The sequence below is a fragment of the Bordetella genomosp. 2 genome (genome assembly GCF_002261345.1).
Classification (GTDB): Bacteria; Pseudomonadota; Gammaproteobacteria; order Burkholderiales; family Burkholderiaceae_B; genus Bordetella_A.
Genome location: NZ_NEVT01000002.1, coordinates 110626 through 324531 on the forward strand (window position 1 = coordinate 110626; position 213906 = coordinate 324531).

The window sequence follows — 213906 nt, forward strand, 5'->3', positions numbered from 1 at the left end:
GCCAGATGATGTCGGTGTCCTTGTTGGCCTGCTTCACCGGCTCGACGCCGTGCATGAAATAGGCGTACAGGGCCTTGATGTCATCCGGCGTGACCTTGGCGTAGGCGGTATAGGGCATGGCGGGGTACAGCGAGTGGCCGTCCTTGGCCACGCCATGGCGCACCGCGCGGTCGAAGTCCTCGAGCGTGTATTCGCCGATGCCGGTTTCCTTGTCCGGCGTGATGTTGGTGGAATAGATCATGCCCAGCGGCGAGTCCAGCCCCAGGCCGCCGGCGAACGGCTTGCCGTCCGGGGCGGTGTGGCAGGCGATGCAGTCGCCGGCGCGCGACAGGTATTCCCCCTGCTTGATGAGCTGGGCGTCCGGCTGGCCCGCGCCGCCTTCGGCGGCCGAGGCGGGGCCGGCCAGCAGGGCCAGGGCGGCGGCAACGATGGTGTACTTGGTCATGTCGCGCGCCTCCTCAAGCCTGGACCAGCGGGCCGGGGTTCTTCAGGTACTGCTCGCGGATCGCCTGCGCGGACCAATAGGCCAGCGCGCCCACCAGGCCGGTGGGGTTGTAGCCCATGTTCTGCGGGAAGGCGCAGGCGCCCATGACGAACACGTTGGGGACGTCCCAGCTTTGCAGGTACTTGTTCACCACGCTTTCTCGCGGGTTCGAGCCCATGATGGCGCCGCCCGTGTTGTGGGTGCTCTGGTAGATGCGGGTGTCGTAGTGCGCGCCCTTCTTGCGCACGCCCACGAAATACTTTTCCGGGTTCATCGCCTTGGCGACTTCTTCCATGCGCTTGCCCATGTAGCCCAGCATGTCGAACTCGTTGTCGTGCCAGTCGAACGTCATGCGCAGCAGCGGCTGGCCGTAGGTGTCCTTGTAGGTCGGGTCCAACGATAAGTACGCGTCGCGGTACGACATCACCGACCCGGAGATGCCGATGGTCATGTAGCGCTGGTAGGCGTCCTGCACCGCGGCCTTCCAGGCGGTGCCCCAGGTGGGCGTGCCGGGGGGCGTGGCGGCCTGCTTGATCGGGCGGCCGCCGGTGCGCACGTGGCGGATGCTGGCCCCGCCGATGAAGCCGAGCGGGCCGTGGTCGAACTGGTCGCCGTTGAGGTCGTCCATGCTGACGCCGCCGGCGCCGGTGCCCATGAACGGGTTGAGCTGCGTGCCCTTGGGCAGCAGCACGTTGATGCCGCCGTTCATCTGGTAGGCGTAGTTCTTGCCCACGGTCCCTTCATTGGTGACCGGGTCGTACGGCTTGCCGATGCCCGACAGCAGCAGCAGCCGCACGTTGTGCATCTGGTAGGCCGACAGGATGACCAGGTCGGCGGGCTGTTCGACCTCGCGGCCCTGCGCGTCGATGTAGGTCACGCCCACGGCCCGCGTGCCGGAGGCGTCCAGGTTGACCTTGATGACGTGCGAATGCGTGCGCAGCTCGAAGTTCGGCTTCTTCAGCAGCACCGGCAGGATGGTGGTCTGCGGCGATGCCTTCGAGTACATGTAGCAGCCGTAGTTCTCGCAGAAGCCGCAGAAGTTGCAGGGGCCCAGCCGCACGCCGTAGGGGTTGGTGTAGGGGCCGGACGCGTTGGAGGCGGGCGCCGGGAACGGGTTGAAGCCCACCTCCTTGGCGGCCTTCTCGAACAGCTGCGCGCTGTAGGTGGTGGCCAGCGGCGGCAGCGGGTATTCCTTGCTGCGATGGCCCTCGTGCGGGTTGCCGCCCTCGACGATCTGGCCGTTCAGGTTGCCGGCCTTGCCGGACGTGCCGCATACATATTCGAACTGCGTGAAATGAGGCTCGAGCTCGTCATAGGTGACGCCGAAGTCCTGGATGGTCATGCCTTCCGGGATGAAGTCCTTGCCGTAGCGCGTTTCATAGCGCGTGCGCAGCTCGAGCTCTTCGGGCAGGATGCGGTAGTGCATGCCGTTCCAGTGAAAGCCCGCGCCGCCCACGCCGTTGCCCAGCAGGAACGAACCATTCTGGCGGTAGGGCACGGCCACGTCGTTCAGGCCGTGGCGGATGGTGACGGTTTCCTTGGACAGGTCCTGGAACAGCTTGCCGCGCACCGAATACGCCAGTTCGTCCAGCACTTTGGGGTACTCGGCATCCTTCGGCGTGTCCTGCATGGCGCCGCGCTCCAGCGCCAGCACGTGCAGGCCCGCCTCGGTCAGTTCCTGGCCCATGATGGCCCCGGTCCAGCCGAATCCGACCAGCACGGCATCGACTTTGTCTTTCTTGATGGCCATGGCTTACCCCTTCTCGCCCGAGATCGACACCGGCCCGTAGGGGTACTTGACGTTGGGCTGGTCGGTCCAGTCCATGAAGTCGCCGCGCGCACCCGGAAAGCCCACCATCTTCCAGCCGACCATGTTCTTGTTGCCGCCATACATCGGGTCGGCGAGGAAGCCTTCCTTGGTATTGGCGAGCAGGAAGCTGAAGAACATCGCGGACGGCACTGTGTCGAACTCGAGCTTGCCGGCCTGCATGTCCTTGAGGACTTGTTCCTGCACCGGCTTGTCCAGTTCCGCGTACGTCTTGCCGTGGGCCTGCTTGCACCAGGCGTCGCAGGCGGCGATGCCGTGCCGGTAGGCGTCGCGCGGCGTCTGGTTGAGCTGGTATCCCAGTTCGGGCGCCGCGTCGGGGTGGAACGGGCCCTGCATGTACCAGAGCTTGCCGTGGCCATACGGGGTTTCCATCTGTCGGTCGATGAACTCGGGCACGCCGGCCTCGATGGCGCCGGGGCCGTACTCATCGGCAGGGATCAGGTGGTCGACGGCGGCGTTGATGAACGCCCACTCTTCCTGGGTGAAGTAAGTGGGGGTGTAGCCCTGGGCCGCGCCGGCGGCGCGGCCCGCATCGTTGCTACAGGCCGTCTGCGTCGCCGCCACCCCGCCCGCCAGCGTCGTGGCCGGCACCAGCGCCAATGCCTGCTGCAGGAATCGTCGTCGCGGCCGCGTCTCTTCTGTCATGTGACTCTCCGTGGTTTGCTTCATGCTGTCCCGGCAACTGTGAACATGCATCTGTAAAACACGAACGACTAACGTCGAGACAGCGTCAACTATGAATAGTTGGCCTCTTCCATTAGGGAAGACCCGATGATTATGCGCGTCTCATGAAAATGGGTACGGATGCCTGACCATAACAGTAGGGTTTCAGGTCGTGGTCAATAATCCTGGTTTAGAAACGCGTGCGCGTGCGCGCGAATGGTGAACGGCGTAAGCGCCGGGAACGACGGCGTAATATCCGGGAGGGGCGCACGATCACGCGCGCCGCAACTAGAGGGAAATTCCATGTTTCACGATGCCTTCCTGCGCATCACGCTCGCCTGCGCAGGCCTGGCCTGCGCCGTCGCGACAGTGCCCGCGCACGCGCAATCCCGCGCGCCCTTGCCCGGCGTGCCCACCATCACGGTCGGCTTCGCGCCGGGCGGCGCCGCCGACACGACGGCGCGCATCTATGCCGAAGCACTGCGCAGCCAGGGGTTCGAAAAGGTCTTGGTGGACAACCGGCCCGGCGCGTCGGGCCGCATTGCGTTGAACGCGGTCAAGGCCGCCGCGCCCGATGGGCTGACGATGTACCTGGGCGGCTCGCCGCTGTTCACTATCTTCCCGCTCACGTACAAGAACCTGAACTACGACGCCGACAAGGACCTGCGGCCGGTGGCCTTGCTGGTGGAGATCCCCACGGCGGTAGTGGCGGGCGCTGCGGCGCCGTACGACAGTATGGCCGACTACGTGAAATGGGCCCGGCAGCAGGGCAAGCCGACCACGCTGGGCGTGGCGTCGCTGGGCAGCTCCGGCCATCTGGGGGCATTGGCGCTGAACAAGAGCCAGGGGCTGCAGATTGAACCGGTGGCGTACCGGGGCGCGGCGCCGATGCTGGTGGACGTGGCCAGCGGGCAGGTGTCGGCGGGCTGGGATGCAGTGGCCAGCATGATGCCGCTATACCAGAGCAAGAAAATCAAGTTCCTCGGCATCAGCGGCGCCAAGCGGCTCGAGGCGCTGCCGGAGGTGCCGACCATCGACGAGCAGGGTTTCCCGGAATACCGCGCGGCCACCAGCTGGTACGGCATTTTCGTGCCGGCCCAGACCCCTGCCAATGTCGTGGCGGCGCTGGAGTCGGCTTTCCTGAAGGCATCCGAGAGCCCGGAATTGCGCCGGCGCCTGCTGGATGCCGGGCTGGTGGTGGCGCCCGCGACGGCCGCCGAAACGGCGCGGCGCATCGTCCAGGAGCGCAAGCAATGGGAACCCACTGTCTCGGCTTCGGGCATCGAGATGGAATGACGCAGGAGCACGCATGATGGATGATTCGATCAGCTCATTGACGGCCGCACAGCTGGCCGGCCTGATCCGGCAGAAGCAGTTGTCGCCGGTCGAGGTGGTGCGTACCGCGCTGGAGCGGGCCGAGCGCCTGCAGCCGGAACTCAATTGCTTCATCACGCTGTGCGGCGAGCGGGCCCTCGACGAGGCGCGCCAGGCCGAGCAGGCGGTGGCGGCGGGCGGCCGGCTGGGTCCGCTGCACGGCGTCCCTTTCACGGTGAAAGACCTGGTCAATACGGCCGGGGTGCGCACGACCTTCGGCACGCTGGCCTACCAGGACAACGTGCCGGCGCGCGACGCGGTCTGCGTGGCGCGGCTGCGCGCCGCCGGCGCCATCCTGATCGGCAAGACCACCACGCCCGAGTTCGGCTGCCAGTCGCTGACGCGCAGCCCGCTGTTCGGCCAGACGCGCAACGCCTGGAGCGCCGAGCGCACCAGCGGCGGGTCCAGCGGCGGCGCGGCCGTGGCGACGGCCGCCCTGATCGCGCCGCTGGCGGTCGCCAGCGACGGCGGCGGCTCGACCCGCATTCCGGCGGCATGCAACGACGTGGTCGGCTTCAAGCAAAGCAATGGCGTCATCCCGCATAGCCAGGCCCTGGACGTGTACGGCAACCAGACCTACGTGACGCCGACGACGCGCACCGTGGAAGACACCGGACTGATGCTGCAAGTGATGGCCGGCGAAGACCCGGTCGACCCCTGGTCGATCGGCGTGGTCAAGCCCGACTTCGTCGCCGCGGCGCGCCCGCCCGCCGACCTGAAGGGCAAGCGCGTGCTGTACTGCGCGGCGCCGCCGGGACGGCCGGTCGCGGCCGATGTGCAGCGCGCGTTCGAGGCCGGCCTGCAGCGCCTGCGCGCGCTAGGCGCGGAACTCGAGCCGTTCGATGGCGAAGGCTTCAACGTCGAGCCGATCTGGCGCGCCGTCAACCATACCGTATGGCGCACCCGTTTCGCCGAGATGGTGGCCGAGCGGCCGGAGCTGTTCAGCGACACGTTCCGGCGCCAGGTGGAGTCGGCGGCCGCGTTCAGCAGCGTGGACTACCAGCGCGCCATGTTCGAACGCTCCGCGCTGTTCCACAAGGTGCAGGGCATGTTCGAGCGCGGCGATTTGCTGGCCATGCCGACGCTGACCCGCACGGCGCTGCCGATCGACCAGGACCTGTTCCAGCCCATCGAGATCGACGGCCGCCGCCTGGAAGGCCTGCGCGAGCATTGGTACCCATGGACCATGGTGTTCAACATGACCGGCCACCCGGCGGTCAGCATGCCGTGCGGGCAAGGCAGCGACGGCCTGCCCATCGGCATGCAACTGGTAGGCGGCTTCCGCCGCGATGCGGAGCTGCTGCAGATGGCGGCGGCCTTCGAGGCGGCGGGACAATGAGCGCGGCGGGCGCGGTTGGCATGCGCCGCATGCAAGGCAAGCCGGACCTCATTGCCAGGTCGCCGGAGGCCGCTGCGCCGCGGCGGCGTCAGCCGGGCTACGCCAGCCTGGCGGCAGCCGCCCTGCTGGCGCTGTTGGCCGGCTGCGCCACGCGGGCGCCCGAAGCGCCGCCGCCGCGCAGCGCCAGCGAGATCCGCGCCGACCTGGCGCGCCTGTTGCCGGCGCAGGTCGCGGATCGCGACGGCTGGGCTCGCGATATTGCCGTGGCGTTCACGGCCCAGGGCCTGGACGCCAGCCGCGCCAACCTGTGCGCGGCCGTGGCTGTCACCGAACAGGAATCGTCGTTCCGCGCCGATCCGGTCGTGCCTGGCCTGGCCGACATCGCGCGACGCGAGATCGCCGGCCGTACGCGGGCGCTGCATTTGCCCGACTTCCTGGTCAATGCCGCGTTGAACCTGGAATCTCCCACTGGCAAGACCTACAACCAGCGGCTCGACGCGGCGCGCACCGAGCGGCAGTTGAGCGAGATATTCGAGGATTTCATCGGCATGGTGCCCATGGGTCGCCAGCTGTTCAGCGGCCTGAACCCGGTGCGCACCGGCGGGCCGATGCAGGTCAGCATCGCCTTCGCCGAATCGCACGCCGCCGACTATCCCTATGTGGTCGACGGCTCGATCCGCCGCGAAGTGTTCACCCGCCGCGGCGGCATGTATTTCGGCATCGCCCACCTGCTCGGCTACCCGGCGGACTACGATTCGGTGATCTACCGTTTCGCCGACTTCAACGCCGGCTGGTATGCCAGCCGCAATGCCGCGTTCCAGGCAGCGGTCAGCCGGTTGTCCGGCATTCCGCTGGCGCTGGACGGCGACCTGCTGATCCGCGGCTCGATCGACCCCAGTCGTACCGAGAAGGCCGTGCGCGCCATCCGGCGGCAACTGGATGTGAACGAAGCGCGGATCCGCCCGGCGCTGCAGAAGGGCGACGGCCCGGACTTCACAGACACCGAACTGTACCGGCGTGTGTTCGAGCTGGCCGACCGGGACGCCGGCAAGCCGGTGCCGCGCGCAGTGTTGCCGGGCATCAAGCTGGAAAGCCCCAAGATCACCCGCAACCTGACCACGGCATGGTTCGCCAACCGGGTGCATGACCGATGGAAGCGCTGCATGGCGCGCTGAGCTTGAATCCCGCCGAATGCAGCGTTCGAAACATTCGACTTCTCGCTGCCGAGGGGCGTTGACATAATTCCGGCGATTGCAGAAACGCTGGAAATCCCCATGCTTCACGAGGCGCTGCGCGGTATCAAGGTGCTTGACCTGTCGCGCATTCTTGCCGGCCCATGGTGTACGCAGAACCTCGCGGACCTGGGCGCGCAAGTCATCAAGATCGAACATCCCGAACGCGGCGACGATACGCGCGGCTGGGGGCCGCCCGACCTGCGCGCGGCCGATGGCGCGGCTTCCATGTCGGCCTATTTTATGGCTTGCAACCGGGGCAAGCAGTCGGTGGCGCTGGATTTCTCATCGGCGGCCGGCGCGGAGCGCGTGCGTGAGCTGGCGGCGGACGCCGATATCCTGGTCGAAAACTACAAGGCGGGCGGACTGCGCAAGTACGGGCTGGATTATGCCGCGCTCTCGGAGATCAATCCGCGCCTGATCTACCTGTCCATTACCGGCTATGGGCAGACCGGCCCGATGGCGGCCAAGCCCGGCTATGACTATGTATTCCAGGGCATGGGCGGCCTGATGAGCTATACCGGGCAACCCGACGGCATGCCGGGCGCCGGGCCGCTGCGCACGGGCGTCGCCGTGGTCGACCTGATGACGGGCATGTATGCCACCTCGGCCGTGCTGGCGGCGCTGCACCAGCGCGACCGGACCGGACGCGGCATGCCGCTCGACATCTGCCTGCTTGATGTCGCGGTGGCGCTCAATGCCAACCAGGGCGCGAACTACCTTGTCTCGGGCGTATCGCCGCACCGCACCGGAAACGCGCATCCCAACTGCGCGCCGTACGAGGTGTTCGCTTGCGCAGATGGCCACTTGATCCTGGCGATAGGCAATGACGGCCAGTTTGCCCGCTTCTGCGAGGTCGTGGCCCATCCCGAATGGTCGCTCGACGACCGCTATGCCACCAACAGCGCGCGGCTGGTCAACATGGACAGCCTGCGGCCCCTGATCGCCGACGCGCTGGGCGGCGCGGAGTGGCGCCGCTGGACCGATGCCTTCGACGCGGCCGGCGTCCCGTGGGGGCCGATCCACACGCTGGAAGAGGTTTTCGCCCATCCGCAGGTGCGCCACCGTGGCCTGGTGCAGACGGTGCGGCATCCGGTGCTGGGCGAGCTACGCCTGGTGCGCAATCCGCTGCTGGCCGGGACGCCTCGCGAGGCGCTGGGCGCCGCCCCGCCCCTGTTGGGCGAGCACACGCACGCCGTACTGGCGGGCCGCGATACGAATTGATCGACTCAGGAGGAGACCAATATGAAATTCCCCATTTTCCGACTGGCCGCCGTGCTGTCGTGTCTGGCCTTACCGGTCGCGGCCAGCGCCGATTATCCCGACCGGCCGATCCGCCTGGTGGTCCCGTACGCCGTGGGCGGCACCACGGACATCATCGCGCGGGTGATGGGCAATCAACTCGGGAGGGTGCTGGGCCAGTCCGTCATCATCGAGAACCGGCCGGGCGCCGGCGGCAACATCGGCTCGGCCTATGCCGCCAAGCAACCCGCCGATGGCTATACCCTGGTCATGGCCGTCGAAAGTTCCCATGCGGTGAATCCCAATGTGTATGCCAAGCCGCCGTACGACCCGGTCAAGGACTTCGCGCCCATCAGCAACCTGGCCGATGTGCCCAATGTGCTGGTGGTCAATCCCGCCTTGCCGGCGCGTGACATTGCGACGTTTCTGAAGCTGCTGAAAGCCGAGCCTGGCAAGTATGCGTTCGGCTCGTCCGGCAACGGCGGTCTTAGTCACATGAATGGCGAGCTGTTCATGCAGACTGCCGGTGCGAGCATGCTGCACGTCCCGTACCGCGGCCTCGGCCCCGCGTTGAACGACCTGGTGGCCGGACAGGTACAGGTGGTGTTTGACAACATCCCATCCTCGTATCCTCTTATCCAGGGCCAGCGCATCCGTCCGCTGGCGGTGGCGGCGAAGCAGCGGTTGAAGGTGCTGCCCGATGTGCCTACCTATGCCGAAGCAGGGCTGCCAGCCATGAACAACCCGTCCTGGTTCGGCCTAGCCGCCCCGGCCGGCACGCCCGCGCCGGTGCTGGACAAGCTGAACGAGGCGGTGCGGCAGGCGTTGGCCGACCCGGCTACTATCGAGGCGATCGAACGGCAGGGCGCCACGCCCAGCCCCATGTCGAGGCAAGCGTTCGGCGCCTTGATCGAGCAGTCCTATGCGCACTGGAAAACCGTGGTGGACGCCATCCAGTTCAAGAAAATGTAATGACAGGAGCTCTCATGCAAGCGCAGACCTTTACCGTCGACCATGCCAGCGTATGCGTCGAGTCGTCGGGCATCGCCACGCTGACCATCGAGGACGCCGGCGTGCTCAATATCCTGAGCACGCCTGTGATCGATGGTTTGCGGGTGGCCCTGGCACGCTTGGCCAAGGATGCGTCGGTGCGCGTGTTGGTGCTGCGCGGCGCCAGCGACCGCGCGTTCGTGGCGGGGGCGGACATTGCCGAGATGGCCGGCCTGGACGAACAGAAGGCGCGGCGCTTTATTGCCAATTTGCGCGATCTCTGCGATGCCGTGCGCCATTTCCCGGCGCCGGTCATCGCGCGCATTCCGGGCTGGTGCCTGGGAGGCGGGCTGGAGTTCGCGCTGGCGTGCGACCTGCGGATCTGTGCCGATTCGGCGCAGTTCGGCATGCCGGAGGTCAAGGTCGGCATTCCGTCGGTGATACACGCGGCGTTGATGCCGCGTCTGATCGGCGCCGCCAACAGCGCCTGGCTGCTGCTGACCGGCGAGCTTATCGATGCCGCGCGGGCACGCGAATGGGGCCTGGTGAACCAGGCCGTGCCCATGGACCGCCTGGACGAGACGGTGCGCGGCCTGGCCGAGTCGTTCGCCGCGCTGGGGCCGGCCGTGGTGCGGCAACAGAAGGCTTTGCTGCGGCGCTGGGAGACCGTGCCCGTCGACGAGGCGATCGAGGATAGCGTCAGTGAGTTCGGCGCCGCCTTCAATACGGGCGAGCCCCAGAAGTTCATGAACGAGTTCCTGGAACGCAAGCGCCAGCAGAAAAGCTGAATGCCGCCCGGTGGGCCCGCGGCCCTATGGCGCGCCGCGGGTGGCCGCGACTGCGGGATCGTCGAGCAAGTATCCGGCCACCTGTTCGACGAAGGGCGGCGGCGTGCCGGCCTGCGTGGCCAGCGTCAACTCGCGCCGGGCCCAGGGTTCGCGCAGCGCCACCGCCGCGATGCGCTGCTCTTGCAGCGCCTGCGCTGCGACGCTGCGCGGCACCAGTGCCACGCCGACGCCGGCCTGCACCATGGACAGCACCGCGTCGAATGTGTGCACGTGGATGCGGATCGTCGGCGTCTTGCCAGCCAGCTTCGCCATGTCGCGCAAGAAGATGTAGTTGCTGCTGGCGCGGCTCATGCAGACGAAGTCGAGATCCAGCGCCGCGGGAAAGCGCACCGGCGAACTTTCCACGATGGGGTGGCCCGGCGGGACGGCGATGATCAACTCGTCGACCGCGAAGCGCGTCGCATTGACACCCTCGGATTCGGCATGCCCGGCGAAGATGCCGATGTCGGCTTCATGCCCCGCGATCGCGGCTTCGATGGTATTGCTGGGGCGCTCTTCGAGCAGGATGTTGACGTTCGGCCTGGCCGACAGGAAGCGGCTGAGGCTGGGCACGATGAAGCCGTTGAGCGAACTGCTGTTGGCGAACAGCTTGACGCTGCCCTTCAGGCCGCTGGCGAAGCCGCTGACCTCGCCGTGCATGCGCTCCACGCTGGCCAGCAGGCCGCGCACGTGCTTGAGGACGAACTCGCCCTCGGCGGTCAATTCCATGCCGCGCGCCTCGCGCTTGAATAGCGGCACGCCCATCGCCAGCTCGAGGTTCTTGAGCCGGTAGCTGGCCGACGAGGCGGTCAGGTGCATGGCTTCGGCGCCGCCCGATAAATTGCGGGCTTCGGCGATAGCAAGGAAGAGGCGTAGGTCGGTCAGTTCATAGCGCATGGCGGCCGCCGCGTCGGCGGCAAGAGCAGGCGCGGCATGTCGCTATGTTAGAGCTTCGGGAGGCGGTGTGTCCGGCCGGTCATGGCTGCGCATCCCCCGTCGTGAACGCCAGCACGGCGTCGACGAATTTCTGCCGGTCCGGCGTAGGCTGCAGATGGACATAATGCGAGGCGCCGGGAATCACCACCAGCTCGGCCGAGGCGGCGTTGGCCAGGTGCGCCAACAGGGTCTGCGCATCGGCGGGGCGGGACCAGAAGTCCTCGCCGGAGCGCAGGATCAGCACACGCGAGCGGATGAACGATGCATCGAAGATCTGCCGGCCGTTGACCATTTTCAGCGTGTCGGCGGTCGGACCGGAGGGGAAGCGGAAACTAGCGGGATTACGGGTTGCCGCGCTTTCGTCGCCTTCCATGGACAGGGCGACGTAGCGCGCGAGGAAACGCGCGTCGATGCCTTCGTCGCGCCAGCGCCCGGCCAGGTGGTGGGCCGTGGCCAGGCGATAGGCGCCGTGGCGCGCATAGTCAAGCTCGGCGGGCTGGAGGGGATCGCCGAACTCCTGCTGCAGCGGCCAGCCGCCGGCCGGGCCGCCGTACGCGCCGTTGTAGTACACCAGATGGCTGATGCGGTCCGGGTACAGCGATGCATAGTGCCCCAGCCATTGTGAGCCGGTGGCCCAGCCCATGGCCGCCAGCCGCATGTCGCCGGGATGGCGCCGGCGTATTTCCTCCACCACCGCGGCGATGTCGCGCACGGCCTCGTTGGAGCGCACAGCGACCGGCGCGTCGTGGCGGCCGCCGGCCATTTCCCGGGGGAAGCTGGAGCGGCCGAAGCCGCGCACGTCCATCAGGTATACCTGGTGACCGGCCCGGGCGAAGGCCTCGGCGGTGGACGTGCCGGGGGCGTCGACGTCCCAGCTCGCCAGGACGCCCGAGCGTCCGCCGTTGACCAGCAGCAGCGGGCCATGGTCGGCGTCGGCCGCGGTGTCGCGCAAGGCGCGCACGAACAGGCGCATGCCATCGTCGCTTTCGACGGTGAAGTCGGCCCGCAGCGGCGCGGCCGCCGCGGGCGGGCAGACCACGCCGGCATAGCCGAGCAGGATGGACAATAGGAAGCGAGCCAGGCGCATGTCTTTCTCCGTAGCAAAGTCGTGACGGCGAGAAGGTAGCAGCGCAGCCGCTGCGGAACGATGCGGAAGCTGTGGTTTGTTGATATCGTCGCGATATGGAACTTCGCCATTTGCGTCATTTCCTCGCGGTTGCCGACGAGCTGCATATGGGCCGCGCCGCCGAACGGCTGGGCATGGCCCAGCCGCCGCTCAGCCAGTCCATCGCGCGGCTGGAGAAGGATCTGGGCGTACGCCTGTTCGAGCGCGGCCACCGGCGCCTGGCGCTGACCCGGGCCGGCGCGGCGTTCCTGGACGAGGCGCGCGCGGCGGTGGCGCACGCCGATTCGGCGCGGCAGCTGGCCAGGGCGGCCGACGCCGGCACGGCCGGCGTGCTCCGCATCGGCTTTGTGTCGGCCGCGCTCTACGAAAGATTGCCGCGCCTGATGGCGCAGCTGCGGCGGTCGTATCCGGAAATCCAGCCGCGGCTGGTCGAGTTGTCCACCAACGAACAACTCGACGCTCTGGCGCGCGGAGCCATCGACATCGGCTTCGCCCATCCGCCCCTTGGGGCCGACGGCGCGTTCGCGGTGGCGGAGTTTCCGGCGGAGCCGCTTTTGGCCGCATTGCCGGATGACGGGGGCCAGGGCGTCGTGACGCTGGCCGACATCGCCGCGTTGGGGCTGGTGCTGTTCCCGGCCACACAGGGGCCGGTGCTGCATGCCCGCATCACGGATGCGTTCGCGCGGGCCGGCGTCGAAGTCCGCGTGGTCCAGGAGGCCGCGCGCGCACTGACCATGCTGGCGTTGGTGTCGGCCGGCCTCGGCGCCACGCTGCTGCCGGCTTCGATCCGGCGCGTCGCGTACCGGGGTGTGCGCTATGCGGAGCTGGCCGGCGCGGAGCTGCCGGCGCTGCCGCTGGCCATGGTGGCGCGCCGCAAGGCGCAGCCGGCGGTCGTGCGGCGCGCATGGGAATTGTTCGCCGCCATCCAGTGAAGATGATTCACCCTGTTTCGGCAGAGACGAACTACCATGCCAGCTATGGGCCATCGTCCGAGATCCGGGAGATCACCAGGTCGAGGCAGGAGCCTGTTCCGCGCAATAGCCGCTGACGGAGGCGCGCATGCCGACTCTTTCCTACGCAATTCTCGAAGCCCCGTCTACGCTGGGCCTGGCGACCGACGGCGTGGAGCGCCTGCCCGACCAGCTCTTGAAGCTCGGCCTGGCGGAGCGCATACACGCGCGCCGCGCCGAGCGGCTGGCGGTGCCTCCCAAGGATCCTGTGCCGGATCCCGCGACCGGCGTCCTGAATGCCGCGGCAATTGCGGCGTGGTCGCCCAGGCTTGCCGACGCAGTCGAGGCGGTGCTTGATGCAGGCGAGTTTCCGGTCGTGCTCGGCGGCGATTGCACGATCGTGCTGGGCTCGATGCTGGCGTTTCGGCGGCGCGGCCGCTACGGCCTGCTCTTCATCGACGGCAATGCCGATTTCTTCCAGCCCGAGGCGGAGCCCAATGGCGAAGGCGCCTCCATGGACCTTGCCCTGGTCACCGGCCACGGCCCGGCGCAGCTGACCGACATGGAAGGGCGCGGCCCGTTGGTCCGTCCCGCAGACGCTGTCGCGTTCGCGTATCGCGATCATAAGGACCAGGAGGAGTACGGCAGCCAGCCGTTGCCCCAGGAGCTCAAGGCAATTGATCTGCCCGCCGTGCGGGCGATGGGCATCGAGGCCGCCGCGCGGGCTGCCGTCGACCACCTGGCCCGGGAGGAACTGGACGGCTTCTTCATCCATCTCGACGCCGATTGTCTCGACGATGCCATCATGCCGGCGGTCGATTTCCGCGTGCCGGGCGGCCTGGCATGGGACGAACTGGAGGCCGTGCTGCGGATCGCCCTGGCGAGCGGCAAGGCGGCCGGGATCGAGGTCACCATCTACAACCCGCGCCTCGATCAGGACGGCAGCGCCGGGCGCGGGCTGGCCGGCGTACTCGCCGCGGCGCTGGGCGCCGCGGCTTCCTGAAGGTGGCGCGGGCGGCGGCCGCAAGGGCTGCCGTGCCGCCTTGTTCGAGCAACAGGCCATAGACCCGCCGCCGGCGGCGCTGGCGAATAGACAGGGCGGGCACGCCGCTTGCGTGCCGGCGCGACTGCCAGCGGCAAGCGTCGCCGAATGGCCCGGTTTGCGGGTCCCGGTTGAGAATGGCGGTGCTGCGGCGGCGCAACCAGTCGAGTAGTCGATATGCCATTGCACGAAGCGGAGAATCTGACGTATTTTGAAATACTGAATACCATGCGCCGGCCGGGCGGCCTGTCGGCGCGCCCACGCGATATGTCCATGCAGAGCGTCACGGACCCTTCCTCCGCATCGGGCGCCATGCCATCCGACGGCGCGCAGGTCCCGCCGGTGCCGCAGCCCGGGCGCGTTGCGCTGTTCCTGGACCTGGACGGCACCCTGGCGGAGATCCGGCCCGACCCGGGCCTGGTGGCGATTCCGCACGCCACCCTGGATATCCTGGCGCGGCTGGACCAGGCCCTGGACGGCGCGCTGGCCATCCTGTCCGGCCGTCCCGGCGTCGACCTGGACCGGCTGCTGCAGCCATTGGCGCTGCCTTACGCCGCCGGCCATGGCGCGGAATGGCGGGGCCGCGATGGCCGCGTCACGCAGGCGCCCCCACCGCCGGGCCTGCCGGCCGTGCAGGCGGCGCTGCAGGCGCAGGTAGAGCATTGGCCCGGTGTCTGGATCGAAGCCAAGGGCCACGGCGTGGCGGTGCATTTTCGCGGCGCGCCCGAGTACGGCGGGCGCGTCGAAGCGGCCGTGCGCGAGGTCGCCGGCCGGCATCCGCTCGATTTCGATGTGCAGCCGGGCAAGATGGTGTTCGAGTTGCGGCCGCGCGGCGTCGACAAAGGCCAGGCGTTGCGCCGGTTCATGCAGCGCGCGCCCTATGCGGGACGCACGCCGGTGGCGGTGGGCGATGACCTGACCGACGAAGCGGCCTTCATCGCGGCCCGCCAGGCCGGCGGCTTCGGCATCAAGATCGGCGCCGGACCCAGCGCGGCCCCCTGGCGCCTGGATGATCCGCGCGCGCTCGCGCGCTGGCTCGAACGCCTGGGGACGCCGGCCCCGGAGAGCGGACCCGCGATTTCCAAGGAGCAACCATGGGCCGATTGATCGTAGTGTCGAATCGTGTGGCCTTGCCCAGCGGGACGAAGTCCCCCGGCGGCCTGGCCGTGGGCGTGTACGATGCGCTGCGCGACTCGGGCGGCATCTGGCTGGGCTGGAACGGCGAGACCGCGGCGGACGCCGACGCGGACCAGGCGCTGTCCACCGTCACGCAGGACAACATCACCTACGCCACTTTTCCGCTGGCGGCGCGCGACTACGATCGCTACTACCGGGGTTTCTCCAACGCGGTGCTGTGGCCGGTTTTTCATTACCGGGCCGACCTGAGCCGCTACCGGCGCGCCGACTACGACGGCTATCTGCAGGTCAACCGCGCCTTCGTGCGCCGCCTGGCGCCGCTGCTGCGCCCGGACGATGTCATCTGGGTGCACGATTACCACCTGCTGGCGCTGGGCGGATTCTGCCGCGAGCAGGGCATACGCAACCGCATCGGCTTCTTCCTGCACATTCCCTTCCCGACCGCCGAGGTGTTCAAGGCCATTCCGCCCCATCATGCTTTGGCCCAGGCCATGTGCGCATACGATGTGGTCGGTTTCCAGACCGCGTCCGACGCGCGCGCGTTCAGCGACTACTGCGTCCAGCACCTGGGCGCGGAGCGCGAGGCATCCGGCGTGCACGTCGCGGACCGCCGGGTGCGCATCGGCACTTACCCGATCGGCATCGACGTGGACGGCGTGGCCGCCATGGCCCGCGCGAAACGCTCGCGCCAGGTCGCCGCGCTGAAGTCCGGGCTGGAGCACCGCAAGCTGGTCATCAGCGTGGACCGGCTGGACTACAGCAAGGGGCTGCTGGAGCGCTTCGCCGCCTTCGAGCAGTTGCTGGAAAGCGCGCCCGCCCATCGCGGCCGGGTGTCGTTCGTGCAGCTCGCGCCGCCGTCGCGTTCCGACGTGCAGGGCTACCGCGAGATCCGCCGCGAGCTGGACCGCGCCGCCGGCCGCATCAACGGCAAATGGGGCGAGCTGGGCTGGGCGCCGCTGCGCTACATCAACCGCGCCTACGAGCGCGCCACCCTGATGCCCTTGCTGCGCGCCGCGCAGGTGGGGCTGGTCACGCCCCTGCGCGACGGCATGAACCTGGTGGCGAAGGAATACATCGCGGCGCAGCCGCCCGATGATCCCGGCGTGCTGGTGCTGTCGCAGTTCGCCGGCGCGGCCTGCGAAATGGAAGAAGGCGCGCTGATCGTCAACCCGTACGATACGGAAGGCATGGCGGATTCCCTCGACCGCGCCCTGCACATGCCGCTGGCCGAGCGCATCGCCCGCTACGAGCGCCTGATGCAAGGGCTGCGCCTGCATGACCTGGCCGCCTGGAAAGACCGTTTCCTGGCCGACCTGCGCAGCAGCGCCAAGCCCGGCGTCACCACCAAGCTGCCAACCTTGCCCGCCTAGCCGTTCAGGCCTGCGCGACTTGCGGCAACACGCGCGCCGCGAACGCTTCCAGCGCTTCGCGCTGGTTGACGCCCACGTTGTGGATGAACACGAAGTCGGCGCCCAGCTCGAAATCTTGCGCCAGCCAGGCCGCATGGCGGTCCAGGTCGGCCGAGATGCGCACCGCCTGGTCCAGGTCCTCCGGCCGGACGGCGGCCGCCCGGGCATCGAAGTCGGCTGGCGTGGGCAGATCGGCGGCGGTGGCGCTGTCGAACAGATTGGTGCGCCATTGCTCGAACGCCATGGCGCGCGCGGCCCCGTCGCCCTGGCGCGGGTCCGCATAGGCGACCTTGGCCTGGACATACACCGGCCTGGCGGCGCCGGCCGTTTCGCGGAACGAGTCGATGATGGCGCGCATCCGATCGGGCGGGCCGGACACCATGATCAGCCCGTCGGCCCAGGCGCCGGCCCAGCGCGCCGTTTCCGGCGTGAGGGCGGCCGCGAACACCGGCGGCGGCTGCGGCGGCAGCGTGTACAGGCGCGCGCGGTCGACACATATCGCGCCATCGTGGCTGACCTCTTCGCCGCGCCACAATGCGCGCATCACGGCCACGGATTCATGCAGCATGCGATGACGCGCCGGCTTGGGCGGCCAGGGCCGGCCGGTGATGTGCTCGTTGAGGGCTTCGCCGCTGCCGGCCGCCAGCCAGAAGCGGCCGGGAAACATGGCGGCCAGCGTGGCGCAGGCCTGGGCGATCACGGCCGGATGGTAGCGCCCGAATGGACAGGTCACCACGCCGGCCGGCAGGGCGGTGGCGGCCAGCGCCGCGCCCAGCCAGCACCATGCATGGCCGGCCTGGCCCTGGCGCGCGCTCCATGGGTGGAAGTGGTCCGAGCAGCTCAGCGCGGCGTAGCCGGCCGCCTCCGCCGCGCGCGCGTACTCCAGCAGCGCGGCGGGGGGGAATTGCTCGTGCGAGGCATGGAAGCCGATGCGTCCCATGGCAGTGCTCCTGCGCGCCGCGCGTCAATCGGCCGCATAGGCGGTGGTGGTCATCAAGGCCAGTTCGGCCTGGCGCGAATCAAGCCGCGTGTGCTGCACGACGATCGGCTGGTCGGACTGGATGACGCTGGCGAAGTCCGTGTCCGCGGGCACGGGCTGCGGCGTGTTCAGGTCGTTGAAGCGCAGGTGCAGCGTGCGGCGCGCCGGCACCGTTACGCGGTATGGCCCCACGGGTTCGCGGTCGGCGAAGTAGAGCGTGATCTCGACCTGCGCGTCGCGGTCGCCGGCATTGAGCATGCAGGCCGTCTCGTGGCTGGACAGTTGCCGCGAGCTGCCCGTGCTGGTGGGCGGGATGTAGCCTTCCGCGATGACCCACAGGCGCTTTCCGATGTCTTTCATGATGGTTCCTCGCTTCGATCAGCCGCCGTCGCGCTGCCGCCGCCGCAGCCAGCGGTAGCCGTGGCCGTGCAGGGACAGGCGATGGGGGCGCGGGTCCTGGCGCTCGTACCGGCCGTCGCACAGGATGTCGACCATGCATTCGATCGGCACGTCCGGCAAGGTAATGTGGACCGCCTCGGGCGCCAGGTTGGCCAGGGTGACGATCGTCTCGTCGCGCGCCGGGCCCAGGTGCTCGATCGCCAGCACCGAAGGGCAACCGGTATCCAGCACGCGGAAGCGCCCGCTGCCCATGGCGCGCAGGCCCAGGCGAGCCCTCGTCATCTTGCCGATGCGCGCCAGCAGCGACGATTCGTCGAGGGACTGCCGGTACACGTTGATCTCCTGGTAGCGGTAGGGGCCGTCGCGTATCAGCGGCACTTGCAGGGCCGCGGGATCGGCGCTGGAGAACCCCGCGTTGGTCTCGTCCGACCACTGCATCACCGTGCGCACCGCGTGCCGTTCCGACAGCGACAGGTCGTCGCCCATGCCGATCTCGTCGCCGTAGCGCACGATCGGCACTCCCGGCAGGGACATGACGAGGGCATGCGTCAATGCGATCCAGCTCGTATCGCCGTCCAGCATGGGCGGCAGGCGGCGCCGGATGCCGCGGTTGTAGATGCGCATGTTTTCGTCGGGCGCGAAGCGCCGCAGCACTTCGGCGCGCTCCTGGTCCGTCAGGCGCTCCAGGTCCAGTTCGTCATGGTTGCGCACCCATACGGCGTACTGCGCGTTGGCCGGCGCGCGCGGCTGCATGCGCAGGGCGCGCTGCAGCGGCTCCGTCGCGCCGCGCGCCAGGGCCAGGTAAAGATAATTGTTGAGCCAGAAGCTGGACACCAGGGTCAGGCGATGGCCCTGGCCGAAGTACGGCGGGTACTGGTCCGGCGGCACGTCCACCTCGCCGAACAGCACGGCATCGGGGCGGCGCGCCTGCACATACGCGCGCATGTCGTTCAACAGCCAGTAGCCGTCGTCGCGCGGGTCGGCCGCTTTGGCGCGCTCGATCATGTGCGCGGCCGCGTCCACCCGGAAGCCGGCCACGCCCAGCCGCAGCCAGAACGACATGATGCGGTAGATTTCCTCGCGCACCTCCGGGTTGGCCAGGTTCAGGTCGGGCTCGTGCCGATAGAACACGTGCCGGTAGTATTGGCCGGCGGTCTCGTCCCAGGTCCAGACGCTATCCTCCACGGCGGGGAAGATCGGCTTGACTTCGGTGGGCTCGGGCTCGTCCGCCCACACATAGTAGTCGCGGTAGCGCGAGTTCCGGTCGCGCCGCGCCGCCTGGAACCAGGGGTGCTGGTCCGAGGTGTGCTGCGCGACCAGGTCCACCATGATGCGGATGCCAAGGTCGTCGGCGGCTTCCAGCAGGGCGACCATGTCGGCCAGCGTCCCCAGGCGCGGATCGACCGTCATGTGGTCGGCGACATCGTAGCCGCCGTCGCGAAACGGCGAGGCATAGAACGGCGTCAGCCACAGGCAGGTGAAACCCATGCCGCGCAGGTACGGCAGGCGCTGGGTGACGCCGGCCAGGTCGCCCATGCCGTCGCCGTCGCTGTCCTGGAAGTGCGTGGCGTCGGCCTGGTAGATGATCGCGTTGCGGAACCAGTCTTGCATGGTCAGCTCCCTGCCGGGGCGAGCAGCAGCCCCTGTTCTTCGTGGATCACGCCGTCGAAATCCTGCCCCAGGCGGCCCGGCTGGGTGGCCAGTTCGATGCGCCAGGCGCCAGGCAGCTCGATCGTCAGCGGCCGGTCGGCGAAGTTGATGCAGACGACCCGTTCGTCCCGGCCTTCGCGCCGCCGGTAGGCCAGCACCTCGGCGGGCGAGGGCAGTTCTTCCCAGCTTCCCAGCCGCAACGCCTCGCTGGCCCGCCGGGCTCGCAGCAACTGGCGGTACCACTGCAGCATCGACTCGGGGTCGGCTTGCTGGGCCTGCACCGACAGCGCCGCCGGATCGGGCGCAAACGGCAGCCACGGCGGCGCGCCGTTCCAGCCGTGCGGCGCGTCGCGCAGCCAGGGCAGCGGCGCGCGGCAGCCGTCCCGTCCGCCCGGATCGACCTGGCGGTCGGGCGCGATGGGCGCGTCTTCCAGGCCCAGTTCCTCGCCCTGGAAAATGAACGGCGTGCCGCGCAGCGTCAGCAGCAGCATGGCGGCGGCGCGCGCGCGCCGCATCGAGCCGCCGTAGCGGGTGCGATGGCGCGCGTTGTCGTGGTTGGACAGCACCCAGGTGGGCCAGGCATTGGCCGGCTGCATCAGGCTGTCGACTTCGCGGATGCAGGTGCGGAACACGACCGGGTCCCAGGGCGCGTCCAGCGGCGGGAAATTGAACGACATGTGCAGTTCGTCGCCGGCGCCGTAGTACTGCACCACGCTGGCGGTCGAACGGATGTTTACCTCCCCGACCAGCACGCGTTCGCCCGGATAGCTGTCCACCACGCGGCGGATGCCGCGCAGCACTTCATGGCTGTAGGGGTCGTCGTTGAAGCTCGCCAGGGGTTCGCCGGCCAGACAGCGCGGGTGGTCGGCGAAGTTGGGATCCTTGCCGGTGCAGTGGGCGACGTCGATGCGGAAACCGTCGACGCCGCGTTCCAGCCAGAAGCGCAGCACGCCGTGCATGGCTTGCACGACCTCGGGGTTGCGCCAGTTCAGGTCGGGCTGCTGGGGCAGGAACAGGTGCAGATAGTATTGGCGGGTGGCCTCGTCCCAGGTCCAGGCGCTGCCCGCGCCCAGCGCCGCGCGCCAGTCGTTCGGTTCATCGCGCCAGATATACCAGTCGCGCCGCGGATTGTCGCGCGAGGCGCGCGACTCGACGAACCATGGATGCTGGTCGGACGTGTGATTCGGCACGAAATCGAACAGAATGCGCAGGTCCCGCTCGTGCGCTTCGCGAATCAGCCGGTCGGCATCGTCCAGCGTGCCGAACAAGGGGGCGATGTCGCAGTAGTCGCTGATGTCGTAACCGGCATCGGCCATGGGCGAGCTGAAAACGGGCGAGACCCAGATGGCGTCGGCGCCGAGGTCGCGGATGTAGTCCAGATGGTTGCAGATGCCGCGCAGGTCGCCCACGCCATCTCCGTTGGTGTCGGCGAACGAGCGAGGGTAGACCTGGTACACCGCGGCGTTCTTCCACCAGGCGGCGGACGGGGACGTGACGGGGGACGCGAGGACGGTCATGTGGCAACAGGCACGGCGGCCGGCAGGGAAATGCCTCGCTACTGCAAGCGGCATGCCCGCGCCGGCCGGCGGCGCCGCGCCGCCCTATGGCGCAAGTTCTACCTGGCGGCGTATTTTTTGCCTCGCGGGGGCCCGGCCGGCATGGCTTGTGTGCCTGGGGTGGGTGCCTTTTCCGGGTACGGCGGTTGCGGGCGCGACCTGTCCCATGGGCACGAACTCGGGAGCACCGCAATGGCTATGCGATACCTGGCACCGCTGGGCTGGAACCGGCCCGGCAATCCGTTGATGGAACTGCACTACGAAATGGACCGCCTGTTCGACAACGTGTTCGGCGCGGGCGAGCTGCCGGCCGGGGCCGGCATGGGCGCCATGCCACGGCTGGAAATGTGCGAAGAAGGCGACGAGCTGTGCGTGTCGGTCGAGCTGCCTGGCGTCCAGGCCGCCGACGTGGAGGTGCGCCTGGCGGGCGACACGCTCACGATCAGCGGCGAGAAGCGCACCGGCGGCGGCCAGCGCAAGGACGGCGACGTGCACGTATCGGAGCGTGCCTACGGCCGATTCCAGCGGCGCATTACCTTGCCTTTTGCGCCCGATCCGCAACAGACGAGGGCGAACCTGCAAGACGGCGTGCTGACGGTGCGGCTGGCCCGCCAGACCGGTGCGCCGGCCAGCAACCGGATACCGGTCAGCGCGGGCGGCGCGCAGGCCGGGGCCTCGATCGGCCAGGGCGTCGCGCCTGCCCCGCTGGAGGAGCCGGCGGCGCAGGGCCGGGTGCCCGGCCCGTAGCGCCGTCCCGCCCGGACCCATTGCGTCGTCCGGCGAATCTGGCTACCGTTGACGGCGCCGGGTAGCGGGGCCCCGCCGTCGCGCCGCGGCGGGGAGACAAATCATGAATAGAAGAACAGCAGGCCGCCGCGCGGCGGCCTGGCTGGCGTGCCTGGCGCTTGCCGCGAGCGCGGCCGGCCATGCCAACGACGCCGAAGGCGTGAAAATCGGCGTGCTCACCGATATGGCCGGCGTCACCTCCGACGCCACCGGCAAAGGCTCGATCGAGGCCGCGCGCATGGCCATCGAAGAAATGGGCGGCCAGGTGCTGGGCAAGCCCGTGACCCTGGTGACCGGCGACCACCAGCACAAGCCCGATATCGGCGCCAGCATGGCGCGCCAGTGGTATGACGCCGACGGCGTCGACGTGATCGTCGACGTGCCCAATTCCTCGGTGGCGTTGGCCGTGCAGGCCATCGCGCGCGAGAAGAAGAAGCTGGTCATATTCTCGAGCCCCGGCACCACGGCGCTGACCCAGGCGCAGTGTTCGCCCTACGGCGTGCAATGGACCTACACCACCTATGCGCTGTCGCGCGGCACGGCCGACGCGGTGGTGCGCGAAGGCAACCGGCGCTGGTTCATCCTGGCGTCCGACTATGCGTTCGGCAAGCAACTGGCCGCCGACACGGCGGCCGTCGTCAAGGCTAACGGCGGCGAGGTCGCGGGCACGGTGTTCCATCCGCTCAATGCCTCGGATTTCGCCTCATTCCTCTTGCAGGCGCAGGCATCGCGGGCGCAGATCGTGGCGGTGGCCAATGCCGGCGGCGACACGATCATGGCGATCAAGCAGGCGGCCGAATTCGGCCTGGGGCAGGGCGGGCAGAAGCTGGCCGCCATGCTGCTGCTCTTGACCGACGTCCACAGCCTGGGCCTGGCCGCCGCGCAATCCACCTACCTGACCGTGCCGTCCTACTGGGACATGAACGACGGCACGCGCGCGTTCAGCAAGACTTTCGCCGAGCGCGTCGGGCATCCGCCCACCTTCCTGCAGGCCGGCGTCTACGGGTCGGTGCGGCATTATCTGAAGGCGGTGCAGGCGGCCGGCACGACCGACAGCAAGGCGGTCATGGACAAGATGAAGGAACTGCCCATCGACGACGCCTTCAGCCTCAATGCCCGCATTCGCGCCGACGGCCTGGTGGTGCGCGATATGCTGCTGGCGCAGGTCAAGGCGCCGGACCAGTCGCGGCAACCTTGGGACTACTACACCGTGGTGCGCACCATACCCGGCCAGGCCCTGGCCTGGCCGCTGTCGGAAAGCCAATGCGCGCAGGCCCGGCCATGACGCCGTCCGTGGAGCTGGCCGACTTCGGCAGTTTCTTCGCCGGCGGCCGGCCGGTGCGCATCGCCGGCGAGCCGACCCGCACGGTGGCGTTCACCCGCACGGCATCGCTGCCTTACGACCCCAACGGCCACTACCATTTCGAGCAGGCGTATGTGCAGTATTTCATCCCGACACGGCGCCGCCAGCCCCTGCCGCTGGTGTTGCTGCATGGCGGCGGCATGAGCGGGGCGATGTGGGAAACCACGCCGGATGGGCGGCCGGGCTGGCTGCAGCATTTCCTGGCGCTCGGCCACGCCGTATACGTGGTGGACAACGTCGAGCGCGGGCGCGCCGGCTGGGCGCCGTTCGACAGCGTCTGGCCCGAACGGCCCATCATCCGCAGCGCCGAAGAAAGCTGGACCCTGTTCCGCTTCGGCGCGGCGGACGGCTTCGCCGAGCGGCGCGGTTTCGATGGCCAGCGCTTCCCGATCCCGGCCTTCGACGCCTTCATCCAGCACGCCGTGCCCCGCTGGCTGGGCAACAACGACGCCGCCCTGCGCGGCTTGTGCGCGGTGCTGGACCGGGTCGGGCCATGCCTGCTGGTGGCGCACAGCCATGGCGGCGAGGTGGCGTTTCGCGCCCTGCAGCAGCGGCCCGCCCTGGTGCGCGGCCTGATCGCCATCGAGCCGTCCGGCTTCACCGAATCGGTCGAGACGCCTGCCGTGGCCGGCAAGCCGTTCCTGTTCGTCTATGGCGATTATCTGGACGCCACGCCGCTGTGGACGCGCCTGGCGGCGGCCGGCCGCGACTACGCCGGCCTCCTGGCGCGCCACGGCGCCGCGGTAGAGTCGTGGCGGCTGGCCGAAATGGGCGTGGCGGGCAATTCCCACATGCTGATGATGGACGACAACAGCGACGCCATCGCCCGCCGGATTTCCGATTGGGTACTGGAACAGAGGGCCGTCGGCTAGCGGCGCGCGCCCTGTTCAGTCGAGCGGCACCAGGAACGAGCCGTCGAGTTCGTCCAGCCGCGTGATTCCCAGCATGCCCATGTTGCGCGCGATCTCGTCGCGCATCAACTGCAGGGCATGGCGCACGCCGGCCTCGCCGGCCACCGAGGCGGCATAGTTGAACGGCCGCCCGACGAAGACGGCGCGCGCGCCCAGCGCCATGGCCTTCATGGCGTCGGTGCCGCGCCGCACGCCGCTGTCCAGCATCACCGTCATGCCGCCGGCCTGCTCCATGATCTCGGGCAGCACGCGCAGCGGAGCGACGGCGCCGTCGAGCTGGCGGCCGCCGTGGTTGGACACGATGATGCCGTCCATGCCCAGCTCGCGCGCGCGCCGCGCGTCGCCCGCGCCGAGGATGCCCTTGACCACCATCGGCCCTTGCCAGCGGCGGCGGATCTGCGCGACGTGGGTCCAGTTCAGGTGCCCGCGGTCGGAGAAGTCGCGCAGCACGCGCTTGGACAGGATGGGCGCCCCGCGCGTGGCGTAATTGTTCTCGAAGTGCGGCATGCCGTGGCGCGCCAGCGTGCGCATGAAAGTGCCGAGCAGCCAGCGCGGATGCGTGATGCCCTGGTAGGCCAGCGCCAGGCTGGGCTTGAGCGGGGTACTGAAGCCGGTGCGCACATTGTTCTCGCGGTTGGCCTGCACCGGGGTGTCCACGGTCAGCACCAGCGTCTCCACGCCGGCCGCCGCGACCCGGTCGATCAGCGCGCCGATCTGCGAGTCGTTGCCCGGCAGGTAGGCCTGGAACCAGGTGCCGGGCGCGGCGTCCATGACTTCTTCGAGCCGGATCAGCGACGAGCCGCTCATGATGCAGGGCACGTTGGCGGCCCGCGCGGCGCGCGCCAGCACGATATCGCCGCGATAGGCGGTCAGCGCGGCGATGCCCATGGGCGCGATGCCCACCGGCGAGGCGTAGCGCCGGCCGAACAATTCGATGTCCTGCCGGCGCGCCGACACGTCCACCAGCACGCGGGTGCGGAACCCATAGCGGCCGAAGGCGTCGCGGTTGTCCTGCTCGGAGTGGCGGTCCTCCACCGAGCCGGCCACATAGCCGTAGATCGGACGCGGCAGGCGGCGGCGCGCCGCGGTCTCGAAATCGTGCAGCGACAGGAAGCGCCGCAGGTGCCGCGGCGGCACATAGGCCGAGGCGGGCGGCGCGTCCAGCGGGTTGAGCGTGGCAGGCGTGGACATGGAGGTTCCCGTATGGCAAGCAGGCCCGGACGACGGGCGGATGGCGGGACTATATCGGCCGGCACGATTAGAATAAAGCGACTTTATTTGGCGAAATTAGTTCGCTTTTTTTCAACTATGACGCTCAAGCAGCTCGAAGCCTTCTATTGGGCGGCCACCTGCAAGAACTTCGCCGTGGCGGCCAGCCGGCTCAATATCTCGGTATCTTCGCTGTCCAAGCGCATCGGCGAACTGGAGGCGGCGATCGGCGCCGCGCTGTTCAACCGCGACAGCCGCAGCGCCGTCCTGACCCCGCTGGGCGATCGCCTGCTGACCCACGCGCGCGACGTCCTGCACAGCGCCGAGCAGTTCATGCGCCGCGCCAACGATGCGCGCGCCCTGTCGGGGCGCTGCCGCTTCGGCGTGGGCGAGCTCACCTCGCTGACCTGGATGCCGCGCTTGATCGCGTTGATCCAGGGCGCGCATCCCAACCTGGTGGTCGAACCCCATGCCAGCATGGGGCAGGTCCTGGAGACCCGGCTGGAAAACGGCGAACTGGATTTCGCCATCATCGCCGGACCCTCGACGCGCACCGCGATCGCCTCGCACGGCCTGGGGCAGGTGCAGTTCGTCTGGGTGGCAGCGCCGACGCTGTACGGTGACACCCCGCCGCGCCACGCCCAGCAAGTGGCGGAACGCACGCTCATTACCTTGCCCAACAGCGCCGGCACGGTGCGCATACTGGACGAATGGCTGACCGAGCACCAGGTGTCGGTGGGGCGGCGCATGACCTGCGAGAACCTGGGCGCGGTGGCCGGCATGCTGAAGGAAGGGCTGGGCGTGGGTTTCCTGCCGCGGGCCTGGGCCGCCGCGCTGATCCAGCGGGGCCACCTGGCGGCGCTGCCGGAGCTGCCGCCGTTGCGGCCGCTCGCATACACCTTTCAATGGCGCCGCGACGATACGCGTCCCATGGTGCGCCAACTGCGCGCGCTGGCCGCGCAGGCGGCCGATTTCGACAGCCCGCCCTGCCTGCTGTAGCGCGGCTCACCACAAGGGGTGGGGGGCGGCGAAGTCCACTTCCGCCATGACGCGCTCGCGCATTGCGGCCACCAGCGGACGGATGTCGTCGCGGCGGCACTGGAACGAGTAATGCAGCCGCCGTAGCGGCGGGTCGCTCTCGATGGCGCGGATTGCATGTTTGTCGTACAGCGTGCGCAGCCACCCTTCGGGAAAGAAGCCCACGCCCACGCCGGCCGCCACCATGCCGGCGATGGCGCCCATGTTGTTGCAGGTCAGCTGGCGCGACACGCTGAGATTGTTTTCCTGCAGCCAGGCTTCGAAGATGCGGGTCGAGCCCGCGCCAGGCGGCATGGTGATGACCGTCATGTCCTGCAGGCTGGCGGGCGTGAGCACCCGCAGCCCGTCGAGTTGCGCCGAGGCGCCGGCCCAGGTGTAGCGGACTTCGGCGATGGTGTGCGAGGCGATGGAGGGGCGCGACGACCATCCCGCCACGACCGCGAAATCGAGCTCGCCGGCCTCGACCCGGCGTTCGAGGTTCTGGCCGACATCGACGTGCGGCTCCAGCCGCAGGTGCGGGTAGTCGCTGCGGCAGCGCGCCACGAATTTGGGCAGCCAGCTCATCGCCGCGAGCTCGCCCATGCCGAAGCGGCACACGCCCTGCAGGCCGTCATCGGTGCCCACCGCGGCGCGCGCCCGGTGGGCGGCGCTGAGGATCTCGCGCGCCAGCGGCAGCAGCGCTTCGCCCTCGCGGGTCAGCACCGACCGGTGGCCGCTGCGGTCGAACAGCGTCTTGCCCAGGTCGGCCTCGAGTTCGGTGATGCGCTTGGACAGCGACGACTGCGACAGGTGGATATGCGCGGCCGCGGCCGCGAAGCTCGACGACAGGGCCGCCGCGTAGAACGCTTCGAGTTGCTTGAAAGTCATGTCCCCCGCCCTACGGGATCTGCCGTCCCGTGTGGATGTTCTATGCAGAAAAGCGATGAAAGTCGAGGGAAATTTATCACTTTCTTCTCATGTTCGTTGTTGCTAGAGTGCCTGGATCGATAACGACAAGAGCGCTTCCCCGGAAGCGGAGGAGACCCCATGAGCACAGCCCGCAAATGGCTGGCCGGCGCCCTGCTGGCCGCCGCGTCGGCCGGCCCCGCGGTCGCGCAGGATTGGACGCCCACCCGGCCCATCGAGATCCTGGTCGGCTTCGCGCCGGGCGGCTCGGCCGACCAGATCGCGCGCCAGCTGTCGGAAGCGGTCAAGGACACCGTGCCGGTGCCGGTGGTGGTGATCAACAAGCCGGGCGCGGCCGGCGCGCTGGCCGCACAGGAGATCGCCGAGGCCGAGCCCGACGGCTACAAGCTGTTCGTGGGCGGCGGCAGCGAAACGACCTCGGTCGGCAATCACCAGAAAATTCCGTACGATCCGCGCCGCGATTTCACGCCGGTGCTGAAGGCCGCCCGCCTGCCGTCCGTGCTGGCCGTGAACGTCAAGTCGCCTTACCCCGACATGAAGGCCTTGATCGCCGCCGCGCAGGGCAAGCCGGAGGCGCTGAGCTATGGCTCGACCGGCAACGGCAGCCTGTTCCATTCGACCATGCTGGCGTTCGAGGCCAATAGCGGCCTGCGCTTCCTGCATGTACCCTACAAGGGGGCCGCCGCGTCGTTGACGGCCCTGGCGGCGGGCGAGGTCGACATGGCGTTCGGGGCGCCGGAAGAAGTGCGGGGGCTGATCGATGCCGGCAAGATCCGGCCGATCGCCGTCTTCTCGCGGTCGCGCGTGGCGTCGCTGCCGGACACGCCCACCATGACCGAGCTGGGCTATCCCATCGCGTTGGACAACATGAAGGGGCTGCTGGCGCCGGCCGGGCTGCCCGAGCCGGTGTACCGCTACCTGAACCGCGTATTCCACGACGCGCTGCAAAGCCCGTCATGGAAGGCGTACACCGCGCGCAGCGGACTCACTACCGATTACGCCGACGGCCCCGCTTTCCAGAAGGAAATCGACGAGAGCTATGCGCTGATCGGCGATTCGCTGGCCGCCACCCGCACCGCGCACAAGTAGGCAGGCCCGCGCGGAGCGGGGCCCGCCCCGCGCGCGGCCGCATTCACGACGTATTCAGAGGAACTCGGCATGACATCGAGCGCGACGCGCGACACCATCGGATTCATCGGACTGGGCGTGATGGGACGGGGCATGGCCGCCTCGCTGCTGCGCGCCGGGCATGACGTGGTCGTGCACAACCGCAGCCGCGCAGCCGAAACGCCGTTGGCGGCGGCGGGCGCGCGCCGGGCGGTCACGCCGGCCGAGCTGGGCGGCATGGCGCGCGTGGTGATGCTGTGCCTGTCGGATACGGCGGCCGTCGAGTCCGTGCTGTTCGGCCCGCAGGGCCTGGCCGCCAGCCTGCCGGCCGGCGCGTTCGTGATCGACACCAGCACCATCTCGGCATCCGCCACACGCGAGCACGCCCGGCGCCTGGCCGAACGCCAGGTGGCGCTGCTGGATGCGCCCGTCAGCGGCGGCCAGCAGGCGGCCGAGCAGGGCACGCTGAGCTGCATGGTGGGCGCTTCGGAAGCCGCGTTCGCGGCGTGCCTGCCCTATCTGCAAGCGATTGCGTCGCGCGTGCTGCGCGTCGGCGACAACGGCGCGGGACAAGTCGCCAAGGCCTGCAACCAGGTCGCCGTCAGCGCCGTCATGCTGGGCGTGGCGGAAGCGTTCGCGCTGGCGCGCAGCAGCGGCGTCGACCCGGCGGTCGTGCGCGAGGCGCTGCTGGGCGGCGCCGCGCGCAGCGCCGTGCTGGAGAAGAACGCCGTGCGCATCCTGCAGCGCGACTTCAAGCCGGGTTTTCGCGCCGGCCTGATGCGCAAAGACCTGCGCCTGGCCCTGGATGCCGCGCGCGACGCCGGCGCCTGCCTGCCGGTCGCATCGACCACGCTGCAGTGGCTGGAAGCCTTGTGCAATACCGGCCACGCCGAAGATGACTGGAGCGCGGTGGGACAGCTGATCGCGGAGATGGCCGCGCCGCCCCGGTAGACGATGAACCCGGCGAGGGGGGGCAGACACACCATGCCGCAAGGTGTCTGACACCCCATGAGATGGCCTTTCCATGCAGCGGGCATTGCGTGGGGTGTCAGACACCTGACGCAGGGAGATACGTGACGCCGATAGGCCGCCAGGGCGGTGGCTCTGTTTCACTGATAGACGCACGGCGCCCGTGCAGGGTGTCTGACACCCCATGAGACGGCCTTCCCATGCAGCGGGCATTGCATGGGGTGTCAGACACCTGACGCAGGGAGATACGTGACGCGGATAGGCCGCCAGGGCGGTGGCTCCGTTTCACCGATAGACGCGCGGCGCCCGTGCAAGGTGTCTGACACCCCATGAGATGGCCTTTCCATGCAGCGGGCATTGCGTGGGGTGTCAGACACCTGACGCAGGGGGATACGTGACGCGGATAGGCCGCCAGGGCGGTGGCTCTGTTTCACCGATAGACGCACGGCGCCCGTGCAAGGTGTCCGACACCCCATGAGATGGCCTTCCCATGCAGCGGGCATTGCGTGGGGTGTCGGACACCTGACGCAGGGAGACAGCTGAGGCGGGAGCCTCTGGGCCGGCACTCGCACGGGATACCGGGCGCCCGCGCGCACTGCGCGGCGTTTCAGATCAGGTCCGCGACCTGGCTGGCGTAGACCGCCAGGGCGGTGACGCCGTTCCACCAATAGACGCGCGCCACCTGGACGCGCCGCGCGATTTCCAGGGCCTGGCCCATGTCGCTTTCGATGAAGTGCGTGTGCCGCCCGGCGACGATGGCCAGCGCCTTGTGCTCGGCCGTCTGCGCCGCGCTGTGGCGACCGGCGTCGCGCATTACCAGCGGGCCGAGGAAGCCGTGGCGATGCAGCCAGTCCTGCGTGCGGGCGCGGTCTTGCTCCGGCCGCCCGGTGATGATGGTCAGCCGGCTCAGGTCGCGGCCCGGCAGGATCGCGCTGGGCGTCAACCGGTCGCGCCGCGCCAGCGTGTCGGCCAGGTCGACCGCATAGGCATCGGCGGGCAGGTCGGGCAGCAGGATGCCGTCCAGGTCGATCGCCCATGAGGCATAGGCGTGCGCCGGCAGGTCGGGCAGATTGCCGGTGGCGTCGTAGGCGGTGGTGATGGACTCGCGCTCCCAGGGAAACCAGGCGCGGAAGCCGGGCGGGATCTCGACCCCGAAATCCGGCCGCACGCGCGACTCGGCATCGTAGGCCAGGGTGAAGACGCTGAAGGCGTGGCCGCGCGCGGCCAGGAACTCGAGGCTGTCCGACAGCGTGGTGCCGCGCCCGGCGATGTCCTCGACCACCAGCACGCGCGCGCCGTGTGGCGGCGTCTGGGCGGTGAACCAGGAGACGCGCCGCGCCCGCCGGTCGTACGAGAGCGCATACAGGGGCAGGTCGAGCGCCGCGCTGGCGATCAGGGCCGGCGCCAGGCCGCCCCGCGCAATGGCGACCACGCCGGCGAAACCCATCGAGCGCCAGGTGGGCACGTGCCCGGCGACGACCTGCTCGACCCGGGCATAGTCATAGGGGAAAGCGCTGGGCGATGTAGCCATGGAGCACCTGGCGGGTGGCGGATAGCGCAGGAATTCTGCCACACAGGCGCACACGGGAAGCCGTATACCCCTGGCGCGCGCGCAGGCATCCGGCCCGCGAGCCGGGATGCCCGCCGGGCGCGCACCCGCTAGGCCCGCACCTCCTGCCGCTGGAACACCACGTACGTCAGCGCGAACAGCAGGATCACGCCGGCAACCAGGCCGACCGCCTGCGCCCAGACGATCTGCAGGCTCTGCGCCAGCGCCAGCGGCATGCCCATGACCGCGCCCTCGAGCTGGTCCAGGAAGACCGGGCCGATGGCCCGGGTCATGGGGCTGAGGACGGCGATGATGGACTCGTTGAACAGCTGCGCGGGCGACAGCCGTTGCAGCGCCTGCTGCCATTCCAGCGTGGCCAGGCTGGGCTGGCCCAGCAGTTGCGACGCCAGGTCCGGCGGCGCGATGGCATTGGCCAGCGCCGAGGCCAGCAACGGCCACAGCAGCGCCAGGAACAGCCACAGGCCCAGCGACACCAGCGCCGAGGTGGCGGCCGAGCGGAACAGCACTGAGAACAGCATCGACAGCGCCAGCCAGACCCCCGCGTATGCCAGGGCCATCGCCAGGAACAGCAGCGAGCGCGCCACTTCCTGGCCGCTGGGAGGCACTCCCAGGGCCAGCAGCCCGACGCTGATGACGATCAGCCACAGGCACAGCAGGCTGATCGCCAGTGTCGCCATGCCGGCCAGGAACTTGCCCAGCAGCAGGGCGTCGCGGTAGATCGGCTGGGACAGCAGCCGGCTCATGGTGCGGCGCGAGTACTCGCCGTTGATGGCATCGAAGCCCAGGCCGATGGCGATCAGCGGGATCAGGAAGCCCAGCAGCGAGGCGAACGACGGCATCGGCGCCTGCGCCGTGGTGAAGACCCGCAAGAACACGAACGGGTCTTCCGCCGTGGTGTCGCGGATCTGCTGCAGGGCGCCGTACAGCGCCGCCGCGGCGGTCAGCACGATCAGCCATTCCAGCACCCGCATGCGTGCGCTGGACAGGTGATCGGCGAACTCCTTGAGCGTGACCGCGCCCAGGCCCTGCCAGGGCGAACCTTCACGTTTGCGCATGATCGGCCTCCTTGGTGTCGGCATCCTGGAAGAAGCGGTTGTAGATGGCGTCCAGGCTGGGCAAGTCCACCGACAGGCGGTGCAGGTCGCCGCCGGCCTGCACCACGGCGCGCGCCGCCTCGGCCCGCACGTCGTCCTCGGCCAGCAGGCGGTAGTGGCCGGGCCCGAGCGTTCGCACCGAGTGCACGCCCCGGACCTGTCCGAGCTGCGCGGACAAGTCGGGGCCCTGCGCCTGCACGTCCACCGCGAAGCCCGTGCCCAGCACCTGGCGGGCCAGTTCCGGCACGCTGCCCATCAGCGCGATGCGGCCGCGCCGGAACAGCGCCACGCGGTCGCAGATCCGCTGCATGTGGTCCAGCAGATGAGAGGAAAGCAGCACCGTGACGCCGTCCTCTTTCAGGCTGCGGATCAGGTCGAGGAATTCCTCGGTGGATTGCGGGTCCAGGCCCGATGTCGGCTCGTCCAGGATGGCCACCCGCGCGTCTTTCATGACGATCTCGGCCAGGCCGAGCCGTTGCCGCATGCCGCGCGAATACGTCGCCACGCGCCGCTCGCTCACCTCCGACAGGCGCATGCGCGCCAGCGCGCGGTCGATCCGGCTGGCCCGCTCGCCGGCGTCCAGCCCCAGCAGGCGCGCCGTGTAGGCCAGGTTGTCGCGCGCCGACAGGTAGTCGTAGAAGCCGACGGCGTCCGGCAGGTAGCCGAGCTGGCGCTTGACGCCGAGGGGATCGCGCTGCGGGTCGCGGCCCATGACGCGCACGGTGCCCGCGCTGGTGTCGGTAAGCCCGAGCAGCATCAGGATGGTGGTCGTCTTGCCTGCGCCGTTCGGGCCCAGCAGCCCGAAGATCTCGCCGCGCCCGACCTGGAACGAGATGTCGTCGACGGCCAGCGTGCCGCCATAGCGCTTGGTCAGGCCTTGCGCTTCTATGAGAGTGTCGTTCATCGGCGTCCGAACCTCGCGACGGCGCCCACCAGGATCAGCACCGCGATCGCCAGGATGATGGCGCCCGCGATACCCCACAGGCTGGACGTGGAAACAGTGATGCGGAAGTCGCCGCTGGCCGACTGGCCGGCGGCCGTGGCGGTGAGGTGCGTCATGTAGTCGCCCGCCAGCGAGCGTTCGGAAGGCGTGATGCGGGCCTGCACTTCGGCCTGCTGGCCCGGCGCCAGGTGCTCGATGCGCTTGGGCTCGAATTCGACTGTCCAGCCCGATGGGCCGCTGCCCGACAGCGCGACGTTGTCGGCGGCGGCGCCGCCGTCGTTGCGCACTACCACCGGGATCGACGACAGCTTGCCGGCCTCGGCCTTGCCACTCATCAGGCCGTCCCGGCCGGCCAGGCGCAGGCGCGGCTGGCCGATGATTTCCAGCTGCAGCTGGCTGGCGGCCTCGATGCCGTCCGCGCTGGCGACGACCTGCACCGGATAGCTGCCGGGCTCGGTGTTGCCGGGCGGGCGGACGGTCAGCTTGATGTCCTTGGATTCGCCGGCCTTGATCGGCAGCGAGCTGATCTGCTGGCTGCCATAGCCTTCGGTGAAGCTGGTGTCGAAGTACTGCGGGGCCTTGGCGGCGAAGCTGACGGTCAGGTCCTTGCCGCTGTCGTTCTTGACCGTCAGCGAGTAGTCGAAGGAAGACTGCGCGCCGCCGCGGATGGCCGGCAGTTTCGTATCCAGGCTGAGCTTGGTGGGCAGTTGCTTGGCCAGCATGATGTGCACCGGCAGGATGATGCGCTGGCCGCCGCCTTCGGCCACCACGTTCAGCGTGCGCGGCTGTGTGCCCGCGTCGGCCGGCACTTTCAGCTGCAGTTGCAGCGAGGTGCTGTCGTCGGTGGCGGGCATGGCCGCCGCCACCGGCTGCCCGCCGCCCAGCAGCGTGGCGCTCCAGCCCTCGGGCACGCCCTCGACTTTCAGGTCCAGCCGTTCGGGCGGCAGGCCGTAGTTGCGCAACTGTAATCGCAAGGTGGAGGTGGTGCCCGGCTGCGCGGTGACTGCCGGATAATCGGTCAGCAGGTACAAGCCCTTGATGTTGCTGCCGTCCTGCGCGAGCAGGGGCGTCGAAAGAAGCATGGCCGCTGCGAAGGCCAGGAAAGAGAGCGCTTTTCGCATGGTGTTGTCGGTCTCCTCGAAATGCCGGGCGCATGCGGCCGCACGCCGTACGGTGCGGCGCATGCGGGCGGCGACAGAACAGGTGGCAAGGCGGCTGCGCTGGCGCAAGGCCACGCGCATGCCAGCGCCCTGCTGCGAGATATGAACAAGGCGCGCCGATTTTGTTCCCGCGAGTGAGGGTTTTCCGGTATTTGCTGAAGCCGGGCTGAACGCCGGCGCTCGCGCAACCTTGCGTGCAGCTGAATGCCGGCGCGTTGCGCCGCAAAAAATAACTGCCGGGAACGCGGCGCGCCGGTCTAGCCGTGCGCCTGGCGGGCCGCCTGCAGGCGGTGCAGGGTGATCTTGCGCACTTCCGCCTTGCTGATCTCGATGTGCGCCTTCAGCATCCGCGCGGCCTCGTCGGCGCGGCGCGCCAGGACGGCGCGCAGGATGGCGCCGTGCTCCACGTAGGTGGCATCCACGCGATAGCCCTTGGTGAAATCGAGCTGGCGGATGATGCGGATCTTCTCGGTCACGTCGCGATGAATCTGCGCCATCTCCGGATTGCCGGCCGCCGCGACCAATGCGCAATGGAAGCCTTCGTCCAGCTCCGCCACTTCCCGGCCGTCGCGCAGCCGCTCGGCAGGCGTCACGAGCCAGGCGCGTTTGAGCGCCGACAGGGCCCCGGCGGCGTCCATGTCGTGCAGGGCGCACAGACGCGCGACCGCGGCCTGTTCCAGCACGATGCGCACATCGTAGAGCGCTTCGAACCGCTCGAAATCGAACGGGCGCACGCGCCAGCCGCTGCGCTGGCGCAGCAGCACGAAGCCCTCGCGCTCCAGCCGGTACAAGGCCTGCCGCACCGGCGTGCGGCTCACGCCCAGCCGCGCCACCAGTTCGCTTTCGGTGAAATCGTCGCCGGGCAGCATGCGGAACTCGAACAGGTCGCGCTTGATCAGCGCGTAGGCCTGCCCGGCCAGCGTGGCGCCCGGGGCGGCGGGCGGCTGGTCGGGCAGGGTGGCCAGGTTCAGGCGCATGTCAGGCGACCGCGCAATCGGTCTCGGCGTCGATGACCAGCAGCATGTCGCCGCTGTTGACGGGCTTGCCCGGGATGCAGCGTATGGCGGTGACCGTGCCGCCAAACGGCGCCTTGATGGACAGCTCCATCTTCATTGCCTCGACGATGACGAGCGTGTCGCCGGCTTCGACGCGCTGTCCGACGCCGACCGGGATCTTCCAGACGTTGCCGCACAGGTCGGCGCATACCGCGCGCTCGGTCGCCGACAGCTCAGGCGCCGCTTCCTGCGGCGCCTGCGGCTCGGCTACGGTCGCCGCTTCGGCCTGCCACAGGGCGACCTCGGCCTCGAAGGCGGCTTGCTGCGTCGCCTTGAACGCGTCGATGTCGGCCGCGTGCTGGGCCAGGAAGCGGCGGTACGCGGCGAAATCGAAATCTTCCTCTTCGATGCGCAGCGTGGCCCGTCCTTCGCGGAAGTCTTCCCGCAGGACCGACAGCTCGGCCTCGGACACCGGATAGAAGCGGACCTGGTCGAAGAAGCGCAGCAGCCATGGCTGGCCGTCCCGGAACACCGGGTTCTTCAGGAACTTGTTCCAGATCGGCAGCGTGCGCCCGACCAGTTGGTAGCCGCCGGGCGAATCCATGCCGTAGATGCACATGTACACGCCGCCGATGCCCACCGTGCCTTCGGCAGTATAGGTGCGCGCCGGGTTGTACTTCGATGTCAGCAGGCGGTGGCGCGGGTCGATGGGTACGGCGCAAGGCGCGCCCAGGTACACGTCGCCCAGGCCCAGCACCAGGTAGCTGGCATCGAAGACGATGCGGCGCACGTCCTCGCGCGATGCCAGCCCGTTGATGCGCTGGATGAAATCCACGTTGTTCGGCAGCCAGGGCGCATCGGCCCGCACGGTTTCCTGGTAGCGCTGCACGGCGCCCAGCGTGGCGCTGTCCTCGAAAGCCATGGGCAGGTACACCACCCGGGTGGGAACTTTCAGGGTGGCCACGTCGGGCAGGGTTTCCTCGATGCCCAGCAGGCGCGAAACCAGTGCATCCTGGCTGATGGCGCGGCTGTCGTACTGGATCTGCAGCGAGCGCACGCCTGGCGAGCACTCCAGCACGCCGGCGATCGGCGCCGCCGCCAGTGCCTGCATCAGCAGATGCACCCGCATGCGCAACGCCAGGTCCAGGACGTTCTCGCCGTACTCCAGCAGCAGGTAGCTGTCGCCCGCCTGCCGGTATGTCACGAGGGGCCGCGCGGCGGTTGCGGGCAGGCGGGCCACGATGGGCGACAGTCCGCCCGGCGCCGGGGGCGGCGCCGTGAGCGCGGGCAAGCCGTCGGCGCGCAGCGTTGCGATGGCGGTTTCCTGCCGCGCCTGCAGGGCCAGCGCCTGGTCCGCGGTCAGCGGTGTGAAGCGGATGCGGTCGCCGGGGCGCACCTGGCCGACCTTCCAGAGTTCCGCCTTGGCGATGGTTACCGGGCAGACGAACCCGCCCAGGCTGGGACCGTCGCGCGTCAGGATGACCGGACTGTCGCCGGTGAAATTGATGCTGCCGATGGCATATTCGCAGTCGTGGATGTTGGACGGATGCAGGCCGGCCTCGCCGCCATCCTGCCGCGTCCACGCAGGCTTGGGGCCCAGCAGGCGCACGCCGAGGCGGTTCGAGTTGTAGTGCACTTCCCAGTCGGCGGCGAAGAACTGTTCAATCGACTCGGCGGTGAAGAAGTCGGGCGCGCCATGCGGGCCGATCAGCACGCCGATCTGCCAGTGGCCGGGATACTCGGGGACCAGGGCCGGATCGGCCGCGGCGGGCGCCGTCGCGGGCGCCGGAGTCAGGCTGGCGGGCAGGCCGGGCTGCGCCACCGGCAGCATGTCGCCGGCCCGCAGGCAGCGTCCCGCATGGCCGCCGAACTGGCCCAGGGCGAAAGTCGAGCGGCTGCCCAGGTAGCAGGGCACGTCCAGGCCGTTGCGCACCGCCAGATAGCTGCGGCAGCCCGTGACCGCGCGCCCCATGGCCAGCACCTGGCCGCGGCGCACCGCGACCGGCTCCCACATGGGCATCGGCTGGCCATCCAGCAGGGCTTCCATGCGCGCACCCGTCAGGGCCACCACCGCGTCGTGATGGAACTTCAGGCTCGGTCCCACCAATGTGCATTCCAGGCCCGCGGCTTCGGGCGCGTTGCCGACAATGCGGTTGGCCAGCCGGAATGCGTAGTCATCCATGGGGCCGGACGGCGGCACGCCGATGCGCCAATAGCCGACGCGTCCGGGGTAGTCCTGGACGCTGGTGTAGGTACCCGCCTCCAGCACTTCGAGCGCCGCGGGGCGGAAATCGAAGCGCTCCAGGAAGCGCGTAGACAGCTCGCCGGCCTGGAAGCGCGGCTCGGCCGCGACCTGACGCAGGAACTCCAGGTTGGTGGCGATGCCATGCAGCTGCGTGCGGGCCAGCGCATCGCGCAGCTTGCGCATGGCGTCGCCGCGGTCGTTCCCATGCACGATCAGTTTGGCCAGCATGGGATCGTAGTAGGGCGGCACGTCGGTGCCGGTCTCGACCCAGCCATCCACGCGCGCGTCGTCGGGGAACTGCACGCCGGTCAGCACGCCGGGCGAGGGCTGGAAGCCGCGCGCCGGGTCTTCCGCGTAGAGGCGCACTTCGATGGCGGCGCCCCGCGGCGGACGTTGCAACGCTGCCCAGTCCAGCGCATCGCCCGCCGCCACGCGCAGCATGCACTCGATCAGGTCGAGGCCGGTGACGGCCTCGGTGACGGGATGCTCGACCTGCAGGCGCGTGTTGACTTCCAGGAAGTAGAAGGCGTCGCGCGTCTGGTCGTAGATGAACTCCACCGTGCCCGCCGAGCGATACTGCACGGATTCGCCCAGCATGACCGCGGCGCGCAGCAAGGCCTCCCGGGTGGCCTCGGGCAGGCCCGGCGCCGGCGTTTCCTCGATGATCTTCTGGTTGCGGCGCTGGATGGAGCAATCGCGTTCTCCCAGCGCGATCACCCGGCCCTGGCCGTCGCCGAAGATCTGCACTTCCACGTGGCGCGCCTGGTCGACATAGCGTTCCAGGAACGCGCCGCTGTCGCGGAAGAAAGTCTGGCCCTGGTGCCGCACGGCCGCGTAGGCGGCGACCAGTTGCGCGGGGTCGTTGCAGCGCGACAGGCCGATGCCGCCGCCGCCCGCGGTGCTCTTGAGCATGACGGGATAGCCAATGCGTTCAGCCTGCGCCAGGGCGTCGTCGGCATCGGCCAGCAGGCCGCTGCCGGGCGCCATGGGCACGCCAGCCGCGGTTGCCAGCTCGCGTGCCCGGTGCTTCAGGCCGAACTCACGCAATTGCCGCGGCGTGGGCCCGACGAACGCGATGCCGGCCGCTTCGCACGCCTCGGCGAACTCGGCGCTTTCGGATAGAAAGCCATAGCCCGGGAAGACGGCCTGCGCGCCGGTGGACCGGGCGGCTTCCAGGATGCGGTCGATGCGCAGGTAGCTGTCCGCGGCTTTGTCGCCGCCCAGCGCGAACGCGGCGTCGGCCTGGCGCACGTGCGCCGCGTTGCGGTCGGCGTCGGAATGCACGGCCACGCTCCTGATGCCCAGGCGCTTGAGCGTGCGAATGGCGCGCACGGCGATTTCGCCGCGGTTGGCGATGAGTACGGTATGGAACATTATGGTTATTCCCCTTGGTGGGCCACGGAATCTTGCTGATGGCGCAGGTAGGCGCGCCAGCCGCCGAACTCGGTGATGTCGCGCGCGCCCGCGATGCCGTACGGCTCGCAAATGAAACCCTTCACCTGGCGCCCGTCGGCGAGTTCGAGCGTGCCGATTCCCAGCGGCGGCGGGATCTCGGCCACGAATTCGCCGAACGCGGCATGCGAGAGCTCCCAGATCTCCACGGCGATGGAAGCGCCCGCGGCGGCCCGCGCCAGGCCGGGCTTGGGCGGCGTGCTGTCGGCCAGCGCATACAAGCGGTACGCCGGGGCGCTGTGAGTGGCTTCGAGGAAGCGCGCCCCGCGCGAGGTCAGTTGATGGTTTAGCGGCATGCCGCGCAGATGCGCTCCCACGACGGCGACCCGCACCCCCTGGGTCGGCGCGGCGGACCGTGGCGCGAGCGTGGTCGGCCGGGCCCGGCCGGTGGCGCCCAGGGTGCCGCCCTGCGCGGCTTCCCAGCGGCGTCCGAACTCGGCCAGCGCGCGATCATGCCAGGCCGGGCCGATCAAGGTGATGCCGCAGGGCAGCCCGTCGGCGCGCATGCCAGCGGGCAACGCCAGCGCGGACAAGTCGGCCAGGTTGGCGAAGTTGGTGTAGACCCCCAGCCGGGTATTCAGCGCGACCGGCTCTTCGCGCAGTTGCGCGATGGTGTAGATGGACGGCGAGGTGGGCACGACCATGGCGTCGTAGCCGGCCAGCGTCTGCTGGATGACGCGCGCCAGCGCGGCGCGGCGGTACTCGGCCTCGAAGGCGTCGACGGCACTGTAGCGGGCCGCCTGCTCGACGATGCCGCGCACGACCGGCTCGATTGCATCGGGCGCCCGCTCGTGCAGGGCGCGTACCGCCGCGTAGCGCTCGGCGACCCATGGCCCCTGGTACAGCAGGTCGGCCAGCTGGCGGAACGGCGCGAAGTCGATGGGGTGCAGCGTTGCCCCCAGCGTGCGCAACGCGTCCAGGGAGCGCTCATAGGCCGCCTGCGCCTGCGCGTCGCCGTGGAACTCGGGCTCGGCGGGAATGGCCAGGCGCGGCTGGCGGGCCAGCTGGGCGGGCATGGCCGGCGCGGGGCGCGAGTATGGGTCGTGTGCGTCATAGCCGCCCGCCAGCATGGCCACGGTGTCGGCATCGCCGACCGTCAGCGCGAAGATCGACACGCAGTCCAGGGTGCGGCAAGCCGGCACGACGCCGCGCGTGCTGAGCCAGCCACGGCTCGGCTTGAGCCCGACGATGTTGTTGAAGCCGGCCGGCACGCGGCCGGATCCGGCGGTATCGGTGCCCAGCGCGAAGGCGGCCAGCCCGCGCGCCACGACGCTGGCCGAGCCCGAGCTGGAGCCGCCGCTGATATACGCGGGATCGAAGGTGTTGGGCACGGCGCCGTGCGGCGAACGCGTGCCCACCAGGCCGGTGGCGAACTGGTCCAGGTTGGTCTTGCCGATCAGGATGGCGCCCGCCGCGCGCAGGCGCCGCACGACGTCGGCGTCTTGCGCCGCCGTGTATGCGAAGGCGGGGCAGGCCGCCGTGGTGGGCCAGCCGGCGGCGTCGATGTTGTCCTTGATGGCGAATGGCACGCCATATAACGGCAGGCGGGCCAGGTCGCCGTCCGCCTGCGCCAGTTGGCGCGCCAGCGTGTCGAGTTGTTCCTGCAGGCATGCTGCGTCGGCGCGGCAGATCCAGGCAGGGTCGTCCGCTTGCAGGCCGGCGACCAGCCGGCCCAGCAATTCGGCCGGCTGCGCGCCATGCTCGCGATAAGCCGCCTGCCAGTCGGCCAGGGTCCATCCGCGCGTTGCTTCGATGACATTGTGGGCATTCATGCCTGGGATCCTCGCTTGTATACAAGTCGTTCCAACCAAAGCAATCGATATGCCAACTTCGGCCCCTTGCCGGCAGAGCCAGTATCCATGCGGGTTTGCGCGCGACGCCCCAGGCCACGCCGGCGGCCCGCCGCATCGCGGGCACGTGCCCGGGCCGCGCGTCCACGCACCGAAGCCGGGCATGCATGCACTGATGCCGTGCCTCTGCACCAACATCGGGGCCGCGCCGGCCCGCTGCATCGAAAGGCTTTGGCCGGACGGCGTGCCCCGCGCATGCCCGCGCCATCGCGGCCGCCCTGTGTCCGGCCAAGCTTCGCAGGCGAGTTGGCATACGAATTGCTTTTGCCCTGATGCACGCGTGGTCGCGGCGTTCGCGATGCGGGCATGGTTTCGATGCACAGGCAGATCACGCCGGCGCTGCCGGCCCATTCAAGAAAAGGATCCAAGCGATGAAGCGCAGACTCGTACTGAAGCAGTTGACCGCCGCCAGCCTGTTGGCGTTGGCGGGCTGGGCGCCGGCAGCGATGGCCGCCGACACCATCAAGGTCGGCATCCTGCATTCGTTGTCGGGCACCATGGCGATTTCCGAGACCTCGCTCAAGGACGTGGCCCTGATGGCGATCGAGGAGATCAACGCGCAGGGCGGCGTCCTGGGCAAGCAGCTCGAGCCCGTAGTGGTGGACCCGGCCTCGAACTGGCCGCTGTTCGCCGAGAAGGCCCGCCAGCTGCTCGCGCAGGACAAAGTGTCGGTGGTGTTCGGCTGCTGGACCTCGGTGTCGCGCAAGTCGGTGCTGCCGGTATTCAAGGAACTCAACGGCCTGCTGTTCTATCCCGTGCAGTACGAAGGCGAGGAGCTGGAGAAGAACGTGTTCTATACCGGCGCGGCTCCCAACCAGCAGGCCATTCCCGCGGTGGAATACCTGATGAGCGAGGACGGCGGCGGCGCCAAGCGCTTCGTGCTGCTGGGCACCGACTATGTCTATCCGCGCACGACCAACAAGATCCTGCGCGCCTTCCTTCACTCGAAGGGCGTGAAGGACGAGGACATCCAGGAGGTCTACACGCCGTTCGGCCATTCGGACTACCAGACCATCGTCGCCGACATCAAGCGGTTCGCCACGGGCGGCCGCACCGCCGTGGTCTCGACCATCAACGGCGACTCCAACGTGCCCTTCTACAAGGAGCTGGGCAATGCCGGCCTGAAAGCCACCGACGTGCCGGTCGTGGCGTTCTCGGTCGGCGAGGAAGAGCTGCGCGGCGTCGATACCAAGCCGCTGGTCGGCCACCTGGCCGCCTGGAACTACTTCCAGTCGATCAAGAATCCCGTCAACGCGGCCTTCATCGACAAGTGGCGCGCCTATGCCAAGGCGCGCAATCTGCCCAATGCCGGCACGGCAGTCACCAATGACCCGATGGAAGCCACCTATATCGGCATCCACATGTGGAAGCAGGCGGTCGAGAAGGCCGGCACAACCGAGGTCGATTCCGTGATCGGCGCCATGGGCGGCCAGACCTTCGAGGCGCCGGACGGCTTCACCGTGCAAATGGACCAGACCAACCACCACTTGCACAAGCCGGTCTACATCGGCGAGATCAAGGCGGACGGCCAGTTCAACGTGGTGTGGAAGAGCAAGGGGCCGATCCGCGCCCAGCCGTGGAGTCCGTACATTCCCGGCAATGAAGGCAAGCAGGGCCTGTAGGCGCGGAGAAGCGATGATGCGCAGCGCGTTTGTGGTGCGGCTCCTGCTACGCCTGGCCATGGCCTGGCTGGCGGGGGCCTGGACGCCGGCCGCCGTGTCGGGCGGCCTGGATCCGGCGCTGCTGGCGCCATTGGCGGGCGATGACACCGACGCCCGGCTGGCCGCCATCGCGCGCCTGGGCGCGCAGCCGGCGCCGCAGGCGGCGGCTGTGCTGGAGGCGCTCGCCAGCGACCGGCTGCATGCCGCGCCGGACGGCAGGCTGGTGATGGATACCGGCGCGGGCGCGGTCGATGCCGCGACGGGCCAGCCTGTCGACATGCCGGCGTCGGCGGACGCGATATCGGTCAACAATCGCCTGCGCCGCGCCATCGCGGCCGCGCTGGCCACCGCGCGCCTGCACGCGCCCGATCCGGCCCAGCGGCTCGCGGCCGCGCAGCGCCTGCAGCGCGGCGCCGACCCGGCCGCGCTGCCCATGCTGGAGAAAGCCCTGGCGTCCGAACCGGATGCCCGGGTCAGGGCGGCGTTGGAGATCGCCGCCGCGACGCTGCAGTTGCAAAGCCCGGCGCCGGCGGTGCGCCGCCATGCCGCCGAGACCCTGGGCGAGAGCGGCAACGCGGCGTTCCGGCCGGTGCTGGCGGCGTTGCTGCAGCAGGATGCCGCGGGGCGCTACGCCGAACCCGATGCCGACGTGCGCGCCGCCGCGGCCGCCGCCTTGCATCGCATCGAGCGGCACCTGTCGCTGGTGGAATGGGCGGGCAACTTGTTCTACGGCATCAGCCTGGGCAGCGTGCTGCTGCTGGCGGCGCTGGGCCTGGCAATCACCTTCGGCCTGATGGGCGTGATCAACATGGCCCACGGCGAACTGTTGATGATCGGCGCCTACGTCGCCTATGCGGTGCAGGCCTTGTTCCGGCTCTGGTTTCCGCAATGGCTGGATGCCTACGTGATCGCCGCCCTGCCGGTGGCTTTCACGGTCACCGGACTGGTGGGCATGGCGCTGGAGCGCACGGTGATCCGCTGGCTGTACGGACGGCCGCTGGAGACGCTGCTGGCCACCTGGGGCATCAGCCTGATGCTCATGCAGGCGGTGCGCACCATGTTCGGCGCGCAGAATGTCGAAGTCGCCAACCCGTCATGGATGAGCGGCGGCATCACGGTGCCGGGCAGCCTGGTGCTTTCCTACAACCGCCTCGCCATCATCGTGTTCGCCGTGCTGGTGGTGGCGTTCGTGTGGCTCTTGCTGAACCATACGCGGCTGGGCCTGTTCGTGCGGGCCATCACGCAGAACCGCCGCATGGCCGATTGCGTGGGCGTGCCCACCGGCCGGGTCGACATGCTGGCCTTCGGGCTGGGCTCGGGCATCGCCGGGCTGGCCGGCGTGGCCTTGTCGCAGCTGGGCAACGTCGGCCCCGACCTGGGGCGCGCGTACATCGTCGATTCGTTCATGGTAGTCGTGCTGGGCGGCGTGGGGCAGTTGGCCGGCACCGTGGTGGCGGCATTGGGGCTGGGCGCCATTACCAAGTTTCTCGAGCCTCATTCCGGAGCCGTCATGGCCAAGATCGCCATCCTGGTGCTGATCGTGTTGTTCGTGCAGAAGCGGCCGCAAGGCCTGTTCGCGCCGCGCGGCAGGAGCGTCGAATGAATGCCGCCACCCTCGACCCGGCGCTGGCGCGCCGTCCGCTGTTCGGCCCGCGCGCCTGGGCCGCGCTGGCCGTGGCGGTCGCGCTGCTGGCGCTGTTGCCGTGGCTGAACCTGGCATTCCCGCCCGGGCATGCGCTGCATGTGTCGGCCTATGCGGTGGCGCTGCTGGGCAAGTTCATGTGTTATGCCCTGGCCGCGCTGGCGCTGGACCTGGTGTGGGGCTATGCCGGCATCCTTTCGCTCGGCCACGGCCTGTTCTTCGCCCTGGGCGGCTATGCGCACGGCATGTACCTGATGCGCGCCATCGGGCGCGACGGCGTCCACCAGAGCGCCGTGCCCGACTTCATGGTGTTCCTGAACTGGCAGGAGTATCCCTGGTACTGGGCGTTCACCGACCACTTCTGGTACGCCATGCTGCTGGTGGTGCTGGTGCCGGGCGGCCTGGCGTTCGTGTTCGGGTACTTTGCGTTCCGTTCGCGCATCAAGGGCGTGTATTTCTCCATCATCACGCAGGCCCTCACTTTCGCGGCCATGCTGCTGTTCTTCCGCAACGACACCGGCTTTGGTGGCAACAATGGCTTTACCGATTTCAAGCGCATCCTGGGGTTCGACATCACCGCCCCGACCACGCGCGCGGCGCTGTACTGGATCACGCTGGCCGCGCTGTTCGGGGCCTTGGTGCTGGCGCGCGCGGTCACGCAGTCCAAGCTGGGCCGCGTGCTCACGGCGGTGCGCGACGCCGAGAGCCGGGTGCGCTTCATCGGCTACGAGCCGCTCGGCTTCAAGCTGTTCGTCTGGACCCTTTCGGCCGTGATGTGCGGCGTGGCGGGCGCGCTGTACGTGCCGCAGGTCGGCATCATCAACCCTGGCGAAATGTCCACCGAGAATTCCATCGAGATGGTGATCTGGGTCGCCACGGGCGGGCGCGGCACCCTGATCGGTCCCATCATCGGCGCCGGCGCGGTCAACGGCCTGAAGACCTGGTTCACCAGCGTGTTTCCGGAGTTCTGGCTGTATGCCCTGGGCCTGATCTTCGTGCTGGTGACGCTGCTGCTGCCGCAGGGCATCGTCGGCCTGGTGCGGCGCTGGGCGGCGCGCCGGCAGGAGCACACAGCATGAGCATCGAATTCAACCGGCCGGCAGCCGCCGGCGACGGCGGTCCGGGCGGCGAGGCCTCGTACGGCCGGATCAAGCCGCAGGGCGTGGACACCACCCATGGCGCCATTCTGTACCTGGACGGCATCACGGTCAGTTTCGACGGTTTCAAGGCGCTGAACGACCTGACGCTGGATATCGGCGTGGGCGAGCTGCGCTGCATCATCGGTCCCAACGGCGCGGGCAAGACCACCATGATGGATGTCATCACGGGCAAGACCCGGCCCAGCGCCGGCACCGCGTTTTTCGGCCAGAACATCGACCTTGCCACGCTGAACGAGGCGCAGATCGCGCGCGCCGGCATCGGCCGCAAGTTCCAGCGGCCCACGGTGTTCGAGCAGCATACGGTGTTCGAGAACCTGGAAATGGCCATGAAGACCGACAAGCGCGTGCGCCCGACTTTGTTCGCCCGCCTGACCGGCGAGCAGGCCGACCGCATCGCCGAAGTCCTGGCGCTGATCCGGCTCACCGAGGCGGCATGGCGCGCGGCGGGGCTGCTGTCGCACGGCCAGAAGCAGTGGCTGGAGATCGGCATGCTGCTCATGCAGGAGCCGCAATTGTTGCTGCTGGATGAGCCGGTAGCCGGCATGACCGACGCCGAGACCGAGCGCACCGGCGAGCTGCTGAACGAATTGCGCGGCCGCCATTCGCTGATGGTGGTCGAGCACGACATGGATTTCGTGGCGCGCATCGCCGATGGCGGCAAGGTGACGGTGCTGCACGAGGGCGCGGTGCTGGCCGAGGGCACGATGGCCCAGGTGCAGGCGGATCCGCGGGTCGTCGAAGTCTATCTGGGGCGCTGAGATGCTGGAAGTGCAAGCCATCGACCAATACTATGGCGGCAGCCATACCCTGCGCGGCGTGTCGCTGTCGCTGCGGCGGGGCGAATGCCTCGGGCTGCTGGGGCGCAATGGCGTGGGCAAGACCACGCTGCTGAAGTGCCTGATGGGCGTACTGCCCGTGGCGGGCGGCAAGGTAATGTTCGAAGGACAGGATATTTCGCGCCTGCCGCCGCATCGGCGCGCGGCGCTGGGCATCGCCTACGTGCCGCAGGGCCGCGACATCTTCGCTCGGCTCACGGTGGAAGAGAACATCATCATGGGCATGGCGCGCTTCCCCGCCGCGCGGGCGCGCCGCGTCAAGGAGGAAGTGTTCGAGTTGTTTCCGGTGCTCAAGGCCATGCTGGGGCGCCGCGGCGGCGACTTGTCCGGCGGCCAGCAGCAGCAGCTGGCCATTGCCCGCGCGCTGGTGGCCGAGCCGCGCCTGATCATCCTCGACGAACCCACCGAGGGCATCCAGCCTTCCATCATCAAGGATATCGGGCGGGTGATCCGGCTGCTGCGCGCGCGCGGGGACATCGGCATCCTGCTGTGCGAACAATATTTCGACTTCGCGCACGAGCTGGCCGACCATTTCGTGGTGCTGTCGCGCGGCGAAGTGGTGGCCCGGGGTGCCCACGCGGAGATGGGCGGCGAGGACGTGCGCAGACATCTGTCAGTGTAGAGCCTGATTCAAATGCACAAGCCTGTTACAGCGATTCTTGTTACCCTTCTGGGCGGAGAAGTACTCCTTTTTTCCGCAAGCCCCTATCGATACGCTGTCAGTGCCCGCCATTCCGACCTTACCCGTTCCGCCCGCGGCGCCGCGCCGCGCCTGGGCCGTGTCCACCTCGCGCCGCGCCGGCGCCGTGCTGTGCGCCAGCCTGCTCATGCTGCTGGCCGCGTGCAGCTCCACCAAGGTCGGGCCCGGCTATTACCGGGTGCAGTCCGGCGATACGCTCACGAAGATCGCGCGCCAGCACAACACCAGCGTATCGGAGCTGATGCGGCTGAACAACCTGTCCAACCCCAACCGCATCAGCAAGGGCCAGCTGCTGCGCGTCAGCGCCAAGGGCGGCGCCGCGCCGGCCCCCGCCGCCACGCCCACCCCCAGCCCCCGTCCGGCGCCCACGCCGGCCGCCTCCGCGGCGGCGCTGCGCAACCTCAAGCTGGTATGGCCGGCCGCGGGCACGGTCACGCAGCGCTATAACGGCAGTTCGTCCAAGGGCATCACCATCGTCAACAAGGCCGGCACGCCGGTGGTCGCGGCCGCGCCGGGCAGCGTCGTGTACGCCGGCAATCGCCTGCGCGGCTACGGCAATCTGGTGATCGTGCAGCACTCGGGCGATTTCCTCAGCATCTATGCCCACAACAGCAAGATGCTGGTGAAAGAAGGGCAGAAGGTCTCGCAAGGCCAGCAGATCGCCGAAATGGGCGGCACCGACCGCAGCGGCACCGCGCTGTACTTCGAGCTGCGCCATCGCGGCCAGCCGGTCGACCCCTCTGGCGCGCTGCCGCCGCGCTGAGCGCGCCTATGCCGTCGCGAAGCCCGGCAGGGCGGGTATGCGGCTGGCCAGGAAATCGATGAACAGCCGCGCCCGCAAGGCGCGGCGGCAGCGTCCGCGCCGGGCGCCTCGCCGCCCGTGGGACGGGCCGTCGGCAGCCGCCTTACGGCCGGATGTGCGCGATGATGCGGTCGAGCATGGCGCCCAGTTGGGCCCGCTCCGCCGCGTCCAGGCAGCCGAAGATCTCGTCGTTGCGGCGCGCGATCAGCGCCACGATCTTCTCGTAGCGCGCCTGGCCCTCGGCCGTCGGCGTGAGCAGCACGCCGCGCGCATCGCTCTCGCGCGTTTCCTTGCGGACCAGCCCGCGTTCCACCAGGGCCTGGGCCGAGCGGCTGGCCTGGCCCTTGTTGAGGTTGGCGGCGCGCGCCAGGTCGTTGACCGACAGCGGCGCGAAGCGGCCAATGGCGGCCAGGCAGCGCGCCTCGCCCAGCGGCAGCCCGCAGGCATCCAGGTACGCGCGGTTGGTGTCGCGGTCCGACACCTTGTTGACCACGTGCAGGCGGTAGGTCAGGAAGCGCTCGAGCGCGGGGATGGCGTCGGGTCGGGTGTCGGTGGGCATGCGCTGGCGCGGCGGGCCGGGCCCGCCTTCGAATCAGTTGACGGTGATCTTGCTGTCGCGGATGACCTTGCCCCACTTCTCGCGTTCGGCCTGGGCATAGTCGGCCATTTCCCGCGGCGTGCTGGGAATCGCCTCGAGGCCCATGGCCTTGAATTTCTCGCGCACTTCGGGAGCGTCCAGGGCGCCGCGCAGCGCCGTGTTCAGGCGTTCGACGATGGCGCCGGAAGTGCCCTTGGGAACCAGCAGCCCCTGCCAGGCATAGGCCTCGAAATCCTGCAGTCCCAGCTCGATCAGCGTGGGCGTGCCGGGCAGCGACTCCAGCCGCTTGGCGCTGGCCACCGCGATGGCGCGCAGGCGCCCCGCCGCGATGTATTGCTGGCCCGTGGCGGAATCCACGAACATCATCGGCACCTGCCCGCCGATCACGTCCTGCACGGCCGGCGCCGCGCCGCGATAGGGCACGTGCACCAGGTCCAGGCCGGTGCGCAGGCGGAACAGCTCGGTGGCCAGGTGATGCGGGCTGCCCGAGCCCGGCGTGGCGTAGTCGACGCCGCCGGATTGCGATTTGATCCAGGCCTGCAGTTCATCCAGCGTCTTGGCCGGCACCGCGGGATTCACGACCAGGATCATGGCGAAGCGCGCCATCAGGCCGACCGGCTCGAAGTCGGTGGCGGGGTCGTAAGACAGGGTGGGATACAGAAACGGGTTGGCGGCCAGGGTGGCGGTATCGCCCGACAGCATGGTGTAGCCGTCCGGCTTGGCCCGCGCCACGTAGTCCGCCCCGATCGCGGTGGCCGCGCCGGGCTTGTTGGCGATGATCAGGGTCTGGCCCAGGGCCGGCGTCATTTTCTCGGCCAGGGTGCGGGCCACGATGTCGGTGCCGCCGCCTGCCGGGTAGGGGACGACCCATTCGATCGGGCGGGCGGGGTAGGCGTCGGCGCCGTGGGCCGGCAGTCCGCAGGCGGCCAGCAGCACGGCGGCCGCGGCCTTGAGGTAGCGCTTCATGGAGTGTCTCCTGTTGTGGTGATGCGTCTTGGTAATGATCGTGCAAATAAACAGACGGCGCGGCGTTCAGGCGCGCACCGCGCGCTCGGCCTGCTCGATCAGGGCCAGCACGGGCGCCGCCTCCGCCTGCCGGCTGATCAGCGACAGGCAAAGGGCGGACAGGAACAGCGGCGCCTGGGCTTCGCCGACCCGGGTCAGCGCCTGCGCCAGTTGCGTATAGGCTTGGTCGAGGTCGGGATCAGTCACGGCGGGCCTCCTGCGAAACGGGATGATAAGGCGAAAGCGCGCGCCGCACGGCGGCCGCGTCGCATTGTGCCCAGCGGCCGAGCACATAGCCGTCCGGACGTATGGCGTACAGCATGCCGGGCTGCGCGCCGTAGCGCTGGTATGCCTGGCCGTCGGCGTCGTGCAGCGCGGCTTGCGGCGCGCGGCCGATGTGGACGATGCGCAGGGGCGCCACCGGCCGCCGGGTCAGCTCGAGCAGCGGCGCCAGGGCGGCCGGCTCGCAGTCGAACGCCAGCACGGTGAAAGCCTGGCCGAACCATTCGGTCAGGTGGCAGGGGGTGCCGTCGCGCCGCAGCCGCGCTTCCGGCGCCGGTTCGCCGGGCGCGGCCTGGGGCCCGGCCTGCGGTGCGCCATCGGCGCTATTCAGGGGCGAGCCTTCGTACGAGATGGGCGCGGACTGGCGGGGGTTGATCAGCGAGCGCACCGTGGCGTCGGCCAGCGACAGGCGCAGTGTGGCTTCCCGCAGCAGGCGGAAGCCGAAATCGGGCGGCGCCATGAATTCCGTGCTCTTGGCGCCATAGGCCAGGTTCTGGCGCGTGGCGTGGACGCGTTCGTGGCTGTAGCTGTCCAGCAGTGTCGCGGCGGCGTGGCCGCGCAGCACCCAGGCCAGTTTCCAGGCGAGGTTGGCGGCGTCGTCCAGGCCGGAGTTCAATCCGCGCACGCCGAAGATGGGCACCAGGTGGCCGGCGTCGCCGGCGAACAGCACGCGGCCGTGCCGGTAGCTGTCCAGCGTCAGGCACTTCGCGTTGTACATCGAGATCCACAGTGGCTTCCACGGCGCCGTTTCGCCGATCATGTCCAGGTGGCTCTGCACCCGCGGCAGGACGTTCTCGGGGCGCACCGCGTCTTCGGCGTCTTCGTCGTCGCGGATCTGGTAGTCGATGCGCCAGACGTTGTCGGGCTGGCGGTGCATCAGCAAGGTGGAGCCGGGGTTGGAGGGCGGGTCGAACCAGGCCAGCCGCTCGGTGGGGCGGTCCGAGGCCTGTTCGATATCGACGATCACGTACCGGCCTTCGTATTGCATGCCCCGCAGCGCCAGGCCCAGCTGTTCGCGCACGGTGCTGCGGCCGCCGTCGCAGGCCACCACCCAGTCGGCGCGCACGACATGCGAGCCCGTGGCGTCGTCGATATGCACCGAGGCCCCGGTCGCGTCGGGCCGCACCTGCGTCACCCGGCTCGACCACGCCACCCGGGCGGGCGCGCCGCCGCGCTGCAGGGCTCGGTGGGCGTATTCCTCGACATAGAACTGCTGGATGTTCACCATCGGCGCGTAGCGTTGCGTGGCGTCGCCCGGCATTTCAAAATGCAGCACTTCGTCGTTGCGGTAGTAGCTGCGTCCGCCGCTCCAGGCCAGGCCTTTGTCCAGCAGCGGGCGGTCGGCGCCGATCCACGACAGGATCTCCAGCGACCGGCGCGATATGCAGATGGCGCGGCTGCCGGTGCAGTAGCCGTCGTCGGCTTCGACGGTGAGCGATTCGATGCCGTATTCGGCCAGCAGGGCGGCCAGCGTCAGCCCGACCGGGCCGCCGCCCGCGATCAGCACCGGCACGTGGCGGGGCAAGGGAGCGGTTGCCGCCATGCCAGTCTCCTTGAAATGGTTGTGGGCGCAACTATAGGGCTGATTGGTTGTGCGCGCAACTATATTGACGCTGCTCAAAGCCAGCCAAGCCTGGTTGTGGCTGGCATCCAGCTAACAAGGTGTCAGACACCTGGGGTGTCTGACACCTGCGGAGGCATGGTTGCGCTTGGCATTCAGCTAACAAGGTGTCAGACACCCGGGGTGTCTGACACCTGCGGCGAACCGAGCATGGCTCCCACGCAAATAGGCGCCAGCCACCGCCGATGTCTGGCGCCGGCGATGCCCGGGCTGGATCCAGGCAAAAAAAAGCGCCAGGCACTGGGTGCCTGGCGCTGGCCATGCCGTCGCAGATGCTGGGCGGGTCCGGCACCTGCGCGGGAAGGTCAGTCTTCTTCGACGAAGGTTTCCTGGCGCTTCTTGCGGATCGACGGCAGGGCCACCAGCACCACCAGGATGGCCGCGGCGGCCAGCAGCGAGGCCGACAGGGGCCGCTCGACGAAGGTGAAGAAATCGCCGCGCGACAGCAGCAGGGCGCGCCGGAAGTTCTCCTCCATCATCGGGCCGAGCACCAGGCCCAGCAGCAACGGGGCGCCTTCGCACTTCAGCTTGGCCCAGAAGTAGCCCACCACGCCGAAGACGGCGGTGGTGTAGATGTCGAAGGTGTTGTAGTTCAGCGAATAGACCCCGATGGTGCAGAACACCAGGATGGCCGGGAACAGGATGCGGTAGGGCACCCGCAGCAGCTTGACCCACAGGCCGATCAGCGGCAGGTTCAGCACCACCAGCATCAGGTTGCCGATCCACATCGAGGCGATCAGGCCCCAGAACAGGTCCGGGTGGCTGGTCATGACCTGCGGGCCGGGCTGGATGTTGTGGATGGTCATCGCCCCGACCATCAGCGCCATCACGGCGTTGCCCGGGATGCCCAGGGTCAGCAGCGGGATGAACGACGCCTGCGCGCCGGAGTTGTTGGCCGATTCCGGGCCCGCCAGGCCGGCCGGGTGGCCTTTGCCGAAGCGCTCCGGTTCTTTCGACAGCTTCTTTTCCAGGGTGTAGGACGCAAAGGCGGACAGCACCGAGCCGCCGCCCGGCAGGATGCCCAGCATCGAACCCAGCGCGGTGCCGCGCACGATGGCGGGGGCCGCTTCGCGGATTTCCTGGCGGTTGGGGTACAGCGAACCGATCTTGTCCTGCAGTTCGACGCGGTTTTCCTTCTGTTCGAGGTTGGACAGGATCTCGGCGAAGCCGAACACGCCCATGGCCACGATGGCGAAGTCGATGCCGTCCTGCAGCTCGGGGATGCCGAAGTCGTAGCGCGCCACGCCGGAGTTCACGTCGGTGCCCACCATGCCCAGCAGCAGGCCCAGCAGGATCATGCAGATGGCCTTGGGCAGCGAGCCCGAGGCCAGCACCACCGCGCCGATCAGGCCCAGGGTCATCAGCGAGAAGTACTCGGCGGGGCCGAACTTGAACGCCACTTCGGCCAGCGGGGGCGCGAAGGCGGCGATCAGCATGGTGGTGACGCTGCCCGCGAAGAACGAGCCGACCGCCGCCAGCGACAGCGCGGCGCCGGCGCGCCCGTTGCGCGCCATCTGGTGACCGTCGAGCACGGTCACCACCGCGGATGTCTCGCCTGGCAGGTTGACCAGGATGGCGGTGGTCGAGCCGCCGTACTGCGTGCCGTAGTAGATGCCGGCCAGCATGATCAGCCCGGCCACCGGCGGCAGCACGTAGGTGATCGGCAGCAGCATGGCGATGGTGGGCACGGGCCCGAGGCCTGGCAGCACGCCCACCAGCGTGCCCAGGATGCAGCCCAGCAGGGCGTAGAGCAGGTTCTCCGGCGTGAACGCCACCGAGAAGCCTAGCGACAGGTGTTCCAGCAATTCCATGATGGTGTCTTCCCCCAGTGTTTTAGTTCAGGCCCAGAAACGACGGCCACAACGGGAAGATCAATCCCAGGCCCTTGATGAACGCCAGCCAGCAGAACAACACGAGGAAGATCGCATTGAGCAGCGCGACGCGCCAGCTGAACTCATGGCTGGCGATACTGCTGACCACGACCAGCAGGAACAACGAAACATACAGACCCAGCGGCCGCAGCAGCAGGCCGAACATGACCACGGAACCGATGATGATGAACAGGATCTTGAAGTCGAACTTGTCTACTTTGGTTTCGGTGGCTTTGGGGGAAAGCGCACCCAGGGCGACTGTCGCGCCCAGTATGGCCAGGACGATGCCCAGCCAGAAGGGGAAATAGCCGGGGCCCATGCGGGCTGATGTGCCCATGTTGTATTGGGTGGCCCCAAACGCAAATCCCAGGCCGAGGAGGGTGAACATCACCCCCGACCAGAAATCCTGTTTGTTCCGTAGCTGCATAGAAGGTCTCCGTATTGTGCCGTGCCGGGCCCCGGGGGCCTGAAAGGCGGAGACGCAGTGCCGGGGGACGCAAGAGGCTTGGACATGAAACGTATAAAAAAAAATATGGCACGGCGGCGCGAGCCATATCAGGGTTCTGCAAGCGTCCGGACACTCAGCGCACCGCCAGCACGCGTAGTCCAAGTCGAATTGATCGTATCACGATGTAGTTTAGAATTCTGTTGGTGAATCCTCTAACTATCCGGGGGGCCGATATCGACAAGCAGGAATTGCAACCGGCCGATTTCGCCACCCTGGCCGAATTCCGCTACGCCCTGCGGCGCTTCACCGTATTCAGCGAAGCCGAGGCCCACGCGCAAGGCCTGTCGCCGCAACAGCACCAGGCTTTGCTCACCATCAAAGGCAGCGGAAACCCGGCTCTCACCGTGGGCGAGCTGGCCGAAAGACTCTGCATCAAACATCACAGCGCCGTCGAGCTCGTCAGCCGGCTGGTGCGCATGGGCATGGTCGAGCGCACCGTCGACCCCGACGATGCGCGCCGGGTGCGGGTGTCCCTGACGGCCGCCGGGGAGGCCAAGCTGCAGGCGCTGTCTGCCGTCCATCTCGAACAATTGCGCCTGATCGGCCCGCTTTTGATCAAGTTGATCGACAAATTCGGACCGCGCAATACCGTGAAAAAACGACCGCCAGATGGACGTTGATCAAATTTTGCGCAGGGTTTTCACCCCTGGCGGACGCCCGAGCGCGGCCGCCATGTCCGCTCCTCTATATAGATAGACAAACCGCGCCTGGCTGGCGGCGGAGCGGCGCGCTGGCGCACAACACGCACACAGGCCTGAATACACAAACTAGGGAAAATCCCAGGGCATTTTCGGGTGGATTCGTTGCACATGGGCAACAAAACGCCCTGTCAGCCGGCCGCGTTGGGATCCTGCACCCCCTGCTTGATTTCCTCGTGGCGTTTCTCCATGGCCTGGCGCAGCTCGCGCCGCTGCCGCGCGGCTTCGTGGCGCTGCTTCTCTTCGAGCGTGCGCAGCGCCAGCGGCGGCACGGGCGTCGGCTGGCCCTGGTCGTCCACCGCCACCATCGTGAAATAGCAGCTGTTGGCGTGCCGCACGACCTGCCGGCGGATGTCCTCGGTCACGACCTTGATGCCGATTTCCATGGAGGTGCGGCCGGTGTAGTTCACCGACGCCAGGAAGGTGACCAGCTCGCCGACGTGGATGGGTTGCCGGAAAACCACCTGGTCCACCGACAGGGTGACGACGTACTGGCCGGCATAGCGGCTCGCGCAGGCATAGGCAACTTGGTCCAAGTACTTCAGAATAGTCCCGCCGTGGACGTTGCCCGCGAAGTTCGCCATGTCCGGCGTCATCAGGATGGTCATCGACAGTTGGTGGCTGGCAGTTTCTTGCATGGCGCGGAAGGCGAGTGGAAAACCTCATGGTAATCGCTGCGCGCAGCGATTCGCTCTTTGCAAAGCTTCACTTTGCGGTTGATGTGATTGCGCTACCCTCACCTGCGTTTACAACCTGGAGAATTGCATCATGTCTTCTTTACCCAAGCGGTGCACGGCCGAGCTCATCGGCACCTTCTGGCTCGTCCTCGGCGGTTGCGGCAGTGCGGTGCTGGCTGCCGGGTTCCCCGAGCTGGGCATCGGTTTCGCCGGCGTCGCGCTGGCGTTCGGCTTGACGGTGTTGACCATGGCCTATGCGGTCGGGCACATCTCTGGCGGCCATTTCAATCCGGCCGTCACGGTGGGGCTGGCGGTGGGAGGACGTTTTCCAGGGCGCGAGATCGTGCCTTATATCGTGGCGCAAGTGATCGGCGCCGTGCTCGCGGCCGCGGTGCTGGCCTGGATCGCCAGCGGCAAGCCCGGCTTCGACCTGGTCGCCAGCGGTTTCGCGGCCAATGGCTACGGCGAGCATTCGCCCGGCCAGTACTCGCTGGTTGCCGCCCTGGTGTGCGAAGTGGTCCTGACTTTCGGCTTCCTGTTCGTCATCCTGGGCGCCACTGACAAGCGCGCGCCGGCCGGTTTCGCGCCCATCCCGATCGGGCTGGCGCTGACCCTGATCCACCTGATCAGCATCCCGGTCACCAACACCTCGGTAAACCCGGCGCGTTCGACCGGCCCGGCGCTGTTCGTGGGCGGCTGGGCCATCGAGCAGCTCTGGCTGTTCTGGGTGGCGCCCATCGTCGGCGCGATCCTGGCCGCGCTGGCTTACCGCTGCGTGGGGCGCGACGACTCGTAAGCAGCAGCTTGCGCGCGGCCGGCCGTGCTACGGCTTGGCCGGCCGCGCGCGCAACGGCGCGTACTCCGCCGGCACCCAGGCGTAGCCCTTGCCGTCGGCGCGCACGTGGCCCAGCCCGGGGAACGGCAGGTGCGCGCCCGCCACCCAGAGCCGGTCGCGCGCCGCCTCGGCGAATATCTTCTTGCGCGTCGCCACGGCCTGGACGCTGTCCACGTCGAACTCGATGGCGATCTCCGGACGCGCGAACTGCACCGCGTGGTTGTGCACGATATCGCCCCACACCAGCAGGCTCTGCTTGCCGGAGCTGAACAAGTACGAAACATGGCCTGGCGTATGGCCCGGGGTCGATACCACGCGTACGCCGGGCAGCAGATTATCTTCCGGCTGGTAGGTCAGGAACTTGCCGGCGGCCTGGTACGGGGCCGCGGCGTCGCGCGACATCTTGAAAAACGGCTGGACATCGGCCGGCGCCTGCGCGGCCACGGTCGTGCTGAGCCAGAAGTCGGCTTCGGCGCGCGAGGCGTACACATCGGCATTGGGAAACAGCGGCGTGCCTTCGGCCGTCAGCAGCCCGCAGGCGTGGTCCGGATGCAAGTGGGTCAGCAGGACCGCATCCACCTGGGCGGGCTCGAAGCCGGCGGCGCGCAGGTTGCCGGCCAGCCCGCCGGCCGTGGCGCCCATGCACGGCCCCGCGCCGGTGTCCACCAGCACGACCTGCTTGCCGTTCTGGATGACGTAGGCGTTCACCGCGGTTTGCATGCCCGGTTCGGTGGCCACGAACATGGCGGCCAGCAGGCTCTGGATGTCCTGCGCGGACGCGCCGCTCAAAATGGCGGGATCCAGGTCGACGTAGCCGTCGTACAGGGCGGTGACGATCAGGTCGCCCAGCGCCATGCGGTAGAACCCGGGAGCCTGCGCGGTCTGCTGCGGGGCGGCGGCCAGCGCCGGCGCGGCACAGGCGCCCAGCAGGGCGGCGGACAGGCTCAGCGCGCCCAGCGCGCGGCGCGGCGAAAGACGGGCCGGAAAAGACATGATGCGGTTTCCATGTAGGGCGGGGAGTGCGTCGAGGATAGCGCGATTCAGGCTGGCGCGTGCGCCGTGGCCCGCGCCTGGCTGGCCAGCCAGCGCGCCACCGTATCCACCTCCGCCGAACGCGGCCGGACGGCCCGGATCATCCAGTAAGCGTGGCGCGCTGCGTCGGGCCAGGTGTCGCCCACCGCCATCAGGCGTTCGTCCGCCAGCAGCGGCTGGATCAGCGCGAGCCGGCCGAGGGCCACGCCGTGGCCCGCCAGGGCGGCGTGCACGACCTGGTCATATTGGTTGAAGCGCAGCATGCCGCGCGGCTGGACGCGGTCCAGCCGGTGCGCCGCCAGCCAGTCGGACCACTGCAGCCATGGGCGCGTCGGATCGTCGAATTCCAGCAGGACCTGGCCGGCCAGGCTGGCGGCATCGAGCCGGGCGATGCCCAGCGACGGATGGGCGACCGGCGCCACCGCTTCGCCGAACAGCCAGAGCGCGCCTTCGGGCGCGGCCTCGCGCGGGCTGTAGCGGATGGCGATGTCCACCTCGTCGCGCTCGATGTCCAGGACCCGGTTGTCGGCCGCCACGCGCACGTCGATGGCGGGATGCGCGGCCTGGAAATCGCCCAGGCGCGGCAGCAGCCACAGCGAGGCCACGCCGATGGTGGTGGTGATCGTGACCGGAGTGCGGCGATCCGGCGCCCGCCACTGGCCGGCCAGCTCGCCCAGTTGGGTCAGCCAGGGGTCAGCCAGGCGGAACAGCCGCGCGCCTTCCGATGTGAACGCGACCGAGCGGAAGCCGCGTTCGAGCAGCGTCACGCCCAGGTGCGCTTCCAGGGCGCGTATTTGCCGGCTGACCGCCGACTGTGTCAGGTGCAGGTCGGCCGCCGCGGCGGTGATGCTCATGCGCCGGCCTACCGCCACGAAACCGCGCACGAGATCCAGGGGCGGCAGTTTGGATAAGGGAAGTGACATTCCTGTGGCGCATGTGAATGCGGCGTGGAAATCGCTTGAGCAATAGTACCTGCACGGCGTCCAATTAGGTACAGATTGACCGATTCTTAGCGCCGCAGCCCGCCTGCCGCGCCCCGTCCGGGAGCCGCCATGACCGATGCCGCGATCCGCCTGTATTGCATTCCGGGAATGTCATTGGCGCTGCCCGGGCGCGCCGCCGTGCGCTTGAGGCCGGCGCCGGGCATGCGTATCCTGTGCGAGTCCGGCACGCTGTGGGTCTCGCAGTACCGCTGCCGCGAGGATCACGTCCTGGGCGCCGGCCAGGCCGTGCAGGTGCGCGGCAATCGCGATATCGTCTTGAGCGGCCTGCCCGACGCGCGGGTCGCCCTTATCCTGGAGCCCGCCGAATGAATGCGCCGTCCGTCTCGTCCTGCGAAATGTGGTTCGATTTCGCCAGTCCCTATAGCTACCTGGCCATCGAGCGAGTCGAGCCGCTGGCGCGCCAGGCCGGCGTGGCCGTTGTGCTGCGGCCGTTCCTGCTGGGGCCGATTTTCCAGGCGCAGGGCTGGAACGACACGCCATTCCGCCTGTTCCCGGGCAAGGGCGCCTACATGATGCGCGACATCGCCCGCCTGGCCGACAAGTACGGCATCGCCTACCGGCGTCCCAGCCAATTCCCGCGTATGAGCGTGCTGTCGGCCCGCGTGGCGTTGCTGGGCCAGGACCAGCCCTGGGGGCGCGACTTCTGCCTGGCGGCATTCCGCGCCAATTTCGTCGACGACCGCGATATCCAGGACGAAGACGTGGTGGCCGGCCTGCTGGCCGGCCTGGGGCTGGACGGCCCGGCGCTGATCGCGCAGGCCCGCCAGGAATCGACCAAGGAAGCCTTGCGCAGGCAAGTCGACCGCGCCCGCGAACTGGGCATCTTCGGCGCGCCCAGCCTGATGGTGGGCAACGAGATGTTCTGGGGCAACGACCGCCTCGAAGACGCGCTGGAGTGGGCCGCGCGCGGCCCCGCGGCGCAAGCCTGATCAATCACCAAGGAGCTGCGCATGCCCCAATCCGACAAAGTCATGATCGTCACCGGCGCCAGCCGCGGCATCGGCGCGGCCGTTGCCCTGCTGGCCGCGCGCCGCGGCTATGCGGTCTGCGTCAACTATCGCAATCGCCGCGACGCGGCCGATGAGGTGGTGCGCGCCATCGAGGCCGACGGCGGCCGCGCCATCGCGGTCGGCGCCGACGTGGCCGACGAGGCGCAGATCGTGCAGTTGTTCCAGACGGTCGACCGCGAACTCGGGCGCGTCGATGCGCTGGTCAACAACGCCGGGGTGCTGGAAACCCAGATGCGGGTGGAAGACATGGATGCCGCGCGCGTGGCGCGCATCCTGCAGACCAACGTGGTCGGCGCGCTGGTGTGCTGCCGCGAGGCCGTGCGCCGCATGGCGCCGCGCCACGGCGGGCGCGGCGGCGCCATCGTCAATGTGTCGTCGGTGGCCGCGCGGCTGGGCTCGCCCGGCGAGTATGTCGACTACGCGGCCTCCAAGGGCGCGCTCGACACGCTGACCATCGGTTTGTCGAAGGAAGTGGCCGGCGACGGCATCCGCGTGAATGCGGTGCGCCCGAGCACCATCTATACCGACATGCACGCCAGCGGCGGCGAGCCCGGGCGGGTCGATCGGCTGGCGAGCTCGATCCCGCTGCAGCGTGGCGGCACCGTCCAGGAAGTGGCGGGCGCCGTCATGTGGTTCTTCTCGGACGAGGCCGGCTACACCACCGGCTCGTTCATCGAGGTGTCGGGCGGGAAATAGCCCTAGCGTCCGGTGTCGGGGTAGTTGGGCCCGGCGTCATGGAAGCCGCCGTTGCTGTAGGGGTTGACGGCGCCGGGATGCGGCGGGCCGGGCTGGTGGCCGCCGCCGGCGCAGCCGGCCAGCGCCATTGCCAGCGTGAACAGGGCCAGTATCGGTTTCATGGCATTTCTCCGGAAAGGACCGGCGCGCCCTCAGCCCATCAGCCGCGCCAGCTCGACCCCCGGGTCGGGGGCGCGCATGAAGGCCTCGCCCACCAGGAACGCGTGGACGTCGTGGTCGCGCATCAGCTTGACGTCCTCGGGCGCCAGGATGCCGCTTTCGGTGACCACGCGCTTGCCGGCGGGGATGTGGGGCAGCAGGTCCAGGGTGTTCTGCAGGCGCGTCTCGAATGTGCGCAGATTGCGATTGTTGATGCCGAGCAGGGGGGTCTTCAGGCTCAGCGCCACGTCCAGCTCCTTGGCGTCGTGCACCTCGACCAGCACGTCCATGCCCAGCTCCATGGCCAGGGTTTCCAGGTCGCGCAGCTGCGCGGGCGCCAGCGCGGCCACGATCAGCAGCACGCAATCGGCGCCCATGGCGCGCGCCGAGATGACCTGGTAGGGATCGATGACGAAGTCCTTGCGCAGCACGGGCAGCGGGCAGGCCGCGCGCGCGCGCCGCAGGTTGTCGTGCGACCCCTGGAAGAACTGCACGTCGGTCAGGACCGACAGGCAGGCGGCCCCATGCACCGCGTAGGTGGCGGCGATGGCGGCGGGGTCGAAGTCTTCCCGCAGCACGCCCTTGGAGGGCGAAGCCTTTTTGATCTCGGCGATGACGCCGGCTTTACCCTGGGAAATCTTGTCTTCGATCGCCTGGGCGAAGCCGCGCACGTCTTGCCGGGCCTGCGCCTCGCGCAGCAGTTCGGCTTCGCTGCGCATCTGGCGGGCGGTGGCGATCTCCTCGGCCTTGACGGCGAGAATCTTCGCGAGGATGTCGTTCATTTCAAGAATTTCCGGGTGTATGCGCAGAACTCTTCCAGCTTGGCGCGGGCCGAGCCGTTAGCAATCGTTTCAAAGGCCAGCGCCAGGGCCTGCTCGACGCTGTCGGCCTTGTTGCCAGCGTAGATGGCCAGGCCCGCATTCAGGGCGACGATGTCGCGGGCCACCCCCTCGACATTGTCCAGCGCCTGCATGACGAGTTCACGCGATTCCTCGCGGTTGGCCACCTTGATGCCTCGATTAGACACCATCGAGAGCCCGTAGTCTTCAGGATGGATCTCATATTCGCGGATTTCGCCGTCTTTCAGTTCCCCCACCATGGTGGCGCCCCCCAGGGAAGCCTCGTCCATGCCGTCCCGGCCGTGCACGATCAGCACGTGGCGCGAGCCCAGGCGCTGCAAGACGCGTACCTGGATGCCCACCAGGTCGGGGTGGAACACGCCCATCAGCTGGTTGGCCGCGCCGGCGGGGTTGGTGAGCGGCCCCAGGATGTTGAAAATGGTGCGCACGCCCAGCTCTTTGCGGATCGCCGCCACGTTCTTCATGGCGCTGTGGTGGGCGGGGGCGAACATGAAGCCGATGCCGGTGGCCTGGATGCACTCGGCCACCTGGTCGGGATCAAGCGCCAGGTTGGCGCCCAGCGCCTCCAGCACGTCGGCGCTGCCCGACGACGACGAGGCGCTGCGCCCGCCATGCTTGGCGATCGGCACGCCGGCGGCGGCGGCCACGAACATGGCGGTGGTCGAGATGTTGAACGTATGGCTGCCGTCGCCGCCGGTGCCGCACATGTCGAGCAGGTCCCGCGGGTTGGGCGTGACGACCGGCGTGGCGAATTCGCGCATGACCTGCGCGGCGGCGGTGATCTCGCCAACGGTTTCCTTCTTGACGCGCAGGCCCATGATCAGCGCGCTGGCGATCTGCGGCGACATCTCGCCGCGCATCAGCATGCGCATCAGGTGCAGCATTTCGTCGTGGAAGATCTCGCGGTGCTCGATGCAGCGGGTCAGCGCTTCGGTGGCGGTGATAGTCATGGTGGATCTCCCCTCTTATCGGATATTCAGGAAATTGCGCAGCAGGTCGTGGCCATGCTCGCTCAGCACGGATTCGGGATGGAACTGTACTCCGTACAGCGGCAAGGTCTTGTGACGGATGCCCATGATGTCGCCATCGGGCGCCGTGGCGGTCACTTCCAGGCAGTCGGGCAGGGTGTCCGGCGCGATCGTCAGCGAGTTGTAGCGGATCGCGGTGTAGGGCGAGGGCAGGCCGGCGAAGATGTCGGTGCCGCGGTGGGCGATCTGCACGGTCTTGCCGTGCATGATCTGCTGGGCGCGCACGATATCGCCGCCGTAGGCCGCGCCGATGGCCTGGTGGCCCAGGCACACGCCCAGGATGGGCACCTGCCCGGCGAAGCGCTGGATCAGCGCCACCGAGATGCCCGCCTCGGCCGGCGAGCAGGGGCCGGGCGACACGCAGATGCGCTCGGGCGCCATGCGGGCGATTTCATCGACGCTGGTCTGGTCGTTGCGGACCACCCGCACGTCTTCGCCCAGCTCGCCGAAGTATTGCACCAGGTTGTAGGTAAAGGAATCGTAGTTGTCGAGCATCAATAGCATGAGGCACCTGCGGAGTCGGTTACGCGTTCGCGCGGTTCAGCGCACGGGTTGGGATCAAGCGGCACGTGGTTCAGATCGGGTCGTCCAGGCCATGCTGCACCTGTTCGGCGGCGCGCAGCACCGCCCGCGCCTTGGCCTCGGTTTCGGCCCATTCCAGTTCCGGGTCCGAGTCGGCCACGATGCCCGCGGCGGCCTGCACGTACAGCATGCCGTTCTTGATCACGCCAGTGCGTATGGCGATGGCCACGTCCATTTCGCCGCCATAGCTCAGGTAGCCTGCCGCGCCGCCGTAGATGCCGCGCCGCACCGGCTCGAGCTCGTCGATGATCTCCATGGCGCGCACCTTGGGCGCGCCGGTCAGCGTGCCGGCCGGGAAAGTGGCGCGCAGCACGTCCATGCTGCTCATGCCGGGATTGAGATTGCCGGCCACGTTCGAGACCAGGTGCATCACGTGCGAATAGCGCTCGATGGTCATGGTGTCGGTCACCTTGACCGAGCCCACTTCGGCCACGCGGCCCACATCGTTGCGCGCCAGGTCGATCAGCATCACGTGTTCGGCGATCTCCTTCGGATCGGCGCGCAGCTCGTCGGCCAGCGCCAGGTCCTGTTCGGGCGTGGCGCCGCGTTTGCGGGTACCGGCCAGGGGGCGGATGGTGACCTGCGACTTGGCCGCGCCGTTGTCATTGATCTGTTCCTGGCGCACCAGGATCTCGGGCGACGAGCCCACCACCTGGAAGTCGCCGAAATTCCAGAAGTACATGTAGGGCGAGGGGTTCAGCGAGCGCAGCGCGCGGTACAGCGACAGCGGCGCGTCGCGGAATGGCTTGGCGATGACCTGGCCCACCTGCACCTGCATCAGGTCGCCGGCGGCGATGTACTCCTTGGCGCGGCGCACGGCCGCCAGGTAATCTGCCTTGGCGAAGTCGCGCCGCTCCTCGGTCTGCATGCTGGCGTGGCTGTACGGGATTTCCACCGGCCGGCGCAGGCGGCTGCGCAGCTCCAGCAGGCGGCGCTGCGCGCGGGTATAGGCCTCGGGCTTGGTCGGGTCGGCATAGACCATCAGGTAGGTGCGGCCGGCCAGGTTGTCGACGATGACCAGCTCGTCCACGTGCATCAGCATGATGTCGGGCGTGCCGCCGTCCATGCCGGCCGGGAAGGGCTTGCGCGCCGGTCCCAGGCGCGGCTCGATGTGGCGCACCGTGTCGTAGCCGAAATAGCCCGCCAGGCCGCCGCAGAAGCGCGGCATGCCGGGCCGCAGGGCGACCTTGAAACGGTTCTGGTATTGCTCGATGAAGGCCAGCGGGTCGCCTTCGTGCGTCTCGGCGACCTGGCCGTCGTGCAGCACTTCCGTGGTGGTGCCGCTGGCGCGGATCACCGTGCGCGCCGGCAGGCCGATGAAGGAATAGCGGCCGAAGCGCTCGCCGCCCACCACCGATTCCATCAGGCAGCTCATGCGGCCGCCCTGCGGGCCGCTGTGGGCCAGTTTCAGGTAGATCGCCAGCGGCGTGTCCAGGTCGGCATAGGTCTCGGCCACCAGGGGAATGCGGTTGTATCCCTGAGCGGCCAGTGCGTTGAATTCGATCTCGGTCATGTGGGGTCTCGTAGGGTTTTCGGGTCTACGGACCGGGCACGCCACAACGAAAAAGCCCGGTCCAGTCGTTGGTCCGGGCTTTGGCGCTGTTCGGTACAGCTTCGGCGCTAGGCGGCAGGTGCGTCCAGGGCCGGGAAGGGAATCATCGCCACCCGGAAGACAAACGCCACCAACGCCACGAGGCGTTGCGCATTTGGTTCGAGGGGCGAGCGTTCATTTGACGGGTGCGGTAAATGGTTGCTTGCGGTCGGCGTTCCAGAGGGCGATCCACTGGGCGGCTTCGGCAATGCTGGCAACTATACCATCGACATCGAGCCCGTGCACGTCCTGGCCTTCGTTGTAACCATACGGCACGGCCAGCACGTGCATGCCGGCCGCCCGCCCCGCCTGGGCGTCGTTGATGGAGTCGCCGATGGCTACCGCCTGGGCGGGGGCGACGCCCAGGCGCTCGCAGGCATGCAGCATCTGGTCCGGATCGGGCTTGCGGCGGGCGCAGGTATCGCCGCAAACCACTTCCTGGAAAAAGCCGGCCAGCCCGGTGCGCTGCAGCAGCGGCAGGGTGAATTCGGTGGGCTTGTTGGTCACCACGGCTAGTTTCAGGCCCTGGTCGCGCATGGCCTTCAGGCCCTCTATCACGCCATCGAACACGGCGGCCTTGTCGCCGTTGACCAGGTGATAGTGGCGATAGAAAGAGTCGCGTGCGCGCGCGAACTCGGCCGGTTCGGGGTCGGCGGCCTGCAGCGAGCCGGCCAGCGCCCGGCGCACCAGGTTGTCGACGCCCTTGCCCACGAACGTGGCGATCACGTCTTCGCGCAGCGCCGGCATGCCCAGTTCGATGCGCATCGCATTGGCGGCGTGCGCGAGGTCGGGGACGGAGTCGAGCAGGGTGCCGTCCAGGTCCAGCAGCACGGCTTGGAAAGTCGTCATGGCGGGTCTCGGGGGTCAACAGGCCTGGGCGCCGGCCTTGGCGATTTCGCCACGCAAGGCCTGGATGACCGCCGCGTAGTCGGGCTGGCCGAAAATGGCCGAGCCGGCCACGAAGGTATCGGCGCCGGCCGCGCGGATCCGGGCGATGTTGTCGACCTTGACCCCGCCGTCCACCTCCAGCAGGATGGGCTGGCCGCCCGCCTGCATCCAGCGGTCGATGCGCGCGCGGGCGTCGCGCAATTTGTGCAGGGTGGCGGGAATGAAGCTCTGGCCCCCGAAGCCCGGGTTGACCGACATCAGCAGCACCACGTCCAGCAGGTCCATGACGTGGTCCATGGCCTCCAGCGAACTGGCCGGGTTGAAGACCAGCCCGGCCTGGCAGCCATGGTCGCGGATCAGCGACAGTGTGCGGTGCACGTGGCGCGAAGCCTCGGGGTGGAAGGTGATGATATTGGCGCCCGCCTTGGCGAACTGGGGGACCAGCTCGTCCACGGGCTCGACCATCAGGTGCACGTCGATGGGCACCTCGACGTGCGGCCGGATGGCGGCGCACACCATGGGCCCGATGGTCAGGTTGGGCACATAGTGGTTGTCCATGACGTCGAAGTGGATCCAGTCGGCGCCGGCGGCGACGACGTTGCGGACTTCCTCGCCCAGGCGGGCGAAGTCGGCGGACAGGATGCTGGGGGCGATGCGCGTGGCGGCCGGGGACGGGGAGGGCATGATGATCGGGGTTTCCGCGGGCATAATGTGCCATTATTGTAGTTTGCCGCGCCCTGGATGCCGCCCTGCGGCGCCCGAATGGCCGCGCGGCGCCGCTCAACCGCCTTCGTGCCCCACCGGGAAAGGCCCGTGAAACCGTACGACCTGACCGTCTCCGTGGCTCCGCGCTTCGTGCCGGAGCAGTCCGATCCCGCCGAACAGCAGTACGTGTTCGCCTATACCGTGCGCATCACCAATACCGGCGAGCACCCCGCCCAGGTCATCAGCCGCCACTGGATCATCACCGATGGCAACCAGCGCGTCCAGGAAGTGCGCGGCCTGGGGGTGGTGGGCCAGCAGCCCCTGCTGGCGCCGGGCGAAACCTTCGAATACACCAGCGGCTGTCCGCTCAAGACGCCGGTCGGCACCATGCGCGGCACTTACCACTGCGTAGGCGAGAACGGCATTCCCTTCGAGGTGCCGATCGCCGAGTTCCTGCTGGCGATGCCCCGCACCCTGCATTGACGGCCCTGACGAGCCACCGATTCCTTCCCGTTGCCCATGAAGCGTCTTCTCAGTTTGTTGTGCCTGCCGCCGCTGCTGGCGGCGTGCGCCCTGTCGGAAATCCCCCAAGAACCCGGCCCGGCCGGCGCGCCGGCCACGCCGTCGGTCAGCGGGCCCCTGGTGGTGCCGCCGCTGTCGGCCTTGCCCGACACGCCGCCGCGCAGCCTGGCCGGCCGCTACCAGCGCGCCGCCTGGGCCGAGCTGCCGGGCTGGAGCAGCGACGATCTCTCCCAGTTGTGGCCGCTGTTCCTGCGCAACTGCAAGGGTCTGATGCGGCCGACCACGGGCAATCTGGCCGCGCCGGCCCGCGCCACGCCGCGCGCCTGGCAGCCGGTCTGCGCGGCCGCCGCCGATCCGGCCCAGGCGCCCTCCGACGCCGCCGGCGTGCGGCGCTTCCTGCAGGCCCACCTGCAGCCGTGGCGCGTCAACGGGGCGGACAACCGGCCCGCCACCAATACCGTCACCGGCTATTACGAGCCGCTGGTGCGCGGCTCGCGGCGCCAGGGCGGCCCGTACCAGTGGCCGCTCTACGCGGTGCCCGACGACCTGCTCACCATCGACCTCGGCGCGGTGTACCCGGAACTGGCCGGCAAGCGCGTGCGCGGCAAGCTGGTGGGCAAGCGCGTCGTGCCGTACGACACCCGCGCCGCCATCGATTCCTCCAGCAAGCGGCCGCCGGTCATCGCCTGGGTGGACGATCCGGTCGACAACTTCTTCCTGCAAGTGCAGGGCTCGGGCCGGGTCCTGCTGGCCGACGGCCCCGATGCCGGCACTACCATCCGCGTCGCCTACGCCGATCACAACGGCCAGCCCTACGCGTCGATCGGGCGCTGGCTGATCGCCCAGGGCGAGCTGCGCGCCGACCAGGCGTCGATGCAGAACATCCGCGCCTGGGCGCAGCGCAATCCGGGACGCGTGCAGGAAATGCTCAACGCCAATCCGGCCGTGGTGTTCTTCCGCGAAGAAGCCGTGGTCGATCCCGAACTCGGCCCCAAGGGCGCCTACGGCATCCCGCTGGCCCCGCAGCGCTCCATTGCGGTCGATGCCGGCTTCGTGCCGCTGGGGGCGCCGGTCTACCTGTCCACCACCTGGCCCGCCTCCGAGCGGCCGCTGCAGCGCCTGGTGTTCGCCCAGGACACCGGCACGGCCATCAAGGGCGCGGCGCGCGCCGACTTCTACTGGGGCTTCGGCGAAGAGGCCGGCGCGCAGGCCGGGCGCATGAAGCAGCGCGGCCAGATGTGGCTGTTGTGGCCCAAGCAGGCCGGGGAGCCCAGCGCGCGATGAAGCACCAGATCGTCGTCTGCGGCGCGGGCATCGTCGGCCTGGCCAGCGCGCTGGCGCTGGCCCGCCGCGGCCAGCGGGTGGCCTTGCTGGCGCCGGCGGTCACGGTGCCGGCGGCCGACCCGGACGCCTATCATCCGCGGGTCTACGCCATTTCTCCGGCCAGCCAGCGCTTCCTGGCCGAACTGGGCGTCTGGGACGCCATGCCCGCGGCGCGCATCATGCCGGTGCAGGCGATGGAAATCCACGGCGACGCCGATGGCCGGGTCGACCTCAACGCCTGGCAGGCGGCCCAGGCCCAGCTCGCCTGGATCGTCGAGTCGGGCGAGATCGAGCGGGTGCTGGTGCAGGCGGTGCGCATGTTCGGCATTCCCTGGCTGACCGAACGCTGCGTCGGCTGGCGCGACGGCGCGGTCGAGACCAGTTCCGGCGAATGGCTGCAGGCCGAGCTGTTCGTCGGCGCCGACGGCGCCGCCTCGCCGCTGCGCACGGCGGCGGGCATTCCGCATGCTTCGACGCCGTACGACGACACCGGGCTGGTGGCGCACCTGGATGCCGAGCGCCCCCACCATGGCACCGCGTTCCAGTGGTTCCGCGACGACGGCGTGCTGGCCCTGCTGCCGCTGCCGGACACCTCCGCCGGGCCGCAGGTGTCGATGGTCTGGTCCATGCACAATGCGCACGCCAAGGCCCTGCAGGCGCTCGCGCCCGACGAGCAGGCGGCGCGGCTCGAACAGATACTGGCCCACGCCGCGCACGGCCGCCTGGGCCGGCTGCGCATGCGCGGCAAGCTGCACGGTTTCCCGCTGGCGCTGGAGCAGGCCCGCATGACCGGCCGGGGCATTGCGCTGGCCGGCGATGCGGCGCACCGCGTGCATCCGCTGGCCGGCCAGGGCCTCAACCTGGGCCTGGGCGATGTCGAGGCCCTGGCCCGCGTGGTGGCGGGCCGCGAATCGTATCGTCCGGCCGGCGACGCACGCGTGCTGCGCCGTTACCAGCGGGCGCGCGCCGAATCGGTATTCGCCATGCGCCTGGCCACCGATGGGCTGCACCGCCTGTTCGGCGCGCGCGCCGCGCCGCTGGCATGGCTGCGCAACGCGGGCATGCAATGGGTCGACGCTTCGCCTTTCCTGAAGCGCCAACTGATAGACGGGGCCTCGCGCAACTGAGGCCCCCAAGGAGCACCAATGAGTTTCCGTATTTCCGCGCTGCTGACCGGCCCGCTGTGCGCCGCCAGCCTGGCCTGGGCCTGCGGCGCATGGGCGCAGGCGCCGGCCGGCGGCCAGGGTCAGGTCTATTCCACCTCGGCCGGCGGCCAGGCGCCGGCGGCCAGGTCCGTGTCCAGCGGCGCGGCGGCCGATCCCGCCGCGCAGGCCGTGAAGGAGCGGTTCGAGCAGCGCTTCACCGAACTCAGCGTGACCGCGGTGCGGCGCACGCCCTATGGCCTGTTCGAAGTCCAGATCGGCAGCGACCTGATCTACACCGACGAGAAAGTCACCTGGGTCATGGAAGGCCCGCTCATCGACGCCATGACCCGTCGCGACGTGACCCGCGAGCGGCAGGAAAAGCTCGGCTCGGTGTCCTTCGACGAATTGCCGCTGGACCTGGCCGTCAAGCAGGTGCGCGGCGACGGCTCGCGCAAGATCGCGATCTTCGAGGACCCCAACTGCGGCTATTGCAAGCAATTGCACAAGACGCTGCGCGGGGTCGACAACCTCACCATCTATACCTTCCTGTACCCGATCCTGGCGCCCGATTCGCACACCAAGTCGCGCGACATCTGGTGCGCGGCGAACCCGGCCCAGGCCTGGCAGGACTGGATGCTGGACGGCAAGACGCCCGCCACCGCCGAATGCGAGACCCCCGTCCAGCAAGTGCTGGCGCTGGGCCAGAAGCTGATGGTGCGCGGCACGCCCGCCATTTTCTTCCAGGACGGCAGCCGGCTGAACGGCGCCGCGCCGCTCGAGATGATCCAGGCCCGCCTGGGCCAATGACCGGAGACCGCCCGTGAACACCGACACGATCAGGGTTGCCCTGCTGGACGATTACCACGGCGTGGCCGAGCGCTACGCCGACTGGACCACCCTGGGCCCGCGCGCCCGGGTGCAGACGTTCCGCGACTACCTGCCCGAAGCCGAGCGGGCGCGCGCGCTGCAGCCCTTCGAGGTCATCGTGGCCATGCGCGAGCGCACGCCGTTCCCGGCGCACCTGATCGAGTCCCTGCCCAACCTGCGGCTGCTGGTCACCACCGGCATGCGCAACTTGGCCATCGACATGGACGCCTGCTCGCGCCGCGGCATCGTGGTGTGCGGCGCGCCGGGCAGCGCCGATGCCAACACCGCCACCGCCGAACTGGCCTGGGCGCACATCCTGGCGCTGTTCAAGAACTTGACGGTCGAAGACGCCAACATGCGCCGCGGCCTGTGGCAAACCGGCATGCCGCGGCCGCTGGCCGGCAAATGCCTGGGCGTGGTGGGCCTGGGCAAGCTGGGCACGGCGGTGGCGCAGGTGGGCAAGGCATTCGGCATGGAGGTCCTGGCCTGGAGCCCCAACCTCACGCCCGAGCGCGCCGCGCAGGCCGGCGTGGCCTATGCGGCCAAGCACGATCTGTTCGCCAATGCCGACGTCGTCAGCGTGCACCTGATCCTCAGCGAACGCACCCGCCAGGTGGTGGACGCGGCGGCGCTGGCCGCCATGAAGCCCACGGCTTTCCTGGTGAACACTTCGCGCGCCGGGCTGGTCGACCAGGACGCCCTGCTCGACGCCCTGCGCAAGGGACGCCTGGCGGGCGCCGGCCTGGATGTGTTCCCCGAAGAACCGCTGCCGCCCACCGACACGCTGCGGGCGCTGGACAATGTCGTACTGACGCCGCACCTGGGCTACGTCAGCCCCGAGAACTTCACCGCTTTCTACCGCAACGCCCTGCAGGCCGTCAGCGGCTGGATGGCCGGCCAGCCGGTGCGCGTGCTGAACCCGTAGCCGCATCCCGGCCGTGCAGCAGGTGTCAGACACCCTGCGGGTGTCTGACACCATGCAACACCCGCGCCTTCACTGCCAGGTGTCAGACACCTGGCGTGTCTGACACCATCCAAGACGCCCCGTCTTACAACCGCGCGAACACCACCTTCTGTTCCGCCATCCCCGCCGCGCCGTCCGCCGGCCCGTCCCCGCATCCGCCATCCATTTCGCCTTGCGGATGCGCCGGGTCCACCGGGTCGAACGCGGTGTCGCCATTGGCATCGGCCACGCCCGTGGGCTTCAGTCCCACGAAGTCGAACAGGTCGCGGTCCATCAGGTGCGACGGCACGATGCGCGACAGCGCATTGAACACATTCCACGACCGCCCGGGATGCCGGCGATCCCATTCCTGGATCATGCGCGCCACTTCCTGGCGCTTCAGGTTTTCCTGCGAGCCGCACAGGTTGCACGGGATGATCGGGAACTGCTTGAACTTGGCATAGGCCACCAGGTCGCTTTCCGGGACATACGCCAGCGGCCGGATCACCGTGTGGCGGCCGTCGTCGGAAACCAGCTTGGGCGGCATGGCCTTGGCCTTGCCGCCGTAGAACAGGTTCAGGAAGAAGGTGGCCAGGATGTCGTCGCGGTGGTGGCCCAGCGCGATCTTGGTGGCGCCCAGCTCGCTCGCTACGCGGTACAGGATGCCGCGCCGCAGCCGCGAACACAGCGAGCACATGGTCTTGCCCTCGGGGATCACCCGCGTCACGATCGAATAGGTGTCCTGTGTCTCGATGTGGAACGGCACGCCCAGCGACGCCAGGTAGTTCGGCAGCACTTCGGGCGGGAAGCCCGGCTGCTTCTGGTCGAGGTTGACCGCCACGATGTCGAACGAAAAGGGCGCCCGCTTGCGCAGCGCCAGCAGGATGTCGAGCAGCGCGTAGGAATCCTTGCCGCCGGACAGGCACACCATGACGCGGTCGCCGGCCTCGATCATGTTGAAGTCGGCGATGGCGCGCGTGGTTTCGCGCGCCAAGCGCTTGGCCAGCTTGTTGCCCTCGTGGCGGATCTTTTCCTGGGCCGGCGTGCGATGGGCGGCGGCTGGGGTATCGATGAGGTCTTGCATGATGAACGGGCGATGCTAGCGGTTGATCTGGATCTCCACGCCGACCGCGGCGCAGTCGGAGAACGCCATCGGCTTGCTGATGCGCAGCCGCAGCGAGCGGATTTCGGCGAAGTCGCGCAGCAGGCGGGCCGCGACCTGTTCGGTCAGCGTCTCGATCAGGTTCACGTGCGCCTGGGTGCATTCCTCGACGATGGCCTCGCGCAGCCGGCGGTAGTCCAGCACGCTGTGGATGTCGTGGTCGTCCACGCTGCGGGTGATGTCCACGTCGAACTCGGCGTCGATGTGCAGGGGCTGCGTGGCCCGGCGTTCGTGTTCGAGAATGCCGATGCGGGCATCGAGCGCCAGTCCGGAAAGGATGATGCGGCGTGTGGGCATGATGGAAGCCTGGAGGAGGGAACCGGAATTGTAAGGCGGGCGGGGGCCCTGGCTACAATTCCGCCGATGCGCCTGCGCCTTGCGGCGCGCCACAATGCGACACACGGAACACAACAGACATGCGGCAGCAATACGACGCGGTAATCGTGGGCGGCGGCCCGGCCGGGGCTTCGTGCGCCATCTGGCTGGCCCGCCTGGGTCTGGCGCCGCTGCTGGTCGAGGCCAGTAGCCGCCTGGGCGGGCTGGCGGCCGACAACCCCTTCGCCGACGACTGGATCGCCGTGCTGCCCGGCGTCACCGGCCAGCAGGTGGCCGCCAATATCGCCGCCAGCGTGCAGGCGGCCGGCGTGCCGACCCGCCTGGACACGCCCGCGCTGCGGGCTCGCCGGGCCGACGGCGGCTTCGAGGTCGAGCTGGGCCGGGCGGGCGGCGCCGTGGAAACCGTGCGCGGGGGGCCCTGGTGGTCGCTTCGGGCGTGCGCGCGCGCGGCCTGCCGGGCCATCCGCCGGGGGCGGCGTGGCCCGGCGTGTTTGTCGGCCCCGGCTCGTCCATCATGGCGCAAGACTACGCCGGCCTGTCGGTGGCCGTGCTGGGCGGGGGCGACAATGCGTTCGAGAATTTCGTCTATGTGCGCAACCGCGGCGCCCGCGCCGTGCATTTGTATGCCCGCAGTGTGCGGGCCCAGCAGCAATGGGTGGCGCGCGCCGGCCAGGACGGGGTGCGGGTCGGCCCCTACCAGGTCGATCCGGCCGCCCGCACCGTCGACGGCCGCGCCTACGACTTGATCCTGGTGTTCTACGGCTGGGAACCGCAGGCCGCCTTTGCCGAGGCCCTGGGCCTGCAGCGCGACGCGCGCGGCTACATCCGCACCGATGCCGCCACGGCCGAAACCAGTACCGCCGATGTCTACGCGATCGGCGAAGTGGCGCACCGCATGCACCCCTGCGTGGTGACCTCGCTGGCCGACGGCGTGGTGGCCGCCAAGACCATCCAGCGCCGCGGCGAGCGCGGCGCCGGCTAGCCGGGCCGGCCAGCCGGCATCCAGGCCATCCAGGCATATCCCGGGGTATATCCCGGCGTCTGGCACCCCATCGTATCCAGGTGTCTGACACCCCATGAGACGGCCGCCACTGCACGGGACGCCTCCGCGGGGTGTCAGACACCTATTGCCGCGCCCGGCGCCCGCCGCGGCATTCGGCAGGCTAGGCTGCCGCCAGCACGCAGTCCAGCGCCGCCGGCGGCGCCAGGCGCACGGTGAAGGCGCGCAGCTCGTCGCGGCGGAACACATGCACGGTGACGCGGTCGCCCGGACGGTACTGGGCCAGCAGCAAGTCCAGCCCGGCCGGCGCGTCCACGCGCAGGCCATCCACCGCCACCAGTACATCGCCGGCCGACAGCCCGCCGCGATGGGCGGCGCCGCCCTCGAACACGGTGGCCAGCGCCAGCCCGTCGCCCTGTTTGCGCGTGCGCACGTCCAGCGACGGAATATTGACCGGCGCCTTCCATTGCAGCGCGATGCCGTGCGGCGCCAGCAGCTCCGCCAGCGGCACGTCGGCGGTGCCGTAGGCGTGGCGCGCCACGAACCGCCGCACATCCACGCCGGTGGCCTCGCGCACCAGCTCGGGCAGCGCGTCTTCGGGCAGCCCTTGCGGCTTGCCCCGGTAGAAATCCCGGCCATAGCGCTGCCACAACAGCCGCATGACGTCGTCCAGCGAGCGCGCGCCGCCGCTGTCGCGGCGGATGGTCAGGTCCAGCCCCAGCGCCACCAGCGCGCCTTTGGTGTAGTAGCTCACCAGCGCATTGGGGGAGTTCTCGTCCTGCTTGTAATAGCGGGTCCAGGCGTCGAACGAGCTCTCGGCCACCGACTGCTTGCGCCGCCCGGGCGCGCGCGCCACGCCGGTGATGGTCTTGCCCAGCAGGCGCAGGTAATCGGCCTGGCTGATCACGCCCGAACGCAGCAGCATCAGGTCGTCGTAGTACGAGGTGAAGCCCTCGAACACCCACAGCAGGCGGGTCAGGTCGGGCTGCTGCAGGTCGTACGGCACGAACGCGGCGGGCTTGATGCGCTTGACGTTCCAGGTGTGGAAATACTCGTGGCTGACCAGCCCCAGGAAGCCGCGGTAGCCCTCGCCCTGGCCCTGCTGGCCGAGCACCGGCAGGTCCTTGCGCGACGCCATGAGCGCGGTGCTGGCGCGGTGTTCCAGGCCGCCGTGGCCGTCGCCCACCACCATGGTCATGAACACGTAGCGGTCACTGCTGTCCAGGAAGGGCGCGCGCCGGGTGCGCGGCTCGAAGAACGCGATCTGCGCCTCGCAGATGCGGCGCGCGTCCGCCGCGATGCGCGCCAGGTCCAGGTTGGGTGCCACGCCGGTGAACACCATCTCGTGTTCGGCGCCGTGCGCCGTGAACCGGACCACCTGCGGCGTGCCCATCTCGACCGGGTGGTCGATCAGCGCATCGTAGTCGGGCGCCCGGTACAGGCCGAAGCCGTGGCGGCGGGCCGCGCCCGCGTGGCCGCGGGCCTCGGGCAGGCTGGTGTACACCTTCCAGCCGGCGATGCCGCGCGGCGGCGCCAGGTCCAGCAGGCAGGGCGCCTGTTCCTGGCCCAGCACGCGCAGGAATACGCTGGTGCCATTGAAGAAGCCGTGGGTTTCGTCCAGGTGCGCGCCGCGCACCGACAAGTCCCAGGCATAGACCGTGTATTCCACCTGCAGCGGCCCGTCGCACGGCGCGGCCTGCCAGGTGTGGTTGTCGCGCTTGGTCACCGCGACCGGCCGGCCCCCGGCGCGGGCGCCCAGGGTTTCGATCTGGCGCGAAAAGTCGCGGATCAGGTAGCTGCCCGGGATCCAGGCCGGCAAGGCCAGCCGTTGCCCGGCCGGATCGGGTTCCGGTACGGTCAAGGTGACGTGATAGCGGTGTCCGGCGGGGTCGCGCGGTTCCAGGCGGTAAATTACGGGTGTGTTCATTGCGCTATCTTACTTTCCTACGCTTTTTTCTCCAGGAGACATCCATGAGCGAGTCGTTTGTGCTGGTCGAAACCCGTGGCCGCGTCGGGCTGCTGACCCTGAACCGCCCCAAGGCGCTCAACGCGCTCAATGACCAGTTGATGAACGAGCTGGGGGCCGCGCTGCTGGCATTCGAGGCCGACGAGGGCATCGGCGCGGTGGTCATCACCGGCAGCGAAAAAGCCTTTGCAGCCGGCGCCGACATCGGCGCCATGAAAGACTGGTCGTACATGGATGTCTACGGCAGCGAATACATCACCCGCAACTGGGAAACCCTCAAGCGCATCCGCAAGCCCGTCATCGCCGCGGTCGGCGGCTATGCGCTGGGCGGCGGCTGCGAGCTGGCCATGATGTGCGACATCATCATCGCCGCCGACACCGCCAAGTTCGGCCAGCCCGAGATCAAGCTGGGCGTCATTCCCGGCGCGGGCGGCACGCAGCGCCTGCCGCGCGCGGTCGGCAAGGCCAAGGCCATGGACCTGGCCCTGACGGCCCGCATGATGGGGGCCGAAGAGGCCGAGCGCGCCGGCCTGGTGTCGCGCGTGGTGCCGGCCGACAAGCTGCTCGACGAGGCGCTCGAGGCCGCCACCGTCATTGCTTCCATGTCGCTGCCCTCGGTCATGATGGCCAAGGAATGCGTCAACCGGGCCTTCGAGTCCTCCCTCAACGAAGGGCTGCTGTTCGAGCGCCGGGTGTTCCATTCGCTGTTTTCCACCGAAGACCAGAAAGAAGGCATGGCCGCCTTCGTGGAAAAGCGTCCGCCCAATTTCCGCCACAAGTAACACTTCCTCCAGCACGCCGCCGAAGGCAGCGCGGCGGCATGGGGCGGCAGCCAGGTAACTGGTTGCCGGTTGTAACTCTTGAATTGCACCTTGTTGCAGCTTCCGCGCCTATCCTGAAACGGCGTGATGCCTGAAAAGGTCCTCCCGCTCCCTGGCGGGAGGGTCGGCTCGTTTGCCAACAACGAACAAGGAGCCCCCATGCCTGACCATTCCCACTCTATGCGCCGCTGGCCCCGCGCGGCCCTGGTCGCCGCGCTCGGCGCCGGCTTTGCCTGCGCATCCCTGGCGCAGTACCCGCAGCCCTCGATGCGGCTGGTATCGGAAACCCCGGTGGCGGCGTCGCAATCCGCCCTGTCTGCAGAAGAATTGCAGGACATCGCGGTGGATGCTTACCTGTACGCCTATCCCATGGTGCTCATGGAAGCCACCCGCCGGGCCTCGACCCAGGTCCAGACCTCGCTGGCGGGCAAGGCGCCCATGAACCAGTTCGGCCATCGCACGGTCTTCCCCGACCCGGGCGCCACCGATGTGGCCTGGCCCAGCACCGACATGCTGTATTCCAGCCTCTGGTACGACGTTTCGCGCCAGCCGCTGATCATCCGCGTGCCCGACTCGGGCGGGCGCTACTACGCGATGTCGCTGCTGGACATGTGGACCGACGAATACGCCTCGCGCGGGACCCGCACCACCGGCAATGGCGAGCAGACCTTCGCCATCGTCGGCCCCCATTGGCAGGGCACGGCGCCGTTCGGCGTCGAAGTGGTGCGCAGCCCGACCTCGATGGGGTGGCTGATCGCCCGCATCCAGACCGGCGGGCAGGCCGAGTATGCCGCCGTGAACCAGTTCCAGGCCGGCATGACGGCTTCGCCGATGGCGGTGGCGCCGCCCGCGCCGACCCTCGCCACGCCGCCGCGCCGCGGCGCGGCCAAGCCGGCGACCTGGCCGCAAAGCCCGTCCAGCCCCGGCTATACCCCCATCGGCGCGCCGTCGACGCTGCCGGCGCCGGTGTCGACCATCACCTGGAGCGCCCAGGGGTCGCCGGGCCAGCAGGTCGCGGCCATGGACCCGGCAACCTTCTTCACGGTGTTCGCCGAGCTGCTGCGCGCCAACCCGCCGCATGCCAACGACTATGCCATGCTGTCGCGGCTGCGCCGCATCGGCCTGGTCGGTCCGCAGCCGTTCTCGTACAGCCGGCTCGACCCGGCGGTGCAGCAGGCCCTGGCCGACGCGCTGCCCGTCGCGGGCCGCCGCATCGCCGACGCGGTGCCGCGCCTGGGCACGTCCATGAACGGCTGGAATACCGTATTGACCGGCATCGGCACCTACGGCACCGACTACACGCGGCGCGCCGCCGTCGCCTACGCCGGGCTGGGCGCCACCACGCCGCACGATGCGCTGTATCCCGTCACCACCATCGACGACGATGGCGAGCTGCTGCGCAGCGACGAAGAGTACGTGCTGCACTTCGACAAAGGCCAGCTGCCGCCGGCCAATGCCGCGTGGTCGCTGATCCTCTACAACGCCGACCACAACCTGGCGCCCAACCGCATCGGCCGCTATGCGCTGCGCAGCACGGATCCGCTGCAGTACAACGCCGACGGCTCGCTGGACATCTACATCCAGCGCGACGATCCGGGGCCGCGCAAGGCGGCGAACTGGCTGCCCGCGCCCGACCGGGGCAACTTCATGCTGAACATGCGGTTGTACTGGCCGCGCGACATCGCGCTGGACGGCAACTGGGCGCCGCCGCCCGTGCGGGAAGACTGATCCCCCCGGGGGCAGCCCGCCCCTTCGCCCGCCAAGCGGCGCCGGAGTCATCCGGCGCCGCTTTCTTCATTTGCCGGCGCAAAACGAATCACGCTATACTCTACGGGTTTGACGCTTGCGGGATAAAAACACGTGGTGACCTACCACGCATGTCGTGTCCGCAAGAGCGGGGAAGCCTGATGCAAAGCCTGGTGGAACAAAATCCGGTGCTTACCGATGCCGATCGCGCGGCACTCGATGCCCAGGCTTGCCGGGGGCTCTTGTGGGCATTGGCGGCGCAGGGTGCCATGGGCCTCGCGGCGGCGGCAATTGCAGGGATCATTGCGGGGGCGGCGGCGGGTTTGTCGGCGTTGGCGGGGGCGGGAGCGTATTTCATACCCAATGCGCTGTTTGCATTGCGTCTGCTCATCAACGTACTCAAATCGGGTCGAGCCAGTCCCGTTACTTTTTTCCTCGGCGAGATGGTCAAGCTGCTCATGACGGCGCTGCTGTTGTGGCTGCTGTCGCGTGTGGCGCAAGGCTGGCTGGTGTGGCCGGCGGTGCTGCTGGGCCTGATCTTCACGCTCAAGGGCTATCTCCTGCTGTTGATGTTCCGCAAGTTGTCATAGCTGCTTAGAAATCATGCAACGGCCGGCCCGCAAGGTCCGGCCCCACAGCAAAGAGGGTAGGGTTCCAAATGGCTGCTGCCAGCGACGTATCGCCTCAGTCCGCGTATATCCAGCACCACCTGGTGCATCTGAACAACATCGGCGAGAAGCAGTCCGTCATCGCCCAGTTCGATGTCATCAACTACGACTCGATCTTCTGGTCCGCCCTTACCGGCCTGGTCGTCATCGTCTTCCTCTGGCTGGCCGCGCGTCGCGCCACGGCCGGCGTGCCGGGCCGCTTCCAGGCCTTCGTCGAAATGATCGTCGACATGGTCGACGAGCAGGCCAAGGGCATCGTCACCAACGCCAAGAGCCGCCTGTTCGTGGCCCCGCTGGCCCTCACCGTGTTCCTCTGGATCGTCCTGATGAACGCGCTCGACCTGATCCCCGTCGACCTGATGCCCTCGGTGTGGCGCTGGACCGGCCTGGGCGCACACCACGGCGACCCGCTCTACTACCACCGCATCCTCCCCACCGCCGACCTGAACGTGCCCATGGGCATGTCGCTGGGCGTGCTGCTGCTGATGTTCTACTACGGCATCAAGATCAAGCACCCGGGCGGCTTCGTCAAAGAACTCTTCACCGCGCCCTTCCATGCCCATGGCATCGGCGCGCTGCTGCTGGCGCCCGCCAACCTGCTGCTCAACCTGATCGAATACGCCGCCAAGTCGGTGTCGCTCGGCATGCGGTTGTTCGGCAACATGTTCGCCGGCGAACTCGTGTTCATGCTCATCGCCCTGCTGGGCGGCGCCTGGACGGGCCTGAACGCTGCCAGCGTGGGCCTGGGTATCGGCCATGTGCTGGCGGGATCGGTGTGGGCCATCTTCCACATCCTGATCGTGCTGTTGCAGGCTTTCATCTTCATGATGCTGACGCTGGTGTACATCGGCCAGGCTCACGAAGGGCATTGACCCCGTTTTCCTGGCGCGGGCGCTTGCCCACGCCGGGGCGCAAGATTTTCTTGCATACCAAGCAGTACCTGTCTTCTTACAATTTGACTTCAGATTTCTAACCAAGGAGTTGTCATGACCAACGTCGCTTTCGTTGCTCTCGCTTGCGGTCTTATCATCGGTCTGGGCGCCATCGGCGCTTGCATCGGTATCGCACTGATGGGCGGCAAGTACCTGGAAGCTTCGGCTCGTCAGCCCGAACTGATGAATGCGCTGCAAACCAAGATGTTCCTGCTGGCTGGCCTGATCGACGCGGCGTTCCTGATCGGCGTGGGTATCGCCATGCTGTTCGCCTTCGCCAACCCGTTCGTGGGCTGAGCCCGGCGGTTCATGGCAACGCCCGCCGGCATGAAGGCGGGCCTGACGCCGGCGGCAGCGGAATCGCTCCGCTGCCGGTCGGCAAAGTATCGAGAGCTCCGCGACGCCATTGGTGCGGCCGGAGCCGCAAGGTGTTAAAGGAACGACCGTGAATCTGAACGCGACGATCTTTTTCCAAATGCTCGTGTTCTTCGTTCTGGGCTGGTTCACGATGAAATTCGTGTGGCCCCCCCTGACGAAGGCGATGGACGAGCGCCGCCAAAAAATCGCCGACGGCCTGGCCGCCGCCGAGAAGGGCAAGGCCGACCTGGCCCAAGCCCAAGCGCGCGTCAGTCTGATCGAGGCTTCTGCCAAATCCGAAACCCATGCCCGCATCATCGAGGCCGAAAAGCAGGCCGCCTCGCTGATCGAGCAGGCTCGCCGCGAAGCCGAAGCCGAGCGCGCCCGCATCGTCGCCCAGGCGGCCCAGGATGCCGCGCAGGAAGTCCAGCGCGCTCGCGATGCGCTGCGCGACGACGTCGCCGCGCTGGCGGTCAAGGGTGCCGAACAGATCCTCAAGCGCGAGGTCGACGCCCGCGCCCATGCCGAGCTGCTCAACCAGCTCAAGGCGCAGCTTTAATCCGGGAACGCCATGGCTGAACTTTCCACTGTCGCCAGGCCCTACGCCGAGGCGCTTTTCAGCGCGGCGCGCGACGACAAGGCCGGCTTGCCGGCCTGGGCCGACCTGATCGGCGAACTGGCCCAGGTGGCCGCCCACCCCGACGTGCGCGAAGCGATGTCCGATCCGCGCCTGGACGACGCGCAGCGCGCCCAGCTGTTCATCGGCCTGACCAAGTCGGAACTGCCCCAGGCGGTCCGTAATTTCGTCGAGCTGCTGGTGGCCAACGACCGCCTGCTGCTGCTGCCGATCATCGCCAAGCAGTTCGTCGCGCTGAAGAATCGTCACGAAGGCACGGCGCAGGCGGAAATCACCAGCGCGTTCGAGCTCAGCGAAGCCCAGGTCAAGGAACTGGTCGACGCGCTCGAAACCAAATTCGGCCTCAAGCTCAACCCCAGTGTCACCGTCGACGAATCGCTGATCGGCGGCGTGCGCGTGGCGGTCGGCGACCAGGTGCTCGATACTTCCGTACAAGCCCAATTGGCCCGCTTGCGGGATACCCTGGCCGCCTGACGCGCAGACGGCAGGCCAGACAAACAGGATTCCAGGAGTCAATATGCAACTCAATCCCTCCGAGATCAGCGAACTGCTCAAGAGCCGCATCGAGGGCCTGGGCGCTTCGGCTGACATTCGTACCCAGGGCACCGTGGTGTCCGTGACCGACGGTATTACCCGCATCCATGGCCTGTCCGACGTGATGCAGGGCGAAATGCTCGAGTTCCCCAACAACGTCTTCGGCGTGGCGCTCAACCTCGAACGCGATTCCGTCGGCGCCGTGATTCTGGGCGACTACACCGGCGTGTCCGAAGGCGACCAGGTCAAGACCACCGGCCGCATCCTCGAAGTGCCGGTCGGCCCCGAACTGAAGGGCCGCGTGGTCAACACGCTGGGCACGCCCATCGACGGCAAGGGCCCGATCGACACCAAAGAAACCGACATCATCGAGAAAGTGGCCCCCGGCGTGATCGCCCGCCGCTCGGTGTCGCAGCCGCTGCAGACCGGCATCAAGGCCATCGACTCGATGGTGCCGATCGGCCGCGGCCAGCGCGAGCTGATCATCGGCGACCGCCAGACCGGCAAGACCGCCGTCGCGGTCGACACCATCATCAGCCAGAAGGGCAAGGGCGTCACCTGCGTGTACGTCGCCATCGGCCAGAAGGCGTCCACCATCAACAACGTGGTGCGCAAGCTCGAAGAGCACGGCGCCATGGACTACACCATCGTCGTGGCCGCCTCGGCCTCGGACTCGGCCGCCATGCAGTACCTGGCCGCCTACGCTGGCTGCACCATGGGCGAGTACTTCCGCGACCGCGGCGAAGACGCCCTGATCATCTACGACGACCTCACCAAGCAAGCCTGGGCCTACCGCCAGGTGTCGCTGCTGCTGCGCCGCCCGCCGGGCCGCGAAGCCTACCCGGGCGACGTGTTCTACCTGCACTCGCGCCTGCTGGAGCGCGCCGCGCGCGTCAACGAGGAATACGTCGAGAAGTTCACCAACGGCGCCGTCAAGGGCAAGACCGGCTCGCTGACCGCGCTGCCGATCATCGAAACCCAGGCGGGCGACGTGTCGGCCTTCGTGCCGACCAACGTGATCTCCATCACCGACGGCCAGATCTTCCTGGAAACCGACCTGTTCAACGCCGGCGTGCGTCCCGCCATCAACGCCGGTATCTCGGTGTCGCGCGTGGGCGGCGCCGCCCAGACCAAGGTCATCAAGAAGCTGTCCGGCGGTATTCGTACCGACCTGGCGCAGTACCGTGAACTGGCCGCTTTCGCGCAGTTCGCCTCCGACCTCGACGACGCGACCCGTCGCCAGCTCGAGCGCGGCAAGCGCGTGGTGGAACTGCTCAAGCAGCCGCAATACCAGCCGCTGCAGGTGTGGGAACTGGCCGTCACGCTGTACGCGGTGAACAACGGCTACCTGGACGACGTGGACGTGGCGCAGGTCCTGGCCTTCGAAAAGTCGCTGAAGGATCAACTCAAGGCCAAGCATGCCGGCCTGATCCAGCGCATCGAGGACACCAAGGAACTGTCCAAGGACGACGAGGCCGAACTGGCTGCCGCCATCCAGGATTTCAAGAAGCACGGTGCTTTTTAAGGCAATGTCTGGCGTAGCGGCGGGCCTCGCGCCCGCCCTACGGTAGGGCGGGGCGAGCCCCGGCCGCATCCCGCCAAGCCGTTACAACAGGAAAGCGCAATGCCCGGAATCAAGGAAATCCGAACCAAGATCAAGAGCGTGCAGAACACGCGCAAGATCACCAAGGCGATGGAAATGGTCGCTGCATCCAAAATGCGCAAGGCGCAGGACCGGATGCGCGCGGGTCGTCCGTACGCCACCAAGGTGCGCGAGATCGCCGCGCACCTGATGCAGGCCAACCCCGAGTACAGCCATCCGTACCTGGTCGAACGCGAGATCAAGGCGGTGGGCGTGGTGCTGGTCACCACCGACAAGGGTCTGTGCGGCGGCCTGAACACCAACATCAGCCGCGTGACGCTGGCCAAGCTGAAAGAGTTCGACCAGCGCGGTATCCGGGTCCAGGCAACGGCGTTCGGCAACAAGGGCCTGGGCCTCCTGACCCGCGTCGGCGCGAACCTGGTGTCGCACGAAGTGCAGCTCGGCGACAAGCCCGACCTCGACCGCCTGCTGGGCGCCATCAAGGTCCAGCTCGACGCCTACCTGAACGGCGAGATCGACGCGCTGTACGTGGCCGCCACCCGCTTCGTCAACACCATGAAGCAAGAACCGGTGTTCCTGCGCCTGCTGCCGCTGGCCAGCGGCCTGGACGACCCCTTCCAGTCGGGCGCGGAAACCCTGGCCAAGACGGCCGAGGTGCAGTCGAACTACAGCTGGGACTACATCTACGAGCCCGATGCCAAGAGCGTGATCGACGACTTGCTGCAGCGTTACGTCGAGGGCCTGCTGTACCAGGCCGTGGCCGAGAACATGGCCTCGGAGCAGTCGGCCCGGATGGTCGCCATGAAGGCGGCGTCGGACAACGCCAAGAAGGTCATCGGCGACCTGCAGCTGGTCTACAACAAGACCCGCCAGGCGGCGATCACCAAGGAAATTTCGGAAATCGTAGGGGGCGCGGCCGCCGTCTGATCGGCCTGCATCCCGTCAAAAAGCTATCAAGCAAGGAATCGACATGAGCAACGGAACCATCGTTCAGTGCATCGGCGCCGTGGTGGATATTCAGTTCCCCCGCGATCAAATGCCCAAGATCTACGAAGCGCTCACCCTGGCCGACGAAACGTCGCAGTTCGCCGAGAAGGGCCTGACGCTGGAAGTGCAGCAGCAGCTGGGCGACGGCGTGGTGCGCACCATCGCGCTGGGCTCCAGCGACGGCCTGCGCCGCGGCATGAAAGTCGTGGGCACCGGCGCGCCGATCTCGGTGCCCGTGGGCCACGGCACGCTGGGCCGCATCATGGACGTGCTGGGTCGTCCCATCGACGAAGCCGGCCCCATCGAAGCCGACGAAAAGCGCGCCATCCACCAGACCGCTCCCCGTTTCGACGAACTGTCGCCGTCGGTGGAACTGCTGGAAACCGGCATCAAGGTTATCGACCTGGTCTGCCCGTTCGCCAAGGGCGGCAAGGTCGGCCTGTTCGGCGGCGCCGGCGTGGGCAAGACCGTCAACATGATGGAACTGATCAACAACATCGCCAAGCAGCACAGCGGCCTGTCGGTGTTCGCCGGCGTGGGCGAGCGCACCCGTGAAGGCAACGACTTCTACCACGAAATGGAAGAGTCGAAGGTGCTGGACAAGGTCGCGATGGTGTTCGGCCAGATGAACGAGCCCCCGGGCAACCGTCTGCGCGTGGCCCTGACCGGCCTGACCATGGCCGAGAAGTTCCGCGACGAAGGCCGCGACATCCTGTTCTTCGTCGACAACATCTACCGCTACACCCTGGCCGGCACCGAAGTGTCCGCGCTGCTGGGCCGCATGCCGTCGGCGGTGGGCTACCAGCCGACGCTGGCCGAGGAAATGGGCGTGCTGCAAGAGCGCGTCACCTCGACCAAGACCGGTTCCATCACGTCGATCCAGGCCGTGTACGTGCCCGCCGACGACCTGACCGACCCGTCGCCCGCCACCACCTTCCAGCACCTGGACTCCACCGTGGTGCTGTCGCGTGACATCGCCGCCCTGGGTATCTACCCGGCCGTGGACCCGCTCGATTCCTCCAGCCGCCAGCTCGACCCGCAGGTGGTGGGCGAAGAGCACTACGCCGTGGCCCGTGGCGTGCAGCAGACGCTGCAGCGCTACAAGGAACTGCGCGACATCATCGCCATTCTGGGCATGGACGAACTGTCGCCCGAGGACAAGCAGGCCGTGGCCCGCGCGCGCAAGATCCAGCGCTTCCTGTCGCAGCCGTTCCACGTGGCCGAAGTGTTCACGGGTTCGCCCGGCAAGTACGTGCCGCTGGCCGAGACCATCCGCGGTTTCAAGATGATCGTCAACGGCGAGTGCGATGCGCTGCCCGAGCAGGCCTTCTACATGGTCGGCACCATCGACGAGGCCTTCGAGAAGGCCAAGAAACTGCAATAAGGATCTCATATGGCTACCCTGCATGTGGATGTCGTCAGCGCAGAGGAAGCGATCTTCGCCGGCGAGGCGAAGTTCGTGGCGCTGCCTGGCGAAGCGGGCGAGCTGGGCATCCTGCCCGGCCACACCCCGCTGATTTCGCGCATACGCCCCGGGACGGTCAAGATCGTCCGTGCCGATGGAGCCGAGGAAAACATCTTCGTCGCCGGGGGCATCCTGGAAGTGCAGCCGGGCATGGTGACGGTACTGGCCGACACGGCCATCCGCGCCGCCGACCTGGACGAGGCCCGTGCCGTGGCCGCGCGCGAGAAAGCCGAAGAGGCCCTGCGCAACGCCAAGGACAAGGCCGACATCGCGGTCGTCGAAGCCGAGCTGGCCATGCTGGCGGCCCAGGCCGTGGCGGCCCGCAAACTGCGCCAGACCCGCAACACGCACTGAAGCAGCACCGGCGCCGGCCCCTGCGGGGTTGGCGACGCATCATTACGCAAGGCGGCCGAGAGGCCGCCTTTGCTTTTCCAGGCCTGCCCGCGCGGCGCGCCCCCGTCCTTATACGTATAACCCGCAGTGTGGGGATTGCGAATATCGCTTTTCAGCCCTGCAGCGTACGCTTGCCTTTTTTGCATATGTAACGAAGGAGGCTATCTTGCGGGAAACTCTCGACTGCGCGGTGCTGATGACACCGGGCCACGAAAGCTGGGTCAGGGAATGGGTCGCGCAGCACGGCGGGCAGGCCGGCCGGCTGCGGCTGCACGCCCAGGAGCTCTCCACCTTGGCGCCCGGCGCGCCCGACGCGCAGCTGCTGGGGCGCGCCAGGCTGGCCTTGCGGCGTTTCGACGGCTGCCTGCTGCCGGTGGCGCCCGCCTCGCTCTCCTGGATCCGCACCGCGCTGGCCAATGCCGGCTCCGGGCCGCGCACGCCGCTCATCGCGCTGGTGTTCGACATCACCGCGCCCGCCATCCTCGACCTCCTCGCGCTGGGCGCCGCCGACTTCATCCGCGCGCCGGCCTGTCCGGACGAACTGCGCGCGCGCCTGGTGCGCCTGTGCCGGGCGTCCGGCCACAGCGCCGTGCCGGCCCTGCCGCCCGACGCCTCGCCCGCCACGCCTTGCGCCATGCAGGAACCCGCAGCCGCCTACGGCGCGCGGGCCGGCCGGCGGCGGCCGCTGTCGCGCGCCCGGCTCGAACGCACCCTGGCTGCATTGCACGGCCGCGAAGCCGCGCATGTGGACGAGCCCTTCCGCCAGGCCAAGGCGCGAGTGGTCGAAGGCTTCGAGCGCGAGTACCTGCGGCGTGCGCTGGCTCGCCATGCCGGCAACGTGGCCCAGGCGGCGCGCGCCGCCAGCAAGCACCGGCGGGCGTTCTGGGCCCTGATGCGCAAGCACCGCATCGACGCCGCGCCCTATCGAAACAGCGCCGAATCCGGCCTCGGGTCATAGCGCCGATGCGCCTGGCCGGGGCGCGACCCCCGTACGCTTGCGCGACGTCGGCGTCGCGGGCCGCACCGAAGGGTAAAATCACGGCTTCCGATTGCGAAGGATAGTCGTGTCCGCTGCCCCCTTGAAAAACGATGTATTCCTGCGCGCCCTGTTGCGCGAACCCGTGCCGTATACCCCCATCTGGCTGATGCGCCAGGCCGGGCGCTATCTGCCCGAGTACAACGCCACGCGCGCGCGGGCCGGGTCGTTCATGGGGCTGGCCCAGAACCCCGACTACGCGGCCGAAGTCACGCTGCAGCCGCTGGCGCGCTATGACCTCGACGCGGCCATCCTGTTTTCCGACATTCTCACCGTGCCGCATGCCATGGGCCTGGGGCTGGACTTTGCTCCCGGCGAAGGGCCGCGTTTCGCCCGCCCGCTGCGCACCGAAGACGACGTGGCCCGGCTGGCGGTGCCCGACATGGAATCGCTGCGCTACGTGTTCGACGCGGTCGCCACCATCCGCCGCGAACTCGACGGCAAGGTGCCGCTCATCGGGTTCGCCGGCAGCCCCTGGACCATCGCGTGCTACATGGTGGAAGGCCGCGGCAGCGACGACTACCGCCTGATCAAGACCATGCTCTATGCGCGGCCCGACCTGCTGCATCGCATCCTCGAGATCAATGCGCAAGCCACGCTGCAATACCTGAACGCGCAGGTCGCCGCCGGCGCACAGGCCGTCATGCTGTTCGACAGCTGGGGAGGCGTGCTGGCCGACGGCCTGTTCCAGCAGTTCTCGCTAGCCTATACCCGCAAGGTGGTGGCCGGGCTGACGCGCGAGCACCAGGGCCGCCGCGTGCCCGTCATCGTGTTCACCAAGGGCGGCGGCCAATGGCTGGAGGACATCGCGCGCTGTGGCTGCGATGCGGTGGGCCTGGACTGGACGGTCAACCTGGGCCAGGCCCGGGCCCGTACCGGCGATGCCGTGGCCCTGCAAGGCAACCTCGACCCGATGACCTTGTTCGGCGGCGCTGCGGCCATTCGCGCCGAGGCGCGCCGCACCCTGGACGCCTTCGGCCCGGTCGGCAGAGGCGGGCACGTGTTCAATCTGGGGCACGGCATTTCCCAGTACACCCCGCCGGAAGCCGTCTCCGAGCTGGTCGACGAAGTGCATGCCTATAGCCGCCCGCTGCACGCATAGTAAGTGAACGCTTCGCCGCCATGCGCGGCCGATGCGCGTTGTCCAGAAGCACTTGTGCACAGCAGCGAAGCAACTCGGGATTACCCCGAATAGTTCTCAATTTTTCTGGAAAAAGTTTATAAGCCATTGAATATAAACAGGAAAACCAGGTCATTTGGGATTTCTTATTAAACTCCACCGGGATTTTCCTTGGCAGCAGGCAAGGTTGTTGGGTGTTTTTCCCCAAAGTTATCCACAGGCTGCAGCGGCCCGGATATTTCGGTCAGGCGCGACAATCTCTTAGCGGCAAATTCCAGAATTCACTTTAACTATCGACTGCCTCGCCCCATGTTTTTCTGCACCCACCCCCATGTCTGACGCGTCCGCCGCTGCCGGTTCGGGCGCCGCGGCCTGGGTGCGCGTGGCGCTCGATGTGCCGCTGCCGGGTCCGTTCGACTACCGCAGTCCGGCCCCGCTGCCGGTGGGCGCGCGCGTCATCGTGCCGTTCGGGCGCCGCAAGCTGGTGGGCGTGGTGCTGGACAACCCCGCCGAGCCGTCAATCGGGGCGGCGCAGGTGCGCGACATCGAACAGGTGCTGGAAGACCTGCCGCCGCTGCCGGCAGACTGGCTGCGGCTGGCCCGCTTTGCCGCCGAGTACTACCAGCGGCCGCTGGGCGAAGTGATGCTGCCTGCCATGCCGCCGCCGCTGCGCAAGCCCTCCGCCTACCAGGGCAAGCGATCGGGGCAGGGCCCAGTGGCCCGGCTGGATGCGCGCAAGCCCAAGGCGCCCGCGGCGCCGGCGGTGCCCGACCAGGCGCCCGAGCTGAACCCGGACCAGCGTGCCGCCGTCGACGCCGTGGCGGCGCTCGAGGGCTTCAAACCCGTGCTGCTGCACGGCGTGACGGGCAGCGGCAAGACCGAGGTCTACCTGCACGTGGCGCAGCAGGTGCTGGCCGCGGGTCGCCAGGTATTGCTGCTGGTGCCCGAGATCAACCTGACGCCGCAGCTGGAGGGCGCTTTGCGGGCGCGCCTCGAATCGGTGCTGGGCCCCGGCGGGCTGGCGGTGCTGCACAGCGGGTTGTCCGACGGCGAGCGTCTGCAGGCCTGGGCCCGCGCGCAACGCGGCCAGGCCCGCATGCTGCTGGGCACCCGCATGGCGATCTTTGCGCCCATGTCCGAACTGGGCCTGATCGTGGTGGACGAGGAACACGACGCGTCGTACAAGCAGCAGGAAGGCCTGCGCTATTCCGCGCGCGACCTGGCGGTCTGGCGGGCGCGCGACCTTGGCATTCCCGTGCTGCTCGGCTCGGCCACGCCTTCGCTGGAAAGCTGGCATCACGCCGGGCGCGGGCACTACTTGCGCCTGTCGTTGCCGGGGCGCGCCCGCGCCAGCAACCTGCCGGCCGTGCGGCTGGTGGATACCCGCCGCCTGGCCATGCGCCAGGGGCTGTCGCCGCAACTGGTCGAGGCCATCGGCCAGCGGCTCGAGCGCGGCGAGCAGTCGCTGGTGTTCCTGAACCGCCGCGGCTATGCGCCGGTGCTGCATTGCGCGTCGTGCGCATGGGTCAGCCATTGCCCGCGCTGCACGGCGTTCACGGTGCTGCACCGGACCACCGGGCACGGTCACCGCCTGCACTGCCATCATTGCGGCTACCAGGCGCCCGTGCCGCGCGCCTGCCCGGAGTGCGGCGACCAGGATCTGCAGCCGATGGGGCGCGGCACGCAGCGGGTGGAAGAACACCTGGCCGAACTGTTTCCCGAGGCGCGCATTTCGCGCATCGATGCCGACAGCACCCGGCGCAAGGGCAGCGCGCAGGCGCTATTCGCCGCGGTGCACGCGGGCGAAGTGGACATCCTGGTGGGCACGCAGATGGTGGCCAAGGGCCACGATTTCGCGCGGCTCGGCCTGGTGGGCGTGCTCAACGCCGATTCCATGCTGTTTGCCCATGATTTCCGCGCGCCGGAGCGCCTGTTCGCGCAGCTCATGCAGGTGGCGGGCCGCGCCGGCCGCCATGGCGGCGGCGGCGAGGTGCTGATCCAGACGGGCTACCCCGAGCAGCCGGTTTACCAGGCGCTGCTGCGCCACGACTACGCCGGCTTCGCGCGCCATGCGCTCGAAGAGCGCGAGACCACCGGCCTGCCGCCTTTCGCGTACCAGGCGCTCTTGACCGCCGAGGCGCGCGAGCTGGCCCAGGCGCTGGCGTTCCTGCAGCAGGCGCGCGCGCTGGCCGACGGCGGCGGCTTCCCGGGCGCGACCGCGCTCACGCTGTACGATCCGGTGCCGTTGCGGGTGGTGCGCGTCGCCAATATCGAGCGCGCGCAATTGCTGCTCGAAAGCACCAGCCGCCCGGCGCTGCAGGGCTTCCTGGCGGCGTGGTCGGCGTATTTGCCGGACCTGGCCGCCGAGGCGCGCGTGCGCTGGCAGCTCGAAGTGGATCCCCTCGAAATCTGACCCTCGTCTTGTCTACACACATGTCCGACAGCGCACCGATCGGCCACGGCCTGAACCCTGCCCAGAAAGAGGCGGTGCTGTACCTGGACGGCCCTTGCCTGGTGCTGGCCGGCGCGGGCAGCGGCAAGACCCGCGTGATCACGCAGAAGATCGCCTATCTGCTGCGCGAATGCGGCTACATGGGCCGCAACGTGGTGGCGCTGACCTTCACCAACAAGGCCGCGCGCGAAATGGACGAGCGCGTCAAGACGCTGGTCGACCGCAAGCTGGCCAAGGGGCTGACCATCAGCACCTTCCATTCGCTGGGCGTGCGCCTGCTGCGCGAAGAGGCGCGCCACGCCGGGCTGAAGCCGCAGTTCTCCATCCTGGACGCCGACGACGCCATGGCGATCATCCAGGAACTGCTGGCCACCACCGACCGCGGACGGCTGCGCGCCGTGCAGTCGATCATCTCGCTGTGGAAGAACGCGCTGCTGGGTCCCGACGATGCCGCACGCATTGCCGCTACGCCGGGCGAGGTCGAGGCGGCCAATGTCTACCGCAACTACAGCGCCACGCTGGCGGCCTACCAGGCGGTCGATTTCGACGACCTGATCCGCATCCCCGCCCAATTGCTGGAAAGCAACGAAGAGGTGCGCACCCGTTGGCAGAACCGCGTGCGCTACCTGCTGGTGGACGAATACCAGGACACCAATGTGTGCCAGTATCGCCTGGTGCAATTGTTGTGCGGCGACCGCGCCATGTTCACGGCGGTGGGCGACGACGACCAGGCGATCTACGCCTGGCGCGGCGCCACTATCGAGAACCTGGCCAAGCTCACCACCGACTACCCGCAGCTCAAGCTGATCAAGCTGGAACAGAACTACCGCTCGGTGCAGCGCATCCTGGCGGCGGCCAATACGGTCATCGAGAAGAACCCCAAGCTGTTCGAGAAGAAGCTGTGGTCGGACCTGGGCATGGGCGAGCCGATCATCGTGACGCCCATGGACAGCGACGAGCACGAGGCCCAGTCGACCGCCATGAAGATCTCGGCGGCGCGTTTCGAGCGGCAGGCGCAGTGGAAGGACTTCGCCATCCTGTATCGCGGCAACCACCAGTCGCGCATTCTGGAACAGGCGCTGCGCAATCTGAAGATCCCGTACACCATCGCTGGCGGCCAGAGCTTTTTCGACAAGGCCGAGGTGCGCGACATCCTGGCCTACCTGCGGTTGATCGCCAATGACGACGACGACCCGGCTTTCATCCGGGCCGCCACCACGCCCCGGCGCGGCATCGGCCGGGCCACGCTGCAGGTGCTGGGCCAGTATGCGGCGCAGCGCGAGGTCTCGCTGCTGGCGGCGGTGGCCGAGTCGGGGCTGGAGGGCCTGCTGCAGCCGCGCCAGCTCGATTCCCTGCGCACCTTCGCCGAATTCATCCGCCGCATCCAGTGGCGCGCCGGGCGTGGCCGCACCGACGGCCAGGGGTCGGCCGAGCCGGCCGGCGCCATCCTGGACGACATGCTGGGCGCGATCCAGTATGAACGCTACCTGTACGACACGCTGGAAGACAAGCCGGCGCAGACGCGCTGGGAGAACGTGCTGGAACTCACGGGCTGGCTCAAGCGCAAGGCCGAGGAAGACGGCATGTCGCTGTTCGATCTGGTCCAGCACGTGGCGCTGATCACCATGCTCGAGCGCGGCGAGGAAGAAGAGCCCGATGCCGTGAAACTGTCGACGCTGCATGCGTCCAAGGGGCTGGAATATCCGCACGTGTACCTGGTGGGCGTCGAGGAAGGCCTGCTGCCGCACCTGGGCAAGGACGACGAAGAAGGCGACCCGGCGCGCGCGGCCGAGAACCTGGCCACGCGCATCCAGGAAGAGCGCCGGCTGATGTATGTCGGCGTCACGCGTGCGCAGCGCAGCCTGAACCTGAGCTGGTGCAAGAAGCGCCGCCGCGGCCGCGAGGACGTGGTGCGCGAGCCGTCGCGTTTCATCGAGGAGATGGGCCTGGGCGATGTGCGGATCGAGGAAGACGACGCCACCAAGGCCATGAGCCCCAAAGAGCGCCTGGGCATGTTGAAGGCGCTGCTGAAGAAGTAACGCCCGGCGGCGGGCTCCAGGCGGTCCCGGTGTCTGACACCCGCGGGGTGTCAGACACCTTGGTCGGCGCGAAGAAGTAGAGACCGGCGGTGGGTCCCCGGGGGTCAGGTGTCAGACACCCACAGGGTGTCAGACACCTTGGCCGGACACCTGGCTGGCGCCTGCGCATGCTTCAGGTGTCAGACACCCTGCGGGTGTCTGACACCGCGTCCGGCTACGCCAGTTCGCGCAGCAGCAATTGCCAGAACTTGGCGCGGGCCTGCAGGGTGGACACCAGGATGTACTCGTGCAGCGTATGGGCGCCGTCGCCGTCGGCGCCCAGCCCGTCGAGGGTGGGCACGCCCATGGCCGAGGTGAAGTTGGCGTCGCTGCCGCCGCCGGTCATGGGCGCTTCTTCGAGCGTGAAACCGGCCTCGCGCGCGTAGCCCTGGGCCAGTTCGAGCAAAGCGGCGGCCGCCTCGGTGCGCACCATCGGCGGCCGGTTCAGCTCGACGTCGATATCCAGCTCCACGTCCGGCCCCACCGCGCACAGGTTGCGCATGCGGCGCAGCACGTCTTCGGCGGCGCCCATGTCGGGCACCCGGAAGTCGACCACGCAGCGGCACTGGGCCGGCACGGTGTTGGTGACCGTGCCGCCGGCGATGGTGCCGACGCTGACCGTGACGCCGCGCTCGTAGTCGGTCATGGCCTCGAGCGCCAGCACCTGGTGCGCCATTTCGCGGATGGCGCTGCGGCCTTTCTCGTGCTGCATGCCGGCATGCGCCGGCCGGCCCTTGACGCCCAGGCGCAGCATGCCGGTGCCCTTGCGCGCCGTGACGCACTTGCCGCCGTTGGGCCGGGCGGGCTCGCACACCAGGCCGTACTTGGCGTTGGCCGCATAGCGTTCGATCGACGCGCGCGAGGCGTGGCTGCCGATCTCTTCATCGGGCACCATCAGGAAGTCCACCGGCAGCCGGGTGGCGTCCGGCCGGGCCAGCGTGGCCAGCGCCGCCAGGGCCAAATAGATGCCGCCCTTCATGTCGTAACTGCCCGGGCCGTACAGGCGGTCGCCCTCGATGCGGCAGGGGTTGTCCTGCAGCGTGCCGATGGGATGCACCGTGTCCAGGTGCGCCAGCACCAGGATGCCCGGCCGCGTGTCGCCGGCGGCGCGGTTGGTGGCGTACAGCAGCGGCCCGGTGTCCGGCCCCAGCGGGGAGACCTCGACCGTCAACCCGGCCGCGCGCGCCTGCGCTTCGACCAGCGCCGCCATGGCCGCCACGCCCGCCGGCGAGTTGGATGGCGATTCGCATTGCACCCAGGCTTGAATGCCGGCGACGAGTTCTTCGGTAGTAGGCAGGGAGGACATGGTTGCGTTCCTGGAGTCTGTGCGAAAAAGGGAAATCAGGCCACCTGCTGGCCCGCCAGCCGGGCCAGCTCTGCGTCGCCGGGCATCTTGCCCTCGAACCAGAGGCTCGCGCAGACGGCCGACATGGCGCGCCCGTCGTGGCCGATGCCGGGCACGACCTGCAGCTGCCAGCCGAACGGCACGCCGCGCCGCTCGGCTTCGCGCCGGCCGGCTTCGAAATAATGGTGCGCGCGGGCGAACCGGTGGGGGCCCTGGCGCATGGCCGCCGGCTCGGACGGCAGGTTGGGGTCGTTGGTGGCGATGTCCTGATCGCCGGCCAGGATGGTCATCGGATAGGCCAGCAGGCGCACCAGATGGTCTTCGGTCAGGCCCACGCCGTCCAGCCCCTCGGGGAACTTGTGGTCGAACGTGGGCAGGGTGTACCAGCCGGGGTTGCCGGCCGTCACCGCGCAGAACGGCGCGTGCGACTGGCTGCTCATCAGCCGGTGCACGAACTGGCCGCCGGCCGAATGGCCGAACAGGTAGGCCTGTTCCACTTCGGTGACGCCGGCGGCGCGCAGGTCGGCGAACACCCGGCCCACCAGCGCGTAGGTCCAGCCGTCGACATGGCGCGGATTGCCGCCCGGGCTGAAGACGCGGCCGTTGTTGTAGCTCTCGACGCCGGGCCAGATGTCGTTGGAGAACGTCGGCGCGACGATCAGCACCTTGTGCTTGTCGGCCGCCGGGATCCAGAAGTCGCGGTAATCGTCGCCGTTGCGCAGCACGCCGTGCTGCACCATGACGACCGGCCGGTCCGGCGTGTAGCCGTAGGGGCGGTAGGTCTGCAGCGTGAAGGGACGGTCGGCGTTGCGGTCTTCGTCGACGTAGGTGATGGCATTGCGGCCGGCATGGCCCAGCTCGCGGGCGATGCGGTCGACGTTGGACAGGTCTGCTTTCATGGGGCGGCGTCAGGGGTTGAGGTGGCAGGCCGACCAGTGGCCGGGGGCGATTTCTTTCAGCTCGGGCGCCTGCTCGCGGCAGCGCGCGGTGGCATGCGGGCAGCGCGGATGGAACGTGCAGCCCGGCGGCGGGTTCAACGGCGAGGGGATCTCGCCCTGGATGGGGGTGAACTGGCGGCGCCGCCGGCCCACGTCCGGCACCTCGGCCAGCAGGGCCTGGGTATACGGGTGGTTGGCCCGCGCGAAGATCTCGGCGGCCGGCGCGCGCTCGACGATCTTGCCCAGGTACATGATGGCCACGCGGTCCGAGATGTGCTTGACCACGCCCAGGTCGTGGCTGATGAACAGGTAGGTGAAGCCATGCTGTTCGCGCAGGTCCATGAACAGGTTGATGACCTGCGCCTGGATCGATACGTCCAGCGCGGCCACCGGCTCGTCGCACACCAGGAACTTGGGCGACACCATCAGCGCGCGGGCAATGCCGATGCGCTGGCGCTGGCCGCCGGAGATCTGGTGCGGGTAGCGGTCGCGGTACTCGCGGTCCAGGCCCACTTCGGACAGGGCGCGGTCGATGCGCGCGGGGATCTCGGCGGGGGGCGCCAGCTTGTGCACCTTGAGCGCCTCGCCCAGGATCTGGCGCAGGCGCTGGCGCGGGTTGAGCGAGGCCTGCGGGTCCTGGAAGATCATCTGCACGCCCAGCGTATAGGCCAGCCGGTCGGCGCCGCGCAGCTCGCCGGCGGCCCGGCCCTGGTACAGCAGCTCGCCTTCGGTGGGGCGATGCAGCCCGGCCACGACGCGCCCCAGCGTGGACTTGCCGCAGCCGGATTCGCCGACCAGCCCCAGCACTTCGCCGCGCCGGATGGACAGGTCGACGCCATTGACGGCATGCACCGTGCGGCGGTCGATCGGCTTGCCGGCCAGCGCCAGGATGCGCTGGGCCAGGTCGGGCCGGTGTTCGAAACGCTTGTGGACGTTGCGTAGTTCGATGACGGGGGTGTCTTGCGGGGTCATGCGGAAGTGGTCTCGCGGGCGATCGGGGCGTAGCAGCGGAAACTGCGCGAGCCTTCCGACGTGGCGGAAGGAGATTGCTCTGTGCAGCGCGTGATGGCGTTCGGGCAACGCGGCCGGAACGCGCAGCCGGCGGGCCGGCCGGCCAGGCTGGGCGCCATGCCGTCGATCTGGTGCAGGCGGGTGCCGGGCGCGCTGTTGGCCGGCATGGAGTCCAGCAGGCCGCGGGTGTACGGATGGCGCGGCGCGTCCAGCACCTGGTCGACCGGGCCGGCCTCGACGATGCGTCCGGCGTACATCACCGCGACCTGGTCGGCCAGTTCGGCGACCACACCCAGGTCGTGGGTGATCCAGATCAGCGCCGTGTTGTGCGTGCGGCAGATTTCCTGCATGCGGTACAGAATCTGGCCCTGGATGGTCACGTCCAGCGCGGTGGTGGGCTCGTCGCAGATGATCAGGTCGGGCTTGTTGAGCATGGCGATGGCGATCGCCACGCGCTGGCGCATGCCGCCCGAGAATTCGTGCGGGTAGCTGTCGAGCCGCTTTTCCGGCGCGGGGATGCCGACCATGGCCAGGGCCTCGCGGCAGCGTTCGCGCGCCTGCGCGGCCGGCACGTTCTCGTGCGTGAGGATGGCTTCCATCATCTGCTCGCCGATGCGCAGCACCGGGTTCAGGGTCATCAGCGGATCCTGGAAGATCATGGCGATGCGGTTGCCGCGCAGCCGGCGCATGCCTTCCTCGTCGAGCGTGCGCAGGTCGCGGCCCTTGAACAGGATCTCGCCGGCGACCACTTCGCCGGGCGGGTCGATCAGGCCCAGCAGCGAGAAGCCGGTCACCGACTTGCCCGAGCCCGACTCGCCGACCAGGCCCAGGATCTCGCCGCGCCGCACGGTCAGGTCGACGCCGTCGACCGCCGGCCAGGCGCCGGCTTCGGTATGGAAGGCGGTGCGCAGGCCGCGCACCTGGAGAAGGACTTCGTTCATGCTCGTCGCGGATCCAGGGCTTCGCGCAGGCGGTCGCCCACGATGTTGATGGTCAGGATCAGCACCAGCAGGGCCACGCCCGGGAACATGCTGATCCAGTAGTCGCCCGACAGCAGGTACTGGAAGCCGTTGGCGATGAGCAGGCCCAGCGAAGGCTCGGTGATGGGCACGCCCACCCCCAGGAAGGACAGGGTGGCTTCCAGCGCGATGGCGGTGGCGATCTGGATGGTGGCGAACACCATCACCGGCCCCAGGCAGTTGGGCAGCAGATGAAAGACCATGATGCGCCAGGCGGGAAAACCGAGGTTGGCGGCCGCCTCGACATATTCCTTGCGGCGTTCCTGCAGCGCCCGGCCGCGCATGATGCGCGCGTAATGGGCCCATTGCACCACCACCAGCGCGAGGATCACCTTGTCGACGCCGCGCCCCATCATGGCCAGCAGCACCAGCGCCACCAGGATGGTGGGAAAGCCCAGGATGAAGTCCACCACGCGCATCACTATCGTATCGACCAGGCCGCCGGCGTAGGCGGCCAGCAGGCCGGCCATGCTGCCGATGGCGGTCGCCAGCGCCACCGCGGACAGGCCCACCATCAGGCTGATGCGCAGCCCGTACAGGATGGCGCTGAGCATGTCGCGGCCCTGGTCGTCGGTGCCCAGCAGGTACACCTGGCCGTCCATCGAGGCGGCGCCCGGCGGCAGGCGGCCGTCGAGCAGGTTCAGGCTGGCCAGGTCATAGGGGTTCTGCGGCGCGAAATAGGGAGCGGCCAGCACCACCACCATGAGCACGGCCAGGGCGATGGCCGAGCCGGTCACGGTGGGGCGGCTGTGCAATTTCTTCAGGATGGCGGCGCGCCGCGGGGTCTCAGCCAGCGGCTGGATGGTGCGGGTGCGGCCGGTGGGTGCGGAGTCTGCCATGTCAGTGTGCGGGAGCGACGAGCTGCACGCGCGGGTCGAGCGCGGCGTAGAGAATATCGACGATGAAATTGATGATGACGAAGATCAGCGTGACGAGCATCACGTAGGCCACCACCACCGGCCGGTCGAGCTGGTAGACGCTGTCGATCAGCAGCTTGCCCATGCCTGGCCAGGCGAACACGGTCTCGGTGATGGTGGAATAGGCGATCAGGCTGCCGAACTCCATGCCCACCACGGTGACCACCGGGATCAGGATGTTGCGCAGGATGTGTCGGCGCACGATGCGCCCGGGGCGCACGCCCTTGGCGCGGGCGAATTTCACGTATTCCTGCGTCTGGGCCTCGGCCACGCCGGTGGCGGTCAGCCGCAGCACCAGCGCGATGTTGGCCAGCGCCAGGTTGACGGCCGGCATGATCACGTGCGACCAGCCGTCCGCGGTGAGGATCGACAGCGGCACGCCCAGCACGCTGACCGTGTCGCCGCGCCCTGACGCAGGCAGCCAGCCCAGCCACACGGCGAACAGCAGGATCAGCATCATGCCCTGCCAGAAATTGGGCAGCGAAAAGCCCAGCACCGAGGTCGCCATGATGCCGCGGCCCAGCGGGCGGTCGCGGTACAGGCCGGCCACCAGGCCGAGCGGGATGCCGATGATACAGGTCAGCCCGATGGCCACCACCACCAGCTCGAAGGTGGCCGGAATGCGCTGCACGATCAGCTCGATGGCCGGAATGCCGTGCACGAACGAGGTGCCGAGGTCGCCGTGCAGCGCCCGCCACAGGAAGGTGAAATATTGCTGCCAGATCGGCTGGTCCAGCCCGAGCCGCGCGATGGTGGCGGCGCGCGCCTCCATCGTCGCTTCCGGGCTGACCAGCAGTTCGATGGGGTCGCCCACGGCATACACCGCGAAAAACACCACCACCGATACCGCCAACAGCACAAACAAGCTCTGGATGAGCCTGCGCAGGGTGAACAGAACCACGTTATGCGTTCCTTGGGTCTTGCAACAGAAACCGGCCGGCCGGGCCCGGCCTTACCGGGCCGACTTGACCGACGAGGCGAGAGTGTACTGGTCGGCGCGCCCTTCGTACGTCAGCCCCTTGCGGAACGCCCAGATGCTGCTCTCGAAATGCAGGGGAATGCTGGGCAGGTCGGCCAGGGTGATGGTCAGCGCCTGCTGCAGCAGTTTCTCGCGCTTGGCCTCGTCCACCGTGGCGACGGCCTGGCGGAAGACCTGGTCGAGCTCCGGATTCGAGTAGCGGCCGTAGTTGCTGGTGCCCATGCCCAGTTCGGGGGCGTAGGAGGTTACCCAATACTGCAGGAAAGACGACGCCTCGCCCGTTTCGGACGACCAGCCGCCCATGGCGAAGCTGAACTCGCGCTTGGCGCGCTTGGGGAAGTATACCGAGCGAGTCATGGCGTCCACGCGCGCCTTGATGCCCACGCGCGACAGGTATTGCGCCACCGCCTGGGCGATCTGCCCGTCGTTGATGTAGCGGTCATTGGTGGCGGACACGGTGATTTCGAAGCCGTCCGGATAGCCGGCCTCGGCCAGCAGCTTCTTGGCGCCTTCCGGGTCGTACTCGAGGACGGGCGGGTTCGGCAGCGTGCCGAACATGCCGTCGGGCAGGAACTGGTTGGCGGGCGTGGCCATGCCGTCCATGATGCGGTCGACGATGGTCTTGCGGTCGATCGCCATGCTCATGGCGCGCCGCACCCGCACGTCCTGCAGCGGGTTCTTGCCATTGGCCGCCTTGACCATCGGGCTCTGGTCGCGGCCCACGTCGAACTGGAAGTAGACCACCCGCACCGAAGGCGTGACCACATAGCCGAAACCCGGCGTGTTCTTGATGCGCTGCACGTCGCGGGCGGCGGGGCTCTCGATGACGTCGAAGTCGCCGGCCAGCAAGCCGGTCAGGCGCGGCCCCGCGTTGGGCACGGGCACGAAGCGCACGTCGCGCCATTCGGGCTTGTCGCCCCAGTAGTTTTCGTTGCGCGTGAGCTCGATGGCGGTGCCCTTGACGTAGGATTTCAGCTTGTACGGGCCGGTGCCGATGGTGTTCTTGCCGTTGTTGAAATCGGCCACGGTCGGCCATGCCCCGGTGACGCCGCACTTGCGGTCCAGGTCGAAGGTGATGGGGCCGTGCTCGACGATGCCGCTCCACAGGATGCCGGTGCGGGTCAGGTCGTTGGGCAGCAGCGGGTAGGGCTTGAGCGTCTTGATGCGCAGGGTATGCGCGTCGGGCGTCTCGATGGCGGCGAACTTCTGCACCACGGCGGCGTACGAGCCGGCGATGGCTTCCTCGTTGTTCATCGCGCGGCAGAACGTGAAGATCACATCCTGCGGCGTGAGCGGCTCGCCGTTGGAGAACTTCACGCCCTCGCGCAGCTTGAATTCCCAGGTCGTGTCGTCCAGCGCCTGCCACGAGGCGGCCAGGCCCGGGATGAGGCTCATCTTGGCATCCTGCGCCACCAGGGTCTCGAAGATCTGCGAGGCCATGGCGTTGTTGGGCGTGGCCTGGTGGTAGTGCGGGTCCATGGCGGTCGGCTCGGAGGCCAGCGCGATGGTGAGCGACTGGGCGTGCGCGCCGGCCGCCAGTCCGAACAGGGCGGCCAGCGCGGCCGCGCGGATGCAAGAAGCGTACATGGGAGTCTCCTGGGCGCAAGGCCCGGTGGGTATGGGTACGGAATCAGGCAATGGGTTGGGCCAGGCGCAGCACGGTGACGCCCGCGCGCACATTGGCCAGGGAAGGCATGATCAATACGCAGTCGTCGTAGGGCGTGGCGAAAGCCTCGCCCGCGTTCCAGCCGAGCAGCGTGCCCGCGCGCGGCAGCTTCTCCAGCCCGCGCCACGGTTGCGCAAAACGCACATCGGCGCTCTTGGCGGCAATCGCATGCGTGACGCGCAGCGCCTCCTGGCGCGGCGCGTCGGGAGCAAACCAGTCGCGCGGCAGGTCGGCGCGGTCCAGCGTGCCGGCGGCGGCGAGGAAGCGCGCCATCTGGTCGATGGCCACGTCGCGCGCCTGCGGCGCGCCATGGAAGCCGCACTCGATCAACAGCGAGCGCGTGCCGTTGTCGCCTTCGGCGCCGAAGCGGCCATAGTCGCGCATGCGCACGCCGGCCGCGTGGCCGGCGTCGGCGATGATGTTGGCCGGGGCGCCCAGCTGCAGCGCCAGCTCGATGTTGCGCGGCTGCAGCCCGCTCAATTGCAGCGGCACTTCGGAATTGCTCATGGAATGGAAGTCCATCAGCCAGTCGGCCTGCGCCACCCAGGGCCGCAGCGCGGCGGCGCGGCGCCGTTCCTGGCTGGACGCATCGGCCAGCTTGTCGTCGCTCCAGACCCGGTTCATGTCCTCGTCGACGAAGCGCGACGGCAGGTAGTTGGCCGGGTCGAAGCGGTCGAAGGCCGCCAGGTTGCAGAATGCCAGCGTCAGCGTGCCGCGGCGCGGCCGCAGGCCGCTGGCCAGCAGGGTCTTGAGCGCCCAGGCGCCGCACAGCTCGTTGCCGTGGATCAGCGCCGTCAGCATTACCCGCTTGCCCGGCGCGCCGGAATCGAAATGCCACACGCCCGGCGTGTCGGTATTGCCCTGGCGCTCGGCCGACAGGTCGGGACAGGCGAGTTCGAACGGGCGCAGCGTGGCTGCGGCGTCAGGCGTGGACATGGATGCTCCGCGAAGAAGGGGCGAGCCGGCGCGGCCCGCGCGGGAAGATGATGGGCGGGCACGCGGGGCCGCGCGCGCGGATGCGAGAAACGCCCGCCGTGGGCCGCGGGCCAGAGGCTGCCAAGAACACGTTTTCCCCCGGGGAAGCCGCCCGCTCGCGGGCCGGCGCTACACCGATTCTTTATCGTGAGCCCGATTCTAGGAGTGCCCGACCTTTCTCGACAATTAGAATATTTGCGAAACTATTTGCCTTTTCAGCAAAGGAATGGAGCCTCGCCCGCCGGCGGGCGCGAGACCAGCATGCACGGAATTGCCCTGAAATACTTCGTGGAGGTGGCGCAGGCCGGCAGCCTCAGCGGCGCCTCCCGGCGACTGCACGTGGCCGTGTCGGCCATCAGCCGCCAGATCGCCCGGCTCGAAGAAGAGGTCGGCGCGCCCCTGTTCGAGCGGGCGCCGCGTGGCATGGTCCTGAGCGCGGCCGGCCGGCTGCTGCTGGCGCACGCGCGCCGCACCCAGATGGAGTCGGACGAGGTGCTGCGGCAGATCGCCGGGCTGCAGGGCGCGCCGCACGACGAGATCCGCGTCGGCGCGTCGGAGGGGCCCGCGCAGGGCTTCCTGCCGGTCGCCATGGTGGATTTTCGCAAACAGTATCCGCGCACCCGCTTCACTCTGCACGTGCTGACGCCGCCCGAGGCCATGCGCGGCATCGCCGGCGGCGATATCGACGTGGCGGTGACCTTCAACGTCGAGCCGGCCCAGGGCGTGGCGGTGCGCCATTCCTGGCGCGCGCCGGTCTACGCGGTCATGGCGGCCACCCACCCGCTGGCCAGCCGCAGCCACGTGCACCTGGACGACGTCCTGGCGTACCCGCTGGCGCTGACCGACGACAAGAGCACGGCGCGGCGCCTGCTCAACCGCGGCTGCGCGCTGGAGGACGTGGGCTTGCAGGCCGCGCTGGTGGCCAACTATTCGCCGGCGCTGCACGGCTTCGTGCGCCACTCGGACGCGGTGATGTTCGCGGGCTATATCTCGGTGGCCTGGCGCCTGGCGCAGGACGGCCTGGTGGCCCGGCCGGTGGTCAGCGCCGAGCTGCAGTCGCGCAACCTGCAGATCCAGACGATGGAAGGGCGGCTGCTGCCGCCGGGGGTGGCGCGTTTCATCGAACTGCTGAAGGCGCGCATCGACGCCGTGGAGGCGACGCTGGACTAGGCAGGGGCCGGCGTGTCAGGCGCCTTTTAGGGAGGTGTCAGACACCCTCCGGGTGTCTGACACCTGGGCATACTTGGGTGCAGGTGTCTGACACCTGCACCCGGCGGTTACTTCGGATGCACCGACATGGCCAGGGTGTACTGGTCGCGCCGGCCTTCGTAGGTGATGCCCTTGCGGAAGGCCCAGATGCTGCTCTCGAAATGCAGCGGGATCAGCGGCAGGTTGTCGAGCGCGATCTGCGTAGACTGCTGCAGCAACTGCTTGCGCTTGTCCGGGTCGACCGTCACGATGGCCTGCTCGTACACCTTGTCGAACTCGGCATTCGAGAAGCCGCCGTAGTTGCTGGTGCCCAGGCTGCGGGCCGAGTCGAGCGACGCCACCCACAGCTGGAACAGCGCCGAGGCCTCGCCCGTCTCGTGCGGCCAGCCGCCCATGGCGAAACTGAACTCGCGCTTGGCGCGCTTGGGGAAGTAGATCGAGGCGGTCATGGCGTCGACATGGGTCTTGATGCCGATGCGCGACAGGTACTGCGCCACCGCCTGCGTCACCTGGGCGTCGTTGACGTAGCGGTTGTTGGTGGACGACAGGGTCAGTTCGAAACCGTCCGGATAGCCGGCCTCGGCCAGCAGCTTCTTGGCGCCCTCGGGGTCATACTTGATTTCGGGCGCGTTGGGCAGCGCGCCGAACATGCCGTCGGGCATGTACTGGTAGGCGGGCGTGGCCAGGCCGTCCATGATGCGGGCATTGATGGTCTTGCGGTCGATGGCCATGCTGATCGCCTGCCGCACGCGCAGGTCCTGCAGCGGGTTCTTGCCGTCCGCGCTCTTGACGAACGGGCTGGGGTTGCGGCCCACGTCCGGCTGGAAGAACACCAGGCGGGTCGACGGCGTGGCCACGTAGCCGAAGTTGCCGTTGTCCTTCAGGCGCGGCAGGTCGCGCGCCGCCGGGTTCTCGATGACGTCGAAGTCGCCCGAGAGCAGGCCGGTCAGGCGCGGTCCGGCATTCGGCACCGGCACGAACTTGACGGTTTTCCAGTGGGGCTTGTTGCCCCAGTAGTTCTCGTTGCGCTCCAGCTCGATGCCGGTGCCCTTGACGTACGACTTCAGGGTGTACGGCCCGGTGCCGATGGCGTCCTTGCCGCTGTTGAAATCGGCCACTGTCGGCCAGGGCCCGGTCACGCCGCAGCCTTCCTTGGGCGCGAACTTGAGCGGTCCGTGCTCGACGATGCCGTTCCAGATGATGGGCAACTGCCGCGCCAGCTCGGCCGGCATCAGCGGGAAGGGCTCGGCGGTCTTCAGGATGACGGTGTGGGCATCGGGCGTCTGCACGTCGGTCAGCAGCTTGGTGACCGTCATGTAGGACTGCGAGACATTGGTCTCGTTGTTGAGGGTGCGGCACACCGAGAACAGCACGTCCTGCGAGGTGAACGGCTCGCCGTTGGAGAACTTCACCCCTTCGCGCAGTTTCAGTTCCCAGGTCAGGTCGTCCAGGTTCTTCCACGAAGTGGCCAGGCCCGGCACCAGCGTCATGTCGGCGCTGCGGTTGATCAGCGAGTCGTACACGTGCGCCGCGAACGCGTCGTTCTGGGTCTGCTTGTGATAGTGCGGGTCGGCGGAAGTGGGCTCGGACGACAGCGCGATCGTCAGGGACTGGGCGCTTGCGGCGGGCGCGGCGGCCAGGCCGGCGCTGGCCGCCAGCAGGGCCAGGGTGGTACGCAATTTCATGGGGACTCCGAATGGCTAGCACGGCTGAGCGCTGCCGGCAGGGCGCCGGGAGTTGCAATCAATCGTGACAAGGGGCCGATTATCGGAACCCGCTTTACGCATTGTCAATGCGAGGCTTTGCCTATTGCGGCGCAGCATTCCTGGGCCGCGCCGGCCCGGAAACAACAAGGCGCCGCGCCCCGCTTCGGGGTGCGGCGCCTTGGCAGGCCTGTGGGCGGACAGCCCAAAAGCCCGGCCCTGGTGACAGGGTCAGGCTTCCGGCCGGAGGGCAATTACCACTGCGAACCGGCGTAACGGGCGCTGGCGGCGCGGGCGCGGTTCATGGCGTCGTGCACTTCGGCGACGTAGTCGGCGAAGGCGACCACGGCACGGGCGATCGCGGCACCGGCCTGCTTGAGCAGGGCCAGCGGTTGGGCATTCGGTTGGTTTTCCATCGCGCCGCGCAGCAGGTCACGTTCCAGCGCGTCGGTCAGGCGGGCATTTTGGTTCAGGGTCAGTTCGCTCATGGTTTCTCTCCAGTCCGTTTCGTCATGGGGTAAACCATTATAGGGATAACCCTAAGTGCAATGCAACATGAATCTGTGGATAAGTTGTAACCACCCCTATCCGTGGCCATTTCGCAACTGCCGGGCGGCGTCGGCGAGCTCGCTCGCGACCAGCCCGATGGGCCCCACGCCGGCGTTCACCAGCGCATCGGCGGCGGCGCCGTGCAGCCATACCGCGCCCGGCACCGCCTGGTCCAGCGGGATGCCCTGGGCCGCCAGGCTGCCCAGCATGCCGGCCAGCACATCGCCCGTGCCGGCAGTGGCCAGGCCGGGGTTGCCGGTGAGATTGCGGCGGCAGTGGCCGTCCGGGCGGCATACCAGTGTGCCGGCGCCCTTCAGGACGACCCAGGCTTGGTGGCGCGCCGCCAGCGCGCGCGCGGCAGCGGGGCGGTCGGATTGCACCTGGGCGACGCTGCCGCCGAGCAGGCGGGCGGCTTCCGCCGGGTGCGGCGTCAAGATGACCGGGCCGGGGCCCCAGGACGGCAAGCGACCCGCGGCCAGCAGGTTCAGGCCATCGGCATCCAGCACCAGCGGCGCATCGCCGCGCTGCTCGAACACGGCCGACAGCGCGGCCAGGCCTGCGGCCCCGATGCCCAGGCCGCAGCCCGCCACCCAGGCGTCGACCGGCAGGCCGGCGGCATGCAGGCCGGCCGCATCGCGCAGCATCAGCTCGGGTTGCAGCGGGTCGCAGGGCAGGGGCGCGGTTTCCTGGGCGAAGCCGACCAGGACCTTGCCGGCGCCGGTCTTGAGCGCCGCGCGGGCCGCCAGCAGGGCGGCGCCCGTCATGCCAGGGCCGCCGCCGATGACGGCGACCGTGCCGAACGTGCCTTTATGGGAGTCCGCCGGGCGGGGGGCGAACAGGGCGGGCAGGTCCTGGCGGAGGATGGGGCTGGGGCGGTCTGGGGCAGGCATGGCGGACCATGGGCTGTGCGGGAAAGAAGTATCCACTATAGTGCCCGGAAAAACCCCAAGCCTGTTGCCGGAGTAGACAATGTCCGATCCTTCCCTTGATCACTATGCGCGCTATCAAGCCCTGGAGCTGCGCCGCCATCCCCAGGGCATCCTGGAAATCATCATGGGCGCCAAGGGCGGCGCGCCGGGCAAGCTGTCGACGGCGGACGACCGCATGCACCGCGAACTGGCCGACATCTGGCGCGATGTGGACACCGACCCCGACACGCGCGTGGTGGTGATCCGCGGCGAGGGCAAGGGCTTCTCGGGCGGCGGCGACCTGGAGCTGGTGCAGCAGATGGCGGACGATTTCCAGGTGCGCGCCCGCGTATGGCGCGAGGCGCGCGACCTGGTCTACAACGTGATCAACTGCAACAAGCCGATCGTCTCGGCCATGCATGGCGCCGCTGTCGGCGCGGGGCTGGTGGCCGGCCTGCTGGCCGACATTTCCATCGCCGCCCGCGATGCGCGCATCATCGACGGCCACACCCGGCTGGGCGTGGCGGCGGGCGACCATGCCGCGATCGTCTGGCCGCTGTTGTGCGGCATGGCCAAGGCCAAGTACTACCTGCTGCTGTGCGAGGCGGTCAGCGGGGCCGAGGCCGAGCGCATCGGCCTGGTATCGCTGTGCGTGGACGAAGCCGAACTCACCGCCAAGGCTTTCGAGGTGGCGGGCAAGCTGGCCAACGGCTCGCAGACGGCGATCCGCTGGACCAAATACGCGCTGAACAACTGGCTGCGCCTGGCCGGGCCCAGCTTCGATACCTCCCTGGCGCTGGAATTCATGGGCTTCGCCGGCCCCGATGTGCGCGAGGGCGTCCAGTCGCTGCGCGAGCGCCGCCCGCCCAATTTCGCGCCGGACGCGCCGTTCTGAACGGCGCGGGGATCTGGCCTGGCATGGCAGGCGCCTCTGTGGCAGGTGTCTGACACCCCTCGGGGCGTCATCTGCTTGCGCCGGTTGCGCCATGGGGTGTCAGACACCTCCCAAGATGGCGTTGCAGGCGTCCAGGTAGCAGATGTCCAGCTTGCAGGTGTCAGACACCCCTTGGGATGTCATCTGCCTGCGGCGGTTGCGCTATGGGGGTGTCAGACACCTCCCATGAAGATGGCGTTGCAGGCGTCCAGGTAGCAGATGTCCAGGTTGCAGGTGTCAGACACCCCTTGGGATGTCAGCTGCCTGCCGCGGTTGTCCCATGGGGTGTCTGACACCTCCCGCCGGCGCCGGTCAGCGCTTGCGCGCCAGGAATTTGGCGAATGCGTCCTGGGCTTCCTGGGTCTGCAGGCGGGCGCGGAACTGGGTCGCTTCGAAATCCAGCGTCGCCTCGATGGCGGCGCGGTCGGCGCGCTTGAGCATGGCCTTGGTCAGGCGCAGCGCGTCGCGCGGCTGCGCGGCCAGGTCGGCGGCCGTGGCGCGGGCCGCGGCCAGCGCCTGGCCCGGCTCGGTGACCGCCGTGACCAGCCCGGCCTGGCAGGCCTGCGCGGCATCGAAGGGCAGCCCCTGCAGCAGCCACTCGGCCGCCCGGCGCGCGCCGGCCAGGCGCGGCAGCAGCAGGCTGGAGGCGCCCTCCGGGCACAGGCCCAGCGCCACGAACGGGATGCGCAGGGTGGCGTTGCGCGCCGCGTAGACGAAGTCGCAGTGCTGCAGCAGCGTGACGCCGATACCCACCGCATAGCCTTCGACGGCGGCGATCACCGGCACGTCGGTGGCGATCAGGGCGCGCAGGAACGTCATGCCGGCGCTGTCGCCCTCGGGGCGGTCGGCCTGGAAATCGCGCAGGTCGTTGCCGGCGGTGAAGTGCTCGCCGGCGCCGCGCAGGATCACCGCCGACAGGCCGCGGTCTTCGGTCGCCTGGCGCAATTGGGCTGCCAGGGCCGTATAGGTGGCGACGTCCAGCGCATTGCGCCGTTCCGGGCGATTGATGGTCAGCGACAGGATCGCGCCGTCGCGCTCGACCACCAGGCTGTCCGGCGCCGCGCTCATGCGAACTCCTTGCCGGCCAGCCGGGCCTGGGCCTGGGCATATTCCTGGCGCAGGGTGGCGACGATCTTGGCGGCCGGCCGCACGCTGTCGATGCCGCCCACGCCCTGGCCGGCGCCCCAGATGTCCTTCCAGGGCTTGACCCGGGTGGAGCCGAAATTCGACGCGCCGGCGTCCGGCTCGGGCAGGTTGGCGGGATCCAGCCCGGCCGCGGCGATGCTCGACTTCAGGTAGTTGCCCGGGATGCCGGTGAAGAACGGCGTATAGAGGATGTCCGACGCGCTGGCCTCGACGATGGCCTGCTTGTAGCCGTCCGAGGCATTGGCTTCGGTGCTGGCGATGAAGCGCGTGCCCATGTAGGCGAAGTCCGCGCCCATGGCCAGCGCGGCCAGGATGCCCGCGCCCGACGTGATGGCGCCCGACAGGATCACCGGGCCGTCGTAGAAGCGCCGCACCTCGGACAACAGCGCGAACGGGCTGAGCGTGCCCGCATGGCCGCCGGCGCCCGCGCACACCAGGATCAGGCCGTCGACGCCGGCTTCCAGGGCTTTTTCGGCGTGGCGCACGGTGGTCACGTCATGGAAGACCTTGCCGCCCCAGTCGTGGATGCCGGCCACCAGGTCGCCGGGCGCGCGCAGGCTGGTAATGATGAAGGGCACGCGGTGCTTGCCGCACAACTGCAGGTCCTGCTCGAGGCGGTCGTTCGACTTGTGGATGATCTGGTTCACCGCGAACGGCGCCACCACCGCCGCCGGGTCGGCCTGGCGGCGGGCCGCCAGGCCTTCCTGGATCTCGGCCAGCCATTCGTCCAGCAGGGCCTGGGGGCGCGCGTTGAGGGCGGGGAACGAGCCCATCACCCCGCTGGCGCATTGCGCCAGCACCAACTGGGGATTGGACACGATGAACATGGGCGAGCAGATGACCGGCAGCGTCATTTGCGCGTAGAGCTGGGAAGCCAGGGCGGGAGACTGGGTAGCGTCGCGTGCGTTCATGAGATTGGGCAGACAGGCAAGGTTGAAAGTCGTCGTCAAGCGTGCTTATAATTACCTACCGGATGTCCGGTAATTAATTATCTACCATTTAACGGCACGCGCCCGGGGCCTGTCAATGCAGGCCGGCCGCGCGCCGGGACCCGTTTCCATGCCCGATCGCCCGATTCCCGCCAAGCGTCCGCGCGCCGGCCGTCCGCCCACGCTGGAGGCCCCGCGCGAGCGCATCCTGGAAGAGGCCGCCCGGCTGTTCGCCCGCTGCGGCTACGAAAGCAGCTCGGTGGCCGACCTGGCCGCCGCCATCGGCGTCTCCAAGGCCGCCATCTACCATTACTACACCACCAAGCAGGACATCTACGACGCCATCATCCTCGACGTGCTGAGCGGCATGACCGCGGCGGTGTCGCAGGCGGTGGCGCAGGCGCCCAGCGCGGTCGAGCGGCTGCGCAGCTTCATGCTGGCCCATGCCCGCTACTTCGAGGACCACCACGCGCAGTTCGTCACCATGCTGGTGGGCTATTCCGGCATGGCCATCACCGAACGCGAAGACGCGGCGCGGCTGCGCGACGGCTACGAGCGCCTGCTGCGCGACATCATCGCCGGCGGCATCGCCAGCGGCGAGTTCCGCGCGCTGGACGTCGCCGCCACCGGACGCGCCGTGCTGTCGATGCTGAACTGGATGGCCCGCTGGTACCAGCCGGGCGGCCCCCAGACCGCCGAGGCCATCGCGGCCGGCTACTTCGATCTGCTGTCCGGCGGCCTGGCCGCCCGGGCCTAGCGCGGCCCGCCATCTTCCGATTCCGTTCTATAGGCTTTTCATCATGGCTCTCGATACTGAAACCCTGAACCTGCTGCTGGAGGCGGTGCGCCGCTTCGTCGCCGACCGGCTGGTGCCGGCCGAAGAGGCCCTGGCCCATACCGGCGAGATCCCGCCCGACATCGTCGCCGAAATGCGCGAGCTGGGCCTGTTCGGCCTGTCCATCTCGCCCGACTATGGCGGTCTGGGGCTCAACATGGAAGAAGAGGTGCGGGTGGTGTTCGAGCTGGGCCAGACTTCGCCGGCGTTCCGGTCGCTGGCCGGCACCAACATCGGCATCGGCTCGCAGTCCATCGTGCTGGCCGGCACCGACCAGCAGCGCCAGCACTATCTGCCCAAGCTGGCCAGCGGCGAGCTGATCGGCTCGTTCGCCCTGACCGAGCCCGACGCCGGCTCGGACGCGATGTCGCTGCGCACCACCGCGACGCGCGACGGCGATCACTACGTGCTCAACGGCACCAAGCGCTTCATCACCAACGCCCCCATCGCCGGCCTGTTCTCGGTGATGGCGCGCACCGCGCCCGAGCGCAAGGCCTCTTCCATCTCGTGCTTCTTGGTCGACGCCGGCACGCCCGGGCTGACGCTGGGCAAGCCCGACAAGAAAATGGGCCAGGCCGGCGCGCTGACCTGCGACGTCGTGTTCGACAACTGCCGCGTGCCGGCCACGGCGCTGCTGGGCGGCGAGGAAGGCAACGGTTTCCGCACCGCCATGCGCGTGCTCGACAAGGGGCGCCTGCATATTTCCGCCCTGTGCGTGGGCCTGGCCGAGCGCCTGGTGCGCGACGCCGTGCGCTACGCGACCGAGCGCAGGCAGTTCGGCCAGCCGATCGCCGAGTTCCAGCTGGTGCAGGCCATGATCGCCGACAGCCAGGCCGAACTGTACGCCGCCCGCTCGATGGTGCTGGACGCCGCCCGCAAGCGCGATCGCGGCGAGAACACCACCCTCGAGGCCGCCTGCTGCAAGCTCTACGCCACCGAAATGGTGGGCCGCGTGGCCGACCGGGCGGTGCAGATCCACGGCGGCGCGGGCTACATATCCGAGTACGCGGTCGAGCGGTTCTATCGCGACGTGCGGCTGTTCCGCATCTACGAGGGCACCTCGCAGATCCAGCAACTGGTGATCGCGCGCGAGACGATCAAGGCGCTCTCGTAGCCGGCGTTCTTGTGCGCGTCGCGCACAAGAACGTGCGGAAAACGGAATACGCCTTTGCCATGGCAAGGGCTAATATGCAGAGTTCCCTTTCGCTATCGCATTCCCACTATGTCGCAACGACCCGCTCCCCTGACCGGCATCCGTGTGCTGGACCTGACCCGCGTGCTGGCCGGCCCCTGGTGCACCCAGAACCTGGCCGACCTGGGCGCCGAAGTCATCAAGATCGAACGCCCGGGCGCCGGCGACGACACGCGCGCCTGGGGCCCGCCGTATCTGAAGGACGCCGCCGGCAACGACACCACCGAAGCCGCCTACTACCTGAGCGCCAACCGCAACAAGTATTCGGTGGCGCTGGACATCGCCTCGCCGCGCGGCGCCGAACTGGTGCGCGAGCTGGCGCGCCAGAGCGACATCCTGGTGGAGAACTTCAAGGTCGGCGGCCTGCGCAAGTACGGCCTGGACTACGACAGCCTGAAGGCCGACAACCCCGGCCTGATCTACTGCTCGATCACCGGCTTCGGCCAGACCGGCCCCTATGCCAGCCGGCCCGGCTACGACTTCATGATCCAGGGCATGGGCGGGCTCATGAGCATCACCGGCGAACGCGACGACCTGCCGGGCGGCGGCCCGCAGAAGGCCGGGGTGGCGGTGGCCGACCTGATGACCGGCATGTATTCCACCGTGGGCATCCTGGCCGCGCTGCACGAACGCGGCCGCAGCGGCCTGGGCCAGCACATCGACATGGCGCTGCTCGACTGCCAGGTCGCCATGATGGCCAACCAGAACCTCAACTACATGACCTCGGGCCAGGCGCCGCGGCGCGCCGGCAATGCGCACCAGAACCTGGTGCCGTACCAGGTATTCGCCGCCAGCGACGGCCACCTGATCGTCGCCGTGGGCAACGACAGCCAGTTCCGCAACTATTGCCGTGTCATCGGCCTGCCGGAGCTGGCCGACGACCCGCGCTTCGCCACCAACCCGCAGCGCGTGCAGAACCGCGACACGCTGGTGCCGCTGCTGGCCGAACGCATGGCCACCGGCGAGCGCGACCACTGGCTGGCCGAGCTGGAAGCGGCCGGCGTGCCGGCCGGCCCGATCAACACGCTGGACCAGGTCTACCAGGACCCGCAGGTGCAGGCGCGCGAGATGCGGCGCGAGCTGCCGCATCCCACCGCCGGCACCGTGCCGATGGCCGCCAGCCCGCTGAAGTTTTCCGGCAGCCCGGTGCAATACCGCCGTCCGCCGCCCCTGCTGGGCGAGCATACCCGCCAGATCCTGGCCGAGCGGCTGGGAATGTCGGAGGAAGAAATCCTGGCGCTGGCGCAGCCGCGCGGGTAGCCCGGGTGCCAGGCCGTCTCAAGGCCCCGGAACGGTCTCTGACACCCATGGGGTGTCAGGCACCTGGGCCTCCGGGGCTCGCCCATCGGGTGTCGGACACCCGGGGCGCTGGCGGACCAGGCAGCGGCGGCGCGCATCGCCCAACAGACATGAACAGGAAGGAGCACATTCGATGACAGACATCCAGACCATCGCCGTCGTAGGCGCCGGCGCCATGGGGCGCGGCATTGCGCAGATCGCCGCGCAGGCGGGCGTGCAGGTGCGCCTGTACGACACCAGCGCCGATGCCGTGGGCGCGGCGCGCGAGTCGCTGCGCCAGCTGTGGGACAAGCTGGCGCAGAAGGGCAAGCTCAGCGCCGCCGATGCGGACGCGGCGCTGGCCCGCGTGCAGCCGGCCGCGTCGCTGGACGAGCTGGCCGATTGCCAGGTGGTCGTCGAAGCCATCGTCGAGCGCCTGGACATCAAACGCGAGCTGTTCGCCAAGCTCGAAGACATCGTCGGCCCGGACTGCATCCTGGCCTCCAACACCTCCTCGCTGTCCATCACCGCCATCGCGGCCGCCTGCAAGCGCCCGCAGCGCGTGGCCGGCTTCCATTTCTTCAACCCCGTGGCGCTGATGAAGGTGGTGGAAGTCATCGACGGGCTGCGCAGCGACCCCGCCGCCGGCGACGCGCTGGCCGCGCTGGCGCGCCGCATGGGGCATACTCCCGTGCGCGCCAAGGACATGCCCGGCTTCATCGTCAACCACGCGGGCCGCGGCATGAACATCGAGGGCCTGCGCGTGGCGCAAGAAGCCGTCGCGCCGTTCGCGCAGATCGACGCGATCATGCGCGAGCAGGCCGGCTTTCGCATGGGGCCGTTCGAGCTCATGGATCTCACCGCGCTGGATGTCTCGCATCCGGTCATGGAATCCATCTACCGCCAATTCTTCGACGAGCCGCGCTTCCGTCCGTCGCCCATCACCACGGTGCGGCTGGCCGGCGGGCTGATCGGCCGCAAGGCGGGCGAGGGCTTCTATGCCTATCCGGACGGCCAGAAGCAGGTACCCGCCGAGCCGGCCGTGCCGGCCGCGCAAGCCGGCCTGCGCGTCTGGATCAGCCCAGCCCATGAAGAAGGCCATGCGCGCGCGCAGGCCTTGCTGGAAACGCTGGAAGCCAGCATCGTCGACGCCGCCGAGCCGCCCGACGACGCCCTGATCCTGGTCACGCCGTATGGCGAGGACGTCTCCACCTGCGCCTATCAACAGGGCCTGGATGCGGCCCGCACGGTGGGGCTGGACACCCTGCATCGCCTGGAGGCCGGCAAGCGGCGCACGCTGATGCTGTCGCCGGCCACGCAGGCGCGCTGGCGCGACGCCGCCCATGCGCTGCTGGCGGGCGACGGCACGCCGGTCAGCGTCATCCAGGATTCCCCCGGCTTCGTCGCGCAGCGCATCGTGGCCTGCATCGTCAACGTCGCCGCCGAGATCGCCCAGCAGGGCATCGCCACGCCGTCGGACATCGACCGCGCCGTCACGCTCGGGCTGGGCTATCCCGCCGGGCCGCTGGCCATGGGCGACGCGCTGGGCGGCGCGCGCATCCTGGAGATCCTGCGCAACCTGCAGCGCGTCACGGGCGACATGCGCTACCGCCCCAGCCTGTGGCTGCAGCGGCGCGTGCAACTGGGCCTGTCGCTGCTGGCCGAGCCGGCGGCCTGACCGGCGATGGCGCGGCCGCGCGGCGCCTGGCTTCACGCCGCCGCGTCGCGGCGCCGCGCTGGCCGCTGTGGCGCGCGCGGGTCGGCGCCCAGGTGCGCCAGCAGGCCCTGCATGGGCGCGGACAATTCCTCCCAGGCGCGAAAGCACAGGCATAGCTGCCGGCGCGCCCAGTCGTCGGCCAGCGCCACCACCTGGTACGGGTAGCGGCGCCGGTGGCGGCTGGCGATGCCGCGCGGCACGATGCCCACCCCGACCCCGTGCGAGACCATCTCGCACAAGCCCTCGAACGTCTTCATGCGAATGCGCGGCGCCAGCGCGCCGCCGGCCGCGCGCGCATGCTCGTCGATATGGTCTTGCAGCGCGTTGCCCGGCGCCAGCCCGACGAACGGCTCGTCCAGGACTGCGGCGAAATCCACCGTGCCGGCCGCCGCGAGCCGGTGTCCGGCCGGCACGATCAAGGCCAGGTGATCCTTCGCCACCGGCTGCAGGCGCAGTCCATGCGGCTCGACCGCATCGGACACGATCCCGGCCTGCGCCAGCCCCGCCGCGATGGTCCGCACGATTTCCGCGCTGGTGCGCTCCTTCAGTTCGATGCGCAGGCGCGGCCGGGCCGCCAGCCACGGCGCCAGCTGGCGGGGCAGGAATTCGGTCAGGGCCGCGGTGTTGGCGTACAGGTGCAGGGTGCCGCGTTCACCGGCCGCGAAGTCCTGCAGTTCGCCCCGCAGCAGCGCCTGCTGCCGCAGGATGATGCGCGCATGGTGGGCCAGGGCCTCGCCGGCCTCCGTGGTGGCCACGCCGCGATGGCGGCGTTCCAGCAGCGGCACGCCGGCATCGGCCTCGATGCTGCGCAGCCGCTCGCTGGCCGAGGCCAGCGCCAGGTTGGCGCGCACCGCGCCCTGGGTGATGCTGCCGGCATCCACCACGCACAGGAACAGGCGCAGGTCCGCGAGATCGAGCCGCATGGGGCCTCCTGGTGCCTTCGGCCGAACCGAAGGCAGGAACGATAAAACCACATTGTGCCAAGGCGGCGGCGCGGCTCCAATACCGGCATGAACGAACTTTCGCCTTTCTTGTTGCTGGTGTTCGCCGCGACCTTCCTGGCCGCCGGCCTGGTCAAGGGCGTCACCGGCATGGGCCTGCCCACCGTCGCCATGGGCCTGCTGGGCGCCGCCATGTCGCCGGCCGCCGCGGCGGCCATGCTGGTGATCCCCTCGTTCGTGACCAACGTCTGGCAATTGCTGGCCGGGCCCGCCACCGTCCGGCTGGCCGTCCGCCTATGGCCCATGATGCTGGGCATCGTCGCGGGCACGGTTGGCGGCGCCGCTTTGCTGGTCAGGGTCGACCCGCTGTGGTCGGGCGTGGCCCTGGGCATGGCGCTGATCGTATACGCAGGTTATGCCCTGGCGGCGCCGGCGTTTGCCGTCCCGCCCCGCATCGAACCCTGGCTGTCGCCGCTCGTCGGCCTGGTCACCGGCACCATCACTGGCGCCACCGGCGTGTTCGTGATGCCGGCTGTGCCTTATCTGCAGTCGCTGCGCCTGGAGCGGGACGAGCTGGTCCAGGCGCTCGGGCTGTCGTTCACGATCTCCACCGTGGCGCTGGCCGGCGGCCTGATGGCCCACGGCGCCTTCCGGCTGGAGCAACTGGCGCTGTCGGCCCTGGCCATCGTGCCCGCCCTGGCCGGCATGTGGCTGGGGCAGGCGATCCGGGCGCGCATCAGCCCGCGCACGTTCCGGTTGTGTTTCTTGCTGTTCCTGCTGGCGCTGGGAGCAGAGCTGGTTGCGCGGCCATTTTTCTGACAGCCCCTTGGCGGGTGTCCGCGCGGCCTTTTATTCACAAGAGAGGAGACCGCCATGACCCATGAGTCGCGCCAGCCTGGCGCAGCATCCCGCCATTGCTCCCGTCTCGCGCCATGGCTGGCGGCATGCGCCCTGTGCCTGCCGTCCGTGCCGTCGACACAAGCCGCCGGCGCGCCCGAAGTCACCCCGGAGCAGACCTATCAATTGGCGCTGGAAGCCCGCACCGTGCGCGACTATGCCGCCATGCTGGCATTGTTGCGCCAGGCCGGCGAAGCCGGCGAACTGGCCGCCCAGGAAATGCTGGGCAGCGTGCTGCTGGCCGGCCCGGCCTTGTATGGCGATGCGGTGCCGGCGGACCCTTGCGAAGCGGCGTCCTGGACCCGTCGCGCCGCGGCCCGGGGCAGCGCGGTCGGCCGGCATCAGCGCGAAGTCCTGAATGGCTTGCGGGACCTGCCCGGGGGCAGCGCCGGCTGCGCGCTGCAATGACAATAAAAAACCCGGCACAGCTTGCGCTGGCCGGGCTTCTTGCGGGCGGGATGCGGCGCGGGCTTACTTGACCGCGTTCACCATGTACTCGACCGCGGCGCGGATATCGGCCTCGGACGCATTGGCGGCGCCGCCCTTGGGCGGCATGGCGCCCTTGCCGGTCATGGCGACCTTCACCATGGCGTCGATGCCGGTCTTGATGTACGGTTCCCAGGCGGCCTTGTCGCCGAACTTGGGCGCGTTGGCCACGCCGGTGCCGTGACAGGCGAAGCAGGTGCTCTTGTACAGTTTTTCGCCGGCCGGGTTGACGGCGGCCTGTTCCTGCGGCGCTGCTTCAGGCTTGGCTTGCGGGGCGGCCTCGGCCTTGGGCGCGGCGGCAGCGGCGGGGGCAGGCGCCGGCGTCGCGGCGGGGGCGGCCGCCTGCTTGGCTTCTTCAGGCTTGGCGCCTTCCTGGGCGGGCGCGGCCGGCTCTTCGAACGAACCGCCGGACTCGTTGGCCATGTAGACCACCGCGCGGGCCACTTCGTAGTCGCTCAGCGCCGGGTTGCCGCCCTTGGCGGGCATGGCGCCCTTGCCGTGCAGCGCGACATCCAGCATGGATTCGAATCCGCTCTTGATGAAAGGCGCCCAGGCGGCCTTGTCGCCCAGCTTGGGGGCGCCCGCCACGCCGGCGGTGTGGCAGGCCGTACAGACGGCCTGGAAGACTTGTTCGCCGGTCTTGAAGACCTTGGGCGCATTGGCGTCGACCAGCTCGAAGCCGGCCACCGGGGCGATGCGCCGGGCCACGGCTTCTTCGGTCAGGCTGTCGGAGCCGGCACCGGTCTTGGTGCCCGAGGCCACCATGCTCACCAGCAGAAGAATGATGACGATGGGGATCAGGAAAGCCAGCACGATCGTGACGATCAGCTGCTTGGGCGACTTGATGGGCGAGGCGTGTTCTTCGTTGTGTTCCTGCTCGTTGCTCATAACCAAATCCTGCAAATCGGGTACCGGGGCGCCTGATGGCGGCAACAGAAGAATAACTACAGCGCAAGGCATCGGCCAAGAAATCAGACCCATCCCCGCATGCAAACGATGGATTATATAACGGCCCGCCCGGCCGGCACGCGGGGCGCCACGAGCGCGGGCGCGGGGCGCCCCGGCAGAGACTCAAAACTTCGGTACAATAGCGCCTCTTCGCGCCCGTAGTTCAATGGATAGAATGAGAGTTTCCGAAGCTCTTGATACAGGTTCGATTCCTGTCGGGCGCGCCAGAATATCAATGGCCTGGTTTTTCCTGGGCCCGAAGCGCGCAGATCAGCGCGCCTGAAGCTCCTGATTTCGCTGACATCGGCCGGGTCATCGAGGACGTCCATGGCGAAGACCTGGGAGCGATCATCGCCGCCACTCTCTCTCAATTTGCTCCACCATCGCCCCGGCCACCGGCGTTTGCTCCCTGGCTTTCAGGGTGACCATCCCCAATACACGGCTCACCCTGGGCTGCACCAGCGGTCGGACGACCAATCCCAGACTCAGTGCATCTGCCAGCGTGCCCTCTGGCACGATGGCAATCCCCACGCCTTTCGCCACGAACTGCATCATCGTGGTGAACTGCGTCACGGTAATCGTGTGCGCCAGGTTCAACCCTGCCGTTACCGCTGTTGCATCGATCAACCTCCTGGTACGCGAATCGGACGGTAGCGACACCATCTGTTCGTTCTGAACCGCGCTCCACGACACCTGTTTGCGCTTCTCCAGCGCATGGCCCTTGGGCAGCACCACATGAAAGTACTGCGTGCTCAATGGTTTTTGCGTGAAGATCGAAGCAATATCGTCCAGGTAGGTCAGTCCGATATCCGCCACCCCTGACCTGACGCTTTCAATGACATTGCCGTGTACGCCTTCGTAGACGTGGATATTCACCCCAGGATGTTCGCGCTTGTAGCGTGCCACGATGGACGGCAGCACCGTGCAAGCTACCGACATCACGGACGCAATAACTACCTGCCCCCGCTGCTGGGTAGACCGCCCTTGTACGGCTTTCAGGTAGATCTGCATATCGTTCAACACCCGTTCGGCCAAGGCGACGAATTCTTTGCCGGCCTCGGTGATTTCCACGCTGCGGGTGGTGCGGTTGAACAGAGTCAGGCCGACCAGGCGTTCCACGCGTTGTACGGTGCGCGTCAGCACGGGTTGGGAGATTTCCAGTGCAATGGCGGCGGCGTTGAAGCTGCCGTAGTCGGCCACGGTTTTGACGGCTAGCAGTTCCTTGGCGCTGAGGTCGAGCTGGTCGGGATGGATCATGGCGGTCACTCGCAAGACAGATGGCGACGAACAAAGCGGCGCTCGCCGCATTTCCTATTTATGCTGATTCGACAATTATCTCAGTCAATAGATTCCAATTGGAAATAATAAGCGCAGTCTCTAAGATCAGCTCATCCCCTTCAAGGAGCAGAAGAGATGAGCGCAGCCATGCAGGAAGATCGGGTCGATGCGGGCGTCGATCTGGTGGAGTACTACTACGAAAAGGGCTTTAGCGATGGCCTGCCGGTAGTGCCGCCGACGCAGGAAAAAATCGACGCCGTGGTGCGGGCGTTGGGCGGGGATCCGGAATTCGTTGAATGCAAAGTGGCGCCGCGTTGGGGAGAACTGACGCGCGAGGTGCTGGCTATCAATATGGTGATGGCGGGCTGCAAGCCGGAATACGCGCCGGTGGTGCGGGCGGCCATGCTGGCGTTGACGGATGCGGCGTTCAACCTGAATGGCGTACAGGCCACCACGCATGTGGCTTCGCCGCTGATCGTGGTGAATGGGCCGCTGGCGCAGGCGCTGGGCATGAACGGCGGGGCAAATGCGTTTGGGTCGGGCAACCGGGCCAATGCGACGATCGGGCGGGCGGTGCGCCTGGTCATGCTGAATGTGGGCGGCGCCTGGCCGGGAGACTTGGACAAGAGCACGTTGGGGCATCCGGGCAAATACACATATTGCGTGGCCGAGAACGAGGCGCAGAGCCCGCTGGCGCCGTATCACGTGGAACACGGCTATCGGCCGGAAGATTCCACCGTGTTCGCCATTGCGGCCGAGGCGCCGCATAGCGCGACCAACCACGTGTCGAATGATCCGGAAGGCATCCTGGACACGATCTGTTCCGCCATGAGCACGATCGCATCGAATACGGCGGTGCTGGGCGGTCATATGGCGGTGGCGCTGGGACTGGAGCACGCGCGCACGATTGCGCAGCATGGCTGGAACCGGGCGGATATCCGCAATTACATCTTCATGAATCACGGCAATCGGTTCATCGATCTGGCGTACGGCCATCGCTACGGCAAGGTCTACAACCGCAATTTACCCAAGTGGTACAAGCGCCAGGACGACACGCGCATTCCGATTATCCACAGCCCGGACAACATCCATTTGTTTGTGATGGGCGGCGAGGCGGGGCGGTTTTCGGCCGTGATTCCGGGGTGGGGACACATGAGTACGCCGGTGTTGCGGCCGGTGGATGTGGCGGCCGCGCCGGAAGGGCCGGATTGTTCCAGCGGCACTTGCACGCTGTAATCGGGAGACCACGATGTTGATGAAAGCAGAAAATGGCCAGGTCCGCGTCTATGATCCACGCGGCGCGATTCGGTCCGTGGCGCTGCCCACGGCGCCGCGGCGGCAACGTCTGGATGGCTTGCGCCTGGGCGTTCTGGACAACTCCAAATGGAATGCCAACAAACTGTTGCGCGGTTCGATCGAGGCACTGCGCAAAGAGATCGATTTTGCCGCGGTGAATTATTACGTGAAGCACAGCTTCTCGAAGGACGCGGCGCCAGAACTGATCGAACAGATCATCGCCGAGAACGATATTGTGCTGACCGCAATAGGCGATTGCGGCTCGTGCACCTCCGGTTGCTTGCGCGACGCGATTGCGTTGGAGCAGCAGGGTGTGCCGACCGCGGTGATCGTGACGACCGAGTTCGTGAAGGAAACGGTGCTGACGCGCCAGGCGCTGGGTATGCACGAACTGGAGCCCATCATCATTGCGCATCCGGTCAGCTCGATCACGATGGAAGAGGTGGCGCACCGGGTGTCGCAGATTCTGCCGCAGGCGCAGGCAGTTTGGCAGGGTTTGCAAAGCGGTGCGGCACAGGAATACCTGAAATCCCATAGAACGCCCGACTGATTGCCGGGTTGCGGCGGCGGTGCCGCCAGGCTGCGTATGCGGCCTGGCCGGACCGGCGGGTTTATTGACGTAGGTTCATGGGCGGGGGCGGGGCATGGGCGCGCTATCCGGATTGCGGGTGCTGGATCTTTCGCGGGTGCTGGCCGGCCCTTGGTGCGCGCAGACGCTGGCGGACCTGGGGGCCGAGGTGGTCAAGGTGGAACGTACCGGCGCGGGGGACGATACCCGGGCCTGGGGGCCGCCTTGGCACAGTACGCCGTCGGGCGGCGAGCGGGATTCCGCTTACTTTCTCAGCGCGAACCGCAACAAGCAGTCGATCGCGGTGGATTTCTCGCGGCCAGAGGGCGCGGCACTGGTGCGCCAGATGGCGACGCGCTGCGATGTACTGGTCGAGAACTTCAAAGTGGGCAGTCTGGCGCGTTATGGCTTGTCGTACGAAGACCTGGCGCCCTTGAACCCGCGTCTGGTGTATTGCTCGATCACGGGTTTCGGGCAACACGGGCCTTATGCGCAGCGCGCGGGCTACGACTTCCTGATCCAGGGCATGGGCGGGCTGATGAGCATTACCGGCATTCCGGATGGACAGCCGGGCGCGGGCCCGCAGAAGGTGGGCGTGGCGCTGACGGATCTGCTGACAGGAATGTACGCTGCCACGGGCATTCTGGCCGCGGTGATGGAAAGCCGGGCCACCGGGCAGGGGCAGCACCTGGATGTGGCGCTGCTGGATGTACAGATCGCCAGCCTGGCCAACCAGGCCATGAATTATCTGGTGGGCGGCACGGCGCCGGGCCGCTTGGGCAATGCGCATCCCAATATCGTGCCGTACCAGGATTTCCGGACCCGCGATGGCTATCTGATTCTGGCGGTGGGCAATGACCTGCAGTTCCGGCGGTTCTGCCAGGTTTGCGGGCAGGCGGCATGGGCGGACGATCCGCGCTTCGCGACCAACCCCGCGCGCATCGCGCATCGGGATGAGCTCGTGGCCTCGATTGCCGCGGCCATGGTGCGGCACGACACGGCGGACTGGATAGCCAAGCTGGAAGCGGCGGGCGTGCCGTGCGGACCGATCAACACCATCGCCCAGGCGTTCGCGGACGAGCACGTGGTGCAGCGGCAGGCTCAAGTGTCGATTGCATCGGCCCGGAAGGGCCAAGTGCCTTCGGTGGCGAATCCGATCCGGTTGTCGCGCACGCCGGTGGAGTACCGCCATGCGCCGCCGGGGCTGGGACAGGATACCCGGCAGGTGCTGGGAGAGCTGTTGGCCATGACTCCCGGAGATATCGATCGATTGATGGAGCAAGGGGTGGTGGCAGGCAGCTAAGCCCCCTTCAGGCAGGCGCATCACCATAACCATAGCCTTCAAAGGAGCGAGACATGAAAGCCATTCAATTAGCGGCGGGACTGCTGCTGGGCGCGGCGACGGCGGTGCAGGCCGCGCCGGCATCGGCCGCGCCGGTGTATCCCAACAAGCCGATTACCCTGATCGTGCCGTTTCCGGCGGGCGGGCCGACAGATATCGTGGCGCGGGTGGTGGGGCAGAAACTATCCGCAGACCTTGGCCAGACCGTGGTGATCGATAACAAACCGGGAGCCAGCAGCGTAATCGGTGCGGGCCAGGTGGCGCGGGCGCCGGCGGACGGTTATACGCTGCTGCTGAATTATTCGGGGCACGTGATCAACCCATATTTGAAGGCGGATTTGCCTTTCGATCCGCTGAAGGATTTTGTGCCCATTGTGGGACTGGCATCCACGCCGCAGATTCTGGTTGTGTCGCCCAAGATAAAGGCGAAATCGCTGGCGGAGTTGATCCAGCAGGCCAAGACCTCGAAGGAGCCGCTGAGTTTTGCCTCATCCAGCGTGGGCGCGCCGGGACATTTGGCAGGCGAGCTGTTCGGCCAGATGGCCGGCGTGCGGCTCATGCACGTGCCCTACCGGGGTAGTGCGCCGGCGCTGACGGACTTGATAGGCGGGCAGGTGGACATGATGTTCGATAGCGCGCCGTCGTCGATTACCTTCGTGCGCTCCGGCAAGCTGCGCGCGCTGGGCGTGACTTCTACTGACCGTTCGGCTGTCGCGCCGGAGCTGCCCACCTTGAATGAGTCCGGGCTGAAGGGTTTTGCAATTACCACCTGGTATGGCGTGTGGGCGCCCAAAGGCACGCCGGCGGACATCGTGGCCCAGTTGAACCAGGCGTTGAACAAGGTATTGGCCGACCCCGCCGTCAGGGAAAAGCTGCTGCAGGCCGGAGCGGATCCGCTGGGCGGCTCGCAAGAAGGCTTCGCGGCATTTTGCCAGTCGGAATCGGAACGCTACGGCGCCATTGTGAAAGCCGCGCATATACAGCCTCAAGCGTAAAACGGAGAAAGGCGTGAGCAAGCATGCCAAGGTGTTGATTCTGGGTTCCGGGCCGGCGGGCTACAGCGCTGCTATTTACGCGGCGCGCGCCAATCTGCGGCCGGTGTTGATTACCGGCATGGCGCAGGGCGGGCAGCTGATGACGACCACGGATGTGGAGAACTGGCCCGGCCACGGGGCCGGAATCCAGGGGCCGGAACTGATGCAGCACTTGCAGGCGCATGCCGAACGCCTGGATACCGAGATCATCCTGGACCATATCGTCCAGGTCGATGTGTCGCGGCGTCCGTTCTCGCTGATGGGCGATGGCGGGGCCCGTTATACCTGCGATGCGCTGATCATCGCCACCGGCGCGGCGGCACAGTACCTGGGCCTGCCATCCGAGCAAGCATTCATGGGGCGGGGCGTGTCGGGCTGCGCGGTGTGCGATGGATTCTTCTATCGCGACCAGGACGTGGTGGTGGTGGGCGGTGGCAATACGGCGGTGGAAGAGGCGCTATACCTGGCCGGATTATGCCGTAGCGTGACGCTGGTGCATCGGCGCGACAAGTTCCGCGCCGAACCGATTCTGGTGGACCGGCTGATGGCGCAGCAGGCGACCGGCGTGGTGCGGCTGAAACTGTCCTGCGAACTGGACGAGGTGCTGGGCGATGCGTCGGGGGTGACAGGCGTGCGTCTGCGCCAGGTGCGGACGGGGGAGCGGGAAGCCGTGGATACGCGTGGCGTGTTCATTGCGATTGGCCACAAGCCGAACACCGCCATCTTCCAGGGACAATTGGCGATGGAGAACGGGTATATCCAGACGCAGGGCGGCGCACTGGGGCTGGCCACGCAAACTTCAGTGGCCGGCGTGTTTGCCGCGGGCGATGTGCAGGATCATGTATATCGCCAGGCCATTACCAGCGCGGGCACGGGATGCATGGCGGCGCTGGATGCGCAGCGCTGGCTGGAAAGCCAGGCCGACGTGGTTCAAACTTGAGGTCAGGCTTGTGCCTGCGCGGTCTGGGCATTGCCGTGCTGCCCAGACCGCTGGGTGATGCCGTGCCTGGATTGCAGCGTATCGAAACGCCCGACCAGCCCCCCCACCAGAGATACATGGATGGGCTATCACCACGACCTGCGGTACATGGATCGGCTGCGGGCAATGCTGGATATCGCCGGTACGATGCTGGCGGGCTCCGCGTCCTAGCCCGCCTGGCCGCTGCCAGGACGCCAACCCGCAGCGGCCATCTCGAAGCTGGCAAAGTCGAACCCGGGCGCGACGGTGCAGCCTACCAGGGTGAAACGCCCCAAGGGCCTGGCGGCTTGCCAGAAGCCGGCGGGCACCACAGCCTGCGGCCGTTCCCCGTTGGCCAGGTCGATCCCCAGCGTGATGTCCTCGACTTGCTCGCCATTGGATACGCTCAGCAGCAGTGGGTCGCCGGCATAGAAATGCCAGACTTCCGCCGCATCGCGGACGCGGTGCCAGTGAGACTTGTCGCCGGCTTCAAGCAAATAGTAGATTGCCGTGGAATGGGCGCGCGCCTGGCCCTGGGCATCGCGGAAAGTTTCGACGAACCACCCGCCTTCCGGATGACGTTGCATGCCCAGGGTGTGGATGATCTGGCTGGCTTCCATGTCGATGCTCGCTGTGTTTCTGGAACGATTGCTTTGGATACGGACCGTCGGCCCATACGTGCAGGCCCGGACCGCCGGTGTCATAGCGTACCGCGGGCTGCGTCAACCGCCGCGCGCGCACGCTGAACCAGCCGCAGCAGCCAGCCCGCCGGCGATTCGGCCAAGGGGCTGGCGGTGCGCCACGATTTTCCTAATAACCCTCGCGGCCGTATCAGCGGCGCGAGGCGTGCCGGCGTCGGGATCGAATGGCCCACATCTGCAGCGCCGAACCCAGCGCGAAGACCAGCAGCCATGCCGCCAACGTGCCGCGCACGATGGGTGATTCCGGTCCGGCGGCCAGAGGGTGGGCAACCGGCAGGCGCGTCAAGGTTTCGTTGATGCCAGGCACCAGCAGCAGGAAGAAGCTGAACGAGAATCCGAACTGGGACAGATACGCTTGTGTGCGCCCCAGCACCGGCAGCCGCGGCGCGGCCAAGGCCCCGCCTATGGCCAGCAACGCCAGGATGCCCAATGCGTGGCCCACGTTGAATCCGCCGGTACTGGAAAGCCCGAACGACGTCACCACAGCCAGCACCAGCCCGCCCAGGTAGAGCTTTCCCGAGACGGTGGCGCGCTCGATCCCTCGGTGGCGCCAGAAGCTGTAGACGCCCGCCACAAAGGGAATGGCGCTGACAAGGGTGTGAATTACCCCCAGGGTGGAAAGAGGATGCGGCATTTGATGAGAGCTCCGATAAAGCGGGATGGTGCCTGTTGGCAACCAACTAGTTGGTCGATTGATGGTGCAAAAAATAGCGGCCCGTCCCGATCAGGCCGCCGCCAGCCTGGCGATCGCAGCGCGCGAGACAGCCTGGAAGGCCGCGGGGTCACCGAACGCGCGCGCCGTCAGCATGGCGCCGTGCACGGTGGACATGAATGTCCGGGCCTCCGCGGCGGCGCTGTCCCTCAGCTGGAACAGCCCCTTGGCCGAGCCTTCTTCCAGCACGGCGGCGATCCAGGCGGTCAGGTCGGCGAAATAGCCGCTGACTTCGTCCGCGATGTCTGGCGGAATCATGGGCATTTCGGCCACCAGCATGGCGCAGATGCATATGGGCGCCGTGCCCTCGCGTATGCATTTGGCCCAGTATTCCGTGTAGGCATTCAGCCGCGCCAGCGGATCGGGCACGTGGGCATCCAGGGCGGCCAGCCCTTCTCGTGCCTGCTGGCGGTGCAGCGTCACCACGGTCAGGACAAGTTCCGCCTTGCTGGGGAAATGATGATGGATGCTGGGCTTGCCGATGCGCACTCGTTCGGACAGGTCGGCATAGCTGAACCCGTTATAGCCGCCGGCGGCTAGCAGCACCTTGGTGTGCTCGGCGATTTCGGCGGCGCGGGGGGAGAGTTCCAGATTCATAGGCAGCCAATCTACTAGTTGGTCGGTTGGCTGTCAAGCACCCCATAACGTGCCCCGATGGCGCGACGCACGGTGTTGCCGTGCGTGCGCCTGCCTTTTCGATTTACGGCCCGTTTACTCCGGCTTGATCCCGGCCGCCTTGACCACCCCGCCCCACTTTCGCAATTCAGCCTTCTGGAAGTCATCCAGCTCCGCGGCGGTCGTCGTCCAGGCCTGGGTCGCCGAATGGCGGAAGAAATCCTGGGCGCCCTGGCTGCCCACGGCCGCCACCAACCACTGCCGCAAGGCATCGGCTACCGCGGCGGGCGTGCCGCGCGGCACGTAGGCGGCAAACCAGTAACCCATGTCGTAACCTTTGATGCCGGCCTCGTCCAGGGTCGGCACCTGGGGAAGCCGCGGCAGGCGCTCCCGGGTAGATGCGCCCAGCGGGCGCAATCTGCCGGCTTCGATCTGCGACAAGCCGGTGACGGTGTCGATGACCATCATGTCGATATGGCCGCCCAGCAAATCATTGAGGGCATTGGGGTTGCTGTTGTAGCCCACCCAGACGATATCGGTGCCGGTCAGCTGCTTGAGCATTTCCCCCGCCATGCGGCTGGACGAATTGCCGCTGCCGAAGCTCAGTTTTCCCGGATCCTGCCGGGCGGCGCGGACCACATCGTGCACCGTCTTGAATGGCGCGTCCGCGCGCACCACCAGCACCTGGCCGCCGCGTCCCAGGCCGGTCAGGGGCATGAAGTCCGTCATCGGGTCGTACGGAAGCTTCTTGAAAAGATGGGGGTTGGCGGCCTGCGTCGTGTTGGTGGTGATCAGCACGGTATAGCCATCGCCGCGGGCACGGGCGACATGCTGCGCGGCGATCATGCCGCTTGCCCCCGGCCGGTTTTCCACCACGACGGCCTGCCCGGCCTGTTCGGTGACGGACGCCGACAGGGCGCGCGCCAACAGGTCGGTGGCGCTGCCGGCGCCGAATGGCACCACGAAAGTGATGGGCTTGTCGGGATAATCGGCGGCGTGCGCCGGCCAGGTGGCGGCGAAGCCGAGAAGCAGCGAAACCGCCGCCTGGCGGACCTTGCGTATTAACGTATGGGTCATGATGGTTGTCTCCTCAGTCGCGTGCGCGTCGCGCCAGGAAATCGCGCACGGTGGTTTTGTGTTCTTCTCCGCATAGCAGAATGGCCTGCATGGCCGCGGCTGCCTCTAGCGCCACCGGCAATGTCGATTCGGCGGCGTCCAGAACGAGGCGCTTGGCCATGCGCAGAGCCTGGGGCGGGTTGGATGCGATCCGCTTTGCCAACGCGGTACTGGTTTCATCCAGGGCGTCGGGTGCCACCACGCGCGACACCAGGCCCAGCTGCAATGCCGTGGCGGCATCGATGAACTCGCTGGTCAGCGTCAGTTCCAGCGCCTTGGCCCTGCCCACCAGCCGCGCCAGGAACCACGCGCCGCCTATGCCGGACACCAGTCCCAGCCGCAGAAAGCTCTCCGCGAACGTGGCGCGAGTACTGGCCACGCGCAGGTCGCACATCAGCGCCAGGTCGCAGCCCGCACCGACCGCGGCGCCGTTGACTGCCGCGATGGACGGCATCTGCAATGCCTGCAAGGCCAGGGTGATGCGATGCAGCGTTGATTTCAGCCTGGCGCGCACCTGTAGCGCCGTTCCCTGCATCAAGTCGGACCCGCGCTCCATGTCCTTCACATTGCCACCCGTGCAGAAGTGGCTGCCGGTGGACCTCAGCAGTACACAATGCACGTCGGGCAGCGTATTCGCCTGCTCCAGCGCGTCGGCCAGCGCCTGCGCCATGTCCACCGACATGGCGTTGCCGGTGCGGGGGGCGTTCATGCTCAGTACGAGCACGCCATCGGCAATGTCCTGCTGGACCAGCCCCGGTGCTGCGGATTCATCGGAACGCATTGCGGTCTCCTCTTTTTCATGTCGTGGGTTGTGATGCCATGGCCAGTGCGCCGCTTTCGACCATGGCATCGATCTCGGCCGCGCTGTAGCCGCACTCTCGCAGCACCTGGCGGTTGTGCTGCCCCAGTGTGGGAGCGGCCATGGCGGTACCCTGGCCGGCCATTGCGCCGGCCGGCCCGGGTGCGAAACCGGGCATGCGGACCTTCCCGGCCACCGGATGCTGCATCCAGCTGTCGATGCCACTGGCGGCGTATTCCGGCGATTGGACGACGTCGTCGTAGCTGGCAACCGGCGCGCACAGAATGTCGTGCTGCATCAACAGGTCTATCCACGCCTGCGTGGTGCGCCGCTGGAACAGCGGGGTCAGGGTGGCGCGCAGCGCATCGCGGTTCGCGACGCGGCTGGCGTTGCTGGCGTAGCGCGGGTCGAGCTCCAGCGCGGGCACGCCCAGCACGGCACACAGGGCCTGCCAGCGCTGGGGATGGTAGGCGGCCACCATGATCCAGCCGTCGCGGGTACGGTAGGCCTCGTTGGGAGCGGCGTATGGCGCCGCGCTGCCGGTCCGGGCCGGCAGCGCCCCGGCGGCGAAGTACGAGGCAAGGCCGATCTGCTGCAGCATCAGCGTTGCGTTGTACAGGCTGATGTCCAGGTACTGGCCCTGTCCGGTATGCTGCGCCGCGTTGCGCGCCGCCAGGATGGCGATGGTCGCCAGATAGCCGGTGACCATGTCCGCGACGGGAATCGCGACCTTCATGGGTTCGCTGTCCGCGCTGCCCAGGGTGCTCATCAAGCCGCTGGCGGCCTGGATGATGCCGTCCACGCCGGGGCGGTCGCGCAGCGGCCCCACCTGGCCGTAGGCGGAAATCGAGCAATACACCAGGCGGCGGTGGCTGCCGGCCAGCGCGGCGTAATCCAGGCCGAATGCGCGCATCACGCCCGGCCGGAAATTCTCCACCACCACGTCCGCGCCCTGTATCAGCCGGCGCGCGGCATCCCGGCCGTCCGGAGATTTCAGGTTGAGCGCCACGCCGCGCTTGTTGCGGTTGACGCTGAGGTATACCGCGCTTTCTCCCGCGATCCAGGGCGGGCCGATGCGCCGTCCCAGCTCTCCCTCCGGAGGCTCGATCTTGACCACATCGGCACCCATGTCGGCCAGCATCATGGTGCACACGGGACCCGCCAGCACATGCGAAAAGTCGATTACTCGCAAACCGCGCAAGCTGCGCTCGAACATACCCTGGCTCCTGGACGGCACGGCGCGACTGGCGGCCGTGCATGCTTGTCATGGCAGGCAGGATAGGCAGCGGCACCCGGAGGGGCAATCGACTTTATCGTCGCTATGCGTTGACTTTTTGTAAAAGCCCGCCTGCAGGCGGCTGCTCAGGAAGCCACGAGCGCCGCCAGCCAGTCGCGGAACGCGCGCAACGCGCCGGATGACGGCCTGCCCGTAGGCCAGGCGAAGTAATAGGTGTAGTCGCCGCGGTCGAGCACCATGCCCAGCGGGGCCTCCAGCGTGCCGTCCGCCAGTTCTTTTTCGATGAGCGCTTTCTGGGCCATGGCCACGCCGTGGCCTTCGATGGCCGCCTGATAGGCAAGCAACGAGGTTTCGTACTTCATGCCCTGCCCGGGGTGCACGTGGCGCAGGCCCGCCGCGCGCAGCCACAGCCCCCAGTCGTCCGGGCGCGCCATGGAATGCAGCAGCGTCTGCGCCGCCAGTTGCTTCTTGTACTTCAGACGCATGGCCGGCGCCGCCACGGGAATGAGTTCGTTGCGTACCAGTCGCAATGTGCGCACGCCCGCCCAACGGCCTTCGCCCAGTTCGATGCCGGCATCGATGTCTTCGCGCTGGAAGTCGAGCGGGGCGAACGAAGTCGTGACCTGCACGTCGATATTCTTGTGCAGCTGGTGGAAGCCGGCCAGGCGCGGAATCAGCCAGCGAACCGCGAAGGTAGCCGGCGAGCGTATTCGCAGGGTATCGCGGCCCGAACTGCTGCGGGTTACCGCCTGCGTGGCTTCCCGCAAGGCGGCGAACAGGGGCATCAAGTCGGACAGGTAGCGCGCGCCGGCGGGAGTAAGCTCCAGCCGGCCGCGAACACGCGCGAACAACGCTGTTCCCAGATAACTTTCCAGCGCGCGGACTTGCCTGCTCACCGCCGCGGGGGTGACGCATAATTCGTCCGCAGCCTTCGAGATGCTGAGCAGCCGGCCCGTGGCCTCGAAGGCCCGGGCGGGATTCAGGGGGGGCAGGAGATCGCGGCGGGCCATGGTCGGCAGAGCGGAACACGGAATGCGCCGCTACTATAACGCCAAAGCCCTTGGCCTCAGCTGTCCAGCCCGCCCATCAGCACGTACTTCACTTCGACGTATTCCTCGATGCCGTAGAAGCTGCCTTCGCGCCCGTAACCGGATTGCTTGACGCCGCCGAACGGCACTGACGCCGTGCCGACCGACCCTGAATTCAGGATCACCATGCCCGCCTGGATATCCCGGGACATGCGGAATGCCCGCCCGACGTCCCGCGTATAAGCATAGGCCACCAGGCCGTATTCGGTATTGTTGGCTCTTTCGACCACCTCGTCCTCGCGGCCAAAGCGGTAGACAGGAAAGACGGGCCCGAAAATCTCGGTACGGGCTATTGCCATTTCGTCATTCAGGCCGGTCAGGATAGTCGGCTCGTAGAACAGCCCGCCTTTGACATGGGGCTTGCCCCCCAGCAGTGCCGACGCACCCTGCCGCCGAGTGTCTTCCACCAGGCGCGCCACCTTGTCGAAGCCCGCCTGGTTAATGAGCGGGCCGACCACGAATTCCTGCTGCATTCCGCTGTCCACGCGTACCCGGGCGACTTTTTCGGCCAGGGCGGCAACGAAGCGATCATGTATGGCCTCTTGCACATAGATGCGGTTGGGCGAAATGCAAACTTGCCCCGAATTCCTGAGCTTGGCGGCCACCAGGCCCGCCACGGCCTGTTCCACGTCGGCATCGTCGAAGACGATGAACGGCGCGTTGCCGCCCAGTTCAAGCGTCATCTTCTTCAGCGCGCGCCCGCTGGCGGTCGCCAGCAGCTTGCCCACCGCAGTGGACCCGGTGAAGGAGATCTTGCGGATGCGGTCGTCCTGCGTAAACAGTTCGCCGATGGCCTGCGGGTTTCCGGTCACCATCTCGAATACGCCCTCGGGAATGCCCGCCTTGCGGGCGTACTCCAGCAGCTTGTATGCCGTCAGCGGCGTTTCCTCGGACGGCTTGATCACCATCGTGCAGCCCGCCGCCAGCGCCGTGGCCACCTTGCGAGTAATCATCATGAAAGGAAAGTTCCAGGGCGTGATGGCCGCGGTGGGGCCGGCCGGCTCTTTCATGACCAGGACAGCGGCATTGCCAGCGTGCGACGGAATGGTGTCGCCATACACCCGCTTGGCTTCTTCGGCATACCACTCGATGAAACCGAGCCCGTAGTCGATTTCACCCAGGGCTTCGGCGAGGCATTTGCCGTTTTCGTTGACCATGATTTCGGCGAAGGCTTGCCTGTCGGCGCTGACCAGTTCGAACCAGCGGCGCAGCATGTCGCCGCGTTCCTTGGCCAAGGTGCGCGACCAGGCGGGGAAGGCGGCGCAAGTCCGGTCTATGGCGGCCTTGACCTCGGCGACACTCATGTCGGGGGCTTGCCCGACGATGGACCCATCGGCGGGATTGATGACGTTGATCATGATGTTTGCGGTTCCAGTTGATTGCCACGTCGGGTCGAGCGAAATGCGGCGACCCGGTGCTTGAATAATAGTTATGGGTAAACTGGATATGAATGGCTTTCAATCTGCTATTCTTGCCTGATCCTATGAGCGTTGAAATTTCGACGCAACTCCAGAAAACTATCCGGCCTGGTCTACGGAGGGCCTGACGATGACTGCAGCAGGCAACGCCGCCTCACGCGGGGCGCGCACCCTGGACAGGCGCCTGGCGACCATGCTGGAACGCCTGGCGCCTTGCGAGGGATACAACCTGAGTGCCTTGCCCGATGTCAGGTTCTTGCGCTCCAACCGTCCTTTGTCCGCCGTGCCGGTGCTTTACGACCCTGGCATCGTGTTCGTGTGCCAAGGCAGGAAGCGCGGGTACTTTGGCGACCAGGTCTACCTCTACGACGATCAGCACTATCTGGCGGTTTCGGTGCCGGTGCCGTTCACCATGGAAACCGACGCCAGCGCCCGGGAACCCCTGCTGGCGATCTACATGCATCTCGACTTGAAGCTGGCCGCGGACTTGATGTTGCAGATCGACCAGCACGGCGGGATAGAACCCGCGCAACCGCGCGGCCTGATGTCCACGCCAATGGACTCGCGGTTATGCGAATCCCTGGTGCGTTTCCTGGAAGCCATGAGCCGCCCGCTCGAATCCCGGATACTCGGCCCGGCGCTGGTTCGGGAGATCTATTTCCATGTGCTCACCGGAGAACAGGGCGCATCGATGCGGGCGGCGCTGGCCATGCATGGGCAGTTCGGCAAGATCGCCCGTGCGCTGCGCCGCATTCACGCATCGTTCAATGCCGATTTCAGCGTCGAGCAACTGGCGCGGGAGGCGGGAATGAGCGTGCCCACCTTCCATACGCACTTCAAGGCGGTAACCGAGACTTCGCCCGTGCAGTACGTGAAGTCGATACGCTTGCACCAGGCCCGCCTGCATATGGTGCGCAATGGCATGACGGCCGCGGCGGCAAGCGCCGAAGTCGGCTACGACAGCCCCTCTCAGTTCAGCCGCGAGTTCAAGCGCCTGTTCGGGCGCAGCCCGGTCGAAGAAGTCAGGCGGATGAAGGCGGAATTCGCCGTTCCGCCGGCCCACGCGGCTTCCGTGTATGTGTCTTCACACTGAGAACACGGCCGCTGTTCGCCATTCAGGGCGAGACGACGTCGCGCAATAACCCGCGGCCGGCCCCGCTGCTATCCATTGGCAAGGGCTTGCATTCCTTGATGCTCCCCACCCGGGGCGCGGCCGGCGGGCCGTCGCCGGCGACATTCCCGGCGAATTCGCGGATCCGCGCCGCGAGTGCCGGCGTCGGCTTTTCATAACTGTAGCAATACGGCGGCTGCGGCACGCGTTCGGGACGGTAGTCCTGCAGCACCGGCACGGCGTCGCCCAGGTACAGGTTGTCTTTCATGCGCAAGAAGGCCTTGTAGTCGCGCGTGTAGCCATGGCGGGCCTTGCGTTTTTCGTAGGCGCCGCGATCGGACTCGCCGTTCTCCAGCGCAGTCCGCCCGGGCGCAACAGGTATATAGCGGCAGTAGTTCACGTTGATGCCTTCCACCGTGGGGAAGAATTCGGGTTCCACGCATTTGCGCTGCGCATCGTTGCTGAATATGTTGCCCTCGACCCGGGCCCGGGCTTCCAGGCTGAAGCTCATGCCGTAGAAATCCCAGTTCTCCAGCAGGTTGTTGAACAGGTGGAAGTTGCCGAACTGGGCCCTCGGGTTGCGCTGCACGGTATTGAAGAAGTAATTGTGGTGCAGCGTCACCCGGGCGATGGAATCGCGATCGTAGTTCTTGAACAGGTCTTTCGAGGTGATGTTGTTCAGTAACATCACCTTGTTGGAGTCATGGAACTTCGTCCATGAGATGGTCACGTCGGTAGCGCCGTTCTTCACGTTGAGCAGGCGGTCGGACATGCGCGCCAGGTCGAGGTGGTTCACCCAGACGTCGCGGCTGCCATTGGCGATATTCACTGCCTGGGTGAGCCTGTTCAGGCGCCCGTCGATGGTGAGATGCGTGAGTATGACGTTGTTGCTGCCGTACACGCCCAGGCCATCGTCGATCAAGGTGACTTTCCTGCCGCGTCCGTCGATCGTCGTATTCGACGGCACGCGCAACTGCGAGTCCAGGACGATGGTCATGTCGGACGCGAAGCGGATCCAGGCCGGTTCTTTCCTGGCCTGCTGCAGGGCGGCGCGCAGCGTCCCGGGGCCGGCATTCCGGTCGGAGGTCACCTCGATGAACCTGCCGCCCAGCCCGCCGGTGGCCCTGGCGCCGTAGCCTTCGCGTTGCAGCAACAGAGAAGAGATGAACGAGCAGCTTTCAACCGGGCTCCGGCACGATTCATTCGCCGCGGCGGCGCAGCCGTACAGCATGGCCACGGCGAGCAGCCAGCGCATCAGGGTCGTTCCCGGTGTCATCGAGGCTTGCTCCTCATTGCCGCGCGGACCGGTCCGCGGATGCTACGTGGCGCCAGATTCCCCCGCTCAGGCGCAGGTTCTCCGGCGGCCCCGCCAGATGCTGCCTGAGCCGCTCGAAGTAGGCTTTCTGCCATCGCTGCGAGTACGCCTCGGCACCCTCGCCGGGTTCCACGGCGGGCAGCATTTCCAGGGTGTAGGCCACTTGGCCGTTCTCCCAGCGGGGGGCGTAGAAGACCGAGGGCACGCCATGCCGGTGGGCCAGGTGGGAGGCAAAGCTGGAGTACGTCACCTGTTGCCCTGCGAAGTCGGTGCGCGGCGCGGCCGGGTTCGCCGCGCCGTCTATCGCCAGGCACAGCACATAGCCCGATCCGAGCGCGCGCATGCAGGCCTTGGCGACCTGCGCTTCGGTCTGGTCGGCGGTCGAGATGAGGGCTGCGGAATAACTGCTCTGCGCGACGCTGGGCGCCGTCGCCAGCCAGCGAGAGGGAATGCCCAGCAGTTCCAGGGCCATCAGCCCGGCGTACATCGGACCGACGTGCGCGGTGGCGACGACCACGCCCCGGCCGGCCGCCAGCAGCGGCGCGAAAAAGCGCTCGGCCGTATCGAGCTCGCCCAGCAGATGCATGGCCTCTTCGGCGCTGTCTTCGCGACATTCGAGCCAATCGAGCAAAAGATGATCCACCAGGTGGCCCCAGCGCGCCCGGCGCTCCCATTGGGCGCGATCGGCGGCGGGGTCGCCGCGCAGCGACCAGGCCCAGTCGAGCCGGGGTTGCGGTATGGGCGCCGTATCCAGCCGCGCCTCCAGCTCGGCCATGGCCTCCTGGAACGTGCCCGGGAGTTGGGCGCCGCGTTGCGCGACGTGTTGTTCGAACAGCGTTTCGGCCGCCTGCTTGCGGCCCGCCTGGGATAGCGCGCCGATGGCGGCGCGCTGCCAGATCAGTTTCCCGGGGGACTGCGCGACCAGCTTCATCAACTGATCGGCGGCCTCGTCATATTGCTGGGTATAGCGCAGCGCCCGGGCATAGAGGCCGCGCGTCTGCTCCAGCTCGGGCGCCAGGTCGACGGCCTGCTTGAGGGGCGCCACCGACTCCTTGTAGCGCCCGGCCCGCAACAGCGTTTCACCGTAGAGCGACAGCAGCCGCACATCTTGCGGCGATGCCTGCAACCCTGCTGCGAAATGCGCCAGGGCGTGTGTCTTGCGATCTTCCTCGCCGGCGCGCCGGAGGTGGGCCATTCCCAGGGACGTGCGCAAGGCCGGGCAGTCGCGCCCGGCGTCCAGCGCGGCATTGCCGAGCTGGATCGAGGCTTCGATTCGGCCATCCTCGAGCAAGGCGCGCACGGCCATCGTGGCCGCGCGTTCGTTGGGCAGCTGGTCGGCGTGCAAGTCCGCCGCGATGTCCGCCGCCTCGGCCGCGTCGCCGTTGCGCACGAAGGCCAGCATCCAAGCGTGCGCCTGGTCGGGATGGCGCTTTGCCATGCCGACGGTCGCGCGGGCTATTCCGGCGGCGTCGGCCACGCGGCCGGCTTGCACGCGCAACTGGATCCGCGCCGCGTGCAGGTCGGCCGCATCGGGGGCGAGGCGGGCGGCCGCGTCCGCCTCGGCGATGGCGCGTTCCCATTGCTCGGTACGACCGAACAGGCTTGCCAGCAGGCGCCGCTCGTCGGCGCGCAAGGGATAGGCCTTGACGAGTATTTCGAGCGCGGCGATTGCCGGGGCGAGCCGGCCAGCCCGCACCAGCGGTGCGACCAGCAAGCGGCGAACGTCGCGCCAGCCGTCGCGTGCCTGCGCCAGTACAGGTTCGAGCGCGGCCATCCCGTCCGCCGGATCCTCCGCGGCAAGGATCGCCTGGATGACTGCGCGCAACCGGGCGGTGGCGTCGGCCGCGGCAGCACGGGCCGGGACTGCCGTATCAACCATGACGCAGCCCCCTGAACAACGCCATGATCGCGCGGAGGATGAACATGAGCACGAAGCCCAGCGCCAATGCCTGCAGCAGCAGGATCCCGGTGCGCGGGCTGCTGGGCTGGTCCGTCGGCACCGGCTGCGCGATGATGGACAGATAGCGCTGCAGGCGCAGGGCATCGGTCACGGCCTGCTGGTGCGACTGCTGCGCCAGCGTAAGGTTCGAGTCCGCGAAGGCCTGGGCATTGCGCAGCGCCTCGTACGATTTCAGCTGTTTCGCTTCCGTATTGCCTTCGCCGCTCAGGCGGTGGCGCAATGCCGCCAGCCGTTTTTTCAGGGCCGCGACCTGCAGTTCCGCGGGCCTGAGCATGAAATGGTCTTTGTTGCCCAGGGCGCGGATCTTGTCGAGGTTGATCTGCGCGGTGCTGAGCTCGGCTTCGAGCTGGCTGGACAGGTTCAGCAGCATCGCAACGGTGGCGGTCGGGTCGATGTTGCCGTGTGTGGTGCGCCACGCCGTCAGGGCTTCCCGGGCGGCGAGCGCCTTCTGTTCGGCGAGTCTGACCGAGGCCTCGCTCACCTTGAGCTTGTCGGCCACGCCCTTCTTGTTCATGGAGCTGACAAAATCCTCGGCCAGGCTGATGAGCGCCTTGGAAAGGACTGCGGCGTCTTCCGGCGAGTACGCGCTGACGCGCAGCACGTCGATCTGCTCCAACGGATTGAACGACACGTGCACGGACGCGCGATACGCGCGGTAGAGCTCGTCCTCGCTCGAGTCTTCGGAAAGATGGTTGAGCGGGTCCAGGCCAGGCCGGACCAGGAAGCGGCGCAGGCCGACTTTCTGGTCGAGCTGCTGCATGCAGTCGCGCGACTTGAGGAAATCGTTCACCGCCCAGCCGTCCACGAAGCCGCCCAGCATGCCGCCCGAGCTTCCGGTGGTCAGCAGGCTGGCGGCCCCGCCCATGGCGGACTGCTGGCCGGACCCGGACTGCACGAAGAACCGCGACTCGGCTTCATAGCGCGGCGTCGCGATGAAGAGCGCATAGACCAGGGCGATCGCGACGGGCGTCACGACGATGAAGGCGTTGATCCAGCGGTGGCGACGGCGTTCGCGCACGGCCGAGCGCCGCTCCCGGCGGCGGCGCTCGATCTCGGAGCCTCCCTCAGAGGCCGAGCTGCCCGTCGTCGAAGCTGCCGAAGACATCGTCGCCTGGGCTGCCGGATTCACTCCTTGGTCGTCTCGGGGGGAACCTGCGGATGCACTGGTCGAGGTCGTCCTCGATGCGGAGCGCGCTTCGTTCATAAATTAGGCCTTTGAAGCAATAGTCCGCCATCTGGTTCTGGCGGTAACTAGAAAAAATGAGTGTCCGGCCAACCAGCCGCTCTTCGAACAGCGCCAGCCACAGACGGGTGAAGCGGCAGGGTTCGAAGGGGATGGAACCTTCGATCACGTAGACGTCGAAGGCCGGCGCCAGCGCCAGGGCGAACGAGAATTCCTGCCGCACATAGAGCGGCCAATGTTCCATGGGCCGGGCCAGGCTCTGGGGCTCGCTGACCAGGTCGGCGACCAGTTCGTATGTGGCATCGGCGTCGATCTCGTACATCTCGCTCACGAACTCGATCATGCTGCGGCCGGTCGCCTTGCCGCGGATGAATCCTTGCCGGCCTATCGCCCAGGACACGTTGCCGTCATGCTTGACGAAGCCCTGGCGCGGCGGGCGCAGGTTGCACAGCAGGTCGATGATCTGGCGGTGCATCTCGGGCGCGTGCGACAACAAGGCATAGCGCCCGACGGGAATATCGAGATCGGCATTCGCAAGCAGCGACTGCCGGTCGCCGAAGGCATAGGGTTCGTCGGTTACGCCGTTGAGGTGGATCATTCTTGGGTGCTCACATCGGCTGGACGTTGGGCCGGGCCAGGCGTTCGGCTGCCAGGGCGACCACCATCAGGAAAACCAGCGAAGTCAGGAAATAGCCCAGGCTCGCGTCTGTCGAGTCATAGGACTCGAAGTACACGGAGCGCATCAACTGCATGCCATGCGCGAAGGGCGACCACAGCATCCAGGGCCGCAGCTGTTCCGGCAACTGCTCCGAGACGAAGAAGACGCCCGAGAAAATCTGCAGAAAGCGCTCGATGATGGGCGCGAGCCGCAGAAAGAACCGCCAGAAAGTCGCTATCGCGCCGAAAAGCACGCCCATCGCGGCGGCGCAGCATCCCATCAGCACGATATAGAGCGCGAGCCCGGCCCAGCTTTGCGGCAGCGTGATGAGATCCAGGGCATGGCCGGCGCTGATCAGCACCGCGAACACGGCGATATATATCGACACGTAGATGACCGCCTGCACCAGTGCGCACATCAGCGGCGTCACGCCCTGGAAGTTCAGCAGTCCGCGGGACGAGATGTACGCGCCGCTGCTGCGGAAGATGATCTGCCGGAACATGATCCATGTCGTCGCGCCCAGCAAGGAGAACGTCTGTACATCCATGCCGAGGATGTAATGCGTGCCCATCAGGATGTACAGCGACGATATCAGCGTCAGCAGCACCACCGGACCGACCAGCGCCCATACCAGGGCGATCCGGCTTTCGCCGTGCATGACGTGCAATTGGTGAATCAGCATCGCCATCAGCGTGCGCCCGACCGGCCGGCTCTTGTCGGCGTGGCGCGGGTGATGCCCGCCATGGAGGTACTTCAGGCGTTCCCGCAATATTGCCAGGTCGCCGGCCTCGCCCTTGGATAGTTCGATTTCCAGCGCAATGTCGTTGCGCGAGGCGCGCCGGCGGGCTTCGCGCGCCTCGTCCTGCTTGCGCCGCTGCACGCGCCGCGCATGCGCCGCGGCCAGGCGCCCGTCCTCCGCCACCAGCCGGGTCGGCATGTACCCGGACGCGAAGACGTCGACGCCCGCGCGGATATCCAGCTCCAGCAGGCGCACGATGAGGCGCAGCCGCCGCCGAGAAAAGTCGGCCAGCGTCTCGTCGACCGCGCTGCGCGCGATCTCCGTATCCAGCTCTGCCTGTACGGCCTCGTACACCGCCCGCCGGGCGGCCACGGAATCGTGCGGCTCGCCCTGCAGACGCGCCACCAGGGGCTTGAGCAGGACGGCCGGGGTGGCCTTTGCCTCGAACAGCGCGGCCGGATCCAGGCGCCAGGCGGCAACGCCCGATCCCACCGTGTAGTTGCCGTCTTTCCGGCGCGCGCGCCAGTTCTTGATCCGGTCCTCGTTGCTCATCGACACGCTATTGAGTCACCGCGGGCGTGCTGCCGGAGTCGCTGTCGATGGCGCGCGTGGCGCTGAAGCCGGCGCTCATGGTGACGCGGAACGCTGACAGGACCTTCTGCACCTGGGTGAACGGCGCGTCCGATATGTAGATGGCCTGGCCTTCGTGGACGGTGAATTCGCGCGCCAGGGCCACTTGCTCCGGACGCGTGAGGTCGAACTGATAGACCACCGGCAGCATGTCCGGCTTGCCGTCGACGCCGGCCTTGGCCGGCGTGAACAGGAACACGGAGCGCGGGTCCGCCAGCTTGTCGTCCAGCCCCCTGGCGTCGGCCAGCGCGTCCAGCACGCTGTAGTTGCGCTTGCTGATGGCCACGCGGCCCTGGTTGCCGGCCGCGCCCAGTACGGTCAGGTACTCGCGCGCGTCGTAGGCGGTGATCACGTCGCCCGGACGCAACAGGATGTCATTGGCCTGGTTGCGATAGATATCCGACAGCCGCACCGACGCCACCTGGTTATCGCGGCGCAGGCTGATGATGAGCTGCTCGGGGTTGGTCTGTACCGGAGCCGCCTGCGCCAGCGCGCTGCTCAAGCGCTGCGAGGTCTGGGTAATGGGATACATGCCGGGCTTGGTCAGGTTGCCTTGCACGGTCACCATTTGCCCGCGCGCACCGGCGGCGCGGGTGACGCTGACGTCGGCGCCGATGACGAGCCGGCTCAGCCGCGCAACGACGGCGTCGTGCAACTGCGCCAGCGTCAGGCCGGCGGCGTGGAACTTGCCCAGAATGGGGAAATGCACATTCCCGCCCCGGTCGATCTCCTGGATGCCCAGGTCGCTGACGCCGGAAGGATCCGCCGCGAAAACGCCCAGCCCGTCGCGCTCCCAGACTTTCACGTTGATGCCGTCGCCGGGAACCAGGCGGTCGAAGCCGGCCTGCGTGAGGTCGCGGTAGCGCGTGGGGAAATCGGCGACTTCGGGTACCCGGCTCGCCATCGCGAGTTCGCGCGAGACGGGCTTCACCACAATATCCTTGGCGTCGTTCGCGCTGGTCATCTCGCGCAGCATCGGGCCGGAGCGCGGCAACTGGCAGCCGGTGAGCGCCATGGCGGCAAACAGCGCCATGGCAATGGCCGTCTTGCGCCGGGGGCCAAAGGCCGGGGCGTTCATTTGCATAGAAACGTTTCTCTCCAGGAGTTCGGGCAGCCTCAGCCGGCCATCAGGCCAGCATCCGGCGCATCGGCTGGAAATCGATGCGCTCGTCGTTCTGCGACATGGGCATGATGGGCGCGCACAGGGCCAGGAACTTGGCCAGCATCGCGTCGAGGGAGAACAGCTTCTGCGCGCGATGGCGACTGTGCTCCTTCAGGATCTCGTTGCCGCGCACCTGGTCCGCCATCGAGACGACTTTCTCGCATGCCTCGTGCAGGTCCGGGTGCTCCACGTCGCCCAGCAGGTGGCCGGTCACGCCTTCCTCGAAGCACTCGCCCGCGCCGCCGGCGGGCGTCGAGACCACCGGCACGCCCAGGAGCTGGGCTTCGATCAGCACGTTCGGCAAGCCTTCGTAGCGCGACAGCAGCACGCTGACATCCATGCGCGAATACCAGAAGCCCACGTGGTTCGACAGGCCGACCAGCAGCAAGCGGTTTGTCACGTGCAGTTCTTCCGCCAGCGCGACGATGTTGTCGTGCAGGCGCCCGTCGCCCACGATGACGAAACGCGCCCGCGGCCGCTGCTTCAGGTAGAGCGCCGCCAGCTTGATCCAGAGTTGTGGCCGCTTGTCCGGCTCCAGGCGGAACACGCCGCCGATCGTCTCGGTAGCGTCGGAAGTGCTGGCCTCGAAGGCCTGCCACTTCTGCTCGTCGGCGGCAGCCGCATCGGTCGACAAGTCCGGCACGCCGTTGTAGAGGACATGGAAGCGCACGATCGGGATGCCGAGCCATTCCGCGTAGGCCTCGGCGGCCTTGCAGCTATTGCTGACGAAATGCACGCCCGGCACTTGCGCCAGCGCCTGGTACAGCTCGGGATACTCTTCGCGGAAGCGATCCTTGCGGATATTCGGCGGCAGCCCGCGAAACACGAGGTGTATGGTCGGCGCGCCGGCCAGCAGCGCAGCCAGCGCGCCGAACAGGCACGTGCCGTCCTGCCACAGGCTCACCACGTCGAACGCGTTGGCTCGCAATACCGGAGCGAGGCGCGTCACGCCATAGTGCACCGGCGGGGGCAATTGCTCCAGCAAGCGGTTCAGGGTGTCGTCGGGCACGGACTGGTGCGCGACCGACACGGCGGGCAGATGGTTGATTTCGGTGACCGGGATCTGCGCCTTGGTCAGCACGGGCAGGAAGAAATCGAGACCCTGCTTCTTGCTGGAGCCGGCAGGCTCGGTGTGCTGTTTCACCAGCACCTCGACCTTCTTCGGCCGCACCAGCACGGGAAGGGACCACTGCTCGGGCGTGTTGGCCATGCGGGTCAGTTCGCTGGCAAGCCGCGTGAGCTGGCGCTCGGCGCCGCCCGGCCCGAGGCTGCCCGTCACCAGCGCGACCGAGATCGGCTTGTCCGGGGTGTGCTCGGGGATCCGCCGGTTGCGGAAATGCAGGATCGCATGCTTCATCGAAACGATCCTGATGTCCTTGCCGGCCAGGTTGCCTTGCGGCTCAAGCGCCTGGTAGAAGGCGAAATCGCTGGCGAGCTCGTCGGCAAGCTCGGCCGCCTTGCTGCCGGGCGCCAGTTGCTGGGCGACCGGCGCGATCACCTCGAACGCGTCGGCCAGCAGGCCGCGCTTGCGCAGGCGCTTGGCGAACTCGACCCGCGTATTGCGGTCCGGATACTGCGAGATCAGCCGGCGGAACAGCGCGTCCGACTGTTCGTGCGCGCGAATGTCGCTCAGCAGCTTGGCGCGGGCGACCAGCCTGTCGGGATTCTTGCTCGATTCGGGCAGATGGCGGTCGACCAACGCCAGGGCGTCGTCGACATGCCGCTCTTTCACCAGGCGGGTGGCGCGATAGCGGACGATCTGCAGGTCGTCCGGGCATTCTTGCAACAGCTTTGCCCATTGCTCGGACATGCCCTCGTTCAACCCGGCCGCTTCCTTCAGCCTGAGGAGCAGGAAGCGCACCTTGGGGTCCGACAGGTGGTCGCGCGCCAAGGCCTGCGCGCGGGCCAGGTTGGCCTGCGCCACCTGGACCCGGCTCGAGGCGGTGACGATCTCTTCCAGTTGGTTGTGGATCCGCTGCAGGTCGGACGCGAGGTGCTCTTGCTCCGTGATCAGTACGTCGTTCATGCCGCCTTCCTGCGATTGAGCTTTTCGATCCACGCCAGGCAGCGCTCGATGTAGTGATCGAACTGCGCCGGATTGTCCGAACGTTCCTTGAGCTTGCGCCAGTACGGCAGCGCCTGCTCGAAGCGATGCAGGCGCATGGCGCCCACCGCGGCCAGGCGCAGGCCGACGGGATCGTCGGGTACGAGCTGCAGGATCTTCTCGCCCAGCGCCAGGCGCTCGGTCGTGCTCGATGCATCCAGCGCGCGCGCTTCCGCATACAGCACGGCGAGGATGCGCCGCTTCTCGTGATCGACTTCCGTCATCTGCGGCCACGATTGCGCGACGCGGTCCAGCAGATTCCAGGCTCTGCGCGGATCGCCGGCGGATAGGATCTCGCGGGCGCCGCGGATCGCGCGGGGGCCGAGCCTGCCGAGCTGGCGCTCGGCTTCGTCTTTGGCGGTCTGGTCGGCCGAGGGATGGGCGCGCACGGCCTCGTAGGCATCGATGGCCTCGCCGAACCAGCCGCCGTTGAACGCCACGCGCGCGAAGTGCAGGCGCGTGCTCAACGGCGCGGAGTCGGCGGCGGCGGCCTGTTCGAGGTGCCGCATGGCCGTCTGTTTGTCGCCCAGCGCGTCGGCGGCGCGGCCCCGCATCGCATCGAGTTCGGGGAAGTCGACCTGCGTATCGAGCGCGATGTCGGTGAGATCGATCACTTCCTGGTGGTTGCCCGCCAGCAGCGCGGCCCGCACGCCAAGACGCATCGAGCGCGCGAAGGCGCGCTGCGCGCGCACGCCGGCCAGGGCATCGGGATTGAGCAGGCGGTGGGCGCAGATGCGCTCGGCCGCGTCGCGCAGGCGCCCTTCGTCGAGCGCGCGGCTGCCTTCTTCGGCCCATGCCGTCGACTGCGCCAGCAGCCAGGTGCGGATGTCGTCCTGCCCGCTATCCGCCAGCTTGCAGGACACCGCCAGCGCGGCCGCCGCCATGATGAAGCCGCGCCACGAGGCCTCCTTGACGAGTTCGAAGGCCACGGCTTCTTCAAGGTCGGGAGACTCCGAGGCCAGGGCGCGCAGGCCCGAGCGGTCGCCCGCCACCAGCCGGTCGCGCCACAGCACCGCGAAGCCTCGGCCGTACGAGGGAATGGCCGCGCGGACCTCGTGGACCCAGCGAATGGCGGCGTCCATGTCGCCGCCGGATTGCAACTGCGAGAGCACCGTGTCGGCCGCTTCCAGCGCCGACGCATCCTGCGGGGAGGAGATGCGGAACAGGCGCTTCCAGTTGCCCAGGGCTTCGTCCGCAAAGCCAAGCTGCCCGCCCGAGACCGCCGCGATGCGGACGATTTCCGGGGTTTCGATCTCGTCGCCCAGCAGGCCGGAAGCGAGCGAGTAGGCGATGTCGTGGCGTCCGAGCTTGAAGTGGTTGCGCATCAGGATCTGCTCGGCCTTGCTGCCCGATGCCAGCGTGCCGTCCGGGCCGCCCAGGAGCGCAATCGATCCTTCGTAGTCGCCCAGCTCTTCCTGGATCCGGGCGAGCAGCAACAGGTGGTCGGGCAGACCGGGATGGCGGCGCAGCACCTCGCGCACACGGCGCGATGCGGCGCGCAGATCGCCCGCGTCCCAGGTCTTTTCAATGCCGTCGGCGCTTTCGTCGGCGGCCAGCTTGGGCACGGCGGGCTGCGAGGCGGATGCGCTCATCCGCGGGCGCATGAAGTGCTTGTACCAGTCGGCCGACAGGCGCTCACCAAAGACCTGCGTGTAGTGGGTCAGGTCGAGCCCGCCGTCCTCCATCGCCTCGGCTTGCCCGATCTTGCTCATTTGCGGCGTCGGGTCGTAGCAGGGCACGCCGATGCGTTCTGCGCTGGCGGTGATAGCGGCGATCAACTGCTCGCGCTGTTCGATCGGCACGTTGTCCGGCGTCAGGGCGTTGACGTGCGTGACGAACACCACCTTGTCCTGGCCCAGCAGATCGACGATCTGGCGCATCTCCTGCTCGATTTCCGCGTCCGTCAGGTCGCGTTTCACGACGCGGGCCAGCAGGTCACGGTCCTCTGGCGAGAGGCTCTTGAAGACCGGATCCTGGTCGAGCAGGGCGCGCCGCTCGGCCAGCCGGTCGGGGTGCGCCATCGACCAGAACGTCCGGGTGCGTGCGCGGTCGGCGAAGAATTCGCTGAAGTAGCGTCCGAAATAGTTGGACTGGACTGGGTAGCCGTCGATGGTCAGCAGCTTGCGCGAGGACAGCTCGACCATGTACAGGTCGGCCGGCTTGTGCGTGGCCTGGCGGGCCTGGTCGCCATTCGACGGACGGAAGATCACGCGCTGGACGTCGGCGGGGATGTCGCCTTCGCCGAACATGAAGCGGGCCTGCTGCAGTGCCTCGGTGCTGGTGTGCACAAACCCATAGTTGCGCCCGAGCTGCAGTTTGATGGGGTAGCGGCCCACGGCATCGCGCAGCGGCGTGTGGATGCGGCAGGTCCCGATGGGAGCGATGGTAAAGGCTGTCATTCAGGGGCTCTCCTGTAGAGGTCGATAACGCGCCTGAACTTAAAGAGTCCAGTACAACAGGTCGGACTGGAGCCGCTTGCTGTCGAGCACGGACTTCAGGTCGCACACCATGCCCCCGCTCTTGACCAGGCGCGGCATGTCGTCCCAGATGGAGTCCATGGTTTCGCGGTGGGGAACCGCGAGGATCAGCACGTCCATATCCCGGAACTCGTCGCGGTCGACCAGTTTGATGCCGTACTCGTGCTGCATTTGCTCCGTATCGACCATCGGGTCGCACGCAAACGGGGTGATGCCGTAGTCGCCGAGGGCGTTGTAGAGATCGACCACCTTCGAATTGCGGATGTCGGGCACGTTCTCCTTGAACGTCATTCCCAGGATGCCGACCCGGGTCGATGCATTGAGGCGGCCATTGCGGGCCAGCGTCTGGACCACGCGCGAGGCCACGTGGTTGGCCATGCCGTCATTGATCCGGCGACCCGACAGGATGACCTCGGGGTGATAGCCCAGTTCCTGCGCCTTGGAGGTCAGGTAATACGGGTCGACGCCGATGCAGTGGCCGCCCACCAGGCCGGGGGTGAACTTGAGGAAGTTCCACTTGGTTCCCGCGGCATCCAGGACTTCCGAGGTGCGGATGCCGATCAGGTTGCAGATCTTCGACATCTCGTTCATCAACGCGATGTTGATGTCGCGCTGCGTGTTTTCCAGCACCTTCGCGGCTTCGGCCACCTTGATGGAGGAGGCGCGGTGCACGCCGGCGTCGATGATTTTCTCGTAGACGCCGGCGATGATCTCCAGCGATTCCTGATCCTGGCCGGACACGATCTTGACGATCTTCTCCAGCGGGTGCTCGCGATCGCCCGGATTGATCCGTTCGGGGCTGTAGCCCAGCTTGAAGTCGACCCCGCAGCGCAGGCCCGACGCCTTTTCGAGTTCCGGTCCGCAGATTTCCTCGGTGGCGCCGGGATGGACCGTGGATTCGAATACGACAATGCAGCCCGGGCGCAGCACCGGTCCTATCGACCGGCAAGCCTTGACCAGCAGGGAAAAATCGGGATTGTTCTTGTCGTCGACCGGGGTGGGAACGGCAACGACGAAGAAATCGCAGCCCTCCAGTTCCGCCACCTGGTCGGTGAATGCCATGGGCGAAGCCAGCAAGGCCTCGCGCTCGATCTCGCCGGTCCAGTCATCGCCTTCTTTCAGCCGCGCGATGCGCCGCTTGTCCACATCAAAGCCGATGACGTCGAAGCGCTTGGAAAATGCGACGGCTACGGGCAGGCCGACGTATCCAAGGCCACACACTGCGATTCTCTTTACCACGGGGACCTCACTGTTTCATGTCGCGGACGGTCGCCGGCACCCGGGAAAGCGGTCGGCACGGAGCCGGAAAACCCTCCCGCGTTGCGGCGGCCGCTCTAAGGATTAATTACAAATCGATACTCAATTAAGCCCGCCGAGCAGCGAACCGACGAATCGTAGAGGGCCTGGACAGCGAATTTTTTTCTAAAAATTTTTATTGCTGTGGAAATACGTCAAGGGCGTCGTAATAAACCCCTCGGAATCCCGCAAATAATTACATCCATTACATAAATCGCAATCTGGACGCGGCGGAAATGTTATTAGCAAATATAGAAAATTGTGTTCTTTGTTTTGTTTAATCAAGCTGAAAAAACATAAGTTCATGCCGGATGCCGGTTAGCGGCAGCCGCGGCGCCGGGAGGCGCGACACGATATAAATCGACAGGATCTTTAATGAATCCAAATCCGGGTTTCGCTGGCAAAACCGGCTAGTCGGCCATGTGGGTAGGCCAGGTGCCGTCGGCGGTCAGCGTCTTCACGGTATCCACCAAAAGGCGCATGACGCTCATCACGGCCATCGTCTTGGGGGTGCTGGGGTTGGTGCAAAAGTAAACCGAGCGCGTGAGCCGGGGTTTTTCTATATGAAGGACGCGCACCTCGGCGGAAGAGCTGTCGCCGACCACGGACGAATAAGAAAGAATCGTCGCGCCGACGCCCGAAGCAGCCAGCCCGATCAATTGCGGCGTGGTGTTGACCTCGGCGGCGATGGCGAGCCGCTGGCCGGCGCGTTGCAGATAGTCGTCCAGGCGGATCCGCAGGCTGTGGGTGCGGGTGGGAAGAATCATGGGGAAATCGCCCATTTCCGCCAGGCGTATGGTCTTGCGGCGCAGGCCGGCGGGGCCCAGGTGCTGGCGGATCCGCGACGCGGCACTGATGAAGACCAGTTCCTCGTCGATCAGGTGGGTGTAGTGCAGGTCGCGCCGCTCGTCCTGGCCGAAGGTCATGCCGATGTCGATCTCGCCCTTCTGCAGGTGTTCAGGGATGTAGCCCGAGCTCAGCTCGATGATCTGCAGGCGTATTTGCGGCCAGCGCGACAGTACCTCGGAAACGAGCGGGACGGTCAGGAAGCGCGCCAGGGATTGCGGCAGGCCGATGGCCACCTGGCCGCTGGGGACGCGCGCCTGCTGGCTGATTTCTTCGTAGGCCAGTTCGGTGCGGCGCAGGATGTCCTTGGCGTGCGCGCGCAAGCGCTCCCCCGCATCGGTCAGCGCCACGCCCTTGGGCAGCCGTTCGAACAGCGGCGTGCCCAGTTGTTCTTCGAGCTGGCGGATCAGCACGCTCAGCGCCGGCTGCGTCATGTGTTGCATTTCCGCTGCGCGCGAGATGGAGCCGGCGGCGGCTACCGACAGGAAATTTCTGAGGTCGCGCAGGTCGATCGGCATGTCAAGGGGGTCCGGAAGCGGAAGAAAAGGCGGCGTGGTATGCGGAATTTTATATAGCATCCATAAAAACATAGCATTTGACGTATGGATGGCCTGCGCCGATAGTGGCGACCGAACCGCCATGGCCGCCGCACAAGGCCATGCGAGACCGACAGGAGACCGCTATGCATGTTCGTGACCGCCGCAAATTCGTACTGGGTTCCGCCGCCGCGCTGGCCGCCGCCGCCTTGCCTGGCAAGGCCGTGATGGCGCAGTTGACCGGGGATGCGTCGACGATGCGCATCGTGGTGCCGTTCTCGGCGGCCGGCCCCACCGATTTCATCGCCCGCCTGTTCGCCCAGGCGCTTGCCGAGGAACTGAAGGCCACGGTCATCGTCGAGAACAAGCCCGGCGCCTCGGGCAACATCGGCACGCAGTTCGTGGTGGACGCCCCGGCGGACGGCACGCTGCTGGTCCATACAACGGCCGCGATGCAGGCGGTTAACCCCATCCTTTATCCCGGCCAGCGCTTCGATCCCGCCAAGGACTTGATTCCGGTCGGGATCACGGGATCATTGGCCAATGTGCTGGTCGTGCATCCGGAGTCGGGCGTGAAGACCATCGAGGAACTGGTCGCCAAGGGCAAGCAGACCGAGCTGACCTATGCGACGTTCGGCCCGGGCACCTCGCCGCACATTTACGGCGAGCTGTTGCGCGGCCTCACCGGCATCAAGGCCATTCCCATCGCCTACAAGGGCAGCGGCAACGCCAAGGCGGACATGCTGGCGGGCCGCATCGACTTCATGTTCGACAGCATGACCACCGCCGTGACGACCGTCGAGGCCGGCCAGTTGCTCGGCCTGGCCATCACCTCGCAGGAACGCTCGGCGCTGTTGCCGGACGTGCCGACGCTCAAGGAAAAGGGCTATGGCAGGCTGAACCTGAACTTCTGGTTCGTGCTGCAGGTGTCGTCCAAGACGCGCCCGGAAGTGGTGCAGCGACTGCGCGTGGCCGTGGCGAAGGCGGCGCGGAACCCTGCTTACCGCAAGGGCGTGGCCGAGCGCGGCGTGGATACCTTCACCGTGCCGGCCGACCAGGTGGAGCGCTTCGTGCGCGAGGACACCGCGGTCTGGCGCGACGCCGTGGTCGAGATGGGCATCAAGGCGGAATGACGGACAGACGCGCTCAGGCAGGAATGGAATGATGCAACCCTTAGCTGGATTGAAGGTGGTCGATTTTTCCAAGGTGCTGGCGGGACCGCTGTGCGGCCAGTACCTGGGCGAACTGGGCGCCGAGGTCATCAAGGTGGAACCCGTCGAGCTCGGCGACGACACGCGGGGCTGGACGCCCACCGTGCAAGGCGAGTCGACCATCTTCCTGGCCGTCAATCACAACAAGCGCAGCATTGCCCTGGACCTCAAGTCGGAACAGGGCCGCGAGGTCGCCCGCCGCCTGGTGCGCGATGCCGACATCGTGCTGCAAGGATTCGGCAGCGGCACGGCGCAGCGGCTCGGCATCGACCGGGACACGCTGATGACCCTCAATCCCATGCTCATCTATTGCGAGATCAGCGGCTATGGCCGCGACGGCCCGATGGGCAACGAGCCAGGCTACGACGTCATGCTGCAGGCTTTCAGCGGCATGATCAGCACCCTGGGACATCCGGGCGGCGACTACGCGCGGGCCAGCTTTTCGCCGGTGGATATCGGCACGGCGATGTTCGGGCTGAGCGGCGTGCTGGCAGCGGTGATCGAGCGGCAGCGCACCGGCAAGGGGGTGTACGTGGAGCTGGCGCTGCTCGATACGGCCCTGGGGTTCATGAGCTACATGGCGCAAACGTATTGGCATACCGGCCGGGATCCGCAGCGCATGGGCACGGCGCATCCCAGCATGTGCCCGTACCAGGCCTTCCAGGCCAAGGACGGCCCGCTCATGCTGGGCGCCGGCAACGACGCGCAGTGGCGGCGCTTTTGCGAGGCGGCGGGCATGGCGGAATATGCCGACCATCCCGACTTTGCCACCAATGCGCAGCGGCTCGCCAACCTGGCGCGCACCGTGCAGATCGTGCAGGAACGGATCGCCACGCGCACCGTGGCCGAATGGGTGGCATTGCTCAGCCGCATCAAGGTCGCCTGCTCGCCCATTCATACGCTGGGGCAGGCGCTGGGTCACCCGCAGGTCCAGGCGCGGGGCTTGATCGAGCAGACGGAGCATCCGGTGGTGGGCACGCTCAAGCAGGTCGGCCTGCCGGTGAAGTTCCAGGGCCGTCCGCGCCAGGCCGCGTGCCCGCCGCCGCTGCACGGCCAGCACACCCGGGAGATCCTGCGGGAGCTGGGGTACGGCGATGCCGACGTCGCCGCGCTGCTCGGGGCCGCGGTGGTCCGGCAATGGCAGGCCGACGAAACCAGACAACCAGGAGGTGCATGATGATTCGCTATGACGTCCGCGGCCAGACCGCGGAGATCCTGTTCGACAATCCGCCCGTCAATGCCTTGTCCGAGCAGATGCTGGACGACTACCTGGCCGCCCTGCGGCGCGCGGCGGCGGATCCCGCCGTGCGCGCCGTCATCGTCGGCAGCGCCGTGCCGGGGCGGTTCTGCGCCGGGCTGAACCTGATGGCGATCCACGCGGGCGACCATGCCCGGGTCAGGAATCTGCTGGAGCGCCTGTACGTGCGCAACGTGGACACGCAGTTCCACATGGGCAAGCCCACCATCGCCGCGGTGGACGGCACCGCCCGCGGCGGCGGCATGACGTTGGCGGTGTCGTGCGACATGATCGTGGCGTCGGAAAGCGCGGATTTCGGCTATCCCGAGGTCGACGCGGGCGTGCCGCCATCGATCCACTTTTCGCATCTGCCGCGCATCGTCGGCCGTCATCGGGCCTTCGAGCTGCTGTTCACCGGACGCGTGTTCGATGCCCGGGAGGCGGCCGGGATGGGGCTGGTGGTGCGCGTCGCGCCGGCGGGGCAGGCCATGGAGGCGGCCCGCGCGCTGGCCGGCACGCTGTGCGCCAAGTCCCCCGAGGTCCTGCGCCACGGTCGTGAGGCGTTCATGCAGGCCAACGACAATGGCTACCGGGCCGCTGTCCGGGCCGCCGCGGACAGCTTCTGCGTCGCGGCCGGGCGGCCCAGCGCCCGGGAAGGCATTGCGGCCTTTGTCGAGAAGCGCAAGCCCATCTGGCCGGCCGACGCCTGACGCAACCCGGCCGGCGCGCCGCCGCCCCGTGCGGGGCGCGTGCGCCGCGCGTCAGAACGCCACGCTGGCCGACAGCGTCAGTGTGCGCGGCGAGCCCAGCGCGAAGGCGCCCCATTGCGATACGCCGGACCAGTACTCGCGGTTGAAGGCGTTCTGCAGGTTGAGCTGGAACGTCACGTCGCTGCCTTGTATGGCGGTGACATAGCGGGCACCCAGGTCGACGCGCGTCCAGGCCGGCAGGTACGCGCTGTTCTGCTGGTTCACGTACTGTTTGGCCGAGTGGATGATGCCGGACGTGAGCGTCAGGCCCGGCACCCAGGGCAGGTCCCATTCGGCTCCTAGCGTGGCGTGCCAGCGCGGCACGCCGACCGGCTGGTTGCCGCGCAGGGCGGGGTCGGCCGTGCGCGTGAGTTCGGCGTCCAGCCAGGTAATGCCGCCAAGCAGCCGCACGCCCCGCACCGGTTCGCCCTGCAGGCTGAGCTCGACGCCGTGGTTGCGCTGCTTGCCGTTGACGCCGAACACGCCGTTGTCGAGATAACCGCTGGGCTTGGTGATCTGGAACAGGCTGAGCGTGGCCAGCACCGTATCGAAATCCGCCTTGAACCCCAGCTCATATTGCCTGGATTTGTAGGGCGCCATCATTTCGCCGGCATTGCTGGCGGTCTGGGGCGCGACATCGCCCCGCGACAGCCCTTCGATGTAACTGCCGTACACCATGGTGGACGTCGTTGGTCGGAAGATCACTCCCACCGCCGGGGTCCAGGCATGGTCGCGATACTCGCTGGTGCGCGCGCCGCTGACGCGGTCCCAGTTGTCCGCGTCGATCTGCTGATACCGGGCGCCGGCGATCACCTGCACCCGCTCGTCCAGCATGGACAGCGTGTCCGACAGCGCCAGGCTGTTCAGCCGCGAGCGCGCCACGCGCGGCAGGCTGTCGGGCTTGTCGATGTCCTGGGCCGGGTAGCGCACCGGGTCGTACAGGTTCGACGCCAGCGGAGTGCCGTCGGCGCTGTTCTGGTAGTTGGTGACTTCCAGCACCGTGGCCTGGACCGTGGCGGCGTGCCGTACCGGCCCGGTCTCGAAGCCCAGCCGGGCGCCGGCCGACGCCGTGTCGCGCTTGACCTTGAAAATGCCGTAGCGCGGCGTGCTGGTGAAATCCCCCGTGTCGTCGACAAACACCATCTGCTGGTCGAACAGGCGGTCTACCCGGGAATAGCCATGTCCCGCGTTGCCGAACAGCGTCAGCCGGTCGTTGACGTGGTACTGCACGTCCAGTAGCGCGGACCGGTCTTCCAGCTTGGACCAGCCCCAGGTCTGGGCCGGGTTGACGCTGCCGTCGGGCGCGTCCGGGACGCTCACGCCATTCGCCACGGAATACACGCGCGAGGGCGCATCCCAGTCTTCGTCCTGCAGCACCAGGTCCAGGCTGGCGACCAGTTTCTCGCCGCGGTAATCCAGGCCCAGCGCCCCGACGGAAATCTTGCGGTGCTGGTGGTCAACTTCCGTATCGCCCTGTTCGTGGCTGCCGTTGATCCGCACGCCCCATTGCTGTTGTTCGCCGAAGCGGCGGCCGATGTCGACCTGCGCCCCGCCCACCGAACGCTGTCCGTAATTGGCGGTCAGGCGCGTCACCGGCTGGTCCTCCGCGCGCTTGGGCACTATGTTGATGACGCCGCCGACGCCGCCGTCGGGCGATATGCCGTACAGCAGGCCGGTCGCGCCCTTCAGGACCTCGACCCGTTCGATATAGGGCGTGAAGGCCCGGTAATTGGGCGCCACGCCATATACGCCATTGAACGCGACCTCGCCGACGTTGCCTTCCGCGATGGGAAAGCCGCGTATGGAGTAGGAATCGACCATACCGCCGGTCTGGCTGACCGCCACGGACGGGTCATAGGCCAGCGCATCCGCGATGGTGGTGGCGTTCTGGTGGCGCAGGAAGGTCTCGGTGTAGCTGGTCAGGCTGAACGGCAGCGCCATGACGTCCTGGTTGCCGAGCATGCCGGCGCGGCCGCCGCGCGCGGTCTGGCCGCCTGCGTAGGCCTCCGGTAGCGAGTCTGCCAGGCTGGAACTGCCGACCACCGTGACGGCGGGCAGGGCGGCCACGCCCGCGGACGCTGCCTGCTTGCGCAGCGTGTATTCGCCGTTGCTTTCCCTGACGGCCTGCAGGCCGGTGCCCGCCAGCAGGCGGTCGAGCGCCTGCCGGGCGGTATAGCTGCCCGCCAGGCCCGGGCTGCGCAGCCCGGCCGTCAAGGCCGCGTTGACGGAGATGACGGCGCCCGACTGGCGTCCGAAGCTGCCCAGGGCCTGGTCCAGCGGCCCCTGGGGAATATTGAATCGATGGCGCGTCTCGGCCGTGGCGGCCGCTTGCGCATGGGCGGACGGGCCCGGGCCGGCCAGCGCCAGGCCCGCCGCCGCCCACACCAGCGTGCGGGCCAGCAGCGCCGGCCCGCGGCGTGCCGCTGGCGCGCGGTGTCCAGGCCGGCCAGGGCGGGGCGGGTGGACCGGAGGGGGGAGGGCAGCCATATGCAGTTTTCCTATGCCGATGCTTGTCATGGTCGAATCGAAGCACCCCGGATCCGCGTGGATCGTTGTTCGTGCTTTCCCTGGAGGCCGCACGAGATCCGGAAAACTGCCGGGAAATTTGTAAAAAAACCGCCATCGCGCAGGCCGGCGCCGGGCGCGGCTCAGCGCGCGGCGACCCGGGTCCAGTACCGGGTGTAGCGGCTTACCTTGACGGGCAGGCGCCGTTCCAGCGAGTCGAGGATGCGGTCGGTGGCATCCTCGCCGCGCAAGGGCCAGGCGCCGGTGATGCGCAGGGCGGCCACCTCCGGCGCCCAGCGCAGCACCCCGGGGCGATAGCGCCCCAGCTCGGCCAGGAAGTCGTCCAGCCGCATGCCCGCCGCGGTGAAGACGCCCTCCGCCCAGGCCTGGCTGCTTTCATCCAGCGGCGTGGCAGCGGCGATGGCATGCCGGGTAAAGCGCGCCTGTTCGCCGGCCCGGACCAGGATGGGCCGGCCCGCCTGGTCCAGCAGGCGCACCTCGACGGCGCCTTCGGCCACCGCCAGGCGCGTCCACGAGCCGCCGCCGGGCGCGTCGTGTCGCACGGTGAACCGCGTGCCCACCGGCGTCAGCGTGCCTTCCGCGGTCGCCACCACCAGGGGCCGGCCGGCCGGGTCGCGGCCGCTGGTCAGCATGATTTCGCCGCCGCGCAGGACGATACGGCGTTCCCGCGCGGTGAAGCGCACGTCGATGGCGCTGGCGGTGTTCAATATGACTTGCGTGCCGTCTTCGAGCACCACGCTGCGTTGTTCGCCGGTGGCGGTGCGCACATCGGCCAATGCGCCCGCCAGCGAGGCGCGCCACGGCACCTGGTCCCGGGCCAGGTAGAGCGCGGCGCCGCCCACGCCCAGCCACGCGAAGCTCTTGAGCGCGCGGCGGCGGCCGCCGGCCGTCGCGGCGCGTTGCAGGGCGGCGCGCGCAACCGCCGGCGGCAGGCGCGCTGCGCCGTCGCGCAGCCGGCCCCCCATGGCCTGAAGCTGCTGCCAGGCGCGGGCATGCTCGTCATGCGCTGCGAGCCAGCGATCGAAGGTTTCCCGTTCGCGGGCAGTCTGCATGCCCGATGCCAGGCGCACGTACCAGGCGATGGCCTGTTGCGCGACTTGGTCGGGGATGGGGGCGCGCTGCCCGGGCGCCGGCGTATCCGCTGCCGCGGCGCCGTCTGCCCTTGCCCGGGTCGGTAGCGGATCCGCCATGATCTGCTCCGCTAGCCGTTGGCCGCGAGTATCCGGAAGCAATGTCCGACGGCGCGCGTCATGGCTTTCTGCACCACGTTCACACTGGTTTCCAGCCGCGCGGCTATCTGCGGATATGTCAGGCCTTCGAGCTGGGACAACAGGAAGATCTCGCGGCAGCGCGCGGGCAGCCCGTCCAGCATGCAGGCGATCTGCTCGAGGGTTTCCAGGATCAATGCCCGATCTTCCGGCGACGGGCTGACCGCTTCGGGCTGGGCCGCCAGGGCTTCAAGCCAGGCGCGCTCCAGCTCGCGGCGGCGCCAATGGCTGACCACCAGGCCATTGGCAATGGTGGCCAGGTACGCGCGCGGTTCCCATATCTGCTCGCGCTGGCCACGGCCCAAAATGCGCAGGAAAGTATCGTGCGCCAGGTCCGCGGCGTCGGACGAGTTGCCCAGGCGGCGTCGCAGCCATGCCTGCAGCCAGCCGTGGTGGTCGCAGTAGAGGCTTTCGATATTGGCTGCCTGCTCGGGCATGGGTAGGGCTTCCGGCAGCGCCGCCGGTTTTTGTAATGAGAACTAATATCAATTATTGATTGAATCCTCCGCTTTGGCAACTGCTGCCGGCGCGCGGCAGTGTCCGGCATCACCACCGGTAGCTCATGGTCGCGTACAGCGTGCGCGGTTCGCCGTAGCGGCAGCCGGTGGAGCCGGCGCAGGAAAGGTAGTCGCGGTTGAACAGGTTGCGGGCATTCACCGTCAGGCTCAGCCCGGCCAGGCCGGGGTCGAGTTCGCCGAATTCGTAGGCGGCCATCGCGTCGACCAACAGCCGGCCCGGCACGTCGGCGCCATAGCCCGGCAGATTGGTGGAACTGGCATAGCGCAGCCCGGCTCCCAGGGTGAGCCCGGGCGCGCCGGCGGCCGTCAGGTTGTATTCGGGTCCACAGCGAGGCGCTGTGCAGCGGCACGAGGGTCACGCGCTGGTCGACCAGCGTGGGGTCGTTGCTGCGCACCGTGCGGGCATCGGTGTACGCGTAGGTGGCCAGCACCCGGAGCGCGCCGAGATCCACGCGGGCTTCCAGCTCCAGCCCGCGCGAGCGCGCCTTGCCATTCTGCACGGAATAGGTCGGATCGGCCGGGTCGGGGGTCAAGGCGTTGGTCTGGGTCAGGTTTTAGGGCATTGCTCTCGTGCAATGCCGGGCGGGGCATCGCGGGCGCCGGCCTGACGGCCTGACGGCGCGACGATCGTCGCGCCGCGTCCGCGACAATCGTCGCGGCCGGCCATGCGACAACGGCCGGCCCACCCGCTTCGCCACGCCCCGAGGGCGGCCGGCCCGGGCCGCCCGGATCTTCCATCTCCTTCATTTTCCAGCGGTTTTCCGCAAGCCTTCGCGCCTTGCCGGGAACTTGGCACGGATGTTGCATCGGTGTCTGCACGGTATCGGCTGCTTGCCATACGGATGACCGACACGACACAAGGAGACACGGCGATGACACCGAGCAGATCGCAGTTGCTATGGATGTACGAAAAGATGGTCGAGATACGCGAGTACGAAGAGACCATGGCCAAGGTGTATCTGGAGGGCAAGTTGCCGCCCAGGATCCAGAAGGGCCTGGCCTTCGACATCGGTGCCGGGCCAGTCCCGGGGGAGATGCACCTGGCGGCCGGGCAGGAGCCAGTGGCCGTCGGCGTGTGCGCGCATCTCACGCCGGACGACACCGTGGTGGGCGCGCACCGGCCGCACCACTTCGCGATCGCCAAGGGGGTGCCGCTCGATGAAATGACGGCCGAAATGTTCGGCAAGGAAACCGGGTTGGGCAAGGGCAAGGGCGGGCACATGCACCTGTTCCACCCGCCGACGAAGTTTTCCTGCAGCGGCATCGTCGGCGCGGGCGCGCCGCAGGCCTGCGGCGCGGCGCTGGCAGCCCGCAAGCTAGGACGCGACTGGGTAGCGGTGGCTTTCTTCGGCGAGGGCGCGGCCAACCAGGGGGCGTTCCACGAGGCACTGAATTTGGCGGCCCTCTGGAAGCTGCCGGTGTTGTTCATCGTCGAGGACAACAAGTACGGCATTTCGGTGGAGAAGTCCGACTCGACGGCGGTGCCGTCCAACGACTTGCGGGCGCCGGGCTACGGCATTCCCGGCGTGCTGGTGGACACCAACGACCCGGTGCGCGTGTTCGAGGCTGCCGGCGCCGCGGTGGCGCGCGCGCGGCGCGGCGACGGGCCGACGCTGATCGAGGTGAAGACCGACCGCTACCTGGGCCACTTCCAGGGCGACCCGGAGACCTACCGGCCCAAGGACGAAGCCCGGCAACTGCGTACCCGCGACCCGATCGATTTGCTGGGTGCGCGCCTGCGCGCGGACGGCGTGCTGGACGACGCGGCCGACCAGACCCTGCGCGCGGCGGTGGGCGAGCGCGTCCAGGCGGCCTACGAGTTCGGCCGCAGCAGCCCCTATCCGCGTCCCGAGGCCGCCCTGGAAAACGTGTTCGCCTGAGCCGGCGCGCCACGACCCACAACACCGGAGACAGCAATGAGCAATACAGGAACAGCACGCAGACTCACCATGGCGCAGGCCATATCGGAGGCCATCGGCCAGGAGATGGAGCGCGACGAGCGGGTCTTCGTCATGGGCGAGGACGTCGGCAAGTATGGCGGCATCTTCAGCGCGACTACGGGCCTGCTCGACCGGTTCGGCAAGGACCGCATCATGGACACGCCCATTTCGGAAACGGCATTCATGGGCGCGGCGCTGGGCGCGGCGGCCGAAGGCCTGCGGCCCATCTCGGAGCTGATGTTCGTCGATTTCTTCGGCGTGTGCTTCGACCAGATCTATAACCACATTGCCAAGAACACCTACATGTCGGGCGGCGCGGTCAAAGTGCCGCTGGTGATCACGACCGGCATCGGCGGCGGGTACAACGACGCGGCGCAGCACTCGCAATGCCTGTATTCCATCTTCGCCCACGTCCCGGGGCTGAAGGTGGTGGTGCCGTCCAATGCGTACGACGCCAAGGGCCTGATGATCCAGGCCATCCGCGACGACAACCCGGTGGTGTTCCTGTATCACAAGGGCATCATGGGCCTGACGTGGATGTCCTATTTCGAGGGCAGCACCACGCATGTGCCCGCCGAAGCGTACGCGCTGCCGTTCGGCGAGGCCGCCGTGGTGCGCGAAGGCGCCGACCTGACGATCGTGACGCTGAGCCAGATGGTGCAGAAGTCGCTGGTGGCCGCCGAGCAGTTGCAGGCCGACGGGATCAGCGCCGAGATCCTCGATCTGCGCACCTTGGTGCCGCTGGACAAGCAGGCCGTGCTGCGCTCGGTGGCCAGGACCGGCCGGCTGCTGGTCGTCGACGAAGACTACCTGAGCTTCGGCCTGTCCGGCGAGATCGCCGCCATTGTGGCCGAGAACCTTGATAGCGTGGCCCTGAAGGCGCCCGTGCGCAGGCTGGCGGTGCCCGACGTGCCCATTCCGTTCAGCCGGCCCCTCGAGCAGTTCGCCATCCCGCAGGTCGATGCGATCGCGCAGGCGGCGCGCGCGCTGGTGTCCGGGGCAGCGCACGCCACCCTGACCACGACGGAGAACTGACATGGCCGATGTTTATCTGGATGATGCCGCCTGGGCCGATACCGAGGAAGGCACCGAAGCCCTGCTGCAGGAATGGCAGGTGCAGGCGGGTGACCGGGTCGAGGCCGGGCAGGTGCTGGGGGTAGCCGAGCTGGTCAAGACCACGCACGACATCGTGGCGCCCGTGGCGGGAGTCGTGGCCAGCCTGGAAGTGGCCGCGGAAGCGAACTTCGGCCGCCAGGCCGTGTTGGCCCGGATCTCGGAGTAGCGCCATGAACCCCCCCGAGCCACAGGCCGGCGCCGAGGCCATTCCACTGTCGGGCATGCGCGGCGCCATTGCGCGCGGCATGACTGCGGGCTGGCAGATTCCGCGGGTGGCGCATCATGCCGCCGCCGATGTCACGCTGTTGCAGGAGCATCGCCGCGACGAGGCGGCCGCCGGGCGGAAGTGGTCGGTCACGCCCTACCTGCTGAAAGCCTTGGCGCTGACGCTGCGCGAGCACCCCCGCATGAACGCCCTGTTGCAGGGCAATGCCGTGGCGCCGCAGGCCGACGTCAACCTGGGTCTGGCGGTCAGCCTGGACGACGGGCTGATGGTGCCGGTGATCCGCCAGGCCGACCGCCTGTCGGTGGCGCAGCTGGCCGAGCAGGCGCGCCATCTGGCCGAGGGCGCGCGCGCCGGCACGCTGACGGCTGGCACCTACCAACGCGGCACGTTCACGGTCAGCAACCTGGGCATGACGGCGATCGACAGCTTCACGCCCATCATCAACGCGCCGCAGGTCGCCATCCTGGGGGTGACCCGGGTGCGCCACGTGCCCGTGGCCGGCGAGGACGGCCTGCTGGGCACGGCGCCCGTGATGGGCCTGCACCTGGTGTTCGACCACCGCGCCATCGACGGCTATCCGGCCGCGTGTTTCCTGTCGGCGCTGAAACAGCGCCTGGAAACCCTGGAGGGGCTGCGATGAACGCCGTCCTGTCCGCCTGCCGGGTGACGAGCTGCGTACAGGAACAGGCCTGGAACGAGGCGCGTCTTGCCCGTCCCGTCGCGCGCCCCACCGTGCAGTTGTGGCGCTACGCGGGGCCGGGCGTGGTGCTGGGGCGCAGGCAGTACGCCCTGGTCCAGGCCTGCCGGCTGCCCGGCGCCGACGATCTGGTGGTGCGCGGCGCCGGCGGCGGCGCGGTGCTGACGGGCCCGTGGATGCTCAGCGCCTCCATCCTGCTGCCGCCCGACCATCCTCTGCTGGGCACCGGCGTGGTGGCCAGCTATCGGTGGCTGGGCGTGCTGCATGCGGGCCTGCTGCGCGACCTGGGCATTGATGCCCATGCGCTGTCGCCCGACGCGGTGCGCCACCACGATGTCGCCGGCTCCGTGCCGTGGGCCTGCTTCGGTGAGTTGTCGCCCTGGGAAGTGGCGGTGGGTGGCCGCAAGATCGTCGGCCTGGCCCAGGTGCGGCGCAAACAGGGCGTGCTTCTGGCGTCCGGCACGCTGGTGTCGGCGCCGGCGTGGCCGGTGCTGTGCGACGCACTGGGGCAGCCCGCCGAAGACGCGCGGCGGCTGGCGCGCCTGACCACGTCGTGCGAGGAACAGCTGGGGGCGCCCGTGCTGATGGAAGTCCTGGCCGAGCGGCTGTCGCTGGCATTGCTCGACCTGCTGGGCCCGCATTGAAGGTTCGCCGGCATGTGGCCCACGCCGGCAAGAAAAGCACTCATACGGAACCGGATCAATCGATAGAGGAGACAGACATGGACAACAAGAACGCCTCGCAGGACAACCGTGGCCCGGCCGTCGCGATGCGCGTGGTGCGCAAGGGCGTGCCGGTCAGCCGCCGCAACTTCCTGGCGGGGTCCGGCGCGGCGCTGGTGGCGAGCCTGGGCGCGCCCGAGGTGCTGGCCCAATCGGCCCGCGCGGCGCTGACGGCCGATTTCGCGCAGCTGGGGCCCGACACCGCGGCCACCTTGCTGCAGGTCGCGCGTGACATCTTCCCGCACGACAAGCTGGGCGACAAGTACTACGCCGCGGCGATTCATCCCTACGAAACCCAGGCGGGCCAGGATGCTGCGCTGAAGGCGCTGATCCGCGAGGGCATCGACGGCCTGGATCGGCAGGCGCGCCAGCGCTTCAAGGCGGCCTACGCGGCCATCCCGTCGGAAATGGACCGCGTCGCGCTGCTGGTGGAGATCCAGGACACGCCGTTCTTCCAGCGGGTCCGCGGCGACCTGGTCACCAGTCTGTACGACAACAAGGATGTCTGGCCTTTCTTCGGCTACGAGGGGTCGTCCTGGCAGAAGGGCGGCTACCTGAACCGCGGCTTCGACGACATCGACTGGCTCTGAGTCACCGGCCGGGCAATACGACAAGAGGAAGACAAAATGGATACCAAGTTCGCGCATGACGACGGCGACGTCGTGGTCATCATCGGATCGGGGGCGGGCGGTGCCACGCTGGGCAACGAGCTGGCCCAGCGTGGCGTGAAAGTCGTCATCCTGGAAGCCGGCAAGCATTTCACCCTGGCCGATTTCGTCAACGACGAATGGGCCATGTTCAAGAAGATCTCCTGGCTCGACAAGCGCATTTCGGCGGGCGGCTGGCATCACACCAAGACTTATCCCAACCTGCCCGCCTGGATCGTCAAGGCGGTGGGCGGCTCGACCGTGCACTGGTCGGGCGTGGCGTTGCGCTTCCAGGAGCACGACTTCCATACGCGCAGCACCTATGGCGCCATCGAGGGCGCGAATGTGCTGGACTGGCCCATCACGCTGGCCGAGCTCGCGCCCTTCTACGACCTGGCGGAGAAGAAGATCGGCGTGGCCGGGGCGGCGGCCAGCGGCCAGCCGCCGCTGCCCTACAACAACCATGCCAAGGTGGTGGCCGAAGGCGCGCGGCGCATCGGCTACAAGAATATCGTGCGGCCGGCCGCGACCAATTCCGCGCCCTATGACGGCCGACCGGCGTGTATGCAGATCGGCTTCTGCATGCAGGGCTGCAAGATCGGCGCGAAATGGTCGACGCTCTATACCGAGGTGCCCAGGGCGCTGGCCACCGGCAACGCGGAGCTGCGGCCCGAATGCATGGTGCTGAAGATCGAGCACGACAAGGACGGCAAGGCTTCCGGGGTGCTGTACGTGGACGGCAACGGAAAGCAGCAGTTGCAGCGCGCCCGCATCGTCTGTGTGGCGGGCAATTCCATCGAATCGCCGCGCCTGCTGCTGAACTCGGCCTCGAGCCTGTTTCCGCAGGGCCTGGCCAACAGTTCGGGCCAGGTGGGCCGCAACTACATGAACCACGCCACGGCCGCCGCCATCGCGATCCACAAGGGGCCGGTGTATATGAACCGCGGGTTCGACATCGGCGCAGTGGTGGCCGACGAGGTGCCGCTCAATGCCAAGCGCGGGTTCGCCGGCGGGTATTACCTGGAAGGGCTGGCGCTGGGCTTCCCCTACACGGCGGCATTCATCAAGCCGGGCGGCTGGGGGCGCGACCTGGCATCGGCGCTGGAGAACTACGATCGCATGACCGCGATCTGGGTATGCGGCGAAGATCTGGCCCGCGAGGAGAACAGCATCACGCTGCATCCGACCGAAAAAGACCAGTACGGACTGCCCGTGCCCATCGTGACCAAGACCTATCACGACAACGACAATGCGATCGCGGCACATGGCCTCAAGCAGTTCCGGGCGCTGTCCGAGGCGGTGGGCGCCACCCGGGTGATCGACATGCCGGCCTATCCGGCCAGCCACAACATGGGCACCAACCGCATGAGCGCCAAGGCGTCCGACGGCGTGGTGAACAAATGGGGCCAGGCGCACGACGTCAAGAACCTGTTCGTGTCGGACGGCAGCCAGTTCACCTCCAGCTCGGCCGCCAACCCGACCTTGACCATCGTCGCGCTGGCCATCCGGCAGGCCAAGTATATTGCCGACGCGATGCAGCGCCGGGAGATCTGACGCGCGGGCCGCTGCGGGGACGGATGCCGGCCACAGGCCGCCACCGCCCGCGTCGCTGGCGGCCGCCTGGTGTATCATCGATTCGATACGACGAGAGGCCCACACAAGAGCGGGCCCGATCCGGGAAGCGGCGCGCGGCCTGGGAGACAAGCATGCTGCGAAGCGAACAGCGCGAACACATTGAACGCATCATCACGCTCGCCAACGCCGGCGGGCAGGCCGTCGCGGCCAACGAGATCGAGCGCTCCTGGCTGCGTTGCGTCCACGATTACGGCATGGACCCCACCCGCCCGGAGCCGGCGCGCATTCTCGAGGCGCACGAGCTGCGCGAACACCAGGACCAGATCGAAGGGTTCCTCGGGGTGGCTCGCATCGGCATGGAGCAGTTGTACAAGCGCGTGTCGTCGCTGGGCTACGTGCTGCTGCTGACCGACGCCGATGGCGTGGCGGTGGATTTTATCGGCAACGATGCCTTGCGCAACGACCTGAAGCGCGCCGGGCTGTACCTGGGCGCCGACTGGAGCGAACTGCGCGCCGGTACCTGCGGCGTGGGCACCTGTATCGTCGAGCAGGCCGCCGTCACCTGCCACCGCACCGACCACTTCGATGCGTCGCACATCGCCCTGACCTGCAACAGCGCGCCACTGTTCGATCCCACCGGCGGGTTCATGGGGGTGCTGGACGTCTCGTCGCTCAAGGCCGACGGCCCGCGGGAAAGCCAGCACCTGGCCCTGCAGATCACTGCCATGTATGCGCAGATGATCGAGAACTCCAATTTCCTGAGCTATTTCGGCGACCACTGGATACTGCGCCTGGGCCTGGCCGGGTCGCTGGTCGATATCGCCAACGATATCCTGTTGGCTTTCGATGCCGACGGCGTGGTGGCGGGCATGAACCGCAATGCCCGCTGCACGCTGGCGCCCGGCGGCGACGCGAGCGCCTGTACGGGACAGCCTCTGACCGCCATTTTCGACGCCGCGCTGGGCGAGATCCTGCAAGCGGTGCACATGCCGCCGTCCGCCGAGCGCACGACGCTGCGCACGCACGGCGGCCAGACCTATTTCGTCAACGCCATCGCGCCGCGCGCCCGCAAGCCGGCGGCGCGCGCGCCGGCCGAACTGCCGGCCCTGCCGCACGAGGCGCTGCGGGTGTTGGCGGGACACGACCCGGCCATGCAGCGCCTGATCGGCCAGGCCCAACGGCTGGCCAGCAAGCCGGTCAATATCCTGGTGCACGGCGAGACGGGTACGGGCAAGGAGGTGCTGGCCAAGGCGATCCACGTGGCGGGCCCGCGGCGCGAGCGGCCGTTCGTGGCCGTCAACTGCGCGGCGATCCCCGAGACGCTGATCGAAAGCGAGCTGTTCGGCTACGTGGCCGGCACGTTCACGGGCGCCCGCGCCAACGGCCAGCGCGGGTTGATCCTGCAGGCCGACGGCGGCACGCTGTTCCTGGACGAGATCGGCGACATGCCGATACACCTGCAGAGCAGGCTGCTGCGCGTGCTGTCCGAGCGCGAAGTGGTGCCGCTGGGTGCGCAGCGGCCCACGCCGGTCGACCTGCGGGTGGTGGCGGCTTCGCACCGGGACCTGCGCCAGCTGATTGCGCAGGGCACGTTCCGCGAAGACCTGTATTACCGGCTCAGCGGCGCCACGTTGCATCTTCCCGCCTTGCGTGACCGCGAAGACCGCGAGTACTTGCTCGACCTGATCGCCGGCCAGGAAGCGCACGAGCTGGGCGTGGCGCCGTATTTCGACGGCGCGGCGCGCCAGGCGCTGCTGGGCTATGCGTGGCCCGGCAATGTGCGCCAACTGCGCAACATGCTGCGTTTCGCCCTGGCGATGAGCGACGACGGGAACCTGACCCTCGAGACGCTGCCGCCCGAGCTGTTCGAGCATGCCACCGGCGGCCGCGAGCCGGTGGCGCTGCCGGCCGGTGCCGAGGCGCCGCCGCCCGCCGGCGCGGCCAGCGGCGAGGCCGGGCCATTGCTGGCTTTGCTGCAGCGGCACCGTTGGCACGTGCCGTCGGTGGCCAGGGAGCTCGGTCTGGCGCGCGCCACGGTCTACCGGCGCATGGAAAAACTGGGCATCGCGCCGTCGTCCCGCCAGCAATAGGGGGCGGCGCGCGCCGCTACTTCAGCAGCGCCGCGTTCTTGGCCAGCACCGCATCGGCGCACTGGGCGTCCAGGTGGCCGCCCGGCGCGCCCGCCACGCCGATGGCGCCGATGACCTGGTCGCCGCGCTTGAGCGGCACGCCGCCGCCCAGCAGCAGGAACCCGGGGATGTCGGTCAGGTTGGCGGCGCCGGGGTTCTTCTGGGCGTTTTCCATGATGGCCAGGGTCGGCGCCTTGGCGGAAGCCGAGGTGAAGGCCTTGGCGCGGCTGGCTTCGATGGTGTGCGGGCCGGCGTTGTCGGCGCGCGCGAAGGCTTGCAGCTGCCCGCTGCCGTCGACCACGGCGGCGCTCACCGCGTAGCCTTGTGCCTGGCATGCCGCCACGGTTTCGGTGGCGAGCTTCTGGGCGTCGGCCAGGGCCAGCTTGTGGGTCGTGACCACGGCCGCGCCGGCGGCCTGCGAAACGGCGGCAAAGCAGAGCAGGGCAAGGGATTTTCGCATCATGTCGGTGTCCTCGAAGCGTATCGGAAAGGGAACCGACAGCTTAATGACGAGGCGCGCCGGCCGCCATGCGCACGGCCACGGCACGGCCTCCGTAGCGCTACGGAGGCTCAGGCCAGCAGGGCGGCGTATTGCCGGATCAGCTGCGCCAGGGACTCGGCCTCGAGCTTGGCGAACACATGGGCGCGGTAGGTTTCCACGGTGCGCGGCGACAGCCCCAGGTCGCGCGCGATCTGCTTGTTGCTGACGCCTTCGACGACCCGTCGCAGCACTTCTTCTTCGCGCCCCGACAGTCTGGCCAGCCGCTGGGTGGCCTCGCGTGTGGCGGCCAGTTTTTCGCGGCTGGCGATGTGCTGGCGCACCGCGCCCTGCACCGCGTCGAGGAACTGGTCGTCGTCCACCGGCTTCTGCAGGAACTCCACCGCGCCGGTCTTGAAGGCGCGCCGGCACAGGTCGACATTGGCGTGCCCGGTCAGCATGATGACCGGCAGGTCGGACTGGGCGGCCATTTGCTCCAGCACTTGCAGCCCGCCGATGCCGGGCATGCGGATGTCCAGCACCAGGCAGCCGATCGCGTAGTCGTGCCGCTGCGCCAGGAAGGCCTGCGGGTCGCCGAAGCCGGCGCTGCGCAGCCCGACGCTGGCCAGCAGCAGCGCCAGCCTGTCGCGCACGGCGTCGTCGTCGTCGACCAGATAGACCACCGGGGATTGATTCGAGAGATCGTTCATGGGCTCCGGGCGGCAGTCGCCGGCAGCGGCAGGGCCAGCGTCGCGCACACGCCGCCCTCGTCGCGGTTGCGGATTTCCAGGTGCGCGTCCATGGCCCCGGCCAGGGTCTCGCACAGCGCCAGCCCCAGGCCCATGCCCTGGCTGCGCGTGGTGTAGAACGGCTCGAAAATGCGCGGCAGCACGTCGGCCGCGATGCCCGGTCCGTTGTCGCGCACCGTGAATACGTAGCGGCCATCGTCGCGCACCTGTCCGCCGATGTCCAGGCGGCGCGGCGCGGGGCGCGTCGCCAGCGCATCGGCGGCATTCTGCACCAGGTTGTGCAGGATCTGTTCCAGCACGACGCGGTCGCCCAGCGGGCGCGCGCCGGGATCGGCGTTGTGCCAGTCCAGGCGTATGCCCAGCCGCGCCAGTTCGCTTTCGCGCAGGAAGCGCAATGAGGCGATCAGCGCGTCGGGGGCCAGCTGGCTGCGCTGTACCGGCTGGCCGTGCGCGACCAGGGTGCGCAGCCGGCCGAGTATCTCCGCCGCGCGGCGCGCCTGGCTGGCTGTCGCCTGCAGGGCGCGGCGCACTTCGGGCTGTTCGTCCGGATCGTCGAGCAGGCGCTGGGCCGCGCCGGTATGGGCCAGGATGGCGGTCAGCGGCTGGTTCAGCTCGTGCGCGATGCCGGCGGCCATTTCGCCCAGGGTATTGAGCCGGCCGATGGCCGCCAGGCGCGCCTGTTCGCGCTCGCGCAGGGCATAGGCGCGCGAGCGCCGCCAGAGGGTCCAGCCGGCCACCAGCGCCGCGCTAGCCAGGGCCCAGGCCAGCCACGCCGCCCAGGGCCACGAGGCGGGCGCCAGGCGGCGCGCGCCATGCAGCATGAACGGCTGGCTGGCCGCGCCCAGCGGCTTGCCGCGTTGCAGGTGCCAGCCCGGGCCCGTCGCGTCGCCGCGCGCGGGCAGCAGGTCCAGCCGCCCGCCGGGCAACGCCAGGCTCAGGGCGTCGAGCGTGGGCGGCACGTCCGTGTCCGCCACCAGCTGCCGCGCATCCAGCAGGATCGCCCAGCCCGAGGGCGCCACCAGCCAGTAGGCGGCAGGCCCGGCGGCCAGCGCCACCGGCTGGCCGGCCTGTGCGGCCCGCCCGACCGCCTCGGCCAGGCCGGCGGGCGGTGGCGCGCTGCCGCGCCATTGCCCGGCGTCCAGGCGGCCCACCGCCTGCAACTGCGGCAAGGCCGGTTGCAGGCTGGGGAACAGGCGTTCGGGCGCGGGCGGGTGGGACAGCGCCGCCAGCGTGGCGAGCACGGCTTCGTGCTGCACGGCCTTCTGGCTGAGCATGCGGTGCGCGATGCTGGTGTCTTGGACGAAGCGATCGCGCTGCGCGGCGTAGTCTTGCAGGCCGATGCCGGCGACGCCGAGAATCAGGAGCAGCAGCCAGGCAATGGCCGCCGGCGGAAATGACCGGGACATGGTGGTCGGGATTATCGCATCGGGCGCCCCGGCGCCGGGTTCCGTACGGCTACGGAGGGCGCGGCGCTAGCGGGCGGGCGTCGCCTCGGCCAGCCAGCGCGCGACGATGTCCAGCACGGCGCTTTCCTGTTCGCGATGCGGCACATGGCCGCAGCCGGGCAGGATCTCCTGGCGGCCGCGGGCCAGGGCGGCGATGTGCGCCGGGTGGTACAGGGACCCATATTCGTCCTGGTCGCCGTGCAGGGCCAGTGCCGGGCAGCGCACGCGGCGCAGGTCGCCGTCCAGGTTCCAGGCCGCGAATTCCGGCGACAGCCAGGTGTCGACCCAGGCGCTCAGCACCCATGCCGCCTTGTCGCCGTGGTACTTCTGCAGGCGCTCGAGCTGGCCCGGCTGGGCGAAGTCCTGGCGGGCCTGCCGGATGCCCGCCAGCGTGTGTTCTTCGGCGAAGGCCTGCGCCGATTCGGTGACCAGGCCCTGGCACGCCGCGCCGTATTCGGCGGCGCAGACGATCGCCATGCCGCCGCCGACGCTGTGGCCGAACAGGACGAATCGCTCCAGGCCGAGCTGCTCGCGCAGCCGGCGGAAGCCGTCATGGGCCTCCTGGTGCACGAAGCGGCTGTCCAGCGTGCCCGGATGCGGGTCGGATTGCCCGAAGCCCAGGCGGTCGTACGCGATGACGCTGCGCCCGGTCGCCAGCGCCAGGCGCTCGGGGAAGTCGCGCCACAGCGCCACGCATCCCAGCGAGTCGTGCAACAGCACGATCGGCGCCGGGCCGTCGGGCAGGTCCGCGGCGGGCGTCCAGCGCCGGGTGTAGAGCCTGCCTTGAGCAGTGTCGATATAGGCGTCGTGCGTGATGAGGGCCGTCATGAAGCTGGCATTGCAACAATTAATGCGTCAATATTACATGCCCGCCGGTCGCCGGCGCTTAAGTGTGGACTGTCCGATGACGTAAGCCTGAGTGAAGGCGCCGTGATGGCGTGAGCGTGATTCGGTCCAAACCAGGAGGCTGGTATGAAAGAAGCGCGAGCACTATGGGCAGGCGTGGCGATGGCGGCATTGGCCATGCCGGGAATCGCGGCGGGCGCGGGCGGCAGGATCCACTTCGTGGGCAGCATTGTGGTGCCGGCCAGTTGCCAGGCGCAGGTCAGCCTGCGGCAGGCCGGCACCAGGGCGGACGCGGCCTGTCACCACCCTGCGGCGCCCGCGGCGGCGCCGCAAGCGCCGCATGTCAGCATCCAGCCGCTGCCGCGCGTCACTGCCGCGCTGCCGGGGCGTCCGCAGGCCTATGTGGTGACGCTGTCCTATCGATAAGCCGGGCGCGGGCAGGCCTCAGGTGGCGACCACCGCCACGGTCTGCCCTTCCTGGACCATCTCGCCTTCGCGCACCAGGATCTCCGCGATGCGGCCGGCATCGTTGGCCACCACGGGAATCTCCATCTTCATCGACTCGACCAGCATGACCACGTCGTCGGGCTGGACGGCGGCGCCCGGTTCGGCCTGGATTTTCCACACGGTGCCGGTCACTTCGGCCACTACGTTTGCGCGTCCCACTTCGGTTCTCCTTGTTTGATGGGTTGCCGGCCGGCCGTCACGGCTTGGCCAGCTTCAGGTCCAGCAGCAGGTCGCGCGTGGAGGCGTATTCGGCGTCCAGCACTTTCCGCATTTCTTCGTGCCGCGCGAAGCGCGGCCGCCACAGCTGGGTTTGCAGGAAGTCGTTCCATTCCTTGCTGGCGGCCACCTTGGCCAGCGCCGATTCCCAGTACGCCAGTTGCGCCGGGGTCATGTCCTTCGGGCCGAGCACGCCCTGTACCGAGGTCGAGACCGCGTCGATGCCCTGTTCCTTCCAGGTCGGCACCGCGGCCAGCTGGCCGGGCAGCCGCTCGGCCGTGGTCACCGCCAGCAGGCGGATGGTGCCGGCCTTGTACTGCGACAGCACATTGGGCGACGAGGCCGACACCACGTCGACGTGGCCGCCCAGCAGCGCCGTGATGGATTCGCCGGACGATTTGTACGGCACGATGACCAGCTTGGTGATGTCCACGCCGGCCTGCTTGAGCGGCTTGGCGATCGCCAGGTGGATGTGGTTGCCCACCGAGGTGGCCACGGCGATCGACAGCGAGTCGGGCTTCTGCTTCAGCTGCGCCACCAGGTCGTGCACGTTCTTGAATGGCGAGTCGGCGCGCACCGCCACCAGCATGGACTCTTCCAGCAGCAGGGCGATGGGCGTCATCTCGGCGTATGACAAGGCATCGGGATGCAGCACGCGGGCGCTGATCATGCCGGTGCTGAAGGTGCCCAGCCAGTGCGCGTCGCCGGGATGGGCGCGCAGGGTCTGCAGGCCCACCGCGCCGCTGCCGCCGGGCTTGTTGGAGATGACCAGCGTCTGGTCCAGCACCTTTTGCTGTTCGAGCAGCCGCTGCAGCTCGCGCGCGGCGGTGTCCAGGGCGGCGCCCGGCCCGGCCGGCACCACGAACTCTACACTGTGCCGCGGCTGCCATGACTGGGCCTGCGCGGGCCAGCCGAAGGTCGCCGCCACGCAGGCCGTCCACACCATCATGCTGCGAAGTAACGCATTCATCATCGTGTCTCCTTGCGGTCGGCTCGCCGGCAGGGTGGCCCCGGGCGACGGCCGTCCGTCGTTGTCGAAAACCGCAACCCGCCGCGGATCAGCGGGCCTTGAGCACTTCCCAGGCGTCCTCCACCCAGTCGCACAGCACGTCGCGCGTTTCGCGCGGGTCGATCACATCCAGCATGCCGAATTTCTCGGCGGTGCGGAACGGCGACGCGATGCGGTGGTAGTAGGCTTCCAGCCGCGCCTGCTCGGCCGCCGGGTCGTCGGCGGACGCGATTTCGTTGCGGTGCGCCGCCGCCACCCCGCCCTCGATGGGAATCGAGCCCCAGCGCGCCGAGGGCCAGGCGAAACGGTGGTTGAGCCGGGGGAAATGCTTGGGGGCGTGCAGGCCGCCGGCCATGCCGAAGGCGCGCCGCATGATGATCGACACCCACGGGATGGTGGCCTTCTCGATCGTGGTCAGCACCCGCACTGCGCCCAGCAGCGTGCCGCTGAGCTCGGCTTCCGGCCCGGTCGCGTTGCCTGGCTGGTCCACCAGGTGCACCACGGGCAGGTTGAAGGTCTGGCACAGCTTGACGTGCCGCTCGATCTTCCAGGCCGAGGCGGTGGTCATGGCGCCGCCCGAGACGCGCGGGTCGCTGCACAGCACGCCCACCGGGTAGCCGTGCAGCCGCGCCAGCGCGGTGATGGTCGAGCCGCCCTGGTGGCGGCCGATCTCGAACAGGCTGTCGCGGTCGAATACGGAGGCGAGGATCTTGCGCGGATCGTAGACCTTGCGGCGGTCTTTCGGAATGGCGTTCTTCAGCCAGTCGTCGGCGCGGCCGGGCGGGTCGTCGGTGGCGATGCGCTCGGCCATCAGCCCGGCATGGCGCGGCACGTATGACAGGAAGCGCCGCACCTGCTCGAAGGCATCGGCCTCGCTGGCGGCTTCGTTGTGCACCAGCGCGCTGCGGCGGTGCACCTGGTAGCCGCCCAGCTCGTTCTTGTCGATGTCGATGCCGTAGGCCTGCTTGACCACCGGCGGCCCGGCGGCGAAGACCTGCGCCTGGTCGCGCACCATGACCGAAAAATGCGACATCAGCACTTTGATGGCGCCCAGCCCAGCGCAGGCGCCCAGCGCCACGCCCACCACCGGCACGGCGTCGAGCAGGGGCACCACCGGCCAGGTGGGGTAGCCGGGGATCTTGCTGCTGCCCTGCTGCTCCAGCAGCTTGACGCTGCCGCCGGCGGTGTCCACCAGGCGCACCAGGGGCATCTGCAGGTCCAGCGCCATGCGTTCGGCGTAGATCCATTTGTCGGAGATGGTGGCTTCGGAGGAGCCGGCGCGCAGCGTGTAGTCGTCGGCCGAGATCATGGCCTTGCGGCCGTCGATGCGCCCGGAGCCGATGATGGCGTTGACCGGCGACAGCGACTGGAAGAAGCCGTCCGCGTCATAGCGGCCCTTGCCGGCGATGCGGCCCAGCTCGCGGAACGTGCCGGCATCGCACAATAGCGCGATGCGCTCGCGGGCATTCAGGCGGCCGCGCGCCTTGTGCCTGGCCAGCGCTTCGGGGCCGCCCATGGCGGCCGCCTGCTCGCGCCGCGCCGCCAGTTCCCGCAGTTCCGCTTCCCAGTCCTGTCCGGCGGTTGCGTCGTGCCTCTGTTCCATTGCCTGCTCTCCGACAGTGCCTGCCCTGGCGTTGTAGTGTTCATGGGCGGGTCTTGATGATTTGTTGCGCCTGCAGCGCCTGGATCTCGGCGGGGCTCATGCCCAGTTCGCGCAGCACGGCCTCGGTGTCCGCGCCCAGGTCGGGGCCGCTGTGGCGGATGTGGCCCGGCGTGCGCGACAGCTTGGGCACCACGCCGGCCTGCGTGGTGTGGCCCAGCGAGGCATGCGGCACCTGCACCAGCATGTCGCGCTCGGCATAATGCGGGTCGTCGTAGATGTCGGCGATGGTGTAGATGCGCGAGGCCGGGATGGACTCGGCGATCAGCAGCTGTTCGAGCGACGCCGCGTCGTGCTGGCGCGTCCACTCGCCGATGATGGCGTCCAGCGCGGCCATGTTCTGCCGTTCGCCGCGCGCGCGGATGGTGGCGAAGCGCGGGTCGGCGAGCAGTCCGGGCTGGCCCATGGCATGCGCGAGCCGGCTGAAGACGAGGTTGCTGTTGGCGGCGATCAGCACCCACGCGCCGTCGGCGCTGGGGTACAGGCTGTTGGGCGCCATGGTGGGCAGATTGGGTCCGACCCGTTTCGGCACGAAGCCCAGCTTCTCGAACGCCGGGACGTACGGTTCCATCTGGCTGAACGCGGTTTCGTACAAGGCCGCGTCCACGACCTGGCCCAGGCCGGTGCGGCTGCGTTCGTGGATGGCCATCAGCGCGCCGAAGGCCGCGTACACGGCGGTCAGGTAGTCGGTGGTGGCCAGCGCGACGCGCGCCGGCGGCCGGTCCGGGTCGCCGGTCATGTGGCGCACGCCGCCGAAGGCCTCGCAGATGGCGCCGTAGCCCGGCCGGCTGGCGTAGGGGCCGTCCTGCCCGTAGCCGCTGATGCGCACCATGACCAGGCCCGGGTTGCTGGCCGACAGGGTCTCGTAGTCCAGGCCCAGGCGCTCCATGACGCCGGGGCGGTTGTTCTCGACCAGGATGTCGGCGCGGTCGATCAGGGCGCGCGTGATGGCGCGGCCCTGCGCGGATTTCAGGTCCAGCGCCACCGAGCGCTTGCCGCGCAGGATGGTGGCCGCGTACAGCGAGACGTCCTCGACGTGCTTGCCCATCTGGCGCACGCCGTCGCCTTCCAGGGGTTCGACCTTGGTGACTTCGGCGCCGAAGTCGGCCATCAGGCGGGCGCAGGCCGGCCCGGCAATGGTGGAGCAGATCTCCACGACCTTGAGGCCCGCCAGCGGGCCGGGCGAGGCAGCGGTCATGCGCGTCTCCGTGCGGGTTCCTGGGCGCTTTCGGAAAGGCGCCGCACGACGGCGCGGCCGGATTCCTCGACCCGCTGGCGCGAGATGGCGATATACGTCTTGGTGTCGCCGCGTTCCAGCGCGTCGAGGCCCTTGCGCCACAGCGCGGCCGACGCCTGGCGGCGTTCGATGGGCGCCAGGCTGATGTACGAGTAGCGCAGCGTCTGCAGCGACAGGGCGGTGAGCATCTGGGTCAGCCGCTGGTTGTCGCAGTTGCGCACCGACAGGATCGACAGCCGGTAGGAGGTTTCGGCGTATTGGCCGCGGTCGTCGGCGATGCGGGCCAGGGTTTCGAGTTTTTCGACTCCGGCGCGCAGGGTGGCCAGGTATTCGGGGCTGTGGTTGGCGGCGATTTTGCGGGCGACGATTTCGAGCAGGCCGACGCGGATCTCGAAGATCTCGCGCACTTCGTCCAATGTCAGGTCGGTGACTACCGCGCCGCGGCGCGGATAGATGGTGGCCAGGCCTTCGCGTTCGAGGATGCGGATGGCGTCGCGCACCGGGCCGCGGCTGACGTGGAACGAGTCCGCCAGGCGCTGTTCGTTCAGGGCTTCGCCGGGTCGCAGCTTGCCCTTGATGATGGCGTCGCCCACTTGCGCGGCGATCTGCTCCGGCACGGTGAGCGTGGGCGTGTTCTGGCGGCCTTCGAACAGGCGGAAGGCTACGGCGTTTTCGAGGTCGGTGAGCAGCTGGCTGGGTCTGGGCACGGCGGGGATGCGGGTCAGGTTACTGAGGGTGATGTTAGAGCACAATTGGATTGTTAACAATCCTACGATTTTTTGGGGATGGCTTGGGGAGGCTGGATGTATGGCCGTTTTGAGTTCTTGAGACGCCCGCGCCTGCCGGGGAGGCCCGGGCGGCCACGTCGCTCGGCTCGGGCGCGCCCCCAGGCGCCCTCGGCCCCCTGCGGGGGCTCCCCTCGCTCCAACTGGCCGCCCGGGCCTCACCGGCAGGCGCGGGCTCGCAATATCTCGGGTTCGGGTCTTATGGCTTGCGTCGGCTTCCAGGTGTCAGACACCCCTGGGTCAGTGGTGCAGGTAGGCGGGAATGCCGCAAGGGGTGTCTGACACCTACGCGCAGGGTCGTGTCCGTAGGTTTATGCCTTGCGTCGGCTTTCAGGTGTCAGACACCCCCTGGGTCAGCGGCGCAGATAGGTGGGGGTGCCGCAAGGGGTGTCTGACACCTATGCGCAGGGTCGTGTCCGTAGGTTTATGCCGTGCGTCGGCTTCCAGGTGTCAGACACCCCTGGGTCAGTGGGGCAAATAGGCGGGAGTGCCGCAAGGGGTGTCTGACACCCACCGCGCAGCATCGCCGTCCACCACCAACGTGCAATGCCTTGCAGCGGACCGGACGCATGCCGCGGCTGTGAGTCCTGGGCGGGGCTGGCAGTGCGGGCCGGCCAGTTGGAGGGAGGGGAGCCCCCGCAGGGGGCCGAGGGCGCCTGGTGGCGCGCCCGAGCCGAGCGATGTGGCCGGCCCGCACTGCCAGCCCCGCCCAGGACGCCCTACGAGCAAGCCCCCGTCCTATAAGAGAAGACAACACCAAGAAAACCACCAAAACCCCAGCCAAGAGAAACCCACAATTGATATTGATTATTATTTACTGTCATGTGACAATCCCACTTGCTCCAGGATCAGAGCGGCCTGAGCAGAGTCTTGAAGTGATTCGCCCCGGCCTGGCCGGGGCTTCTTTTTTCGCGGCCGTTGTCGCGTCCACCGCGTGGCCGCCGCCGGGTTGAACCGGGGCCGTATCCCGGTCTAAGCTGAAGACTGGCTATCGACCGCGGCGCGTCCGATCCGCATGGCAGCACCTGGAACCGCGCGCCGCAAGGAGAGCAGCATGCGGCATGCAACAGACCTGTCCGGGCGCGTGGCCATTGTCACCGGCGCCAACTCGGGTATCGGGCGCGGCATCGCGCTGGAACTGGCGGCGGCCGGGGCGAAGGTGGTGGTGAACCACCGCCCCAACGACGACTCGACCCGGCGCGGCCTGGAAGTGGTGGACGAGATCGCGCGCGCGGGCGGCGTCGCGGTGGCGGCGGCGGCCGACATCAGCCGCGAGGATGACGTCGCCCAGTTGTTCCGCGCGGCGCACGACCACTTCCAGGGCGTCGATATCCTGGTCAACAACGCCGGCATCGAGCAGCCGGCGCCCATCCAGGACATGACGCTGGCCCAGTGGCAGAAGGTCATCGACGTCAACCTGACCGGCCAGTTCCTGTGCTCGCGCGCCGCCGCGCGCGCCTTCCTGGAGCGCCAGCCGCGGCCGCCCGCCGATGCCGCGGCCGGCAAGATCATTTTCATCAGCTCGGTCCACGAAGTCATTCCGTGGGCATTCCAGGCCAACTACGCGGCCTCCAAGGGCGGCGTGTCGCTGCTGATGCAATCGCTCGCGCAGGAACTGGCGCCGATGAAGATCCGCGTCAATTCGGTGGCGCCCGGCGCCATCCGCACGCCGATCAACGCGCCGGCCTGGAACACGCCGGACAGCCTCGCGGCGCTGCTCAAGCTGATCCCCTACGGGCGGATCGGCGAGCCGGAGGACGTGGCGCGGGCCGTGGCCTGGCTGGCCAGCGACGACTCGGACTACGTGACCGGTTCGACCTTGTTCGTCGACGGCGGCATGACGCTTTATCCCGCGTTTCGCGGCGCGGGCTGAGCGCGATGTCCAAGCCGCTGGAAGACTACGGACTCATCGGCAACATGCTGTCGGCCGCCCTGGTGGCGCGCGACGGCTCGATCGACTGGCTGTGCCTGCCGCATTTCGATTCGCCCGCCTGCTTCGCGGCCCTGCTCGGCGACGAGCGCCATGGGCGCTGGCGCATTGCGCCCGGGCAGGCGGGCGGCAGGGTGGCGCGACGCTACCTCCCCGACACCGCCGTGCTGGAAACGCGCCACGAGACCGCGACGGGCGTGGTGCGCGTGTACGACTTCATGCCCTTGAGCGACGAAGAAGAGCGCGTCGACGTGGTGCGCATCGTGCGCGGCGAATCGGGCCGGGTCGACATGCACATGGAACTCACCCTGCGCTTCAACAATGGGCAGGCGGTGCCATGGGTGCGGCGGCGCGATTACGGCCTGAGCGCGATCGCCGGCCCCGATGCCGTGGAGCTGCACACCGCCGTCGCGCTGGAAGGGCGCGACATGACCAGCGTGGCCGACTTCACGGTACAGGAAGGCCAGACCGTGCCGTTCACGCTGTCGTATCACCGCTCGCACCGCACGCCGCATTTCGTGCCGGACCGGCTCGAGAGCATGGACCGCACCATCGCCTGGTGGCACGAGTGGGCCAAGCGCTGCCGCTGGGAAAACGGACCCGGCGCGCACCGCGACGCGGTGGTGCGGTCGCTGATCACGCTGAAGCTGCTGACCTTCCAGCCCACCGGCGGCATCGTCGCGGCGCCCACCACCTCGCTGCCTGAACAACTGGGCGGCAGCCGCAACTGGGACTACCGCCATTGCTGGCTGCGCGATTCGGCGCTGACCCTGTACGCGCTGCTCAACGCCGGCTATCGCGAAGAGGCCGAGGCCTGGCGGCAATGGCTGCTGCGCGCGGCGGCCGGGCATCCCAACCAGTTGCAGATCATGTACGGCATCGCCGGCGAGCGCTGGTTGCCGGAGCACGAGGTACCCTGGCTGCCGGGCTATGAGGGCAGCCTGCCGGTGCGGCTCGGCAATGCCGCGGCCGGGCAGATGCAGCTCGACGTCTACGGCGAATTGATCGAGACCCTGCACACGGCGCGCGAGGCCGACCTGGCGCCGCTGGCCGAGGCCTGGCGTCTGCAGAAAGTGCTGCTCAAGCCGCTGGAGGACCTGTGGCGCGAACCCGACCATGGCATCTGGGAAATGCGCGGGCCGCGCCGGGCGTTCACGCATTCGCGCCTGATGTGCTGGGTGGCGATGGACCGCATGGTCAAGTCGTGCGAGCGCTTCAAGCTGGAAGGCCCGGTCGAGCGCTGGCGCGGCCTCGCCGCGGAGATCCGCGCGGATATCTGCGCCAATGGCTACGACAGCGCGCGCAACACCTTCGTGCAGTATTACGGCGGCGCCGCGCTGGACGCCAGCCTGTTGCTGATTCCCCAGGTGGGCTTCCTGCCCGCCGACGACCCGCGCGTGGTGGGCACGGTGCAGGCCATCACGCGCGAATTGCTGCGCGACGGCCTGCTGCTGCGCTATTCGACCGAGCAGAGCGACGACGGCTTGCCGGGCGAGGAGGGCGTGTTCCTGGCGTGCAGCTTCTGGCTGGCCGATGCCTACATCATGCAGGGGCGGCTCGACGATGCGAACCGCCTGTTCGATCACTTGCTGTCGCTGCGCAACGACCTCGGCCTGCTGGCCGAGGAGTACGACGTGGTGCGGCGGCGCCTGGTCGGCAATTTCCCGCAGGGGTTTTCGCACATCGGCCTGGTCAATACGGCTTACAACCTCAGCGCCGCCGGCGGGCCGGCGCGCCAGCGCTCGTCGCGCGAAGCGCCGCACGATTGACGGCGGCGCCGCGCGCTCCTATTGCGGCTGGATGCCGGCGGCGGTGACGATCTCGCGCCACTTGCGGCCTTCCGATTCGGTGAAACGGGCGAAGGCCTGGGGGTCGGAGCCCACCGGCTTGGCGCCCAGGCTGGCGTACTGGCGCATCAGGTTGGGCTGCCGCAGGGCGCGCGCCGCGTGTTCGGACAGCTTGGCGACGATGTCGGGCGGCGTGCCGGCCGGAGCCCACAGGCCGTACCAGGTGCTGATGTCGAAGCCGGGATAGCCGGATTCGGCCATGGTGGGCACGTCGGACAGTTCATCGACCCGCTGCGCGGTCGTGACCGCGACGGCGCGCAACTTGCCGGCCTTGATGAACGGCATGGCCGAGGGCATCGAGTCGAACATCAGCTGGATCTGCCCGCCCACCAGGTCGGTCAGGGCGGGGGCGCTGCCCTTGTAGGGCACGTGCTGCATCGACAGGCCGCTGCGCACCTTGAACGACTCGCCGGCCAGTTGCTGGGCCGATGCCGTGCCCGCCGAGCCGAAGTTCAGCGGCCGGGTCTTGCCCAGCTTCTCCAGGTCCTGCACCGTGCGCACGCCGGACGCCGCGGGCACCACCAGCACCAGCGGCACGTCGGCCAGTTGCGTGATGGGCGCGAAGTCCTTGAACGAGTCGTAGCGCATCGACTTGTACAGATAGGGGTTGATGACGTGCAGCGAGGCGTTGGCCAGGAAGGTATAGCCGTCCGGCTTGGCGCGCGCCACCAGGTCGGCGCCGATCATGCCGCTGGCGCCGGGCTTGTTCTCGACCACGACATTCTGGCCGATGGTCTTGGACATCTCGGCCGCGACCAGCCGCGATACGGTGTCGGTGGGGCCGCCGGGCGGGTAGGGCACCACCATGGTGATGGGGCGGTCGGGGAAGGCGCCGGCGTGCGCCGGCGCGGCGGCCGCCAGGCAGGCGACGGCCGCGCAGGCCGCCGCGCACCGGCTGGCGCGCAGGAAGTGTTGCAGGGCAAGCATGGGGTGTCTCCTAGTTTATTTTGAGAGCCACCTTGCCGATGACGCGTCGGGATTCCAGCGCGTCCAGCGCGGCGGCAAGTTCGGCGGCCGGATACACCGCCGTGACAGCCGGCCGGATCCGCTCGTCGCGGGCCCAGTCCAGCAGGGTGCCCATGGCGCGTTGCAGCGCCGGGGCATGTACGATGCGTTCGTCGGCCGGGGTCCAGCCCAGGTAGCGTCCGAAGAAGAAGCCGTGCAGCGCGATGTTCTTGACCAACAGCAGGTTCAGCGGCGCCGCCGGCACCCGGCCGCTGGCAAAGCCGATCGACAGCATGCGGGCATTGGCGGCCGCGGCGCGCACGCTGTGCTCGAAGGCCGCGCCGCCGACCGGGTCGAACACGATATCGGCGCCGCGCCCGCCGGTCGCGGCCTTCACATGGGCCGCCAGGTCGGCATCGGCTGCCAGCGCAAGGGCGGCGCCGGCAGCCAGCGCCGCCTGGCGCTTTTCAGCGGTGCTGGCGCAGGCGATGACGACGGCGCCGGCCTGGCGGGCGATCTCGACCGCCGCCAGCCCGACTCCCGACCCGGCGCCCAGGACCAGCACGGTTTCGCCCGGCTGCATGCCGGCGCGCCACAGCAGCGCGGTGTAGGCCGTGCCGTACGAGATCGGCACCGGCAGCGCCGCCAGCGCCGGCAACTGGTCCGGCACCGGGTACACCGTGTATTCCGGCAGGGTCAGGCGTTGGGCGTAGCAACCCCAGCGGGCCACCGCGACCACGGCGTCGCCGGGCGCCAGCCGGGTCACGCCGGCGCCACGCGCGATGATCCGCCCCACGGCCTCCGTCCCGGGCACGAACGGCAGGGGCGGGCGGCTCTGGTAGCTGCCTTCGATCAGCAGCCGGGTGGCATGGCTGACGCTCGCGTAGTCGATCTCGATGGTGACTTCGTGCGGGCCGGGCGCGGGGGCGTCGGCGATCTCGCGCAGCGCGACGTCCGCCACCGGGCCATGCCGCTCGCATACCAGGGCGCGCATCATGCGGGCTCCTGCGCGGCCTGCCGCACCACCCCGGCCTGCACCAGGGCCTGTATCTCGGCGTCCTCGATGCCCCAGTCGGCCAGGATCTGTTCCGAATGCTGGCCGATGGCCGGCGCGGGCGCCAGCGTGCGCCCAGCCGCCAGCCCGGGCACGCGCGCATAGGGCAGCGGCGCGCCGCCCGGCTGCGCGAGCGGCTCCAGCAGGCCCAGGTGCACGGCCTGCGGGTGGGCGGCCAGGTCGTCGTAGTCGCGCACCCGCGCGTGCAGGGCTTGCTCGCGCGCCAGCCGCTCGACCCAGTGGTCGGTCGGCTGGCGGCGCAACTGGGCGGCGATCTCGTGGTGCAGGGCTGCGCGCCGGGCCATGCGCCCGGCGTTGTCCGCGTAGGCCGGGTCGGCCAGCCATTCCGGCCGGTCCAGCGCGCGGCACAGGCGCGCGAATTGGTCGTTGTTCAAGGCCAGCAGCGACAGGCGGCCGTCGGCTGTCTCGAAGACGCCGTTGGGGGCGCTGACCGGCCCGGCCACGCGCGCGCCGGCCATGTGGTAAGCCAGGATATCGTTGGCCTGCAGCGCGGCGCAGGCCTGGAACAGGCTCAGTTCGACATGGGTGCCGCCGCCGCCGCGCGCCTGGCGGTACAGCGCCGCGCTGGTGGCCTGCACGGCGTACAGGGCGGTGGCGATGTCGGCCATCAGCAGGCCCAGGCGGCGCGGCTCGCCGTCCGAGGAGCGGTTGGCGAACATCAGGCCGCTGTCGGCCTGCATGACGGAGTCGGATGCGGGCGCGTCGGCGCACGGGCCATCCTGGCCGTAGCCGCTGATGGACACATACACCAGCCCGGGCCGTTCGGCCGCCAGCTCGGCGTAGTCCACGCCGATACGCGCCGCCACGCCGGGGCGGAAGTTCTGGATCACCACATCGGCCTGGCGGGCCAGGCGCCCCAGCGCCGCGCGGCCCCGGGGCGTGCGGGCATCCAGGCAGAGGCCGCGCTTGCCGGCGTTATAGGCGATCGACAGCGCGCTGTGCCCGTCGCGCACGACGCCCACGTGCCGTCCCCAGTCGCCGTCCGGCGGCTCCACCTTGACCACGTCGGCGCCCTGCTGCCACAGGATCTGTGCGCAATAGGGCCCGGCAATGCCCTGGCTGATGTCCAGGACGCGCAGGCCCGCGTAGGGCAGGGGAAGGGAAGCGGGCGGGGCAACAGGCATGGACGGTTCCGGCGGGGGGAGTGGGTGTATCCACCGATGGTAGGCAGCCCCTCCGGGTTCGACAATCCACCAGTTTGTGCCTGGAATGGTGAACCATGTTTGACAATGAGCCCGATCTGAACCTGGTGCGGCTGTTCGTGGCGATGGTCGAGTCGCGCAACTTGAGCGAGGCCGCGCAGCGTTGCGGCATGACGCGCTCGAACATGTCGCACCGCCTCAAGCGCCTGGAGCTGGCCCTGGGCGCGCAACTGCTGCGCCGGACCACGCGCCACGTCGAGCTGACCCAGGCCGGCCGGCTGCTGTACCAGCACGGCGTGCGGCTGCTCGACGAGATGCGCGCCGCGCGGTCGTCGATCGACAGCCTGGGCGGCACGGTGCGGGGCGACGTGCGCATCCGCCTGCCCACCGGCCTGGGGCACCTGTACCTGGCGCCCGTGCTGCTGGAGTTCACCCGCCGCTATCCCGATATCGCCTTGCGCGTGCATATCAATGACAACATCGGCGACCTCGTGTCCGCCGAAGTCGACCTGGCGCTCAAGATCACCTCGGCGCCGCCGGAAGACCATGTCGCGCGCCGCCTCTGCGCCATCCAGTGGTGCCTGTGCGCGACGCCGGGGTTCCTGCTCGACGGCCGGCCGGTGCGTACGCTGGCGCAATTGGGGCGCTGTTCGATGATCGCGCCGCAGTCGCTCGGACGCCGCTTCGATCTACGGCTCAAGCCCGCCCATGGCGATCCGCTCATCCTGCGCGTGGCGCCGCGCCTGCAGTCGGGCGACTACCCCTTCCTGCGCGACGCCGTGCTGGCGGGGCTGGGCGTGGCGCTGCTGCCGCGCTACGCCGTGTGGACCCAATTGCGCGACGGGCTGTTGACGGAAATCCTGCCCGAATTCGAACCGGAAGGCGTCGGCAATGCGGTGTACCTGCTGACCGCGCCCAACCGCTTTCCGTCGATGGCCACCCAGGCCCTTGCGGGGTTCGTGCGGGAACAGATCGAACGGCACCAGGGGGACTGGCGGCGGCCCGCCCGCCCTGGCGCGCCGTGACCGGCTGGTTCAGCGCTGCGGCGTATATTGCAGTTCGTCCACCGCGTACCCCTGCGCGCGGGCGACCCCCAGCGCCTGTTCGAGCAGCTCCGGCGGCAACTGGGGCGCGCGCGCCAGGATCCACAGCGCCTTGCGGTCGGGGCTGCCCACGACCGCCCAGCGGTACTCGCCGTCCAGGCCGATGACCCAGTAGTCGCCGGCCGGCTGCAGGAACGGCGCCTGGTACTGCGCGCCGGCGGCGTCTTCGGCCCGGGTGGCGGTGCCGGAGACGGCGGCGACGCTGCCGTCCTTGGCGCGGCAGCGGTTGTTGATGTGCAGGCCGCCATTGGGGGCGGGCGTGTACTCGACCGTGGCGTCGCCCACGCAGGCGCGCTGCAGCGCCGACGGCAGCCGGGCGATCTCGTACCATTTGCCGGCATAGCGCTGGATGTCCAGCTGGTCGACGGCCCGCGGCGCGGGCGCGGCGGCATGCGGGGCGCCGGCCGCGCAGCAGGCGGCGAGCAGGGACAGGGCGAGGGTGCGTAGCATGGCAGGCCTCCTGGCAGAGGACGGCGCGCCGCGCCGGGGCGCGGGGCGGCGCGCGCAAACCTCAACGATACGCCTTTGCGGGGCCCGGCGGGCCCCCGGGTCAGGCCGGCCGGGGCGCCTTCAGCGCGGCGTGGTAGCGGGCCACGTAGGTATCGAAATCGACATCGTCGTTCTGTTCCAGCCGCGCCTGTTCGGCGCGAGACTGGCGCGCGGCGTCGGCGTAGGCCTGCGCCACCTCGGGCGGCAGGGCCTGGGCCCGCAGCGCCGCGGCGTGTTCGCGGCTGCGGCGCAGGGAATAGGCGTGGAACGATTCCCCGTGGTCGCGCAGGTCGGCCAGCAGGCGGGCCGACGGCGTCGCGTCGGGGTGGTCGAGCTTCTCGCGCTGGGCTTGCACGGCGCGCGCATAGGCGTCGCCGCCCAGCGCCTGGTCGTAGAGCGCCGCGTAGGGCTCGATCTGGTCGAGCAGCTGGTGGCCCCAGGGCGCCACGCCGATCGCGGCGCCGTCGCGGTCGAGCAGCAGGCCGGGCTTGCGGCCTTCCTTGACGACGACCGAGAAATTGTCGACGCTGCGCTGGCAAAAGCCGTTTTCCGGGAAGTACGGGCTGTCCGAGGCGGCACAGAAGAGCAGGAAGGCGTCCATGAAGCGCGCCGTCTCGGGCGCGATGCCGGCCGGCTGCTGGGGATCGATATCGAGGCAGCGGACCTCGACGTACTGCACCCCGCGCTCGGCCAGCGCCGTGACGGGGCGCTCGCCGCGCCCGGTGGTGCGCTTGGGCCGGATGCTGGAGTAGTACTCGTTCTCGATCTGCAGCACGTTGGTGTTGAGCTGGATCCATTCGCCGTCGCGATGCGTGCCGATGGCCTGGTAGTCGGGCCACGGCTGGGTGACGGCGCCGTACAGCCGGGCTAGGAAGGTGGCCAGGTCGTTGTAGCAGAGCTTGAGCTGCGACTGGGCCTTGTTCTGGTAGCCCAGGTCGCTCATGCGCAGGCTGGTGGCGTACGGCAGGTAGAGGGTGTCAGCGTCGAGCGCCTGCAGCAGGTGCTCGCGCCCGCCCATGAAGCTGCGCGACAGCGCCGGCGCGGCGCCGAACAGGTACATCAGCAGCCACGAATAGCGCGTGAAGTTGCGGATCAGGCCGATATAGCCGCGCGAGCGGCGGTCTTGTTCGGCGGCGGTGGCGGGGTCGAGCAGTTGCCAGAGCGCGTCGGGCAGCGAGAAGTTGTAATGCACCCCGGCGATGCACTGCATGGCCTTGCCGTAGCGTTCCGCCAGGCCGCGGCGGTACACGTGCTTGAGCATGCCGGTATTGGAGGTGCCGTACCAGGCGATGGGAATGTCGCGCTCGGGCGGCAGCGCCGCCGGCATGGACTGGTTCCAGATATATTCGCCGTCCAGCACGCTGTAGACGAACCGGTGGATGTGCTCCAGTTCGGCCAGCAGCGGCTCGACGCGGTCATGCGTGCCCGTGATGAGTTCCAGCAGCGCTTCGGAGTAGTCGGTGGTGACGTGTTCGTTGGTGAGCGCGGAGCCCAGCCCGGCCGGGTGCCCGGTGAGGGCCAGGGCCCCTTGCGCGTCGACCCGCAGGCCCTCTTTTTCGATACCGCGCAGGGTCTGGGCGAGCAGGGCGGGATGGGCTTGTAGACGGGCCAGGCGGTCGGCGGCGGTATCGGTCACGGTCATATGGATATTCTGGGATTGACGCCGGATTTTACGGGTTGCCGGGCATTCCTGCCGAGGGAGCCTGCACCGGCGCCAGGGGCAATTGGTCAAACGGAGGGGATATTCCGATGAGCGACAATGCGCGCTTGTCCTGTCTGATTCCCAAGCGGAGAGTTCCCGCCATGATTTCCAGCCTGCTGCGCCGGTTGCGCGCGCAACTGCCATGCCTGGCGGCCGTCCTGCTGTTGCTGGCGGCCTGCACCCCCAGTTACAACTGGCGCGAGATCGAGGTGGCCGACGGCCACGCGCGCGCGGCCTTCCCGGCGCGGGTGCAGAGCGAGACGCGCGACATCGAACTGGGCGGCCAGACGCTGCGTTTCACCCTGACGATGGCGGAGGTCGACGGCGCCATGTTCGCGGTCGGCCGCGCGCCCCTGCCGCCCGCCGTGGCGGCCGATCCCCAGGCCCGCGACGCGCTGGGCCGCGCGCTGCGCCAGTCGCTTTATGCCAACTTGAAGGCCCGGCCGCCCGAGCCGCTGCCCGGCTACGGCGACGAGATCGTCGTGCACGGCCAGGCCGGGCAGCAGCCGGGATGGCTGATGGCGCGGGTATGGCTGACCGACACCATGCTGATCGATGCGGTGGCCGCCGGCACCGAGCAAAGCCTGCCGCGCGAGCGCGCGCAGGAGTTCGTGCGTTCGGTGAAGCTCAGGAAATGAACGACGGCAGCAGGCCGTGCTTGAGCGCCTGGGCGACGGCGGCGCGGCGGTTGTAGACCCCCAGCTTGCCGCAGGCGTTGCCGACGTGGAAATTGACGGTGCGTTCGCTGACGCCCAGGATGATGCCGATCTCCCAACTGGTTTTTCCCATCGCGGCCCAGTGCAGGCACTCGACTTCGCGCTTGGAAAGAGGTTTGGATGGCATGGCGGCGTCTTGCGTGAAAGAGGCGGGCTGGATGGCTCGTGGCGATTCTCCACGCCGTAAAAACGCGTTCAAGCTTCCATGCGCAATCGCATTGAATCGGCAATTTGGCTTGTAATAGTCGTGCGCCTCAGCCGGCGCTTTGCGCGAACAGGCCGCGCAGGGTGCTGGTGATGGCGAGCTTGCCATGGCGGCGGCGCTCCAGCATGCCGACGCGCCGCATGATGGGCGGCCCCGGCAGCGGCTTTGCCGTCAATTGCTTGCGGGCGCGCCAGTCGGCGTTGGCCAGCAGCGGCACCACGGCCACGCCGTAATCCTGCCGCACCAGTTCGGCGATCGCCTCGATGGAGTTCAGCTCGAGGATGATGCCGGGCGAGGCGCCCTGCCGCGCCAGGGCTTCGGTGATCAGCCGGCCGGTCCAGAGCGAGCGGTCGAACTGCAGGAACGGCTCGCTGGCCAGCAGGCTGGCGACCGATTTGCGGCGCAGGCGCGCGGCGGCGATCAGCACCAGCGGTTCTTGGTACAGCGGCGTCCAGACCAGCGCCGGCTCGACCCCGTGGGGCGGCTCGGTGACTACGGCGGCATCGAGCTCGCCGCTGGCCACCCGCGCCGCGAAATCAGCCGACTGGCCGGCCAGCAAGGTAATGCGCAGGGCGGGGTAGTCGCGCTTGATGCGGGCCAGCACCGTGCCGAAAGTGCCCATCAGCGACGACACCAGCGTGCCGATGCGCAGGCTGCCCCGCAGCGCGTCGCCGCTCTGGGCCAACAGCTGTTCGTAGCGGGCCACCAGGTCTTCGAGCTCGGCCAGGATCTGGCGGCCATGCGCGGTGGGCACGGCCGCCTGCGCGCGCCGCTCGAACAGCTGCGTATCGAGCTCGCTTTCGAGATTCTTGATCTGCAGGCTGACGGCGGCCTGCGTCAGGCCCACCTGCCGGCCGGCGGCCACGAAGCTGCCCAGCCGGGCGGCGGCCAGGGCGGTGCGGAACTGGCGGATCGATGGCATGGCGGCGACTATATAAGTAAAACTTGGTCTATCAAAAATAATTAATAGTTTTACTTCTGTCAAAGCCCGCGGCACTATCGAGAGCATTGCTTCCTCTGCGGTTTCATGGGCATGTCAGATCAGCATCCGAGCTTGGGCGTACTGCAGGTCAGCGTCTGGCGCGGCGGCGCGCATGGCGAATTCCAGCAATTCGAAGTGCCGCGCCGCGACAGCCAGACCGTGCTGGACGTCGCCACCCATATCCAACGCCACCTGGACCCCACGCTTTCGTACCGTTATGCGTGCCGGGTCGGCATGTGCGGCTCGTGCGCCATGACGGTCAATGGCGTGGCCCGCTGGACCTGCCGTACCCACGTGGCGCGCGTCGCGCGCGCCGGCCGCATCGAGCTGGCGCCGCTGGCGAACCTGCCGGTGGTCAAGGACCTGGTGACCGACATGGCGCCGTTCTTCGACAAATGGCAGCGCGCGCAGGGCCGCTACGCCGGCGCGACCGGACGCCACGATCCAGTGGCGCGGGTCGATCCGGCATCGCCCGCGCGCCGCGCCGCCGACGCCGGCATCGAATGCATCGGCTGCGGCGTCTGCTATGCCTCGTGCGACGTGGTGAGCTGGAAGCCGCAATTCCTCGGGCCGGCCGCCCTCAACCGCGCCTGGACGCTGGTCAATGACGAGCGCGACACCGCTGGCGCGCGGCGCCTGGCGGCGGTGGCCGGCGACGCGGGCTGCCATGCCTGCCATACGCAGGGTTCCTGTACGGTGCGGTGCCCCAAGGGCATCGCGCCCACCGCCGCCATTGCCGGACTCAAGCGCGTCACCGCGCGCGCGGCGCTGCGCGGCGAGCTGGACGGCACCGAAGATACCGTCCAGGACCGTGCCGGGCGCGACGCAGGCGTGTCGGAGGTCCTGCCATGAGCGCGGCGCGCGCCGCCCGGCGCTGGTACTGGCAGCGGCTCAGCGCGATGGCGCTGGCGCTGTTCGTGCTGGTCCACCTGGCCGTCGTCATGCTGGCGGTGCGCGGCGGCCTGAGCGCCGCCGAGATACTCGGCCGCACGCGCGGCAGCCTGGCCTGGATGGCCTTCTATGGCGTGTTCGTCGCGCTGGTGGCGCTGCATGCCGCCATCGGCCTGCGCAACGTGCTGGACGAATGGACGCCCACGCGCCGGCTGGCCGGCGTGCTGGGCGGCGTGGCCGCCTTACTGCTGCTGGCGCTGGGCTGGCGGGCGGTGGCGGCGGTGACCTGGGGAGGCTGACATGCGCCGCAACGACACGCGCGCCCGCGCGCACCCCAGCTGGCTGGCGTTCGCCGTGCATCGCATTTCCGGCCTGCTGCTGCTGGCGTTCCTGCCGGTGCATTTCTGGACGCTCGGCCTGGCGCTGCAGGGCGAGGCCGCGCTCGACGGCGCGCTGCGCTGGTACGAGGCCCCCGTGTTCAAGTTCGGCGAGTGGGCGCTGGTGCTGTGCCTGGCGGCGCACCTGGCCGGCGGCCTGCGCCTGCTGTGGATCGAGTTCGCTCCCTGGCGCGGCCTGCGGCTGCGCTGGATCGCCGCCGGCACGGCCGCGTCGCTGGCGGTGTCGTTGCTGTTCGTGGCCAACATGCTGAGTTGAATCATGCCAGACATCGATTATGCGCAGGTCGAGGAGGCCGCGCGCGAACTGTATATCCGCGCGCTCAAGCGCCTGCCGGACGACATCAAGCAGGGCTTCGGACGCCTGCGGGCCGCCGAGTCGTCGGCCCGCGCGCAGGCGATCCTGGACACCATGACCACCAACATCGCGGTCGCCGAGGAGCGCGACAACCTGTTGTGCCAGGATACCGGCATCCCCATCTACAACGTGCTGGTAGGGCGCCGCGTGGGGCTGGACGGCTGGCGGCTGAAACAGGCGATCCGCGCCGGCTGCGAGCGCGCCACGCGCGAACACCCGCTGCGTTCCAGCGTGGTGCACCCCATCAGCCGCAAGAACGACCACACCTCGTGCGGGCCGGGCGTGCCGGTCATCCATGTGGATTTCTGCGCCGAGGACGACCGGCTCGAAATCGAGATGATCCCCAAGGGCAGCGGATCGGAAAACAATTCGTTCCTGCGCATGGCGATCCCGGCCGAGGGCCTGGACGCGGTCAAGACCTTCGTCGTCGACTGCGTGATGCAGGCCGGCGGCAAGACCTGTCCGCCCACCATCGTGGGCGTGGGCGTGGGAGGCACGTCGGACCTGTGCGTGCACCTGGCCAAGCAGGCGGCGACCCGGCCGCTCGGCTCGCGCTGCGCCGACCCGCTGGGCGCGCAACTGGAGCAGGAGCTGTCCGCCGCGGTCAACCAGCTGGGAGTCGGGCCGCAAGGGCTGGGCGGCGATGCCACGGCGTTCGCCGTGCACATCGAGCTGGCCGCCACGCACATCACCATGAACCCGGTGGCGGTCAACATGCAGTGCCATTCGGCGCGCCGCGCGCGCGCCACGTTCACGCCCGGCGGCGTGCAGTACGGCTTCTGAGCCTTCGACCCGGGAATCGCAGCCATGACACATCACGATCTCGCCATGCCGGTGACCGAAGACCAGGCGCGCGCGCTGCGCGTGGGCGACACGGTCACCCTGCAGCACACCCTGTTCGGCATCCGCGACGCCAGCTATATCGCCCTGTTCGACCGGGGCCGCGCCACCCGCTTCGACATGCGCGGCCACGCGGTGATCCACACCGCGCCCAACGTGCGCAAGGTGGCGCCCACGCCGCAGCATCCCGCCGGCTACGCGCCGGTGTGCATCGGCACCACCACCTCGTCGCGCATGGAGCGCTTCACCGCGCAACTGATGCGCCAATGCGGCGTGCGCTTCATCGTGGGCAAGGGCGGCATGCACCAGGGGTCCAGCCAGGCTTTCAAGGAGCAGGGCGGCGCCTATCTGGCCATCGTGGGCGGCACAGCCGCGCTGGAGACCACCTGGATCGAATGCATCGAGGACGTCGACCTGGACGACCTGAACCCCGAATCGCTGTGGAAGTTCCGCATCCGCGACTTCGGGCCGCTGCTGGTGGCCATGGACAGCCATGGCGGTTCGCTCTATGACCAGGTCGCGCAGGACGTGGCGGCGCGCCGCGCGGGCGTGCTGGCCGGCCTGGGAGTGGCGCGATGAGCGCCGCCGTGCAAGTGCGCCAGACCGACGTGCTGATCCTCGGCTCGGGCGGCGCGGGGCTGTTCGCCGCCCTGCACGCCCACGCGGCCGCGCCGGGCCTGGACATCACCGTGGCGGTCAAGGGGCTGCTGGGCAAATGCGGCTGCACGCGCATGGTGCAGGGCGGCTACAACGTGGCGCTGGCCGAGGGCGACTCGATCGAGCGGCATTTCATGGACACCATCGAGGGCGGCAAGTGGCTGCCCGACCAGGAACTGGCCTGGACCCTGGTGAACACGGCGGTGGAGCGCATCCACGAACTGGAAAACGAACTGGGCTGCTTCTTCGACCGCAATCCCGACGGCACGCTGCACCAGAAGGCTTTCGCGGGGCAGACCTTCGACCGCACGGTGCACAAGGGCGACCTGACCGGCATCGAGATCATCAACCGGCTGGCCGAGCAAGTCTGGGCGCGGCGCATCCACCGGCTCGAGGAGCATCGCGCGGTGGCGCTGATTCCCGCGCGCGACGGCGGGCGCATCGCCGGCGTGCTGATGATCGATATCCGCACCGGCGCCTTCGTGCTGGTGCGCGCCAAGGCCGTGCTGCTGGCCACCGGCGGCGGCCCGACCATGTACCGTTTCCATACGCCCTCCGGCGACAAGAGTTGCGACGGCCTGTCGATGGCGTTGCGCGCGGGGCTGGAGCTGCGCGACATGGAGATGGTCCAGTTCCACCCCACCGGGCTGCTGGCCGGCGCCGATACCCGCATGACCGGCACGGTGCTGGAAGAAGGCCTGCGCGGCGCCGGCGGCTACCTGCTCAATGGCCAGGGCGAGCGCTTCATGCAGGCGGTCGATCCGCGCGCCGAGCGCGCGACCCGCGACATTGTTTCGCGCGGCATCTATGCCGAGATGCGGGCGGGGCGCACGACGCCCAATGGCGGGGTGTACATCGAGATGGCCCATCTGGGGCCCGAGCGGGTGCGCCGCCAGTTCAAGGGCATGGTGGAGCGCTGCGCGGATTGCGGCTTCGACCTGGCGGCGGGCCGGGTCGAGGTGGTGCCGACCGCGCATTACATGATGGGCGGCGTGCTGTTCGAGCCGGATTGCCGTACCTCCCTGGCCGGGCTGTATGCGGCCGGCGAAGACACCGGCGGCGTGCACGGCGCCAACCGCCTGGGCGGCAACGGCGTGGCCAACTCCACGGTGTTCGGCGGCATCGCGGGCGACGCCATGGCGCGCTGGACGCCGGGCCAGTCGTGGGCCGAGCCCGACCCGGCGGCGCTGCAGCAGGCGCTGGCGCGCGCGCAGGCGCCGCTGGGACGGCGCGGGGGCGACTTGCATGGCCTGCGCGAGCGCCTGTCCAGCATCATGTGGGACGACGCCGGGATCGTGCGCGACGCGGCCGGGCTGAACCGCGCGCTGGCCGCGCTGGCCGGGCTGCGCGAGGAACTCGACCACGTGGGCGTGGCCGATACGGGGCGGGCCTTCAACATGACCTGGCACGACTGGCTCAACCTGGACAGCCTGGTTCACGTCAGCGAGGCCATCGTGCGCGCGGCGCTGGCGCGCGAAGATTCGCGCGGCGCGCATTTCCGCGCGGACTTCCCCGAGACCCGCGACCTGGAGCATTCCTGGTTCTCGGTGGTCGCGCAGCGCGGCGACAGCATGGAGGTCAACCGGCGCCCGGTGCGCTTCACGCGCGTGCGGCCGGGGCAGACGCTGCTGGCGCAAGCCGCGGCGTGAACGGCCGGGCACGATCCCGGTGGCGGCCGCGAGAGGTGTCTGACACCCCGCGGCAGGCCGCGGAGGGGCGAAGGGCGGTTCACGGGGTGTCAGACACCTTGCGGTGTGGCAGCACCAGACACTCTGCAGCACCACGAATGGTGACCACGAAAAAGGGGGAGACGGGTATGGCGATGCGAGCGACGATATGGCGGCTGGCGGCCGCCGGGGCATGGCTGGCGGCAAGCCTGGCGCTGGCCGGCGCGGGCGTGGCGCAGACGTATCCGCAGCGGCCGGTGACGCTGGTGACGCCTTTCAGCGTGGGCGGCGATGCCGACCTGGCGGCGCGCAACCTGGCCGCCGTGATCCAGCCATACCTGGGCCAGCCGCTGGTGGTGATGAACCGGGGCGGCGCCAATGGCGCCATCGGCTCGCAGTACGTGAAGGACGCCGCGCCCGACGGCTATACCCTGCTGCTGGCGCGGGTGGGCTCGCAGGCGATCCTGCCCGCGCTGCAACCGGACCTGTCGTATCGCTGGGACGACTTCACCGTGCTCGGGCTGCTGGAGCTGAATCCCTACGTCTGCGCAGTGCCGAAGGGTTCGCCCTATCGCGGCCTGGCAGACCTGATCGACGCCATCCGCGCCCGGCCCGGCGAGCTGAACTACGCCACTACCGGCCCCGCCACGGTATTGAACCTGGGGCCGCAACTGCTGTTCGATGTGCTGGGCCTGCCGTCCACGGCGGCCATGCCCATTACCTACAAGGGCTCGGGTGAGGCCACCCTGGCCGCGCTGTCGGGGGAGGTCGATTTCGTCTGCACCAACTACGCGCCGATCTCCGGCCCGCTGGGCGATGGCCGGCTGCGCGCGCTGGTGACCACCACCCCGCAGCGGCTGGATTCGCTGCCGGACGTGCCCACCGCGCGCGAGGCCGGCTTCCCGCAATTGGAGGTGATCACCGGCTGGAGCGCCTTGTACGGCCCGCCCGGCATGGACCCGGCGGCGGTCCGCAAGTGGGCCGGGGTGTTGGACGGTGTATCGTCGAGCCAGGCTTGGCGCGACGGCACGCGCCGGCTGGGCAGCGTGCCGGATGTGCGCGCCGCCGGGCCGACGCGCGAATTCGTCAAGGCCCAGGTGGAAACCTACCGCAAGCTGGGAAGTTCCGCGGGCATTTCGCTCAAATGACAAGATGGCGGCGCCACCGCGCCGTCCACTGAGGAGTCCGACTGATGACAGTCTCATCGCGCGGTGCCGATGCGTTGGCCCGCTCTATCCAGGCCGCGGGCATCACACGGCTGTTCACCCTGTCGGGCAATCACATCATGCCCGTGTTCGACGCGGCCCTGTCGGCCGGCATCGAGCTGGTCCACGTGCGCCACGAGGCCGCCGCGGTGCACATGGCGGACGCCTGGGCGCGCCTGACCGGCCAGCCGGGCGTGGCGCTGGTGACGGGCGGGCCGGGGCACGCCAATGCGGTGTCGGCCCTGTATACCGCGCAGATGTCCGAATCGCCGGTGATCCTGTTGTCGGGGCACGCGCCCAATCGCCAGGCGGGCTGGGGCGCGTTCCAGGAAATGGACCAGGCGGCCATGGCCGCGCCGGTGACCAAGGCGGCCTGGGCCGCGGCCATGGCCGACGGCCTGGGCGCGGACTTCGCGCGTGCCTGCCGCATCGCGCGCAGCGGCCGGCCGGGGCCGGTCCACCTGAGCCTGCCCACCGATGTACTGGAAGCCCGGACCGATGCCGCGCCGCCGGCGGCGCAGGACTACGCGGCGCTGGCCATGCCGCTGGACGACAGCCAGGCGGCCGCCCTGGCCGCCCGCCTCGCGCGCGCGCAGCGGCCCCTGGTGCTGGTGGGCCCGGCCGGCCTGACCGATGCCGGGCGCGCGGGCGTGGCCGCGCTGCAGCGCGCCTGGGGCCTGCCGGTGATCGCCACCGAAAGCCCGCGCGGCGCCAACGATCCGGCGCTGGGCGCGTTCGCGCCGTTGCTGGCGCAGGCCGATTGCGTGCTGTTGCTGGGCAAGCGCCTGGATTTCACCCTGCAATTCGGCAAGGCTTTTCATGCCGACTGCGCCTTCGTGCAGATCGACGCGGAAGAGAGCGAGCTGGCGCGCACCCGGCGGGCCGTCGGCGAGCGCTTGCACGAGACCGCCATCGCCGATGCGGCCGCCGCGCTGAGCGGGTTGGCGCGGCTGCCCATGCCGGGCGCGCGCGACGCCTGGCTGGCGCAAGCGGCGGCCGCCGTGGCGTATCGGCCGGCCGAATGGCGCGAGGCCGCCGGCGGGGCCGGCCTGCATCCGGCCGAACTGTGCCGCGCGGTCCAGCGCATCCTGGACTCGCACCCCGATTCGGTGCTGGTGTGCGACGGCGGGGAGTTCGGCCAGTGGGCGCAGGCCTGCCTGCGCGCGCCGCACCGCGTCATCAACGGCGCGGCGGGCGCCATCGGCAGCGCGTTGCCCATGGCGCTGGCCGGCCGCCTGGCGCACCGCGACGCGCCGGTCGTGGCCATGATGGGCGACGGCACCTTCGGGTTCCATTGCGCCGAGCTGGATACCGCCGTGCGCTATGGGCTGCCGTTCATTTGCGTGGTGGGCAACGACGCACGCTGGAACGCCGAATACCAGATCCAGCTCAACAGCTACGGCCCCGACCGGCTGGTCGGCTGCGAATTGCTGCCGACCCGCTACGACCGCGTGGCGGAGGGCTTCGGCGCGCGCGGCGCATGGGTGACCGAGGCGGCCGCGCTGGCGCCCGCGCTCGATGCCGCGCTGCGCGCCGATCTGCCGACCTGCGTGAATGTCGACCTGGCCGGCCTGCCCGCGCCCGTGATCCGGCAAGGCTGACGCCGCCGCGCATGGAGACCTGGCTGCTGCTGGCGGCGGGCGCTTGCGCCGCCGCGTTCGTGCAAGGCCTGGCGGGTTTCGGCTTCGGCCTGGTGGCCATGACCTTCTGGTCGTGGACGCTCGCGCCTTCGCTGGCCGCGCCGGCCGTGGTGTTCGGTTCGCTGGTGGGGCAGTTGCTGGCGGTGCGCTCGCTGCGCCACGGCCTGGACTGGCGCCGCCTGGCGCCGTTCCTGCTGGGCGGCTTGCTGGGCGTGCCGCTGGGCGTCGGCCTGCTGCACTATGTCGACCCGGCGGCTTTCCGGCTGGGCGTGGGCCTGGTGCTGCTGGTGTACTGCCCGGCCATGCTGCTGGCGGCCGAACTGCCCCGGGTCACGCGCGGCGGCCGTCCCGCCGATGCCGGCGTGGGGTGGCTGTCCGGCATCATGAGCGGCTTCGGCGGGCTGCCGGGACCGGCGCTGACCCTCTGGTGCGTGCTGCGCGGCTGGCCGCGCGACCAGCAGCGCGCCGTGTTCCAGACATTCAACCTGGTCATGCATGGCGTGACTTTGTCGAGCTACGCCGTGGCCGGCCTGCTGGACGCCCGCATGGTGCCGGTGTTCGCCGTGGTGGGCGGTGCCGTCCTGGTGCCGGCGCTGGCCGGCGTGCGGTTGTACCGCCGCTTCAGCGACGCGACCTTCCGCCGCCTGGTGCTGGGCCTGCTGACCCTGTCCGGCGTGGCGCTGGTGGTCTCGGGCGTGCGCAGCCTGTGGTAGGCCGGCCCTAGCCGGCGCCGGCCAGTTCGCGCAATTGCGCCAGCAGGGCGTCGGGGATTTCGACGCCGCGTTCCTCGGCCTGCCGCTGCAGGGCGGCGCGCCGCCCGCCCGGCAGGCGCACGCCGCTGTCGGCCAGCATGGCGGCGACCAGCGTTTCCACTCGTTCCAGGTACACCTCGCGGCCGGCCAGCGCGCCGGGGTCGATGGCCAGGAAGGCCTGGCCGATGCGCGCCTGGTTGCCTTCGTCGGTGAAGAACGAGTCGGCCTCGAAGCCGAAATGGGCGCCCGTCAGGGCGCAGGCCAGCAACTCCACGATGAGCGCCAGCATGGCGCCCTTCGCGCCGCCCATCGGCAGCATGCTGCCGGCCAGGCCGGCCTTGGGGTCGGTGGTCGGATTGCCGTCGGCGTCGAGCGCCCAGCCCAGCGGGATCTCGCGGCCCTCGCGGGCCGCCACCATCAGCTTGCCGCGCGCCACTTCCGACAGCGACAGGTCGATCACCAGCGCATCGCCGTCGCGGCGCGGAAACGCGGCCGCGATGGGGTTGGTGCCGAACAGCGCGCGCTTGCCGCCCCACGCGGGCATGGCGGCGGGCGAGTTGCCCAGCGCCAAACCCACCAGGCCCTGCCGCGCCAGGGCGTCCAGATGATAGGCGGCCACGCCGAAGTGATGGCTGTTGGTCACGCCGGCAAAGGCCACGCCGTGCGCGCGCGCCCGTGCGCCCGCTTCCTGCACGGCCAGCGCGCAGGCGGGGAAGGCCAGGCCGGCGCCGGCATCGACCAGGACGGCGCCGCCGCGCTGCTGGGCGATGCGCGGCACCGCGGCGCCGGCGACCCGGCCGTTGCGCACTTGCGCGGCGTAGGACGGGATGCGCGACACCCCGTGCGAGGCCAGCCCCTGGGCGTCGGCATAGACCAGCGCGCGTGCGGCGCTGTCGGCCATGTCGGGGTTGGCGCCGGCGCCGCGCAGGGCGGCGCAGGCCAGTTCATGCAAGGACTTCAGGTCTAGAGTTGCCATGGAAGATTCACAGTCGGATGGAGGGTTTCAGGCGCCTCGCAAGGCCTGCGCCACGCGTTGCGCCACCATGCTTGAGACGCGCGCGTTGGCTTCCTGGGTCAGGCCGGCGATATGGGGCGTCAGCACCAGGTTGGGCGCGCCGGCCAGCGGGCTGCCGGCCGGCAGGGGTTCGTCTTCGAATACGTCGATGGCGGCGCCGCGCAGGTGGCCGCTGCGCAACGCCTGCGCCAGCGCCGCCTCGTCGACGATGCCGCCGCGCGCGGTATTGACCAGCACCGCGCCGCGCTTCATGGCGGCCAGGCGGGGCGCGTCGATCAGCCTGCGCGTCGCGTCGGTCAGCGGGATGTGCAGCGTCAGCACGTCGGCGCGCGCCAGCAGGGCATCCAGTCCCGCCGGCTCGACGCCGGCATCGCGCCAGGCCGGGTCGTCGTCGCGCAGCAGCGGGTCGTGCGCGGCCACGCGCATGCCCAGGCCTTGCGCCAGGCGCGCCACCAGCCGGCCGATGCCGCCGAAGCCGACGATGCCGAGGGTGCGCGCCTCGGCTTCCAGGCCATTGGACAACTCGGTGCGCGGCCAGGCGCCGGCCGCCACCCGGTCGCTGTCGTGATAGGCGCCGCGCAGCAGCATCAGCGCCGCCGCGATCACATATTCCGCCACGGCGCGCGCATTGGCGCCGGTGGCTGGCAGCACGGCGATGCCGCGGGCCTGGCAGGCCGGCACATCGATGTTGTCCAGCCCCACGCCCAGGCGCCCCACGGCCTTGAGCCGGGCGCCCGCGGCCAGCAGCGCGCCGTCCACGCGCGTGCGGTTGCGCACGATCAGCGCGTCGGCGTCGGGCAGGGCGGCCAACAGCGCGTCGCGGCGGTCGACCAGGTCCGGCTCGTAGCGCACCTCGAAATCGGCGCGCAGCGCGGCGACCGCCGCTTCATCCATGAATTCGGAAATGACGATGTGCATCGGGTATCTTCAGTAGCGGTGGGCCGGCCGGCGAGCGCCGGCCGGGCGGGAAAAGGCCGGCTAGCCGACCTGGATGTTGGCTTCGCGGATGATTTTGCCCCAACGGTCGACTTCGCTGTCCAGGTATTGCTTGAACGCCGCCGGCCCGCGCGGCCGCGGCACGAATCCCAGCCGCTGCAAGGCTTGCTGCATGGCCGGCTGCGAGACCTGTTTCTCGATGGCGCCGCCGATGCGCTGCACCAGCGCGTCGGGCATGCCGGCCGGCGCCAGCACGCCGGTGAAATTCTCCACCACCAGGTCGGGCATGCCGGCCTCGGCCACGGTCGGCACGTCGGGCAGGTCGGGGCTGCGTTCCGCCGTGCTCACGGCCAGCGCGCGCAAGGCGCCGCTCTTGACGTGCGGCAGCGACTCCGGGTAATTAGAGAAGACCACATCCAGCTGGCCGCCGATCAGGTCGGTCAGCGAGGGCGCGCCGCCCTTGTACGGCACGTGCAGCAGCGAGGTGCCGGTCAGCTTCTGGTACAGCGCCAGCGTCAAGTGGGGCGGCGTGCCGTTGCCGCTGGAGCCGGCCGACAGCGACTTGGAACGGGCGGCCTCGGTAAGCTCGGCCAGGCTGCGGATGGGGCTCTTGGCGTTGACCACCACCATCATCGCCGAGGACGCCAGGCCGGCCAGCGGCACCAGGTCCTTCTTCAGGTCGTAGCCGGCCCGGCCGGCGAACAGGGCCGCGTTGGCGGCATGCGTCATGGTGATGGCCAGCCAGCTGTAGCCGTCGGCTTCGGCGCGCGCCACCAGCGAGGCGCCGATGTTGGCGCTGCCGCCCGGCTTGTTCTCGACCACCACGTTCCACCCTTCGCCGGTGGCCAGCGCCTGGCCCACCTGGCGCGCCGCCACGTCGGTCAGGCCGCCCGGCGGGAAGGGCACCACATAGCTGATGGGCCGCCGCGGCCAGTCCTGCGGGGCGGCCAAGCCGCGCGACCATGGCGCCAGGGCCAGGGCGCCCGCGCCCAGCAGGCCGAGCGTTTTGCGGCGGCCGGCATCGGGACAGGCGTGACGATCATTGCGCATTACGGGTTCTCCTTTGGTTCGGGTTGGCGCCGGCAGAGCGGCAGGTCAGTGCTGCATTCCCCACTTGCGGATGGTGTGGATTTCCACGGTCCGGAAGATGACGTTCTCGACCAGCAGGCCGATCAGGATCACGGTGAACAGGCCGGCGAACACGTTCGGGATCTCCAGCAGGTTCTTGTTCTCGTAGATGAACCAGCCCAGGCCGCCGGAACCGCTGCTGACGCCGAACACCAACTCGGCCGCGATCAGGGTGCGCCAGGCGAAGGCCCAGCCGATCTTCAGGCCGGTGAGGATGCTGGGAAAGGCCGCCGGGATCAGGATGCGGCGCACATAGCCGAACCCCGACAAGCCGTAGTTGCGCCCCACCATGCGCAGCGTCATCGACACCGACAGAAAGCCCGAATGCGTATTGAGCGCCACGGCCCACAGCACCGAGTGGATCAGCACGAACACCAGGCTGCCTTCGCCTAGGCCGAACCAGATCAGCGCCAGCGGCAGGAGCGCGATGGCCGGCAGCGGGTTGAACATCGAGGTCAGCGTCTCCAGCAGGTCGGTGCCCAGCCGGGTGGTGATGGCCAGCACCGTCAGCAGGGCGGCCAGCCCGATGCCGGCGGCGTAGCCCACCAGCAGCACGCGGATCGAGGTCCAGGCCTTGAGCAGCAGCGCGCCGTGCACCAGGCCGTCGTACAGCGCGCCCACGGTGGCGCCGAAGGTGGGAAACAGCAGCGGGTTGTTGATGCTGCGCGCGTAGACTTCCCAGATCAGCGCCAGCACCGCCAGCAGGAACAGCTTGCGCAAGGCGCCGATGTTGTACAGCCGTTCCCAGGCCGACAGCGGTTTCTGGACCACGCCGAAGGATTCGTCGGCGACCGGCTCCAGGTAGCGCTCGGCGCGGCCGGCCGCGTGGGGCGTCTGCAGTTCAGCCATGATGCTGTTCCTCCTCTTCGACGCGGTCCGAGAACAGCATCGCGTTGATGCGCTCTTCCAGCTCCTGGAGGCGCTCCGCGTCATGGTCGCCGCGCGGCACGCTGTTGAGTTCGGCCTTGACCTGGCCGGGGTGCGGCGACAGCAGCAGGATGCGGTTGCCGATCTTGATGGCCTCGGGAATCGAGTGGGTGACGAACAGCACCGTGAAATGCGTGTCGTCCCACAGCTGCAGCAGCTCGTCCTGCATCTTGCGGCGGGTCAGGGCGTCCAGCGCCGCGAATGGCTCGTCCATCAGCAGGATGTCGGGTTCCATGGCCATACCGCGCGCGATCGCCACGCGCTGCTTCATGCCGCCGGACAGCATGTGCGGATAGCTGTCGGCGAACTTGGCCAGGTTCACTTTCTGGATGTAATGCATGGCGCGCTCATCCGCCTCGCGCGCGCCCAGCCGGCCGCTGGCCAGCAGCGCGAAGGCGACGTTCTGGCGCACCGTTTTCCAGGGCAGCAACTGGTCGAACTCCTGGAACACCATCATGCGGTCCGGGCCCGGCCGCGTGACCACTTCCGATTTGAGGCGGATCTCGCCTTCGACCGGCGGCAGGTAGCCGCCCACCGCCTTGAGCAGGGTCGATTTGCCGCAGCCCGACGGGCCCAGCAGGATGAAGCGGTCGCCCTGCCAGACCTGGAAGTCCACCCGGTAGGTGGCGGTGATCAGGTACTCGGGCGTCTTGTACTGCAGGGTCACGCCGCGCACATCGAGCAGCGGCGCGCCGGCTGTTGCATCAGTCATGCCTACCCTCCGGTGTGGCGCCCCGGCCGGAGCCGGGGCGGCGGTTGCGCCACGGCGCGTCAGCTGCCCTGCAATTGCTGGGCATTGGGAAAGAACAGGTCCTTCCACGAGTCGGGCAAGACCTTGATCGAGCCCACCTTGTGCATGAAATTCACGTACTTCATGATGTTGTTGGGGGTCAGGGTGTAGGTGATGTCCGGGTTGTTGAGGATCTCGATCACGTCCTCGCGCTTGGTGCGCTTGTCGTTGGCCAGCCGCAGATAGGCGTCGGCGGCCCAGGTCTTGTCCTTGTTGATCTTGTCCGTGGCTTCCTGCAGCGCCGCCACGAAGGCCGCGTAGACCTTGGGGTTCTCCTTGTAGAACTTCTCGGTGGTCCATACCAGGTTGAAGGTGGCCGGCCCGCCCAGCACCTCGTAGGAACTCAGGATCCGATGTATGCCCGGCTGCTTGAGCTCGAAGTCCTGGAACGGCGGGGAGGTGAAATGCGCCGTGATCTCGCTGGAGCCCGACAGCAGCGCGGTCATGCCGTCCGGGTGGGCCAGCGACACCGTCAGCTTGTCCAGCCGGTTCTGCTGGCCCTCGCCGAAGGCCTGTTCGGCGGCCATCTGCAGCGTCACCGCCTGGATCGACACGCGCACGGCGGGCAGCGCGATCTTGTCTTTCTCCGTGAGGTCCTTGATGGACTTGACCTGCGGGTTGCGCGAGTTCAGGTACAGCGGCATGGCGTTGATGGCCGACACCGCCTTGACGTTCAGGTTGCCGCGCGTGCGGGCCCACATGGTCACCAGCGGGCCGACCCCGCCGGAGGCGAAATGCAGGCTGCCCGACAGCACGGCCTCGTTCATGACGTTGCCGCCGGCAAAGCGCGACCACTTCACCGACAGGTCCTCGATGCCGGCCTGGCGGGCATGCTTCTCGATCAGTTTCTCGTCCTGCATGACCATCAGCGACAGGTAGCTGATGCCCGGCTGCACCGCGACCGTCAGCTCCGACACTTCGGCCCGGGCGGCCGCGCCCAGCAGCATGCCGGCCGACAGACAGGCGGCCGTTGCAATACGCGTGATTCGCTTCATGTCTTCCTCCTTGGGGATGGCGCCTGGATAGGCGTATTGCGGCGCGCGGGCCCGGCATTCTGTGCGCCGGTGCACCGCGCGTCGCGTTCTGCTTCATGGCCCGGCGGTCAGCCGGGCCGGATGCTGCTTGCCCGCATGCATCGTGATGGCCGCCCGGGCGGTCAGGCGCTCTCGTACAGGCGCGTCAGCACGAACTCGCGATGACCCAGCGCCTCGGCCGCGGTCCAGCGCCCGTTGGCGGTGGCCAGCATGCACTCCAGCAGTTTGTCGCCGGCCTGGTCCAGGTCGATCTCGCGCTGCAGCAGGCCGGACGTGTCGACGTCGATGTGCTCGCGCATGGTGCGCACCGTGCGCGGGTTGGCGCAGATCTTGATGACCGGCAGGATCGGGTTGCCGATGACGTTGCCCTGGCCGGTGGGGAAGAAATGCACCGCGTAGCCGGAGGCCGCGCATAGCGTCACCATCTCGGCCGCCGCGGAGGACGAATCCATGAACCACAGGCCCTTGCCGGTGGGAATCTCGGCCTTGTCCAGCACGCCGTCGACGCGGCACTTCTTGCCGATCTTCTGGATGTTGCCCATGGCCTTTTCCTCGATCGTGGTCAGGCCGCCGGCGATGTTGCCCTTGGTGGGCTGCGATTCGGACAGGTCGCTGGTCTTCCAGCGGTCGATCATGTCCTGGTAGCGGTTGAACATGAACATGAAGCGCTCGCGCACCGCGTCGTTGGCGCACCGCTCGGCCACGATGTGCTCGCCGCCGGTCAGTTCGGAGGTTTCGCCGAACACCAGGGTGTTGCCCAGCGCATACAGTTTGTCGAAGGCGTTGCCCACCGTGGGGTTGGCCCCGCAGCCCGAGGTGGTGTCGGATTCGCCGCACTTGGTGGAGACCCACAGGTCGGAGATGGGGCACTCGGTGCGCTGCAGCGCGGTCGCGTAGTGCACGAATTCCTTGGCCTGCCGCGACGCGCGCATGATGGTGTCGTGGTCGCCGTGCAATTCGATGCTGAAGCCGGCCACCGGCTTGCCGGTGGCGGCGATGCCGTCCACCACGCGCTTGGTCCAGCCTTCCTCGATGCCGATGACGATCACCGCGGCCACGTTGGGGTTGCAGCCGGTGCCGATCAGCGTGCGGAAATGCAGTTCCAGGTCTTCGCCGAACTGCAGCCGCCCGTAGGGGTGGGGCAGGGCCATGGTGCCCTTGATGTTGTTGGCGACGGCTTCGGCGGCGGCGTTGGAGATATCGTCCACCGGCAGCACGATGACGTGGTTGCGCACGCCGACGCGCCCGTTGTCGCGGCGGTATCCGCGGAAGGTGGTCGAGGCATTGACAATGGCCATGGCGGTTTCCTATGTGTGTAGATCGTTGAGGGGGACCGCGGCCGCTTACCAGCGCTTGGTCTTGATGTTGTGGACGTGGGCGTGCTCGCCCGCCTTGATGGGCTCGACCACCTTGCCGATGTCGGTGCCGTACTTGAAGACGGTGTCGCCGACAGCCATGTCCTTGAGCGCCACCTTGTGGCCGATGGGGATGTCCTGCACGGCCTTGAGCTGGATGATCTTGTCTTCGTCCATGATCCAGGCATTCAGGTCGGTGCCTGCCTTGAGGCCTTCCACGACGGCCACGGCCACCGTGTCTTTCGCATCGTGCAATACGGCGTGAATCATTCTGTTCCTCTCTGGTGTGATGGCCCGCCTGGCTGCGCGGCCGTGGCGGTCCATCGAATCTTAGGGCGCGCTTGCATCCAAGTCAACTAAATCATATATATGAGTTGTATGATTCGGATTGGCGCGCCGCGCGCCGGTACAATTCCGCGATTTCAACCGCCCGCCACGCCATGAGAAACACCGCCACTTCGACCGTCCCGCTCGGCAGCCCCCTGTATGCGCAGGTCAAGCAGGCGATGCTCGCGGCCCTGGCGAGCGGCGAATGGAAGCAGGGCGACGCGGTGCCGCCCGAGAAGACGCTGGCCGAACGCTTTGGCGTCTCGATCGGCACGCTGCGCAAGGCCATCGACGAACTGGCGGCCGAGAACATCCTGGTGCGCCACCAGGGGCGGGGCACGTATGTGGCGGTGCACACCCGCAACCACCATTTCTTCAAGTTCTTCCGCATCGTCCGCCAGGACGGCCACAAGTCGTACCCGGCCACGCAGCTGCTGCGCTTCCGGCGCGCGCGCGCCACCGCCCTGGTGCGCGAGCGGCTGGGCCTGCCGACGGGGGCGTATGTGTTCGAGTTCTCGAACGTGCTGTCGCTCAATGGCGACGTGGTGATGGTCGACGACATCTGCCTACCCGAGTCGCGCTTTCCCGGCATGACGGAAGGCCACCTGCGCGAGCGGCCCAGCACCCTGTATGCGCTGTACCAGGATGCTTTCGGGGTGAATGTGATCGCCACCGACGAACGGCTGCGCGTCTGCCTGGCCGATGCCACCCATGCCGAGTGGCTGGGGGTGGCCGAGCACACGCCGTTGCTGGAGATCCGCCGCGTGGCCTACTCGTACAACCGCCAGGCCGTGGAGTGGCGGGTGTCGCGGGTCAATACGGCCGCCTACGAGTACCTGGGGCAGGAGCCGGGGGCGGCGCTCACGACTTGAGCGCCGCGCGGCTGGTCCGCCATCCGCCCCGGATGCTAGAATGCCCCCTTCACTCGGCGCCGATTTGCCTGATCCGCTTGCGGGCGCCTCTATAAATCCAGCTAAAGAGGTCCGTATGACCCCCCACGCCCAGCATCCGGCCGGCGGGCTTGTCCCCAGCGCCGCCACCCCTGCCGACCCCGGTTCGGTAGGCATCGTCACTCCCCGGCTCATCCGCTTCGACGAACCGCTGCCCCTGGCCAGCGGGCAATCGCTGCAATCGTACGAACTGGCGGTCGAGACCTACGGCACGCTCAATGCCGAACGCACCAACGCCGTGCTGGTGTGCCACGCGCTCAACGCGTCGCACCACGTGGCCGGCGTGGCCGCCGACGACCCGAAGGACATCGGCTGGTGGGACAACATGGTCGGGCCCGGCAAGCCGCTCGACACCGACCGGTTTTTCGTGATCGGCGTCAATAATCTGGGCTCGTGCTTCGGCTCGACCGGCCCGGCCAGCGTCAACCCCGCCACCGGCCACCCCTGGGGCGCCGCCTTCCCGGTCCTGACGGTCGAGGACTGGGTGCGCGCCCAGGCGCGGCTGGCCGACCACTTCGGCATCGAGCGCTTCGCCGCCGTGATGGGCGGCTCGCTGGGCGGCATGCAGGCGCTGAGCTGGGCCATCACTTGTCCGGAGCGGGTGGCGCATTGCATCGTCATCGCCAGCACGCCACGCCTGTCGGCGCAGAACATCGGCTTCAATGAGGTGGCGCGGCGCGCCATCATCACCGACCCGGATTTCCACGGCGGCGATTACTACGCGCACAACACCGTGCCGCGCCGCGGCCTGTCGGTGGCGCGCATGATCGGCCATATCACGTATTTGTCGGACGACGACATGGCCGAGAAATTCGGCCGCACCCAGCGCGAGCCGGCCGAGGGCGGCGCCTACCGCTACGGCTACGATGTGGAGTTCGAGGTAGAGTCGTACCTGCGCTACCAGGGCGAGAAGTTCAGCCGCTATTTCGATGCCAACACCTATCTGCTGATTACCCGCGCGCTCGATTATTTCGATCCGGCCCGCGACACCGGCGGCGACCTGGCCCGGGCGCTGGCGCCCGCCCAGGCCGATTTCCTGCTGGTATCGTTTTCCACTGACTGGCGCTTCCCGCCGGAGCGTTCGCGCGAGATCGTGCGGGCCCTGCTCAAGAATGGCAGCCCGGTCACCTATGCGGAGATCGACGCGCCGCACGGGCACGATGCGTTTCTGCTCGACGATGCCCGCTACCATGCGGTGGTGCGCGGCTACTATGACCGCATCGCGCGCGAGCTGGGCCTGCAGGGGGCGCCCGCCGGGGCGCGGGCGGCGTCCGTTCCCGCCGCCGCGCCGCAATCCGTGCCGGCTGTATCGGTGCCTTCGGAGGGATATCCCGCATGAATCCCGTTTCGGCTCGCCCGGCAAGCACGGCCGGCATGCGCCCTGATCTGGTCCGGATCGCCAGCTGGATCGAACCCGGCAGCCGCGTGCTCGACCTGGGCTGCGGCGACGGCGCGCTGCTGGCCTATCTGCGCGACCAGCGCCAGGTGCGCGGCGCGGGCGTCGAGATCGACGACAACCATGTCATTGCCTGTGTGCGGCGTGGCGTGGAGGTCATTCAGCAGAATCTGGAAGACGGGCTGGCGCTGTTCGACGACAAGCAGTTCGATACGGTGGTGCTGTCGCAGACGCTGCAGTCCATGCACCGCACGGAGCACATCCTGCGCGAGATGGCCCGCGTGGCGCGCTACGGGATCGTGTCGTTCCCCAACTTCGGCTACTGGCCGCACGGCTGGTCGATCCTGCGCGGCCGCATGCCGGTGACGGGGCAGATGCCTTACCAGTGGTACAACACGCCCAACATTCACTTGTGCACGCTGCGCGATTTCGAGCAATTGGCGGCCGACCTGGGCCTGCGCATTCTCGAGCGCGCCACCTTCCACGAAGACCGCGAAGTCACCGTGCTGCCCGGGTGGCGGAGTACGTTGGCGGTGTATCGGTATGCGGCTGAATAGCGATTTGAGGTTCGGCGCGTGACGGGTTGCTCGTGGGGTGCCTGGTGTTGAGTTCTTGAGGCGCCCGGGCGTGCCGGTGGGCCCGGCCGGCCACGTCGCTCGGCTCGGGCGCGCCACCAGGCGCCCTCGGCCCCCTGCGGGGGCTGCCCTCGCTCCAACTGGCCGCCCAGGCCCCACCGGCACGCCCGGGCTCGCAGGATCTCGGGTAGGTCGGCGTCGGATACCTCTGTGCCGATCTAACAGGTGTCTGACACCCCTTGCGACGGTCGTGTTTGAAGAGACGATGTGCACGGGGGTGTCTGACACCTACGTTGGTGTTGCCCGGGTATCAGACCCCTCATGTATTGCCCAGGTGTCAGACACCCCTGCCTCGGTTGGGGCGGATAGGCGGGACTGTCGCAAGGGGTGTCTGACACCTGCCTACGCAATCGCTGACCGCCCGTTCCCCAATGGCCTAGCGGACTACCGCATGCCGTTGCTGTGAGTCCTGGGCGGGGCTGGGGAGTGCGGGACGGCCAGTTGGAGGGAGGGCAGCCCCCGCAGGGGGCCGAGGGCGCCTGGGGGCGCGCCCGAGCCGAGCGACGTGGCCGGCCCGCACTCCCCAGCCCCGCCCAGGACGCCCCAAGAACGCATTCACGGCCCACCCTGAAACTTGAGACAAGCAAAAAGCGCCCTTGCCCCTCAGCGACGCTCGGCGCGAAACAACCGCAGGCGGTCGGCCGCGTTGCGCAGGTGCTGTTCGGCCGCGCGGCCGGCGGCTTCCGGGTCGCCGGCTTCGATGGCCTGGAAAATCGCCTGGTGTTCGCTCTGCACCGCGGCCATGCGCTCCGCATAGCGGCGCGCCGTATTGTGGCGCGCGCTGCGGATCACGCGCCGCACGCTCGCCTCCAGGTGCTCGCTCAGCGCCACCAGATACGGATTGTGCGTCGCCTGCACAATGGCCTGGTGGAACTGGTAGTCCTCCTCGTCGCCGAGCTGGTCGTTGAGCAGCGCATACTCCATGCCCACCAGCCCCTGGCGGATCTTCTTCAGGTCGGCCTCGCTGCGGCGCTCGGCCGCATAGCGGGCCGCCGTGACCTCGATCGACAACATCAGCTCGAGAATATGCTCCAGCTCCTTGCTGTCGTCCGGCTTCAGCGCCGACACGCGGAACGCATTCTTGTGCACATTGGGATCGACGAACACGCCGCTGCCCTGCTGCGACACCACCATGCCTTCCGACTTGAGCCGCGCCATCGCCTCGCGCACGACCGCGCGGCTGACCGCATAGCGTTCGGTCAGCTGCTTCTCGGTCGGCAGGCGGTCGCCCGGGGCCAGCACGCCCTGGCGGATCTGCTCGGCCAGCGCATCGGCCACGCCGGCCGACAGCGAGCCGCGCGCGGCGCCGGGCGGCGGTTCAGGGGCTGCATCGGGGCGGGACAGATCGGTCATGGCGGCGCTCGCGGGAATGGGGAAGTATAGAGGCTGGCAACACGCCTACCCCATGTAAATGCCGCCGTTGACCTGCAGCACTTCGCCGGTCACGAAGCCGGCCAGCGGCGAACACAGGAAAGCGATCGCGCCCGCCACTTCCTCGGCCGTGCCATAGCGGCGCAGCGGCGTGCTGTCGAGCAGCTGGCCGCCCTTCTGGTCGATCAGCCCGCGCGTCATCGCGGTGGCGATGATGCCGGGCGACACCGCATTCACGCGCACGCGCGGCGCGAACTCCAGCGCCAGGCTGCGCGCCAGGCTCAGCACCGCGCCCTTGGACGCCGCATAAGCGGCATGCGCATAGCTGCCGCGGTGCGCCGCCAGGGACGACAGCAGCACAATGGAACCCGCCTCGCGCAAATGCGGCCGGGCGGCCCGGCACACATAGAACGCGCCATCCAGGTTGACCCGCATCAGGCCCTGCCAGTCGGCGTCGCTGGTCTCGTGCGCCAGCTTCTCGGGATAGACGCCGGCGCAGTGCACCACATGGTCCAGCCCGCCGAAATGCGCCGCGGCCTCGCCCAGTGCCGCCTCGCAGGCCGCCGACGACGCCACGTCCAGCGCCCGGGCCAGCACCCGCCCGCCGGAGGGGTCCAGCTCGGCGGCCAGCGGAGCCAGCCGCCCGGCGTCGATGTCGGTCAGCAGCAGGCTCGCGCCATGGGCGGCCATCAACCGCGCGGTCGCCAGGCCGATGCCATTGCCCGCGCCCGTGATCGCCACCACCTGGCCTTGGTACGAAATCATCTTGAGTCCTCCGGTATAGCGGGCCGGCCCGCGCAAACCCTGCTTGACACGCCAAAAAAGCGTGCCCGATAATTTGTCTGATAACTTTTTTATTTATCTGACAACTTGGCGCCAAGCGTAAAACAGTCGGCGCCGCCACGCAAGCAGGCACAAGCCCTGCCTTATCTCTTGGAGGAGACACGATGAAACTGGCCCTGACCGCCGGCGCGCTATGCGTGGCCGGTCTTGCCGCCGCCGCCCAGGCGGCGCCCGTGAAAATCGGCTTGATCGAAACGCTGTCCGGGCCGCAGGCCTCGACCGGCCAGATGTTCCGCGCCGCCATCAAATACGAGCTGGACCGCATCAACGCCGCCGGCGGCTGGAACGGCGAACCGCTGCAGCTGGTCGAATTCGACAACCAGGGCGGACCGGTCGGCGCGTCGGACCGCTTCCGCGCGGCCGCCGCGGACGGCGTGCAGATCATCGCCCAGGGCGCCTCGTCGGCCATCTCCGGCCAGCTGACCGAAGACGTGCGCAAATACAACTTGCGCAATCCCGGCAAGGAAATCGTGTTCCTGAACATGGGCGGCGAAGCGCTCGAGCTGACCGGCGAGAAGTGCAACTTCTATCATTTCCGCTTCACCACCAACGCCGAACTGCGCGTCAAGGCGCTGACCGCCGTCATGGCCGCCGACGGCACGCTGGGCAAGCGCGTCTACGCCATCAACCAGAACTACTCCTGGGGCCAGGACATGGAAAGCGCCACCGAGCGCTACGCCGACGACTACGGCTACCAGGTGGTGGGCAAGACGCTGCACGAAGTCAACAAGATCCAGGACTTCGCCCCCTACGTCGCCCGCATCCGCTCGGCCAACCCCGACACCGTCATCACCGGCAACTGGTCCAACGACCTGCTGCTGCTGATGAAGGCGACCCAGGCCGGCGGCCTGAAGGTGCGCTTCGGCACGGTGTTCCTGGACCAGGTCGGCAACCTGGCCAATGCCGGCGAAGTGGCGCTGGGCCATTACATCGCCCATCCCTTCAACGCCCAGGCGGCGGGCGAGGAAGGCGCCCGGTTCGCCGAGGACTACAAGGCCAAGACCGGCCACTACCCCAGCTATGTCGAGCCGCAGACCGTGATGGGCATGCGCTTCCTCGGCCAGGCCCTCAAGCAGGTGCAGCCGCGCGACGGCCGGCTGCCGGTGCCCGAGCTGGCGCGCGCGCTGGAGCAGGTCACCATCAAGACGGCGCTGGGCGAATACTCGATGCGCGCCGCGGACCACCAGGTGCAATTGCCGATGGTGGTGTCCAAGGTGACCAAGACGGCCCAGTACAAGACCGACGGCACCGACATGGGCTTCGAGCCGGTCAAGGTGCTGGCGGCGGCCGACGTATCGGCCCCGGTGCAGGGCACCTGCAAGATGGCCCGCCCCGACTGATCCGCCCACGCATCCCGGGCATTCGGCCGCCGCGTCCCCGGGGCGGGGCGGCCGCGCGGACGATTCTCCGGAGCGCACATGGAATACTTCACCATCTCGCTATTGAACGGCGTGATCTACGGCCTGCTGCTGTTCATGGTCTCGGCCGGCCTGACCCTGATCTTCGGCATGATGGGCGTGCTGAACTTCGCCCACGCCTCGTTCTACATGATCGGCGCCTATGCCGCCTACACCCTGGCGCCGCTCACCGGCTTCTGGGCCGCGCTGGCGCTAGCCACGCTGGTGGCCGGCCTGCTCGGCATGGGCGTGGAGCGCTTCTTCCTGCGCCGCGTGCACAAGTACGGCCACGCGCAGGAACTGCTGGTCACCTTCGGCCTGGCCTTCATCGTGGCCGAGCTCGTCAAGCTGTTCTACGGCGACTTCCCGGTCGACTACCGGGTGCCCGAGTTCCTCAACTTCGCCGCCTTCCGCGTGTTCGCGGCCGACTATCCGTTCTACCGCCTGCTGATGGGCGTGGTGTCGCTGGCCATGTTCGCCGTCATCTACCTGCTGCTGGCGCGCACGCGGGTCGGCATCGTGGTGCGCTCGGCGATCTATCGCCCGCGCATGGCCGAGGCGCTGGGCCACAACGTGCCGCTGGTGTTCATGAGCGTGTTCGGCGTGGGCGCGGCGATGGCCGGGCTGGCCGGCGCGGTGGCCGGGGCCTTCTACACCACCAACCCGAACATGGCGCTGGAGCTCGGCGTGCTGGTGTTCGTGGTGGTCGTGGTGGGCGGCCTGGGCTCGCTGGAAGGCGCCATGATCGCCTCGCTGCTGATCGGCCTGCTCAGTTCGTTCTCGGTCGGCATCGACGCCAGCCTGGCCACCTTGTTCGGCCTGTTCGGCGCGGGCGAATGGGCCGAACGGGTGGGCGGCCTGATGACGGTGAAGATCTCCAGCCTGGCGGCCACCCTGCCGTTCCTGCTGATGCTGCTGGTGCTGCTGGTGCGGCCGTCCGGGCTGAAGGGAGAGCAGGCATGAAGCGCGGCCTGTCCTTCGCCCTGCCCGCGCTGCTGGTGGCCGGCGCGCTGGCCCTGCCCTACCTGTTGCCGGCCGGCCAGCTGGTGGCCGCGGTGCAGATGCTGATCGCCGCCCTGTTCGCCTGCGCCTTCAACCTGCTGGCCGGCCAGGCCGGCATGCTGTCGTTTGGCCACGCCGCGTATTTCGGCGTGGGCACCTTCGCCACCATCCACGCCATGAACGCGCTGGGCGGCGCCGGGCTGCTGCCCACGCCGCTGATGCCGCTGGTCGGCGGCGCGGCCGGGCTGCTGTTCGGCCTGGCGGCCGGCTGGTTCGCCACGCTGCGCTCCGGCGTGTACTTCGCCATGATCACGCTGGCCCTGGCCGAGCTGCTGCACGCGTTGGCGCCGCACCTGAAAGGCCTGTTCGGCGGTGAGGCCGGCGTGTCCGGCATGCGCATGCCGGCCTGGGGCTTCACCTTCGGCTCGACCATCGAGGTGTATTACCTGGTGCTGGTCTGGGTGGTGGCGTGCCTGGCCGCGCTGTACGGGCTGACCCGCACGCCGCTGGGCCGGCTGGCGCTGGGCCTGCGCGAGAACACGCAGCGCCTGCGCTACCTGGGCTATCGCCCGCACACGCTCAAGACCCTGGTGTTCGCCCTGTCCGCCATGTTCTCGGGCGTGGCCGGCGGCCTGCAGGCCTTGAACATCGAGGCCGCCAACTACGTGCTGTTCGAAGTCAAGCTGTCGACCGACGCGGTGCTGTTCGCCTACATCGGCGGCGTCAACGCCTTCCTGGGGCCGGTGCTGGGCGCCTCGGTGCTGACGTTCCTGAGCCACACCCTGTCGGACCTGACGCGCTCGTGGCTGCTGTATCAGGGCATCCTGTTCGTGCTGGTGATGCTGTTCGTGCCGGACGGCCTGGTGGGGCTGCTGCAGCGCGGCGCGCACTCGCTGCGCGAGCGCGGGCTGGCGCGCTGGCTGCCGCCCTTCGGCGTGTCGCTGGGCGCCGCGCTGCTGTTGACGGCCGCCACCGTGTTCACGGTCGAGATGCTGCAGCGCATGTTCGCGCGCGACTACCGCGCCATGCTGGCCATGAACCCCACGGCCGGCTGGCCGCCGATCGAGCTGTTCGGCCGCGAGTGGGCGCCCGTCTCGCCGGCCACCTGGTGGCTGCCGCTGGCGCTGCTGGGCGCCGGCCTGCTGGCGGCGCGCTGGGCGGCCGCCCTGTGGCGCCGTCCGTCCCAACCCGCGCTGTCGCTGGAGGCCGCGCCATGACCGCTCCCATTCTCGCGCTGGACGGCCTGCGCAAATCGTTCGGCGACGCCGAGATCATCCGCGGCGTGAACCTGGCGGTGCAAGCCGGCGAGCGCCATGCCGTGATCGGCCCCAACGGCGCCGGCAAGTCCACCCTGTTCCACCTGATATCGGGCAGCTTCGCGCCCAGCGCCGGGCATATCCGCCTGGACGGCGCAAGCATCGAGGGCCTGCCGCCGGAACGCATCAACGGGCTGGGGCTGGCGCGCTCGTTCCAGATCACCAACGTCTTCCCGCGCCTGAGCGTGCGCGAGAACCTGCGCCTGGCGGTGCTGCGCATGCACGGGCTGACGTATCACTTCTGGCGTCCGGTGGCGCGCCAGCGCGGCGTCAACGAGGACATCGACCGCCTGCTGGAGAAAGTCCGCCTGACCGCGCGCCGCGACGTGGCCGCGGGCGACCTCAATTATTCCGAGCAGCGCTCGCTCGAAATCGGCATGACGCTGGCCTCGCGCCCCAAGGTCGTGCTGCTGGACGAGCCGATGGCGGGCATGTCGCAGCATGAAGTGGACTACACCGTCGAGCTGATCCGCGAGGTCACGCGCGACTGCACCCTGCTGATCGTCGAGCACGACATGCAGGTGGTGTTCTCGCTGGCGCACCGCATCAGCGTGCTGGTGTACGGCGAGATCCTGGCCACCGGCACGCCGGAGCAGATCCGCGCCGACGCCGGGGTGCGCGAAGCCTACCTGGGGGAGCAGACCGTATGACCGACCCGACGCTGCTGAGCCTGCAGCAGGTGCATGCCTACTATGGCAAGAGCCACATCCTGCGCGGCATCGACCTGGCCATCCGGCAGGGCGAGGTGGTGAGCCTGCTGGGACGCAACGGCGCCGGCCGCTCGACCACCATGAAGACCATCATGGGACTGGTGCCGGCCGCGCGCGGGCGCATCGCCATCGAGGGCCGCGACATCACCAACCTGCGCGCGTTCCAGATCGCCCGCGCAGGCGTCGGGTACGTGCCCGAAGAGCGCGAGGTGTTCGCCAACCTGACGGTGGACGAGAACCTGCGCATGGGCGAGCAGCCCGCCCGTCCCGGCGCGGCCGCCTGGGACGCCGAGCAGATGTTCACGTATTTCCCGCGCCTGAAAGAGCGGCGCAACACCCGGGCCGGCAACCTGTCGGGCGGCGAGCAGCAGATGCTGACCATGTGCCGCACGCTGCTGGGCAACCCCAAGGTCATGCTGATCGACGAGCCCACCGAAGGCCTGGCGCCCAAGATCGTCGAGGTCATCGCCGAGGTGATCCGCGACATCCATCGGCGCGGCGTGTCGGTGCTGCTGGTGGAACAGAAACTGGCCATCGCGCTGAAAGTGTCCTCGCGCGTGCATGTGATGGGCCACGGGCGCGTAGTGTTCGAGGGCCCGCCCGCCGCGCTGCATGAACGCCCGGACGTGGTCCAGGAATGGCTGGCCGTATGAACCGCGCGCCCAGGGCGCATGCGCTTCCCCCTCTCTCACCTGACGGATTCCTATCTTGAAGCAAATCGAAGACACCGCCGCCGCGCCGGCCTGCTACCCGGAGCTGCGCGGCAAGAGCGTGATCGTGACCGGCGCGGCCCGCGGCATCGGACTGGCCGCCGCGCAGGCCTTTGCGCGCCAGGGCGCGCGCATCGCGCTGCTGGACGTGGACGAAGCGGCGCTGGCCGAGGCCGCCGCCGGGCTGCAGTCGCAAGGCGTCCAGGCCGCGGCCTGCCCCGCCTCGGTCACCGACGCGCAAGCGGTCGAGCGCGCCTTCGCCGCGGCCGAGCGGGCGCACGGCGGCATCGACGTGCTGGTCAACAGCGCCGGCATTTCCGCCAACAAGCCCGCGCTGGAGATCGAGCCCGACGAGTGGCGCCGCGCGGTCGACATCAACCTGACCGGCGTGTTCCTGTGCGCGCAGGCGGCCGGCCGCCGCATGGTGGCGCAGCGCGCCGGCGCGATCATCAACCTGGCCTCGATGTACGGCGTGGTCGCCGCCCCCGACCGCGCCGCCTACTGCGCCACCAAGGGCGCGGTGGTGCTGCTGACCGAGACCCTGGCGGTCGAATGGGGCCATGCGGGAGTGCGCGTCAATGCGCTCGCGCCGGGCTACATCGAGACCGACCTGCTGCGCGACCTGGCCGCGCGCGGCCGGCTCGACCCCGAGCAGCTGCGCCGCCGCACGCCACTGGGACGCCTGGGCCAGCCGGGCGAGATGGCGGACCTGGCCGTCTTCCTGGCCTCGCGCCAGGCGGCCTACATCACCGGACACACCCTGGTGGCCGACGGCGGCTGGAGCCGCTACGGCTACCTGTAGCGCACCGTTCTACTGGAGACACTCATGGCCACACACCGACCGCTGACGCCGCAGGCGCCCTGGCGGGAACTGACCGCCCAGTCCGACGACTGGCGCGCCGCCGACCCGGCCCTGCTGGGCACTTTGCTGACCCAGCTGCACTGGATCCGCGCGTTCGAGGAGACCGTGCTGGAACTGGCCGCCGAAGGCCTGATCCACGGCCCCGCCCACTCCTCCGTCGGGCAGGAAGGCGGCGCGGCCGGGTCGGTGCTGGCGCTGGGCGCGGGCGACCAGATCAACGGCTCGCACCGCGGCCACCACCAGTTCCTGGCCAAGGCGCTGCAGCACGTGGCCCCCGGCGGGCTGGACCCGCGCGCGCCGCTGACGCCGGCCGTGGACGAGGTCCTGCAGCGCACCCTGGCCGAGATCATGGGCCTGGCGCAGGGCTACTGCCGCGGCCGCGGCGGCTCCATGCACCTGCGCTGGCTGGAGGCCGGCGCGCTGGGCACCAACGCCATCGTGGGCGGCGGCGTGCCGCTGGCCGCCGGCGCCGCCTGGGCGCACCGGCACGCCGGCACCGACCGGGTCGCGGTGACCTACTTCGGCGACGGCGCGGTGAATATCGGCTCGGTGCTGGAGACCATGAACCTGGCGGCCGCCTGGCAATTGCCGCTGTGCTTCTTTATCGAGAACAACCGCTACGCGGTCTCGACCACCGTGGAGGAATCCACCGCCGAGCCGCGCCTGTCGGCGCGTGGCCAGGGCTTCAACATCCCGTCGTGGAAAGTGGACGGCATGGACCCGCTGGCGGTGCACCTGGCCATGTCCGAAGCAGTGGCCCACATGCGGGCGGGCAACGGCCCCGCCATCGTCGAGGCCGACGTGTACCGCTACTTCCACCAGAACGGCCCATTCCCCGGCAGCGCCTTCGGTTATCGCAGCAAAGAGGAAGAAGCGCAATGGCGGCGCCGCGACCCGCTCGACAAGACGGCCGCCGAGATGATCGGGCGCGGCCTGCTGTCGCAGCCGGATGTCGACGCGCTGCGCCAGGCCTGCAAGCAGGCCATGCGCGAGGTGGCCGGGCGCCTGACCGAGGCGGCCGACGGCGGCAAGCGCCGCATCCGCGCGGCGCTGTGGCCCAGCCCGGATTTCCGCGACGTGGGCCTGCGCAGCGACGGCGCGGAACTGCAGGGCCTGCGCTACCTGGAGGCGGACCGGCACGATGGCCCCATGGTCGAGCGCAAGTTCGTCGACGCCGTGGCCGACGTGCTGGACCGCCGCATGCAGGCCGACGCCGGCGTGGTGGTGCTGGGCGAGGACGTGCACCGTCTCAAGGGCGGCACCAACGGCGCCACGCGCGGCCTGAAAGAGCGCTACCCCGACCGCGTGCTGGGCACGCCGATCTCCGAGAACGCCTTCGCCGGCCTGGGCGGCGGGCTGGCCATGGACGGCCGCTACAAGCCGGTGGTCGAGTTCATGTATCCCGACTTCATGTGGGTGGCGGCCGACCAGGTCTTCAACCAGATCGGCAAGGCCCGCCACATGTTCGGCGGCGACATCGACGTGCCGCTGGTGCTGCGCACCAAGGTGGCGATGGGCACCGGCTACGGCTCGCAGCACTCGATGGACCCGGCCGGCATCTTCGCCACCGCGCCGGGCTGGCGCATCGTGGCGCCGGCCACCCCGTATGACTACGTGGGGCTGATGAATACCGCGCTGGCCTCCAAGGACCCGGTGCTGGTGATCGAGCATGTCGATCTTTACGGCAGCAGCGGCCCGATCCCGGAGGACGACCTGGATTTCCATATTCCGTTCGGCAAGGCGCGCGTGCGGCGCGCCGGCGGCAAGCTCACCGTGCTGACCTACCTGTCCATGGTGCAGCGCGCGCTGGAGGCAGTGGAACAGAGCGGCGCGGATGCCGAGGTGATCGACCTGCGCACGCTCGACCGCGCCAGCCTCGACTGGGACACCATCGGCGCCAGCGTCCGCAAGACCAACAGCGTGCTCATCGTCGAACAGGGCGCGCGCGGCACCGGCTACGGCGCCATGCTGGCCGACGAGATCCAGCGGCGCTATTTCGACTGGCTGGACCAGCCGGTCAAGCGGGTCACGGGCGGCGAGGCCTCGCCCAGCATCTCCAAGGTGCTGGAACGGGCCGCCTACGCCGGCACGGAAGAAATCATCGAAGGCCTGCGCGAAGCGCTGGCCGACATAGGAGAACGCGCATGAATGCCGCCCCCCGCCTGGACATGGCCGCGCCCCTGGAAGTCGGCCTGTGCTGCGCCGACCTGGACCGCCTGCTGGAATTCTATGTCGGCGTGCTGGGCCTGGCGCTGGTCAACCGCGTGACCGTGCCGGCCGACAAGGCCGCGGCCACCGGCCTGAGCCCGCACGGCTACGAAGTGGCGCGCCTGCAGACGCCCTATGGCGAGCGCCTGAAATTGCTGCAGCCGGCCGCGCCGCCGCAGGCGGCCGGCGCCACCGCCGCCATCCTGGACCGGCGCAACGCCAGCTATCTGACTTTCATCGTGCGCGACCTGGCCGGCCTGGCGGCCCGGCTGGCCGAGCGCGGCGTGGCATTCGACAGCCAGCCGGCGCCCATGGAAGTGCGGCCCGGCACCTGGCTGGCCTTCTTCCGCGATCCGGAGGGCAACGTGCTGGAGCTGGTCGAATACGACGACCTGGCGCAGTACCGTCCCGACCTGGCCGCAACCGCATAGCGAGGACACGAGCGTGGCGAACCTGATCAGACTACCCGCCGTGGCGGCCGACGCGTCCGGCGGCACCCTGCACCAGTGGCTCAAGCGCGAAGGCGACACGGTCGCCGCGGGCGAGCCGCTGGCCGAAATCGAAACCGAAAAAGCCATCGTCGAAATCAACGCCGAGCAGGCCGGCGTGCTGGGCCGCATCGTGGTGCCGGCCGGCGCGGCTTCGGTGCCGGTCAATGCCGTGCTGGGTGTGCTGCTCGAAGCCGGCGAAGACGCCGCGGCGATCGAGGCGGCGCTGGCCGGGCATGCCGACGCCGCCGCCCCGGCCGGCGCGGCGGTCGAGGCGGACAGCGCCGTCGCACGGCCCGCCGACACGCCGGCGCCCGGCCCGGCTCCGGACGCAGCGTCCGCCGGCCGCGTCCTGGCCAGCCCGCTGGCGCGCCGGCTGGCGGCGCAATGGAGCCTGGACCTGGCCGCCTTGGCCGGCAGCGGGCCG

199 protein-coding genes, 1 tRNA gene, 2 pseudogenes and 1 riboswitch (1 of these 203 only partly in view) are annotated in these 213906 nt (G+C 68.6%); of the genes and pseudogenes, 100 read left to right on the top strand and 102 right to left on the bottom strand.

The annotated features are described in order from the left end of the window. The 3 genes in view from CAL24_RS01070 to CAL24_RS01080 are tightly spaced (at most 13 nt apart) and all read right to left on the bottom strand, a layout consistent with a single transcriptional unit that may run on beyond the window. Window positions 1-445, bottom strand: the start of a protein-coding gene (locus tag CAL24_RS01070) for a c-type cytochrome (protein ID WP_094805499.1). It extends 875 nt beyond the left edge of the window; 445 of the gene's 1320 nt are visible here — the first part of the coding sequence; it begins with the start codon at window positions 443-445; the stop codon falls past the left edge of the window. A gap of 13 nt (window positions 446-458) precedes the next feature. Then, window positions 459-2234, bottom strand: coding sequence for a GMC family oxidoreductase (locus CAL24_RS01075; protein ID WP_028353662.1), 1776 nt, complete (start codon window positions 2232-2234; stop codon window positions 459-461). A 3-nt stretch (window positions 2235-2237) separates the two neighbouring features. Next, window positions 2238-2957 (bottom strand): gluconate 2-dehydrogenase subunit 3 family protein, encoded by a 720-nt coding sequence (locus CAL24_RS01080; protein ID WP_028353661.1) that lies wholly within the window; start codon window positions 2955-2957, stop codon window positions 2238-2240. 321 nt (window positions 2958-3278) lie between these two features. On the opposite strand from CAL24_RS01080, the gene CAL24_RS01085 reads away from it, so the two are divergent. The 6 genes from CAL24_RS01085 (at window position 3279) to CAL24_RS01110 (ending at window position 9940) form a co-directional block, all read left to right on the top strand. Beyond that, window positions 3279-4271, top strand: coding sequence for a Bug family tripartite tricarboxylate transporter substrate binding protein (locus CAL24_RS01085; RefSeq protein ID WP_028353660.1), 993 nt, complete (start codon window positions 3279-3281; stop codon window positions 4269-4271). A gap of 16 nt (window positions 4272-4287) precedes the next feature. Next, window positions 4288-5688 carry an amidase gene (locus CAL24_RS01090; protein ID WP_094805595.1) on the top strand — a complete coding sequence of 467 codons (1401 nt, stop codon included), beginning with the start codon at window positions 4288-4290 and terminating at the stop codon, window positions 5686-5688. A 20-nt stretch (window positions 5689-5708) separates the two neighbouring features. Beyond that, window positions 5709-6863: a DUF1615 domain-containing protein gene (locus CAL24_RS01095; RefSeq protein ID WP_231501693.1), complete on the top strand. Its 1155-nt coding sequence runs from the start codon at window positions 5709-5711 to the stop codon at window positions 6861-6863. Between the two features lie 99 nt (window positions 6864-6962). After that, complete coding sequence (locus tag CAL24_RS01100) at window positions 6963-8144, top strand: CaiB/BaiF CoA transferase family protein (protein ID WP_094805500.1); 1182 nt, start codon at window positions 6963-6965, stop codon at window positions 8142-8144. Window positions 8145-8165: 21 nt separating this feature from the next. Beyond that, window positions 8166-9134 (top strand): Bug family tripartite tricarboxylate transporter substrate binding protein, encoded by a 969-nt coding sequence (locus CAL24_RS01105; protein ID WP_028353656.1) that lies wholly within the window; start codon window positions 8166-8168, stop codon window positions 9132-9134. A 14-nt stretch (window positions 9135-9148) separates the two neighbouring features. Further along, window positions 9149-9940 carry an enoyl-CoA hydratase gene (locus CAL24_RS01110; RefSeq protein WP_028353655.1) on the top strand — a complete coding sequence of 264 codons (792 nt, stop codon included), beginning with the start codon at window positions 9149-9151 and terminating at the stop codon, window positions 9938-9940. A gap of 24 nt (window positions 9941-9964) precedes the next feature. Here CAL24_RS01110 and CAL24_RS01115 read toward each other — a convergent pair whose 3' ends face one another. Then, window positions 9965-10876, bottom strand: coding sequence for a LysR family transcriptional regulator (locus CAL24_RS01115; protein WP_094805501.1), 912 nt, complete (start codon window positions 10874-10876; stop codon window positions 9965-9967). Window positions 10877-10955: 79 nt separating this feature from the next. Continuing rightward, window positions 10956-12002 (bottom strand): alpha/beta hydrolase, encoded by a 1047-nt coding sequence (locus CAL24_RS01120; protein WP_028353653.1) that lies wholly within the window; start codon window positions 12000-12002, stop codon window positions 10956-10958. Window positions 12003-12112: 110 nt separating this feature from the next. Between CAL24_RS01120 and CAL24_RS01125 the strand changes: the two genes are divergently transcribed. The 4 genes from CAL24_RS01125 (at window position 12113) to otsA (ending at window position 16540) form a co-directional block, all read left to right on the top strand. Next, window positions 12113-12973, top strand: a complete 861-nt coding sequence (locus CAL24_RS01125; RefSeq protein ID WP_197031658.1) for a LysR substrate-binding domain-containing protein — start codon at window positions 12113-12115, stop codon at window positions 12971-12973. A 127-nt stretch (window positions 12974-13100) separates the two neighbouring features. Beyond that, entirely contained in the window at window positions 13101-13994 is an 894-nt protein-coding gene (locus tag CAL24_RS01130) for an arginase family protein (RefSeq protein WP_094805502.1), read from the top strand. 312 nt (window positions 13995-14306) lie between these two features. Further along, a complete protein-coding gene (gene otsB, locus CAL24_RS01135) occupies window positions 14307-15140 on the top strand; it encodes a trehalose-phosphatase (RefSeq protein ID WP_170947010.1) in 834 nt (277 codons plus the stop codon). Then, window positions 15128-16540, top strand: a complete 1413-nt coding sequence (otsA, locus tag CAL24_RS01140; RefSeq protein ID WP_028353650.1) for an alpha,alpha-trehalose-phosphate synthase (UDP-forming) — start codon at window positions 15128-15130, stop codon at window positions 16538-16540. The genes otsB and otsA overlap by 13 nt, the downstream gene beginning before the upstream one ends. A gap of 4 nt (window positions 16541-16544) precedes the next feature. On the opposite strand, the gene CAL24_RS01145 is transcribed toward otsA, so the two are convergent. Genes CAL24_RS01145 through CAL24_RS01160 form a run of 4 tightly spaced genes read right to left on the bottom strand, consistent with a single transcriptional unit; the run spans window position 16545 to window position 21124 of the window. Beyond that, the gene (locus tag CAL24_RS01145; RefSeq protein WP_028353649.1) at window positions 16545-17519 is read right to left on the bottom strand and encodes a TIGR03885 family FMN-dependent LLM class oxidoreductase; all 975 of its coding nucleotides are present in this window, start codon (window positions 17517-17519) and stop codon (window positions 16545-16547) included. Window positions 17520-17543: 24 nt separating this feature from the next. Further along, the gene (locus CAL24_RS01150) at window positions 17544-17918 is read right to left on the bottom strand and encodes a sensory rhodopsin transducer (protein ID WP_028353648.1); all 375 of its coding nucleotides are present in this window, start codon (window positions 17916-17918) and stop codon (window positions 17544-17546) included. Between the two features lie 18 nt (window positions 17919-17936). Then, window positions 17937-19568 (bottom strand): alpha-amylase family protein, encoded by a 1632-nt coding sequence (locus CAL24_RS01155; protein ID WP_094805505.1) that lies wholly within the window; start codon window positions 19566-19568, stop codon window positions 17937-17939. 2 nt (window positions 19569-19570) lie between these two features. Further along, window positions 19571-21124, bottom strand: a complete 1554-nt coding sequence (locus CAL24_RS01160) for an alpha-amylase family glycosyl hydrolase (protein WP_094805506.1) — start codon at window positions 21122-21124, stop codon at window positions 19571-19573. A 231-nt stretch (window positions 21125-21355) separates the two neighbouring features. Here CAL24_RS01160 and CAL24_RS24115 point away from each other — a divergent pair, with 231 nt between their 5' ends. The 3 genes from CAL24_RS24115 (at window position 21356) to CAL24_RS01175 (ending at window position 24184) form a co-directional block, all read left to right on the top strand. After that, window positions 21356-21910 carry an Hsp20/alpha crystallin family protein gene (locus CAL24_RS24115; protein WP_170947011.1) on the top strand — a complete coding sequence of 185 codons (555 nt, stop codon included), beginning with the start codon at window positions 21356-21358 and terminating at the stop codon, window positions 21908-21910. A 103-nt stretch (window positions 21911-22013) separates the two neighbouring features. Next, window positions 22014-23234, top strand: a complete 1221-nt coding sequence (locus CAL24_RS01170; RefSeq protein WP_028353644.1) for an ABC transporter substrate-binding protein — start codon at window positions 22014-22016, stop codon at window positions 23232-23234. Then, window positions 23231-24184, top strand: a complete 954-nt coding sequence (locus CAL24_RS01175; protein ID WP_419670603.1) for a hypothetical protein — start codon at window positions 23231-23233, stop codon at window positions 24182-24184. Before CAL24_RS01170 ends, CAL24_RS01175 begins: the two co-directional genes overlap by 4 nt. A gap of 15 nt (window positions 24185-24199) precedes the next feature. Here the strand turns inward: CAL24_RS01175 and CAL24_RS01180 are convergent, their stop codons facing one another. Further along, a complete protein-coding gene (locus CAL24_RS01180) occupies window positions 24200-25414 on the bottom strand; it encodes an alpha-hydroxy acid oxidase (RefSeq protein WP_028353642.1) in 1215 nt (404 codons plus the stop codon). A gap of 117 nt (window positions 25415-25531) precedes the next feature. On the opposite strand from CAL24_RS01180, the gene CAL24_RS01185 reads away from it, so the two are divergent. Continuing rightward, window positions 25532-26431 (top strand): LysR family transcriptional regulator, encoded by a 900-nt coding sequence (locus CAL24_RS01185; RefSeq protein WP_094805507.1) that lies wholly within the window; start codon window positions 25532-25534, stop codon window positions 26429-26431. Between the two features lie 6 nt (window positions 26432-26437). Here CAL24_RS01185 and CAL24_RS01190 read toward each other — a convergent pair whose 3' ends face one another. Continuing rightward, window positions 26438-27337, bottom strand: coding sequence for a LysR family transcriptional regulator (locus CAL24_RS01190; RefSeq protein WP_094805508.1), 900 nt, complete (start codon window positions 27335-27337; stop codon window positions 26438-26440). 159 nt (window positions 27338-27496) lie between these two features. On the opposite strand from CAL24_RS01190, the gene CAL24_RS01195 reads away from it, so the two are divergent. Continuing rightward, window positions 27497-28465 carry a Bug family tripartite tricarboxylate transporter substrate binding protein gene (locus CAL24_RS01195; protein ID WP_038853271.1) on the top strand — a complete coding sequence of 323 codons (969 nt, stop codon included), beginning with the start codon at window positions 27497-27499 and terminating at the stop codon, window positions 28463-28465. A 69-nt stretch (window positions 28466-28534) separates the two neighbouring features. Continuing rightward, window positions 28535-29434, top strand: a complete 900-nt coding sequence (locus CAL24_RS01200; protein ID WP_094805509.1) for an NAD(P)-dependent oxidoreductase — start codon at window positions 28535-28537, stop codon at window positions 29432-29434. Between the two features lie 625 nt (window positions 29435-30059). On the opposite strand, the gene CAL24_RS01205 is transcribed toward CAL24_RS01200, so the two are convergent. The 7 genes from CAL24_RS01205 to atzF all read right to left on the bottom strand — a co-directional run bounded on the left by CAL24_RS01205 (window position 30060) and on the right by atzF (window position 40683). Then, window positions 30060-30983 (bottom strand): phosphoribosyltransferase, encoded by a 924-nt coding sequence (locus CAL24_RS01205; RefSeq protein ID WP_094805510.1) that lies wholly within the window; start codon window positions 30981-30983, stop codon window positions 30060-30062. Window positions 30984-31111: 128 nt separating this feature from the next. Further along, window positions 31112-32077, bottom strand: a complete 966-nt coding sequence (locus CAL24_RS01210) for an ABC transporter permease (RefSeq protein WP_094805511.1) — start codon at window positions 32075-32077, stop codon at window positions 31112-31114. Beyond that, the gene (locus CAL24_RS01215) at window positions 32064-33020 is read right to left on the bottom strand and encodes an ABC transporter ATP-binding protein (protein WP_094805512.1); all 957 of its coding nucleotides are present in this window, start codon (window positions 33018-33020) and stop codon (window positions 32064-32066) included. The genes CAL24_RS01210 and CAL24_RS01215 overlap by 14 nt, the downstream gene beginning before the upstream one ends. Continuing rightward, entirely contained in the window at window positions 33017-34180 is a 1164-nt protein-coding gene (locus CAL24_RS01220) for a COG1470 family protein (RefSeq protein ID WP_094805598.1), read from the bottom strand. Before CAL24_RS01220 ends, CAL24_RS01215 begins: the two co-directional genes overlap by 4 nt. A 296-nt stretch (window positions 34181-34476) precedes the next feature. Next, window positions 34477-35196, bottom strand: coding sequence for a GntR family transcriptional regulator (locus tag CAL24_RS01225; RefSeq protein WP_094805513.1), 720 nt, complete (start codon window positions 35194-35196; stop codon window positions 34477-34479). A 1-nt stretch (window position 35197) separates the two neighbouring features. Next, window positions 35198-38833, bottom strand: a complete 3636-nt coding sequence (gene uca, locus CAL24_RS01230; RefSeq protein ID WP_094805514.1) for an urea carboxylase — start codon at window positions 38831-38833, stop codon at window positions 35198-35200. A gap of 5 nt (window positions 38834-38838) precedes the next feature. Further along, window positions 38839-40683, bottom strand: coding sequence for an allophanate hydrolase (gene atzF, locus CAL24_RS01235; protein WP_094805515.1), 1845 nt, complete (start codon window positions 40681-40683; stop codon window positions 38839-38841). A 449-nt stretch (window positions 40684-41132) separates the two neighbouring features. Between atzF and urtA the strand changes: the two genes are divergently transcribed. The 6 genes from urtA (at window position 41133) to CAL24_RS01265 (ending at window position 47523) form a co-directional block, all read left to right on the top strand. Then, window positions 41133-42383, top strand: a complete 1251-nt coding sequence (gene urtA, locus CAL24_RS01240; RefSeq protein WP_028353631.1) for an urea ABC transporter substrate-binding protein — start codon at window positions 41133-41135, stop codon at window positions 42381-42383. 16 nt (window positions 42384-42399) lie between these two features. Then, on the top strand, window positions 42400-44025 hold the full coding sequence (gene urtB, locus CAL24_RS01245; RefSeq protein ID WP_094805599.1) for an urea ABC transporter permease subunit UrtB: 1626 nt from the start codon (window positions 42400-42402) through the stop codon (window positions 44023-44025). Beyond that, entirely contained in the window at window positions 44022-45143 is a 1122-nt protein-coding gene (urtC, locus tag CAL24_RS01250; protein ID WP_094805516.1) for an urea ABC transporter permease subunit UrtC, read from the top strand. Before urtB ends, urtC begins: the two co-directional genes overlap by 4 nt. After that, window positions 45140-45982 (top strand): urea ABC transporter ATP-binding protein UrtD, encoded by an 843-nt coding sequence (urtD, locus tag CAL24_RS01255; protein WP_028353628.1) that lies wholly within the window; start codon window positions 45140-45142, stop codon window positions 45980-45982. The genes urtC and urtD overlap by 4 nt, the downstream gene beginning before the upstream one ends. Before the next feature lies 1 nt (window position 45983). Then, the gene (gene urtE / locus CAL24_RS01260; RefSeq protein ID WP_028353627.1) at window positions 45984-46682 is read left to right on the top strand and encodes an urea ABC transporter ATP-binding subunit UrtE; all 699 of its coding nucleotides are present in this window, start codon (window positions 45984-45986) and stop codon (window positions 46680-46682) included. A gap of 157 nt (window positions 46683-46839) precedes the next feature. Then, window positions 46840-47523 carry a peptidoglycan DD-metalloendopeptidase family protein gene (locus CAL24_RS01265; protein ID WP_419670602.1) on the top strand — a complete coding sequence of 228 codons (684 nt, stop codon included), beginning with the start codon at window positions 46840-46842 and terminating at the stop codon, window positions 47521-47523. Between the two features lie 142 nt (window positions 47524-47665). Here the strand turns inward: CAL24_RS01265 and CAL24_RS01270 are convergent, their stop codons facing one another. The 6 genes from CAL24_RS01270 to CAL24_RS01295 form a co-directional block, all read right to left on the bottom strand. Next, window positions 47666-48121, bottom strand: coding sequence for a MarR family winged helix-turn-helix transcriptional regulator (locus CAL24_RS01270; RefSeq protein ID WP_028353625.1), 456 nt, complete (start codon window positions 48119-48121; stop codon window positions 47666-47668). Window positions 48122-48154: 33 nt separating this feature from the next. Beyond that, window positions 48155-49126, bottom strand: a complete 972-nt coding sequence (locus CAL24_RS01275) for a Bug family tripartite tricarboxylate transporter substrate binding protein (protein ID WP_094805517.1) — start codon at window positions 49124-49126, stop codon at window positions 48155-48157. 66 nt (window positions 49127-49192) lie between these two features. After that, complete coding sequence (locus CAL24_RS01280) at window positions 49193-49372, bottom strand: hypothetical protein (protein WP_028353623.1); 180 nt, start codon at window positions 49370-49372, stop codon at window positions 49193-49195. Continuing rightward, entirely contained in the window at window positions 49365-50990 is a 1626-nt protein-coding gene (locus tag CAL24_RS01285; RefSeq protein WP_094805518.1) for an FAD-dependent oxidoreductase, read from the bottom strand. Before CAL24_RS01285 ends, CAL24_RS01280 begins: the two co-directional genes overlap by 8 nt. A gap of 383 nt (window positions 50991-51373) precedes the next feature. Then, window positions 51374-52879: a tripartite tricarboxylate transporter permease gene (locus CAL24_RS01290; RefSeq protein ID WP_094805519.1), complete on the bottom strand. Its 1506-nt coding sequence runs from the start codon at window positions 52877-52879 to the stop codon at window positions 51374-51376. A gap of 22 nt (window positions 52880-52901) precedes the next feature. After that, the gene (locus CAL24_RS01295; RefSeq protein ID WP_028354513.1) at window positions 52902-53366 is read right to left on the bottom strand and encodes a tripartite tricarboxylate transporter TctB family protein; all 465 of its coding nucleotides are present in this window, start codon (window positions 53364-53366) and stop codon (window positions 52902-52904) included. 224 nt (window positions 53367-53590) lie between these two features. On the opposite strand from CAL24_RS01295, the gene CAL24_RS01300 reads away from it, so the two are divergent. Beyond that, window positions 53591-54067 (top strand): MarR family winged helix-turn-helix transcriptional regulator, encoded by a 477-nt coding sequence (locus CAL24_RS01300; protein ID WP_051439449.1) that lies wholly within the window; start codon window positions 53591-53593, stop codon window positions 54065-54067. Window positions 54068-54276: 209 nt separating this feature from the next. On the opposite strand, the gene CAL24_RS01305 is transcribed toward CAL24_RS01300, so the two are convergent. Next, window positions 54277-54783 carry an acyl-CoA thioesterase gene (locus tag CAL24_RS01305; protein ID WP_028354514.1) on the bottom strand — a complete coding sequence of 169 codons (507 nt, stop codon included), beginning with the start codon at window positions 54781-54783 and terminating at the stop codon, window positions 54277-54279. Between the two features lie 130 nt (window positions 54784-54913). Here CAL24_RS01305 and aqpZ point away from each other — a divergent pair, with 130 nt between their 5' ends. Continuing rightward, the gene (gene aqpZ, locus CAL24_RS01310) at window positions 54914-55618 is read left to right on the top strand and encodes an aquaporin Z (RefSeq protein WP_028354515.1); all 705 of its coding nucleotides are present in this window, start codon (window positions 54914-54916) and stop codon (window positions 55616-55618) included. Between the two features lie 27 nt (window positions 55619-55645). Here aqpZ and CAL24_RS01315 read toward each other — a convergent pair whose 3' ends face one another. Beyond that, entirely contained in the window at window positions 55646-56650 is a 1005-nt protein-coding gene (locus CAL24_RS01315; RefSeq protein ID WP_028354516.1) for an MBL fold metallo-hydrolase, read from the bottom strand. 47 nt (window positions 56651-56697) lie between these two features. Beyond that, a complete protein-coding gene (locus CAL24_RS01320) occupies window positions 56698-57612 on the bottom strand; it encodes a LysR substrate-binding domain-containing protein (protein WP_028354517.1) in 915 nt (304 codons plus the stop codon). 129 nt (window positions 57613-57741) lie between these two features. Between CAL24_RS01320 and CAL24_RS01325 the strand changes: the two genes are divergently transcribed. Genes CAL24_RS01325 through CAL24_RS01335 form a run of 3 tightly spaced genes read left to right on the top strand, consistent with a single transcriptional unit; the run spans window position 57742 to window position 59399 of the window. Beyond that, entirely contained in the window at window positions 57742-58002 is a 261-nt protein-coding gene (locus CAL24_RS01325) for a DUF2917 domain-containing protein (protein ID WP_249278457.1), read from the top strand. Further along, window positions 57999-58622 (top strand): 2-hydroxychromene-2-carboxylate isomerase, encoded by a 624-nt coding sequence (locus CAL24_RS01330; protein ID WP_094805520.1) that lies wholly within the window; start codon window positions 57999-58001, stop codon window positions 58620-58622. The genes CAL24_RS01325 and CAL24_RS01330 overlap by 4 nt, the downstream gene beginning before the upstream one ends. 21 nt (window positions 58623-58643) lie before the next feature. Next, window positions 58644-59399 carry an SDR family oxidoreductase gene (locus CAL24_RS01335; protein WP_094805521.1) on the top strand — a complete coding sequence of 252 codons (756 nt, stop codon included), beginning with the start codon at window positions 58644-58646 and terminating at the stop codon, window positions 59397-59399. A gap of 2 nt (window positions 59400-59401) precedes the next feature. On the opposite strand, the gene CAL24_RS01340 is transcribed toward CAL24_RS01335, so the two are convergent. The 7 genes from CAL24_RS01340 to rpe form a co-directional block, all read right to left on the bottom strand. Continuing rightward, window positions 59402-59560 carry a hypothetical protein gene (locus tag CAL24_RS01340; RefSeq protein WP_094805522.1) on the bottom strand — a complete coding sequence of 53 codons (159 nt, stop codon included), beginning with the start codon at window positions 59558-59560 and terminating at the stop codon, window positions 59402-59404. Window positions 59561-59590: 30 nt separating this feature from the next. Continuing rightward, window positions 59591-60379, bottom strand: a complete 789-nt coding sequence (gene trpC, locus CAL24_RS01345) for an indole-3-glycerol phosphate synthase TrpC (protein WP_094805523.1) — start codon at window positions 60377-60379, stop codon at window positions 59591-59593. Then, entirely contained in the window at window positions 60376-61407 is a 1032-nt protein-coding gene (trpD, locus tag CAL24_RS01350) for an anthranilate phosphoribosyltransferase (RefSeq protein ID WP_028354522.1), read from the bottom strand. The genes trpC and trpD overlap by 4 nt, the downstream gene beginning before the upstream one ends. 15 nt (window positions 61408-61422) lie before the next feature. Beyond that, window positions 61423-61989 (bottom strand): aminodeoxychorismate/anthranilate synthase component II, encoded by a 567-nt coding sequence (locus CAL24_RS01355; protein ID WP_028354523.1) that lies wholly within the window; start codon window positions 61987-61989, stop codon window positions 61423-61425. Window positions 61990-62059: 70 nt separating this feature from the next. Beyond that, window positions 62060-63580, bottom strand: coding sequence for an anthranilate synthase component I (gene trpE / locus CAL24_RS01360; RefSeq protein WP_094805524.1), 1521 nt, complete (start codon window positions 63578-63580; stop codon window positions 62060-62062). Window positions 63581-63793: 213 nt separating this feature from the next. Then, window positions 63794-64507 carry a phosphoglycolate phosphatase gene (locus CAL24_RS01365; protein WP_028354525.1) on the bottom strand — a complete coding sequence of 238 codons (714 nt, stop codon included), beginning with the start codon at window positions 64505-64507 and terminating at the stop codon, window positions 63794-63796. A 15-nt stretch (window positions 64508-64522) separates the two neighbouring features. Further along, window positions 64523-65254, bottom strand: coding sequence for a ribulose-phosphate 3-epimerase (gene rpe, locus CAL24_RS01370; protein ID WP_028354526.1), 732 nt, complete (start codon window positions 65252-65254; stop codon window positions 64523-64525). Between the two features lie 105 nt (window positions 65255-65359). On the opposite strand from rpe, the gene apaG reads away from it, so the two are divergent. Genes apaG through CAL24_RS01395 form a run of 5 tightly spaced genes read left to right on the top strand, consistent with a single transcriptional unit; the run spans window position 65360 to window position 70033 of the window. Next, window positions 65360-65734: a Co2+/Mg2+ efflux protein ApaG gene (apaG, locus tag CAL24_RS01375; protein ID WP_028354527.1), complete on the top strand. Its 375-nt coding sequence runs from the start codon at window positions 65360-65362 to the stop codon at window positions 65732-65734. Window positions 65735-65770: 36 nt separating this feature from the next. Beyond that, window positions 65771-67057: a murein transglycosylase A gene (gene mltA / locus CAL24_RS01380; protein WP_028354528.1), complete on the top strand. Its 1287-nt coding sequence runs from the start codon at window positions 65771-65773 to the stop codon at window positions 67055-67057. Beyond that, the gene (locus CAL24_RS01385; RefSeq protein ID WP_094805525.1) at window positions 67054-68223 is read left to right on the top strand and encodes a UbiH/UbiF family hydroxylase; all 1170 of its coding nucleotides are present in this window, start codon (window positions 67054-67056) and stop codon (window positions 68221-68223) included. Before mltA ends, CAL24_RS01385 begins: the two co-directional genes overlap by 4 nt. A gap of 18 nt (window positions 68224-68241) precedes the next feature. After that, window positions 68242-69048 carry a DsbC family protein gene (locus CAL24_RS01390; protein WP_028354530.1) on the top strand — a complete coding sequence of 269 codons (807 nt, stop codon included), beginning with the start codon at window positions 68242-68244 and terminating at the stop codon, window positions 69046-69048. A gap of 28 nt (window positions 69049-69076) precedes the next feature. Beyond that, window positions 69077-70033, top strand: a complete 957-nt coding sequence (locus CAL24_RS01395) for a D-2-hydroxyacid dehydrogenase family protein (protein ID WP_094805601.1) — start codon at window positions 69077-69079, stop codon at window positions 70031-70033. Between the two features lie 124 nt (window positions 70034-70157). On the opposite strand, the gene ttcA is transcribed toward CAL24_RS01395, so the two are convergent. Both ttcA and folB read right to left on the bottom strand, forming a co-directional pair. Next, window positions 70158-71135: a tRNA 2-thiocytidine(32) synthetase TtcA gene (gene ttcA / locus CAL24_RS01400; protein WP_094805526.1), complete on the bottom strand. Its 978-nt coding sequence runs from the start codon at window positions 71133-71135 to the stop codon at window positions 70158-70160. Window positions 71136-71150: 15 nt separating this feature from the next. Next, a complete protein-coding gene (gene folB / locus CAL24_RS01405) occupies window positions 71151-71510 on the bottom strand; it encodes a dihydroneopterin aldolase (protein WP_028354533.1) in 360 nt (119 codons plus the stop codon). Window positions 71511-71629: 119 nt separating this feature from the next. Here folB and CAL24_RS01410 point away from each other — a divergent pair. Next, window positions 71630-72531: pseudogene (locus CAL24_RS01410) on the top strand (NAD(P)/FAD-dependent oxidoreductase). Between the two features lie 181 nt (window positions 72532-72712). Here CAL24_RS01410 and CAL24_RS01415 read toward each other — a convergent pair. Further along, window positions 72713-74476: a M61 family metallopeptidase gene (locus CAL24_RS01415; protein WP_028354535.1), complete on the bottom strand. Its 1764-nt coding sequence runs from the start codon at window positions 74474-74476 to the stop codon at window positions 72713-72715. Between the two features lie 44 nt (window positions 74477-74520). Here CAL24_RS01415 and CAL24_RS01420 point away from each other — a divergent pair, with 44 nt between their 5' ends. From CAL24_RS01420 to CAL24_RS01490, 15 genes are all read left to right on the top strand, one after another. Then, the gene (locus CAL24_RS01420) at window positions 74521-75297 is read left to right on the top strand and encodes an enoyl-CoA hydratase (RefSeq protein ID WP_028354536.1); all 777 of its coding nucleotides are present in this window, start codon (window positions 74521-74523) and stop codon (window positions 75295-75297) included. Between the two features lie 198 nt (window positions 75298-75495). Beyond that, window positions 75496-77064: a DUF1254 domain-containing protein gene (locus CAL24_RS01425; RefSeq protein WP_094805527.1), complete on the top strand. Its 1569-nt coding sequence runs from the start codon at window positions 75496-75498 to the stop codon at window positions 77062-77064. Window positions 77065-77243: 179 nt separating this feature from the next. After that, window positions 77244-77672 carry an ATP synthase subunit I gene (locus tag CAL24_RS01430; protein ID WP_231501725.1) on the top strand — a complete coding sequence of 143 codons (429 nt, stop codon included), beginning with the start codon at window positions 77244-77246 and terminating at the stop codon, window positions 77670-77672. A 68-nt stretch (window positions 77673-77740) separates the two neighbouring features. After that, a complete protein-coding gene (gene atpB, locus CAL24_RS01435) occupies window positions 77741-78622 on the top strand; it encodes a F0F1 ATP synthase subunit A (RefSeq protein WP_028354539.1) in 882 nt (293 codons plus the stop codon). A 114-nt stretch (window positions 78623-78736) separates the two neighbouring features. Then, entirely contained in the window at window positions 78737-78979 is a 243-nt protein-coding gene (gene atpE / locus CAL24_RS01440; protein ID WP_003815363.1) for a F0F1 ATP synthase subunit C, read from the top strand. A gap of 148 nt (window positions 78980-79127) precedes the next feature. Further along, window positions 79128-79598, top strand: coding sequence for a F0F1 ATP synthase subunit B (locus CAL24_RS01445; RefSeq protein ID WP_028354540.1), 471 nt, complete (start codon window positions 79128-79130; stop codon window positions 79596-79598). Between the two features lie 12 nt (window positions 79599-79610). Next, window positions 79611-80150, top strand: a complete 540-nt coding sequence (locus CAL24_RS01450) for a F0F1 ATP synthase subunit delta (RefSeq protein WP_028354541.1) — start codon at window positions 79611-79613, stop codon at window positions 80148-80150. A gap of 43 nt (window positions 80151-80193) precedes the next feature. Beyond that, a complete protein-coding gene (gene atpA / locus CAL24_RS01455) occupies window positions 80194-81735 on the top strand; it encodes a F0F1 ATP synthase subunit alpha (RefSeq protein WP_028354542.1) in 1542 nt (513 codons plus the stop codon). A gap of 99 nt (window positions 81736-81834) precedes the next feature. Then, window positions 81835-82740 carry a F0F1 ATP synthase subunit gamma gene (atpG, locus tag CAL24_RS01460; protein ID WP_028354543.1) on the top strand — a complete coding sequence of 302 codons (906 nt, stop codon included), beginning with the start codon at window positions 81835-81837 and terminating at the stop codon, window positions 82738-82740. Between the two features lie 43 nt (window positions 82741-82783). Continuing rightward, entirely contained in the window at window positions 82784-84184 is a 1401-nt protein-coding gene (gene atpD / locus CAL24_RS01465) for a F0F1 ATP synthase subunit beta (RefSeq protein WP_094805528.1), read from the top strand. Window positions 84185-84193: 9 nt separating this feature from the next. After that, entirely contained in the window at window positions 84194-84619 is a 426-nt protein-coding gene (locus CAL24_RS01470) for a F0F1 ATP synthase subunit epsilon (protein WP_028354545.1), read from the top strand. Between the two features lie 205 nt (window positions 84620-84824). Beyond that, a complete protein-coding gene (locus CAL24_RS01475; protein ID WP_249278458.1) occupies window positions 84825-85616 on the top strand; it encodes a helix-turn-helix domain-containing protein in 792 nt (263 codons plus the stop codon). 106 nt (window positions 85617-85722) lie between these two features. Further along, window positions 85723-86796: a uroporphyrinogen decarboxylase gene (hemE, locus tag CAL24_RS01480; RefSeq protein WP_028354546.1), complete on the top strand. Its 1074-nt coding sequence runs from the start codon at window positions 85723-85725 to the stop codon at window positions 86794-86796. Between the two features lie 349 nt (window positions 86797-87145). Further along, the gene (locus CAL24_RS01485) at window positions 87146-89227 is read left to right on the top strand and encodes a primosomal protein N' (protein WP_094805530.1); all 2082 of its coding nucleotides are present in this window, start codon (window positions 87146-87148) and stop codon (window positions 89225-89227) included. 20 nt (window positions 89228-89247) lie between these two features. Next, a complete protein-coding gene (locus CAL24_RS01490; RefSeq protein ID WP_094805531.1) occupies window positions 89248-91305 on the top strand; it encodes a UvrD-helicase domain-containing protein in 2058 nt (685 codons plus the stop codon). Window positions 91306-91519: 214 nt separating this feature from the next. Here the strand turns inward: CAL24_RS01490 and CAL24_RS01495 are convergent, their stop codons facing one another. Genes CAL24_RS01495 through CAL24_RS01530 form a run of 8 tightly spaced genes read right to left on the bottom strand, consistent with a single transcriptional unit; the run spans window position 91520 to window position 100155 of the window. Then, window positions 91520-92650 carry a M20 family metallopeptidase gene (locus CAL24_RS01495; protein ID WP_028354549.1) on the bottom strand — a complete coding sequence of 377 codons (1131 nt, stop codon included), beginning with the start codon at window positions 92648-92650 and terminating at the stop codon, window positions 91520-91522. 35 nt (window positions 92651-92685) lie between these two features. Beyond that, window positions 92686-93588, bottom strand: coding sequence for an alpha/beta hydrolase (locus CAL24_RS01500; RefSeq protein WP_094805532.1), 903 nt, complete (start codon window positions 93586-93588; stop codon window positions 92686-92688). A gap of 9 nt (window positions 93589-93597) precedes the next feature. Then, window positions 93598-94599: an ABC transporter ATP-binding protein gene (locus tag CAL24_RS01505; protein WP_028354551.1), complete on the bottom strand. Its 1002-nt coding sequence runs from the start codon at window positions 94597-94599 to the stop codon at window positions 93598-93600. Beyond that, window positions 94596-95579 carry an ABC transporter ATP-binding protein gene (locus CAL24_RS01510; RefSeq protein ID WP_028354552.1) on the bottom strand — a complete coding sequence of 328 codons (984 nt, stop codon included), beginning with the start codon at window positions 95577-95579 and terminating at the stop codon, window positions 94596-94598. The genes CAL24_RS01505 and CAL24_RS01510 overlap by 4 nt, the downstream gene beginning before the upstream one ends. Continuing rightward, window positions 95576-96496 carry an ABC transporter permease gene (locus tag CAL24_RS01515; protein ID WP_028354553.1) on the bottom strand — a complete coding sequence of 307 codons (921 nt, stop codon included), beginning with the start codon at window positions 96494-96496 and terminating at the stop codon, window positions 95576-95578. The genes CAL24_RS01510 and CAL24_RS01515 overlap by 4 nt, the downstream gene beginning before the upstream one ends. A gap of 1 nt (window position 96497) precedes the next feature. Next, window positions 96498-97475, bottom strand: coding sequence for an ABC transporter permease (locus CAL24_RS01520; RefSeq protein WP_028354554.1), 978 nt, complete (start codon window positions 97473-97475; stop codon window positions 96498-96500). 51 nt (window positions 97476-97526) lie between these two features. Next, the gene (locus CAL24_RS01525) at window positions 97527-99140 is read right to left on the bottom strand and encodes an ABC transporter substrate-binding protein (RefSeq protein WP_028354555.1); all 1614 of its coding nucleotides are present in this window, start codon (window positions 99138-99140) and stop codon (window positions 97527-97529) included. 43 nt (window positions 99141-99183) lie between these two features. Continuing rightward, window positions 99184-100155 carry a succinylglutamate desuccinylase/aspartoacylase domain-containing protein gene (locus CAL24_RS01530; protein ID WP_094805533.1) on the bottom strand — a complete coding sequence of 324 codons (972 nt, stop codon included), beginning with the start codon at window positions 100153-100155 and terminating at the stop codon, window positions 99184-99186. Window positions 100156-100455: 300 nt separating this feature from the next. Here CAL24_RS01530 and CAL24_RS01535 point away from each other — a divergent pair, with 300 nt between their 5' ends. Next, window positions 100456-101364 (top strand): LysR family transcriptional regulator, encoded by a 909-nt coding sequence (locus tag CAL24_RS01535; RefSeq protein ID WP_028354557.1) that lies wholly within the window; start codon window positions 100456-100458, stop codon window positions 101362-101364. A gap of 107 nt (window positions 101365-101471) precedes the next feature. Here the strand turns inward: CAL24_RS01535 and CAL24_RS01540 are convergent, their stop codons facing one another. The 3 genes from CAL24_RS01540 to CAL24_RS01550 all read right to left on the bottom strand — a co-directional run bounded on the left by CAL24_RS01540 (window position 101472) and on the right by CAL24_RS01550 (window position 104545). Continuing rightward, window positions 101472-103088 carry an ABC transporter substrate-binding protein gene (locus CAL24_RS01540; RefSeq protein WP_028354558.1) on the bottom strand — a complete coding sequence of 539 codons (1617 nt, stop codon included), beginning with the start codon at window positions 103086-103088 and terminating at the stop codon, window positions 101472-101474. A gap of 272 nt (window positions 103089-103360) precedes the next feature. After that, complete coding sequence (locus CAL24_RS01545) at window positions 103361-103594, bottom strand: hypothetical protein (RefSeq protein ID WP_028354559.1); 234 nt, start codon at window positions 103592-103594, stop codon at window positions 103361-103363. A 96-nt stretch (window positions 103595-103690) separates the two neighbouring features. Next, on the bottom strand, window positions 103691-104545 hold the full coding sequence (locus CAL24_RS01550; RefSeq protein WP_028354560.1) for an NAD(P)H-hydrate dehydratase: 855 nt from the start codon (window positions 104543-104545) through the stop codon (window positions 103691-103693). A 79-nt stretch (window positions 104546-104624) separates the two neighbouring features. On the opposite strand from CAL24_RS01550, the gene CAL24_RS01555 reads away from it, so the two are divergent. Beyond that, window positions 104625-105458 carry an enoyl-CoA hydratase/isomerase family protein gene (locus tag CAL24_RS01555; RefSeq protein WP_094805534.1) on the top strand — a complete coding sequence of 278 codons (834 nt, stop codon included), beginning with the start codon at window positions 104625-104627 and terminating at the stop codon, window positions 105456-105458. A gap of 351 nt (window positions 105459-105809) precedes the next feature. Here the strand turns inward: CAL24_RS01555 and CAL24_RS01560 are convergent, their stop codons facing one another. Next, complete coding sequence (locus CAL24_RS01560; protein ID WP_094805535.1) at window positions 105810-106565, bottom strand: enoyl-CoA hydratase-related protein; 756 nt, start codon at window positions 106563-106565, stop codon at window positions 105810-105812. Then, on the bottom strand, window positions 106562-107554 hold the full coding sequence (locus CAL24_RS01565; protein WP_094805536.1) for an NAD(P)H-dependent flavin oxidoreductase: 993 nt from the start codon (window positions 107552-107554) through the stop codon (window positions 106562-106564). The genes CAL24_RS01560 and CAL24_RS01565 overlap by 4 nt, the downstream gene beginning before the upstream one ends. Window positions 107555-107669: 115 nt before the next feature. On the opposite strand from CAL24_RS01565, the gene CAL24_RS01570 reads away from it, so the two are divergent. The 4 genes from CAL24_RS01570 (at window position 107670) to CAL24_RS01585 (ending at window position 112555) form a co-directional block, all read left to right on the top strand. Further along, on the top strand, window positions 107670-108329 hold the full coding sequence (locus tag CAL24_RS01570; protein ID WP_028354564.1) for a TetR/AcrR family transcriptional regulator: 660 nt from the start codon (window positions 107670-107672) through the stop codon (window positions 108327-108329). Window positions 108330-108372: 43 nt separating this feature from the next. Next, window positions 108373-109521 carry an acyl-CoA dehydrogenase family protein gene (locus CAL24_RS01575; protein WP_094805537.1) on the top strand — a complete coding sequence of 383 codons (1149 nt, stop codon included), beginning with the start codon at window positions 108373-108375 and terminating at the stop codon, window positions 109519-109521. Between the two features lie 108 nt (window positions 109522-109629). Further along, window positions 109630-110859 carry a CaiB/BaiF CoA transferase family protein gene (locus CAL24_RS01580; protein WP_028354566.1) on the top strand — a complete coding sequence of 410 codons (1230 nt, stop codon included), beginning with the start codon at window positions 109630-109632 and terminating at the stop codon, window positions 110857-110859. A gap of 172 nt (window positions 110860-111031) precedes the next feature. Then, window positions 111032-112555, top strand: a complete 1524-nt coding sequence (locus CAL24_RS01585) for a 3-hydroxyacyl-CoA dehydrogenase (RefSeq protein WP_094805538.1) — start codon at window positions 111032-111034, stop codon at window positions 112553-112555. A gap of 32 nt (window positions 112556-112587) precedes the next feature. On the opposite strand, the gene CAL24_RS01590 is transcribed toward CAL24_RS01585, so the two are convergent. Continuing rightward, window positions 112588-113517, bottom strand: a complete 930-nt coding sequence (locus CAL24_RS01590) for a LysR substrate-binding domain-containing protein (protein WP_094805539.1) — start codon at window positions 113515-113517, stop codon at window positions 112588-112590. 87 nt (window positions 113518-113604) lie between these two features. Between CAL24_RS01590 and CAL24_RS01595 the strand changes: the two genes are divergently transcribed. Together CAL24_RS01595 and CAL24_RS01600 are read left to right on the top strand one after the other, a co-directional pair. After that, window positions 113605-114354 (top strand): sulfite exporter TauE/SafE family protein, encoded by a 750-nt coding sequence (locus CAL24_RS01595; protein ID WP_094805540.1) that lies wholly within the window; start codon window positions 113605-113607, stop codon window positions 114352-114354. A gap of 54 nt (window positions 114355-114408) precedes the next feature. Further along, entirely contained in the window at window positions 114409-114840 is a 432-nt protein-coding gene (locus tag CAL24_RS01600; protein WP_141218035.1) for a sel1 repeat family protein, read from the top strand. Between the two features lie 63 nt (window positions 114841-114903). On the opposite strand, the gene CAL24_RS01605 is transcribed toward CAL24_RS01600, so the two are convergent. Further along, entirely contained in the window at window positions 114904-115806 is a 903-nt protein-coding gene (locus CAL24_RS01605) for a c-type cytochrome (protein WP_170947012.1), read from the bottom strand. Window positions 115807-116018: 212 nt separating this feature from the next. Here CAL24_RS01605 and CAL24_RS01610 point away from each other — a divergent pair. Then, a tRNA-Arg gene (locus CAL24_RS01610) sits at window positions 116019-116093 on the top strand. A 121-nt stretch (window positions 116094-116214) separates the two neighbouring features. Here the strand turns inward: CAL24_RS01610 and CAL24_RS01615 are convergent. After that, window positions 116215-117123 (bottom strand): LysR family transcriptional regulator, encoded by a 909-nt coding sequence (locus CAL24_RS01615; protein ID WP_028354608.1) that lies wholly within the window; start codon window positions 117121-117123, stop codon window positions 116215-116217. 156 nt (window positions 117124-117279) lie between these two features. On the opposite strand from CAL24_RS01615, the gene CAL24_RS01620 reads away from it, so the two are divergent. The 5 genes from CAL24_RS01620 to trxB all read left to right on the top strand — a co-directional run bounded on the left by CAL24_RS01620 (window position 117280) and on the right by trxB (window position 122324). Further along, the gene (locus CAL24_RS01620; protein WP_028354609.1) at window positions 117280-118380 is read left to right on the top strand and encodes a hypothetical protein; all 1101 of its coding nucleotides are present in this window, start codon (window positions 117280-117282) and stop codon (window positions 118378-118380) included. Between the two features lie 13 nt (window positions 118381-118393). After that, window positions 118394-118990: a UGSC family (seleno)protein gene (locus tag CAL24_RS01625; protein WP_231501732.1), complete on the top strand. Its 597-nt coding sequence runs from the start codon at window positions 118394-118396 to the stop codon at window positions 118988-118990. A 94-nt stretch (window positions 118991-119084) separates the two neighbouring features. Further along, window positions 119085-120311 carry a CaiB/BaiF CoA transferase family protein gene (locus CAL24_RS01630; RefSeq protein WP_028354610.1) on the top strand — a complete coding sequence of 409 codons (1227 nt, stop codon included), beginning with the start codon at window positions 119085-119087 and terminating at the stop codon, window positions 120309-120311. A 53-nt stretch (window positions 120312-120364) separates the two neighbouring features. Next, window positions 120365-121345 carry a Bug family tripartite tricarboxylate transporter substrate binding protein gene (locus CAL24_RS01635; RefSeq protein WP_028354611.1) on the top strand — a complete coding sequence of 327 codons (981 nt, stop codon included), beginning with the start codon at window positions 120365-120367 and terminating at the stop codon, window positions 121343-121345. Window positions 121346-121358: 13 nt separating this feature from the next. Then, a complete protein-coding gene (trxB, locus tag CAL24_RS01640) occupies window positions 121359-122324 on the top strand; it encodes a thioredoxin-disulfide reductase (protein WP_094805543.1) in 966 nt (321 codons plus the stop codon). Between the two features lie 206 nt (window positions 122325-122530). On the opposite strand, the gene CAL24_RS01650 is transcribed toward trxB, so the two are convergent. From CAL24_RS01650 to CAL24_RS01685, 8 genes are all read right to left on the bottom strand, one after another. Further along, window positions 122531-122962, bottom strand: a complete 432-nt coding sequence (locus CAL24_RS01650; RefSeq protein ID WP_028354614.1) for a cupin domain-containing protein — start codon at window positions 122960-122962, stop codon at window positions 122531-122533. A gap of 211 nt (window positions 122963-123173) precedes the next feature. Further along, window positions 123174-123677, bottom strand: coding sequence for a hypothetical protein (locus CAL24_RS01655; RefSeq protein WP_094805544.1), 504 nt, complete (start codon window positions 123675-123677; stop codon window positions 123174-123176). A gap of 90 nt (window positions 123678-123767) precedes the next feature. Then, window positions 123768-124352 (bottom strand): TetR/AcrR family transcriptional regulator, encoded by a 585-nt coding sequence (locus CAL24_RS01660; protein ID WP_094805545.1) that lies wholly within the window; start codon window positions 124350-124352, stop codon window positions 123768-123770. Between the two features lie 114 nt (window positions 124353-124466). After that, on the bottom strand, window positions 124467-125447 hold the full coding sequence (locus tag CAL24_RS01665; RefSeq protein ID WP_094805546.1) for a Bug family tripartite tricarboxylate transporter substrate binding protein: 981 nt from the start codon (window positions 125445-125447) through the stop codon (window positions 124467-124469). Between the two features lie 13 nt (window positions 125448-125460). Continuing rightward, window positions 125461-126267 (bottom strand): enoyl-CoA hydratase-related protein, encoded by an 807-nt coding sequence (locus CAL24_RS01670; protein WP_094805547.1) that lies wholly within the window; start codon window positions 126265-126267, stop codon window positions 125461-125463. A gap of 16 nt (window positions 126268-126283) precedes the next feature. Beyond that, on the bottom strand, window positions 126284-127501 hold the full coding sequence (locus tag CAL24_RS01675; protein WP_094805548.1) for a CaiB/BaiF CoA transferase family protein: 1218 nt from the start codon (window positions 127499-127501) through the stop codon (window positions 126284-126286). 146 nt (window positions 127502-127647) lie between these two features. Further along, window positions 127648-128532 (bottom strand): LysR substrate-binding domain-containing protein, encoded by an 885-nt coding sequence (locus tag CAL24_RS01680; RefSeq protein ID WP_094805549.1) that lies wholly within the window; start codon window positions 128530-128532, stop codon window positions 127648-127650. Between the two features lie 56 nt (window positions 128533-128588). After that, entirely contained in the window at window positions 128589-129968 is a 1380-nt protein-coding gene (locus CAL24_RS01685) for an NAD-dependent succinate-semialdehyde dehydrogenase (protein WP_028354617.1), read from the bottom strand. A 190-nt stretch (window positions 129969-130158) separates the two neighbouring features. Between CAL24_RS01685 and CAL24_RS01690 the strand changes: the two genes are divergently transcribed. Continuing rightward, the gene (locus CAL24_RS01690) at window positions 130159-131121 is read left to right on the top strand and encodes an AraC family transcriptional regulator (RefSeq protein WP_081760412.1); all 963 of its coding nucleotides are present in this window, start codon (window positions 130159-130161) and stop codon (window positions 131119-131121) included. Between the two features lie 22 nt (window positions 131122-131143). On the opposite strand, the gene CAL24_RS01695 is transcribed toward CAL24_RS01690, so the two are convergent. The 10 genes from CAL24_RS01695 to CAL24_RS01740 all read right to left on the bottom strand — a co-directional run bounded on the left by CAL24_RS01695 (window position 131144) and on the right by CAL24_RS01740 (window position 146027). Further along, complete coding sequence (locus CAL24_RS01695) at window positions 131144-132415, bottom strand: pectate lyase family protein (RefSeq protein WP_249278459.1); 1272 nt, start codon at window positions 132413-132415, stop codon at window positions 131144-131146. A 13-nt stretch (window positions 132416-132428) separates the two neighbouring features. Continuing rightward, entirely contained in the window at window positions 132429-134333 is a 1905-nt protein-coding gene (locus tag CAL24_RS01700) for a tetratricopeptide repeat protein (RefSeq protein ID WP_094805550.1), read from the bottom strand. Then, the gene (locus tag CAL24_RS01705) at window positions 134326-135519 is read right to left on the bottom strand and encodes a sugar ABC transporter (RefSeq protein ID WP_141218036.1); all 1194 of its coding nucleotides are present in this window, start codon (window positions 135517-135519) and stop codon (window positions 134326-134328) included. Before CAL24_RS01705 ends, CAL24_RS01700 begins: the two co-directional genes overlap by 8 nt. Beyond that, entirely contained in the window at window positions 135479-136195 is a 717-nt protein-coding gene (locus CAL24_RS01710) for an ATPase (protein ID WP_028354621.1), read from the bottom strand. The genes CAL24_RS01705 and CAL24_RS01710 overlap by 41 nt, the downstream gene beginning before the upstream one ends. A 10-nt stretch (window positions 136196-136205) precedes the next feature. Then, window positions 136206-137546: an ABC transporter permease gene (locus CAL24_RS01715; protein WP_094805551.1), complete on the bottom strand. Its 1341-nt coding sequence runs from the start codon at window positions 137544-137546 to the stop codon at window positions 136206-136208. Between the two features lie 7 nt (window positions 137547-137553). Beyond that, on the bottom strand, window positions 137554-138708 hold the full coding sequence (locus CAL24_RS01720) for a polysaccharide biosynthesis/export family protein (RefSeq protein WP_094805552.1): 1155 nt from the start codon (window positions 138706-138708) through the stop codon (window positions 137554-137556). Between the two features lie 43 nt (window positions 138709-138751). Then, window positions 138752-140812 (bottom strand): glycosyltransferase, encoded by a 2061-nt coding sequence (locus tag CAL24_RS01725; protein WP_028354624.1) that lies wholly within the window; start codon window positions 140810-140812, stop codon window positions 138752-138754. Beyond that, window positions 140809-143289, bottom strand: a complete 2481-nt coding sequence (locus CAL24_RS01730) for a hypothetical protein (protein ID WP_094805553.1) — start codon at window positions 143287-143289, stop codon at window positions 140809-140811. Before CAL24_RS01730 ends, CAL24_RS01725 begins: the two co-directional genes overlap by 4 nt. Window positions 143290-143328: 39 nt before the next feature. After that, a complete protein-coding gene (locus tag CAL24_RS01735; RefSeq protein ID WP_094805554.1) occupies window positions 143329-144588 on the bottom strand; it encodes a nucleotide sugar dehydrogenase in 1260 nt (419 codons plus the stop codon). A gap of 485 nt (window positions 144589-145073) precedes the next feature. Then, the gene (locus CAL24_RS01740) at window positions 145074-146027 is read right to left on the bottom strand and encodes a LysR family transcriptional regulator (RefSeq protein ID WP_028354627.1); all 954 of its coding nucleotides are present in this window, start codon (window positions 146025-146027) and stop codon (window positions 145074-145076) included. Window positions 146028-146191: 164 nt separating this feature from the next. On the opposite strand from CAL24_RS01740, the gene CAL24_RS01745 reads away from it, so the two are divergent. From CAL24_RS01745 to CAL24_RS01755, 3 genes are read left to right on the top strand one after another with little or no spacing between them, the layout of a single operon-like run. Beyond that, a complete protein-coding gene (locus CAL24_RS01745; RefSeq protein ID WP_094805556.1) occupies window positions 146192-147178 on the top strand; it encodes a Bug family tripartite tricarboxylate transporter substrate binding protein in 987 nt (328 codons plus the stop codon). A gap of 31 nt (window positions 147179-147209) precedes the next feature. Then, window positions 147210-148433 (top strand): CaiB/BaiF CoA transferase family protein, encoded by a 1224-nt coding sequence (locus CAL24_RS01750; RefSeq protein ID WP_094805603.1) that lies wholly within the window; start codon window positions 147210-147212, stop codon window positions 148431-148433. Next, a complete protein-coding gene (locus CAL24_RS01755; protein ID WP_094805557.1) occupies window positions 148430-149203 on the top strand; it encodes an enoyl-CoA hydratase/isomerase family protein in 774 nt (257 codons plus the stop codon). Before CAL24_RS01750 ends, CAL24_RS01755 begins: the two co-directional genes overlap by 4 nt. A gap of 51 nt (window positions 149204-149254) precedes the next feature. On the opposite strand, the gene CAL24_RS01760 is transcribed toward CAL24_RS01755, so the two are convergent. The 5 genes and pseudogenes from CAL24_RS01760 to CAL24_RS24410 all read right to left on the bottom strand — a co-directional run. Continuing rightward, window positions 149255-151729, bottom strand: coding sequence for a TonB-dependent receptor (locus tag CAL24_RS01760; RefSeq protein WP_094805558.1), 2475 nt, complete (start codon window positions 151727-151729; stop codon window positions 149255-149257). A 161-nt stretch (window positions 151730-151890) separates the two neighbouring features. After that, window positions 151891-152958, bottom strand: coding sequence for a FecR domain-containing protein (locus CAL24_RS01765; RefSeq protein ID WP_094805559.1), 1068 nt, complete (start codon window positions 152956-152958; stop codon window positions 151891-151893). A gap of 11 nt (window positions 152959-152969) precedes the next feature. After that, a complete protein-coding gene (locus tag CAL24_RS01770; RefSeq protein ID WP_094805560.1) occupies window positions 152970-153473 on the bottom strand; it encodes a sigma-70 family RNA polymerase sigma factor in 504 nt (167 codons plus the stop codon). A 109-nt stretch (window positions 153474-153582) separates the two neighbouring features. Beyond that, the gene (locus tag CAL24_RS24405) at window positions 153583-153777 is read right to left on the bottom strand and encodes a hypothetical protein (RefSeq protein ID WP_349290564.1); all 195 of its coding nucleotides are present in this window, start codon (window positions 153775-153777) and stop codon (window positions 153583-153585) included. 154 nt (window positions 153778-153931) lie between these two features. Next, window positions 153932-154054, bottom strand: a pseudogene (locus tag CAL24_RS24410) (hypothetical protein); the annotation flags it as partial. Between the two features lie 372 nt (window positions 154055-154426). On the opposite strand from CAL24_RS24410, the gene CAL24_RS01780 reads away from it, so the two are divergent. The 8 genes from CAL24_RS01780 to CAL24_RS01815 all read left to right on the top strand — a co-directional run bounded on the left by CAL24_RS01780 (window position 154427) and on the right by CAL24_RS01815 (window position 162567). Beyond that, the gene (locus CAL24_RS01780) at window positions 154427-155434 is read left to right on the top strand and encodes a thiamine pyrophosphate-dependent dehydrogenase E1 component subunit alpha (protein ID WP_094805561.1); all 1008 of its coding nucleotides are present in this window, start codon (window positions 154427-154429) and stop codon (window positions 155432-155434) included. A 36-nt stretch (window positions 155435-155470) separates the two neighbouring features. Beyond that, the gene (locus tag CAL24_RS01785) at window positions 155471-156529 is read left to right on the top strand and encodes an alpha-ketoacid dehydrogenase subunit beta (RefSeq protein WP_094805562.1); all 1059 of its coding nucleotides are present in this window, start codon (window positions 155471-155473) and stop codon (window positions 156527-156529) included. A gap of 1 nt (window position 156530) precedes the next feature. Continuing rightward, window positions 156531-156776: a lipoyl domain-containing protein gene (locus CAL24_RS01790; protein WP_094805563.1), complete on the top strand. Its 246-nt coding sequence runs from the start codon at window positions 156531-156533 to the stop codon at window positions 156774-156776. Window positions 156777-156780: 4 nt separating this feature from the next. After that, window positions 156781-157476, top strand: a complete 696-nt coding sequence (locus tag CAL24_RS01795) for a dihydrolipoamide acetyltransferase family protein (RefSeq protein WP_094805564.1) — start codon at window positions 156781-156783, stop codon at window positions 157474-157476. Next, on the top strand, window positions 157473-158177 hold the full coding sequence (locus CAL24_RS01800; protein ID WP_094805565.1) for a lipoate--protein ligase family protein: 705 nt from the start codon (window positions 157473-157475) through the stop codon (window positions 158175-158177). Before CAL24_RS01795 ends, CAL24_RS01800 begins: the two co-directional genes overlap by 4 nt. Before the next feature lie 77 nt (window positions 158178-158254). Beyond that, window positions 158255-158845, top strand: a complete 591-nt coding sequence (locus CAL24_RS01805) for a twin-arginine translocation signal domain-containing protein (protein ID WP_212591720.1) — start codon at window positions 158255-158257, stop codon at window positions 158843-158845. 36 nt (window positions 158846-158881) lie between these two features. Then, a complete protein-coding gene (locus tag CAL24_RS01810) occupies window positions 158882-160456 on the top strand; it encodes a GMC family oxidoreductase (RefSeq protein ID WP_094805566.1) in 1575 nt (524 codons plus the stop codon). A gap of 152 nt (window positions 160457-160608) precedes the next feature. After that, the gene (locus CAL24_RS01815) at window positions 160609-162567 is read left to right on the top strand and encodes a sigma-54-dependent Fis family transcriptional regulator (protein ID WP_094805567.1); all 1959 of its coding nucleotides are present in this window, start codon (window positions 160609-160611) and stop codon (window positions 162565-162567) included. A gap of 16 nt (window positions 162568-162583) precedes the next feature. Here the strand turns inward: CAL24_RS01815 and CAL24_RS01820 are convergent, their stop codons facing one another. From CAL24_RS01820 to CAL24_RS01835, 4 genes are all read right to left on the bottom strand, one after another. Continuing rightward, complete coding sequence (locus CAL24_RS01820; RefSeq protein ID WP_094805605.1) at window positions 162584-163066, bottom strand: GlcG/HbpS family heme-binding protein; 483 nt, start codon at window positions 163064-163066, stop codon at window positions 162584-162586. A 110-nt stretch (window positions 163067-163176) separates the two neighbouring features. Then, complete coding sequence (locus CAL24_RS01825) at window positions 163177-163794, bottom strand: response regulator transcription factor (RefSeq protein WP_094805606.1); 618 nt, start codon at window positions 163792-163794, stop codon at window positions 163177-163179. Continuing rightward, window positions 163791-165239 carry a sensor histidine kinase gene (locus CAL24_RS01830; protein WP_094805568.1) on the bottom strand — a complete coding sequence of 483 codons (1449 nt, stop codon included), beginning with the start codon at window positions 165237-165239 and terminating at the stop codon, window positions 163791-163793. Before CAL24_RS01830 ends, CAL24_RS01825 begins: the two co-directional genes overlap by 4 nt. Before the next feature lie 66 nt (window positions 165240-165305). After that, window positions 165306-166106: an alpha/beta fold hydrolase gene (locus CAL24_RS01835; protein WP_094805569.1), complete on the bottom strand. Its 801-nt coding sequence runs from the start codon at window positions 166104-166106 to the stop codon at window positions 165306-165308. 144 nt (window positions 166107-166250) lie between these two features. On the opposite strand from CAL24_RS01835, the gene CAL24_RS01840 reads away from it, so the two are divergent. Then, the gene (locus tag CAL24_RS01840; protein WP_141218037.1) at window positions 166251-166550 is read left to right on the top strand and encodes a hypothetical protein; all 300 of its coding nucleotides are present in this window, start codon (window positions 166251-166253) and stop codon (window positions 166548-166550) included. Between the two features lie 18 nt (window positions 166551-166568). On the opposite strand, the gene CAL24_RS01845 is transcribed toward CAL24_RS01840, so the two are convergent. The 5 genes from CAL24_RS01845 to CAL24_RS01865 all read right to left on the bottom strand — a co-directional run bounded on the left by CAL24_RS01845 (window position 166569) and on the right by CAL24_RS01865 (window position 171460). Further along, window positions 166569-166790 carry a biotin/lipoyl-binding carrier protein gene (locus tag CAL24_RS01845; RefSeq protein WP_094805571.1) on the bottom strand — a complete coding sequence of 74 codons (222 nt, stop codon included), beginning with the start codon at window positions 166788-166790 and terminating at the stop codon, window positions 166569-166571. Window positions 166791-166827: 37 nt separating this feature from the next. After that, window positions 166828-167817 (bottom strand): Bug family tripartite tricarboxylate transporter substrate binding protein, encoded by a 990-nt coding sequence (locus CAL24_RS01850; RefSeq protein ID WP_141218038.1) that lies wholly within the window; start codon window positions 167815-167817, stop codon window positions 166828-166830. Between the two features lie 88 nt (window positions 167818-167905). Continuing rightward, complete coding sequence (locus CAL24_RS01855; RefSeq protein ID WP_094805572.1) at window positions 167906-169459, bottom strand: acyl-CoA carboxylase subunit beta; 1554 nt, start codon at window positions 169457-169459, stop codon at window positions 167906-167908. Window positions 169460-169499: 40 nt separating this feature from the next. Next, entirely contained in the window at window positions 169500-170714 is a 1215-nt protein-coding gene (locus CAL24_RS01860) for a CaiB/BaiF CoA transferase family protein (protein ID WP_094805573.1), read from the bottom strand. Further along, window positions 170711-171460 (bottom strand): GntR family transcriptional regulator, encoded by a 750-nt coding sequence (locus CAL24_RS01865; protein WP_028354660.1) that lies wholly within the window; start codon window positions 171458-171460, stop codon window positions 170711-170713. The genes CAL24_RS01860 and CAL24_RS01865 overlap by 4 nt, the downstream gene beginning before the upstream one ends. A gap of 1132 nt (window positions 171461-172592) precedes the next feature. On the opposite strand from CAL24_RS01865, the gene CAL24_RS01870 reads away from it, so the two are divergent. Both CAL24_RS01870 and CAL24_RS01875 read left to right on the top strand, forming a co-directional pair. After that, window positions 172593-173411, top strand: coding sequence for a glucose 1-dehydrogenase (locus tag CAL24_RS01870; RefSeq protein ID WP_028355054.1), 819 nt, complete (start codon window positions 172593-172595; stop codon window positions 173409-173411). 5 nt (window positions 173412-173416) lie between these two features. Further along, entirely contained in the window at window positions 173417-175237 is a 1821-nt protein-coding gene (locus CAL24_RS01875) for a glycoside hydrolase family 15 protein (RefSeq protein ID WP_094805575.1), read from the top strand. 18 nt (window positions 175238-175255) lie between these two features. Here the strand turns inward: CAL24_RS01875 and CAL24_RS01880 are convergent, their stop codons facing one another. Genes CAL24_RS01880 through CAL24_RS01890 form a run of 3 tightly spaced genes read right to left on the bottom strand, consistent with a single transcriptional unit; the run spans window position 175256 to window position 178459 of the window. Continuing rightward, the gene (locus CAL24_RS01880; RefSeq protein ID WP_094805576.1) at window positions 175256-176242 is read right to left on the bottom strand and encodes a Bug family tripartite tricarboxylate transporter substrate binding protein; all 987 of its coding nucleotides are present in this window, start codon (window positions 176240-176242) and stop codon (window positions 175256-175258) included. A gap of 10 nt (window positions 176243-176252) precedes the next feature. Continuing rightward, window positions 176253-177254 carry an NADPH:quinone oxidoreductase family protein gene (locus CAL24_RS01885; protein WP_028355051.1) on the bottom strand — a complete coding sequence of 334 codons (1002 nt, stop codon included), beginning with the start codon at window positions 177252-177254 and terminating at the stop codon, window positions 176253-176255. Beyond that, window positions 177254-178459: a CaiB/BaiF CoA transferase family protein gene (locus CAL24_RS01890; protein WP_094805577.1), complete on the bottom strand. Its 1206-nt coding sequence runs from the start codon at window positions 178457-178459 to the stop codon at window positions 177254-177256. The genes CAL24_RS01885 and CAL24_RS01890 overlap by 1 nt, the downstream gene beginning before the upstream one ends. Before the next feature lie 95 nt (window positions 178460-178554). Between CAL24_RS01890 and CAL24_RS01895 the strand changes: the two genes are divergently transcribed. Continuing rightward, window positions 178555-179502, top strand: a complete 948-nt coding sequence (locus tag CAL24_RS01895) for a LysR family transcriptional regulator (RefSeq protein ID WP_094805578.1) — start codon at window positions 178555-178557, stop codon at window positions 179500-179502. A gap of 9 nt (window positions 179503-179511) precedes the next feature. On the opposite strand, the gene CAL24_RS01900 is transcribed toward CAL24_RS01895, so the two are convergent. Beyond that, the gene (locus CAL24_RS01900) at window positions 179512-180030 is read right to left on the bottom strand and encodes a lipocalin family protein (protein ID WP_028355048.1); all 519 of its coding nucleotides are present in this window, start codon (window positions 180028-180030) and stop codon (window positions 179512-179514) included. 100 nt (window positions 180031-180130) lie between these two features. After that, the gene (gshA, locus tag CAL24_RS01905; RefSeq protein WP_028355047.1) at window positions 180131-181705 is read right to left on the bottom strand and encodes a glutamate--cysteine ligase; all 1575 of its coding nucleotides are present in this window, start codon (window positions 181703-181705) and stop codon (window positions 180131-180133) included. Window positions 181706-181872: 167 nt separating this feature from the next. Here gshA and CAL24_RS01910 point away from each other — a divergent pair, with 167 nt between their 5' ends. Continuing rightward, window positions 181873-182409, top strand: coding sequence for a hypothetical protein (locus CAL24_RS01910; RefSeq protein ID WP_094805579.1), 537 nt, complete (start codon window positions 181873-181875; stop codon window positions 182407-182409). On the opposite strand, the gene CAL24_RS01915 is transcribed toward CAL24_RS01910, so the two are convergent. After that, window positions 182399-182614, bottom strand: coding sequence for a helix-turn-helix domain-containing protein (locus tag CAL24_RS01915; RefSeq protein ID WP_028355045.1), 216 nt, complete (start codon window positions 182612-182614; stop codon window positions 182399-182401). The genes CAL24_RS01910 and CAL24_RS01915 overlap by 11 nt on opposite strands. A gap of 127 nt (window positions 182615-182741) precedes the next feature. After that, window positions 182742-183614, bottom strand: a complete 873-nt coding sequence (locus tag CAL24_RS01920) for a LysR family transcriptional regulator (RefSeq protein ID WP_170947014.1) — start codon at window positions 183612-183614, stop codon at window positions 182742-182744. A 111-nt stretch (window positions 183615-183725) separates the two neighbouring features. Here CAL24_RS01920 and CAL24_RS01925 point away from each other — a divergent pair, with 111 nt between their 5' ends. The 9 genes from CAL24_RS01925 (at window position 183726) to CAL24_RS01965 (ending at window position 192040) form a co-directional block, all read left to right on the top strand. Continuing rightward, window positions 183726-184526 carry a succinate dehydrogenase/fumarate reductase iron-sulfur subunit gene (locus tag CAL24_RS01925; protein WP_028355043.1) on the top strand — a complete coding sequence of 267 codons (801 nt, stop codon included), beginning with the start codon at window positions 183726-183728 and terminating at the stop codon, window positions 184524-184526. Continuing rightward, the gene (locus tag CAL24_RS01930; RefSeq protein WP_028355042.1) at window positions 184523-184864 is read left to right on the top strand and encodes a succinate dehydrogenase; all 342 of its coding nucleotides are present in this window, start codon (window positions 184523-184525) and stop codon (window positions 184862-184864) included. Before CAL24_RS01925 ends, CAL24_RS01930 begins: the two co-directional genes overlap by 4 nt. Window position 184865: 1 nt before the next feature. Further along, the gene (locus CAL24_RS01935) at window positions 184866-185219 is read left to right on the top strand and encodes a succinate dehydrogenase (protein WP_028355041.1); all 354 of its coding nucleotides are present in this window, start codon (window positions 184866-184868) and stop codon (window positions 185217-185219) included. A gap of 3 nt (window positions 185220-185222) precedes the next feature. Further along, entirely contained in the window at window positions 185223-186101 is an 879-nt protein-coding gene (locus tag CAL24_RS01940) for a fumarate hydratase (protein ID WP_028355040.1), read from the top strand. A 24-nt stretch (window positions 186102-186125) separates the two neighbouring features. After that, entirely contained in the window at window positions 186126-186737 is a 612-nt protein-coding gene (locus CAL24_RS01945; RefSeq protein ID WP_028355039.1) for a fumarate hydratase C-terminal domain-containing protein, read from the top strand. After that, the gene (locus CAL24_RS01950) at window positions 186734-188464 is read left to right on the top strand and encodes an L-aspartate oxidase (RefSeq protein WP_028355038.1); all 1731 of its coding nucleotides are present in this window, start codon (window positions 186734-186736) and stop codon (window positions 188462-188464) included. Before CAL24_RS01945 ends, CAL24_RS01950 begins: the two co-directional genes overlap by 4 nt. A 167-nt stretch (window positions 188465-188631) precedes the next feature. Further along, entirely contained in the window at window positions 188632-189630 is a 999-nt protein-coding gene (locus tag CAL24_RS01955) for a Bug family tripartite tricarboxylate transporter substrate binding protein (protein WP_094805581.1), read from the top strand. Between the two features lie 44 nt (window positions 189631-189674). Beyond that, window positions 189675-191288: a thiamine pyrophosphate-binding protein gene (locus tag CAL24_RS01960; protein WP_094805582.1), complete on the top strand. Its 1614-nt coding sequence runs from the start codon at window positions 189675-189677 to the stop codon at window positions 191286-191288. 11 nt (window positions 191289-191299) lie between these two features. Beyond that, window positions 191300-192040 (top strand): sulfite exporter TauE/SafE family protein, encoded by a 741-nt coding sequence (locus tag CAL24_RS01965; RefSeq protein WP_028355035.1) that lies wholly within the window; start codon window positions 191300-191302, stop codon window positions 192038-192040. Window positions 192041-192047: 7 nt separating this feature from the next. Here CAL24_RS01965 and CAL24_RS01970 read toward each other — a convergent pair whose 3' ends face one another. From CAL24_RS01970 to CAL24_RS02005, 8 genes are all read right to left on the bottom strand, one after another. After that, window positions 192048-193055, bottom strand: a complete 1008-nt coding sequence (locus tag CAL24_RS01970) for an Ldh family oxidoreductase (protein WP_094805583.1) — start codon at window positions 193053-193055, stop codon at window positions 192048-192050. Between the two features lie 27 nt (window positions 193056-193082). Further along, the gene (locus CAL24_RS01975; protein ID WP_094805584.1) at window positions 193083-194012 is read right to left on the bottom strand and encodes a hydroxyacid dehydrogenase; all 930 of its coding nucleotides are present in this window, start codon (window positions 194010-194012) and stop codon (window positions 193083-193085) included. Between the two features lie 60 nt (window positions 194013-194072). Then, window positions 194073-195080: a Bug family tripartite tricarboxylate transporter substrate binding protein gene (locus tag CAL24_RS01980; RefSeq protein ID WP_094805585.1), complete on the bottom strand. Its 1008-nt coding sequence runs from the start codon at window positions 195078-195080 to the stop codon at window positions 194073-194075. Window positions 195081-195125: 45 nt separating this feature from the next. Next, window positions 195126-196007, bottom strand: a complete 882-nt coding sequence (locus CAL24_RS01985; RefSeq protein WP_094805586.1) for an ABC transporter permease — start codon at window positions 196005-196007, stop codon at window positions 195126-195128. After that, window positions 196000-196797: an ABC transporter ATP-binding protein gene (locus tag CAL24_RS01990; RefSeq protein ID WP_028355030.1), complete on the bottom strand. Its 798-nt coding sequence runs from the start codon at window positions 196795-196797 to the stop codon at window positions 196000-196002. The genes CAL24_RS01985 and CAL24_RS01990 overlap by 8 nt, the downstream gene beginning before the upstream one ends. A 59-nt stretch (window positions 196798-196856) precedes the next feature. After that, window positions 196857-197870 carry an ABC transporter substrate-binding protein gene (locus tag CAL24_RS01995; RefSeq protein WP_028355029.1) on the bottom strand — a complete coding sequence of 338 codons (1014 nt, stop codon included), beginning with the start codon at window positions 197868-197870 and terminating at the stop codon, window positions 196857-196859. A gap of 161 nt (window positions 197871-198031) precedes the next feature. Next, window positions 198032-199207 (bottom strand): UxaA family hydrolase, encoded by a 1176-nt coding sequence (locus tag CAL24_RS02000; RefSeq protein WP_028355028.1) that lies wholly within the window; start codon window positions 199205-199207, stop codon window positions 198032-198034. Window positions 199208-199252: 45 nt separating this feature from the next. Beyond that, window positions 199253-199534 (bottom strand): UxaA family hydrolase, encoded by a 282-nt coding sequence (locus CAL24_RS02005; protein ID WP_028355027.1) that lies wholly within the window; start codon window positions 199532-199534, stop codon window positions 199253-199255. A gap of 170 nt (window positions 199535-199704) precedes the next feature. On the opposite strand from CAL24_RS02005, the gene CAL24_RS02010 reads away from it, so the two are divergent. The 3 genes from CAL24_RS02010 (at window position 199705) to metW (ending at window position 202494) form a co-directional block, all read left to right on the top strand. Continuing rightward, window positions 199705-200463 carry a GntR family transcriptional regulator gene (locus tag CAL24_RS02010; RefSeq protein WP_028355026.1) on the top strand — a complete coding sequence of 253 codons (759 nt, stop codon included), beginning with the start codon at window positions 199705-199707 and terminating at the stop codon, window positions 200461-200463. Window positions 200464-200509: 46 nt separating this feature from the next. Next, a riboswitch (SAM riboswitch) is annotated at window positions 200510-200589 on the top strand. Next, complete coding sequence (gene metX, locus CAL24_RS02015; RefSeq protein WP_249278460.1) at window positions 200579-201880, top strand: homoserine O-succinyltransferase MetX; 1302 nt, start codon at window positions 200579-200581, stop codon at window positions 201878-201880. (Overlaps the previous riboswitch by 11 nt.) After that, window positions 201877-202494 (top strand): methionine biosynthesis protein MetW, encoded by a 618-nt coding sequence (gene metW / locus CAL24_RS02020; protein ID WP_028355025.1) that lies wholly within the window; start codon window positions 201877-201879, stop codon window positions 202492-202494. Before metX ends, metW begins: the two co-directional genes overlap by 4 nt. Window positions 202495-203175: 681 nt before the next feature. Here the strand turns inward: metW and CAL24_RS02025 are convergent. Both CAL24_RS02025 and CAL24_RS02030 read right to left on the bottom strand, forming a co-directional pair. Continuing rightward, complete coding sequence (locus CAL24_RS02025; RefSeq protein WP_028355322.1) at window positions 203176-203925, bottom strand: FadR/GntR family transcriptional regulator; 750 nt, start codon at window positions 203923-203925, stop codon at window positions 203176-203178. Between the two features lie 45 nt (window positions 203926-203970). Then, window positions 203971-204708: an SDR family NAD(P)-dependent oxidoreductase gene (locus CAL24_RS02030; RefSeq protein ID WP_028355321.1), complete on the bottom strand. Its 738-nt coding sequence runs from the start codon at window positions 204706-204708 to the stop codon at window positions 203971-203973. A 182-nt stretch (window positions 204709-204890) separates the two neighbouring features. On the opposite strand from CAL24_RS02030, the gene CAL24_RS02035 reads away from it, so the two are divergent. From CAL24_RS02035 to CAL24_RS02075, 9 genes are all read left to right on the top strand, one after another. Continuing rightward, a complete protein-coding gene (locus CAL24_RS02035; RefSeq protein ID WP_028355320.1) occupies window positions 204891-206126 on the top strand; it encodes a branched-chain amino acid ABC transporter substrate-binding protein in 1236 nt (411 codons plus the stop codon). Window positions 206127-206204: 78 nt separating this feature from the next. Next, window positions 206205-207146, top strand: a complete 942-nt coding sequence (locus CAL24_RS02040; RefSeq protein ID WP_028355319.1) for a branched-chain amino acid ABC transporter permease — start codon at window positions 206205-206207, stop codon at window positions 207144-207146. Then, window positions 207143-208402 carry a branched-chain amino acid ABC transporter permease gene (locus CAL24_RS02045; protein WP_094805587.1) on the top strand — a complete coding sequence of 420 codons (1260 nt, stop codon included), beginning with the start codon at window positions 207143-207145 and terminating at the stop codon, window positions 208400-208402. The genes CAL24_RS02040 and CAL24_RS02045 overlap by 4 nt, the downstream gene beginning before the upstream one ends. Then, a complete protein-coding gene (locus CAL24_RS02050; protein ID WP_028355317.1) occupies window positions 208399-209151 on the top strand; it encodes an ABC transporter ATP-binding protein in 753 nt (250 codons plus the stop codon). Before CAL24_RS02045 ends, CAL24_RS02050 begins: the two co-directional genes overlap by 4 nt. Continuing rightward, window positions 209148-209864: an ABC transporter ATP-binding protein gene (locus CAL24_RS02055; protein ID WP_028355316.1), complete on the top strand. Its 717-nt coding sequence runs from the start codon at window positions 209148-209150 to the stop codon at window positions 209862-209864. The genes CAL24_RS02050 and CAL24_RS02055 overlap by 4 nt, the downstream gene beginning before the upstream one ends. Window positions 209865-209919: 55 nt before the next feature. After that, window positions 209920-210723, top strand: a complete 804-nt coding sequence (locus CAL24_RS02060; protein ID WP_249278461.1) for an SDR family NAD(P)-dependent oxidoreductase — start codon at window positions 209920-209922, stop codon at window positions 210721-210723. A gap of 24 nt (window positions 210724-210747) precedes the next feature. Continuing rightward, window positions 210748-212931, top strand: coding sequence for an alpha-ketoacid dehydrogenase subunit alpha/beta (locus CAL24_RS02065; protein WP_094805588.1), 2184 nt, complete (start codon window positions 210748-210750; stop codon window positions 212929-212931). Further along, on the top strand, window positions 212928-213422 hold the full coding sequence (locus CAL24_RS02070) for a VOC family protein (RefSeq protein WP_094805589.1): 495 nt from the start codon (window positions 212928-212930) through the stop codon (window positions 213420-213422). The genes CAL24_RS02065 and CAL24_RS02070 overlap by 4 nt, the downstream gene beginning before the upstream one ends. A gap of 13 nt (window positions 213423-213435) precedes the next feature. Further along, window positions 213436-213906 (top strand): biotin/lipoyl-containing protein (locus CAL24_RS02075; RefSeq protein WP_141218039.1); only part of this gene is annotated, 471 nt, incomplete at its 3' end.

Coding starts and splice junctions, on each gene's coding strand:
- CAL24_RS01075 (WP_028353662.1), bottom strand. CDS start 2,234: ATGGCCATCAAGAAAGACAAAGTCGATGCCGTGCTGGTCGGATTCGGC.
- CAL24_RS01080 (WP_028353661.1), bottom strand. CDS start 2,957: ATGACAGAAGAGACGCGGCCGCGACGACGATTCCTGCAGCAGGCATTG.
- CAL24_RS01085 (WP_028353660.1), top strand. CDS start 3,279: ATGTTTCACGATGCCTTCCTGCGCATCACGCTCGCCTGCGCAGGCCTG.
- CAL24_RS01090 (WP_094805595.1), top strand. CDS start 4,288: ATGGATGATTCGATCAGCTCATTGACGGCCGCACAGCTGGCCGGCCTG.
- CAL24_RS01095 (WP_231501693.1), top strand. CDS start 5,709: ATGCGCCGCATGCAAGGCAAGCCGGACCTCATTGCCAGGTCGCCGGAG.
- CAL24_RS01100 (WP_094805500.1), top strand. CDS start 6,963: ATGCTTCACGAGGCGCTGCGCGGTATCAAGGTGCTTGACCTGTCGCGC.
- CAL24_RS01105 (WP_028353656.1), top strand. CDS start 8,166: ATGAAATTCCCCATTTTCCGACTGGCCGCCGTGCTGTCGTGTCTGGCC.
- CAL24_RS01110 (WP_028353655.1), top strand. CDS start 9,149: ATGCAAGCGCAGACCTTTACCGTCGACCATGCCAGCGTATGCGTCGAG.
- CAL24_RS01115 (WP_094805501.1), bottom strand. CDS start 10,876: ATGCGCTATGAACTGACCGACCTACGCCTCTTCCTTGCTATCGCCGAA.
- CAL24_RS01120 (WP_028353653.1), bottom strand. CDS start 12,002: ATGCGCCTGGCTCGCTTCCTATTGTCCATCCTGCTCGGCTATGCCGGC.
- CAL24_RS01130 (WP_094805502.1), top strand. CDS start 13,101: ATGCCGACTCTTTCCTACGCAATTCTCGAAGCCCCGTCTACGCTGGGC.
- otsB (WP_170947010.1), top strand. CDS start 14,307: ATGCAGAGCGTCACGGACCCTTCCTCCGCATCGGGCGCCATGCCATCC.
- otsA (WP_028353650.1), top strand. CDS start 15,128: ATGGGCCGATTGATCGTAGTGTCGAATCGTGTGGCCTTGCCCAGCGGG.
- CAL24_RS01145 (WP_028353649.1), bottom strand. CDS start 17,519: ATGGGACGCATCGGCTTCCATGCCTCGCACGAGCAATTCCCCCCCGCC.
- CAL24_RS01150 (WP_028353648.1), bottom strand. CDS start 17,918: ATGAAAGACATCGGAAAGCGCCTGTGGGTCATCGCGGAAGGCTACATC.
- CAL24_RS01155 (WP_094805505.1), bottom strand. CDS start 19,568: ATGCAAGACTGGTTCCGCAACGCGATCATCTACCAGGCCGACGCCACG.
- CAL24_RS01160 (WP_094805506.1), bottom strand. CDS start 21,124: ATGACCGTCCTCGCGTCCCCCGTCACGTCCCCGTCCGCCGCCTGGTGG.
- CAL24_RS24115 (WP_170947011.1), top strand. CDS start 21,356: ATGGCTATGCGATACCTGGCACCGCTGGGCTGGAACCGGCCCGGCAAT.
- CAL24_RS01170 (WP_028353644.1), top strand. CDS start 22,014: ATGAATAGAAGAACAGCAGGCCGCCGCGCGGCGGCCTGGCTGGCGTGC.
- CAL24_RS01175 (WP_419670603.1), top strand. CDS start 23,231: ATGACGCCGTCCGTGGAGCTGGCCGACTTCGGCAGTTTCTTCGCCGGC.
- CAL24_RS01180 (WP_028353642.1), bottom strand. CDS start 25,414: ATGTCCACGCCTGCCACGCTCAACCCGCTGGACGCGCCGCCCGCCTCG.
- CAL24_RS01185 (WP_094805507.1), top strand. CDS start 25,532: ATGACGCTCAAGCAGCTCGAAGCCTTCTATTGGGCGGCCACCTGCAAG.
- CAL24_RS01190 (WP_094805508.1), bottom strand. CDS start 27,337: ATGACTTTCAAGCAACTCGAAGCGTTCTACGCGGCGGCCCTGTCGTCG.
- CAL24_RS01195 (WP_038853271.1), top strand. CDS start 27,497: ATGAGCACAGCCCGCAAATGGCTGGCCGGCGCCCTGCTGGCCGCCGCG.
- CAL24_RS01200 (WP_094805509.1), top strand. CDS start 28,535: ATGACATCGAGCGCGACGCGCGACACCATCGGATTCATCGGACTGGGC.
- CAL24_RS01205 (WP_094805510.1), bottom strand. CDS start 30,983: ATGGCTACATCGCCCAGCGCTTTCCCCTATGACTATGCCCGGGTCGAG.
- CAL24_RS01210 (WP_094805511.1), bottom strand. CDS start 32,077: ATGCGCAAACGTGAAGGTTCGCCCTGGCAGGGCCTGGGCGCGGTCACG.
- CAL24_RS01215 (WP_094805512.1), bottom strand. CDS start 33,020: ATGAACGACACTCTCATAGAAGCGCAAGGCCTGACCAAGCGCTATGGC.
- CAL24_RS01220 (WP_094805598.1), bottom strand. CDS start 34,180: ATGCGAAAAGCGCTCTCTTTCCTGGCCTTCGCAGCGGCCATGCTTCTT.
- CAL24_RS01225 (WP_094805513.1), bottom strand. CDS start 35,196: ATGCGCCTGAACCTGGCCACCCTGCCCGACCAGCCGCCCGCCGCCCCG.
- uca (WP_094805514.1), bottom strand. CDS start 38,833: ATGTTCCATACCGTACTCATCGCCAACCGCGGCGAAATCGCCGTGCGC.
- atzF (WP_094805515.1), bottom strand. CDS start 40,683: ATGAATGCCCACAATGTCATCGAAGCAACGCGCGGATGGACCCTGGCC.
- urtA (WP_028353631.1), top strand. CDS start 41,133: ATGAAGCGCAGACTCGTACTGAAGCAGTTGACCGCCGCCAGCCTGTTG.
- urtB (WP_094805599.1), top strand. CDS start 42,400: ATGCGCAGCGCGTTTGTGGTGCGGCTCCTGCTACGCCTGGCCATGGCC.
- urtC (WP_094805516.1), top strand. CDS start 44,022: ATGAATGCCGCCACCCTCGACCCGGCGCTGGCGCGCCGTCCGCTGTTC.
- urtD (WP_028353628.1), top strand. CDS start 45,140: ATGAGCATCGAATTCAACCGGCCGGCAGCCGCCGGCGACGGCGGTCCG.
- urtE (WP_028353627.1), top strand. CDS start 45,984: ATGCTGGAAGTGCAAGCCATCGACCAATACTATGGCGGCAGCCATACC.
- CAL24_RS01270 (WP_028353625.1), bottom strand. CDS start 48,121: ATGCCCACCGACACCCGACCCGACGCCATCCCCGCGCTCGAGCGCTTC.
- CAL24_RS01275 (WP_094805517.1), bottom strand. CDS start 49,126: ATGAAGCGCTACCTCAAGGCCGCGGCCGCCGTGCTGCTGGCCGCCTGC.
- CAL24_RS01285 (WP_094805518.1), bottom strand. CDS start 50,990: ATGGCGGCAACCGCTCCCTTGCCCCGCCACGTGCCGGTGCTGATCGCG.
- CAL24_RS01290 (WP_094805519.1), bottom strand. CDS start 52,879: ATGGAATTGCTGGAACACCTGTCGCTAGGCTTCTCGGTGGCGTTCACG.
- CAL24_RS01295 (WP_028354513.1), bottom strand. CDS start 53,366: ATGCAGCTACGGAACAAACAGGATTTCTGGTCGGGGGTGATGTTCACC.
- CAL24_RS01305 (WP_028354514.1), bottom strand. CDS start 54,783: ATGCAAGAAACTGCCAGCCACCAACTGTCGATGACCATCCTGATGACG.
- aqpZ (WP_028354515.1), top strand. CDS start 54,914: ATGTCTTCTTTACCCAAGCGGTGCACGGCCGAGCTCATCGGCACCTTC.
- CAL24_RS01315 (WP_028354516.1), bottom strand. CDS start 56,650: ATGTCTTTTCCGGCCCGTCTTTCGCCGCGCCGCGCGCTGGGCGCGCTG.
- CAL24_RS01320 (WP_028354517.1), bottom strand. CDS start 57,612: ATGTCACTTCCCTTATCCAAACTGCCGCCCCTGGATCTCGTGCGCGGT.
- CAL24_RS01325 (WP_249278457.1), top strand. CDS start 57,742: ATGACCGATGCCGCGATCCGCCTGTATTGCATTCCGGGAATGTCATTG.
- CAL24_RS01330 (WP_094805520.1), top strand. CDS start 57,999: ATGAATGCGCCGTCCGTCTCGTCCTGCGAAATGTGGTTCGATTTCGCC.
- CAL24_RS01335 (WP_094805521.1), top strand. CDS start 58,644: ATGCCCCAATCCGACAAAGTCATGATCGTCACCGGCGCCAGCCGCGGC.
- CAL24_RS01340 (WP_094805522.1), bottom strand. CDS start 59,560: ATGAAACCGATACTGGCCCTGTTCACGCTGGCAATGGCGCTGGCCGGC.
- trpC (WP_094805523.1), bottom strand. CDS start 60,379: ATGAACGACATCCTCGCGAAGATTCTCGCCGTCAAGGCCGAGGAGATC.
- trpD (WP_028354522.1), bottom strand. CDS start 61,407: ATGACTATCACCGCCACCGAAGCGCTGACCCGCTGCATCGAGCACCGC.
- CAL24_RS01355 (WP_028354523.1), bottom strand. CDS start 61,989: ATGCTATTGATGCTCGACAACTACGATTCCTTTACCTACAACCTGGTG.
- trpE (WP_094805524.1), bottom strand. CDS start 63,580: ATGACCGAGATCGAATTCAACGCACTGGCCGCTCAGGGATACAACCGC.
- CAL24_RS01365 (WP_028354525.1), bottom strand. CDS start 64,507: ATGACGACTTTCCAAGCCGTGCTGCTGGACCTGGACGGCACCCTGCTC.
- rpe (WP_028354526.1), bottom strand. CDS start 65,254: ATGCCCGCGGAAACCCCGATCATCATGCCCTCCCCGTCCCCGGCCGCC.
- mltA (WP_028354528.1), top strand. CDS start 65,771: ATGAAGCGTCTTCTCAGTTTGTTGTGCCTGCCGCCGCTGCTGGCGGCG.
- CAL24_RS01385 (WP_094805525.1), top strand. CDS start 67,054: ATGAAGCACCAGATCGTCGTCTGCGGCGCGGGCATCGTCGGCCTGGCC.
- CAL24_RS01390 (WP_028354530.1), top strand. CDS start 68,242: ATGAGTTTCCGTATTTCCGCGCTGCTGACCGGCCCGCTGTGCGCCGCC.
- ttcA (WP_094805526.1), bottom strand. CDS start 71,135: ATGCAAGACCTCATCGATACCCCAGCCGCCGCCCATCGCACGCCGGCC.
- folB (WP_028354533.1), bottom strand. CDS start 71,510: ATGCCCACACGCCGCATCATCCTTTCCGGACTGGCGCTCGATGCCCGC.
- CAL24_RS01415 (WP_028354535.1), bottom strand. CDS start 74,476: ATGAACACACCCGTAATTTACCGCCTGGAACCGCGCGACCCCGCCGGA.
- CAL24_RS01420 (WP_028354536.1), top strand. CDS start 74,521: ATGAGCGAGTCGTTTGTGCTGGTCGAAACCCGTGGCCGCGTCGGGCTG.
- CAL24_RS01425 (WP_094805527.1), top strand. CDS start 75,496: ATGCCTGACCATTCCCACTCTATGCGCCGCTGGCCCCGCGCGGCCCTG.
- CAL24_RS01430 (WP_231501725.1), top strand. CDS start 77,244: ATGCAAAGCCTGGTGGAACAAAATCCGGTGCTTACCGATGCCGATCGC.
- atpB (WP_028354539.1), top strand. CDS start 77,741: ATGGCTGCTGCCAGCGACGTATCGCCTCAGTCCGCGTATATCCAGCAC.
- atpE (WP_003815363.1), top strand. CDS start 78,737: ATGACCAACGTCGCTTTCGTTGCTCTCGCTTGCGGTCTTATCATCGGT.
- CAL24_RS01450 (WP_028354541.1), top strand. CDS start 79,611: ATGGCTGAACTTTCCACTGTCGCCAGGCCCTACGCCGAGGCGCTTTTC.
- atpA (WP_028354542.1), top strand. CDS start 80,194: ATGCAACTCAATCCCTCCGAGATCAGCGAACTGCTCAAGAGCCGCATC.
- atpG (WP_028354543.1), top strand. CDS start 81,835: ATGCCCGGAATCAAGGAAATCCGAACCAAGATCAAGAGCGTGCAGAAC.
- atpD (WP_094805528.1), top strand. CDS start 82,784: ATGAGCAACGGAACCATCGTTCAGTGCATCGGCGCCGTGGTGGATATT.
- CAL24_RS01470 (WP_028354545.1), top strand. CDS start 84,194: ATGGCTACCCTGCATGTGGATGTCGTCAGCGCAGAGGAAGCGATCTTC.
- CAL24_RS01485 (WP_094805530.1), top strand. CDS start 87,146: ATGTCTGACGCGTCCGCCGCTGCCGGTTCGGGCGCCGCGGCCTGGGTG.
- CAL24_RS01490 (WP_094805531.1), top strand. CDS start 89,248: ATGTCCGACAGCGCACCGATCGGCCACGGCCTGAACCCTGCCCAGAAA.
- CAL24_RS01495 (WP_028354549.1), bottom strand. CDS start 92,650: ATGTCCTCCCTGCCTACTACCGAAGAACTCGTCGCCGGCATTCAAGCC.
- CAL24_RS01500 (WP_094805532.1), bottom strand. CDS start 93,588: ATGAAAGCAGACCTGTCCAACGTCGACCGCATCGCCCGCGAGCTGGGC.
- CAL24_RS01505 (WP_028354551.1), bottom strand. CDS start 94,599: ATGACCCCGCAAGACACCCCCGTCATCGAACTACGCAACGTCCACAAG.
- CAL24_RS01510 (WP_028354552.1), bottom strand. CDS start 95,579: ATGAACGAAGTCCTTCTCCAGGTGCGCGGCCTGCGCACCGCCTTCCAT.
- CAL24_RS01515 (WP_028354553.1), bottom strand. CDS start 96,496: ATGGCAGACTCCGCACCCACCGGCCGCACCCGCACCATCCAGCCGCTG.
- CAL24_RS01525 (WP_028354555.1), bottom strand. CDS start 99,140: ATGTACGCTTCTTGCATCCGCGCGGCCGCGCTGGCCGCCCTGTTCGGA.
- CAL24_RS01530 (WP_094805533.1), bottom strand. CDS start 100,155: ATGTCCACGCCTGACGCCGCAGCCACGCTGCGCCCGTTCGAACTCGCC.
- CAL24_RS01535 (WP_028354557.1), top strand. CDS start 100,456: ATGCACGGAATTGCCCTGAAATACTTCGTGGAGGTGGCGCAGGCCGGC.
- CAL24_RS01540 (WP_028354558.1), bottom strand. CDS start 103,088: ATGAAATTGCGTACCACCCTGGCCCTGCTGGCGGCCAGCGCCGGCCTG.
- CAL24_RS01545 (WP_028354559.1), bottom strand. CDS start 103,594: ATGAGCGAACTGACCCTGAACCAAAATGCCCGCCTGACCGACGCGCTG.
- CAL24_RS01550 (WP_028354560.1), bottom strand. CDS start 104,545: ATGCCTGCCCCAGACCGCCCCAGCCCCATCCTCCGCCAGGACCTGCCC.
- CAL24_RS01555 (WP_094805534.1), top strand. CDS start 104,625: ATGTCCGATCCTTCCCTTGATCACTATGCGCGCTATCAAGCCCTGGAG.
- CAL24_RS01560 (WP_094805535.1), bottom strand. CDS start 106,565: ATGAGCGCGGCGCCGGACAGCCTGGTGGTCGAGCGCGACGGCGCGATC.
- CAL24_RS01565 (WP_094805536.1), bottom strand. CDS start 107,554: ATGAACGCACGCGACGCTACCCAGTCTCCCGCCCTGGCTTCCCAGCTC.
- CAL24_RS01570 (WP_028354564.1), top strand. CDS start 107,670: ATGCAGGCCGGCCGCGCGCCGGGACCCGTTTCCATGCCCGATCGCCCG.
- CAL24_RS01575 (WP_094805537.1), top strand. CDS start 108,373: ATGGCTCTCGATACTGAAACCCTGAACCTGCTGCTGGAGGCGGTGCGC.
- CAL24_RS01580 (WP_028354566.1), top strand. CDS start 109,630: ATGTCGCAACGACCCGCTCCCCTGACCGGCATCCGTGTGCTGGACCTG.
- CAL24_RS01585 (WP_094805538.1), top strand. CDS start 111,032: ATGACAGACATCCAGACCATCGCCGTCGTAGGCGCCGGCGCCATGGGG.
- CAL24_RS01590 (WP_094805539.1), bottom strand. CDS start 113,517: ATGCGGCTCGATCTCGCGGACCTGCGCCTGTTCCTGTGCGTGGTGGAT.
- CAL24_RS01595 (WP_094805540.1), top strand. CDS start 113,605: ATGAACGAACTTTCGCCTTTCTTGTTGCTGGTGTTCGCCGCGACCTTC.
- CAL24_RS01600 (WP_141218035.1), top strand. CDS start 114,409: ATGACCCATGAGTCGCGCCAGCCTGGCGCAGCATCCCGCCATTGCTCC.
- CAL24_RS01605 (WP_170947012.1), bottom strand. CDS start 115,806: ATGAGCAACGAGCAGGAACACAACGAAGAACACGCCTCGCCCATCAAG.
- CAL24_RS01615 (WP_028354608.1), bottom strand. CDS start 117,123: ATGATCCATCCCGACCAGCTCGACCTCAGCGCCAAGGAACTGCTAGCC.
- CAL24_RS01620 (WP_028354609.1), top strand. CDS start 117,280: ATGAGCGCAGCCATGCAGGAAGATCGGGTCGATGCGGGCGTCGATCTG.
- CAL24_RS01625 (WP_231501732.1), top strand. CDS start 118,394: ATGTTGATGAAAGCAGAAAATGGCCAGGTCCGCGTCTATGATCCACGC.
- CAL24_RS01630 (WP_028354610.1), top strand. CDS start 119,085: ATGGGCGCGCTATCCGGATTGCGGGTGCTGGATCTTTCGCGGGTGCTG.
- CAL24_RS01635 (WP_028354611.1), top strand. CDS start 120,365: ATGAAAGCCATTCAATTAGCGGCGGGACTGCTGCTGGGCGCGGCGACG.
- CAL24_RS01650 (WP_028354614.1), bottom strand. CDS start 122,962: ATGGAAGCCAGCCAGATCATCCACACCCTGGGCATGCAACGTCATCCG.
- CAL24_RS01655 (WP_094805544.1), bottom strand. CDS start 123,677: ATGCCGCATCCTCTTTCCACCCTGGGGGTAATTCACACCCTTGTCAGC.
- CAL24_RS01660 (WP_094805545.1), bottom strand. CDS start 124,352: ATGAATCTGGAACTCTCCCCCCGCGCCGCCGAAATCGCCGAGCACACC.
- CAL24_RS01665 (WP_094805546.1), bottom strand. CDS start 125,447: ATGACCCATACGTTAATACGCAAGGTCCGCCAGGCGGCGGTTTCGCTG.
- CAL24_RS01670 (WP_094805547.1), bottom strand. CDS start 126,267: ATGCGTTCCGATGAATCCGCAGCACCGGGGCTGGTCCAGCAGGACATT.
- CAL24_RS01675 (WP_094805548.1), bottom strand. CDS start 127,501: ATGTTCGAGCGCAGCTTGCGCGGTTTGCGAGTAATCGACTTTTCGCAT.
- CAL24_RS01680 (WP_094805549.1), bottom strand. CDS start 128,532: ATGGCCCGCCGCGATCTCCTGCCCCCCCTGAATCCCGCCCGGGCCTTC.
- CAL24_RS01685 (WP_028354617.1), bottom strand. CDS start 129,968: ATGATCAACGTCATCAATCCCGCCGATGGGTCCATCGTCGGGCAAGCC.
- CAL24_RS01690 (WP_081760412.1), top strand. CDS start 130,159: ATGACTGCAGCAGGCAACGCCGCCTCACGCGGGGCGCGCACCCTGGAC.
- CAL24_RS01695 (WP_249278459.1), bottom strand. CDS start 132,415: ATGACACCGGGAACGACCCTGATGCGCTGGCTGCTCGCCGTGGCCATG.
- CAL24_RS01700 (WP_094805550.1), bottom strand. CDS start 134,333: ATGGTTGATACGGCAGTCCCGGCCCGTGCTGCCGCGGCCGACGCCACC.
- CAL24_RS01705 (WP_141218036.1), bottom strand. CDS start 135,519: ATGTCTTCGGCAGCTTCGACGACGGGCAGCTCGGCCTCTGAGGGAGGC.
- CAL24_RS01710 (WP_028354621.1), bottom strand. CDS start 136,195: ATGATCCACCTCAACGGCGTAACCGACGAACCCTATGCCTTCGGCGAC.
- CAL24_RS01715 (WP_094805551.1), bottom strand. CDS start 137,546: ATGAGCAACGAGGACCGGATCAAGAACTGGCGCGCGCGCCGGAAAGAC.
- CAL24_RS01720 (WP_094805552.1), bottom strand. CDS start 138,708: ATGCAAATGAACGCCCCGGCCTTTGGCCCCCGGCGCAAGACGGCCATT.
- CAL24_RS01725 (WP_028354624.1), bottom strand. CDS start 140,812: ATGAACGACGTACTGATCACGGAGCAAGAGCACCTCGCGTCCGACCTG.
- CAL24_RS01730 (WP_094805553.1), bottom strand. CDS start 143,289: ATGACAGCCTTTACCATCGCTCCCATCGGGACCTGCCGCATCCACACG.
- CAL24_RS01740 (WP_028354627.1), bottom strand. CDS start 146,027: ATGCCGATCGACCTGCGCGACCTCAGAAATTTCCTGTCGGTAGCCGCC.
- CAL24_RS01745 (WP_094805556.1), top strand. CDS start 146,192: ATGCATGTTCGTGACCGCCGCAAATTCGTACTGGGTTCCGCCGCCGCG.
- CAL24_RS01750 (WP_094805603.1), top strand. CDS start 147,210: ATGCAACCCTTAGCTGGATTGAAGGTGGTCGATTTTTCCAAGGTGCTG.
- CAL24_RS01755 (WP_094805557.1), top strand. CDS start 148,430: ATGATGATTCGCTATGACGTCCGCGGCCAGACCGCGGAGATCCTGTTC.
- CAL24_RS01760 (WP_094805558.1), bottom strand. CDS start 151,729: ATGGCTGCCCTCCCCCCTCCGGTCCACCCGCCCCGCCCTGGCCGGCCT.
- CAL24_RS01765 (WP_094805559.1), bottom strand. CDS start 152,958: ATGGCGGATCCGCTACCGACCCGGGCAAGGGCAGACGGCGCCGCGGCA.
- CAL24_RS01770 (WP_094805560.1), bottom strand. CDS start 153,473: ATGCCCGAGCAGGCAGCCAATATCGAAAGCCTCTACTGCGACCACCAC.
- CAL24_RS01780 (WP_094805561.1), top strand. CDS start 154,427: ATGACACCGAGCAGATCGCAGTTGCTATGGATGTACGAAAAGATGGTC.
- CAL24_RS01785 (WP_094805562.1), top strand. CDS start 155,471: ATGAGCAATACAGGAACAGCACGCAGACTCACCATGGCGCAGGCCATA.
- CAL24_RS01790 (WP_094805563.1), top strand. CDS start 156,531: ATGGCCGATGTTTATCTGGATGATGCCGCCTGGGCCGATACCGAGGAA.
- CAL24_RS01795 (WP_094805564.1), top strand. CDS start 156,781: ATGAACCCCCCCGAGCCACAGGCCGGCGCCGAGGCCATTCCACTGTCG.
- CAL24_RS01800 (WP_094805565.1), top strand. CDS start 157,473: ATGAACGCCGTCCTGTCCGCCTGCCGGGTGACGAGCTGCGTACAGGAA.
- CAL24_RS01805 (WP_212591720.1), top strand. CDS start 158,255: ATGGACAACAAGAACGCCTCGCAGGACAACCGTGGCCCGGCCGTCGCG.
- CAL24_RS01810 (WP_094805566.1), top strand. CDS start 158,882: ATGGATACCAAGTTCGCGCATGACGACGGCGACGTCGTGGTCATCATC.
- CAL24_RS01815 (WP_094805567.1), top strand. CDS start 160,609: ATGCTGCGAAGCGAACAGCGCGAACACATTGAACGCATCATCACGCTC.
- CAL24_RS01820 (WP_094805605.1), bottom strand. CDS start 163,066: ATGCGAAAATCCCTTGCCCTGCTCTGCTTTGCCGCCGTTTCGCAGGCC.
- CAL24_RS01825 (WP_094805606.1), bottom strand. CDS start 163,794: ATGAACGATCTCTCGAATCAATCCCCGGTGGTCTATCTGGTCGACGAC.
- CAL24_RS01830 (WP_094805568.1), bottom strand. CDS start 165,239: ATGTCCCGGTCATTTCCGCCGGCGGCCATTGCCTGGCTGCTGCTCCTG.
- CAL24_RS01835 (WP_094805569.1), bottom strand. CDS start 166,106: ATGACGGCCCTCATCACGCACGACGCCTATATCGACACTGCTCAAGGC.
- CAL24_RS01840 (WP_141218037.1), top strand. CDS start 166,251: ATGAAAGAAGCGCGAGCACTATGGGCAGGCGTGGCGATGGCGGCATTG.
- CAL24_RS01850 (WP_141218038.1), bottom strand. CDS start 167,817: ATGAATGCGTTACTTCGCAGCATGATGGTGTGGACGGCCTGCGTGGCG.
- CAL24_RS01855 (WP_094805572.1), bottom strand. CDS start 169,459: ATGGAACAGAGGCACGACGCAACCGCCGGACAGGACTGGGAAGCGGAA.
- CAL24_RS01860 (WP_094805573.1), bottom strand. CDS start 170,714: ATGACCGCTGCCTCGCCCGGCCCGCTGGCGGGCCTCAAGGTCGTGGAG.
- CAL24_RS01870 (WP_028355054.1), top strand. CDS start 172,593: ATGCGGCATGCAACAGACCTGTCCGGGCGCGTGGCCATTGTCACCGGC.
- CAL24_RS01875 (WP_094805575.1), top strand. CDS start 173,417: ATGTCCAAGCCGCTGGAAGACTACGGACTCATCGGCAACATGCTGTCG.
- CAL24_RS01880 (WP_094805576.1), bottom strand. CDS start 176,242: ATGCTTGCCCTGCAACACTTCCTGCGCGCCAGCCGGTGCGCGGCGGCC.
- CAL24_RS01885 (WP_028355051.1), bottom strand. CDS start 177,254: ATGCGCGCCCTGGTATGCGAGCGGCATGGCCCGGTGGCGGACGTCGCG.
- CAL24_RS01890 (WP_094805577.1), bottom strand. CDS start 178,459: ATGCCTGTTGCCCCGCCCGCTTCCCTTCCCCTGCCCTACGCGGGCCTG.
- CAL24_RS01895 (WP_094805578.1), top strand. CDS start 178,555: ATGTTTGACAATGAGCCCGATCTGAACCTGGTGCGGCTGTTCGTGGCG.
- CAL24_RS01900 (WP_028355048.1), bottom strand. CDS start 180,030: ATGCTACGCACCCTCGCCCTGTCCCTGCTCGCCGCCTGCTGCGCGGCC.
- CAL24_RS01910 (WP_094805579.1), top strand. CDS start 181,873: ATGATTTCCAGCCTGCTGCGCCGGTTGCGCGCGCAACTGCCATGCCTG.
- CAL24_RS01915 (WP_028355045.1), bottom strand. CDS start 182,614: ATGCCATCCAAACCTCTTTCCAAGCGCGAAGTCGAGTGCCTGCACTGG.
- CAL24_RS01920 (WP_170947014.1), bottom strand. CDS start 183,614: ATGCCATCGATCCGCCAGTTCCGCACCGCCCTGGCCGCCGCCCGGCTG.
- CAL24_RS01925 (WP_028355043.1), top strand. CDS start 183,726: ATGTCAGATCAGCATCCGAGCTTGGGCGTACTGCAGGTCAGCGTCTGG.
- CAL24_RS01930 (WP_028355042.1), top strand. CDS start 184,523: ATGAGCGCGGCGCGCGCCGCCCGGCGCTGGTACTGGCAGCGGCTCAGC.
- CAL24_RS01935 (WP_028355041.1), top strand. CDS start 184,866: ATGCGCCGCAACGACACGCGCGCCCGCGCGCACCCCAGCTGGCTGGCG.
- CAL24_RS01940 (WP_028355040.1), top strand. CDS start 185,223: ATGCCAGACATCGATTATGCGCAGGTCGAGGAGGCCGCGCGCGAACTG.
- CAL24_RS01945 (WP_028355039.1), top strand. CDS start 186,126: ATGACACATCACGATCTCGCCATGCCGGTGACCGAAGACCAGGCGCGC.
- CAL24_RS01950 (WP_028355038.1), top strand. CDS start 186,734: ATGAGCGCCGCCGTGCAAGTGCGCCAGACCGACGTGCTGATCCTCGGC.
- CAL24_RS01955 (WP_094805581.1), top strand. CDS start 188,632: ATGGCGATGCGAGCGACGATATGGCGGCTGGCGGCCGCCGGGGCATGG.
- CAL24_RS01960 (WP_094805582.1), top strand. CDS start 189,675: ATGACAGTCTCATCGCGCGGTGCCGATGCGTTGGCCCGCTCTATCCAG.
- CAL24_RS01965 (WP_028355035.1), top strand. CDS start 191,300: ATGGAGACCTGGCTGCTGCTGGCGGCGGGCGCTTGCGCCGCCGCGTTC.
- CAL24_RS01970 (WP_094805583.1), bottom strand. CDS start 193,055: ATGGCAACTCTAGACCTGAAGTCCTTGCATGAACTGGCCTGCGCCGCC.
- CAL24_RS01975 (WP_094805584.1), bottom strand. CDS start 194,012: ATGCACATCGTCATTTCCGAATTCATGGATGAAGCGGCGGTCGCCGCG.
- CAL24_RS01980 (WP_094805585.1), bottom strand. CDS start 195,080: ATGCGCAATGATCGTCACGCCTGTCCCGATGCCGGCCGCCGCAAAACG.
- CAL24_RS01985 (WP_094805586.1), bottom strand. CDS start 196,007: ATGGCTGAACTGCAGACGCCCCACGCGGCCGGCCGCGCCGAGCGCTAC.
- CAL24_RS01990 (WP_028355030.1), bottom strand. CDS start 196,797: ATGACTGATGCAACAGCCGGCGCGCCGCTGCTCGATGTGCGCGGCGTG.
- CAL24_RS01995 (WP_028355029.1), bottom strand. CDS start 197,870: ATGAAGCGAATCACGCGTATTGCAACGGCCGCCTGTCTGTCGGCCGGC.
- CAL24_RS02000 (WP_028355028.1), bottom strand. CDS start 199,207: ATGGCCATTGTCAATGCCTCGACCACCTTCCGCGGATACCGCCGCGAC.
- CAL24_RS02005 (WP_028355027.1), bottom strand. CDS start 199,534: ATGATTCACGCCGTATTGCACGATGCGAAAGACACGGTGGCCGTGGCC.
- CAL24_RS02010 (WP_028355026.1), top strand. CDS start 199,705: ATGAGAAACACCGCCACTTCGACCGTCCCGCTCGGCAGCCCCCTGTAT.
- metX (WP_249278460.1), top strand. CDS start 200,579: ATGACCCCCCACGCCCAGCATCCGGCCGGCGGGCTTGTCCCCAGCGCC.
- metW (WP_028355025.1), top strand. CDS start 201,877: ATGAATCCCGTTTCGGCTCGCCCGGCAAGCACGGCCGGCATGCGCCCT.
- CAL24_RS02025 (WP_028355322.1), bottom strand. CDS start 203,925: ATGACCGATCTGTCCCGCCCCGATGCAGCCCCTGAACCGCCGCCCGGC.
- CAL24_RS02030 (WP_028355321.1), bottom strand. CDS start 204,708: ATGATTTCGTACCAAGGCCAGGTGGTGGCGATCACGGGCGCGGGCAAT.
- CAL24_RS02035 (WP_028355320.1), top strand. CDS start 204,891: ATGAAACTGGCCCTGACCGCCGGCGCGCTATGCGTGGCCGGTCTTGCC.
- CAL24_RS02040 (WP_028355319.1), top strand. CDS start 206,205: ATGGAATACTTCACCATCTCGCTATTGAACGGCGTGATCTACGGCCTG.
- CAL24_RS02045 (WP_094805587.1), top strand. CDS start 207,143: ATGAAGCGCGGCCTGTCCTTCGCCCTGCCCGCGCTGCTGGTGGCCGGC.
- CAL24_RS02050 (WP_028355317.1), top strand. CDS start 208,399: ATGACCGCTCCCATTCTCGCGCTGGACGGCCTGCGCAAATCGTTCGGC.
- CAL24_RS02055 (WP_028355316.1), top strand. CDS start 209,148: ATGACCGACCCGACGCTGCTGAGCCTGCAGCAGGTGCATGCCTACTAT.
- CAL24_RS02065 (WP_094805588.1), top strand. CDS start 210,748: ATGGCCACACACCGACCGCTGACGCCGCAGGCGCCCTGGCGGGAACTG.
- CAL24_RS02070 (WP_094805589.1), top strand. CDS start 212,928: ATGAATGCCGCCCCCCGCCTGGACATGGCCGCGCCCCTGGAAGTCGGC.